This window comes from Streptomyces albiaxialis (assembly GCF_039530985.1).
Classification (GTDB): Bacteria; Actinomycetota; Actinomycetes; order Streptomycetales; family Streptomycetaceae; genus Streptomyces; species Streptomyces albiaxialis.
On the sequence record NZ_BAAAPE010000022.1, the window covers coordinates 1 to 225,311 of the forward strand.

A 225,311-nucleotide genomic window follows, 5' to 3' on the forward strand; every position below is an offset into this window, starting at 1 on the left:
CCCGGCGCGGGCACGGTGGGCCCGCCGGGGCCACCGTGCCCGCCGCGCAGCGGGAAGCCGGGGCCGCCTGCCGGGCCGCCCGCCGCTGCCGCCGGGTCGGCGGGACCGGGGCTGGGCACGAGCCAGCGCTGCATGGGCTCGATCAGCGCGGGGCCGGCCGACATGGCGAGCGAGGTGCCGAGGAAGCCGCGCCGCCCGAGCATCAGGTCACCGCGCGTGAACTCGCTGATCATGGCGACGGTCTGGGGCCCGGCCCACGGCAGGTCCACGCCGGAGGCCGCGGGCGACTTCCGCTCGGGCCGCAGCCCGAGGTCCTCGACGGCGACGACGCAGCCGAAGCGCTCGGAGAACAGCTCGGAGAGGATCCGGGGAATCGGCTCACGGGGCTGCTCCCCGTCGAGCCAGCGGCGCACCCGCGAGGTGTCGGTGCTGATGTGGTGCGCGCCCAACTGGCGCGCGCGGCGGTTCACCTGCCGGGCCAGCTCGCCCTTCGACCAGCCGCTGCGCACGAACCACGAACCCAGCCGCTCGTTCGGGCACTTGTCGGCCTGCCCTCCCTCACCCACTGGCTAACGCCCCCATCCGCCCCTCCGCGACATCCGCCGCTCTCGCCGCCGCCGTCCGGGCTGCCGCCCGACGACGCCATGCCTCCGGCATACCCACGCCACTGAGCTTCTCTCCACTGTGTGCACCGAAAGTAATCCTACGATCACCGGTCACGCGAGGGTGATTTCAGAAACGCCACCATTCGCCACCCCTTCGAATGAACCTTTCCGCGCTCGTACGCGCTTGACTTGACACCGTGCGAGGCCCGCGCGGCGCGCTCGTCAACGCCCCAGCGTAGCCCGGCAGTCACCGCGCGCAGCGCCGTCGTAACCATCACGAGACGGGACCCGTTGGAGGGAGCATGGGCTTCACGATCGGCGCCATCGGCGGTCTCAGCGGATTCAGGGAGATCAGGGATCTCCGGCCCGGTGCGCGCAGGCGCAGTCGTGCCTCCGCGTGCACGGCCGTCGCGGAGTACACGGGCCTGTGGGGCTGGGACGTGGTGCCCGGGGCCAGGGCGGTGCGCTCCGGCGGCGACGGGCCCGAGTGCTCCTGCGGCGCGAGCGCGTGCCCCGCGCCCGGCGCCCACCCGCTCGACGCGACGCTGGAGGTCCCCGCGGGCGCCACGCTCGACGAGGCCGGCGAGGCGTGGGCGGGCGTCCCCGGCGCCGCGCTGCTGCTCCCCACGGGCCGGTCGTTCGACGTGATCGAGGTCTCCGAGGCCGCGGGCCGCTGCGCGCTGGTGCGGCTGGAGCGGATGGGGCTGCCGCTGGGCCCCGTGGCGCTGGCGCCGCACGGCCGCGTGTGGTTCTTCGTGGCGCCGGGCGCCGCCGCCGAGCTCCCCGAGCTGCTCTACCGGATGGGGTGGGACGACGCGGAGCTGGACCTGCGCGGCCTGGGCAAGGGGGGTTACGTCACGGCGCCGCCCTCCGACCTCGGCGGGCTGGGCCCGGTGCGCTGGCTGCGCCAGCCGACCCTGGAGGGCGCGGGCCGCCCGCCCCAGGCCCGGCTCCTGCTGGGCACGCTCGGCTACGTCTGCCACCGTTCGGCCTCCCTGGAGACGTGACCCCGGAGGCGTGACACCGGAGGCGTGGCCCCGCGGCGTCCGTACGTACGGGGGGCGGACGGCGCACGACGGCGCCGGGTCCCGGGTCCTGTGCGGACCCGGGCCCGGCGCCGTTCCGTTGTGGGGGGGAGCGTCCGTTCAGTCGCCGTCCACCAGTGCGTCCACGAACGCGTCGGGCTCGAACGGCGCGAGGTCGTCCGGCCCCTCGCCCAGGCCGACGAGCTTGACGGGGACGCCCAGCTCGCGCTGGACCGCGACGACGATGCCGCCCTTGGCGGTGCCGTCGAGCTTGGTCAGCACGATGCCCGTGATGTCCACGACCTCGGCGAAGACCCGGGCCTGGACGAGGCCGTTCTGGCCGGTGGTGGCGTCGAGGACGAGCAGCACCTCGTCGACGGGGCCCTGCTTCTCCACGACGCGCTTGACCTTGCCCAGCTCGTCCATGAGCCCGGTCTTGGTGTGCAGCCGTCCGGCGGTGTCGATGAGCACGACGTCCGCGTTCTCCTCGGTGCCCTCCTTCACCGCGTCGAACGCGACGGAGGCCGGGTCACCGCCCTCGGGCCCGCGGACCGTGTGGGCGCCGACGCGCTTGCCCCAGGTCTGGAGCTGGTCGGCGGCGGCGGCGCGGAAGGTGTCGGCGGCGCCCAGCACCACGGACTTGCCGTCCGCGACGAGGACGCGGGCGAGCTTGCCGGTGGTGGTGGTCTTGCCGGTGCCGTTGACGCCGACGACGAGCACGACGCCGGGGCGGTCGACGGGGCCCTTGGTCTCGGTGTGGACGGTGCGGTCCATGTCGGGGCCGACCAGGGTGAGCAGCTCCTCGCGCAGCAGGGTGCGCAGCTCCTCGGGGGTGCGGGTGCCGAGCACCTTGACGCGCTCGCGGAGCCGCTCGACCAGCTCCTGGGTGGGGCCGACGCCGACGTCGGCGGTGAGCAGGGTGTCCTCGATCTCCTCCCAGGTGTCCTCGTCCAGGTGTTCCCGGGACAGGAGGGTGAGCAGGCCCTTGCCGAGGGTGTTCTGCGAGCGCGAGAGCCGGGCGCGCAGGCGGACGAGGCGTCCGGCCGCGGGCTCGGGGGTCTCGATCTCCGGCTCGGCCGGGGCCGGGACCTCGGTGACCGGTGCTCCGGCCTCCGCTTCCGTCGTGGGCAGGCCGACGTCCTCCACGGGCCTGCCGGGTGCCTCGGGCTTGCCCTCCGCGTCCTCGCCGACGTGCGGCTCGGCCGGGGGCGCTGTCCTGGTGGCGGTGGACGCGGGCGACGGGGACTCCCCGGCGCGCGGTGCCGCCTTCTTCTTACGGCCGCTGACCACGAGACCGCTGATCGCGGCCAGCGCGACGACGGCGATGACTACAACAAGGATGACGATTTCCATAGCGCACCCAGTATCCGCCACCGTCAACCGTTCCCGGCCATTCCCTCTTCGCGCGCGCTCCGCTACGGTCCCCGCCCTGTGACCGTGATGACAAGCGTGCGCTTCAATCTCGTCCACCCCGGCCCGGGCCCCGCCGCGCCGCCCGAGCCCCCCGGGGACCGCTACCGCGCGGCGCTCGACATGGCCGCCTACGCCGACGACCAGGGCCTCACCTCGCTCGTCGTCGAGGAGCACCACGGCTCCGACGACGGCTGGCTCCCCTCCCCGCTGCCGCTCGCGGGCGCGTTCCTCGGCCGTACGAGACGGATCGCGGTGTCGGCCTGCGCGGTGCTGGCGCCGCTCTACGATCCGCTGCGGCTGGCGGAGGACCTGGCCGTGCTCGATCTCACGAGCGGCGGGCGGCTGGTGACGGTGGCCGGGATCGGCTACCGGCCCGAGGAGTACGCGGCGCTCGGCCTGGACTTCGCGCGCCGCGGGGCCCTCCAGGACGAGGCGCTGGAGACGCTGCTGGCGGCGTGGACGGGCGAGCCGTTCACGTTCCGGGGGCGCGAGGTGCGGGTGACGCCGCGCCCGTACTCGCGTCCGCATCCGCCGCTGTTCGTCGGCGGCAGCTCGCGCCCGGCCGCGCGCCGCGCCGTACGCCTGGGCCTGCCGCTGTTCCTGCCCGCGCACCTGCCGGGGCTCAAGGCGTACTACGAGGAGCGCTGCGCCGAGGCGGGCGTGGATCCGGTGTGCCTGATGCCTCCCGCGGAGATGCCCGCCGTGCATGTGACGGAGGACCCGGACCGGGCGTGGGCCGAGTACGGCGAGCACTTCCTGTACGAGGCCCGGCGGTACGCCTCGTGGCAGACGGCGGACGTGCGCTCGCTGATGGCGTCGGGCGCGGGCACGGCGGAGGAGCTGCGGCGCGAGGGCGTCTACCGCTTCCTGACGCCCGACGAGTGCCTGGAGCTGGCCGCGAAGGAGCCCGAGGCGCCGCAGGTGCTGCTGCATCCGCTGGTCGGTGGCATGCCGGTCGACGAGGGCTGGCGCTCGCTGCACCTGTACGCGGAGCGGGTGGTGCCCCGGCTGCCCTCGTCGTGAGAAGGGCGTTGCCCCGCCCCGCGGGACGCGGGACGGGGCAGCGGCCGTACGAGGAGCCGGGCGGCGGGGGTGGTTAGCCCATCTCCTCCAACGCCTTGCCCTTGGTCTCCGGCACCCACTTGAGGATGAAGGGGATCGAGAGCACGGCGAAGACCGTGTAGAGGATGTACGTGGTCGACAGGCTCCACTCCGAGAGGCTCGGGAAGCTCGCGGTGATGGCCCAGTTGGCGACCCACTGTGCGGAGGCGGCGATGCCGAGCGCGGCGGCGCGGATCTTGTTCGGGAAGATCTCGCCGAGCAGGACCCACACGACGACGCCCCAGGAGAGCGCGAAGAAGAGCGTGAAGGTGTGGGCGCCGACGAGCGCGACGGTGCCCTCCAGGTTCGGCAGCGAGACCTTGTCCCCGGAGCCGGTCTTCGCGGAGAACGCCCAGGCAACCAGGCCGAGCGAGACGGCCATGCCGACGGAGCCGATGAGCGCGAGGGGCTTACGGCCGATCCGGTCGACGAAGATCATGGCGATGACGGTGCCGACGATGTTCACGATCGAGGTCGTGAAGGAGTAGAAGAACGAGCTCTCGGGGTTGATACCGACGGACTGCCACAGCGTCGAGGAGTAGTAGAAGACGACGTTGATGCCGACGAGCTGCTGGAAGACCGAGAGGCCGATGCCGACCCAGACGATGGGCAGGAAGCCGAAGCGGCCGCCGAGCAGGTCCTTGAACGTGGACCGGTGCTCGCTGCGCATCGCGTGCTCGATCTCGCCGATCCGGCGGTCGAGGCCCTCGTGCTCGCCCTCGACGCCGGCGAGGACCGCGCGGGCCTCGCTCTCGCGCCCGGCGGATATCAGGAAGCGCGGCGACTCGGGGATCGCGAAGGAGAGCAGGAAGTAGCCCACGGCGGGGAGCACCATGATGCCGAGCATCCACTGCCAGGCCTCCAGCCCGGCGAGGGAGCCGCGCTGGTCGCCGTCGGCGAGGTTGAGGATGCCCCAGTTGACGAGCTGGGAGACGGCGATGCCCAGCACGATCGCGCCCTGCTGGAAGGAGGCGAGGCGTCCCCGGTACGCGGGCGGGGAGACCTCGGCGATGTAGGCGGGGCCGATGACGGAGGCCATGCCGATGGCGACGCCGCCCAGCACGCGCCACAGGGCGAGGTCCCACAGGGCGAAGGGCAGCGCGGAGCCGACGGCGCTGATGGTGAAGAGGACGGCGGCGATCCGCATGACGGGGATGCGGCCCAGCCGGTCGGCGACGCGTCCGGCGAGGGCGGCGCCGATGGCGCTGCCGATCAGGGCGGCGGCGATGACCTGCGCCAGCAGGGCCGAGCCGATGTCGAAGCGACCGCGGATCGCCTCCACGGCTCCGTTGATCACGGAGCTGTCGTAGCCGAAGAGGAAGCCGCCCATGGCGGCCGCCGCGGTGATGAAGACGACGCGCCCGAGCGGTGGGGTCTCCACACCGGCTCCTGACGGCGCGGTGCGCGCTGTGCTGGTCAACTCTCGCTCCTGGGGTACCGGCGGCACTGCCGGGTGGGGGTCGGGCCGCTACAACTTGAAGCTCGCAACGGCACATCAGAGCGTATGCCTTCAATTATCGAAGTCAATAGTTCAGAGCTGACCACTCTCCGCGCGTGGAACCACACGTCGAGTTCATCTTGTGAATCAGTAAAGGGTGGAGCCCGGTTTCCGCGTCAGCTCAGCCGCTGGCTGATGACCTTCGAGACGCCGTCGCCCTGCATCGAGACGCCGTAGAGCGCGTCCGCGACCTCCATCGTCCGCTTCTGGTGCGTGATGACGATGAGCTGGGAGCTGTCCTTCAGCTCCTCCATGATCCGGATCAGCCGCTGGAGGTTGGTGTCGTCGAGCGCGGCCTCGACCTCGTCCATCACGTAGAACGGGCTCGGGCGGGCCTTGAAGATCGAGACCAGCAGCGCGACCGCGGTCAGCGACCGCTCGCCGCCGGACAGCAGCGAGAGCCGCTTGACCTTCTTGCCGGGCGGCCTGGCCTCGACGTCCACGCCCGTGGCGAGCATGTCGTCGGGGTCGGTGAGCACGAGCCGCCCCTCGCCGCCCGGGAAGAGCCGCGAGAAGACGCCCTCGAACTCCCGCGCGGTGTCGTGGTACGCCTCGGTGAACACCTGCTCGACGCGCTCGTCGACCTCCTTCACGACCTGAAGCAGGTCCGCGCGCGTCTTCTTCAGGTCCTCCAGTTGCTCGCTGAGGAACTGGTGCCGCTCCTCCAGCGCCGCGAACTCCTCCAGCGCCAGCGGGTTGATCTTCCCCAGCTTCTGGTACGCCCGTTCGGCCGCCTTGAGCCGCTTCTCCTGCTCGGCCCGCACGAACGGCACCGGCTTGTTGCGCGGGTGCTCCGGGTCCTCCGGCAGCTCCTCGTCCTCCGCCGGCGGGGACGGCGGGACGAGCTGGTCGGGGCCGTAGTCGCCGATCAGCCCCGCGGGCTCGACGCCCAGCTCCTCCAGGGCCTTGGTCTCCAACTGCTCGATGCGCATCCGCTTCTCGGCGCCCAGCACCTCGCCCTTGTGCACCGAGTCGGTGAGCTTGTCCAGCTCCTCCTTCAGCTCCCGGCCCGCGCCCCGCTCGGCAGCCAGCGCCCGCTCGCGCTCGGCCTTGGCCCGCTCGGCGCGCCCGCGCTCCTCCTGGGCGCGCTCCAGGGACGCCTCGATGTGCGCGAGGAGCTGCCGCGCCCCGGAGGCGACGGCCTCGGCGACCTCCGCCTCGTACCGCATCCGGGCCCGCCGCTGCTCCGCGCGCTGCCGCGCCTCGCGTTCGGCACGCGCCGCGCGGTCCAGCGAATCGGCCCGCCCCGCGAGCGACTTGACCCGCTCCTCGTGCGTACGCACCTGGAGCCGGGCCTCCATCTCCGTCTGGCGCGCGTTGGCCCCGTCGGCCGAGAGCCGGTCGCGTACGGAGGTGTCGGGCTCCACCTCGTCCTCGGCGGACTCCTCGGCCACGGCCAGCCGTTCGGCCAGCTCCTCGGCCTCCTCGGTCGCCCGTACGAGGGCCTCCTCCGCCTTGGTGACGGCCGCGGCCGAGCGCTCGGCCTCGCCGCGCGCCGCACGCGCCTGCCCGCCGAGGGTGCCGAGCCGGCCCGCGACCTTCGACCTCTCGCGCTCGGCCGCGCTGCGCCGCTGCGCCAGCTCCTCCAGGGCCGCCGCGCACGCCTTGCGGTGCTCCTTCGCGCGCTCCTGGACCGCGGCCAGCTCCTCGCACCGCACCTCCAGCTCGGCCAGCTCGGCGGCGGCCTCGTCGACCGCCGCCTGGGCCTCCAGCAGGCTCGGCGCCCCCGCGGAACCGCCCTGCGCGAAGTGCGCGCCGAGGGTGTCGCCCTCCGCGGTCACGGCGGTCAGCCCGGGGCGCGCCCTGATCAGGTCCTCCGCGTCCTGGAGCGTGTCCACCACCACGACGTCCCGCAGCAGCGTGCCGAGCGCGGGCCACAGCGCCTCGGGCCCCGTCACCAGGTCCACGGCCCGGTGCGCGCCGCCCTCGACGGGCGGCGCGGGCGTACGCGACGGGGCAACGTCCGCCGTCTCCGCCGCGCCCAGCAGCAGCGCGGCCCGGCCCGCGTCGTCCTTGCGGAGCAGCCGGAGCGCCTCGGCCGCCGTGCCGGGGTCGGCGACGGCCACCGCGTCGGCGGCGGCACCGAGCGCCGCCGCCACGGGCACCTCGTACCCCGGGGTGACGGTGAGGAGTTCGGCGGCCGGGCCCAGCAGCCCGGAGAGACGATCCTTCGCGCCCAGCAGCGCACCCGTGCCGTCCTTGCGGCGCAGCCCGAGGGCGAGCGCGTCGTGCCGCGCGGAGGTCGCCGCGCGCTCGCGCTCGGCGGAGGTCGCCTCCTCGCGGGCCGCGCTCAGCGCGGCCTCGGCGCCGGCCAGCGCTTCCTTCGCGGCCTCGTGCTGCCGCGCCAGCTCGTCCTCGCCCTCGCCGGTGCCGTCGACCTCGGTCCGGAGTGCCTCGTACTCCCCCTGCGCCTCGGCCGCGCGCTCCAGCGCCTCGTCACGCGCCGCCGCGAGCCGGTCGATCTCGGACTGCGCCGAGGAGGCCCTGCTGCGGGCCGTGCCGACCTTGCCGCGCAGCCGTTCGAGGCCCTCGCGCCGGTCGGCGAGGGCCCGCGCCTCGTCCCTTATCCGGCGCTCCTCCTCGGCGAGCCGCCGCTCCAGCTCGGCGCGGTGCGCGACCGTCTCGTCCAGCGCGGTGGTGGCGGCCTCCAGCGCGGCCTCCAGCTCCGCCTCCTGCTCGCGGATCCGGGCGGCCTCGCGCTCCATGTCCTCCGGCTCGCGCCCCCGGCGCTCCTCGGCGGGCGCCGCGCCGGCGTGCTGGACGCGCTGGTCGGCCAGGCCGATGGTGCCGCGGACGCGCTCGGCGAGCTGCGACAGCTCGTACCAGGTCTGCTGGGCGCGCTCCAGCCGCGGCGTGAGCGTCCTGACCTGCTGTTCGAGGTCGGCCTCGCGGCGCAGGGCCTCCTTCAGCTCGGCCTCGGCGGCCTCCTTGCGCTGCTTGAGCGCGGCCTCGTCGGCGACCTCCGTGCGCAGCGCGTCGCGCAGCGACACCAGGTCGTCGGCGAGGAGCCGCAGCCGCGCGTCGCGCAGGTCGGCCTGGATGACCTGGGCCTTACGGGCGACGGCCGCCTGCCGCCCCAGGGGCTTGAGCTGGCGGCGCAGTTCGTCGGTGAGGTCCTGGACGCGGGCGAGGTTGGCCTGCATCGCGTCCAGCTTCCGCAGCGCCTTCTCCTTGCGCTTGCGGTGCTTGAGGACGCCCGCGGCCTCCTCGATGAACGCACGCCGCCCCGTCGGGTCGGCGTGCAGGACGCCGTCGAGCTGGCCCTGCCCGACGATGACGTGCATCTCGCGGCCGATGCCGGAGTCGGACAGCAGTTCCTGGATGTCGAGGAGGCGGCAGGTGTCCCCGTTGATCTGGTACTCGCTGCCGCCGTTGCGGAACATGATCCGCGTGATGGTGACTTCCGCGTACTCGATGGGGAGCGCGCCGTCGGCGTTGTCGATCGTGAGCGAGACCTCGGCACGGCCCAGCGGCGGCCGCCCGGTGGTCCCGGCGAAGATCACGTCCTCCATCTTGCCGCCGCGCAGCGACTTGGCGCCCTGCTCGCCCATGACCCAGGAGAGCGCGTCCACGACGTTGGACTTGCCGGAGCCGTTCGGGCCGACGACGCAGGTGATGCCGGGCTCGAAGCGCAGCGTCGTGGCGGAGGCGAAGGATTTGAATCCCCGCAGTGTCAGGCTCTTGAGGTGCACGCGTCCGGACTCTACTGAGGATGCCCCGGCGATGTCGCGCCGACTGTCCCGCCGGGCCCGCATTTCCGGGCGCTCGCGGGGCGCCCGCTGCACCCGCCCGCCCCTCGGGGGCACTCAACGTGCCACACGTGCGCGGGGGTTGCCCCGGGCGGCGGGAAGCGGAGGGGTTTCACCCGGAGAACCGGGGGGCACATCAGACGGTAAGCGAAACCGGGGCGACCGGGGAGGAACGACGAAGGGACGCCGAAGCGTCCCTTACAGATTTCTCTTGCGGCAGCTTCGCGCCACCCCACCCCGTGACGGGGGTCAGGTGAGCGCGGGCTCCGCTGTGGGTACATCGATGCCTTCGAGCACCGAGTCGTGCCGTGCGGCGGCGGACAGAGCGTCGTTCTCGGCCTGGATCCGGATGATTTCGGATTCCAGGTCCTGGACACGCTGCTGAAGCCGTCGCATCTCGGCGAGAACTCGGGGGTCGGAGCCGCCGACGTAACCGAGAAGCGCCTTTGCCATGATGGATGGTCCTCCACACTGAGTGACCGACCGAAGCGGTGGTGGGTCGAGGGGGAATCGCACCCGCAGTGTCTGCTCTGGACTTTTGCTCAAGGATCTCTGGATCAAACAGCTCAGGTGCGCGGGGATTCCAGAGTCTCACCAAAAGGTTTGACGGTCAACACGATCACACCCCGCATCCCGGGCTCGCCGGGACTCGACGGCGTCCGACGCCGGAGTCCGCTGCCCGCCGGGGGTGATGAAGATCCACCGTGGCTCACTTGTGGCCGCAGCTTTGCACGGCGGATGGCGATTGGCAACCGTTTTGGATCACCGGATCGCGAACCCTCGGTAACCGCCTCGCGGGGTGTCCCAGATCTCGGTCACACCCTCGACCCTGCCAGGCGTGTCGCCGCCGGACAGCCACTCCAGGAGCTGCTCGCAGTGGCCCCTGCGCCCCTCCGCCACCACCTGGACCCGCCCGTCACCGAGGTTCAGCGCGAATCCGACGAGCCCTCCGATACGGAGCGCGGCGGCGCGCGTGAACCAGCGGAACCCGACGCCCTGGACCTCGCCGCGCACCCACGCCGTCAGCCGCGCGTCGTCGTCGGGGCCCCCGTCCGGGGAGGTGCCGGGGGCCGGATCCGGGGTCTCGTCGCTTCGCTGAGTGCTCGCGGTCATGGGGTGCACGCTATCCGGACAATTCTGCGGGGAGCACATCCGCCCCGGCCGTGATGCCGTACATTGCGCGTCAACCCGCTTCACACATACGGGTGAAGACGCGGTGACCGCAGTGACCACCGAGCATTGTGAGGCTGCTGAGATGGGCCGCCATCGACGTACGACTTCGGCTCCCGCCCCCTCCCCCGCTCACGCCGAGCCCGCTCCCACGGAGGTCGGCCCCCGGCACCGGGGCGAGCACCGCAAGCGGGGCGCGGCGCCCGTACGGACGGGACTGCTCGGAGCCTCGGCGGCGATGGCGATGGGCGCGGTGGCCGTGGCCTCAGGCCTCATCCCCGGCCCCGGCGGGCTCGGCGGCCCGCGCGGCGACCGGGTCCAGGCCGACGGGCCCACCGAGGTCGAGTCGCCCGCCCTCCCCTCGGCCCCGGCCTCCGACCGCGCCTCGGACGAGTCCGCGAGCCGCGGGGACCACCGGGACGACGGGCCCACGCGCCTCCCCTCCCAGCGCCACGAGCGGCCCGACCGCTCCACGGCCCCGGCCGAGCCCTCCGCGACCCCCTCCCGGGGCGGCGGGGGCGGCGAGAGCGGCGGGGCGGAGAAGCCGCGCGAGACCGGCAGCCCCTCCGACTCGGCCCCCGACCGCACCGGGCGCCCCGACCGCCCGTCCGGCGAGAAGAGCGAGCGCCCCGGCTCCGGAAGCGGCGGGAGCGGCGAGGGCAACGGCGGCGGCGCGACGGCCTCCACCACCCCGGACCCGGAGACGGCCGCCGAGCGCGAGGTGCTCGCCCTCGTCAACCAGGAGCGGGCCAAGGCCGGCTGCCGCCCCGTCAAGGCCGACCCGGAACTCGCGGGGCTGGCCGGGGACTTCAGCGAGGACATGGCACGCCGGGGCTTCTTCGACCACAACACGCCCGACGGCAAGAGCCCCTGGGACCGCGCGGAGAGCCGGGGCATCAGCGGCCTGGGCGGCGAGAACATAGCCCGCGGCCAGGCCAACGCGCAGTCCGTCATGGACTCCTGGATGCAGAGCCCCGGCCACAAGGCCAACATCCTCAACTGCGACTACCGCACCCTGGGCGTCGGCGCGCACTTCGCCGAGGGCGGCCCCTGGTGGACCCAGGACTTCGGGTTCTGACCAGGACTAGCGCGTCGCCGGGACCGGCCTGGGCGCGCGCTGGCAGCGTGGGCAGTAGAAACTGGAGCGGTTCATCCACGCCCGGCGGCGCATCGGGGTGCCGCACCGGCGGCAGGGCTCGTCCTCGCGCCCGTAGGCGTCGAGGGAGCGCTCGAAGTAGCCGGACTCGCCGTTGACGTTCACATAGAGGCTGTCGAAGCTGGTGCCGCCCGCCGCGAGCGCCGCGTTCATCACGTCCCGCACATGGGAGACCAGCTCGGCGGTCTGCTTGCGGGTGAGGGTGGCGGTGGGCCGCTCGTAGTGCAGCCGGGAGCGCCACAGGGCCTCGTCCGCGTAGATGTTCCCGACGCCGCTGATCAGCGACTGGTCGAGGAGCGCCCGCTTCACCGTCGTACGGCGGCGGCGCAGGGCCGCGTGGAACGCCGCCTCGTCGAACGCGGGGTCGAGCGGGTCGGGGGCGATGTGCGCGATGACGTCCGGCAGCCCCTCGGCGTCGTCCTCGCCGGGGTGCAGCGAGAGGCCGCCGAAGGTCCGCTGGTCGACGAAGCGCAGCTCGCCGCCCTCCGCGTCCTCGAAGACGATCCGGATCCGCAGATGCTTCTCGTCGGGGGTGCCCGGGGGCTGGATGAGGAGCTGGCCGCTCATCCCGAGGTGCGCCAGGACGGAGAAGCCGTCCTCGCCGAAGGGCAGCCACAGATACTTGCCGCGCCGCCGGGCCGGGCCGATGCGCCGCCCCGCCAGCCGCGCCGCGAAGTCCGCGGGCCCCGCCGTGTGCCGCCGGACGGCCCTCGGGTGCAGCACCTCGGCCGCCGCGACGGTCCGCCCGCTGGCCCACCGCTCCAGCCCTCGCCGTACGACCTCGACCTCGGGCAGCTCGGGCATGGGCGGGCTCCTCCGGAGGGCCGTGGCAGGCGGGGACGGGACGACGCGGGGCGGTACGGCGGTACAGCCATACGGCCTTACGGACGGTGCGGCGAGCGGTGGCGGTCCGTGGCGGCCGTCAGCGCGGGGCGGGCGACTCCGCCGAGGGCTCGCCCCCGGTCCCGGAGGCGGCCTCCTCGCGTGCGGCCTCGCTCCGTGCGGAGATCTCGCGCCAGGCGGCCTCCGCCGCCTGCTGCTCGGCCTCCTTCTTGCTGCGTCCTGTGCCGGTGCCGTACGCGACACCACCGACGCGGGCAGCAGCCGTGAAGGTCTTCTCGTGGTCCGGGCCCGTCTCCGTGACCAGGTACTCCGGGACGCCCAGCGACTCGGAGGCGGTCAGCTCCTGGAGGCTGGTCTTCCAGTCGAGACCGGCGCCGAGGTTCGAGGAGCGCTCGATGAGCGGGTCGAAGAGGCGGTGCACCAGCTCCGAGGCCGCGTCGAGGCCCTGGTCGAGGTAGACCGCGCCGATGACGGCCTCCAGCGTGTCCGCGAGGATCGAGGCCTTGTCGCGTCCTCCGGTGCCCTCCTCGCCTCTGCCGAGGCGGATGAAGGCGCCGAGGTCGAGACCGCGGGCGACGCCCGCGAGCGCCCGGGAGTTGACCACCGCGGCGCGCAGCTTCGCGAGCTGGCCCTCGGGGAGGTCCGGGTGCATCCGGTAGAGCGTGTCCGTGACGACGAGGCCGAGGACGGAGTCGCCGAGGAATTCGAGACGTTCGTTGGTGGGCAGCCCGCCGTTCTCGTACGCGTACGAGCGGTGCGTCAGCGCACGCACCAGAAGGGCGGACTCAAGGTGATACCCGAGCCGCCCTTCCAGGAGCGTGTGGGACGAGGCCGCATCCACCAGGTCCGGATTCTCGCCGCCGCGTTTGCGGGAGGGAGTCTCTGGAGTGCTGGCGTCTGACATGAAGCCTGTCACCCGCCGATCAGACCTCGAGGACCTGACGCTTGTTGTAGGTGCCGCAGCTCGGGCACGCGATGTGCTGCTGCTTCGGCTCGTGGCAGCGCTCGCACTTCACCAGGGTCGGGACCGCAGCCTTCCACTGCGACCGGCGGTGGCGCGTGTTGCTGCGCGACATCTTCCGCTTCGGAACAGCCACGGCTACTTCTCCTGTGAGTCATCCCCGCCGGAGCGGGGCACGTCCTTCTCGCCGTCCTCGATGGTCTCGGCGAGTCCCTGCAGTGCCGCCCAACGGATGTCGACGGCTTCTTCGTGCTTGTGGTCGGGATCGTCCGCCAGCCGTGCCCCGCACTCGGGGCACAGACCGGGGCAGTCCTCCCGGCACACCGGCTGCAGCGGCAGTGCGAGCACCACCGCGTCCCGCAGCACGGGTTCGAGGTCGAAAAGATCTCCCTCTAGGAAGAGCGTGTCCTCCTCCTCGGCGTCGTCGCCGGCATCCGCCGCGGGGCGGCTCCGGTCGTCGGCGTCGGGGTAGGAGAACATCTCCTGGAAGTCCGCCTCGACATGCTGCCGCAGCGGCTCCAGACACCTTACGCACTCCCCCTCCAGCGGCGCACGGGCGGTGCCTGTGACAAGCACCCCTTCCATGACCGATTCGAGGCGGAGGTCCAGCTCGATCGTCGCCCCGTCCGGAACCCCGATGACCTCGATACCGAGGTTCCCCGGGGACTCCACCTCGCGGGAGAGCCGCTTCATCGCACCAGGACGCCGCCCCAGCTCACGCGTGTCGAACACGAGAGGGGCGCGGTGGTCGAGGGGGGCGTTCAGAGCTTCCTGCTTTCTACGGGTGGGGCTCGGTCACGTACGTACTCGCGACCGAAGAGACAGGATACTGGAAGCCCCCGCCATGACCCAATCCGGGCCCGGACCGCCTCAGCGGCCCTGGTCGTGCCGCCGTTCGAACTCCCTGACCTGGTCGAGATCGATCATGCTCGTGTCGAAGAGGCTGGTCTCGTCGAGCTGCGGGGCCTGCGCGGGCTGCTGCTGGGCCTGGGGCTGGTGCTGCTGGCCGTAGTACGGCTGCTGCTGGTGCTGCTGGTAGTACGCCGCGTCCGGCTGCTGCTGCGCGTAGTAGCCGCCGTGCTGCTGATAGGCGTACGGGTCGGCCGCCGCCGCGGGCTGCTGCGCGTAGTACGGGTCGGCCATGGGCTGCTGCTGCGGGGGCGGCGGCGGGGCCTGGGGCTGCGGGGGCACGGGCGCGTGCGGCTGCTGGGGGTGCTGGGGCTGCTGCGTCCCCTGTGGCGCGTACGAGGGCTGGTGCTGCTGGTGCTGGTGCTGCGGCTGCTGCTGCGGCTGGGGGGCCTGGGGCGGGGCCGGGGCCGCGCCCGGGTCGGCCAGGTCCGCGAGGAAGTCCGCGTCGCTGGTGTGGCCCGCGTACGGGTCCGCGCCGTCCTGGGCCGCCATGTGGGCCGCCAGCTCGTCCGAGGGCTCGTGGCCGCGCAGCTTCTGGCGGCCCCGGCCGACGGCTTCCAGCGTCTTGGCGAGGACCGCCGAGACGGAGCCGAGCCGGGCCTCGACGTACGCGTCGGCGCGCTGCTGGAGCTCGCGGGGGTCGGCGGTGCGCTCGGGGGCGTCCTGGGCGTACTCCTCGTGCCAGTGCTCCGCGCCCGGGCCGCTGCCGAGCAGCTTCTCGCGGCCGCGGTCGACCGAGCCGATGGTCTTGCTGAGCACGACCTCGAAGTTGGCGAGCTTGCTGTCGACGTAGTCGTCGGCCTGCTCGCGGATCTCGGCGGCTTCCTGGCGGGCCTCGGCGAGGATGCGGTCGGCCTCGTCCTGGGCCCGGCGCGCCACCTCGGTGCCGGAGACGAGCGAGCCGCGCTCCGCCTGCGCGGAGTCGATGATGCGCTGGGCCTCCTGGCGGGCCTCGGCCACGACCATGTCGCGGTCGCCGAGGACCTCGCGGGCCTGGGCGAGCGAGCCGGGCAGGGCGCCGCGCACCTCGTCGAGCATGGCGAGCAGTTCGGCCCGGTTCACCACACAGGAGGCGGACATCGGCATCGAGCGCGCACCGTCGACGGCCGCCACGATCTCGTCGAGTTTCTGCTGTACGTCCACGGGGGTGACTGTACGGCCCGTGGGCGCGGGCCCGTGAGCGGAACCCGGAAGGCGCGGGCGGCCGTTGCTACTCGGGCTTGGTCAGCCGCTCGGCCAGGGCCGCGTGCACGGCCTCGGGGACGAGGTGGGAGACGTCGCCGCCCCAGGTGGCGACCTCCTTGACGAGGCTGGAGGAGAGGAAGCTGTAGGTGGGGTTGGTCGGGACGAAGAGCGTCTCGACGCCGGAGAGCCCGTTGTTCATCTGGGCCATCTGCAGCTCGTAGTCGAAGTCGCTGACGGCGCGCAGCCCCTTGACGATCGCGGGGATCTCGCGCTCCTTGCAGAAGTCGACGAGGAGGCCGTGGAAGGCCTCGACCTGGACGTTGCCGAAGCTCTCGGTGACCTCGCGGATGAGGTCGATGCGCTCCTCGACCGAGAAGAGCCCGCGCTTGGACTTGTTGATCATCACGGCGACGTAGACGACGTCGTACAGCTTGGACGCGCGGGCGATGATGTCGAGGTGTCCGTTCGTGATCGGATCGAAGGACCCGGGACAGACTGCACGGCGCACTGGCGTTTCCTCGCTCTCCAGAGTCGTCACGATCGTCATGACGGACGGGGATACGGATGGGGATCTTGTCGTTCGGCGGCGCGACCGTACCAAAGCGTTCCCTCGCCGTAGCGACGGGACCTCAGCCCCTCGAAACCCTCCGGCCAGCGGAAATCACCGCCCCTGGTCCTGCGCTCCACGGTGGCGAGGGCGTCATCGGTGAGCCAGCCCCGCGCGCGGAGTGTGAGCAGGATCTCCCGCAGAGCATCGTCCTCGACGGCATAGGGCGGGTCGAGGAACACCAGACCATACGGCTCGGCGGGGGGTTCGCCCGCGACGATCTGCTCGGCCCTTCCCGCGCGGACCTCGGCGCCGGGGAGTCCGAGCGCGCGGACGTTCTCCCTGAGCGTGCGGACGGCGCGCGGCTCGGCGTCGGCGAGCAGGACGTGCGCCGCGCCGCGCGAGAGGGCCTCCAGGCCGACGGCGCCCGAGCCCGCGTACAGGTCCATCACCCGCAGCCCCCGCCAGCCGTGCGCCCCGCCGAGCTGGGACTCCCAACTGGAGAACAGCCCCTCGCGGGCGCGGTCGGAGGTGGGGCGGGTGCCGTTGCCCGGCGGGACGGCGAGGCGTCGCCCGCCTGCGGCTCCGGCGATCACGCGGGTCATGGGGTGGGGTCCTCCGGTACGGCTGTGAGCGGCGAGGGTCGGCGTCCGATTTCCGCGAGCGTCCGGCTCTTCCGGGTGCCCATACTCGCGTCCTGTTCTACGGACGTCCGTCCAGGAGATGAGGATCCCATGGCCTCTGTGCTGCCGCTCAACGACCGCTGCCGCGCGCTGCGCGCCCTCCACGAGGACGGGGTGCTCGTGCTGCCGAACGCCTGGGACGCGGCGAGCGCCGTCCTGGTCGCCGCCCTCGGCGCGCGCGCCGTCGCCACGACGAGCGGGGGCCTGGCCTGGTCGCTGGGCCGCGCCGACGGGCAGGCGCTGACCCGCGAGGAGACGGCGGCCGCGGTCGCGCGGATCGCGGCGGTCGTGGACGTGCCGGTGACGGCCGACATCGAGGGCGGCTACGGGCCGGCGCCGGAGGACGTGGCCGCGACGGTCGCCGCCGTGGCCGCCGCGGGCGCGGCCGGGATCAACCTGGAGGACTCGCGCGCGCCGGGCGGCCCGCTCTTCACCCCCGCCGAGCAGGCGGAACGGCTGCGCGCCGCGCGTACGGCCGCCGTGGAGGCCGGGGTTCCGGACCTCGTGGTCAACGCCCGTACGGACGTCGTGCTCTTCGGGATCGGGGAGCCGGAGACCCGCCTGGACGCCGTGCGGGAGCGGGCCTCGGTCTACGCGGAGGCGGGCGCCGACTGCCTGTTCGTGCCGGGTCTGCTGGACCTGGAGGCGCTCTCCGCGCTCGCCGCCGAGGTGCCGCTGCCGGTGAACGCGATGGCGGTGCCGGGCGGCCCGGACGTCGCCGCGCTGCGTGCCGCGGGCGTACGCCGGGTCTCGACGGGGACGGCGCTCGCGCAGGCGGCGTACGGCACGGTACGCCGTGCGACGGCGGAGATCCTGGCCAAGGGGACGTACACCGAGTGCGAAGGGGCCCTCGACTTCGGCGAGTTGAACGCGCGCTTCACCCTGGGTTCCGGCGACTGAGCCCCCTCCCCGGCGCTCAGCCCTTGTCGAGGTACTCCTCGCGCTCCTCGTCCAGCAGGGCGTCCAGCGCGGTGCGCAGCTCGGGGTGGCCGGTCAGCTCGGGGTCGGCGGCGACCAGGGCCGTGGCCTCGTCGCGGGCCTCGGCGATCACGTCCTCGTCCTCGATGACGGCGAGCATCCGCAGCGAGGAGCGCACCCCGGACTGGGCCTGGCCCAGCACGTCGCCCTCGCGGCGCTGCTCCAGGTCGATCCGGGACAGCTCGAACCCGTCGAGCGTCCCGGCGACGGCCTCCAGGCGGGAGCGGGCGGGGCTGGCCTCGGGCATCTCCGTGACCAGCAGGCACAGTCCGGCGGCCGAGCCGCGGCCGACGCGGCCGCGGAGCTGGTGGAGCTGGGAGACGCCGAAGCGGTCGGCGTCCATGATCACCATGCCGGTCGCGTTCGGCACGTTCACCCCGACCTCGATGACCGTCGTCGCCACCAGGACGTCGACCTCGCCCGCGGCGAAGCGGCGCATCACCTCGTCCTTGGCCTCGGGCTGCATCCTGCCGTGCAGCGGCTCGACGCGCAGGCCGGACAGCGGCCCGGCCGTGAGCTGCTCGGCGATGTCCAGGACGGCGAGCGGGGGCCGCTTCTCCTCCTCGTCCTCGGGGGACTTCTTGGCGCGGGCGGGCTCTTCCTCGTCCCCGATCCGGGGACACACCACGTACGCCTGGTGGCCGCCCTCGGCCTCCTCGCGCAGCCGCTCCCATGTGCGGGCCAGGAAGTGCGGCTTGTCCTTGGCGGGGACGACGTGGGTGGAGATCGGGGAGCGCCCGGCGGGGAGCTGGTCGAGGACGGAGGTCTCCAGGTCGCCGAAGACGGTCATGGCGACCGTGCGCGGAATCGGCGTCGCGGTCATCACCAGCAGGTGGGGCGGCTGCTTGCCCTTGGAGCGCAGGGCGTCGCGCTGCTCGACGCCGAAGCGGTGCTGCTCGTCCACGACGACCAGGCCCAGGTCGTGGAACTGGACCTTGTCCTCGATCAGCGCGTGCGTCCCGATGACGATGCCGGCCTCGCCCGTCACCAGGTCGAGCAGCGCCTGGCGGCGGGCCGCGGCGCCCATGGAGCCGGTGAGCAGCACGACCTTGGTGCCCTGCTCGGAGCCGCCCAGCATGCCGCCCTCGGCCAGCTCGCCCATCATCTCGGTGACGGAACGGTGGTGCTGCTGGGCCAGCACCTCGGTGGGGGCCAGCATCGCGGCCTGCCCGCCCGCGTCGACGGTGGCGAGCATGGCCCGCAGGGCGACGAGCGTCTTCCCGCTGCCGACCTCGCCCTGGAGGAGGCGGTGCATGGGGTGTTCGGTGGCGAGGTCGGCGAAGATCTCGCCGCTGACCTGCCGCTGGCCCTCGGTGAGGGTGAACGGCAGCTTCGCGTCGAAGGCGTCCAGCAGGCCGCCCTCGACGGGCCTGCGGGGCGCGGCGGGCAGCGCGGACTCCTTGGCGCGTCGGCGGGCCAGCGCGACCTGGAGGACGAACGCCTCGTCCCACTTGAGGCGCTGGCGGGCGTCGCCGATGTCGGCCTTGGTGCGCGGCTTGTGGACCTTGTCCAGCGCCTCGGGCAGCGTGATCAGCCCCCGCTCGGCGCGGATCGCCTCCGGGAGCGGGTCGATCAGGCCGCGCCAGCCGGTGGCCTCCAGGGTGCTCAGCACCATCTGCACGGCCTGGGCGATCTTCCAGGACTGGAGCTTCGCGCAGGCCGGATAGAGCGGGAGGAGCTGGAAGCGGGCCAGGTCCTCGCTGTCGGTGTCCTCGTCCAGCAGCATGTAGTCGGGGTGGGCGAGCTGGAGCTTGCGGTTGAAGACCCCGACCTTGCCCGCGAACATGCCGCGCCTGCCCGGCAGCAGCTTCTGCTGCGCTCCCCAGACGGCCTTGCCGAAGAAGACGAGCTGGAGCCTGCCGCTGCCGTCGGTGAGGGTGACCTCCAGGCGCTGGCCCCTGCCGTGGTTGAACTTGTGCACGCGGGCGTCGGCGACCTGCGCGACGACCGTGACGTGCTCCTCCAGCGGGAGGTCGGACAGGCGGGTCAGCTCGCCCCGCTCGGTGTACTTCCGCGGGTAGTGGTGCAACAGGTCGCCGACCGTGTGCAGGCCGAGCTGGTCGGCCATGACCTTCGCTGTGGTGCCACCGAGGAGCGTCTTCAGCGGCTCCTGGAGGGGTTCGGGGTGGGATGCGGCATGAGCGGACACGGACCCATCCTGCCGGACGGGTACGACAACGGAGGTCCGACGGCGGCTCTCCGGCGCGCTATTCGACGCCGACGAGCAGCGGGGAGGCCTGCTGCCGCCCCTCGTAGACGACGGTGTCGACGGCGAGGTGGGCGCGGCGCACGTACTCCTCCAGCAGCCCCGCGAGCCCCTCGGGCGCCTGTTCGCCGAGGACGAGGGTGACCATCTCGCCGCCTCCGGCGAGCATCCGCGCGAGGACGTCCATGGCGATCTGGCCGATGTCGGCGCCGATCACCGCGACGTCGCCGTCGACGAGGCCGAGCACGTCACCGGCCTGGCAGATGCCGGCCATGGTCCAGGACTGCCGCTCGGCGAGCGTCACCTCGCCGTAGCGGGTGGCACCGGCGGCGGACGTCATGGTGACCACGTCCTCGTCGAAGCGGTGCTCCGGCGCGTGCACGGCGAGCGCGGCGAGGCCCTGGACGGCGGCGCGGGTGGGGATGACGGCGGCGCGTACGCCCTCCGCGCGCGCCTCCTCGGCGGCGCGGGCCGCGGCGGGGTGGAACTCGGTGCCGTTGGGCAGCACCACGACCTCGTCCGCGCCCGTCGCGCGGACGGCGGCGAGCAGCGCGTCGCCGCGCGCGGCGTCGGCGGAGGGCACGACGGTGGCGCCCGCCTCCGCGCAGAGCCCGGCGAGCCCGGCGCCGGGCACGACGGCGACGACGGCGCGGGAGGACCGCTCCGGCTCCGCGGCGGGCGGGGTTCCGGGGGTGCCCTCGTGCCCGGCGGCGAGGTGCGTGACGCGGATGCGGTACGGGCGTCCCGCGGCGATCCCGGCCTCGACGGCGGCGCCCGCGTCGGGCGTGTGCACATGGACGCTCCACAGGTCCTCGCCGCCGCCGATGACGAGCGAGTCGCCGAGGGCGTCGAGGGCGGCACGGAGGCCGTGGAGGGCGCCGGGTCCCGTGGTCTCCAGGAGATACATCACCTCGTAGAGGGCGGAGGCGGCGGAGGCCCCGGTCTCCGGAGCGGCGCACGGAGCGCTCCGCGGCGGCTCCGGGTGCGCGGAGGCCTCCGCGGGAGGGTTGCCCAGCGCGGTGGAGAGCGCCGACAGCAGGGTGACCAGGCCCGCGGCGCCCGCGTCGACGACGCCCGCCTCGCCGAGGACGGCGAGCTGGCCGGGGGTGGCCTCCAGCGCGGAGCGTGCCGCCTCGTACGCCGCGGCGGCCTGGCCGCGGGGGGTGCCGTCCCCGGCCGCGGCCCCGTCGGCCGCCGCGGCGGCGACCGTCAGCATCGTGCCCTCGACCGGGTGCGCGACGGCCTCGTAGGCGCTGTCCGCCGCGCGCCGCAGCGCGTCGGCGAGGGACTCGGCACCGGAGGCGCCGAGTCCGCGCAGGTACTGGGCGAGAATGGTCCCGGAGTTGCCGCGCGCGTCCAGCAGCGCGGCGCGGGCCATGGCGCGCAGCATGTCCTCGCCGGTCCCGTCCGCGTCCACCGCGCGGGCCGCCGCCTCGAAGGTGAGGGTGAGATTGGTCCCGGTGTCGCCGTCGGCGACGGGGAAGACGTTGATCGCGTCGATCTCCGCGCAGGCCTCGCCGAGCGCCTCGCGGCCGAGGGCGCACCAGCTCCGTACCGCTGCGGGATCGAGCGCGTACGGCATGGGGCTGGCCTCCTCGGGTGACGGTGCCCGCAGGCTAGTGCGGGGGCGGGCGCGGGCCCAGGTCGGGGGCGGGTGCCGGGGTCCGGGTTTCCCTGTTCGAAGGGCGCCGTTGTATGCTGCTCCGGTTGCCTGATCTGGTTGGTCCTCTGGACGTTTCCCGTTCCGGCACTCTCCCTGGCACAGCCGGTCATTCTGATCCTGCGTCGCCGGGATTCACCGTACGTGTATCTGAAGTCTTTGGAGTGACCCGTGGCTGCGAACTGCGACGTCTGCGGCAAGGGGCCGGAGTTCGGCAACAACATCTCCCACTCGCACCGCCGCACCCGCCGTCGCTGGAACCCGAACATCCAGCGCGTGCGTGCCGTGGTCGGCGGGACGCCGAAGCGCCTCAACGCCTGCACCTCGTGCATCAAGGCCGGCAAGGTCTCGCGCTGACGTCCTGGACGTCGCCGCGCGGCCATCTCGCCGGTCGCTGAACGAACACTACTGAGGACCGGTCCGCTTTCGCGGACCGGTCCTCAGTGCTGTGTACGGCGGTCGGCTGTCGGCTCCGTCACTCCGTCATCGGGGGCGCGCCGTCATCGGGCCGGGGCGGCGGCCAGGTCCTTCAGCGCGCGTTGCGCGTCGAAGTCGGAGAGCTGCCCGTACACCTTGTCGGGGGTGTTCCCGTCCGCGCCGCGCCCGACCGCCGATCCCTTGGGGCAGTCCGAGATCCACTGTGTCTTCTTCCCGACGGTCTTCACGACGCGGCCGGTGCGCAGCTCGTAGACGGTGTAAGTGAAGCCCTGGGTGTACTTCGGGATGGTGATCTTGTTGCCCAGGTCTCCCATCTCGGCGTAGTCGCAGGTGCCCGCCTTCTTCGTCCCCCGCTTCCCCTCGGCGCAGGCCAGCAGCTCGACGGCGGAGACCGGAGTGGTCTTCGACACCTCCGGCAGTCCGCGGAACTCCACGTCCTCCACGAGCGCGGTCACCGGGGCCACCGCACGTCCGGTCCGGTACCCGGTCTGGAACACGGCGGTGCGGTGCGGGCCGTCCCCGGTGTACTCGGCCGCCTTCGGGTGGCCTTTCCCGATGTCGGAGCAGAGGGTGCCGAGCTGGGCCGCGGTCCTGATCCTCTTGCCGACCGGCTCCGGTGAGGCGTCGCCCCCCTTCCCTGAGCCGCCCGAATCCGAGCAGGCGGCCAGTGTGCCGAGAAGCACACCGACGGCCAGGGCACCCGTCCTTCTCCGTCGTGACGCCCGCAAGAGCCCTCCAGCCCCTCTCTCCCTCGTCCCCGTCTAGCCCTCTTCGCCGCGTACGGCCCCGTGAGCGTAACCAAGACGCCATCCGTGGTCGACGGGGCCGAGGCCTGCCCCGAGCGGGAAGCCCGCCGCTATGGCGCCCGTGGTGTACTCCTTCGCGGCCCGCGCCGCCTCCGGCACGGACTGCCCCTTCGCGAGCTGCGCGGCCAGCGCGCTGGCGAGGGTGCAGCCGGTGCCGTGGGTGTGCCGGTTGTCGTGCCGGGGGGCGCGCAGCCAGTGCTCCTGGTGGCCGTCGGTGAGCAGGTCCGCCGACTCGTCGGGGGCGCCGCGCAGATGGCCGCCCTTGATCAGCGCCCAGCGCGGCCCGTATCCGAGGACGGCCGCCGCCGCGTCCCGCATCCCGTCCTCGTCCTCCACGTGTACGCCCGTGAGCTGGGCCACCTCGTCCAGATTGGGGGTGACGACGGTCGCCGTCGGCAGCAGCTCGGTGCGGACGGAGTCGAGCGCGTCGGAGGCGAGCAGGGAGTCGCCGTGCTTGGAGACGCCGACGGGGTCGACGACGACGGGCGCGGCCGTATCGGCGAGGAGTTCCGCGACGGTCCCGACGAGCGCGGCCGAGGCGAGCATGCCGGTCTTGACGGCCTGGACGCCGATGTCGTCGACGACGCTGCGGTACTGGGCGCGGACGGCCTCGACGGGCAGCTCCCAGTAGCCCTGCACGCCGAGGGAGTTCTGCGCGGTGACCGCCGCGACGACGCTCATGCCGTGGGTGCCGAGCGCGAGCATCGTCTTCAGGTCGGCCTGGATGCCCGCTCCCCCGCCCGAGTCGGAACCGGCGACGGTGAGGACGAGGGGCGGGGCGGGGCGCGGCGGGGCCTGCGGGGTCTCCGGCGGTGTCTCCATGGCCACGACGGTACTCAGGCGGCGCCGGTCAGCCGTCCGACGGGTCCCCGAAGTGGTCCCAGCCGCCGGCCTTGTCCCAGGGGGCGCCGTCGACGGTGACCTGCGGGAGCGCGGAGGGCGCGGAGACCGCGAGAACACTGCCGATGACGCGCCAGCGCGCGGGCAGCTTCTGGTCGGCGGGGAAGGTGGCGACGATCGCGTGGTCCTCTCCCCCGGTGAGCACCCACTGGAGCGGGTCGACGCCGACGGCGGTGCCGATGTCCGACATCTGCGCGGGGATGTCGAGCGCGGCGGAGCGGATGTCGATACGCACTTTGCTGGACTCGGCGATGTGCCCGAGGTCGGCGACGAGTCCGTCGCTGACGTCGGTCATCGAGGTGGCGCCGAGCCCGGCGGCGGCGGGGCCCGCGTGGTAGGGCGGTTCGGGGCGGCGGTGGGCCTCGACGAAGGCGCGGGGCGAGCGGAACCCCCGGGAGAGGACGGCGTGTCCGGCGGCCGACCAGCCGAGCCAGCCGGTGACGGCGACGACGTCGCCGGGGCGTGCGCCGGCGCGGGTCACGGGCTCCCGGTTGCGCAGGTCGCCGAGCGCGGAGATGGAGACGGTGATGGTGTCGCCGCGCGCGACGTCGCCGCCGACGACGGCCGCGGCGGCGACCTGGGCCTCGTCGCGGATGCCGTCCATCAGCTCCGTGGGCCAGTTGGCGGGGAGTTCGGCGGGGACGACGAGGCCGAGGAGGAGCGCGGTCGGCACGGCGCCCATGGCGGCGACGTCGGCGAGGTTCTGCGCTGCGGCCTTGCGCCCCACGTCGTACGCTGTAGACCAGTCGCGGCGGAAATGACGTCCTTCGACAAGAATGTCCGTGCTGGCGACGACCCGGCGGTCGGGAGCCGCGACGACGGCCGCGTCGTCACCGGGGCCGATCCGTACGGCGGGGGTGGAGGTCAGCCGGGAGGTCAGCTCCCGGATGAGGCCGAACTCCCCCAACTCCCCCACGGTGCCGGGAGTTCGTCCCCCGGCGTAGCCGTAGGAGGGCTCCGCGCCGGAGGGTCCGGAGGCCGAGGACCCTGGCGCGGTGCCGCCGGTCAGATCGCGCATTGCTGTGCCCCTTTGCTTATCTCTGGTTCGGTCACTTCGCTCGTCATCCGTGTGGCCCGCCGCTCAAGACGCCGTCAACGCGCCGTGACCGGCGGTGGTGCGGGGCTCCCGGCGGGTGAGGGGACGCGGTACGGTGGCGTCTCTTTCTCGCCCCGCATGATCCTCGTAGCCCCCCTGGAGGTTCCGTGGTACAGGCGTACATCTTGATCCAGACAGAGGTCGGCAAGGCATCGACGGTCGCCGACGTGGTTTCGAAGATCCCCGGTGTGATCCAGGCCGAGGACGTCACAGGTCCGTACGACGTGATCGTGCGCGCCCAGGCGGACACGGTCGACGACCTGGGCCGCATGGTGGTCGCCAGGGTCCAGCAGGTGGACGGCATCACCCGCACCCTGACCTGCCCCATAGTCCACCTCTAGGCACCCGTATGCTCGCCCGGTGAGCGTTTCGCACCGCCGGGCCCCTGCTCCCCGCGCCGCCGCCGTCCTGGCGATGACGCTGCCGTTGATCGTTTCGGCCTGCTCGTTCAGCGACGACAGCGCGGGCCCGGCGGTTCCCAGCCCCTCGGGGGAGGCGGCCAGGGCGTGCCGGGCGCTCCATGACGAGCTGCCTGAGCGCGTGGACGGACAGGAGCGCGAGACCCTCGATCCGGAGTCCCCGTACACGGCCGTGTGGGGGGACCCCGCGATCGAGCTGCGGTGCGGGGTCGCCCGGCCGAAGAAGCTCACGCCCGGCAGTGAAGAGTACAACCCCACCTCCGACGCGGCGGAGGTGAACGGGGTTTCCTGGCTGATCGAGGAGCGGGACGGGGGCTACCGCTTCACGACCACGGACCGCGCCGCGTACGTCGAGTTGACGGTCCCGGACGACTACGCCCCCGAGGTCGGCGCGCTGACGGACCTCGCGCGGGGCGTGAAGAAGGCCGTGCCCCGGAAGTCCCGCTAGCCCGCCGGACGGCTGCCGCCGGGCACTGCCCGCCGGAGGGCTAGCGCAGGCCCGTGCTGCGGCGCAGGGCGGCCTGGACGAGGCGGTCGACCAGCTCGGGATAGCCGACGCCGGTCTCCTCCCACATCCGCGGGTACATCGAGATGGGCGTGAAGCCCGGCATCGTGTTGACCTCGTTGATGACGAACTGGCCGTCCTCGCACAGGAAGAAGTCGGCGCGCGCCAGGCCCTCGCAGGAGAGCGCCTCGAAGGCCGCCACGGCCAGCTCCCGGACGCGGGCCGTCTCCTCCTCGCCGAGCGGCGCGGGGACGATGCCGGAGGCCGAGTCGATGTACTTGGCCTCGAAGTCGTAGAAGTCGTGCGCGCTGACCGGCGGGATCTCGGCGGGGAGGCTCGCGCGCGGCCCGTCCTCGAACTCCAGCACCCCGCACTCGATCTCCCGGCCGCGCAGCAGCGCCTCCACGATGATCTTCGGGTCGTGGCGCCGGGCCTCCTCGATCGCCTCGTCCAGCGCGTCGGGCCCGTTCACCTTGGTGATGCCGAACGAGGAGCCTGCGCGGGCGGGCTTCACGAAGACGGGCCAGCCGTGCTCCTCGGCGAAGTCCACGATCTTCCGGCGGGCCGCGCCGGAATCGGCCGTCCACTCCCGCGGCCGCACCGTCACGTACGGGCCCACCGGCAGCCCGAAGGAGGTGAAGGTCCGCTTCATGTACTCCTTGTCCATGCCGACCGCCGAGGCCAGCACCCCCGAGCCCACGTACGGCACACCGGCCAGGTCGAGCAGCCCCTGGAGCGTGCCGTCCTCGCCGTAGGGCCCGTGCAGCACGGGGAAGACCACGTCGACCTCGCCCAGCGCCTTGGGCACCGCGCCGGGTTCGGTGTGGACGACCTCGCGGCTGTCGGGGCCGAGCGGGAGGACGACGGCGCCGGTGTCGGACTCGGCCAGCTCGTCGGCGCTGGGGAGCTTCCGCTCCTCGATCGCCATCCGGGCGGGGTCGTCGACGGCCAGCGCCCAGCGGCCCTCGGAGGTGATGCCGATCGGCAGCACCTCGTACGTGTCGCGGTCGAGGGCGCTGAGCACGGCCCCGGCCGTGACGACGGAGATCGCGTGCTCGGAGCTGCGTCCGCCGAAGACGACGGCGACGCGGGGCTTGCGGGAGGGGCTGTGGCTGCTCATATCGCTGGGACTTTACCCGGAGGGCGCCCTTCAGGCGCGTTCGGGCTTGGCGCTGCGCGACATCAGTTCCTTGAGCGCGACGAGCGGGGGCTTGCCGTCGTGGACGATGCCGACGACGGTCTCGGTGAGGGGCATCTCGACGCCGTGCCGCCGCGCGAGGTCGAGCACCGACTCGCAGGACTTGACGCCCTCGGCGGTCTGCTTGGTGACCGCGATCGTCTCCTGGAGCGTCATGCCGCGGCCCAGGTTGTGCCCGAACCGGTTGTTCCGGGAGAGCGGCGAGGAGCAGGTCGCGACGAGGTCACCCATCCCGGCCAGCCCGGCGAACGTGTGCGCGTCGGCGCCCATCGCCAGTCCCAGCCGGGTCGTCTCGGCGAGCCCCCGGGTGATGAGCGAGGCCTTCGCGTTGTCGCCGAGGCCCATGCCGTCCGCGATGCCGACGGCGAGCGCGATGACGTTCTTGACGGCGCCGCCCAGCTCGCAGCCGACGACGTCGGTGTTGGTGTAGGGCCGGAAGTACGGGGTGTGGCAGGCGCTCTGGAGGCGCCGCGCGGTGTCCTCGTCCGTACAGGCGACGACGGCCGCGGCGGGCTGCCGCTGGGCGATCTCGCGGGCCAGGTTCGGCCCGGTCAGCACGGCCACCCGGTCGGCGGGGACCTGGGCGACCTCCTCGACGACCTCGCTCATCCGCTTCGCGGTGCCGAGTTCGACGCCCTTCATCAGGGAGACCAGCACGGTGCCGGGGTGCAGCAGGGGCGTCCAGGACTCCAGGTTGCCGCGCAGGGTCTGGGAGGGGACGGACAGCACGGTGAACTCGGCGCCGTCGGCCGCCTCGGCCGGGTCGGTGGTCGCGTGGACTGCCGCGGGCAGCTCGGTGTCGGGGTGGTAGTCGGGGTTGCGGCGGCGGTTGTTGACCGCGTCGACGACCTCGGCGCGGCGTCCCCACAGGGAGACCTCGCAGCCCGCGTCGGCGAGGACCATCGCGAAGGCCGTGCCCCAGGAGCCGGTGCCGAATACGGCGGCTTTCGTCACGCGTTCTTCTCTTCCTTGTGCTGGTCCCCGGGGTGCAGGCCCGCGGGCTTCCCCTCGCGCGCGGCGCGCTTCTCGGCGCGCTTGCTCTCCGCGCGCTTGCGCGCGGCCTTCCGGGGGTCGTACCGCTCCGCCGGCGCCTCCTCCCCGCGGATCCCGGCGAGCTGGGCGGTGACGGCGTCCATCATGACGTCGGTGACCTCGCGCAGCACCTCGGCGGTCGGCTCCCTGTCGTAGTACGCCGACAGGTCGATGGGCGGCCCGGCCTGCACGGTGAGCGTCTTGCGGGGGAAGAAGCTGAGCTGCTTGAACTTCGCGTACGGCGGGACCGCGAGGTTGGCGCCCCACTGGGCGACGGGGATGACGGGGGCCCTCGTCAGCAGCGCGACGCGGGCCGCGCCCGACTTGCCGCCCGCCATGGGCCACATCGCGGGGTCGCGGGTGATGGTGCCCTCGGGGTAGAAGGCGACGCACTCGCCCTTCTCGATCGCCTCGACGGCGGCGCGGAAGGCGCCCACGGCGTCGGCGGACTCGCGGTAGACGGGGATCTGGCCCGTCCCGCGCATCACGGTGCCCACGATGCCGCCCTTGAACAGCGCGTTCTTCGCCAGGAAGCGCGGTACGCGTCCGGTGTTGAACTGGTAGTGCGCGTAGGAGAGCGGGTCGAGATGGGAGTTGTGATTGACGACGGTGATAAAGCCGCGCTCTGCGGGAATGTGTTCCATTCCCCGCCAGTCCCGCTTGAAGAGCACCACGAGCGGCGGTTTCAGCAATACCGCGGCAAGGCGGTACCAGAAGCCGACTTTATGGCGGGACACTCGGACACCATCTCCTTTTGGGGCGTATGGACAACCGCACAAGTGTCGCCGCAGGGCGCCGCTCTGTCGAGGACACTGTCCGCCCCCACTGTCGTGCACACCGTAACCCCACCGCCGTCCGGGTGGCCCGCGCGCAGGCGAGAATGGGGCCGATGCAGTCACAAGTGACGTCAGCGGCGTGGACCGTCGTGGTGCCGCTGAAGCCTCTGGCACGGGCCAAGAGCAGGCTCGCCGCGTCGGTCGGGGACGCGGCGCTCCCGGGTCTCGCTCTGGCGTTCGCGCAGGACACGGTCGGCGCCGTCCTGGCGTGTCCCGCCGTGCGCGGTGTGGTCGTTGTCACGGACGATCCCCTGGCCGCGGCGGCGCTCTCGGCCCTCGGCGCGCGCACGGTCCCCGACACCCCGGCCGCCGGACTCAACGCGGCGCTGGCCCACGGCGAGGCCGCGGCGCGCGCCGCCGATCCGGGAACGGCCGTCGCCGCGCTCAACGCGGACCTTCCCGCGCTCCGTCCGCACGAATTGCACGGCGTTCTCGAATGGGCGTCCCGATTCCCCCGCGCCTTTCTCCCCGATGCCGCCGAAATCGGCACGACACTCTTGTCCGCCATGCCGGGCACTCCGCTCGTTCCGGCATTCGGCGGCCTGTCGCGCGCCCGCCACCGCGCCTCGGGCGCCGTGGAGATCGGGCTTTCCGGAGTGGACAGCGTGCGCCAGGACGTCGATACGGGCGAGGATCTGGAGGCCGCGAGGAAACTCGGCCTGGGCCGCCGCACCGCCGCCCTGCTGGCGGCCCCGTGCGGTTCCGGCCGTTCCGGCCGTCCGGGAGGGCCCGGCGGCCCCGGCGGGGGCCGTGCCGAGGCGGGACGGGGCTGAACGCGCCGTCGAGCGCCCCTTGAGCGCGCGGGGGCACGCGTCCCCGGCGCGCGCGGGTAGGCTGCGGCGCATGCAGGCCACGGCGTACACGTATGACCCCGAGTCCCGGTCCGGGAGCGTGCTGCTCGACGACGGGAGTCCGCTGGACTTCGGGAGCGCGGCCTTCGAGGCGGGCGGGCTGCGGCTGCTGCGGCCCGGTCAGCGGGTGCGGATCGAGGTGGAGGGCGAGGGCGGGGCCCGCCGGATCACGCTGGTGACCCTCCAGACCTTCTGAGCCGCCCGGACCTTCTGAGCCGCCTCTCCCCTGGACGGCCCCACGAACGGCCGCGGGCCGGGCTCCCCCGAGGGAGCCCGGCCCGGCGCCGTTCCTGGCCGCTGGTGCGCGAGGTGTGACCGCCTCCCGCGGCTCAGCGCCTGCGGGAAGTGGTCTTCTTGGCGGTGGTCTTGCGGGCCGCCGTCTTGCGCGCCGGCGCCTTCTTCGCGGTGCTCTTCTTGGCCGGTGCCTTCTTGGCGGTGGCCTTCTTGGCGCCCGTGGCCTTCTTCGCGGCCGCGGTCTTCTTGGCCGGGGTGGCCTTCTTCGCCGCGGTCGTCTTCTTCGCCGCCGTGGTCTTCTTCGCGGCGGTGGTCTTCTTCGCCGCCGTGGTCTTCTTGGCCGCGGTCTTCTTCGCGGCGGTGGTCTTCTTGGCCGTCGCCTTCTTCGCCGACGCCTTCTTGGTGGCGGCCTTCTTGGTGGCGGTGCCACCGGACAGGCTGCCCTTCGGGGCCTTCTTGACCGCGACGTCGTTCTTCGGGAGCTTCTTGGCCCCGCTCACGAGGTCCTTGAAGCCCGCACCGGCGCGGAAGCGCGGCACGGAGGTCTTCTTGACCCGGACCCGCTCCCCGGTCTGGGGGTTACGGGCGTACCGGGCCGGACGGTCGACCTTCTCGAACGAGCCGAAGCCGGTGACCGAAACCCGCTCGCCCGCGACTACCGCGCGGACGATCGCGTCCAGAACGACGTCGACCGCGTCCGCGGCCTGCTGACGTCCACCGAGCTGGTCTTGGATTGCTTCAACGAGCTGCGCCTTGTTCACGTCTTCCCCTTCGGAGACATTGCCGGAACGAATGTGTTCAAGCTTTTTCGCACGTTAGGCAGATATATACCGCAAATCAAACACGAAACGGGCGAATCACCCTTGTGCCGCAACGAACTCGACCTTCATCGAGTTCCGTCGGCGTGCACTTCTCCCCTGCCCAGCGGGAATCGCCCCTCGTGGATGTCGTCCATCAGACGCTCCAGACGCCGTGCCGCAGCGGCGAGATCGTGCTTCGAAGCCGCCGTGATGACCAGCAGCTTCCGGGTCAGCGCCACCCGTGCGCCCTCGGGGACTTGCGGTGAGCGCACAACGGCGTGCGCCTCTTTCAAGAGGGCGGCGAGTCGGTCGTAGAGCTCCAGTTGACCGTCGCGTTCCATGCGGTGATTGTGCCATCTGGGGTGAGTTGTCGCTTCCAGCGGGGGGAGTACCGGGCCTGGTGCCGTCAACTCGGCCTGTGGGGAGCCCAGTTGACGTGCCGCGGCGCGTCCCGTACGGCCGGTTCGCGAGCGGCACCGTTCCCTAGTACGAAAGGAACTGGCTCTCAAGACTAATTCACGTCAACATGACGCGCTCCCTCTGTCCCGCGGAGCGCACCACCCGGCTCCCCCGAACAGCACTGCGCCCCCGCCGGACGGCGGGGGCGCGGTGGGTGTCTGAGGTGGGCTCAGGCGGTGAGCGTGCGCGGCTTGAAGGCGGCGCGCGAGGCCTCGAAGTCCGCGATCGCGTCCTCGTTCTTCAGGGTGAGGCTGATGTCGTCCAGCCCCTCCAGCAGCCGCCAGCGGGCGTTCTCGTCCAGCTCGAAGTCCGCCTCGACGCCCGGCGCCAGCACCTTGCGCCGAACGAGGTCCACGGTCACCTCGGCGGCCGGGTCGGCCTCCGCCAGCTTCCACAGCTCGTCCACGGTCTCCTGCGGGAGGACGACCGTGAGCAGGCCGTTCTTCAGCGAGTTGCCCCGGAAGATGTCGGCGAAGCGCGAGGAGATCACGGCCTTGAAGCCGTAGTTCTGCAGGGCCCAGACGGCGTGCTCGCGGGAGGAGCCGGTGCCGAAGTCGGGGCCCGCGACCAGCACGGTGGCCCCCTCGTACGCGCTCTGGTTGAGCACGAAGTCCGGGTCCTTGCGCCAGGCCTCGAAGAGCCCGTCCTCGAAGCCGTCGCGGGTGACCTTCTTGAGCCAGTGCGCGGGGATGATCTGGTCCGTGTCCACGTTGCTGCGGCGCAGCGGGACGGCACGGCCCGTGTGTGTGGTGAAGGCTTCCATCGTGCTCAGACTCCCGCGGTCTCTCGTACGTCGGACAGGTCGGCCGGCGAGGCCAGGTGCCCCAGGACCGCCGTGGCGGCGGCGACCTGCGGGGAGACCAGGTGGGTGCGTCCGCCCTTGCCCTGCCTGCCCTCGAAGTTGCGGTTGGAGGTCGAGGCGGCCCGCTCGCCCGGCTGGAGCTGGTCGGGGTTCATGCCCAGGCACATCGAGCAGCCCGCGTGCCGCCACTCGGCGCCCGCCGCGGTGAACACCTTGTCCAGCCCCTCCTCGACGGCCTGCAGCGCCACCCGGACGGAGCCGGGGACGACCAGCATCCGGACGTCGTCGGCCACCCTGCGGCCCTCCAGCACGGAGGCCGCCGAACGCAGGTCTTCGATACGGCCGTTGGTGCACGAGCCCACGAAGACCGTGTCGACCGTCACCTCGCGCAGCGGCTGACCGGCGTTCAGGCCCATGTACTCCAGGGCCTTCTCGGCGGCGTACCGCGCGCTGGCGTCCTCGAACGAGGCCGGGTCCGGCACCGAGGCGGACAGCGGCGCGCCCTGTCCCGGGTTGGTCCCCCAGGTCACGAACGGGGCCAGCTCGGAGCCCTCGATGACGACCTCGTGGTCGAAGGCGGCGTCGTCGTCGGTGCGCAGCGTCCTCCAGTACGCGACGGCCGCGTCCCAATCCTCGCCGTTCTCGCCCTTCGGGGCGTGCTCGCGGCCCTGGACGTACGCGAAGGTCGTCTCGTCGGGCGCGATCATCCCGGCGCGGGCCCCGGCCTCGATGGACATGTTGCAGATGGTCATCCGGGCCTCCATCGAGAGCTTCTCGATGGCCTCGCCGCGGTACTCGATGACGTACCCCTGGCCGCCACCGGTGCCGATCTTGGCGATGATCGCGAGGATCAGGTCCTTGGCGGTGACGCCCTCGGGCAGCTCGCCGTTCACCGTGACCGCCATGGTCCGGAACGGGGCCATGGGCAGGGTCTGGGTCGCCAGCACGTGCTCGACCTGGGAGGTGCCGATGCCGAAGGCGAGCGCGCCGAACGCGCCGTGCGTGGAGGTGTGGCTGTCGCCGCAGACCACGGTCATGCCGGGCTGGGTCAGCCCGAGCTGCGGCCCGACCACGTGCACCACGCCCTGCTCGACGTCGCCCAGCGGGTGCAGCCGTACGCCGAAGTCCGCGCAGTTCTTGCGCAGGGTCTCCAACTGGGTGCGCGAGACCGGGTCGGCGATGGGCTTGTCGATGTCGAGGGTGGGGGTGTTGTGGTCCTCGGTCGCGATGGTGAGATCGGTGCGCCGCACACCCCGCCCGGCCTTGCGGAGGCCGTCGAACGCCTGCGGGCTCGTCACCTCGTGCAGGAGGTGCAGATCGATGAAGAGAAGGTCCGGCTCGCCTTCCGCGCGCCTGACGACATGGTCGTCCCAGACTTTCTCCGCGAGTGTGCGTCCCATCGCTTTCCCTTCGGCCGGCGTCGGTGCCGACCACATGTCGAGAGCATCCCGCCGCGGTGAGGCGGCGGCCGTCTGTACAGGTTGGCGGGTCGCGGAGAAAATTGAACTTGCGTTTCACACTTTGAGACGCAAGTATCGACGCATGGACAACTCTAGTGGCGTCGGCGTTCTCGACAAGGCTGCTCTGGTACTGAGCGCTCTGGAGTCCGGTCCGGCCACCCTCGCCGGGCTGGTCGGAGCGACCGGTCTCGCGCGCCCCACGGCGCACCGGCTCGCGGTGGCCCTCGAGCACCACCGCATGGTGGCCCGCGACATGCAGGGCCGTTTCATACTCGGCCCGCGGCTGGGCGAGCTGGCCGCGGCGGCGGGCGAGGACCGGCTGCTGGCCTCCGCGGGCCCCGTGCTCACCCACCTGCGGGACGTGACCGGCGAGAGCGCGCAGCTCTACCGGCGGCAGGGCGACATGCGGATCTGCGTGGCCGCCGCCGAGCGGCTCTCCGGCCTGCGGGACACCGTGCCCGTCGGCTCGACCCTGCCCATGAAGGCGGGCTCGGCCGCGCAGATCCTCATGGCCTGGGAGGAGCCGGAGCGGCTGCACCGCGGCCTCCAGGGCGCCCGCTTCACGGCGACGGCGCTCTCGGGCGTACGGCGCAGGGGCTGGGCCCAGTCGATCGGCGAGCGCGAGCCGGGCGTGGCCTCGGTCTCGGCCCCGGTCCGCGGCCCCTCGAACCGGGTGGTGGCGGCCGTCTCGGTCTCCGGCCCGATCGAGCGGCTGACCCGCCACCCGGGACGGATGCACGCGCAGGCCATCGTGGACGCCGCCGCCCGCCTGAGCGAGGCCCTGCGGCGGCCCAACTGAGGGGCGCCCGGGCGTCCCTACGTGCCGCCCGCGAGGCGTTCCCGGGCGCTGTTCCCCCGTGCGCCGACCGGGACCGGGCCGTACGCCTCCCCCAGGCCGTACGGGGGCATGTCGACGTAGACGGACTCGAAGCCGCCCCTGGGCACCCGGTACGTCTCGTGCCAAATCCCGACACTCCCCCGGCTCTTGCGGACCTGGCGGTTGAACGCCGCCCAGGCGGGGCGGTGTTCACGGTCCGGCGCGGAAGCGTAGGCCATGAGCTCCTCGACCGAGCGCCAGTACTGCACCACCGCCGTGTCCCGCGGCCCGCTCAGCGTGACGCGCGCCCCGAGTAATCCGTCGGACCGGTCGGCCTCCAGCTCGCGCAGCATGCGGGGCATGGCCAGCATCGCGGGGAGCCAACTGCGCACCGCCCGGAACTTGTTGATCCTCATCCCGATGAGGAAGACGACAACCTCGTCCACGTCCTTCACATTCGCCGTCATGCGGCCTTCGATGAGATCCATGGTTGGATAGTGCCACTATCCAATAGGAAAATCCAGAGGACTCCGGACCGGGAGGCGGAATGCGGCTCTCCGAGCTGAGCGCACGCAGCGGCGTGCCCACGGCGACGATCAAGTTCTATCTGCGCGAGAAACTGCTCCCGCCCGGTGAGCGCGTCAGCGCGACCCAGGCCGCCTACGGTCAGGAGCACCTGCGCCGGCTGCGCCTCGTACGGGCGCTGATCCAGGTCGGGAGGATGCCGGTGGCCACGGCCCGCGAGGTGCTGGCGGCCGTCGACGACGAGGGCATGGACCAGCACACCCGGCTCGGCGTCGCCACCTGGGCCCTGCCGGGCCCGGCGCCGCTGCGGGGCGGGGAGCGGGACGAGGAGTCCCACGAGGCCGCCCGGCGGGACGTCGCCGCCCTGCTGGACCGGCTGGGCTGGCACGAGTGCGAGCCCGGCACCACCCCCGCGTACGACACCCTCGTGGAGGCCGTGGCCGCGCTCGTACGGCTCGGCTACCCCTGCGACATCCCGCACCTGGCCCGCTACGCGCACGCGGCGGCGGAGGCGGCGGAAACGGACCTGGACCTGCTGGAGAGCCAGGAGAACGCCACGGAGCAGGTCGAGGCGGGCGTCGCCCTCACGGTCCTGTACGAGCCCGTCCTGCTGAGCCTGCGGCGGCTGGCCCAGGCCGAGGAGTCGGCCCGCCGCTTCGGGAGCGGGAGCTGACAGAGCTGACACACGAAGAAGCCCCGCACCTGCTGGTGCGGGGCTTCCCCATCGAGTACCCCCGACCGGATTCGAACCGGCGCTACCGCCTTGAGAGGGCGGCGTGCTAGGCCGCTACACAACGGGGGCCTCTGCATGATCCGGGTCCGGAGACCAGGATCCGTACCCCCGACCGGATTCGAACCGGCGCTACCGCCTTGAGAGGGCGGCGTGCTAGGCCGCTACACAACGGGGGCCTCGATCTTGCAGAACGTGAAGAACACAGATCGCGCTGGGCTACCAGGACTCGAACCTAGACTAACTGAACCAGAATCAGTCGTGCTGCCAATTACACCATAGCCCACCAGAACTCAACCCCAGTTGGGATCTTGTTCGGTTTACCGCCGGTCGGTCCGGGCTTTTCGGCCCGTCCCCTCGCGGCGACAGGAAGAACATTACCCGATGGGAGACGGTGCTCCAAAACGGGTTCTGCCCGGGAGCGGGGCTCCCGGGCAGGTCCGTGATCATGCGGTGAGCCTGGCCAGCGCCGCGTCGATACGGGAGAGCGTGCGGTCCTTGCCCAGGACCTGGAGCGACTCGAAGAGCGGCAGACCGACCGTGCGGCCCGTCACGGCGACCCGGACCGGGGCCTGGGCCTTGCCGAGCTTCAGCCCGTGCTCCTCGCCCGCCGCCAGGACCGCGTCCTTGAGGGCCTCGGGGGACGACCAGTCGGCCGCCTCCAGCTTGGCGCGGGCCGTGCGCAGCAGCGCGTCGGAGCCCTCCTTCATCGCCTTCTGCCAGGACTTCTCGTCCTCGGCCGGCTCGTCGAGGAAGAGGAAGTCGACGTTGTCGGTGATGTCCGAGAGGACCGTCAGCCGTGTCTGCGCCAGCGGGGCCAGCTCCTCGAAGGCCGCCTGGTCGAAGTTCTCCTCCGGCCACGGGGCGTACGGAGCCTTCAGCCAGGGGGCGCAGCGGGCGATGAAGTCCTTCAGCGGCAGCTCGCGCAGATGCGTGGCGTTGATGGCCTCGCACTTCTTCAGGTCGAAGCGCGCCGGGTTGCCGTTGACGTCGTGGATGTCGAAGGCGGCGACCATCTCGTCCATGGAGAAGATGTCGCGGTCCTCGGAGAGCGACCAGCCCAGCAGCGAGAGGTAGTTGAGCAGGCCCTCGCGCAGGAAGCCCTGCTCCCTGTACATGTTCAGCGAGGACTGCGGGTCGCGCTTGGAGAGCTTCTTGTTGCCCTCCCCCATCACGTACGGCAGGTGGCCGAAGGCCGGGATCTCCTTGGCCAGGCCGAGGTCGATCAGCGCCTTGTAGAGCGCGATCTGGCGCGGGGTGGAGGAGAGCAGGTCCTCGCCGCGCAGCACGTGCGTGATCTCCATCAGCGCGTCGTCGACCGGGTTGACCAGCGTGTAGAGCGGGGCGCCGTTGGCACGCAGGATGCCGTAGTCGGAGACGTTCTCCGGCTGGAAGGTGATCTCGCCGCGCACCAGGTCCTCGAACGTGATCGCCTCGTCCGGCATCCGGAAGCGCACGACGTGGCTGCGGCCCTCCGCCTCGTACGCGGCGATCTGCTCGGCGGTGAGGGAGCGGCACGTGCCGTCGTACCCCGAGGGGCGGCCCTCCTCGCGTGCGCGCTCGCGGCGCTCCTCCAGCTCCTGCGCGGTGCAGTAGCAGGGGTAGGCGTACCCGCCCTCCTGGAGCTTCCGGGCGACGTCCGCGTAGACCTCCATCCGCTCGGACTGCCGGTACGGGGCGTGCGGGCCGCCCACCTGGGGGCCCTCGTCCCAGTCGAGGCCGAGCCAGCTCATCGCGTCGAGGAGCTGCTCGTAGGACTCCTCGGAGTCGCGGGCCGCGTCGGTGTCCTCGATGCGGAAGACCAGGGTGCCGCCGGTGTGCCGCGCGTACGCCCAGTTGAAGAGCGCGGTGCGGACCATGCCCACGTGGGGGTTGCCGGTCGGGGAGGGACAGAAACGTACGCGTACAGGGCTTGCCGCGTCGGTCCTTCCGGCCGGGGGTACGGGGGTTGTCCCCCGGGAGGACTCAGTAGTCACGCTTGATCACCTTGTTGGTGAGAGTGCCGATGCCTTCGATGGTGACGGCGACCTCGTCGCCGACGTTCAGGGGGCCGACGCCCGCGGGGGTGCCGGTGAGGATGACGTCGCCCGGGAGCAGCGTCATGGCCTCGGTGATGTGGACGATGACGTCCTCGATGGAGCGGACCATCTCGGCGGTGCGGCCGAGCTGCCGCTGCTCGCCGTTGACCGTGCACATGATGCCGAGGTCGGAGGGGTCCAGCTCGGTCTCGGTCCAGGGGCCGAGGGGGCAGGAGGAGTCGAAGCCCTTGGCCCGCGCCCACTGCTTCTCCGTGCGCTGGACGTCACGCGCGGTGATGTCGTTCGCGCAGGTGTAGCCGAGGATGACGTCCTTCACGCGCTCGCGGGGCACGTCCTTGCACAGCCGGCCGATGACGACGGCCAGCTCCGCCTCGTAGTGCACCTCGGAGGAGAAGGAGGGGTAGACGACCGGGTCGCCGGGGCCGATGACCGAGGTGGACGGCTTGAAGAACGTCACCGGGGTCTCGGGGACCTCGTTGCCCAGCTCCTTGGCGTGCTCGGCGTAGTTCCTGCCGATGGCGACGACCTTGTTCGGGAGCACGGGCGGAAGCAGGCGCACCTGGCTGAGGGGCAGCTTCTGGCCCGAGCGTTCGAAGTCGGCGAAGGGGTGGCCCTTGATGATGTCGAGGACGGGCCCGCCCTCCGTACCGGCGTCGCCTTCCACTACGCCGAATCCGACGTTGCCGTCCAGGGAGAATCTGGCGATGCGCACGGGGTGTTTCCTTCGGTGGCGTGGCTTGAGGGGTCGGTGCTCCAGCCTATGCCACGCGCCAAGGCCCGCCCCGCCCGTGCCGGAGCAGGGGGTGGGGACGGGTCCGGATCCCGGTGCGGGTCAGCGCAGCCGGGCCATCAGGGCATGCTCGACCAGGGTGATCAGCGCGCTCTTGGCGTCGGCTCTGTGCCGGGCGTCGGTGGTGATGATGGGCGCGTCCGGGCCGATCTGCAGGGCCTCGCGGACCTCCTCCGGGGAGTACGGCTGGTGCCCGTCGAAGCCGTTGAGCGCGATGACGAAGGGCAGGCCGCTGTTCTCGAAGTAGTCCACCGCCGGGAAGCAGTCCGCGAGACGGCGGGTGTCCACGAGGACCACCGCGCCGATCGCGCCGCGCACCAGGTCGTCCCACATGAACCAGAAGCGGTCCTGGCCCGGCGTGCCGAACAGGTACAGGATCAGGTCCTGGTCCAGGGTGATACGGCCGAAGTCCATGGCCACCGTGGTGGTGGTCTTGTCCGCGGTGTGCGTCAGGTCGTCGATGCCCGCGGACGCCGAGGTCATCACGGCCTCGGTGCGCAGCGGATTGATCTCCGAGACCGCGCCCACGAACGTGGTCTTGCCCACGCCGAAGCCGCCGGCCACCACGATCTTCGCGGACGTGGTGGATCGGGCCGAACCTCCAACGGTCCCGCCGCTAGAGCTTGCGAAGTCCACTGAGCACCCTTTCGAGCAGTGTCACGTCTGGCTGGCCGTCCGCGCTCTGTTCGCCGCCACCGGGCTGGTGGATGGCGACGAGACCGGCTTCGGCCAGGTCGGCGACGAGGATCCGGGCGACGCCGAGCGGAATGGTCAGGAGTGCGGAGATCTCGGCTACCGACTTGATCTCGTAGCACAGGCGGCAGATCCGCTGGTGCTCGGGCAGTTGGCCCTGGAGCTGCGCGGGATCGGCCGAGGTGTGCACCAGTGCCTCGATCGCGAGCTGGTAGCGGGGACGGGTCCGGCCACCCGTCATGGCATAGGGCCTGACCAGCGGCTGCTGCGCCGGCTGCGGCGACCGCTGCTGGTCGCCCGGCCGGTGCCCGCCGCCGCCCGCGCCCCGCTGCGGAGGCTGCACGGGCTGGATGCGCGGGGCCTGCTGCCGGCGCTGGTCCTGGTGCTGATTCTGGTGCTGGTGCTGGTGGTGCTGATTCTGGTTCTGGTGGTGCTGAGGCTGGTACTGCGGCGGCTGAGGCTGCTGCGGCGTCCGGGACTGCTGCGACTGCGCGTACTCGCTGGGCGTGGAGGGGAAGTTGAAGCGATTGAGGAGCGGGGCGTCTCCGCCGGAACCCTCATGACCGCTTCCGTACGACGACGGACCTCCTGGGGGCGTTGCCACGTTTCCTCCTCGCACTACGGACGTTCGGGCCGTTGCGTCTTCCTTCGGGACTGTCCCTGCTGCTTCAACGCTCCTGCTCGGCACCGCGTCCCCGCACTTTATGGCGCGGAGACGCAATGCGCACTGCCTGTCGGCTTCCCACGTCCTAGTTGAGAAGGCTGCCTTGCAGTTCCGCGCGCAGATCCGGCGTCAGGACCGAACCCGCGCGGTCGACGAGGAGGGCCATCTCGTATCCGACGAGACCGATGTCGGCCTCGGGGTGGGCGAGGACGGCGAGCGAGGAACCGTCCGAGATGGACATGATGAAGAGGAACCCCCGCTCCATCTCCACGACCGTCTGGTTGACCCCCCCGCCCTCGAAGATGCGGGACGCACCCGCGGTGAGCGAGGTCAGCCCCGATGCGACCGCCGCCAACTGATCGGCACGGTCACGCGGGAAGCCCTCGGACATCGCGAGCAGAAGTCCGTCGGCGGAGACCACCACCGTGTGCGACACCCCAGGGGTGTTGTCCACGAAGTTGGTGATCAACCAGTTCAGGTTCTGCGCCGCCTGGCTCATCGGGCTCACACTAACGCTCCTGATCGTAGGTGCTGCCGGGGCCGAAGCCCTGTCGGTCATTCTCGTTGGCGTCGCCCGCTGTGCGTCCGCGTCGGACACCACGGTGCAGGTTGCTCAGTCTGCCGCGCACGTCCTCCGGCGCGCGGGAGACCGAGGGGCCGCCCTGCGGGCTCTCCTCCGCGGCGCCCTCGACCAGGTTGGCCCGGGGCACCCGCCGCGGCAGGCCGGAAGTGGTGACGCCGCCGGCCTGCGGGTCGCGCAACTGGCCCGCCTTGTCCCAGCGTTCGTCGTTCGGCGACCGCCGGTGGGTTCCGGTTTCGTCCTGCGACGGCTGCTGCTGAGGCTGCTGCGACAGGAGGGCCGGAGATTCGGGGTGGGCCATGTGCTGCGCGGCCGAGCCCCCATCGAGCTGTGAACGCCCCGGCTCACGGCGCGGAAGCCCCGCGTCGGTCGTCGAGTTGATCCTGCTCGGGAGGGGACCCGGACGGTCGAAGCCTACGCGGTCCAGACCGGAGTTCGGAACGTCGGGAGCAGATTCCGCTTCCGTATCGTTAGCGACGTACTGCCCTTCCTGCGGGGCCTGTTGGGGCATCGCGGGCTGCGCCTCGTACGGCTGTACGGGCTGCTGCGGGGCGTACTGCTGGGGGTCGTACGGCGGCTGCGCCGGTGGCTGGGCAGGCTGCTGATCTGGCTGGATCTGATGCTGCCCGTACGGCGGGACCTGCGGCTGAGCGAGTCCCTGGGAATGCGCCTGGGGGTCGTACTGCTGCCCCTGGTCGTACTGCTGCGGCGGGTACGGATCCTGCTGGCCGTACGGCGCCTGGTCGTAGGGCTGGCGCGTGGGGAGCTGCGGGCGGGCGGCGCCGGGCTGGAGCCCCAGGGGCCCCTGCGGGTCCTGCTGCCCCTGGTCCCCCGGCTCGCCTTGGTGCGCTTCCAGCGCCGCGCGCCGCTCCTCGCGCCGCAGGGAGCGCTCGACCGGTCCGAGCGCCGGTGCGGAACCGGGCGCGCCCTCGGCGCCGTAGCGGGAGTCGTCGAATCCCAGCTCGGCGGCGGACCGCGCCTGCGCGTCGAACGCGGGCTGCTGCGGGATGCCGGGCTGCTGCTCGGGGACGATCCGGGAGACGGTGAAGTCCTCCTCGCCGCCGTCCCCGTGCTCCGAGCCGCCGCCGCCATGGGTGATGGCGTCGGGCAGCATCACCAGCGAGGTGGTGCCCGCCTGCTCGCCGGAGGGGCGGAGCTGGACGCGGATGCCGTGCCGGTCGGCGAGGCGGCCGACCACGAAGAGGCCCATGCGCTGGGAGACCGAGGCGTCCACGGTCGGCGGGTTGGCCAGCTTGTGGTTGATGTCCGCGAAGTCCTCGGCGGTGAGGCCGATGCCCTTGTCGTGGATCTCGATCATCATCCGGCCGTCGGGCATACGTGTGGCCCGCACCCGCACCTTGGTCTGCGGCGAGGAGAACGAGGTCGCGTTCTCCAGCAGCTCGGCGAGGAGGTGCACGAGGTCGTTCACGACCTGGCCGTGGATCTCGGTCTCCGGGACGCCGGAGATCTCGATCCGCTCGTAGTGCTCCACCTCGGAGGCGGCGGCGCGCAGGATGTCGACGAGGGGGACGGGCTCGGTCCAGCGCCTTCCGGGCTCCTCGCCCGCGAGGACCAGCAGGTTCTCGCCGTTGCGGCGCATGCGCGTGGCGAGGTGGTCCATCCGGAAGAGGCTTTCGAGCTGGTCCGGGTCGGCCTCGTTGTTCTCCATGTCCGTGACCAGTTCGAGCTGGCGCTCGATGAGGCCCTGGTTGCGGCGGGAGAGGTTGGTGAAGATCGCGTTGACGTTGCCGCGGAGCAGGGCCTGCTCGGCGGCCAGCCGGACGGCCTCCCGGTGCACCTGGTCGAAGGCGCGGGCGACCTCGCCGATCTCGTCGCGGCTGGTGATCGGGATGGGCTGGACGCGGGTGTCCACGCGGCCCGGCTCCGTGCGCGAGAGCTGGTCGACCAGCATCGGCAGCCGCTGCTCGGCGACGTCGAACGCGGCGCCGCGCAGGGTGCGCATGCTGCGGCTCATCGAGCGCGCCATCCGGCCCGCGATGACGAACGCGAACAGGAGCGCGACCAGCACGATCGCGGAGTTGACGATCGCGTCGCGGCGGGCGTCGGAGGCGATCTGGTTGGTCTCGTCGACGGCGTGCCGGGCGAGGTCCGTCTCGACGGCGCGGTACGCGTCGAATGTCGCGGTCGAGGCCGCGAACCAGCTCTTCTCGGTGATGCCCTTGGCCTTGAGCTGGGCCGGGCTCGCGCCGCTGCCGATGGCCTTGACCATCTTCTCCATCGTGGGCGGCGGCACGAACTTCTCGTTCTTCGCCGCGGCCTCCTGCTTGGCCTGCGCGATCTGCTTGCGGCCCGCGGCCTTGGCCTTGCCCTGCTCGTCCCTGAGCAGCTTCACGTCCTGGGTCCGGCCGCCGGACACGTACTCGCCGAGGGCGATCCGCTCCAGGTAGGCGTAGGAGGCCAGCGCGGTGAGCTGCTGCTGCTTGGCCTGATCGGAAGGGCCGGGCTTGGTCAGCAGGTGAGCGCCGAGCGCGCGCTGGAGGGAGCCGGCGGCCTTGGCGAGCGAGATGGCGTAGACGGTGCGGCCGTAAGAGGTGACGTTGCCGGTGCCGAGGCCCAGCTCGTTGGCGAACTCCATCAGCGGGTGCTGGATGGTGACGTAGCCCTCTTCGGTCTTCACGCCGGGCAGGTCCTTGGTGTAGGCGCCCTGGCGGAGTACGGGGAGGCGGGGCTCGACCTTCTTGAAGGCGTCGAGCCGGCGTTCGAGGCCGGGCTCGTCCGGCATGTTGTCGACGGCCTTCTTGAAGTCCTTGGCCGCCTGGTCCGTGGCGTTGCGGGAGCTGCTGACCTCGGAGTCGTTCTTGTCGCCCCGGAGCAGCGGGGCCGCGGTGCGGTCACGCTCGTCGATGAGCGCGTGGCCGTAGTCCGCCGCCGACTCGACGAGTTCCGCGGTGCGCTGGGCCTCCTCCGCGTCCTGCCAGGTCGCGAAGTCCGATTCGACCTTGAACCCGCCGAAGACGAGCGCGACGAGCACGGGTATGAGCAGGATCGCGTTGAGCCGGGTGGGCACCCGCCAGTTGCGTACCTTCATCCGGCTGCCGCCCTGGCCCTGCGCGGGGGACGTTCCTGTCGGAGGGGCCGCGGTCCCCGCGGGCGCGTTGCCGCGCGAGGGCGGCGTGAAGTTCCCCCGCGCCTGAGCCCGATCCTGCGGTGCGGAGCCCGCCTTGCTTCGCCTCACTCGACTTCTCACCTCTCGGCGCTCGGTTCCCCGTCGCCAGCGCTGCGCCGTCACTACTGCTGAGTTCAGGGAATTCCAGCACGTCAGACCCGCCGTTTCCAAACACTTGACGAATAAGCGAGGAGCTGAAACGCCTCAGTGGAAAAACGGGCATTGGGGCAATGCCGCGCCAAATGACGTGGGAATCGTGCGCAGAGCGAGACGTTCCGCTCGCCACCAGTGTTCACAGGGCTGCGTTTTGCCTGTCGAAACGTTATGAAGGCGAGTCCGGACATGGCGAAGAACACAGCCGATCTACGACTGTGATCCAGGGACCGTCTACATCATTCAGCGGTCGGCGCAGAGCGGGTGAGGAGTCTCCGCGCCGACGCCGTGATCATTTCAGTCGGGCGAGCAGCGCGTGCTCGACGAGGGTGATCAATCCGCTCTTGGCCTCGGCGCGGTGCCGGGCGTCGGTGGTGATGATGGGGGTGTCGGGACCGATCTGCAGGGCCTCGCGGACCTCCTCCGGAGAGTACGGCTGGTGCCCGTCGAAGCCGTTGAGCGCGATGACGAAGGGCAGGCCGCTGTTCTCGAAGTAGTCCACCGCCGGGAAGCAGTCGGCCAGACGGCGGGTGTCGACCAGCACGACGGCGCCGATCGCGCCGCGCACCAGGTCGTCCCACATGAACCAGAAGCGGTCCTGGCCCGGCGTACCGAACAGGTACAGGATCAGGTCGTCGTCGAGCGTGATGCGGCCGAAGTCCATGGCCACCGTGGTGGTGGACTTCGCGCCGGTGTGCGTCAGGTCGTCGATGCCCGCGGACGCCGAGGTCATCACGGCCTCGGTGCGCAGCGGATTGATCTCCGAGACCGCGCCCACGAACGTGGTCTTGCCCACGCCGAAGCCGCCCGCGACGACGATCTTCGCGGAGGTGGTCGAACGCCCCGGTGCGGGCATGCCGTATCCCTGCTGGCTCATCTGTCCCATGGATCCCATCGGCCCTACGGGACCGGAGGGCTGCTGGCCGCCCATCGGTCCCCTCTGCGGGCTAGAGCTTGCGAAGTCCACTGAGCACCCTTTCGAGCAGCGTCACATCGGGGGCGCCGCCGGGCTCGGACCCGCCGCCGGGCTGGTGGATGGCCACCATTCCGGCCTCGGCGAGGTCGGCGACGAGAATCCGGGCTACCCCCAACGGGATGGCGAGCAGTGCGGAGACCTCCGCGACCGACTTGACCTCGCGGCACAGGTGGCAGATCCGCTGGTGCTCGGGGAGGAGCCCCTGGAGCTGCACGGGCTCGGCGCTGGTGCTCACCAGGGCCTCGATCGCGAGCTGATAGCGCGGCCGGGTGCGACCGCCCGTCATGGCGTACGGGCGCACCAGCGGCTGGTCGCCTTCGTCCCCGTACGGCGCTTGGTGGTTCGGGGCACCGTACGGGCCGGGCGAGGCGGGCGGCGGGGTCATGGCTCCTCCGAGCGAGGCATGTGGTCGGCGGGCGGACGATGGTGCTCAGGTGGGGGGAGCGTGAAGATCAGTTGAGAATGCTTCCCTGGAGTTCCGCGCGGACGTCCGGGGTGAGTACGGTTCCGGCACGGTCCACAAGAAGGGCCATCTCGTATCCGACGAGACCGATGTCGGCCTCGGGGTGGGCGAGGACGGCGAGCGAGGAACCGTCCGAGATGGACATGATGAAGAGGAACCCCCGCTCCATCTCCACCACCGTCTGGTTGACCCCCCCGCCCTCGAAGATGCGGGACGCACCCGCGGTGAGCGAGGTCAGCCCCGATGCGACCGCCGCCAACTGATCGGCACGGTCACGCGGGAAGCCCTCGGACATCGCGAGCAGAAGTCCGTCGGCGGAGACCACCACCGTGTGCGACACCCCAGGGGTGTTGTCCACGAAGTTGGTGATCAACCAGTTCAGATTCTGCGCCGCCTGGCTCATCGGACTCAACTAACGCTCCTGCTGGTAAGTGGGGCCAATGCCGCGGCCGTCCGTTCCGGCCTGTCGGCCCTGCTGGATACCACGGCGGAGATTGGTCAGCCGCCCACGTACGTCGTCGGGCGCACGCGAGACCTGCGGACCGGACTGTGCGGACGACTGCTGCTGTGCGGTCCCCGCGACGAGATTGGCGCGGGGCACACGACGCGGCAGGCCCGACGTGGTGACTCCCCCGGCGGCGGGCTGGCGCACCTGCTCGGCACGGCGCCAGCGCTCGTCGTTCGGTGAAGCTCCCCAGTTGGCACCCGTGTCGGTGTCGGTGCTCGTGCTCCCGCCGTTCTCCGAGGCGTTCCGCGCCGTCTGGCGCTGCGGCATCGGGGGGACGGCGGAGGCGGGTTGCCCGGGGCGCGGGGTGGGCGCCTCGGGCTGCTGCGGAGAGGGCTCCGCAGCCTGTGCCTGCTCGGGCTCGGGCGTCTGCGCGGGGCGTGGGGGCTGTGGGGGGTTGCCCTGCGCGGGAGCCTGTGCCGAGGGATCAGCGCCACGGAACCAGTTGGACTCCATGGACGCGAATATGGGGGTCGGGGCGTCGGCCGGGGCCGGCGGCCCGCTGGGTATGCCGAACTCCGGGCCGCCCTGGCCGCCGGCGTCCGCCGGGGAGGGGGCGGGGGTCTCGCCGGTGTCCTGGCCCGTCGGGCCGGGCTGACCGGGGGCGCCGCTGGTGGCGCCGGTGTATCCGGGGCGGGCGTGCTCGCCGGTGTCCGGCTCGTCGTGCCCGCGCGGCGCGTCCTCGGCGGCGGGGCCCGGCTCGGGCGTCGCCCAGCTCGGACGGCCCGCGGCGCTGCCGGGGACGCCGACGTCGGAGAACTCGGGCCGCGCGAACTGGCCGGTGTCGCCGGGACCACCCTGGCCACCCTGGCCGCCCTGCTGCGGCTGTGCCTGGGGGAACTGGCCCGTGTCACCGGGACCGCCCTGGCCGCCCTGCGGCGGAAGCGCGTACTCACCGGTCTCACTCGGCGTACCGGGCTGCGGCAGCGCGTACTCGCCGGTCTCGGAGGGGCCTCCGGCCTGCGGGCGCGCGTACTCACCCGTGTCGCTCGGGGTGCCGGGCTGCTGCGGCTGGGCCAGCGGGAACTGGCCGGTGTCGCCGGGACCGCCCTGACGGCCCTGCTGCGGCTGCGCCTGCGGGAACTGGCCCGTGTCACCGGGACCGCCCTGGCCGCCCTGCGGCGGAAGCGCGTACTCACCGGTCTCACTCGGCGTACCGGGCTGCGGCAGCGCGAACTGGCCGGTGTCGCCGGGACCGCCCTGGCCGCCCTGCTGCGGCTGGACCTGCGGGAACTGGCCGGTGTCGCCCGGACCGCCCTGGCCGCCCTGTGCCGGGATCTGGGGTATCTCGCTGGTGTCGCCGGGGCCGCCGGTGCCCGGTGCCTGGCCCTGCTGACCCGGCTGGCCCTGGCCGCCCGGGAGTTCGCCCGCGGGGCCGCCGCGCGTGGGCAGCGGCGGGGCGGGCGGGCCGCCCGCCATCGGGCCGCCCGGAGCCTGGGCGCCGGGGCCCTGGCCGCCGGGACGCGGCGGGACCGGGGCGCCGAAGAGATTGCTGGCCGGGGCTTCGCCGCCCTGGCTGCCGGGGAGCGCGGGGCGCTGGGCGCCGCCGCCGACCTGGCCGCGCGGCGGTACGGCACCGAGCCGTCCCGCACCCGCGCCCGTACCGCCCGTGCCCATGCCGGGGCCGCCGCTCTGCGGGCCGCGCTGGAGCGCGGCCGCGAGGCCCGCGCCCTTGGGCGGGCGGGGACCGCCGCCGGGACCGCCGGAGCCGGAGGGCGCCGCGGCGGGGGCGCCGGGCCTGCCCTTGGCGCCCTGCGCGCCGCCCTGGGCGACGTCGACGGGGAGCATGACGAGCGCGGTGGTGCCGCCCGAGTCGGAGGGGCGGAGCTGGATGCGGATGCCGTGCCGCAGGGACAGGCGGCCGACCACGAAGAGGCCCATGCGGCGGGAGACGGAGACGTCCACCGTCGGCGGGTTGGCCAGCCGCTCGTTGATCGCGGAGAGGTCCTCGGGCGAGAGGCCGATGCCCGTGTCGTGGATCTCGATGAGCACGCGGCCGTCGGGCAGCGCGTGACCGGTGACCTTGACCTTGGTCTGGGGCGAGGAGAACGAGGTCGCGTTCTCCAGCAGCTCGGCGAGGAGGTGCACGAGGTCGTTGACCACGCGGCCGGCGACCTCGGTGGCGGGCACGGAGTTCAGCTCGATGCGCTCGTACTGCTCCACCTCGGAGGCCGCGGCGCGGAGCACGTCGACGAGGGGGACGGGGCGCGTCCAGCGGCGGCCCGGCTCCTCGCCCGCGAGAACCAGCAGGTTCTCACCGTTACGGCGCATGCGGGTGGCGAGGTGGTCGAGCTTGAAGAGCGAGGAGAGCTGGTCCGGGTCGGCCTCGCGGGACTCCAGCTCGGAGATGAGCGAGAGCTGACGCTGGATCAGGCCCTGGCTGCGGCGCGAGAGGTTGGTGAACATCGCGTTGACGTTGCCCCGCAGCAGCGCCTGCTCGCCCGCCAGCCGGACGGCCTCGCGGTGCACGTCGTCGAAGGCCGCGGCGACCTTGCCGATCTCGTCGCGGCTGTGGACGCCGACGGACTCGACGGAGGTGTCGACGTCCTGCGGGTCGGCCTCGGACATCTGCTTGACCAGCTCGGGCAGCCGGTTGCGCGCGACTTCCTGGGCGGTGTCCTGGAGGCGGCGCAGCGAGCGGACCATGGAGCGGGCCACGACGAACGCGCCGACGAGGGAGATGCCGAGGACGAGGAGGATGAGCGCACCGCTGATGTACGCCTCGCGCTGGGCGTCGGAGCGCAGCTCGCGGGCCTGCTGCTCCATCTGCGTGAGCAGGGTCTGCTCGATCTTGCCCATCGCGGTGATCTTGTCTACGTCCTGGTCCATCCAGTCGACGTAGGTCCGCTTCTCCTTCTTGATCGCGTCCGGGCTGTGGAGCATCCGGTCGCGGTACTTGTCGGCCTCGCGGATGTTGATGTCGCCGCTGTCGAGCGGCTTGATCAGCTCGGACGCGCTGCCGTCGCCGTAGATCTGGCTGAAGCTGTTCAGCTCGGCGTGCTCGGAGTCGGCGGCCGTGCGGGCGTAGAGCCGGTCGCTCTCGGAGAGTTCGGGGCGGCCGGGGTGGGCCAGGCCCGCGGAGATGATCGCGCGCTGGATGGAGGCGAACTCCTTGGCGCTGGAGAACGCGGCCAGGGCACGGGTGCTCTGGATCATCTCCGAGTTGCTCGTCGCCTGCGCCATGTCCTGGGAGAGGGAGAGCAGGGACTCGATGAGCTGGTTGTAGCTGTTGACCGTCTGGGAGACGTACGACTTGTTGTCGTACGCGCGCTCGCGGACGTTCTTGATCGAGTTCAACTGGCGGGCGATGTCCAGGACGGTGGACTGGACACCGGCCATGACCTTGTCGCTGCCGTCGATGTCCCCGGTGGCCTCCCGGAACGCCTGGATGGCGCGGTCGGTCTTCTCGCGGGGGGTGACGACCAGCTCGTCCTTCTCGTTCCCCGTGCTGACCAGGGGGCCGGCCGAGCGGTCGCGCTCCTCCTGGAGCGCCGCTGCCAGCTCGGTGGCCTGCTCCGTCATCTCGGTGAGGCGCTTCATGTTGTCGAGCTGGTCGACGTTCTGGAGCGAGTTGCCGATACGGAGACCGCCGAGCGTGGTGGCGGCGATGACCGGGAGGGCGAGCAGGGAGACCAGGCGGGTGCTGATGTGCCAGTTGCGCAGGGCCATGCGCGAGCCCGTGTTGTCCGGGCCGAGAGGGGGCTTGCTCTTGCCCTTCTTGCCCTTGGGCTTGTCCTTCTGGTCCCCGGGCGCCGCGCCTCCGCCGCCCTGGCCGGGCGCGCCGGGCGCGCCCGGTGCGGCGCCGGCGTCCTGGGCGCTCATGGGCTGCCCGCCGTCCTGGGCGCGCTGGGGCGGGGAACCGCGGTCGGCTGAGCCGCGCAGCTCCGGGTCCCCCTCAGCGCTGCCATCCCTCTTGAAACGTCCCTGCACTAGCGTCGCAACCTCTGGACCAGGCGTCCCCCCGCGCGCGACGGCGGGACGGTATCGAGTCATGGGGGTACGAGGCCCCCCGGGCGGTCGTGAATGACCGGCGCGTCCCCTCATCACCGTCGCGCTGCGCTGCTCTGCGCATGCGCGTCGGTCTGCTTGTCTTGCGGCGGTCCGTGGAATTCCAGCACAGTGCCGGATCTCCAACAAGGGCTGTGGAGAACGCACGCGGGCCGGTCACCGAGCGAATGCGCGCCCTCACCAGACGTATAAAGGTGCCCCTGAAATTCCGGACTTTTCCCTACGAGGCACCCGGGTGGTTGGGCTGCCCAACTAGCGAGTAGCTAGCGCGTAAACACACGAATGTCCCAGTTGCCCGATTAAGGAACCGGATTCAACGATTCCTTATGTCGCTTTTCGTCCCGAGGTCGTGAGCAAACTCACACGTCGCACGTTGCCTAGATCACGCCCCGGAAGGGAATAGCGGGCCTACCCTCGGCATTTACATAGCGTGATGAAGTGACAAGCACGACAAGCCGAGCGAGGTACGGGCACCAGTGAAGTCCACCCTGACCATGCGCAACATAGCCAACCCGCGCCGCACCACCCTGGCCCATCTCGACGACGCCGACGAGATGACGACGGCCGCGGTGGCGGAGCAGGAGCCCGCGGGAGGCGTCGAGCTCCCCGCACAGACCGCCAATCCGCGCCGCACCGTCCTGGTGGACGCACCGGCGGCCTGAGTCCGGTCCCTGCCCGGCGGGGCCGACGATACGCCGCTCAGACGCCTGTGGGGCGGAACCGAGGAACTCGGTTCCGCCCCACAGGCGTCTGCTGTGCCCTGAGCCCTTGGCCCGCTCCAGGCCCGCCCCTAGCCCTGCCAGCTATGGGGCGCGCGGAAGCCGTGCTGGCGCTCCAGTCGGCGCCAACCCGCCTTGGTCGTGCGCCGACGGCGCGCGGGCACCTGGGCGTGCCGGGAGCCGGCCGCGGCCCGGGCGAGGAGCAGCGCCGTGACGGCGGCCAGCTCTTCCTCGCTGGCCGAGCCCTTCTCGACGCGGATCGGACTGCTCTCGGGTTCGCTCACTTCGCTCACTTCTCGTTCTCCCATCGCTGCGAAGCCCTGAATGCCTCGGTGCGGCACTGCCTTACTGCGGGGGGTTGCCGTGCTTGCGCGACGGCAGATCGGCGTGCTTGGCGCGGAGCATCGCCAGGGACCGGATGAGGACCTGGCGGGTGTCGGCCGGGTCGATCACGTCGTCCACGAGCCCGCGCTCGGCCGCGTAGTAGGGATGCATCAGCTCGGCCTTGTACTCCTTGACCATCCGCACGCGCATCGCCTCGGGGTCGTCCGCCGCCGCGATCTGGCGCCGGAAGATCACATTGGCCGCGCCCTCGGCGCCCATCACCGCGATCTCGTTGGTGGGCCAGGCGTAGGTCAGGTCCGCGCCGATGGACTGCGAGTCCATGACGATGTACGCGCCGCCGTACGCCTTCCTGAGCACGACCGAGATGCGGGGCACCGTCGCGTTGCAGTACGCGTAGAGCAGCTTCGCGCCGTGCCGGATGATGCCGCCGTGCTCCTGGTCCACGCCGGGCAGGAAGCCGGGCACGTCCAGCAGCGTGACGATCGGGATGTTGAACGCGTCGCACATCTGCACGAAGCGCGCGGCCTTCTCGGAGGCCTCGATGTCCAGCACCCCGGCCAGCGCCTGCGGCTGGTTGGCCACGATCCCCACGACCTGGCCGTCCATCCGGGCCAGCGCGCACAGGATGTTCGTCGCCCAGCGCTCGTGGACCTCCAGGAAGTCGCCGTCGTCGACGATCTCCTCGATGACCTGCCGCATGTCGTACGGCCGGTTGCCGTCCACCGGGACGATGTCCAGCAGCTCCTCGGCGCGCCGGTCCGGCGGGTCCTCGCTGACCTCGACCGGGGGGTTCTCCCGGTTGTTGCTCGGCAGCAGCGAGAGCAGGTACCGGACCTCCTCCAGGCAGGTGGCCTCGTCGTCGTAGGCGAAGTGGGCCACACCGGAGGTCGCCGCGTGGACGTCCGCGCCGCCCAGGCCGTTCTGCGTGACCTCGGCGCCCGTCACGGCCTGGACCACGTCCGGGCCCGTGATGAACATCTGCGAGGTCTCACGGACCATGAACACGAAGTCCGTCAGCGCCGGCGAGTAGGCCGCGCCGCCCGCGCACGGGCCGAGCATCACGGAGATCTGCGGGATCACGCCGGACGCCTTGGTGTTGCGCTGGAAGATGCCGCCGTACCCGGCGAGCGCCGCCACGCCCTCCTGAATGCGCGCGCCCGCCCCGTCGTTGAGCGAGACCAGGGGCGCGCCCGCGGCGATCGCCTTGTCCATCAGCTTGTGGATCTTATGGGCGTGGGCCTCGCCCAGTGCGCCGCCGAAGATGCGGAAGTCGTGCGCGTAGACGAACACGGTCCGCCCGTGCACCGTGCCCCAGCCGGTGATCACACCGTCCGTGTACGGCTTCTTCGCCTCCAGTCCGAAGCCCGTGGCGCGGTGCCGCCGCAGGGTCTCCATCTCGCAGAACGAGCCCGGGTCCAGCAGCAGCTCGATCCGCTCCCGCGCGGTCAGCTTCCCCTTCGCATGCTGCGCCTCGGTCGCCCGCTCACTCGGCCCCCGGAACGCCTCTTCACGGATCGCGTGCAGTTCGGCCACGCGCCCGCGCGCGTCCTGCGCGACGGGCTCGGTCTCCTCCGCCTCTTCGGGCGCCGGCTCGGACAGATCGGTCATGTATAGACCCTACGAAACCCGGCCCCGGTTCGCCGTCGTCAGATTCGTACAGTCTCAGCGCCGGTTTCATGGCCGCGCTGGACAGAACCCGACGGCCACACCGTGCGTCAGCAGGGAAATCTCCCACGTAGACGCCCTGGGGCTGTGGGGTTCCCACAGCCCGTCATCCGGCAGGACTCAGCGGAGCGCGACCTCGCAGCGGAGCGTAGCTCCCTCCGTACCCGGTGTCACGCGGAGCCGGAGCTTGTCGCCGGCCGACAACGGGTCGAGGCCCTCGTCGGCGGAGAGGACCTCCGCGACGGCCCGGTCCCAGGTCACCTCGAACTCCCCGCCCGAGCGTACGGGCTCCGCGACGCACAGCGTGGCCGTCCGCGCCCCGGGCCGCCCGCCGCTCCGCCCGCCCGCGCCTCCACCGGGGCGCGAGAGGCGTACGAGGACGCTGGCGGGCGCGGTGGAGGTCAGCGCGCCCAGGGCGCCGCGCACCGTGCCGGGCGCGAAGAAGTTGGCCGCGCCGAACCCGAGGGAGGGGACGGTGACGCCCTGCCGCGCGGCGCTGTTGGCGTCGACGGCGAGCCAGCGGCGGTCGGCGGCGCGGGCGGCGAGCGCGCGCCGCCCGGCGCCGGGCATCAAAAGGTAGACGTACTCCGCGCCGTCGGGGTCGGTGCCGTGGTCGGTCCACAGGGTGAGGTAGCGACGGGTGAACCCGTCCGTGACACTGCGGGTGTTGATGTCGGACCAGGCGCCGGTGCGCTCCTCGCGCCGTACGGTCAGCGCGGTGCCTCCGGGCCAGACCCAGCCCCCGTGCCCGGCGAGATGGGCCCAGGAGGCGCGGCGGAACGTGAGGGTCCGGCCGAGGTCGCCGGGCTGCGGGCGCCCGTCGACGGTGAGGGCGTGGGTGCCGCTCTCCCCCAGGTTCCGGTTGTCGAAGACGGTCTCGGCGCGGGCGCCGTCCGCGCCGGTGATCCCGGCGCCGAGGCAGACGACGGTGTCGTCGAGGCAGAACCAGGACTGGCGTGCGGTGAGCGTGGACTCCAGCCCCTTGAGGTGCTGGCCCACGGCGGCGAAGGAGCCGTCCGTCGCGCCGCCCGCCCACGCCGTGTCCGGCCGGGCCTCGCCCCACTCGCCGCCCGCGTTGTCGGCGAGCTTCTTGGTGGAGACGGTGGTGCCGGGCAGCCGCTTCCAGTCGACGGTCGGCCAGAAGTGGTCGCTGTACTGGCCGAGGGTCTCCTCGGGGCCCCACCAGTAGAGCATCCCGTCGCCGGTGTGCCAGCCGCGCGGATTCTCGCCGTTGCCGCACTCGTAGTACGCGATACGGGAGGAGGCCAGGGACAGGTTGGCGCACCAGCCGGGGCGGTGGTGCACGGAGCGGGCCATGGCGGGGAAGAGGGTGTGCCCGGCGGGTGCGGGCGCGGTCGCGCCGTCCTCGTCGGCGACGGCGTGCAGCCGCGCCAGGTCGGCGACGCCGAACTGGGGGTCGGTGAGGAACGGCAGCGCGGTGTCCCGGTCGATCCAGCCGCGGACCATGGCGTGCCAGCGGGTGCGCCGGGCCGGGTCGGCGGCGCTCGCGAGGACGGCGATCGCGGCGGCGAGCTGGTGGCCGCGGGTGTGGTCGCTCTGGAGGATCCGCGAGGTGTCCTCCTTGAGGATGCCGCGCGAGATGCCGCGTCCGCTGACGCTGTCCATCATCAGGCCGTTGTGGAGAAGGGGCGCGTAGGCGTGCTCCACGCTGTCCAGGATGATCTTCCGGTTGGGGTCGGTGACCTCCCACCGGGTGCCGTCGAGGAGGGAGAAGAGCCGCCCGAGCCCGTCGAGCAGCACATAGCCGTACGTGCCGGAGTACGCCACGTACGTGTGCTGGATGAACGAGCCGTCGGCGTAGAGGCCGTCGCCCTTGGTGACGTACGGGAAGACGGGCGACAGGGACTCCGAGGCGAGGGCGATCTTGGCCGCGCTCTCGCCGAGGATGCCGCGCACCGCGTAGACGCGGCAGAAGTCGACGCGGTTGGCGCCGGTGGAGGTGCCCGTGTACTCGTCGAAGACGGACTCGGGCAGGAAGTGGTCGACGGCCGCGAGATACGCGTTCCGCTCCTCGGCCGGGACCTTGTCGTGGAGCAGGGTGAGGGTGTCGAGCAGGGCGCGGGGGGCGCCGATCTGCCAGTCCCACCAGTTGCCGTAGCGCTCGGTACCGGGGTTGTAGACCTTGTCGTGGACGTGCGCGAGACCGGTGGTGAGGGCCTTGAGCAGGGCGGCGTCGCCGGTGAGGCCCGTGCCGGGCTGCGCGTACGCCTGGGCCATCGTGAAGAGGCGGTCGTACGACTGGGTGATGCCCGTGGACGGGTCGAAGGGGATGCCGGGGAAGAGGGCGTCGTCGGCGGGCCTCATCTCCTCGCGCAGCTCCGCCGCCTGGGTACCGAGCTCGGCCAGGCGTGCCTTGTACGGCTCGGACTTCGGGTCGAAGCCGGTGCCGAGCGTCAGCTCGCGCCACTTCCGCAGGAGCGCGGAGAAGTCGTCGGCCGCGGCGGCGTCCGAGGTTCCGGTGCCGGTCCACAGTGCGGTGGTGACAGCGCTTGCTCCCGCCGTGGCGAGAAATCCCCTGCGGCTCCAGGATGCTGACGGTGTCACGACGGGCCCCTCTCCAACGGGTGGATTCGGTTCGGGAGTTGGTCGCTGGTGTAGCACGCGTACGATCCCGTCACAATGCTCTCGACAGAAGTTGGCAAGCGCTCTCTAACTCGGGGGTTACCTCGAAGTAACCCAAGCTGCTTAGATGAGGGGCGGCCCACCCCCCACACCCCCACCGGGAGAGCTCTGTGAGCAGCAGCCCCGCCCGTCTCGCGTGCGCGACCGCCGTCGCCGCCGCACTCGCCGCCACCCCTGTGCTGGCCGCCGCGCCCGCCGGGGCCGAGGAAGCGGCGCCGCCGCCCGTGCGGCTCCTGTCGTACAACGCCTTCCTGATGAGCAAGACGCTGTACCCCAACTGGGGCCAGGACCACCGCGCCGAGGAGATACCGAAGGCGGACTGGTTCCGGGGCAACGATGTCGTCGTCCTCCAGGAGGCCTTCGACAACTCCTCCTCCGAGGCGCTCAAGGCCAACGCCTCGGGCCAGTACCCGCACCAGACCCCGGTCGTGGGCCGTTCGAAGGACGGCTGGGACGCCACGCACGGCGCGTACTCCGCCACGACCCCCGAGGACGGCGGCGTGACGCTGCTGAGCAAGTGGCCGGTCCTGACGAAGGAGCAGTACGTCTACAAGGAGGGCTGCGGCAGCGACAACATGTCCAACAAGGGCTTCGTCTACGCGGTCCTGGACGTCAAGGGCACCAAGGTCCACGTCGTCGGCACGCACACCCAGTCCACCGACAGCGGCTGCGGGGACGGGGAGGCGGAGCGGATCCGCAGCGCCCAGTTCAAGGAGGTGGACGCCTTCCTGGACGGCAAGAAGATCCCCGCGGACGAGCAGGTCCTCGTCGCGGGCGACCTCAACGTCGACCGGCACGGCTCCGAGCACGCCTCGATGCTCTCCGACGCCGGGCTGGTGGACTCCGACAGCCGCACCGGCCGCGGCCACTCCTTCGACACGGAGGACAACTCGATCGCGGCCGAGCGCTACCCGGACTCGCCGAGCGAGGACCTCGACTACGCCCTGCACCGCGAGGGCCACGCGCGCCCCGAGGGCTGGAACAACCACGTCGTCGACGAGCGCTCCGCGCCCTGGACCGTGAGCAGTTGGGGCAAGGAGTACACGTACACGAACATGTCCGACCACTATCCGCTGATCGCGGAGTGACGGGGCGCGGGCTCCGGGCGCCGCGCGCGCTCCCGGAGCCCGCCCGGGAGCCGGTCCCGGAGCCGCCCCCGGAGCCCGCGTCCGCTCACTCGCGGGGTTCGGCCCCCGCGCGCAGCAGGCCGTACGTGTAGCCGTCGTCCAGCGCCTGCCAGGAGGCGGCGATCACGTTGTCGCCGACGCCGACCGTCGTCCACTCGGTGCCGCCGTCGCTCATGCCGACCAGGACGCGCGTGGTCGAGGAGGTGCCCTGGGCGCCCTCCAGGATGCGGACTTTGTAGTCGACCAGCGCGAGCTTGGCCAGCTCGGGGTGGGTGCGCTCCAGGCCGGCGCGCAGCGCGCGGTCCAGCGCGTCCACGGGGCCGTTGCCCTCCCCCGTGGCGACGACGCGCTCCCCCTTGGCCCAGAGCTTCACCGTCGCCTCGTTGACCTGCGCCCCGTCCGGGCGCTGTTCGACGATCGCGCGCCAGGACTCCAGCCGGAAGAAGCGCGGCGCCTGGCCACCCGGGGCCCGGCCGTGGACCTCGTCGCGGAGCAGCAGTTCGAAGGAGGCGTCGGCGGCCTCGTACGTGTATCCCTTGAGCTCCTGCTCCTTGACCCGTTCCACGATGCGGCCGACCAGGTCGCGGTCGCCGCCCAGGTCGTACCCCAGCTCCTTGCCCTTCAGCTCGACCGAGGCGCGTCCGGCCATGTCGGAGACGAGCATCCGCATGGTGTTGCCGACGGCCTCGGGGTCGATGTGCTGATAGAGGTCCGGGTCGATCTTGATCGCGGAGGCGTGCAGCCCGCCCTTGTGGGCGAAGGCGGAGGTGCCGACGTAGGGCTGGTGAGTGGAGGGGGTGAGGTTGACGACCTCGGCGATGGCGTGCGAGACCCGGGTCGTCTCCCGCAGCGCGCCCTCGGGCAGCACCTTCCTGCCGTACTTCAGCTCCAGCGCGGCGACCACGGGGAAGAGGTTGGCGTTGCCGACGCGCTCCCCGTAGCCGTTGGCGGTGCACTGGACGTGGGTGGCGCCGCCGTCGACGGCGGCGAGGGTGTTGGCCACCGCGCAGCCGGTGTCGTCCTGCGCGTGGATGCCGAGCCGGGCGCCGGTGTCGGCGGCCACGGTCCGTACGACGGCCTGGATCTGGGCCGGGATCATGCCGCCGTTCGTGTCGCAGAGGACGACCACGTCGGCGCCCGCCTCGTACGCCGTGCGCACGACGTCCTTCGCGTAGGAGGGGTTGGCGTGGTAGCCGTCGAAGAAGTGCTCGCAGTCGACGAAGACGCGGCGGCCCTGTTCGCGGAGGTAGGAGACGGTCTCGCGGATCATCGCGAGGTTCTCCTCCAGGGTGGTGCGCAGCGCCAGCTCGACGTGCTTGTCGTGCGCCTTGGCGACAAGCGTGACGACCGGGGCGCCCGAGTCGACCAGCGCCTTGACCTGTGGGTCGATCTGCGCGGGGACGCCCGCCCTGCGGGTCGAGCCGAAGGCGACGAGCTGCGCGTGGCGGAAGTCGATCTCCTTGGGGGCGCGGGCGAAGAACTCGGTGTCGCGCGGGTTGGCGCCCGGCCAGCCGCCCTCGATGAAGCCCACGCCGTACTCGTCCAGGTGACGCGCGATGGTCAGCTTGTCGGCGACGGTGAGGTTGATCCCCTCACGCTGGGCGCCGTCGCGCAGCGTGGTGTCGAAGACGTGGAAGGCGTCGTCGGGGGTGTCATGGGACGTGTCGTCGGGCTTTTCCGTGGTCATGACGGTGAGCTCTCCTGGGCATGGCGAGGGATCCGGAAGTAACGGCTCCACTTGCCCCCATCCTCCCTCGCGCCTCCGTCCCCGGCTGCGGTGGGCCGGAAAACGAAAAAACCCCTCGCGGGTGCGAGAGGTCTGCGCGCGGGTCTGGGGCACGGTGGCCGTGCCGTACGGGGGTCGTACGGACGGTCACTGCGGACCGGCGCGCTTGCTGCCAATAATCATGACGAACGAGGGCACGGCCGGATTCTGGCACAAGACGCCCACCCCGCGTGCCCCCGTCTCACGATGCGGGCCCGGCTCCCCCTGTCCGGACCCGCATCGCTTCTCCTCCCCCTGGCTCGCCGCCTAGTCCGCGTGGCGGGCGTAGGCGTGCGTGGTGTCGTAGGTGTCGCCGGGGACGAGGTCGTCCGAGGCCGAGGTGAAGGTGACCGTCGCGCCGGTGCGGTCGACGTCACCCGCGGTGGCGGAGTACTTCGTGGGCTTGCCGTCCGTCGCCGCGCTGACCAGCTTCGTCGCGCCGGTGCGCAGGTCGCGCAGATAGGCGTGCGACTCCGAATCGCCGCCGGGCGCCCCGGCGGTGAACAGCAGCTTGCTGTTGTCCCGGCTGAGCGTGCCCCCGTACACGGCCCAGTCCTTGTTCTCGGCGCTGATCATCTTCGTGGCGCCCTTGGCGAGGTCGCGGACGAAGACGTTCTGGGTGCCGTTGGTGTCGCCCGGGACCACGTTCGTCGCGGGCGAGTGGTACGTCACCGAGCGGCCGTCGGCGCTGATCCTCGGGCCCTCGGCGTGGGCGTCGGCCGTGGCGCCGGTGCGCGTCACATCGGCCTGGACGCGCTTGCCGTCGCGCAGGTCGAAGACGTAGAGGTCGCTCCAGTCGGGGCGCCCCGTGCGCTGGGTCTCGGCCCACTGGTAGGCGACCTTGGCGCCGTTCGCGCTGACGCTGGGGCGCATGCCCGCGTGGACGTCGTTCTCACCGCTCGGCGCCTGGCTGACGCGGGTGAGCTTGCCCGAGTCACGGTCGAGCGCGTAGATCCGGCCGTCGTCGCCGCCCGGCTGGACCTCGGACTTCCAGACCTGGAACGCGACCGTACGGCCGTCCGCGCTGAGCGCCGGGCTGCCGGAACGGTCGAAGCCGGGGCTGCCGACGTCGTCCTTGATCCGCTCGGTGGTGCCGGTCCGCAGGTCGCGGACGTAGACATGGGAGCCCGTGGCGTCCCCGTCGAGGTTCCCGGCCTCCGAGGAGAACGCGACATGGCGGCCGTCGGCGCTGATCGCCGCGTCGTCGGAGGCGCCGTCGGCCTGCGCGCCGCCCGCGCCGAGGCTGACACGCTGGGTCTTGCCGGTCTTCAGGTCGCGGACGAACACGTCGGCCACCCCGTTGGTGTCCCCGGCCACGAGATTCGCGGCCCGGGAGGTGAACGCCGCGTAGCGGCCGTCGGCGCTGAGCGAGGCGCGGCCCGAGGAACCGTCGCCCTCCTTGCCGTCGGGCGCGGTGCTGATCCGCTCGACGCCCTTCGCGGCCTTCGTCTGGCCTTCTCCTTCTCGCTCCCCCGCGACCGCGGTGCTCGCGAGGACCCCCGCCGTGAGCCCCGAGGCGAGAACGGCCCCCACGGCCGTACGCAAGACAGATCGCACTGTTTCCCCCTGAAAGCGTGTCATCCCCACGGCCCGTCACCGGGGGCACGGAGAAAGCAAAGCGCATAGCGTCCGCAGTGGACAATCCGCACTTTTGCGTACAACCTTCGCAAGGATCTGGGAGTCCGTATGCAGTCAGGGACAGCTCAACCCGTCTCGCGGTTCCCGCTGTTCGCACTGATGCGTACGCGCACCCTCCCGCGACCGGGGCTCCGGCGGTTTACTGCTGGGCGTCGGTTGACAGGTCCATACCAGATCGCCAGACGGGAGAAACCGTGTTGAGCAAGCGTGTGACCATCGCCTTCGCCAGCGCAGCCGCGCTGACCCTGATCCCCACCACCCTGGCCTCGGCCGCGGGCACCACCCCCTCCGGGGAGCCCACACCGGACGAGCGCGGCAGCGGCGTCCGGGCCAGCGCCTCGGACTACACCCGGGACGCCCAGCTCAGCCGCTCGCTCGGGGCGGACAGCGCGGGCAGCTACCTCGACGCGCGGACGGGCCGCCTGGTCGTCACCGTCACCAGCAAGAAGGCCGCGGGCGAGGTCCGCGCCGCGGGCGTGCGCGCGAAGGTCGTCGAGCGCGGCGGCGCCGAGCTGAAGGCGGCGATGACCGCGCTCGGCCGCGACGCCTCCGTGCCGGGCACCTCCTGGGGCGTCGACCCGCGCCGCAACCAGGTCGTCGTCGAGGCCGACTCGACGGTCACCGGGGAGGAGCTCGCCAAGCTGAGATCCGTCGCGGAGAAGCGGAGCGGCGCGATCCAGGTCAAGCGCGTGCCGGGCGTGCTGCGCGAGGAGGTCCTCGGCGGCGACGCGATCTACGGCGGCGGGGTCCGCTGCTCCGCGGCGTTCAACGTCACCCAGGGCAGCACCCGCTTCTTCCTCACCGCGGGCCACTGCGCGGAGTCCGCGACGACCTGGAGCGAGACGAACGGCGGGCCCGCGATCGGCCGGCAGGAGAAGCACAGCTTCCCCACCAACGACTACAGCCTCGTCCGCTACGCGAGCGGCCAGAACCCGGCCGGGAACGTCAACCTCTACAACGGCTCCAGCCGCGACATCACCGGCGCCGCCAACGCCGTCGTCGGCCAGGCCCTCCAGAAGAGCGGCAGCACCACCAAGGTCACCAGCGGCAAGGTGACGGCGGTCAACGTCACCGCCAACTACGGCGACGGCAACGTCGTCTCCGGCCTCGTCCGCACCACCGCCTGCTCCGCCGGCGGCGACAGCGGCGGCGCCCACTTCGCGGGCAGCACGGCCCTCGGCATCCACTCCGGCTCCTCCGGCTGCACCGGAACCCAGGGCTCCGCCCTCCACCAGCCGGTCGCCGAGGCCCTCTCGGCGTACGGGGTGAAGGTGTACTGACCCCGTGAACGGCGGAGCGGGCGCACGGGCCCTGCCCACGCGCCCGCTCCGCCCGTCGACGGCAGCCTCCGGCGAGGTCTCCGGCCGTCTCCTGCCGTCTCCGTCGGTCTCCGGTCGGCCCGGAAACGGTCAGCCCAGTTTGTGCATCCAGCCGTGGGTGTCCGCGGCGCGGCCCGTCTGGATGGACAGGAGGGTTTCGCGGAGCTTCATGGTGATCTCGCCGGCGCCGCCGTCGGCGACCGTCCAGGCGCCGCGGGCCGACTTGGCCTCGCCGACCGGGGTGATCACGGCGGCGGTGCCGCAGGCGAAGACCTCGCTGATGGAGCCGTCCTCGTTGCCCCGCTTCCAGTCCTCCGTGGAGATGCGGGCCTCCTCCGTGGCGTATCCCAGGTCGGAGGCGATGCGCAGGAGGGAGTCGCGGGTGATGCCCGGGAGGAGGGTTCCGGTGAGGGAGGGGGTGACGACCTTGGCGTCGGCGCCCTTCCCGTACACGAAGTACAGGTTCATGCCGCCCATCTCCTCGATCCAGCGGCGCTCGACCGCGTCCAGCCAGACCACCTGGTCGCAGCCGTGCTGGGCGGCCTCGGCCTGGGCGACGAGGGACGCGGCGTAGTTGCCCGCGCACTTGGCCTCGCCGGTGCCGCCGGGCGCGGCGCGGACGTACTCCTCGGAGAGCCAGACGGAGACGGGCTTGACGCCGCCCGGGAAGTACGAGCCCGCGGGCGAGGCGATGACCATGAACGTGTACTCGTTCGCGGGCTTCACGCCGAGCCCGACCTCGCTCGCGAACATGAAGGGGCGCAGGTACAGCGACTCCTCGCCGACGCCCGGCACCCACTCCTTGTCCTGCTTGACCAGCAGGTCGCAGGCCTCGATGAAGGTCTCGACGGGCAGCTCGGGCATGGCCAGACGACGGGCGCTGCGCTGGAAGCGGCGCGCGTTGGCGTCCGGCCGGAAGACGGCGACCGAGCCGTCGGGCTGCCGGTAGGCCTTCAGCCCCTCGAAGATCGACTGCGCGTAGTGCAACGTCATGTTCGCGGGGTCGATCTGGAGCGGTGCGTAGGGCTGGAGCTGCGCGTCGTGCCACCCGCGGCCCTCGGTCCACTTGATCGTGACCATGTGGTCCGTGAAGTAGCGTCCGAAACCGGGATTCGCCAGCACCGCTTCGCGTTCCGCGCCGGGAAGCGGCTGTGCGGAGGGCTTGAGATCGAAGTCGATTCGGGGCGTCGTCATGTGAGCGCGTCCTTCGCTTGTGTCGTGTCGGACCGCGCTCCCGTCGTCCCTCCGGTACTAGGACGTCCGAGCTTCCCCGGATGCGGCGGCCTCACGTTCGATTATCGCGCGCGAGGGACCGTGGGGAGGACACGGGTGGGCGGTCCTGGGTTAGATGGTGACACCCAACCGCCAAGTAGCACAGCGGCCGGGCGACGGGCGCCCGGCCGCTGGAAGAGCGGAGAAGACCGAGCGCTAGCCCGCTACGCGTACCGCGAGCGCGTCGCCGATCTCGTCGGTCGTCCGCGTGCTCGTCCCGCGCTCCGCGAGGTCGGCGGAGACGGCTTCCTCGATACGGGCGGCCTCGGGCTCGTGGCCGAGGTGCCGCAGCAGGAGGGCGACGGAGAGGACCGTCGCGGTGGGGTCCGCCTTGCCCTGGCCCGCGATGTCGGGCGCCGAGCCGTGGACGGGCTCGAACATGGAGGGGAAGGCCCGGGTCGGGTTGATGTTCCCGGAGGCGGCGAGGCCGATGCCGCCGCTGACGGCCGCGGCCAGGTCGGTGAGGATGTCGCCGAAGAGGTTGTCGGTGACGATCACGTCGAAGCGCGCGGGGTCGGTGACCATGAAGATCGTCGCGGCGTCGACATGCAGGTAGTCGGTGGTGACCTCGGGGAACTCCTGGCCGACGCGGTCGAAGATGTTCTTCCACAGGTGGCCGGCGTGCACGAGGACGTTGTTCTTGTGGACCAGCGTCAGCTTCTTGCGGGGGCGCGCCTGGGCCCGCGCGTACGCGTCGCGGACCACGCGCTCGACGCCGTGCGCGGTGTTCACGCTGACCTCGTTGGCGATCTCGTGCGGGGTGCCCGTACGGATCGAGCCGCCGTTGCCCACGTACGGACCCTCGGTGCCCTCGCGGACCACGACGAAGTCGATGTCCGGGTCGCCGGCGAGCGGCGAGGCGGTGTTCGGGAAGAGCTTCGAGGGGCGCAGGTTGACGAAGTGGTCGAAGGCGAAGCGCAGTTTGAGCAGCATGCCGCGCTCCAGCACGCCGGAGGGCACGCTCGGATCGCCGATGGCGCCCAGCAGGATCGCGTCGTGGCCCTTGAGGCGCTCCAGCTCCTCGTCGGGGAGCGTCTCGCCGGTGGCGTGCCAGCGGCGGGCGCCGAGATCGTACTCCTCGGTCTCCAGCTTCACGTCCTGCGGAAGGGCGGCGGAGAGGACCTTGAGACCCTGGGCGACGACCTCGGGGCCGATGCCGTCGCCGGGGATCACTGCGAGGCTGATGCTGCGAGACATGCGGGAGACCCTACTCCCCGTCCCAGGCCCTGACACACACCGTCCAGATTCCGGACAGCTCCGCTCGGGTGCCGTTCACCGCGCGTACGCCCGGGGGCCTTCCGGGAGTTGGCGCCCGCTGGGAACTTGGGCTGCATGACCGCACACGATCTCCCCCACATGGGCATCCCCGAGCGTCTCGCGGCACGCATGAGCATGGCCGAGCAGCACGAGTACCTGCGGGCGAAGCTGACCCGGCGCACGGCCCGCCGGGTGTCGCGGCGGGACGTGCTGGCGGGCGGCGGGATCGCCGCCGCGGGCGCGCTGGGCACGGCGGGGCTCGTCGTCGGCTCGGACCGGGCACTGGGCGGGGGCGGCGGGGCGGGCGCGGGGACGGCGGGTCCCGCGGGCGGGCCGGTGCTGACGCGCGCGCCGCTGAAGGTGGACGGCTCGCTGGTCGCGCCGTTCGGCCGCCACCTCGCCTTCGGCACCGACCCGAGGACGCGGATGCGGATCTCCTGGCAGGTCCCGTTCGCCGTGCGGAGCCCGTACGTACGGGTGGGCGTGCGGCCCTGGGAGCTGGACCGGCGGATCGGGGCCGAGGTACGGGAGCTGCGGACACCGTCGCTCGCGGAGGACCTGCCGGAGGTCGAGCAGTTCTATCTGCACGCCGCGCTGGACGGGCTGCGCCCCGGCACGACGTACTACTACGGCGTCGGCCACGAGGGCTTCGACCCCACGACGGCCGAACGGTTCGGCACCGTCGGCTCGTTCACCACCGCGCCCGCCGGGACGGACGCGCGGTTCGTCTTCACGGCCTTCGGCGACCAGGGCGTCGGCCACGACGCGCTCGCCAACGACCAGGTGATCCTGGGCCAGAACCCGGCCTTCCACCTGCACGCGGGTGACCTGTGCTACGCGGACGACACGGGGCACGGCAAGGAGTCCGACACCTACGACGCGCGGACGTGGGACCGGTTCCTCGCGCAGAACGAGTCGGTGGCCTCGCGGGTGCCCTGGATGGTGACGACGGGCAACCACGACATGGAGGCCTGGTACTCGCCCGACGGCTACGGCGGCCAGGCCGCGCGCTGGACCCTCCCGGACAACGGCCCCGACCCGGAGAAGGCCCCGGGCGTCTACGCGTTCACGTACGGCAACACCGGCGTGATCGCGCTCGACGCCAACGACGTCTCGTACGAGATCCCGGCGAACCTCGGCTACACCGACGGGGCGCAGACGCGCTGGCTGGAGCGCACGCTGAAGCGGCTGCGCGCGGAGAAGGGGATCGACTTCGTCGTCGTCTTCTTCCACCACTGCGCGTACTCGACGAGCACCCACGCCTCGGACGGCGGCGTCCGCGACGCCTGGACCGGCCTCTTCGACCGGTACAGGACCGACCTGGTCATCAACGGGCACAACCACGTGTACGAGCGCACCGACCCCGTACGGGGCGGCGAGCCCACCCGGAAGCTGGCCGTCGGGGGGACGACCGACCCGGAGAAGGACGGCACCGTCTACGTCACGGCGGGCGGCGGGGGCAAGAAGCTCTACGACTTCCCCGTGCCCGACAGCTACGAGGGGCACGAGGGCGAGGCGCCCGAGAGCGTGCGCGCCTTCCACTGGACCGAGGGAAAGGAGCGGGACCGTGACCGGGTCACCTGGTCACGGGTCCGCTACACCGGCTTCTCGTTCCTGGCGGTCGAGTCCCGGCCGGGGGCCAGGCCCTCGCTGAACGTGACGGCCCTGGCCGCGTCCGGCGAGCGGATCGACCACTTCACGGTGGAACGCGGGCGGTAGTCCTCAGCCGCGGCGGTCGAAGGCCCGCTGGAGGGCCTCGGCCGCCTGGCGGCGCTCCTCGTCGCGGGTGAGGGCGGCGGCGCGGCGGTGGCGGAGACGGGGAGCGGTAGCGGTGGTGGTGGACGCGGCCATGAGCGAGCAACTCCTTCGCACAGCGCACGGGGATCGCACGGATCGGGGAGATCGCGCGGATCAGGGAGGAAAGCCGCGGGGACGGCCGGTGCGGCAGGGGTCACCTGCGTCACGCACAGGCCTCGCATCCGGAACGCTCGATGGAGCGGGACGTTCGGCTCCTACAAAGATAGGAGCCCGGAGCCGTGATGTCTCGCTAATTAGTTGGGCTTCCTACTATCTGAGACGGCACAGGCCCCCCGCATATGCGAGGGGCCTGTTTCCAGGGGCTGCCGGGGAGGTCAGCCCATGTGCGGGTACCGGTAGTCCGTCGGGGCGACCTGGGTCTCCTTGATCGCGCGCGGCGAGGACCAGCGGATCAGGTTGAACTTCGACCCGGCCTTGTCGTTCGTGCCCGAGGCACGCGCGCCGCCGAAGGGCTGCTGGCCGACGATCGACCCGGTGGGACGGTCGTTCAGGTAGAAGTTGCCCGCGGCGAACCGCAGCTTCTCGGAGGCGGCGGCCAGGACCGCGCGGTCCTGGGCCAGCACGGCGCCGGTCAGCGCGTACGCCGAGGCCGACTCCATCTGGTCCAGCATCGCGTCCCAGTCGCCGTCCTCGTAGACGTGGACGGCGATGACCGGGCCGAAGTACTCGGTCTTGAAGACCTCGTTCTCCGGGTCCGAGCAGGCGATGACGGTCGGCGCGACGAAGTAGCCGACGCTGTCGTCGTAGGTGCCGCCCGCCACGATCTCGCAGGTCGGGTCGGCGGCGGCGCGGTCGATCGCGGCCTTGTTCTTCGCGAACGCGCGGTCGTCGATCACGGCGCCGATGAAGTTCGACAGGTCCGTGACGTCGCCCATCTTGAGGCCGTTGACCTCGTCCACGAGGGCGTCCTTGAAGCCGCTCTCCCAGATCGAGCGCGGCACGTAGGCGCGCGAGGCGGCCGAGCACTTCTGGCCCTGGTACTCGAAGGCGCCGCGGGTGATCGCGGTCTTCAGGATCGCCGGGTCAGCGGAGGGGTGGGCGACGATGAAGTCCTTGCCGCCGGTCTCGCCGACGATGCGCGGGTACGAGCGGTAGCCCGAGATGTTCTTGCCGACCTCGGCCCACAGGTGCTGGAAGGTCGCCGTCGAGCCGGTGAAGTGGATGCCGGCCAGCTCCGGGTGCGGCAGCGCGACCTCGGAGACCTCCTTGCCGTCGCCCGTCACCAGGTTGATGACGCCCTTCGGCATGCCCGCTTCCTCCAGGAGCCGCATCAGGAGGACCGCGGAGTGGGTCTGCGTCGGGGACGGCTTCCAGACGACCACGTTGCCCATGAGCGCCGGGGCCGTGGGCAGGTTGCCCGCGATGGCGGTGAAGTTGAACGGCGTGATCGCGTAGACGAAGCCCTCCAGCGGGCGGTGGTCCATGCGGTTCCAGATGCCGTGCGGCTGCACCAGCGGCTGCTCGGTCATCAGCTCACGCGCGAAGTGCACGTTGAAGCGCCAGAAGTCGACCAGCTCGCAGGGCGCGTCGATCTCGGCCTGCTGCGCGGTCTTGGACTGGCCCAGCATGGTCGAGGCCGCGATGGTCTCGCGCCAGGGGCCGGAGAGCAGCTCGGCGGCCTTGAGGATGATCGCCGCGCGGTCGTCGAAGGACATCGCGCGCCAGGCCGGGGCCGCGGCCAGCGCCGCGTCGATCGCGTCCTGGGCGTCCTGCCGGGTGGCGTTGGCGTAGGTGCCGAGCACGGCCTTGTGGTTGTGCGGCTGCACGACGCTGAAGCGCTCGCCGCCGCCCATCCGCTTCTCCCCGCCGATGGTCATGGGGAGGTCGATCGGGTTCTCGGCCAGCTCCTTGAGCTTGGCCTCCAGCCGGGCCCGCTCGGGGCTGCCGGGGGCGTAGCCGTGCACCGGCTCGTTGTACGGGGCGGGGACCTGGGTCACAGCGTCCACGGTTGCTCCTTGTGTCGTCGGTACGGAGGGGGAAGTCGGGGTCAGCGGCGGGAGACGAGCGACCTGAGGAAGAACGCCATGTTCGCCGGGCGCTCGGCCAGCCGCCGCATGAAGTAGCCGTACCAGTCGGTGCCGTACGGGATGTAGACGCGCATCCGGTGACCGTCCGCCACCAGCCGCGTCTGCTCGGCCTCACGGATCCCGTAGAGCATCTGGAACTCGTACTCGTCGTGCTTCCGACCGTAGCGCGCGGCCAGGTCCTGTGCGATGGCCACCATGCGGGGGTCGTGCGAGCCGACCATGGGGTAGCCCTTGCCCGCCATGAGGATCTTCAGGCAGCGCACGTACGCCCTGTCGACCTCGCGCTTGTCCTGGAAGGCGACCTCGGCGGGCTCCTTGTAGGCGCCCTTCACCAGCCGGACCCGGGAGCCCTCGCCCGCCAGCGCGTGGCAGTCGTCCTCGGTGCGGAAGAGGTAGGACTGCACCACGGCGCCGGTCTGCGGGAAGCGCGTGCGCAGCTCGCCGAGGATGGCGAGGGTCGAGTCGACGGTGGTGTGGTCCTCCATGTCGAGGGTGACCGTGGTGCCCGCGGCGGCGGCCGCCTCGACGACGGGCCGCACGTTCTCGTACGCCAGGTCGTGCCCGCCCGGGAGCGCCTGGCCGAAGGCCGACAGCTTCACCGACATCTCGGCGCGCTCGCCGAGCCCGGACGCCGCCAGCGCGTCGGTCAGCGCGAGATAGGCGTCGCGGTTGCGGAGCGCCTCGGACCGGTCGGTGATGTCCTCGCCCAGATGGTCGATGGTGACCTCCAGACCCCGGTCGGCCAGCGACTGGACGGCCTGGAGGCAGTGGTCGAGCTGCTCGCCCGCCACGAACCGGTCCACCATGGGGCGGGTGACCGGCGCGGCCGAGACGAGGCGGCGGATGCTGTCGCTGCGTGCGGCGGCGAGAAGCACGGGACCCAGCACGGGCACCTCCACGATTGTTCTTGTGCAGGACTCGGCCGCGCGGAAGCGCAGGAGCCTCCCAGAACCTAAGGATCGCGCCGGGCGCGGGCCATCGACAGTTGTCACGCATCCGTGCCCTGCATCTCAGACAGATGTATGACAATGGTCGGGGCGACCGTGCAGGACACGACGGGAGAGGCGGCGGAGACCGGCCATGCGCGAGGACTACCAGGACCTGATCGACGAGGTCTCCGCGCTGCTCGGCACGCCCGCGACGCTGGAGGGCCGCGACTTCGGGCTGATCGCCTTCGGCGCCCACGAGGGCGCGACGGAGGTCCCCGACCTCGCCCTCGATCCCGTACGGACGCGCTCGATCCTGCACCGGCGGTCCACCGCCGCCGTGCGCTCCTTCTTCGAGAGCTTCGGCATCGCGCGGGCCACGGCCCCCGTCCGTATCCCGCCCGACCCGGCGGCCGGGGTCGTCCACGGCCGGATCTGCCTGCCGGTACGGGACAGGGGCGTGGTCTACGGCTACATCTGGCTGCTCGACGACGGCTCCCTGGAGCTGGACGGCCCCCGGATGGACGCGGCGATGGCAACCGCGGGGCGCATCGGCGCGCTGCTCGCCGCGCAGGCGCGCGCGGAGGCGCGCACCGGCGGGCTGCTCGCCGACGCGCTCACCGGTCCCGCGCGCGAGGAGGCCGAGAAGGAGCTGCGGACCGCGCTCGGCGCCGGTGCCTCCGGCCCGCTCACGCTGGTCGCCGTCGAGTCCTGGGCCGACGACGGCTCCCCCGTCGGCCAGCCGCACCTCGCCGCGCAGTGCGTGCTGGACGGGACGCTCGCGGCGCTCGTCCGGCTGCGCTCGGCGGGCGATCCGGGGCCCGCGCGCGCCGCCGCCGAGCGGCTGCTGCGCTCCCCCGGCACGCCGGGCGTGCGCGCCGGGTTGAGCGCGCCCCGTACCGGGGTCGCCGGGCTCCATCTCGCCTGGCGCGAGGCGCGGGCCGCCGCACGGGCCGCGCGCGCCGAGGACGGCACGGTCGCCGAGTGGGCGGCCATCGGCCCGTACCGGATGCTGGCCCGCCTCCCCCACTCCGAACCCGACCCGGCCGTACGGGAGCTGCTGGCGCCCGCGCACCGCGAACTGGCCCGCACCGCCGAGGTGTTCCTCGACTGCGCGGGCCAGGCGAGCCGCTCCGCCTCGGCGCTCGGCATCCACCGGCAGACGCTCTACTACCGCCTCTCGCGCGTGGAGCGGCTGACGGGCCTGGACCTCGCCGAGGGCGAGGACCGGCTGCTGCTCCATATGGCGCTGAAGGCCTCCCGCCTGTGAGCACGGCCGCCCGTGGGAGGGTGGGGCGGGTGAACGACGAGATACCCTCCCCGCCGTTGCGCCCAGTCCGCGGTGCCGCCCTCTGTGCCACCGGCGCCCTCACTCTCGCCGCCGTCGCCTGGGCGGCCCGGGCGGTGTGGCAGCTCCGGCTCTCCGCCGCCGGGATGCCCGCCTCCGGCCCGCCGGACCAGGGCGGCGGGCAGCACCGTCCGCTGAACTCCCTGGAGGACTCCTACCACTTGGTGACCGGCCTGGGGGACGCGGCCACCGCGCTCTGCGTGATCACGTTCCTGGCCTGGCTGTGGAGCGTCCGGGACAACGCCCGCGCGCTCTCGGGCCGCCCGCCCCGCTACGCCTGGCCGTGGGTCTACCTGGGCTGGATCGTCCCCGTCATGAACCTGTGGGTGCCGCGCGGCATCGTGGCCGACATCCACCGGGCGAGCGCCCCGGACGAGCGGCTGCCGCCCGTCGTGAACTGGTGGTGGGGCCTGTGGCTCGCGGGGCTGGCGAGCGGGGCGGGCCTGATGTACGCGGACGACACGGACAAGGTCATCGAGCGCGCGTACGACGATGTGCCGCTGCTGCTGGCCGCCGACGCCGCGGTCATCGGCGCGGCGGTCGCCGCCGTCCTCGTCGTACGGACCCTCACGGCGGCGCAGCAGCGGCACCTCGCTCACTCCGCGTAGAGCCCCTCCAGGTCCTGGAGGCAGTCCCGCGCGACCTCCGCCGCGAACACGGGGCAGGCCCAGGACTCCGGGGAGCGGGACTCCTCCGGGTCCGCCGGGTGGGCCTCGGGGGCGACGAGGTGCGGGAGACCCTTGCGGAAGGCGACGTAGCGCAGCGTCGGGTGCGCGTCCTCGTGCGCGCACTCCCCGGCGTCCGCGGCCGCGAGGGGGCGCATGACGGACGAGACGCCCCGGACGGCGGCCAGCACCGGGCTCGGGTAGGCGTTCCGCATCGTCTGATACGCCGTCAGCAGCAGGGCGGCGCGCTCGCTTTCGTCCTCGCTCGCCTCGTAGCGACGCGCGGCCCACAGGCCGAGGTCGTCGGCGAACTCCTCGTTCCAGGCCTTCTTGTCGATCCGTTCGGCGATCTTCTCGATGTCCAGCCGCCCGCCGTCCAGCAGGTACTCGGCGTCCAGGTGCGCGGTGTCCCGCTCGCCGAACAGGTTCTCGCGGCGCTCCTCCACCTGGCGCAGCGAGCCGACGGCCAGCTCGCGTGCGAAGACCGGGCACACCACCCGGTCCATGGGGGCGCGGCCGGAGCGCCGCTGGCTGCGCTCGAAGGCGGCCCGTCCGCCGGGGCTGCTCAGGATGACGCCGATCTCGGCCGCGTGGGGCCCGTCCTTCGGCAGCCGGGCGTGCCAGTCGTGCTCGCACATCGCGTCGGCGAGCTTCCCGTACGCCGCGTCCAGTGCCTCCGCCAGCTCGTCGAGGACGGACTTGTCGCGCACCATGCCGGAGACCGCGTACCAGCCCAGGGCCCGGACGGTCATGATGCGCCCGGGAAGGTCCTCGCCGCTCGCCCGCCTCAGCGACTCGGCGTGCGAGGTGATCGTCTCGTTGATGTCGGTCCACCCTTTCGGGTAGCCGTGCAGCAGCGCGGACAGCTCCTCGATCTCCTGGTCCGCCTCGACCGGCAGCCGGGGCGGTACGTCCGTGACGGAGCCGGGCTCGATGATGTCGAGGGCTATGCGCGCGAACCCGGCCACGTTGCGCGGGCAGCGCCACTCCTCGCGGGTGCCCTCGCCGTTCCACTCGGCGCTCTCGTCGGCCAGCTCGCGCAGCCGCCCGAGCAGCTCGGTGTCGTCCTCGGCCTCGTGCTCCTCGTACGGGTGCGCGTCGTGGGCGCAGGGCCGGTCGCGGAGGGCCTCGTCGGCGTCCCTGAGGGCGCGGACCGCCTCTTCGCGGGTGCCCTTGCCGGGCAGCCAGGTCACATGGCGGCCGATGACCACCAGTCCGAACGTCCAGAGATGGGCCAGCTCCCCGGCGGGGTCGTCGGCCAGCTCACCGGCGCAGTTGAGCACGGCCATGTCGTGCGTGCCGCTCTGGGAGGGGAAGTCGTCGTACACGGCCGCCCAGGAGCGGAGCAGCTCGTCAAGATCATCGTTGGTCATGGCCCTGACGACGCACGCGCCGCTCCTGGGGGTTCCGGTCAGTCCTCGGTGAGGTTGACCGCGCGGGCCTTCGTCGCGCCGATCTCACCGGCGATCTCGGTGAGGACGGTGCCGTTGATGTTGTCGTCGACGGTGAGCGCGACGAGGGCCTCGCCGCCCTCCTCGGCGCGGGAGACCTGCATGCCCGCGATATTGACCTCGGCCTCGCCGAGGATGCGGCCGACGGTGCCGACGACGCCGGGGCGGTCGGTGTAGCTGAGGAAGGCCATGTGGTCGGCGAGGGCCAGGTCCACATCGTGGTCGTTGATGGCCACGATCTTCTGCTGGTTCTTGGGGCCCGCGAGGGTGCCGGAGGCCGAGACCTCCTCGCCGCTGGAGAGGGTGCCGCGGACCGTGACGACGTTGCGGTGCTCCGGGGACTCGCTGGAGGTCGTGAGCCGGACCTCGACGCCGCGCTCCTGCGCGAACAGCGGCGCGTTCACATACGACACCGTCTCGTCCACGACGTCCTCGAACACGCCCTTGAGCGCGGAGAGTTCGAGCACCTTCACGTCGTGCTGGGTGATCTCGCCGTACACCTCGACGTCGAGGCGGACCGCGACCTCGCCCGCGAGCGCGGTGAAGATACGGCCCAGCTTCTCCGCGAGCGGCAGGCCCGGGCGGACCTCCTCGGCGATGACACCGCCCTGCACGTTGACCGCGTCCGGGACCAGCTCGCCCGCGAGCGCGAGGCGCACGGACTTGGCGACGGCGATGCCCGCCTTCTCCTGGGCCTCGCCGGTGGAGGCGCCGAGGTGCGGGGTGCAGACGACCTGGTCGAAGGCGAAGAGCGGGGAGTCGGTGCAGGGCTCCGACGCGTAGACGTCCAGGCCCGCGCCGGCGACCCGGCCCTCCTTGATCGCGGAGGCGAGCGCCTCCTCGTCCACGATCCCGCCGCGCGCGGCGTTCACGATCCGGACCTCGGGCTTGACCTTGTGCAGCGCCTCGTCACCGATGAGGCCGAGGGTCTCGGGGGTCTTGGGGAGGTGGACGGTGATGAAGTCGGAAACCTCCAGCAGCTCGTCCAGCGACAGCAGCTTGACGCCCATCTGCGCGGCCCGCGCGGGCTGCACATACGGGTCGTAGGCCACGACCTTCATGCCGAAGGCGGACATCCGCTGGGCGACGAGCACGCCGATACGGCCCAGGCCGACGACGCCGAGGGTCTTCTCGCTCAGCTCGACACCGGTGTACTTGCTCCGCTTCCACTCGCCGTTCTTCAGCGCGGCGTTGGCCTGCGGGATGTTCCGGGCGGTGGCGATGAGCAGGCCGCAGGCCAGCTCGGCGGCGGTGATGATGTTGGAGGTCGGCGCGTTGACCACCATCACGCCCGCCTTGGTGGCGGTGGGGACGTCCACGTTGTCCAGGCCGACCCCGGCGCGGGCGACGACCTTCAGTTTCTTCGCCGCCGCGATCGCCTCGGCGTCGATCTTGGTCGCGGAGCGGACCAGGACGGCGTCGACGTCAGCGAGGGCGGGAAGGAGCTCGGCGCGGTTCGCCCCGTCGCACTGGCGGATCTCGAAGTCCGGGCCGAGCGCGTCGACGGTGGCGGGCGAGAGTTCTTCGGCGATGAGAACTGCGGGCTTGCTGGGCTTGCTCACGTGGTCTCCAGTCTCCAGGTCCTGGCGGATCGTCCCCGCGCGCGCCTCATTGCGGCGGGGGCAGTGGGCCGCGTCCCGACGGCCGTCTTCAGACGGTGGAGGGGGGTCATCCCCGCAGGCGCAGGGCAGACGCACGACGCTGTGAGCCTGGGCGCGCTTGTGCAGTGTATCCGCGTTCGCGACGCCGAACCGGCCCCTTTCCGAATCTTGGAAGGGGCCGGCGGGGCGTACGGGCGCGGACTGGGCCGGGGGGCTTACGCCTCCTCGTCCACCCAGCTCATCAGGGAGCGGAGCTTCTTGCCTGTGGTCTCCAGCAGGTGGTTCTCGTCGGCCTTCTTGTACTCGTTGTACTTCGGCAGGCCCGCGTTGTACTCGGCCATCCAGTTACGGGCGAACGAGCCGTCCTGGATCTCGGCGAGGATCTTCTTCATCTCGGCCTTGGTCTGGTCGTTGACCACCCGCGGGCCCGAGACGTAGTCGCCCCACTCCGCGGTCTCGGAGACCGACCAGCGCATCTTCTCCAGGCCGCCCTCGTACATGAGGTCGACGATCAGCTTCAGCTCGTGGAGGCACTCGAAGTAGGCGATCTCCGGCTGGTACCCCGCCTCGACCAGGGTTTCGAAACCGGCCTTGACCAGCGCAGCGGTGCCGCCGCAGAGCACGGCCTGCTCGCCGAAGAGGTCGGTCTCGGTCTCCTCGGTGAAGGTCGTCTTGATGACGCCCGCGCGGGTGCCGCCGATGCCCTTGGCGTACGAGAGGGCGAGCGGGAACCCGTTGCCGCTCGCGTCCTGCTCGACGGCCACGATGCACGGCACGCCGCGGCCCTCCTCGTACTGGCGGCGGACCAGGTGGCCCGGGCCCTTGGGGGCGACCATGCAGACGTCGACGTTGGCCGGGGGCTTGATGAAGTCGTAGCGGATGTTCAGGCCGTGGCCGAAGAACAGCGCGTCGCCGTCCTTGAGGTTCGGGGCGATGGACTCCTCGTAGACCCTGGCCTGGACCGGGTCCGGGACCAGGACCATGATCACGGTCGCTTCCTTGACCGCCTCGGCCGGGGTGGTGACGCGCAGGCCCTGCTCCTCGGCCTTGGCGCGGGACTTCGAGCCCTCGTGCAGGCCCACCCGGACGTCGACGCCCGAGTCACGGAGCGACAGCGCGTGGGCGTGGCCCTGGCTGCCGTAGCCGAGAACCGCGACCTTGCGGCCCTGGATGATGGACAGGTCGGCGTCGTCGTCGTAGAACAGCTCGGCCACTGGTGAAATCTCCTTGCGTCTGAATGGTGCGGCCCAACGTATGACGGCTGGGCGGGGTGAAAGGTTCGGGGGTCGCGCGCGGGTGCCCAGGATTACGCGGAGCGCTCGAGCGCGCGCAGACTCCTGTCGGTGATGGAGCGGGCGCCGCGCCCTATGGCGATCGTGCCGGACTGCACCAGTTCCTTGATGCCGTACGGTTCCAGCATCTTCAGCATGGCCTCCAGCTTGTCGCCGCTGCCGGTGGCCTCGATCGTGACGGCCTCGGGCGAGACGTCGACGGTCTTGGCGCGGAAGAGCTGGACGATCTCCACGATCTGGGAGCGGGTCTCGTTGTCGGCCCGCACCTTCACCAGAACGAGTTCGCGCTGGACCGCCGAGGTGGGCTCCAGCTCGACGATCTTCAGGACGTTGACCAGCTTGTTGAGCTGCTTGGTGACCTGCTCCAGGGGCAGGTCCTCGACGTTCACGACGATGGTGATGCGTGAGATGTCGGGGTGCTCCGTCACGCCGACGGCGAGCGAGTCGATGTTGAACCCGCGGCGGGAGAAGAGCGCGGCGATACGGGCCAGGATACCGGGCGTGTTCTCCACCAGCACGGAGAGCGTGTGCTTGGACATGATCGTGACTTCCCTCTCCTGCCTCAGTCTTCTTCGCCGTCGCCGAAGTCGGGGCGGACGCCGCGCGCCGCCATGACCTCGTCGTTGGAGGTGCCGGCCGCGACCATCGGCCAGACCATCGCGTCCTCGTGGACGATGAAGTCCACGACGACGGGGCGGTCGTTGATGGAGTTGGCCTTCTCGATGACCGCGTCGAGCTGCGCGGGGTCCTCGCAGCGGATGCCGACGCAGCCCATGGCCTCGGCGAGCTTCACGAAGTCCGGGACACGGGTGCCCTTGTGGGGCTCGCCCGCCTCGCCGTCGTGCAGCTTGGTGTTGGAGTAGCGCTCGTTGTAGAAGAGCGTCTGCCACTGGCGGACCATGCCCAGCGCGCCGTTGTTGATGATCGCGACCTTCATCGGCACCCCGTTGACGGCCGCGGTGACCAGCTCCTGGTTCGTCATCTGGAAGCAGCCGTCGCCGTCGATCGCCCAGACCGGGCGGTCGGGCCGACCGACCTTGGCGCCGAGCGCGGCCGGGACGGCGTACCCCATCGTGCCGAGGCCGCCGGAGTTGAGCCAGGTGGCCGGGCGCTCGTACTTGATGAAGTGCGCGGCCCACATCTGGTGCTGGCCGACGCCCGCCGCGAAGATCGTGTCGTCCGGGGCCAGCTCGCCGATGCGCTGGATGACCTGCTGCGGGGCGAGGGAGCCGTCCTCCGGCAGGTCGTACCCCAGCGGGTAGGTCTCGCGCCAGCGGTCGAGCTGCGCCCACCACTCCGCGTACGGGCGCGCGCCGCCGTCGCCGTGACCGGAGCCGCGGGCCTCCCCCAGCTCGCCCTGGACGGCGACGATGAGGTCGGCGATGACCTCGCGGGCGTCGCCGACGATCGGGACGTCGGCCGCGCGGTTCTTGCCGATCTCGGCCGGGTCGATGTCCGCGTGCACGATCTTGGCGTACGGCGCGAAGGAGTCGAGCTTGCCGGTGACGCGGTCGTCGAACCGGGCGCCGAGGGCGACGATCAGGTCCGCCTTCTGCAGGGAGGTCACGGCGGCGACGGTGCCGTGCATGCCGGGCATGCCCAGGTGCTGCGGGTGGCTGTCGGGGAAGGCGCCGATGCCCATCAGGGTGGTGGTGACGGGGGCGCCGGTCAGCTCCGCGAGGACCTTCAGCTCCGCGGTGGCGTGCGCCTTGAGGACGCCGCCGCCGACGTACAGCACCGGGCGCTCGGCCTCGGCGATCAGCCGGGCCGCCTCGCGGATCTGCTTGCCGTGCGGCTTGGTCACCGGGCGGTAGCCGGGCAGGTCGGTCTGCGGGGGCCACCGGAAAGTGGTCTTCCCCTGGAGCGCGTCCTTGGCGATGTCGACGACGACGGGCCCCGGGCGTCCCGTGGAGGCGATGTGGAACGCCTCGGCGATGGTCTTCGGGATGTCGTCCGGGTCTCTGACCAGGAAGTTGTGCTTCGTGACGGGCATCGAGATGCCGCAGATGTCGGCTTCCTGGAAGCCGTCCGTGCCGATCAGGCCGGAGGCCACCTGGCCCGTGATCGCGACGAGCGGGACGGAGTCCATGTGGGCGTCGGCCAGGGGGGTGACGAGGTTGGTGGCGCCGGGGCCCGAGGTGGCCATGCAGACGCCGACCTTGCCGGTCGCCTGCGCGTATCCGGTGGCCGCGTGGCCCGCGCCCTGCTCGTGGCGGACGAGCACGTGACGGACCTTGGTCGAGTCCATCATCGGGTCGTACGCCGGAAGGATCGCGCCGCCGGGAATACCGAATACCGTGTCGGCGCCGACCTCCTCAAGAGCACGGATGAGGGACTGGGCACCTGTGATCGGCGTGGCGGGCTGGGCCGGCACGGGATTCGTGGCGCCGCCGCTGCGGGCCCTCGGCTGAGGTTTGGGGGCCCCGGTGGCCTGCTCGGTCATCTGCTGTCTCTTCTCGAAGAGTGAGGGTTGACGCTCGTCGTGTGGGGTGGTTTCAGGGGTTGATTTGTGCCGTTGATGCCAGTTCTAGGCGGGTCGGCTCAAGCACTGGTGCAACAAAAAACCCCTCGTGCCGGGAGGCAAGCGAGGGGAGCGCGCCGCTGGTGGTCGCGGGGTCGTGAGTGAGCCCCGGTCAGCCGACGCGCTTTCCAAGTACGAGAATTCGGGTGCGCATGGCATTGACCCTCTCCCCGTCAAGCCCTGGGTGTCAAGTGGGTGGGACGGGCGTCTCAGCATTTGAGCGCAAGGGGGGATGGGTCACGGGATCGGGCCCCGCGGCGCCGCCCTGCCGGACCGGGAGCGCGCCCGCGACCACCACGGACCTGCCCGCCGGACTCCCGGGGTGCCCCTCGCTGTGGGCCTTGCCATGGGTGACCCCGCCCTGCGCACCCGGCTGGCGGGACGCGGCCTCCGGCACCGGATAGACCCCGCGGGCGAGCGCGCGGCGCAGCCGGTGCTCGTCCAGCGGACCGGAGAAGACGGCGCCCTGGCCGTGCGTACAGCCCATCTCGCGGAGCGCCGTGGCCTGCTCGGGCAGGTCCACGCCCTCGGCCACCGAGACCAGGCCCAGGTCGCCCGCGATGCGCAGCAGCCCCGCCGTGATCTTGCGCTGCCGGGAGGACTCCACGATCCCGTCGACCAGGCCGCGGTCGAGGCGGAGGATGTCCACGGGGAGCCTGCGGAGCGCGGAGATCGCCGCGTACCCGCTGCCGAAGCCGTCGAGCGCGATGCCGACGCCGAGCCGCCGCAGGGCGGTCAGCCGCCGCTCCAGCTCGTCCAGCGGGATGCGCGGGTCGCTGTCGGACAGCTCCAGGATCAGCACGCCCGGCGCTCCGGGCGGCGCGGGCGGGCCCGCGGGGGCGCTCAGCGCCGTGCCGGAGGGGCCGGGGGCCGCCGCCAGGCCGTGCCGGGCGAGCAGCGCGCCGACGCTGCGCGGGTCCATGCCGGGCTCGGTGAGCCGCCGGGCCGGGATACGGACGGTGACCGGCGCCCCGTATCCCGCGCGCTGCCGGGCGGCGGCCTGCTGCACGGCCTCCTCCAGCAGCCAGCGGCTGACCTCGGCGGCGCGCTCGGTGCCGGCCGCGCGCGCCTCGCGCGCCGAGGCGCCCTCCGTGCGCAGGAACTCCGCGGGCGTGAAGAGGATGCCCTGGGCCGAGCGCCAGCGCGCCTCGGCGGCGACGGCGGTGACCTTGCCGCTCGCCAGCTCGACGATCGGCTGGTGCAGCAGCGCGAACTCCCCGTCGTGCAGCGCGCTGCGCAGCCGCTGGGCCAGCTCGGCGCGCTTGACCACCTCGGCCTGCATCTGCGGCGCGTACAGCTCGACGCGGGCCTTGCCCGCCTGCTTGGCGCGGTACATCGCCAGGTCCGCGTTGCGCATCAGGGCCGTCGGCGAGATGCCGGGCTCGGCGAAGGCGATGCCGATGGAGGCGGCCACCCGCACTTCCGTGCCCTCCACCCGGTACGGGTCGGAGAGGGTGAGGCGGAGGCGGTCGGCGATGTCGTGGATCCGCAGCTCGCGGTCGGGGTCGGCCTGGCCGGGGTCGCCGTCGCCGCGGATGAGCACGGCGAACTCGTCGCCGCCGAGCCGGGCCGCTGTGTCGCCGGAGCGGACGGAGTCGCGCAGCCGCCGTGCCGCGTGCACCAGCAGCTCGTCCCCGGCCTGGTGGCCCACCGTGTCGTTGACGGCCTTGAAGCCGTCGAGGTCGATGAAGAGCACGGCCGTGCCGCCGTCGGTGCCGCGCCGCCCGCCGAGGGCCTGGCGCACGCGGTCGGTGAACAGGGCGCGGTTGGGCAGGTCGGTGAGGGCGTCGTGCGAGGCGTTGTGCTGCAACTGGGCCTGGAGGCGGACGCGTTCGGTCACGTCCCGGCTGTTGAAGATCAGGCCGCCCTGGTAGCGGTTGACCGTCGACTCGATGTTCAGCCAGTGGCCCGCGCCGTGCCGGAAGCGGCACTCGATTCTCGTACACGACTCGTGCTCGGGGGAGCTGGCCAGGAAGCGGCGCAGCTCGTGCAGAACCTGCCCGAGGTCCTCGGGGTGGACGAGGGAGGCCAGCTCGGAGCCGACGAGCTTGTCGCCGTCCCGCCCGTAGACCCCCGCCGCGGCCGGGGAGACGTAGCGCAGTATGCCCGTGGACGCGGTGATCATGATGACGTCGCTGGAGCCCTGGACCAGGGACCGGAAGTGGTTCTCCTTCTGGGCCAGTTCCTGGGTCAGCGTGATGTTGTCGAGCAGCATGATGCCCTGCCGCACGACCAGCGCGAGCACCACGGCGCAGCCGGTGAAGAGCACCACGCGGTCGATCTCGCGGCCGTCCAGCGAGTTGTAGAGGATCCCCAACGTGCAGACGGCGGCGGCGAGATACGGCGTGAGGGCCGCCAGCGAGCCCGCGATGGGGCGGCTGGGACGGTCGCCGCGCGCGGCGGCCTCGCGGGCCGGGGTCACCGGGGCGCGGGGCGGCTCGGGGTCGCCCTCACGGCGGGCCACCCACGGTGCGTACGCGAGCAGGAGCGAGCCGGCGAACCAGCCCGCGTCGAGCAACTGGCCCGACGCGTACCGCTCGCGGAGCATCGGGGAGGTGAACAGCGCGTCGCACAGCACGGTCAGCGCCAGGGCGCCGATCGCGGTGTTGATGGCGCTGCGGTGGGCCGAGGAGCGCCGGAAGTGCAGCGCGAGGACCATGCTCACCAGGACGATGTCCAGCAGCGGATAGGCCAGATTCAGCGCGGCCCTGGCGACCGAGTCGCCCTGCCAGTACGCCGTGTGGGCCAGCGCGAGGGACCAGGAGAGGGTCAGCAGCGAGCCGCCGATGAGCCAGGCGTCGAGGCCGAGGCAGACCCAGCCCGCCCGGGTGACGGGGCGCTTGGCGAGCACCAGCAGGCCGATGATGGCCGGCGGTGCGAAGAGCAGGAAGCAGAAGTCCGCGAGGGAGGGCCGGGGCACGAACTCGCCCAGCACGATCTCGTACCACCCCCAGACCGCGTTGCCCAGCGCTGCCATCAGGGACGAGACGCCGAACAGCACCCAGGCCGGGCGGCTTCCGTCGACGCGCGCTCCGGGGCGGTCGGGCCGGGCACGCTGCGTGTGCGCGTACCACAGACAGGAGGCGGCGGCGAGGAGCGCGGCCGCGCTCAGCCCGAAGTCGCCCATCACCAGGGCGAGGGTCTCGGAGCCCCAGCCGAGGGCCGCCCCCACCGCGTACGCCGCGCAGACGGCGGCGAGGATCAACTGCGGGCGGATGCCCGCGCGTCCGCCGCCCTGGGCGCCGACGCCGGTGCCCGCGCCGGTGCCCGTGCCTGTGCCCGTGCCGCATCCGGCGGGGCGGGGCTGGGTCCAGTACCTGCCCCGCTGCGGGGCCGCTCCGTGGGCACTCATCGCGCCGTCCGAACGGACGGGGGCTTCTTCTCGTACTTGCGCTGCCTGCCGCACTCGCCCGTGGCGGAAAGCGGGGGACGCACACGGCGGTTGGGGTGCCGCGCTGGGCAATCCGTGTGCCGCATCCGGCAGTTCGTCCATTGATCGTGCATTCGCCCGTCGCCCCCCTCGTGTCCGGGTTTCGCCCCCCGCCGGGACGATACACCAGGTTCGTCACTCAGGGACATAGTGCCAATACAGACCGTAACCGCAAGGGGTCACTTCGGCACAGGGCGCAGTCGTACGGATCCGTAGCGTGGCTTCTGACGCCCTGGGAGTGTTTACGGCGACTACGCCACGTCCACCACGTGTTCCAGCGGCTCACCGGCCACCCAGCGCTTCAACTGCTCCCGTAGCAGTCGCCCGGCACGCGGCAGGAAGGCGGAAGTCGCGCCTCCGACGTGCGGGGTGATCAGCACGCCCGGCGCGCGCCACAGCGGATGCGCCCTCGGGAGGGGCTCGGGATCCGTCACGTCGAGCGCCGCCCGGAGCCGACCGTTCCGCGCGGTCTCCGCCACCAGTGCCTCCGTGTCGACCACTCCCCCGCGCGCGACGTTGACCAGCAGCGCCCCGTCCTTCATGAGGCCCAGGAAGCGGGCGTCCGCCAGGCCCCTCGTCGCGTCGGTCAGCGGCACCGTGAGGATCACCACGTCGGCGAGCGGAAGCAGCCGTTCGAGGTCTTCGAGGGCGTGCACGGGACCGTGCGGGGCGGTCCGCGCGGAGCGCGCGACGCGGTGCACGGTGCCGACCTCGAAGGGGCGCAGGCGCTCCTCGACGGCGCTCCCGATCGACCCGTGACCGACGATCAGCACGTGCTTGTCCGCGAGCGCCTGGTGCACGCCGGGCGCCCACTCCCCGTGCTCCTGCGCCCTGACGGATTCCGGGAGGTGACGCAGGGAGGCGAGGGTGAGCGCGAGGGCCAGCTCGGCGGTGCTCGCGTCGTGCACACCCCGGGCGTTGCACACCCGGGTTCCGGCGGGGAGGCGCGGGATGGCGGGAACGAGGTGATCGATCCCCGCGGTCAGCGTCTGGACGACCCGCAGGCCCGTCATCCGCTCCAGGGGACGTACGGAGATCTCGGGCCCCTTCATATAGGGAACGACGTAGAAAGCACAGTTCGCGGGGTCCGCCGGGAACTCCTCCTCGCCGTCCCAGTACCGGTACGTCAGGGAGTCCGGCAGGCCCTCGACGGTGCCGGGGCCGAGGGGGAGCCAGATCTCTGTCGCGTCAGCCATGGCCTCAGGCTAACCGTGATCAGAGGCTGTGCGTGGGGCGTCCGGGGCACCCGCTAGTTTGGGGGCGGTCCAGGAGGGAGTCTCGTCCAGGTGGAGCGCAGGACAATCGGTGCGACAGCCCTCGGGGTGGGCGCGGTCGGGCTCGGGTGCATGCCGATGAGCTGGGCGTACTCCACCTCCGAACAGCGGGGGGAGGAGTCCGTACGGGCGGTGCACGCCGCCCTCGACTCGGGCATGACGCTGCTCGACACGGCCGACATGTACGGCCCGTTCACCAACGAGCTGCTGATCGGCAGGGTGCTGAAGGAGCGGCGCCGGGACGCGTTCGTCTCCACGAAGTGCGGGCTGCTCGTGGGCGAGCAGCACATCGTCGCCAACGGCCGTCCCTCCTACGTGAAACGGGCCTGCGACGCCTCGCTGCGGCGCCTCCAGACCGACGTGATCGACCTCTACCAGCTCCACCGCGCCGACCCCGAGGTCCCGGTCGAGGAGACCTGGGGCGCGATGGCCGAACTGGTGTCGGCGGGCAAGGTGCGGGCACTGGGCTGCTCCGCGGTCGGCGCCCGCGCCGACCGGCGCGCGGGCTCCGGGATGCACGAGGCGACGATACGGCAGCTCGAACGGGTGCAGCAGGTGTTTCCCGTGAGCGGGGTGCAGGCCGAGCTGTCGGTCTGGTCGCGGGAGGCGCTGGAGATCCTGCTGCCGTGGTGCGAGGCGCGGGGCGTGGGCTTCCTCGCCGCGATGCCGCTGGGCAACGGCTATCTGACGGGCACGCTGACGACGGGCGGCGGCTTCGAGCGCGACGACGTACGGGCGCGGCACCCGCGCTTCACCGCGGAGATGATGGCCGCGAACCAGCCGATCGTGGCCGGTCTGCGCAGGGTCGCGCGGCGGCACGGGAACGCGACCCCGGCGCAGGTCGCGCTGGCGTGGCTGCTGGCCCAGGGGCCGCACGTCGTTCCCGTGCCCGGCACGAAGAAGGTCCACTGGGTGCACGAGAACGGGGCCGCCGCCGATCTCGTCCTCACCGCCGAGGATCTGACGGAGATCGCCGCCCTGCCGCGGGCGCGGGGTTCCTGGGAGTAGGCCCGCCCCGGTCGCCCGCGCGGTTCCCCGCGCCCCTTCGGTGCGCTCCCCAGAGGGCACAATTGGGGGCCAGTCACGTGGCGTACGCGGAGAAGGGGCCTCATCGTGGGACGTAGCACCAGGACACCGGCCCGGCTCGGGGGCGTGGCCGTCATCGCCACGGCGCTGCTGGTCAGCGGGTGTTCCTCGGACGGTGACGGCGGGGGTGACGCGCCGCGCCCCGGGACCTCGAAGCCGTCCGGCTCCTCCTCCGGCGACGGCGACAGCACCGCGACCGCGCCGCCCGCGAAGGGCTCGGTGAAGGTCGTCAAGACGGTCGCCACCGGGCTCAAGTCGCCGTGGGGGCTGGCGCGGCTCTCCGGCGGCGACCTGCTGGTCGCCTCGCGCGACACCGGGAAGATCTTCCGCGTCGACGCGGACAGCGGGAAGAAGACCGAGCTGGGCACCGTGCCGGGCGTCTCGCCGGGCGGCGAGGGCGGTCTGCTGGGGCTCGCGGTGCCCGCCGACAACGACAAGATGGTGTACGCGTACTTCACCACCGAGTCCGACAACCGCATCGTGCGGATGCTCTACGACGCGAAGAAGGACAAGGGCAGTCAGCTCGGCGCCCCCGACGTGCTGCTCAAGGGCATCCCGAAGGGCACGATCCACAACGGGGGCCGGATCGCGTTCGGCCCCGACAAGATGCTCTACGCGGGCACGGGCGAGTCCGGCGAGGGCGGCCTCTCGCAGGACAAGGACTCCCTCGGCGGCAAGATCCTCCGGATGACGCCCGACGGCGAGCCACCGGGCCAGGGCAACCCCGAGCGGGACACCGTCGTCTACTCCTACGGCCACCGCAATGTCCAGGGCCTGGACTGGGACGAGGAGAACCGGCTGTGGGCCTCGGAGTTCGGCCAGGACACCTGGGACGAGCTGAACCTGATCGGGCCCGGCAAGAACTACGGCTGGCCCGACGCCGAGGGCAAGGCCGGGGAGAAGGGGTTCACCGACCCGGTCGAACAGTGGAAGCCCGCCGATTCCTCGCCCAGCGGCCTGGCCGTCGCCAAGGGCTCGGTGTGGATGGCGGGCCTGCGCGGGGAGCGGCTGTGGCGGATTCCCCTGAAGGGCACGGAACCTTCCGCGGAGCCCCAGGCGTTCCTGGAGGGGAAGTACGGGCGGCTGCGCAGCGTTGTCCCTGACGGCGCCGGCGGACTGTGGCTGGTGACGAGCGAGACGGACTCGCGCGGGACGCCGGAGAAGGGGGACGACCGTCTCCTCCGGCTGAAGGTGACCTAGCTAGGAGGCGGTCAGGTGTTCAACCTCGCGCAGGAGCTGTTCGCGCCGAGTCAGCGGCACGCGGACGACGAGCGGCAGCGGCTGGAGCACACCCGGGTGGAAGCGGGGAACGCGGACCCGGCCGCGGGGCCCATAGACCTCTCCTCCGGGAAGGTGCTCATCCGCCCGTCCGCGCCCCGGGAGGACTGACCTCACCGTCCGGGCCGAGCAGGCGCAGCCGGAAGGCCATCGCCGCCGCCTCGCCCCGGCCCGCGACGCCGAGCTTGGCGAGGATGCGGGAGACGTGGACGCTCGCCGTCTTCGGGGAGATGTGGAGCCGCTCGGCGATCTGCCGGTTGCTGCGCCCCTCGGAGACCAGCGCGAGCACGTCCCGCTCGCGCCGGGTGAGCCTGAAGGCGTCCGCCGGGGCCTCTCCGCCCTGCGGCTTCTCTCCCTTTCCCTCTTCCCCTCCCCCTGCTTCCTCCAGCGTGATCCGCGCGCGGAGCGCGAGCTGCTCGGCCTCCGCGCGCAGCGGCCCGGCCCCGAGCCGTACGGCTGTCGTGTGCGCGAGGGCGAGCAGCTCCGCGCTCTCCGGCCGCCCTCCCCCGGCGTCCGTCACCAGGGCCTCGGCCTGACCCTGCCGGGCGAGCGCCAGTTCGTACGGCCGCTCCAGCGGTGCGAACGCCGCCGTGGCCTCCGCCCATCTCGCCGGGTCGGCCCGCCCCTCGGCCCGTGTCAGCTCCGCGTCGACGAGCAGTGCGTACGCCTCCCACACGGGCGCGAGGCGCGGCAGGTGGCGGGCCGCGTGGCGCACGCGCTCCAGGACCCCGGGGCGGCCGGGCTCGGCGGCGGGCAGGCCGCGGGCCCGGGACTCGTGCGCCGCCGCCGCGTGCAGCAGCGGCCAGGCGAAGCGGTGCGTGCCGGGCGGGAAGCCGTCGTCCAGCGCGCGCTCCAGCTCGGCCCGGGCGCCGTCGAGGTCCCCGTTCCCGGCGGCGAGGGCCATGGCGGCGAGCCGCAGCCGGACGGTCTTGTGCGGTTCGCGCACCGAAGCCCGGGTCTGTCCGGCGTCCACCACGGCGCCGACGGTCTCCACGGCGTCCGCCAGCGCCGCCGTGTCGCCCGTGGTCCGGGCGAGCCAGGCCCGTACGAGCGCGGCGTAGGCGAGGACGTCGGCGGAGCGCGCGGCGGTGCGGGCCTGCTCCGCGCTGTGGGCCGCCTCCTCCCAGCGGCCCAGGGAGTGCAGGGCCTCGGCGCGGGCCGCGTGGGAGGCGGCGAGGTAGTTGGGGCGGCCGCGCTCGGCGGCGAGGCGGGCGGCGTGCGCGGCCTCAGCGGCGGACTCGGCGGAGCGGCCCGCCGTCTCCAGCTCGACGGCGATGTTGACTGCCGCGAGCGTCCGTACGCCCGAGACGCCCGCCCGCGCGGCCTCGTCCCTGGCCCCGGTGATCTCGGAGAGCCCGCCCTCGACGTCCCCGGATCCGGCCAGCAGCGTGCCGAGGCTGATGCGGGCCTGGAGCCCGATCGCGGTCGCGCCGACGACGCGGGCCAGCTCGGCCGCGCGTACGGCCAGGGCGAGCGCGCTGCGGCCCGGGCGGTGGCGCACGCCCCAGGCGGCGGCGTTGGCGAGCACCTCGGCGTGGACGGCGGACGGCGGCAGGCCGCGCACCAGCTCCTGCGCCCGTACGCTCTCCCGCCAGCCGTCGCCCCTGCCCAGGTCCTCGGTCAGCAGGGCGCGCTTGCCCCAGAACCAGGCGCAGCGCAGCGGGTCCTGCCGCTCGTCCAGCAGCGCGAGGGCGCGCCTGGCCAGGGCGAGGGCGCGCTCGGCCTCGCCGCCCGTACGGGCCGCGACGACGGCCTCGGCGAGCACGTCCACGAGGTGCGGCGGGCCGCCCTCGGGACCCTCCGGGGCGAGCGGCGCGGGGTAGGTGCGGGGGTGGGTGATCGGCGGCAGCGCGTCGCGCGTCGCGTCGGGCACGCGGTCCCACAGCTCGACGGCGCGCTCCAGGAGCTGGTGCTCCTCGGCGTACGCGTGCCTGCCGCGCGCCTCGACGGACGCGGCGAGCACGGCGGGCAGCGCCTTGGCCGCGTCGCCGCCCCGGTACCAGTAGTGCGCGAGGCGCGTCGCGCGCTCCTCCTCCGGTACGAGCGCGGGGTCGGCCTCCAGCTCCGTCGCGTAGCGGCGGCTGATCCGGGCGGCCTCGCCGGGGAGCAGGTCGTCGGAGACGGCCTCGCGCAGCAGGGCGTGCCGGAAGCAGTAGCCCCGGCCGCTGCCGGTGGGCTGGAGGACGTGCCCGCCGACGGCGGCGCGCAGCGCGTCGAGCAGCGCCTCCTCGGGGAGGCCCGCGACGGCACCGAGCAGGGCGTGCTCGACGGCCGAGCCGCCGCCCGCCGCGAGGCGCACCACCTCCTGCGCGGGCTCGGGCAGCGCCTCGACGCGGACGAGCAGCAGGTCGCGGAGGGAGGCGCTGATGCCCCCGGCCGCTTCCCCGCGCGCCTCCCCGCCTTCCCCGTCCGCTCCGGCGCTCGACTCGGTCAGCTCCTCGACGAAGAACGGGATGCCCTCCGAGCGCCGGAAGACCCTGTCCACCAGCCCGTTCTCGGGTTCGGTGACGCCCTGGATGCCCGCGATCTGGGCGCGGGTCTCGGCGCGCGTGAGCCGGGGCACCTCGACGCGCCGCACGGTGCGCAGCCGGTCCTGCTCGGCGAGGAAGGGGCGCAGGGGGTGGCGGCGGTGGATGTCGTCGGTGCGGTAGGTGGCGAGGAGGACGAGCCGGGAGGGGCGCAGGGAGCGGCAGAGGTAGCCGAACAGCTCGCGGGTGGAGCGGTCGGCCCACTGGAGGTCCTCCAGCGCGAGGACCACGGTGCGCGGGGCGGCGAGGCGTTCGAGGAACTGGGCCGTCAGCTCGAAGAGCCGGGCCCGGCCGCCGTCCTCCTCCTCGTACGCCGAGCCGGCCGCCGCGTCTCCCCGTGGGGGCGGCGCGAGGTCGGGGAGGAGCCGGGCGAGTTCGGCCGCGCGCCCGGCGCTCGCTGCGGTCAGCTCCGCGCCGCCCAGCTCGCGGTGGAGGCCGCGCAGCGCGGTGGTGACGGGGGCGAACGGGAGGCCGTCGGCGCCCAGTTCGAGGCAGCCGCCGACGGCGGTGACCGCGCCGGTCGCGCGCGCCCGGTCCAGGAACTCCCGCAGCAGCCGGGTCTTGCCGACGCCCGCCTCGCCGCCGATCATCAGCCGCTGCGGCCCCTCGCCGCGGCATGCGAGGTCCAGCGCCTCGGTGAGCGTGGCGAGTTCGGCGGCGCGGCCGACGAAGACGGGGCTGACGGCGGTCTGCTGGGGCACGTCCTCCAGCATCTCACCCGGTCCAGCGCCGCTTCCGGGCGAGCGGGCGCCGGCGGCGGCCCTTCGCCCTCCGGGCCCGGGCGGCGAGCCGGGCGAGCCGGTCCTCCTCCGCCTCCCGGCGCAGGGTGGTCAGGCGGATGCGGTGGATCTCGTCGTCGTACAGCATGCGGGTCCCCTCCGTGGCGTGGAGTGCGAGCGTCTTTCCACCGCTCACGCTCCTCGCTGAGGAGGGGGTCCCACATCGGGCAACTGCCTCGTCCTGGGCCTCGGGAAGCCTTACGAAGAGGCCGGTGCCGCCTTACGGTCCGCTCCGCGTCCTACTGCGCGGGCATCTGGGGCTGGGGGGCCGGCGCGTCGGGCTGCGACGCGAAGAGGTCGAAGTACATGCCGCCCGCGACGAGCAGGCCGATGACGCCCAGGACGAGGCCTCCGGCGCAGACGGCCTTGACCCAGGTGCGACCGCCGGTCCTGTTGGCGAGGGCGGCGAGCAGGACGCCGCCGACGACCACGGCGAGCACCGCGAAGATCCCGTTGATCATCGCGGTGGCGTGCCAGGGGGCGCCGTAGACGGCGTTGACGGCGTCGCCCCCGCCGCCCTGCTGGGAGCTGCTCTCGATCTGGCCGATGAGCTGCTTGCGCTCGCGGAACATCTCGCTGAGCGGCGTGCCCATCACGGAGGCGAGGCCCAGCCCGGCGCTGACGACGGCTCCGGCGCCGAAGCCCCAGCCGGACGCGCTCTTCTCGGCGGGCTCGCTCTGCTCGCCGGTTTCGCTCTGCTCGCCGGTCTCGCCCGTCTCGCCGGTCTCGGCGGCCGGGGTCTCCTCGTCCGCCTCGGTCCCGGTGGTCTCCGGCTCCTCGGAGACCGGGGCGGTGTCCTCCGGCTCCTTGTCCAGGTCGGTCTCGGTCTTAGTCTTCGTGTCGCTCTCGGTAGCCATGGGGCGTCACCGTAGGGGCCGATTCTGAGAGTCCGATGAGAGACGGCGTGCGCGGCCCGGCGATGGTCACCGAGGACTCCTCGGGACCGCTCACCGGCTCCCTCACCGGCTCCTCCGGCGGCTCGATGCTCAGCCGCGGCAGCCGGCGCTCCAGCCAGCCGGGGAGCCACCAGTTGGCGCCGCCCAGCATGTGCATCAGCGCGGGGACGAGCAGCGTGCGCAGCACGAACGCGTCGAGCGCGACGGCGGCGGCGAGCGCGATGCCGAACATGGCGATGATCCGGTCGCCGCTGAGCACGAAGGCGCCGAAGACGGCGATCATGATGACGGCCGCCGAGTTGATCACGCGGCTGGTCTCCGAGAGGCCCACGCGGACGGATCTGCGGTTGTCGCCGGTCAGCCGCCATTCCTCGTACATGCGGCTGACCAGGAACACCTGGTAGTCCATCGAGAGCCCGAAGAGCACCGAGACCATGATCACGGGGAGGAACGGCTCGATCGGGCCCGCGCTGCCCAGGCCGAGCAGCTCGCTGCCCCAGCCCCACTGGAAGACGGCGACGACGACGCCGAAGGCGGCGGCCACGGCGGCGACGTTCATCGCGGCGGCCTTGAGCGGGATGCCGACGCTGCGGAAGGCGAGGAGCAGCAGCAGGCAGCCCAGCCCGATGACGACGCCGACGAAGAGCGGCAGCTTGCCGATGATGACGTCCGCGAAGTCGTCGTAACTGGCGGTCATGCCGCCGACGTGGACGTCGAGCGTGGTGCCGTGCTCGGTGTCGGGCAGGACCTCGCCGCGCAGCCGGTCGACGAGGGCGGAGGTGTCCTGGGACTGCGGGGAGCTGTCGGGGACGACGGTGATCACGCCGGTGTCGCCGCTGCCGTTGAACTCGGGCCCGCTGACGTGGGCGACGCCGGGGGTCTCCCGCAGCGTCTTTGGGAGCTCGTCGAAGGCGAGCCGGTCGCCCGCGCCGTCCAGCTCGCCGACGAGGGTGAGCGGCCCGTTCGTGCCCGGCCCGAAACCGTCCGCGAGCAGGTCGTACGCCTGCCGGGTGGTGCTGGCCGAGGGGTTGTTGCCCTGGTCGGAGGTGCCCAGGTGGAGGCCCAGGGTGGGCAGCGCGAGGACCGTCATCAGCGCGATGGCGCAGACGCCGAGGAGCTTGGGGTGCCGCTCGACGAACGCCGACCAGCGCACGGCGAAGCCCGTGGGCCGCTCCGGGCGCGGCCCCTCCTCCCGGAGTCGCCGCCGCTCGCGGCGTCCCAGGGCGCGGGTGCCGATGACGCCGAGCAGCGCGGGGAGCAGGGTGACGGAGGCCGCGACGGTGAGGACGACGGTGAGCGAGGCGGCGAGCGCGACGCCGTTGAGGAAGCTGAGCCGGAGGATGAGCATGCCCAGCAGCGCGATGCAGACGGTGGCCCCGGCGAAGACCACGGCGCGGCCCGAGTGGGCGATGGCGCGCTCGGCCGCCTCCCCGACCGGGAGCCCGGCTCTGAGGCCCTTGCGGTGCCGGGTGACGATGAAGAGCGCGTAGTCGATGCCGACGCCGAGGCCGATGAGCATGCCGAGCATGGGGGCGAAGTCGGCGACGGTCATGGCCTGGCTCAGCAGCCCTATGCCGGAGGCGGCGGTGCCGACGGCGACGACGGCGGTGATCAGCGGCAGCGCGGTGGCCGCGAGCGAGCCGAAGGCCAGGAAGAGCACGACGGCCGCGACCGCGAGCCCGATGACCTCGGCGAGCTGCGCCTTCGGCGCCTCGGTGAGCGCGACGCCCGCTCCCCCGGCCTCGACCTGGAGCCCTTCGACGTCGCCCTCGGCGGCGTGTGCGGCGTCCACGACGTGCCGGACCTCGTCCACGCTCAGCTCGTCGGCGGGCGCGTCGAAGGCGACCGAGGCGTAGGCCGTACGGCCGTCCTCGCTGATCTGGGCCTCGCCCTCGGTCCCGTAGGGGCCGCGTACGGAGGCGACGCCGGGCAGGCTCTCGACCTCGCGCAGCGCGTCCGTCATGCGGCTCTCGACGGCGGCGGCGCGCACGGTGCCCTTGTCGGTGTGCCACACGAGGGTGTCGCTGTCGCCGCTGCGGTCCGGGAAGGCGCTCTCCAGCCGCTCGGCCGCGTGTCCGGACTCGGTGCCGGGCGCCTCGTAGTCGTTCGAGTACGCGCTGCCGGTGACGGCTGCCGCCGCCGCTGTGCCGGCGAGGGCCACGAACCAGAGCACCAGGACGACGGCGCGGTGCCTCAGACACCATCGAGCGAGAGCGGTCACGGGCGGTCGCCTGCTTCCCGGGTAGTGCTGCGCCGAGCACACCCGGGAGTGCGGGCGGGGCCGTGCGCGGGGACGGGGATTCCGGTTTCCGTGCAGAGTGCCATCGTCGGGAGATCCTTTGAGACCTTTGTGGCAATAGCCACAAGGTGTCGCCGAGCGGAACTCCGTACCGGTTCGCCGGGAACTCGCCCCCGCTGTGCCCCTCGCGTCTCAGCCGGTCACGGACTCCTCTCCGTTCTCGATGTGCCCCATCAGGCGACGCCTGAAGGAGTCGTCCGTGTCCGTCGTGAGGGCGAGGTCGTACCAGCCTTGTGCCCCGGCCGTGCGGTGCGTCACCGTCCGGGTGCCGCCCGCGGCGACCCGGATCGCGCGGGGCGCGGCGTCCGTGTACGCGAGGGGCTCCAGCCGGAAGGTCAGCGTCCGGTCGCCGTGGTTGGCCACGGTCAGGTGCAGCTCGCGGCGGCGGGCGCCGACGCGGCTGGTCACCTCGACGGCCGCGGCGGCTCCGCCGGACTTCCCGGCGAACTCGCGGCGGAAGCCGTTGGGCCCGGTCAGCACGAGGTCGTAGGCCCCGTCCTCGACCGGCACGGTCACCTCGGCCTCGTCCCCGGCGCCGACGTCGTGGTGGCGGGGCGTGGCGTACTCGCCCGCGTACGGGAGGAGCGCGAAGTGCGCGCTCTCCCTGCCGCCGTTGCGCAGGGTGAGACGGAAGGCGTCCTTGCCGTCGTAGGCGCCGTACGCGTCGGGCTGGTACGGGAGGGCGCGGGCCGGGCGGGTGCCGTGCTCCTGCTCGGGCATGCGCTGCTCCTTCGGCGGCTGAGGCTTCCACCGCTCCTTGAAGGGCGGGATCTCGCCGGGCTTCTCCGTACGGGGCTGGGCCCTGGCCCGGGAGAAGTCGAACGCGGCGGTGAGGTCGCCGGTGACCGCGCGCCGCCAGGCGGTGATGTTGGGCTCGCGCACCCCGGTCCACTTCTCCAGGAACTGGATGACCGAGGTGTGGTCGAAGACCTGCGAGCAGACGTAGCCGCCCACGGTCCAGGGCGAGATGACGGTCATCGGCACCCGCATCCCGAGCCCGGTCGGGCTGCCCTGCCACTCCTCGGACGCGGTGCCCTGCGGGGGCACGGGCGGCGGGACGTGGTCGAAGTAGCCGTCGTTCTCGTCGAAGGTGAGGAAGAGGGCCGTGTGCCGCCAGGTCTCCGGGTTACGGCCGAGGGCGTCCAGCACCTTGTAGACGAACGCGGCGCTCTGGATGGGCGAGGACGCGCCCGGGTGTTCGCACTCCAGCGCGGACGGGACGAGATAGCTGACCTCGGGCAGCTCGCCCGCGTCGACATCCCGCGCGAACGCCTCGGCCGTCGAGCCCGGCTTCCCCCGGAAGAGGGCACGGTCGAAGAGGCGCCGCTCGCTCTCGCTGAGCGCGGCCAGGCCCTCGTCCAGCTTGGCGAGCAGCAGCTTGCGCCAGTCCTCGTCGGGGGCCTCGGCCATCTTCTTGTAGAAGGCGGTCATGTTCTCGGCGCCGTCGACCTTCGCGAGCGCCTTCTTCCCCACGGCCTTGAAGGAGGCGAAGAACTCCAGGTTGTTGTCCGTGAAGTTGTCCCACTCCTGGTAGACCTTCCAGGAGTGCCCGGCCTCCTCCAGCCGCTCGGCGTAGGTCTTCCAGGAGTAGCCGGGGTGGGTGTCCTCCTCGTACGCGTCGTTGCCGACGGCCCGCTTCTCCGTGCCCGGCTCGAAGCCGGTCCAGCCGCTGACGAGATGGTTGCGGTTGGGGCTGGTGGAGCTGTGGATGGAGGAGTGGTAGGCGTCGCAGATCGTGAAGGTGTCGGCCAGCTCGTACTGGAGCGGGATGTCCTTCCGGTCGTAGTGCGCCATCGTCGAGGCGGTCTTGGCGGTGACCCAGTTGTCCATCCAGCCCTTGTGCCAGGCGGAGGAACCGCCCTCCCAGCCGTGGTCGAGGTCGCTGATGTACTGCGCCTCCTGCTTCTGCGCCGCCGCGGCCTCGCGGACGGAGAAGGGGAGGACGGTGCCCGCGCCGAGGGCTCCCGGCTGCTCGAAGACGCTCTTGCCGGTGGGCAGCCGGACGGCGTTGCGGTCGGCGTAGCCGCGGACGCCGCGCAGGGTGCCGAAGTAGTGGTCGAAGGACCGGTTCTCCTGCATGAGGATCACCACGTGCCGGATCTCGCCGAGTCCGCCCTTGCCCGGACGGCCGGCCTGGCCCGCCTGCGCGGCGATGGCCGACTGGAGGGAGGGCGGCAGCAGCGAGCCCGCGGCCGCGGCTCCGGCGGCTCCGGCAGCCCCGGCGGCCAGCGTCCCCAGTACGCGCCGCCGCGACATTCCCTCGTTGGCCTCGCCCTCGTCCGCCCTGCCCTCGCTCACCGCGCCGCCTCTCAAAGGTTCGTGTGCATGCCATTGATGCGTTACGGCGGGGACGGTAGCGAAGGAAAGTGACGACGGGTAGGGCTCAGGGCGAACCTTTCCCCAACCCGGGCCGCGCGCGCCGACCCGGCGACCGCCGGCGCCGCCGCCACGACGGCACGGTCACCGGGTGCGTCAGCGGTCCCCGGTCAGTGGGCGTCGCGCGGCGGCGGGCCGCCCGCCAGCGGGGTGGTGTCGACGTACCGCAGCTCGTAGACGCGGCTGGTGAACCGCCAGCCGTCCGGGGTGCGCCGGTAGCGGTCGTGGTAGATCGCGATGTTCTGGTGCGCGCCGCCTTCACGGAAGCGGCCCAGTTCCACGAGGTACGCGCGCCCCGTGGCGGTGTCGCCCTCCAGCCGGACCGTGCCGGGGTGCGTGGTCTGGGTGAAGAACTCCCAGTTGCCCTGGAGCCGTTCGACCCCGGCGCGGATCGCGTCCCTGCCCTTCATCTCGATGCCGCCGGCCGGGATCCGCACCTGGCCGTCCTCGGTGAACAGCGCCGCGAGGCGGTCGAAGTCCTTCATCATGACCGCGTCCGTGAACTCGCCGGTCAGTACGGTGATCTCGAAACGGTCCAGGGTGTCCCGGAACCCGTTCTCCGGGTCCTTCCGCTCGCCCGTCCGCGCGTCCGTCCGCTCGCTCGTCCGCTCGCTCATGGCTTTCTCCTCGTTCCGTCGGAGTCGTCGTGCTCTCCCGACGGGGCGGGATGCCCGAACGTCAGGCCGGGTGCCGGACCTCACAACGCGGCGGGCTGTTTCGTCGTCTGTATGAGGGACCACGCGACCGAGGAGCTGCACGACATGACGACCACCCCGCACGAGCCCGGACTGGGCGCGATCATGAGCGAGCGGCGGCAGCTCACCAACGTCGCCTACCGGCTGCTGGGCTCCCTGGCCGACGCCGAGGACGTGGTGCAGGAGACGTACGCCCGCTGGTACGCGATGTCCGCGCGGCAGCGGGCGGCCATCGACTCCCCCGGCGCCTGGCTGACGAGGGTCGCGAGCCGTATCTGCCTCGACCAGCTCCGCTCGGCCCGCGCCCGGCGCGAACGGTATGTGGGCGCCTGGCTGCCCGAGCCGCTGCCCGGGAGCACGGAGTGGCTCACCGGTCCCACGGGCGAGGGCTCCGCCGACCCGGCGGACCGGGTCACGCTCGATGAGTCGGTGGGCATGGCCTTCCTCGTCGTCCTCGATTCGATGACTCCGGCCGAGCGCGTCGCGTTCGTGCTGCACGACGTGTTCCGCTTCTCCTTCACCGAGGTGGCCGGGATCGTCGGCCGTACGCCGGCGGCGTGCCGCCAGCTCGCCTCGTCCGCCCGCCGCCGCGTCCGGTCCTCGCGGGACACGGCGGCGCCGGACGGGGCGGAGGGGGAGAGCAGGACGGCGACGGCGCCGGGCCACGCGGAGGTCGTACGGGAGTTCAAGAAGGCGTGGGAGGAGCGGGACATCGAGGCCCTCGTCGGCCTCCTCGACCCCGCGGCCACGGCCGTCGCCGACAGCGGCGGGCTCGTCACCGCCGTGCTCGAACCCATCGTGGGCGGCGAGCAGGTCGCGCGGGGCTGTCTCGACATCGCCGGGAAGGTGCCGGGGCTCACCCTCGTGGAGCGGACGGTCAACGGCCAGGCCGGGCTGGTGATCGAGCTGGACGGCGTCATCATGGCGGTGATCGCGTTCGATGTCGCGGACGGCCGCGTCCACCGCCTCTGGGCCATGCGGAACCCGGAGAAGCTCAGGCCCTGGACGCACCCGTCGGGGTCGTGACCTCGCGGTAGTCCTCCGGCGCCGCCGCGGACCCCTCCGCGGCGGCGGCCCGGCGCCCCTCTCCCCACCCCTCGCGCCGCGCCGAAGACCTCCGTTGAGAGCGTTCCCAGAACGGCGGTCCGCCTCTAGCTTGTGCGGCGACAGTGGCCGTCGTCCTGGGAGGGGATCGTGAGACGAGGGATCCGGTACCGGTTGGGGATCGGCGTGGGCGTGCTCGCGTTGTGCGCGGGGGCCGTGGGGGTGGCGCCCGCGGGGGCCGACAGCGGGCGGCCCGCGTACAGGGACGCCCGGCTGCCCACCGAGGCGCGCGTGGGCGACCTGTTGTCGCGGATGACGCTCGACGAGAAGCTCGGGCAGATGACGCAGGCCGAGCGGGGGGCGCTCGCCCCTCAGCAGGAGGACCTGGCGAAGTACGGGATCGGCTCCGTGCTCTCGGGCGGCGGATCGGCCCCGGCGACGAACACGCCGGCCGCCTGGGCCGACATGTACGACAGCTTCCAGCGCACCGCGCTCGGCACGCGGCTCGGCATCCCCATGATCTACGGGGCCGACGCCGTGCACGGGCACAACAACGTCAAGGGCGCGACGGTCTTCCCGCACCACATCGGGCTCGGGGCGGCCCGCGACGCCCGGCTCACCGAGCGGATCGGGCGGACGACCGCGGAGGAGATGGCCGGGACCGGCGTCGACTGGAACTTCGCCCCGTGCCTGTGCGTGGCCCGCAACGACCGCTGGGGACGGACGTACGAGTCGTACGGCGAGACCCCGCAGCTCCCCACCGTCCTCGGGGCCGCCGAGATCGAAGGGCTCCAGCACCGGCTCGGCGACCCCGGCGTGCTGGCCACCGCCAAGCACTATGTCGGGGACGGCGGTACCGAGGGGGGCGACGACCAGGGCGACACCCGGATCAGCGAGAAGGAGCTGCGTGCCACGCACCTGCCGCCGTTCCGGAAGGCCGTCCGGGAGGGCGTCGGCTCCGTCATGGTCTCGTTCAGCAGTTGGAACGGGCAGAAGCTGCACGGGCACAAGTACCTGATCTCCGACGTGCTCAAGAAGGAGCTGCGCTTCAAGGGCTTCGTGGTCTCCGACTGGGCCGGGATCGACCAGCTCGACGGCGAGGAGGGCTTCACCGGGGAGGAGGTGCGGACCGCCGTCAACGCCGGGATCGACATGGTGATGGTGCCGAACGACTACAAGAAGTTCCTCACCCTGCTCCGGGAGGAGGTCGATGCCGGGCGCATCCCCATGTCCCGCGTGGACGACGCCAACCGGCGCATCCTCGCCCAGAAGTTCCGCCTCGGCCTCTTCGAGCGGCCCTTCACCGACCGGTCCCGCACCGATGATGTCGGGTCCGGCGAGCACCGGGCCCTTGCCCGGCAGGCCGTACGCGCGTCGCAGACGCTGCTGAAGAACGACGACGGCGTCCTCCCGCTCAAGAGGAAGAGCAAGATCTTCGTCGCGGGCAAGAACGCCGACGACATCGGCAACCAGTCCGGCGGCTGGACGATCACCTGGCAGGGCCAGAGCGGCGACATCACCCCGGGGACGACGATCCTGGAGGGCATGCGGGAGCGCGCGAAGGACGTCACGTACGACCGGAACGGCGAGGGCATCGACAAGAGTTACGACGTCGCCGTGGCCGTCGTCGGGGAGAAGCCCTACGCCGAGTTCGAGGGCGACCGGCCCGGCGCCATGGGGCTCGACGACGAGGACCTGGCCGCCCTGAAGCGGCTGAAGTCCTCCGGCGTGCCCGTCGCCGTCGTGCTCGTCTCCGGGCGGCCCCTGGACATCGCGGACCAGCTCCCCGGCTGGGACGCGCTGCTGGCCTCCTGGCTGCCGGGAACGGAGGGGAACGGCGTGTCCGACGTGCTGTTCGGCGCGTACCGGCCCACCGGCAAGCTGCCGGTGAGCTGGATGCGCGACGCCGCGCAGCAGCCGGTCAACGTCGGCGACGGCAAGCGCCCGCTGTTCCCGTACGGCTACGGGCTCACGTACCGGCGCTGACGGCGACCGCCACCTTCAGGTCCGCCCACAGCGCGGGGCCCGCGGTGACGTGGTCGGCCAGACGGTAGACCGTCGTCCTCGTGCGGCCCCGCACGCTGAGGTGGACCTCCGAGGGGCCCGGGTGTGCCCGCAGCACGGTCCTGAGCGCGTGGACCGACTCCGGGGTGACCTGGGCCTCGCGGAGGTGGAGCCGGACGGGCGCGTGCCCGCCGGCCTCCGCGAGGTCCGGGACGGCCAGCTCGGTGGCGACGAGCCGGGGCACGTCCTCGCGCCGGTCGAGACGGCCGGTGACCAGCACGATCGTGTCCTCCGTGAGCCGGGTGGACACGAGCTGGTAGGTGGCGGGGAAGAACATGCACTCCAGCGACCCCGCCAGGTCCTCGACGGTGGCGACGGCCCAGGGGCTGCCCTGCTTGGTCACCTTCCGCTGGAGCCCGGAGACGATGCCGCCGACGGTGACGACGGCGCCGTCCGCGAAGTCGCCGCCCGTGAGCTGGGAGACCGCGGCATCGGCCTTCTCGCGGAGCAGGTGCTCGACGCCGAAGAGGGGGTGGCCGGAGACGTAGAGCCCGAGCATCTCCCGTTCCTGGGCGAGGAGATACGGCTTCTCCCACTCCTCGGGGGAGAAGGCGACGTCCAGGCCGAAGGCGGGCCCGGACTCCCCGCCCCCGCCCCCGTCACCGAACAGGTCGAACTGGCCCTCGGCCTCCTTCCGCTTGACCCGCACCACCGTGTCGATCATCGGCTCGAAGGCCGCGGCGAGGCCCTTGCGGGTGTGGCCCAGGCCGTCGAAGGCCCCGGCCTTGACCAGGGACTCGACGGTCCGCTTGTTGCAGACGACCTCCTCGACCTTCTCCAGGAAGTCGGGGAAGGAGGCGTACCGCCCCTTCGCCTTCCGGCACTTCACCACCGAGTCCACGACGTTCTGCCCGACGTTCCTGACCGCCGTGAGGCCGAAGAGGACCGTGGAGTCGTCGCGTGAGACGAAGTCGGCCTCGGACTCGTTGACGTCCGGGGGCAGCACGGTGATGCCCATCTTGCGGCACTCGTTGAGGTAGACCGCCGACTTGTCCTTGTCGTCGCGGACCGAGGTGAGCAGCGCGGCCATGTACTCGGCGGGGTAGTTGGCCTTGAGATACGCGGTCCAGTACGAGACGAGCGCGTACGCCGCCGCGTGCGCCTTGTTGTATGCGTATCCCGCGAAGGGCACGAGCACGTCCCACACGGCCTGGATCGCCTCGTCGCTGTAGCCCCGCTCCCGGCAGCCCTCGCGGAAGGGCACGAACTCCTTCTCCAGGACCTCGGCCTTCTTCTTGCCCATGGCGCGGCGCAGCAGGTCGGCCTGGCCGAGCGAGTAGCCCGCGAGGGCCTGCGCGGCCTTCTGCACCTGCTCCTGGTAGACGACCAGCCCGTAGGTGAGGCCGAGGACGTCGCGCAGGGGCTCCTCCAGCTCGGGGTGGATCGGGGTGATCTCCTGCTGGCCGTGCTTGCGCAGGGCGTAGTTGACGTGCGAGTTCATCCCCATCGGGCCGGGCCGGTAGAGCGCGGTGACGGCGATGATGTCCTCGAAGTGGTCGGGCCGCATCTGCCGCAGCAGCGAGCGCATGCCGCCGCCGTCGAACTGGAAGACGCCGAGCGTGTCGCCCCTGCCGAACAGCGCGTACGTCGCGGCGTCGTCGAGCGGGAGCGACAGCAGGTCGAGGTCGACGCCCTTCGTGCGGCGGATCATCCGGACGGCGTCGTCGGTGATGGTGAGGTTGCGCAGCCCGAGGAAGTCCATCTTGAGCAGGCCGAGCGACTCGCAGCTCGGGTAGTCCCACTGCGTGATCGTCACGCCGTCGGTGTGCCGCACCCACACCGGGACGTGGTCGGTGACGGGCTCGCTGGACATGATGACGCCCGCCGCGTGCACGCCCATCTGCCGCACCAGGCCCTCGACGCCACGCGCGGTGTCGATCACCTTCCGCACGTCCGGCTCGTTCTCGTACAGCGCCCGCACCTCGCCCGCCTCCGCGTGGCGGGGGTGCGCGGGGTCGGTGATGCCGGACAGGTCGATCCCCTTGCCGCCCACGTCGGCGGGCATGGCCTTGGTGATGCGGTCGCCCATCGCGTACGGGTAACCGAGCACCCGGGCCGAGTCCTTGATCGCGTTCTTGGCCTTGATCGTGCCGTACGTGCCGATCATCGCGACCTTGTCGGCGCCGTACTTCTCGGTGACGTACCGGATGACCTCCACGCGCCCGCGCTCGTCGAAGTCGATGTCCACGTCCGGCATGGAGACCCGCTCGGGGTTGAGGAACCGCTCGAAGATCAGCCCGTGCGCGAGCGGGTCGAGGTCGGTGATGCCCATCGCGTACGAGACGAGGGACCCGGCGGCCGAGCCGCGCCCGGGCCCGACGGCGACGCCGTTCTCCTTCGCCCAGTTGATGAAGTCGGCGACGACGAGGAAGTAGCCGGGGAACCCCATCTGGACGATCACGTCCATCTCGTACGCCGCCTGCCGCTCGTACTCCTCCCCCACGCCCTCCGGGAAGCGGCGGCGCAGCCCGCGCGCGACCTCCTCGCGGAACCAGGTGACCTCCGTGTACCCGTCGGGCACGTCGAAGCGGGGCATCAGGTCGCGCTTGGTGAACATGCCGTCGGTCTCGACGCGTTCGGCGACGAGCAGCGTGTTGCGGCAGCCCTCCTGCCAGGCCTCCGAGGAGTCGATCGCGTACATCTCCGCGGCGGACTTCAGGTGATAGCCCGAGCCGTCGAAGCGGAAGCGGTCCGGGTCGGCGAGGCTCTTGCCCGTCTGGATGCACAGCAGCGCGTCGTGCGCCGCGGACTCGTGCGCGTAGGTGTAGTGCGAGTCGTTGGTGACCAGGGGCGGGATGCCGAGCCTGCGGCCGATGGCGAGGAGCCCGTCGCGGACGCGGCGCTCGATCCCGAGACCGTGGTCCATCAGCTCCAGGAAGTAGGAGTCCTTCCCGAAGATGTCCCGGTAGTCGGCCGCCGCCCGGAGGGCCTCCTCGGGCTGCCCGAGCCGCAGCCGCGTCTGCACCTCTCCCGAGGGGCAGCCGGTGGAGGCGATCAGCCCCTCGGACCACTCGGCGAGGCTCTCCTTGTCCATGCGCGGCCACTTCTGCAGCCAGCCCTCGGCGTACGCGTCGGAGGAGAGCCGGAAGAGATTGTGCAGGCCCGTCGCGTTGCGGGCCCAGAGCGTCTTGTGCGTATAGCCGCCGGAGCCGGAGACGTCGTCCCGCTTCTGGTGCGGCTGGCCCCACTGGACCTTCCGCTTCAGCCTGCGCGAGGCGGGCGCGACGTACGCCTCGATGCCGATGACGGGCGTGATGCCCGCGTCGGCGGCCCGGTGGAAGAAGTCGTAGGCCCCGTGCAGATTGCCGTGGTCGGTCATGGCCAGGTGCGTCATGCCGAGGTCGGCGCAGGCGCGGAAGAGGTCGGAGAGCCGGGCCGCGCCGTCGAGCAGCGAGTACTGGGTGTGGACGTGCAGGTGGGCGAAGGGCTCGGACACCGTCCCCTCCCGTCAGCCGTCGGCGAGGTGGTCCGCGAGCGCGCGCAGGGCGCGCACCACGTCGGCTCCCGAGGGGGCGCTGTCGGGGTCGATCAGCCACTGCTGGGTGAGCCCGGCGGTGAGCGCCATGTGCACGGAGCCCACGGCACGGGCCTCGTCCGGGTCCTCGATGCCGTACAGCTCGGCGGAGAGCGCGGCGCGCGCGCCCGCGTACGCCTCCGCGATCTGCCGCCGGATCTCGGGGGTGCGCTCGGCCTCGGCCTGCGCCTCCAGCGCGGCGACGAGCACCGGGCGGTCCTCGTCGCCGGGGGCCGCGACCCGCTGCCAGTACCGCTCGTCGGCCGTCCCGGCGGCGTGCGAGACCCGGTCGCCCCACTCGTGGACGACCTCCAGCAGGGCCGCGTTGAGCAGGGCCTCCTTCGAGCCGTAGTGGTAATTGATCGTCCCCACCGGCGCGTTGTTCGCGGCGGCGGCGATGTCGCGCGAGGTCGTGCGTGCGTAGCCGCGCTCCTCCAGGCAGCGCTTGGCGCCCGCCATGAGCTGTTCACGGTGTCCCATGGGGCGACACCCTACACACTTTTGAACACCGGTTCAGAACGCAGGTTCAGAACATCGGTTCAGAACATTGGTTCAGGGTGGCGGCTCACGGCGCGTACACTCTCCGTATGGGACATACGCATACGGTGAAGGAGAGCCCGGTCCGGGCACTTCACTCGCGGGGTCCCGACGCGCCCCGGGCGCGCTGCCGCGCGCTGCACGGCCACGGCTAGCGACCTTTCACGGCCGGCGCCCCCTCACGGCCGGCGACTTTCCCCCACGGGCCCGCGCAGGGCCCGGCACACCGCGCGCCCCTGAACCGCACCGCACCGCACCTCGCGCGCCATCCCCCTCCCGCACCACCCCCTCCCGCACCATCTCCCTGCGGCCCGCGCCCGACCGGCGGTCGGTGGCCCGGCCGCGCTCCGAGAGGACCTCTGTGAAACTGAGCGACTTGCTGGCCGGGCACGACCACGACGTACTTCTGGGCGATCCGGGGACGAGGGTCACCGCGGGAGCGTGCCTGGACGCCCATCGCGTCTCGCCGGGTTCGCTCTTCATCGCGGTGCCCGGGCACCGCGAGGGCGGCCCCGGGGCCGTCGGTTCCGCGCTGGCGCGGGGCGCCGTCGCGGTGCTCGTCGAGGAGCCGGCGCCCGGTCTTCCCGCGGCGGTATGGCCGTCGGCGGAAGGCGCCTGCGTCGTGCGGGTGGCCGACGCCCGCAAGGCCGCGGCGCTGATCACCTCGCGCTACCACGGGGAGCCCGGCCGGGCGATGGACATGGTGGCCGTCACCGGCACCAACGGGAAGACGTCCGTCACGTCCATGGTCGAGTCCGTGCTGCGCCGCGCCGGCGGCAGCAGAGTGGGGGTGATCGGGACGGGCGGGAACCGGATCGGGGACGAGCGGATACCGATGCCGCACTCGGTGCTGACCACCCCGGAGTCGCCGGACTTCCAGTATCTGCTGGGGCACATGCGCGACCGCGAGGTGGGCACCGTGGTCCTGGAGGCCACCTCGATGGGCCTGCTGAACCACCGGATCGACCACGCCTTCCTCGACGTGGGCGTCTTCACCAACCTCACCCAGGACCACCTGGACGACCACGGCACGATGGAGCACTACCGGGACGCCAAACTCCGGCTCTTCGACGGGCTCTGCCGCCGCGCGGTGGTCAACGCCGACGACCCGGTCGGCGCGCTGATCCCGGCGATGATGCCGGGCCTGGTCCGTACGTACGCGCTGGACGCCGAGGCCGACTACCGGGCGACCGACCTGGACATGGACGCCTTCGGCACGCGGTTCACGCTCCACCACGACGGGCGCAAGTACCCGGCGGCGATCCCCGTGCCCGGCAGGTTCTCGGTCGCCAACGCCCTGGCCACCCTGGCCGCTTGCCATGTGCTCGGCCACGACCTGGCCGGTCTGGTGGCGGCGCTCGACGAGATGCCCCCGGTCCCCGGGCGGCTGGAACGCTTCGAGGCGGCGCGGGGCGTGTCCGTGATCGTGGACTACGCGCACTCGCCCGACTCCCTGGACAAGGTGCTCGCCGCCCTCCGGGACTTCGCCGCCGCCCGCGTCATCACGGTCTTCGGCTGCGGAGGCGACCGCGACGTCACCAAGCGGGCCCGGATGGGCGAGATCGCCGGGTCCCACTCCGATCTGTGCGTGCTCACCTCGGACAACCCCCGTGGCGAGGACCCGGAGTCGATCATGGACCAGATCGTTCCGGGCCTCACGGCCACCGGCACCCCCTTCGAGCGGATCGCCGACCGCCGCGACGCCATCGGCTTCGCCCTGTCCGCCGCCGGGCCGGCCGACATCGTGCTGGTCGCGGGGAAGGGCAGCGAGCCGTACCAGATCGTCGGCGACCGGCTGATCCCGTTCAGCGACATGGCGACGGTGCGCGAGCTGTCAGCCGTACGGGACCAGGGCCCCGCCGCGCGTCGGAAGCCCCGCTACGATCGGCGACGACCTGGGGTCTGACAAGGCCTGACGGGGTCTGACGGGGTCTGACGGAAAGGGACGGCCGACCAACAGTGACTGTCACAGAACCGCTCCACGTCACGGCGTGGGAAGACGGGAACGGGGCGGGCGCGCCCGCCGTCTTCGTCCACGGCATCCTCACCTGGGCCACCGACGAGCGGTACGGCTTCGGGGCGCAGCGCGAACTCGCGCGCGAGCGCCCCCTGCTGATGGCCGACCGGCGCGGCTACGGGCAGAGCCCCGACACGGAGCGCAGCGACTTCGAGGAGGACGCCGACGATCTGGTGGAGGTCCTGGAGGGCCTCCCGGGCGGCCCCGCCCATCTCGTCGGCCACGCGAACGGCGGCCTCGCGGCACTGATCGCCGCCGGGCGCCGCCCCGAACTGGTCCGCTCCCTCGCCCTGATCCAGCCCGCGGTCTTCCGCGTCGCGGCGGACCGCGCGCCGGTACGGGCGCTGTACGAGCGGGTGGCCGGGTCCCCGGGGCCGCCGCCGGACCTCTCCCCCGCGGACTTCCTGCGCGCCTCGACCGAGGGCATCGGGATGGAACCGCCCGAACCGACCCCCGCCCGGCTGCGCGCCGCCCGCACCTCCATGGGCGAACGCGGCGTCTGGGAGGCCGACCCGGCCCTCGGCCCCGTACGCGACGCGCCCTGGCCCGTCCTGCTGATCTCCGGCGACTGGGCGGGCGCCCCGCCGCTCTACCGCGAGTACGCCGGAGAGGCGCTGATGGCCGCGGCCGACGCCCTGACCGACGCCCTCGCCGCCCGCCACCTGCGCGTCCCCGGCTTCTACCCGCACACCCAGCAACCCTCGCTGGTCAACGGGGCCTTGCGAGAGCTGTGGGCGGACGCGGACTGACCGGGCCGCGCTCCGGAGGGGCGCCGACGGTACCGTGGGCGGGAGCGAGATCGTGGGCGTACGCCCGTTCCACCGGCGAGGGAAGAGGGAAGCGGTGCCGACCGGAGTGGCCATGCGCGACGCACGCCGGCAACTCTTCGACGCCGCGGAACGCCTCCTCGTACGGGACGGGCCCAACGCCCTGACCAGCCGCGCCGTCACCACCGAGGCGGGCTGCGCCAAGGGCGTCCTGCACCGGCACTTCGAGGACTTCGACGACTTCCTCGCCGCCCTGGTGCGGGACCGCGTCGCCCGGCTCGACGGGCAGACGGCGGCCCTGCTGGCCGCCGCCGGGACCGGCACCGTGACGGGGAACCTCGCGGACGCGCTGGCGGACCTGTTCGAGTCGGTGGCCGTCGGGATCGTCGGCCTCGTCACCTCACGGGACGGCCTGCGCGCCCGGCTGCGCCGGACCACGCCGACGGGCATCCCCCTCCTCACCGAGGCCACGGCCATGATCGCCGCGTACCTCGGCGCCGAGCGCGAGCGGGGCCGCGTCGCGGACGGCGCCGACCCCGACGCGCTCGCGCCCGCCCTCATCGGCGCCGGTCACCTGCTCTTCGCCGACCGCGAGAGCGGCCCGCCGGACCCGGAGACGGTGCGCCGCGCGGTGACGGCCACCGTCGCGGGCGTCCTCACACCGTGACCAGCGCGCGGGCCGCGAGCGCCGCGCCGAGCACGACGACGAGGACGGCCGTTCCCGTGGGGGCCGTGCGGTGCAGGGCGCCGAGGAGCCGGGCGTAGCGGCCCGTCCCCGTGAGGCGGTGGGCCAGCCGTCCGCCCACGTGGACCAGCAGGACGCCGACCGCCACCAGCGTGAGGGCCAGCCCCGCGCCGTACGCGGTCACCAGCAGGGCCCCGAACCAGAGTTGGCCCAGCGCGCTGGACCCGACCAGCACCAGCACAGCGGAAGGGCTGGGCACCAGTCCTCCGGCGAAGCCCAGCAGCAGGGTGTCCCGCTTCCGGAGGGGGGCGGAGTGGGCGTGGCCGTGCGGATGGGTGTGCCCGCGCGGAGGGGCATGGTCGTGCGTATGGGTGTGCCCGTGTCTGTGGGTGCGGCCGTGCCGGCGCGCGCGGCGCAGCAGGAACGCGCCCGCCACCGCGACCAGCACCCCGCTCGCCACTCCCAGCCACGGCGTCACGAACGGTGCGGCCCGCGAGCCGCCCACCACCAGCAGGCCCAGCAGGACGACCCCGGCGGTATGGGTGACCGTCACCGCGGCGCCGATGCGCAGGACGTCCCGGAGGGTCCTGCGGCCACGCGCGGCCGCCGCGTACGCCGCCATGACCGTCTTGCCGTGGCCCGGCGCGAGGGCGTGCGCCGCGCCGAGGACGGTCGCGAGGGCGAGCGCGAACACGCCGAAGCCGGGGGTGAGTTCGTGCCGTCCGACGAGCCCGGTGAAGCGCTCTGTGAGGCCGTCGGCCGGTGAGGGCGGCAGGCCCGTGTCCCGTGCGCCCCCGTCGGCGCCCGCCGCCGGGCCGCCGGGCCGGGCGGTGAGGGTGGCCGCGCGGACCCGTACGGGCTCCGCGAGCGGGTCGTCGGGATAGCGGGTCAGCCGCGCGGATGCGGACCGGCGCGGCACGCTGCTCCGCGTCAGCGTCGTGCGGTCGCCTCGTGCCGTGATCTCCCGCCAGCCGGGGCCCGGTTCGCCGACGGCCGCGGTGCCGGTGAACCGGAGCACGGTGCCGCGCGCGAGCGTGAGCGGCGCGCGCAGCCCGCACTCCAGCCGCAGCGTCCGCAACCCCGCCTCGCCCGGCCGTTCGACGGCGCGGGCGCGCGCGGGCGTGGCCGCCAGGCGCAGCGCGCGCCCGTCGGCCTCCGCGCGGCTCTTCCGCGCCGCGCGAGCGCACATCGCCCGCGCCCAGCGGGCCCGTTCGGCGCGGGAGAGCCGCGCGTCGCCGTTCCGGTCGATACGGGTGACGGCCCGCGCGGCCGGGACCTCGGCGAGGTCCTCGACGTGGGCGACGCTCAGCGCCCGGGGCGCGACGGTCAGACCGTCGTAGGTGCTGACCGTGAAGTTGCCGAGGGGGTGCGCGGGCCGCGCGGCCGAGGCGGCGGGCGCCCCGCCCAGAACCACGCCGAACGCGAGAACGACCCCCGCGAGGCCGGACAAGAGCCCCGACCCGTGACGTCCGCGCCTCATCGCGCCTCCACTACCCCGCGGGCCCGCGGGGTGAGCGCCGTACGCGCGCGCAAGGCCCGACGGGAGCGCCCGCCCGCCTCGCCAGCGCCCCCGAGCGCGAGGACACGCACCAACCCCAGGAACACCGGCACGCACCGGAGCCCCCGCCTCCGACGCAGCGCGAGCCTGCGGCGTAAGGACCGTACGCAAGCGCAGCGCCCCCGGGCGCGGGGACAAGCGTCAGCCCCGGCAGGGCCCGGCGCACGCCGGAGTCCGCGGCTCATCGTGACTCCAGGACCGTGCGGGCCTGGGGGGTGAGGGCCGTGCGCAGGCGCAGGGCCTGGCGGGTGTGCCGGTCCGCCTCGGTGGTGCGGCCCAGGGCGCGTTCGATCTCGGCACGGTGGTAGAGGAACATCGCGTTGCGGTAGCCCGGCGCCGCCGCGCGGCGCGCGAGGGGCAGCGCCCGGGCGTCCTGGCCCTTCCGGTGCAGGGCCCAGGCGAGCGCGTCGGCCGTGTCGACGGTCTTCCTCCGGTCCCACTCGGCGCGGGCCGCGCGCAGTGCCGCGCCCCGGTCGCCGTGGTCGGCGTCGGCGAGCGCGGTGTCGAGGCCGGTGCGGACGCGCTGGGCGCGGGCCACCTCCGCCCAGGCGCCGAGCGCCGAATACTGCCGCCGTGCCGCGTCACGCCGTCCCCGTGCCTCGTGTACCTCGCCGAGCAGGGCGAGCGGCGCGGGCAGGGGCTGGCGCGCGGTGACCGCGCGCAGATCGGAGACGGCGCCGCGCCAGTGCCCCCGCGCCGCCCTGACCTGGCCCCTGCCCGACAGCGCGGGCAGATGGCCCGGTTCGGCACGCAGGGCCTCCGCGTAACGGCGCAGCGCGGACGCGCCCCTGCCCTCCGCGCGGTCCAGTTCCCCCAGCGCGGTGGCTGTCTGCGCCCGGTCGGACGGAGAGACAGCCGAACGGTGGGCCAGCTCCAGGGCCCGCCGGGCGGCGCCCCGGTCGCCGCGCAGTTCCTCGACGTAGGCGAGGCGCGTGAACGCCGGGATGCCGGGCCGCCGCGCGTCGGCCCGGAGCGCGGCCGTACGGGCGGGGCCGTAGCGGCCCAGCTCGACGAGGGCGTCCACACGGACGGCGAGGGCGAGTTCGCCGTACGGGTTGACCGCGAGCGAGCGGCGTGCGAGGCGCAGGGCGCGCGGGAAGTCGTGGCGCGCCGCGGCGAGCGCGGCCTGTCCGGCGAGCGCGCCGTCGTTGGCGCGGGCCGGGCGCAGCGCGAGGGAACGGTCGAGGGCGTCCTCGGCCTGCCCGTAGAGCCGGGGGTCGGCGGTGCGGCGGGCCTGCTCGACCCGGCCGGTGCCGAGCGCCGCCCAGGCTCCGGCGTCCCGGGGCTGCTCGGCCACGTACGCGCGCAGCCGCGCGAGGTACGGCCCGAGCCCCTGCCCGCTCGGCGGCACCGCCGCCGCGGCCCCGCGCGGCGGGGGCGGCCCGCCGCTCTCCTCTCCGGACGGCCCGGCGAAGGGCCGCCCCACCGTCCACGCCCCGGCCGTGATCACCACGGCCAGCGCGACGGCGAGCAGCGTACGGCGAAAACGCATGATTCCTCCTCGCTGACGGGCCCGAGGGGGTGCCGGGCCGGAGCCCGACGGGCCGGAAGACGGCCGAAGTCCGGGAGGGCGGCGGGCCTCCCCCGGGGGCCCGCCGCCGTCGGCGCCCGTTCCCGTCCCCGAACGGGGACCGGCGCGGGTCCGCGCGTTACCGCGGCTCGGTGCCGCGCGGACGGTTGAGGTGGCGGCGCCACAGGGCGTAGCCGCCGCCGAGGACGAGCAGGGCCGCGGCGCCGCTCGCCGCCGACGCCATCAGCAGGCGGTCGGAGCCGTCGTCCGACGAGCCCGCCGCCGCGGTGGCGGAGCGGCCGCCGTCCATCACACCGGCGCCGCTGCCCCGCGCCCCGCTCCCGCCGCCGGCCGTGGGACCGCGCGAGCCGGAGGTCGGGGAGGCCACGTACGGGAAGGCGTCGTCGAACTTCTTGTCGTTCGTGTCGACGGCGTCGCCCAGGTCGTTCTTCTGGCCGACGAGTTCGCCGCGTACGGCCTGGAGCGAGATGTCGACGGTGTCGTCGGCGAGGCGCCGCCCGTTGGGGTAGCCCGCGTTGTCGCCGTCGAGCACGCCGAGCCGCTTGGGGCTCGCGGACGGCTCGGTGGAGGTGTTGAGGCGGATCGCCTCGTACTGGCGCCCCTCGTCGAACTGGTTGAGCCCCGGCACGCCGGTCAGGAAGACCTGGACCAGGTCGTCGCGCGGCGTCTTCGGCGCCTTGAGCTTGTAGATCTTCTCCAGCAGCCGTGCGACCTCCGGGTCCTTCACGTACTTGGCGAACTGCGCGTCGTCCCAGGCCGCGGATGCGTTGTACGTGTCCTTGTCCTTGACGGGGACGACGACCTCGTTGAAGAGGGGCATGCCCAGCCGGGAGACCTGCTTGAAGCCGCCGGAGGCGGTCCTGCGCGCGGTGGTGCTCCACACGCCGATGACGGGCTTGTCCGGCCCGGCCGTCAGCTCCTCGGTCGGGACCTGCACGCCGAGCGTGTTGACGTTGTAGCCCTTGAGCGTGTCGTTGCCGACCTCGGACAGGTCGCCGCCGTAGAGCAGGTCGAAGACGCGCAGGTCGAGGAAGAACGGGTCGTCGGCCTGTCCGGCGAAGCCCGTGCCGCCGCCCTTGCCGAGCTTGCGCACGGCCTGGGCGCGCAGGTCGTCGTACTTCGGCATCGACGCCTTGCCGACGTTGGACGGCGCCACGGGCGCGTCGTCGGCGAGGAGTTCGGACGAGGTCTGCTTGCCGTCCTTGAACCTCAGCAGCCGCAGGTCGTACGTCTGGCGGTAGTTCAGGTCCGGGTCGTCGAGCGAGGTGACCGCGTCGGTGTTGTAGAGGAACGTGTCCCCGCTGCGGTAGCTCTCCTTGAACGTCCACCGGTAGATCAGCTCGGACTGGCCGTCGCCGGTGTTGTCGACGTGGATGTCGTGCCGGGCGTCGTTGGCGAACTTGTAGAAGTTCGGGCCACCGGCGGGCTCGGCGAACGGCCACCAGTTGGCCAGCAGCGTCGTGGTGCCCGGCTTGTCCGGGCTGGTGAACGCGTACGTATCGGTGTTGTCGTACTCCGGCTGCCCGGAGATCAGTGGTGCCTCACGGTGACTGGAGGCACTGGCCGGAGCGGGGCCCAGTGCGGCCGTTCCGGTGGCCAACGACGTGGCCACCAGCGCGATCCCCCCGGTCAACGCGGTCCAGGCCGACAGGCGTCGGCTGATGCGGATTGTCGACATCGCGGCGTCCTTCGCTGTGTTCGGACGGAGGACCGCGGCGGGTGTGGAGCGTGGCGGCCGGAACGCGGTGGGGCGACCGCCGCGGCCCTGGGGCGCGTTCCGGCACCCCTGCATTCGGCCGACGGCGCCGGACGGATTGCGGCGAGGGGGACGTGTCCGGATTCCCCCCCCCCCGAGACCGGCCCCGGGGCGGCCCAGGAGCGGCCCCGGGGCGGCCCAGGACCGACGCCCGGGTCGGCTACGGGGCGGCTACGGGCGAGGACCGGTCGGCGACCGGTCGGCGACGGAGCGGCGACCGGCCGGCTACGGGCCCGAGAGCGCCGGGGCCGCGCGCAGGGCCGCCGCCGCGAGCTCACGGTCGCCGGTGATACGGGCGTCCATCCGGCCGGGGTCGCGGCGGCCGCCCGCGAGGAAGCAGAACTCGACCGTGTCCAGGGCCATTGCGGCCACCGTGGGCCCCTCGCCGAGCAGCCACTCCCCACCGCCGCGCCCGGTCAGTTCGACCCGCAGCGCACGGCCGTCGAGCGGGGCGCCCGTCCTGCCCATCGCGAGGGGCAGGGTGCGCACCCCGAGGTCGGCGATCGGCCGCAGGGACTCGTCCACGGGCGGCGGCAGCGGCAGCGCGGTGCGCCCGGCGATGTCGGCGGTGTGCACCCAGGTCTCGAAGGCCCGGCCGATCGCGAGGTCCGCGACCGGGAACGGCCGCCTCCCGGCCAGCCGCGCGTGCCGCGCGCCCAGCTCCTCGCCGCCCTCGGCGAGGGTGTCGCGCAGCGCCTCGGCCCGCTCGCGCCAGGTGCCGTGCACGGTGGCGGGCGGCATGCCCGCGGCCCACGCGGTCCACTCCGCCGTACGTCCGGGGATGGTGCCGTCCTCGTTCCCGGCGACGCGGTCGGCCAGCAGGCTGTCGTTGGCGGCGAGGTGCGCGACGAGCTGGGCGACGCTCCAGCCCTCGACGGTCTCCAGCCCCCAGTCGGCGCCGGAGAGTTCGCGGAGCACGGCGTCGAGGGTGGCGAGCTGCGCCGCGTACGGGCGGACGTACGGGGGCAGTCCGCGGGGCGCGGGCGGGCGGCGCGCGAAGGCACCGGCCGTCACGCGCGCGGCGAACTCCGGCGGCGGCGCGGGCGTCTCGGCCGCGAGCCCGGCGAGGGCAGGGGCGAGCACGCGGACCTCTTCCGCGCACCGGTCGCAATGGCGCAGGTGTGCTTCCACGGCTGCTGCCTCCTCGGGAGAACAGGCGTTCAGCAGCCACGCTCCCAAGAGGGGTTCGGCCGAGGAGTGCTCTCCGGATGGCGTTCCGGACGGGTTTCCGGGCGGGATTCCGCGCGGGGGGCGGCTCATGGCGTGATCCCTTCCGCGGCGAGCGCCGCCGCCATGACGCGCAGCGCCGTGCGCAGGCGGGTCTTGGCGGTGCCCTCGGGTATGCCCAGTTCCGCCGCGACCTGTCGGTAGGTCCGTCCTCCGTAGTAGGCCAGCAGCAGGGGTTCGCGCAAGGTGTCGGGCAGTCCGGCGGCCACGGCCCGTACGCGCAGCGCGACCAGGCCGTCGGTGGCGGCGTCCGCCGTCTCGTCGCCGCGCGGCGCCTCGTGCGGCGCGGCGAGCCCGCGCCGCTTCTCCTCGCGGCGCACCCAGTCCACGGCGCGGTGGTGGGCGAGGACCAGCAGCCAGGCGCGCAGCGGGCCGCGCGCCGGATCGTAGGAGAGGGGGCGCTCCCACAGGTGGGAGAGGACCTCCTGCGCCACGTCCTCCGCGGCGGTCCTGTCGCGGATCACGCGCGTGGCGACCCCCAGCACCAGCGGCACGTACGCCTCGTACACCTCGCGGAACGCCGCCTCGTCCGCGGCGAGGAGGCGGGCGTGCAGGACGTACGGATCGTCCGGCGGGTCGGGCGCCATGCGCGAAGTATGGCGCGGCCCCCGGCGATTGCTCCCGAGGCCGAAGGTCCCTGCCGTGTGGCCGAAAGGCGCTCCCTCAGCGCGCGGCGCTGCCGGTACCGGCGGCTGTGGCGGCGGTCTCGGCGGTGGCGCCGCAGGCGCGGGGGGCGGGCCGCTCTCCCGCGAGGAAGGCGCTCGGCGTGACCCCGATCAGCTCGCGGAACTCCGCGGCCATGTGCGACTGGTCGTAGTACCCGGCGGCCAACGCGAGCCGCGCCCCGGCTCGTTCCGCACCCGTGCGTACGCCGGTGCCCGCGCCGGCCGTGCCCGTTGTTCCGCGTGCCAGCACTGTCCGTACGCGCGCGATCCGCGCGAAGCGCTTGGGCGGGAGGCCGATGCCGCGCGTGAAGAGCGTACGGAGCTGCCGCTCGCTGACGCCGAGGTCCCGGGCGACCTCGCGCACCCGCCCGGGCCCGTCTCCCGGTACGGGCGAGAGCGCGGCGGCGGCGGAGAGCAGAAGCCTCCCGCGCGCCGGGTCGGGCGGCGGTCCGTGGCCCTCCAGCCGTGCGAGCAGGGCGCGTTCGAGCCGGGCCAGCACGGCGGCCGCGTCCGTCCCCTCGGCGGCCAGCTCCTCCGCGAGGCGGTCGCCGGCGGCTCCCCACAGCTCGCCCAGGCGCACGGCCCTGTCGGTCAGCGCGCCCGCCTCCACGCCCAGCAGGGGCTGGGCGCCGCCGGGCCGGAAGCGGAGCCGTACGACGAGCGGCAGGTCCTTGCCCGCGAAGTAGCCCGCGCGGGTGCGCGGGCCCATCACCATGAGCTCGCCGCGCCGGTCGGCGTCGATGTGGAAGACCAGCACGGTGGCGGCGTCCGGCAGATGGGTCAGCGTGACCGGGCCGTCCCCCGCCGCGAGCGGCGTGAGCGGCGCGGCGGAGACATGGGTGATCCACGGTCGCAGCGCGGCCGGAACCGTGACCGTTCCCCGGCGGGTGAGGCACATGACGTCACGGTAGCCAGCGCACGTGGGCCCGGGCACCGGCCCGGGGCCGACCGTGCCGAATCTTCCTAGTGCCCGCGCCCCGGGCCGCCGCACGGTGGAGCCATGATTCTGCTCACGGGTGCCACGGGCACCGTCGGCGGCCATGTGCTGCGCCTGCTCGCCACGGGGGACGCGCGCCCCTCTCCCGCTCCCGCTCCCGTTCCCGTACGGGCCCTGGTCCGCGACCCCTCCCGTCTCGCGCCGCCCTTCGGAGTCGAGGTCGTACGGGGCGACTTCGACGACCCCGGCTCGCTCCGCGCGGCGATGGAGGGCGTCACGGACCTGTTCCTGGCGACGGCCGCGGGGCCCTCGGTCGCCGCGCACGACACGGCGGCGGTCGGGGCCGCCGCGGCGGCGGGCGTACGGCGGGTGGTGAAGCTCTCCGCGCTGCGCGTGCCGGGCGTCCGCATGCGCGTCGCCGAGTGGCACGCCCCCGGCGAACAGGCCCTGGAGGAAAGCGGCATGGCGTGGACGCTGCTGCGGCCCGCGGGCTTCGCGTCCAACTCCCTCCAGTGGGCGGAGGCGGTCCGGGCGGGCGGCCCCGTGCCGAACACGACGGGGGAGGGACGGCAGGCCGTCGTCGATCCGCGCGACGTGGCCGAGGCCGCCGCCGCGGCGCTGCTCTCGCCGCGCGGCTCCCGGCACGAGGGCCGCGCGTACGTCCTGACCGGGCCGGAACCGATGAGCGTGCCCGATCAGGTGGCCGCGATCGGCCGCCTGCTGGGGCCCGGACGGGCCCCCGGGTGCGTGGACGTGCCGCCCGCCGCCGCGGCCGAGGCGATGCGCGGCGCCGGGATGTCCGAGGACTTCGTGGGCGCCGCGCTCCAGGGGATGGAGATGCTGGGCAGCGGGCGCGGCGAGATCCTGGGCGACGGCGTGCGGGAGGCGCTGGGGCGCCCCGCCCGGCCGTTCGAGGACTGGGTCCGCGACCACCTGGACGCGTTCACGGGCGCGCGGCCCGAGTAGCGGACTACGGGACCGGGCGGTGGCCCTCCGGTACGCGCTCGTCCTCCGGGACCGGGCCGGGCGGGGTGCCGTCGCCGAAGGGGCGGCCGCCGAGGGACTCCCTGCCGTGCGGCTCCGTCCAGCCGCTCAGGTCGGGGCCGGCGGGCACGATGGAGGTCGGGTTGATGCCCGTGTGCACCGCGTAGTAGTGGCGCTTGATGTGGTCGAAGTCGACCGTGTCGCCGAATCCGGGGGTCTGGTAGAGATCGCGGACGTACGCCCACAGCACCGGGTTCTCGGCCAGCTTCTCGCGGTTGCACTTGAAGTGGCCGTGGTAGACGGCGTCGAAACGGACGAGGGTGGTGAAGAGGCGGATGTCGGCCTCGGTGATCGTGTCCCCGACGAGATAGCGCTGCCCGGCGAGCCGCTCGGTCAGCAGGTCGAGGCGGTGGAAGACATCGGCGTACGCGCCCTCGTACTCCTCCTGCGTGGTGGCGAAACCGGCCCGGTACACGCCGTTGTTCACCTCGCGGTAGACCCCGTCCATGACCTCGTCGATCTCGCCGCGCAGCGCCTCGGGGTAGAGGTCGGGGGCCCCCTCGCGGTGCAGCGCTGTCCACTCGGTGGCGAGGTCGAGGGTGATCTGCTGGTAGTCGTTGGTGACCAGCTTGCCGGTGGGCACGTCCACGATCGCGGGCACGCTCACCCCTCCGGGGTAGTCCGTCTCGCGCGCGTCGTAGGCCTCGTGGAGGAAGCGGATGCCGAGCACCGGGTCCCGGTCGCCGGGGTCGAGGGTGAAGCGCCAGCTCCGGTCGTCCTGGATCGGGTCGGTGACGGCGAGGGAGAGCGCGTCCTCCAGGCCGAGCAGCCGCCGCGAGATCAGCACCCGGCTCGCCCAGGGGCAGGCCCGGCTGACGACGAGCCGGTACCGCCCCGCCTCCACGGGCCACCCGCTCTCCTTCCCGTCCGCGGTGATCCGGTCGGCGAAGTGACTCCGCGACCGCTTGAACTTCTTCCGGCCGTACTCCGTGTTGCCGTCCATGTCCGGTCCCTCCGTCTTCACCACGTGGCCGCGAACCCTCCGGCGCCTGCCGCTCTCATCTTGCACCTTCAACCACTTCTGCGCGCGAAGAGCGCCGCGCCGGGGAGGGGCCCGTCGGGGTCGAGCAAGAGCTGCGCCTCGACCGTGAACCCGACCTCGCGCAGCAGCTCCGCCACCCGCGCGGGCGTACGCCGGTGGACCCGTACGCGCATCGGATGACCGCCGTACCCCTCGGTCTTCAGCGTCGAGCCGTCACCGGTGTGGAAGCCCGCCATCAGGGGCGCGCCGGGGCGCAGCACGCGGTGGAAGTGGCCGAGGACGGCGGGGAGCACGTCGTCGGGCACGTGGATCAGCGACCAGAAGGCGAGCAGCCCGGCGGCCGAGGCGTCGGCGAGGCCCGCGCCCAGGCCCGGGTCCGTCATCGAGCCCACCTCGAACCGCACGCCGGGGTGCGCGCGGCGCGCGACGTCGGTCATCGCGGGCGACAGGTCGACGCCGAACGCGTCCACGCCCGACTCCCGCAGCCGCGCGGTGACATGGCCGGGGCCGCCGCCCACGTCCACCACGGGGCCGCCGCCCCCGGCGCGTACCAACTCGGCGAAGAGGGAGAGCGCCGCGCGCAGGTACGGGTCGTCGTCGAGGGCTCCGGGCACGCGCTCGGCGTAGCTCGCCGCGACCGTGTCGTACGAGGTCCGGGTGTCGGCCAGCCAGCGGCCGGTGTCCGGCGTCAGCGGCTTCTCGAAGCAGCGGCTCTCCGCCGTGCCGCGGTAGGGGCCGAAGTTGGTGGTGCGGACGTAGCCGCTGGTCACGTAGAGGGAGAGGGCCTCGCGGAGCGGGGTGCCGGTCTCCAGGACCATGCGGGTGCGGCCCGCCTCGCGGGCGTCGTCCTCCAGCGCGGCGAGGATGCGCCGGGCCAGCCCGCGCCCGCGCGCCTCGGGCACCACGTACATGCGCTTGATCTCGGCGTCGCCGTCCGCGTATCCCTCGTCGTCGGCCTCCTGGGCGCGCCAGCCGCCGCAGGCCACGGGCGTGCCCCGCGCGTCGTGGGCGACGAGGAAGAGGCCGTGCGGCGGGTGGAAGTGGTCGCGGCGCAGCGGGGTGATGTCGCCGTCGTCGCCGTAGCGGGCGGCGTACTCGGCCTGGACGCGGGCGCTGAGCGCGACCGCGTCGGGGTGGTCGAAGGGAACGGCTCGCAGATGCATGGCGCCGGACCGTAGCGCCTCGTCCGGCGCCGGGCGAGGCGATTCCGCGTGCTGGGGCGGCCGGGTGGCGGCCGTCCCCTCACGCCGCGGGGACCAGGGGGAAGTGGCAGCTCACCCGGTGCCCGGGGGTGTGCGGTTCGACGGGCGGCGGCTCGGTCGTCGCGCACAGGTCGGTGGCCAGCGGGCAGCGGGTGCGGAAGCGGCAGCCGGAGGGCGGGCTCGCCGCGGACGGCGTCTCGCCCTCCAGCGGGCCTCCGCCGCCCTCTCCACCATCCGCGTCGCCGTTCCCGGCGCCGTCCGCGCCGCCGTTCCCGGCGCCGCTCTCCCCCGCCGTGCTCGTCTCCAGCAGGCCCCGGGTGTACGGATGGAGGGGCCGACCGAACACCTCGGCGGCCGGGCCGGTCTCCACGAGCTTGCCCAGGTACATCACCCCGACCCGGTCCGCGAGATACCGCACCACGGCCAGGTCGTGGGAGATGAAGAGATAGCTCAGCCCCTTCTCCCGCTGGAGGTCCCGCATCAGGTTGAGGATCTGGGCCTGCACGGACACGTCGAGCGCGGAGACCGGCTCGTCCGCGACGACGAGCGACGGCCCGAGCGCGAGGGCGCGCGCGAGGCCGAGCCGCTGGCGCTGGCCGCCGGAGAACTCGTGCGGGTAGCGGTGGACGGCGCCGCGCGGCAGCCCGACGTCGTCCAGCAGCCCGGCGATCCGCTCGTCCTGCGCGGCGCGGTCGCCGACGCCCTGGATGACCAGTGGCTCGCGCAGGATCGTGCCGACGCGCATGCGGGGGTCCATCGAGGCGTAGGAGTCCTGGAACATGAGCTGCACCTCGCGCCGGTGCGCGCGCAGTCCGGCGCGGCCGAGCGAGCCGACGTCCCGCGAGCCGAAGCGCACCGTGCCGCCGGTGGGGTCCTCCATGCCGACGGCCATCCGCCCCAGCGTGGACTTGCCGCAGCCGGACTCCCCGACGATCCCGAACGTCTCCCCGCGCCGCACCGTCAGCGAGACCCCGGCGACGGCGCTCACCGGCCGCCGGTCGCGGCGCCGGGTGAAGGGCCCACCGCGCAGGGCGTACTCCTTGCTGACGGCGACGAGTTCGAGGAGCGGCTCGGGTTCGCCGGTCCCGGCGCCGGGCCCGGGCCCGGGGCGCGTCTCCCCGTCGCCGTCCGCCGTGGCGCCGCCCGGCGTCCCCTCCGCCGGGTGGAAGCAGGCGAAGCTGTGCCCCTCCCCCTCCTCGGCGAGCGGCGGCGGCTCCGTACGGCACTCGTCCGTCGCGTACGCGCAGCGCGGCGCGAACCGGCATCCCGGCGGCAGCGTCGTCAGCGCGGGCGGCAGACCCGGGATCGTGGCCAGCGGGCGTCCCGCCTCGGCGGCGGAGGGCAGCGCGGCGAAGAGGGCCTCGGTGTAGCGGTGGCGCGGCGCGGCGAAGAGGCGGCGTACCGGGGCCTGTTCGGCGATCTTCCCGCCGTACATCACGGCGGCGCGGTCCACGCGGCGGGCGATCACGCCGAGGTCGTGGCTCACGAGGATCATCGCCATGCCGAGCCGCTCGCGCAGCTCGCCGATCAGCTCCAGGATCTGGTGCTGGGTGGTGACGTCCAGCGCGGTCGTCGGCTCGTCGGCGATCAGCAGCTTCGGCTCGCAGACCAGGGCCATGGCGATGGCGACGCGCTGCCGCATGCCGCCGCTGAGCTGGTGCGGATAGCTCTTCATCCGCTCGCCGGGCTGCGGCAGCCCGACCATGCGCAGCGTCTCCTCGGCCTTCGCGCGGGCCTCGGCGCGGCGCGCGCCGCGGTGCAGCAACAGGGGCTCGGCGACCTGGTCCCCGATGGTCATCGTCGGGTTGAGAGAGGTCAGCGGGTCCTGGAAGACCATGCCGACGGTGTCGCCGCGTACGCCGCGCAGCACCGGCTCCGCCGCCCCCGCGAGGTCCTTCCCCTCCAGGAGGATCCGCCCGGAGGTGACGTGTCCGCCGCCGGGCAGCAGCCCGAGGACGGCGAGCGCGGTCATGGTCTTCCCGGAGCCCGACTCGCCGACGAGGCCGAGCGCCTCGCCGGGCGCGAGGTCGAAGGAGACCCCGTCGAGCGCGTGGACGGTACGGTCGCGCCCGCTCAGCTCGACGCGCAGGTCCTCCACGCGCAGCAAGGGAGTGTCAGTCGTCACGAGCCCTCACCCCTTCTGCAGCCGGACGTCGAACGCATCCCGCAGGCCGTCACCGATGCTGTGTTCTCCCGGGGGCCGACCCCCGTACCCCAGCCGGACAGGTCTCTCATCCGCACCTCACCCCTTCTGCAGCCGGACGTCGAAGGCGTCCCGCAGGCCGTCACCGATGCTGTGTTCTCCCGGGGGCCGACCCCCGTACCCCCAGCCGGACAGGTCTCTCATCCGCACCTCACCCCCTCTGCAGCCGGACGTCGAACGCATCCCGCAGGCCGTCACCGATGAAGTTGAACGCCGCCACCACCAGCACGATCGCGAGGCCCGGCGGGAAGATCAGCCACCAGTAGCCGACCTGGGTGTAGGTGATGCCGGAGCTGAGCATCGAGCCCCAGTCGGCCGCCGGGGGCGGGATGGAGAGGCCGAGGAAGGACAGATAGGCGACGTAGAGGATCGCGTCGGCGATCTGGAACGTGGCGTTCACGATCACGGTCCCGATGGCGTTCGGCACGATGTGCCGGAACACGGCGCGGGCCCCGCCGCCGCCCATGAGCCGCATCGCGTGCACGTAGTCGCGGCTGCGCAGCGCCAGCGCCTCGCCCCGGATGAGCCGCGCGGGCGAGAGCCAGGCGACGGAGGCGATGATCAGGATCAGGACGGGCTTGCTGGGCGTGACGATCGCGGCGACGACGACCAGGAGGAAGAGCGCGGGGATCGCGAGCGCCGCGTCGGTGATCCGCATCAGCAGCGCGTCGGTCCAGCCGCCGAAGTACCCGGCGACGGCCCCGTAGACGGTGCCGAAGAGCGTGGCCAGCAGCCCGGCCGCGAGCCCGACCTCCAGCGAGGTCTGCCCCCCGTACATGAGCCGCCCGAGCATGTCGTACCCGACGTCCGTCGTGCCCAGGGGATGGCCGGCGCGCGGGGAGAGGCTGGCCTGCCCGAGGTCCGTGTGCACCTGGTCCGTGGAGTGGACGAGGGGCCCGAGGAAGCAGAAGGCCAACAGGAGGACGAGGATCACGGCACCGGTGAGGGCCAGCTTGTTGCGGGTGAAGACGGCGAGCGTACGGCGGGCGAGGGACGGGGTGGCGTCCAGTTCCTCGGCCGGTGTCGCTGCCACGGGTACGGCTTCGGCGGTCACGAGACGCTCCTGATCCGGGGGTCGAGGACGGCGTAGGCGATGTCGGTGAGGAGCGAGCCGAGGACGGTGGCGCAGCCGACGACGAGGGTGACGCCGAGGAGGACGGGGAAGTCGCTGCTCTGCGCGGCGTTCCAGAACAGCAGGCCCATGCCGGGGTAGTTGAAGAGGGACTCGACGACGAGGGCGCCGCTGAAGAGGGTGGGCAGGTAGAGGCCGAGGAGGCTGGCGAGGGGGATCAGCGCGTTGCGCAGCACGTGCCGGGCCATGACGCGGGCCTGGGACTGGCCCTTGGCGCGGGCGGTACGGACGTAGTCCTCGCCGAGGTTGTCGAGGACGGCCGAGCGCATGTAGCGGCTGAACATGGCGATGATGCCGAGCGCCATGGTGACCACGGGGAGTACGAGGCCGCCGGGTTCGCCGAGGATGCCGCCGACGGAGTCGGCCTGCGGGGCCTCGGCGGGGAAGAGCTGGAGCTGCTGCGAGAAGGCGAGGATGAGGACGATACCGAGGAAGAAGACGGGCGTCGCGTAGGCGAGGAAGGCGGCGCCGGTCAGCGCGTAGTCGGAGGGCCTGCCGCGGCGTACGGCCTGGAGGATGCCCAGCGGCACGGCCAGCAGCGCGGCGACGAGCACCGAGAGGCCGGTGAGCAGCAGCGTCTTGGGCAGCCGCTCGCCGAGGAGGGTGACCACGGACTGGTTGAGCCTGTACGACTCGCCGAGGTCGCCGGTGACGAGCCGTTCGAGGTACATGCCGTACTGGACGGGCAGCGGGCGGTCGTACCCCTGCTGGTGGTTGAAGTGCGCGATGGCCTCGGGGGTGGCGGTCTGCCCGAGGATGGCGCGGGCGGGGCCGCCGGGGAGCTGGTGGAGCAGCACGAAGACGATGACGGAGACGAGGAAGAGGACGAAGACGGCCTGGCCGGTGCGCTTGATCAGGAAGCGGGTCACTTCTTCTCGCCCCCCTTCGCGTCCTTCACGAAGTACCAGTCCTGGGGCGCGAAGGTGAGTGTCGGGTTCTGCTCGACACCGCGCAGGTCGTTACGGATGACGGAGACCTGATAGGCGGGGTTGGGCGTCCACAGGACGGGGACCTCGCTCGCGAGGTGGCGGGCGTAGTCGCGCATGGCCGAGGGGTCGTCGGAGTACTCGGTGCGCTTGATCAGTTCGTCGGTCCTCGGGTCGGACCAGTTGCCCATGTTGGAGGGCGCGCCGGTGGCGAAGAGCCGGTCGCCGCTGGGGTTGGCGGGGAAGATCCAGCTCCCTGCCGTACCGAAGAAGCCCAGCTCCCACTGGGAGCAGACGGGCTCCTTCGGTGTGCAGGGGATGGTGGTGCCCAGCACGGTGTTGAGCGGCTGCTCCTTGACGTCGAGGCGGACGCCGGCGCGGGAGAAGGAGGACTTGATCTCCTGCATGGTGTTGGACGTCTCCGTGGACCCGGACTGGGAGAGGAGTTCGAGCTTCAGCTCCTGCCCCTCCCCGACGCCCTTACCGCACTCGCGGGGGCCGTTGCCGGGCCGTACGCAGCGCAGGGTGCCGTCCCGCTTCTTCCAGCCGTGCGCGGCGAGCAGCTTCCGGGCCTTGCCGGGGTCGTACGGGTACGGGTTGCGGTCCATCAGGGCGGCGGGGACCGGGCCGAGGGTCGGCTCGGCGCTGCCGTGCCAGACGTGTTCGGAGATCGCCTTCTGGTCGATCAGCGACTGGAGGGCGCGGCGCAGATAGCGCTGCCGGAACAGGGCGCCCTTCTCCGGGTGGTTGAGGTTGGGCACGAGGTAGGTGATGCCCCAGCTCTCCCAGGGGGCGACGCGGTAGCCGGTCTCCTTGAAGTGCGCGGACTGGGCCATGACGGAGGGCGGTATGTAGCCGTAGTCGAGGCCGCCCGCGCGCAGCACGTTGAACTCGGACCCGGCGGTGGTGAACGGCTTGAGGACGAAGCGGTCCAGGTGGGGCTTGTCGGGGCCGCCGTAGCGCTCGTTGGGGACGAGCGAGACGCGGCCGGACGGCGACCAGCTCTCGATCTTCCAGGGCCCGGCGACGGTCTTCCAGAGCGGGTCCGTGCCGAACTTCGAGAGCTGCTTGGCGTGGTGGAAGAGCCGCTTGAAGGTCTTCTTCGGGCTCTCGCCCTTCGGGTTCCAGGCGTGCCGCGGCAGGGGCTTGAACTTGTCGAGCTGGTTGGCGGTGAACCAGTCGGGGTTGTACGCGCGGTCGAGGCGGAGCCGGAACCGGTGGTCGTCCAGGATCTGGAACTTCTTCACGTTGTCCGGGAACAGCTTGGGCGCGTAGCCGCCCCACTCCTTCTTGTTGTCGCGGATCAGCTCGTACCAGAACCTGACGTCGCGCGCGGTGACCGGCTTCCCGTCGGACCAGACGTAGTCCTTCTTGAGCGAGACGGTGACGGAGCGGTTGCCGTCGCCGTAGCGGATGTCCTCGGCGACGTTGCGGGGGCTGTTCATGGTGAGCTTGCCGCTCTTGTCGGGCTCGGGGGTGACGAGCAGGGGGTAGAGCAGGTTCTGGATCGAGCTGTTGTGCGTGGCCGTGTAGCCCGCGGCGCCGATCGGGAAGATCCAGTTGGGCGTGGCCGCCGGGGGCAGCGCCATGGTCGCGGTGCCGCCCTTCACGGGCGTGCCGCCGGTCGCGCCGACGTCGGTCACGGCCTTCACCTTGGGGCCGCAGCCCGTGGCACCCGTGGCCAGGGCGCCCAACAGCAGCACCCCCGCGGTGACTCTGCGCACGCGCATGCCGCCTCCCGCCCTTCCGATCTGCGTCCGATCGAGGTCCGATCAGCACCGGTCAAAGACAGCGAGCAAAGTACGGACGGAAACGAAATAAGGTCAAGACCCTTGGCAGACTTCCTCCAACTCATGTCTACTATCGATCACTTGCGGAGCTGACTTGCTTCGGTGACCGAACGAAGAAAGCCGGAACGGAGAAGGGCATCGCTATGTCTCCCCCAGCGGAGCAGCGCGGCTCCGCCGCGCACGTCCTCGACCTCGTCGCCAGCGGCGCCGTCTCCTCGCGCGCCGACCTCGCGCGCGAGCTGGGCCTCGCCGCGTCCACGGTCTCCGCGCGCGTCCAGGAGCTGGTGGACCTCGGGCTGCTCGCCGAGGACGGCGAGGGCACCTCGCGCGGCGGACGCCGCCCCCGCCTGCTGCGGATACCGGACGACGGCGCGGTGGCCCTCGCCGCGGACCTCGGCAGCCACCACGTACGGCTCGGCGCCGTCACCCTCACCGGCTCCTGCACCGACACCGAGGAGCACGCGTTCGACCTGACGGAGGGCCCGGAGCCCACCCTCGACCTGCTCGCCGGCCGGCTCTCCGCGCTCGCCGCGCGGCAGCGCGCCGCGGGGCGCACGGTGCGCGGCGTCGGCGTCGGCTTCCCCGGCCCCGTCGACCCCGGCACGGGCCGCGTCGTCGCGCCGTCCCGGATGCCGGGCTGGCACCTGTACGCCCTGCGCGACCGCCTCGCGGACCGTACGGGCCTGCCGGTGCTGGTCGACAACGACGCCAACATGATGGCCCTCGGCGAGCACCGCGCCACCCACCCCGGCCTGCGCCACCTCGTCGTCGTGAAGGCGGGCCGCGGCATCGGCTCCGGCGTCGTCAGCCATGGCCGCCTCTACCGGGGCGCGGGCGGCGCGGCCGGCGACATCAGCCACGTCCGCGTCGAGGCCGCCGCCGAACGTCCGTGCTCGTGCGGGAACATCGGCTGCCTGGAGACGGTCGCGAGCGGCGCGGCCCTCGTCACGGCGCTGCGCGAACGGGGCCTCGCGGTGGAGGGCGCGGCGGACGTCCTCCGCCTCGTCCGCGACGGGGAGCCGCAGGCGACGACCCTCGTCCGCCAGGCGGGCCGCCACATCGGGACGGTGCTGTCGGTCGTCGTCAACTTCTTCAATCCGCAGGCGGTGTTGCTGGGCGGTGCCCTTGCGGAGGCCGAGCCTCTGGTTGCCGCCGTACGGGCCATGCTCTACGAGCGCTGCCTGCCCATGGCGACCGGCGACCTGACGATCGAGGCCGCCTCCTCGGGCCCCGACGCGGGCCTCCTGGGCGCCGGCCACGCAGCGCTCAGAGAACTGGAGCCCGCCTCTTGACCGGCCGCCACGCTGATAGAGGGTGGCGCATTGCGCTGGAAGAGGGTGCCCTTGCGTCCCCCTGAGCGCTTGGGAGGTCTGCGCAAGGCGCAGGGCTGGCAAGCGCAGCCCTCTGCGCCGGGTGCCCCGCGAGCAAGAGCCGGGTTCGGGGTGCCCCGAGCGCTGGTTCGCGGGGCGCGCCCGCGTCGTGGCCGGTCGCGCCCACGCGGCGGAGCCGCAAATCGACACAGGCCCGCGCCCCTTATTCGGGCACCCTCTTGCGCCCCGTGCCGGGCACAGGCCCGCGCCCTTGAGGGAACCGCGCGGAGCGCGCCGGGACGGCGCCCCGTGATCCGCACAGCAGAAGGAGGACAAGAATGAGCACCCGGAAACTCCGGATCGGCATAGGGGGGATGGCCATTGAGTCCAGCACCTTCTGCCCGCACAGGTCCGGTTACGAGGACTTCCGCGTGACGCGAGGGCAAGAGCTGCTCGACCGGTACGCGTGGACGGACCCCGCGCACGAGCTGTCCGCCGCAGGAGGCGGCATCGAGTGGGTCCCGCTCGTGCACGCCGTCGCCCTCCCAGGGGGCCCCGTGGAGACGGAGACCTATGACCGGATCTCCGCCGAACTCGTGACCCGTACCAGAGAGGCGGGCCCTCTCGACGGCCTCGTCTATGACATCCACGGCGCGATGAGCGTCGTCGGGATGACCGACGCCGAGGCGGCCCTCACGGCCGCCGTCCGTGCCGCGGCCGGTCCGGACACGCTGCTCTCCGCCGCGATGGACCTGCACGGCAACGTCTCGTACGACTTCGCCCGCCACCTCGATCTGCTCACGGCCCACCGCCTCGCCCCGCACGAGGACGCGTGGGACACCCGCGAACGCGCCGCGCGCAAGCTCGTCGAGCGGCTGCGGGACGGCAAGGGCCGCCCGTACCGCGCGTGGGTGCAGATCCCCGTGCTGCTGCCCGGCGAGAAGACCAGCACCCGCCTGGAACCGGCGAGGTCCCTGTACGGCTCGCTCGCCGGGATCGAGGCGAAGGACGGCGTCACGGACGCGGCGATGTGGGTCGGCTACGCGTGGGCCGACGAGCCCCGGTGCCGGGCGGCCGTCGTCGTGACCGGCGACGACGCGGACCTCGTACGGGAGGAGGCCGGCGCGCTCGCGCGCGGGTACTGGGAGGCGCGGCGCGACTTCGTGTTCGTGGGCCCGACGGGCCAGGCGGACGCGTGCGTGGCGAAGGCCGTGGCGTCGGACGCGCGCCCGTTCCTGATCAGCGACTCGGGCGACAACCCGACGGCGGGCGGCGCGGGCGACCTCCCGTACATGCTGGGCCGTCTCCTCGCGAACGAGGACCTCGCCGCGGGCCGCGCCACCGCGCTCCACCCCGGCATCACCGACCGCGCCGCCGTGGACGCCTGCTTCACCGCCGGGGTCGGGGCGTCCGTCGAACTGCGCGTGGGCGGCGAGGTGAGCGCGGGCACGGGCCCGCACGCCGAGCCGTACGCGCTGAGCGGCGAGGTCGTCTCGCTCCAGACGCTGGACGGCGTACGGGCAGCCGCCGTGCGCCGGGGCGGGGTGACGGCGGTCCTCACGGAGCGCCGCAAGCCGTTCCACACCCGCGCCGACTTCGGCGCACTGGACCCGCACACATACGACCTGGTCGTCGTGAAGATCGGCTACCTGGAGCCGGAGCTGTACGGGATGGCGGCGGACTGGCTGCTGGCCCTCACCCCCGGCGGCGTCGACCAGGACCTGCTCCGCCTGGGCCACCACCGGGTGGAGCGGCCCCTCTACCCGTTCGACGACGAGGGGTTCGAGGAGCCGGACCTCACGCCGGCCCTGCTGTGAGGGCGCGCAGTGCCGGGTCGCCGACGGACGGGACGTGGAGGTCGGCGCCAGGACAGGTCGCGGGGGTGCCGATCCCGACGACGGTGAGCCCCGCCTCGGTCGCGGCGCGCACGCCGAGCGCCGTGTCCTCGACGGCCAGCGCCTCGCCCGGGGCCACGCCGAGCGCCGCGCACGCGGCGAGGTAGACGTCCGGCGCGGGCTTGGGCCGCCGCACCTCGTCCCCGGCGACGGTGACGGGCACGAGCGCGGCGAGCCCGCCCACGGCGAGCGTCTTGTCGAGCAGCGCGCGGAAGCTGTTGCTGGCTATGGCGACGGGCCGTACGGCCGCCGCGCCCCGCACGGTCTCCACGGCGCCGGGCAGCGGCCGGGCGAGCGCGCCGACCGCCGTGATCAGTTCGGCGTTCAGCTCTTCCGCCAGCGCGGCGCCGTCCTCGCCGAGTTCGGCACCGAGCACCGCGCCCGCGTCGCCCATCGCGAGCCCGGTGAGCGCGGTCCGCACGCCGTCGGGGCACGTACGGCCGCGCCGCGCGAACATCGCGTCGTACGCGGCGTCCGCGCACGGCAGCGTGTCCATCAGCGTGCCGTCGCAGTCGAAGACGACGGCACGCTTCATCGCGCACCGCCGAGGAGGGCGACGAGCCGGGCGACCTCGTCGGCGACGGCCTCGCGCCCGGGCGCGAGATAGCGCCGGGGGTCGACGGTGTCGGGGTGGGCGGCGAGATACGCGCGGACGGCCCCGGTGAACCGGACGTTGAGGTGCGTCGCCATGTTGATCTTCGTCATCCCGGCGCGGACGGCCGCGACGAGGTCCTCGTCCGCGACCCCCGACGAACCGTGCAGCACGAGCGGCACGCCGAGCGCGGCGCGCAGCTCCGCGATGAGCGCGAGGTCGAGCGCGGCGTCCCGGGTCCGCATGGCGTGCGAGGTGCCGACGGCGACGGCGAGCGCGTCCACGCCGGTGTCCCGTACGAACGCGACGGCCTCCGCCGGATCCGTCCGCGCCCCCGGCGCGTGCACCCCGTCCTTCCCGCCGACCTCGCCCAGCTCGGCCTCGACCCACACGCCGCGCGCGTGGCAGCGCCGGACGACCTCCGCGGTGGCGGCGACGTTCGCCTCGTAGTCGAGCTTCGAGGCGTCGAACATGACGGAGGGCACGCCGAGTTCGACGGCCTCCTCGACGAGGGCCTCGTCGGTGGCGTGGTCGAGGTGGACGGAGACGGGCACGTCGGCGGCGCGCGCCGCGGCGAGCGCCGCCCCGGCGAGGGGCGCCAGCGCGCCGTGGTACTTCACCGCGTTCTCGCTGATCTGGAGCACCACGGGCCGCCCGGCGCGCTCGGCGCCCTCGACGACGGCGGTGACATGTTCGAGCTGGATCACATTGAACGCGGGCACGGCGCCGCCCTCGGCGGCGATCTCTCCGGTGCCGGTGAGCATGGGGCTTCTTCCTTTACGTACAGGGCCCTTCACGTACAGGGCCGGGCCGGAAGGGTCAGTCGAGGGCCAGTTCGCGGCCCCGGTCGACGCGGTCGTGGAACGCGATCTCGAAGCCGGAGTCGTCTATGTCGGGCCCCAGCAGCGTGCCGGAGCGGGTGATCGCGGCGGAGGCCCAGCGCAGCGCCTCGCGGAGGGCCGCGGGCCCCTCGCCGCCCGCGCCCAGGAAGCCGGCCAGCAGGGCGTCGCCGGCCCCGACGGTGTTCTGGGGGCGGTGGACGCGCGCCTCGGCGTGCAGCGGCTGCCCCTCGGGCGGGACGAGGAGCGCGCCGTCCGCGCCGAGGCTGGCCAGGACCGTGCGCGCGCCCGCGTCCTGGAGGCGACGGGCCGCGTCGACCGCGTCGCCGAGCCGCGTCACGGGGACGGCCGCCGCCTCCGCCAGTTCGTGGACGTTGGGCTTCACCAGGTCGGGGCCGCGCCGTACCGCCTCCGCGAGCGCCGTGCCCGAGCTGTCCACCGCCACCCGCGCGGTGACCCCCGACTCCAGCAGGCGCCCGTAGAAGCCGGGGTCGACGCCGCGCGGCAGGCTCCCGGCGGCCAGCAGCCAGCTCGCGGAGACGGCCTCCGCGTCCTTGACGGCGCGCTCCAGCAGCGCGGCCGTCTCGTCGGGGCTCAGTTCGGGACCGGGCTCGTTGACCTTGGTGACGCGTCCGCTCGCGCTCTCGACGACGCTCACGTTGCTGCGTACGGAGCCCTCGACCGGCACCCCGGCGAAGTCCAGCCCCGCCCCGTGCAGCATCTGCGCGAGGACCGCGCCGTCGGGTCCGCCGAGGGGGAGGACGGCGCGGGTGGCGCGGCCCTGCGCGAGCAGCGCCAGTGAGACGTTGATGCCCTTGCCGCTGGGTTCGAGGGCGCAGGGCTCGGCGCGGTTGACCTCGCCGGGCACGTACTCCGTGACCGTCAGGGTGCGGTCGATGGAGGGGTTGGGGGTGAGGGTGACGATCATGCGCGGAGGATCTCCTGGATTCCGGCGTCGGTGAGGCGCGCCGCGTCCTCGTCGGACAGCCCTGTGTCCGTGACGAGGAGGTCGACGTCGGCGAGCTGGGCGTACTGGTAGAGCCGCTCTCTGCCCACCTTGTGGTGGTCGGCGAGCAGGATCCGTCTGCGCGCCGCCGAGAACATCAGCCGCTTGATGGCGGCCTCGGAGGTGTCGGGCGTGCTCAGGCCCCGTTCGACGGAGATCGCGTTGGTGCCGAGGAAGGCGACGTCGACCCGGATCTCGGAGAGGGTGCGCATCGCCCAGTGATCGACCTCGGCGAGCGTACGGGCACGCACCCGGCCGCCGAGGGTGTGGACGTCGAGCTGGGGCCGTCCGACGAGCGCGAGCGCGATCGGCAGGGTGTTGGTGAAGACGGTCAGCTCGCGGTCGCCGGGGAACATCTCCGCGAGGCACGCGGTGGTGGACCCGGCGTCGATCAGCACCGTCCCCGCCGCCGGTACGTGCTCCAGCGCGGCCTGCGCGATGCGCCGCTTCTCGCGCTGGTAGCCCGTACGTTCGGCGGTCGGCGGCTCCAGCGACAGGCTCTCGGCGGGGACGGCCCCGCCGTGCTGGCGCCGCAGCAGCCCCTGGCGCTCCAGGAGGACGAGGTCGCGCCGGATGGTCTCGGCGGAGACGCCGAGCCGCTCGGCGGTCCCGGCGGCGTCGAGCCTGCCGTCCTCGCGGACGATCCGCAGCAGGGTCTGCTGCCGCTCTGCCGCGTACTGCTGCCGGTCCTGCCGCTGCTGCCCGTCCTGCGTCTGCTCCGTCTGCTGCCGCTGCTGCCGGTCGCTGCTCATGTGCTCGGCACTCTCCGTTCGTTCACGCGTCCTGGACGGCGGCCCGGCGGCGCGTCGTGCTCTTGAGCACGATCACGAGCAGCGCGGCGACCGCCACCCCGACGGCGATGGACAGCAGCCACAGGAACGGGCTGCCCACCAGCGGCGTGACGAACAGGCCGCCGTGCGGGGCCCGCAGGGGCGTGCCGATGGCCATCGTCATCATGCCGGTCGTGGCGCACCCGGCCATGCACGCGGGGATCACCCGGAGCGGATCGAGCGCGACGAACGGCAGCGCGCCCTCGGTGATCTGGGAGAAGCCCAGCACCCACGCGGCCTTGCCGTTCTGCTGCTCGGCCCTGCTGAAGAGGGACTTGCGGACGGTGGTGGCGAGCGCGAGGGCGAGCGGCGGGACGACATTGATCGCGATGACCGCGCCCATGACCTTGAACGCGCCGTCCGTGCCGGTGGTGAGGCCCGCGACGCCGAAGGTGTAGGCGACCTTGTTGACCGGGCCGCCCATGTCGAAGGCGGAGAGGATGCCCATGACGGCGCCGAGGAGCAGCGCGTTGCCGCCGCTGAGGCTGTTGAGCCAGTCGGTCAGCCCCTCCTGCGCCCAGGCGATGGGCCTGCCGACGACGGTGAACATCAGCCCGCCGACGACCAGCGAGCCGAGCAGCGGGATCACGACGACCGGCATGATCGCCCGCAGCGCGGCGGGGATCTTCAGCTTGCGCAGCCACAGCACGAGGCCGCCCGCCATCAGACCGGCGGCGAGCCCGCCGAGGAACCCGGCCTCGACGGCGACCGCGACCGCGCCGCCGACGATGCCGGGCGCGAGGCCCGGGCGGTCGGCCATCGCGAAGGCGATATAGCCCGACAGCACCGGGACGAGGTACTCGAAGGCCAACTGCCCGGTCTGGAAGCAGAGCGCGGCCCAGCTCTTCAGCTCGGTCCAGTCGAAGTGCTCGGTGACGGCGGCGGCCTTGTCGATCTCGTACCCGCCCAGGGCGAAGCCGAGCGCGATGAGGATGCCGCCCGCGGCGACGAACGGGATCATGTAGCTGACCCCGGTCATCAGCCAGCCCCGCAACTGCGCTCCCCGGCCCTCCCCCTGGGGCGGCTCGGCGGCGGGCGCGGGTTCCCGTTCCGTACGGGCCTCTTCGTGCCGCTCGGTCCCGATCGCGGCGACGGCCCGCGCGATCAGCCCGGCCCCGTCGCTGATCGCGTTCTTCACGCCGACCTGCACGGTGGGCTTGCCCGCGAACCGGTCCTTGTCGCGCACCTCCACGTCGGCCGCGAAGATCACGGCGTCGGCGGCGGCGATGACCTCGTCGGCGACCGGCTCGGCGCCCGCCGAGCCCTGCGTCTCGACGGCGATACGGACGCCCGCCTCGGCGGCGGCCTGCTCCAGGGCCTCGGCGGCCATGTACGTGTGGGCGATGCCCGTCGGGCAGGCGGTGACGGCGACGATGCGCGCCCCGCCCGTCCCCTCCTCCCGGGACTCCCCCGCCGAGGTCTGCGGCGCGGCGCTCACGGCACCGTCACCTCCTGCCGCACGAACGCCGCGACGGCCTCGGCGTCCTGGGCGGCCCGCAGCTCCCCCGTGAACGCGGGGCGCACGAGGCGGCGGGCGAGCGCGGCGAGGATCTTCAGGTGCTCGGAGTCCCCGCCCTCGGGCGCGGCGATCAGGAAGACCAGATCGGCGGGGACGCCGTCGGCGGCGCCGAAGTCGATGCCGCCCTCCCGGACCCGGCCGAAGGCGAGGCTGGGCGCGGTGACGTGCGCGGACCGGCAGTGCGGGATCGCGACGCCGCCGTCGAGCCCGGTCGCCGCCTGCGCCTCGCGCGCCTCGACGTCGGCGAGGAAGCCGTCCAGATCGGTCACCCGCCCCGCGTCGCGCAGCCGCCCGGCGAGCAGCCGGACAGCCGCACGGCGGTCGGTGGCGGGCAGGTCGGTGTCCACCAGATCGGCACTGATCAGGTCAGTCATGACGGGAACCCTCCAGGAGCACGAGCCAGGGCACGCGACCGCGCCCTCAGCCCGAGACCCTAGCCCACACAAATCCACGTGGGAACCCACACGAGGGAGTGAGCCACACCTCCCCCGCGCCCCGCGCGGTTCCGGCAGCATGGAGCCCATGACGCGTGCCGTGGACGGGGAGTGGCTCGGCGAGGTCGTCAGCGAGCACCCCGTCGAGGCGCGGCGCGCGCTCACCGGCGGGGTCTGCTCCCTCGCCTTCGCCCTCCTCTGCGGCGGGACGGGCCTGGCGCTCGCGCCGGGCCGCCTCGGCGGCACCGGCGCCGATCGGATCCCCCTCGTGCTCCTGGGCCTCGGCCTCATCGGGCTGACGCAGGCAGCGTGGGTGCTGCGGGAGTACGCACGGCAGCGCGGGACGCTCTTCCGCGTCCACCGGGGCGGCCTCGCGCACCGCCGGAACGGGGTCGAACGCACGTATCCCTGGCGGGACATGACTGTCGTCCGGCACCGGCTCGCCGGCGGCTTCACGGCCCGCGCCATGGGCCGCGACGTCCGCTGCCTGATCCGCCTCCCCGACGGCGGTACTGTCCGCCTGGCGGGGTTCACGCACCGCGCCCATCACCTCGCCACCGAGATCGACCGCGCCTCCCGTGCGTGCGGGCCCGCCGCGTGAGGGGTGGGCACCCGGGCGCCGGGGCACTGGGGAGCCGGGACACCGGGACACCCGGGGGCGCATTACGGTGAGCCCATGGTCACCGTCGCGGAACTGATCACGTACCCCGTCAAAGGCTGTGCCGGAGTCGCGGCACGGGAGATGACGCTCGGCCCGGCAGGGCTCGCGCACGACCGCGCGTTCATGGTCACCGACGAGAACGGGGTCTACCGCACCCAACGCCGCCACCCCGCCCTGGCGTTGATCCGCCCGGAGATCACGGAGGACGGAGCGCTGCTCACGCTCGACGCGCGCGGCACGGGCAGCCCGGTGAAGACCGAGGTGGACACCGACTCGCCCGCCCGCGCGGTGGACCTCTTCGGCGCCCCCTTCCGCGGCATCGACCAGGGCGACGAAGTCGCCGCCTGGCTCTCGGACTTCCTCGGCACGCCGAGCCGCCTGGTGCGCGTGCCGCGCGACCACGACCGGGTGACGGACGGCCTCACCCCCGGCACCTCCGGCTACGCCGACAGCGGCGCCGTCCACCTCCTCTCCCGCGCCTCGCTCGACGGCCTCAACTCCCGTATCGAGGAGGCGGGCCGTGCCCCGCTGCCCCTGGCGCGCTTCCGGCCCAACATCGTGGTCGACGGCTGGCCCGAGCCGCACCGCGAGGACGGCGTCCGCCGCGCCACGATCGCCGGTACGGAGCTGGCGTACGCCAAGCCCGCGATCCGCTGCGCCGTCACCCTGGTCGACCCGGCGACCGGCGCCCGCGGGGGCCCCGAACCCCTGCGCACCCTCGCGACGTACCGGCGGAACCCGAGGGAGGCGGGCGGCGGCGTCACCTTCGGCACCAAGTTCTCGGTGCTGCGCGGCGGAACGCTCCGGGTGGGCGACGCGCTGACGGTCACGGAGTGGGCGGCGGGAGAGGGCCCGGGGGCGGGAGGGGACCTGGGGGCGGCAGAGGACCCGGGAACGGCCTGACCCTCCTCCTCCGGGCGGCCCCTCTTCCGCCGCGCGGCGGAGGCCGGTTGGCCCCGGCGGGCGACGCGCGGGGGCGGGGCACGCTGCGACCTTCGAGGAGCCCCGGACCGCACGCGTCCGGGTGGCCCCCGAAGGAGACCGCACGTGACGACCGCACCGACCGACACACCGCCCCGGAAGGCCCCTTCACCGGGAACGGGGCGGCTCCGCGCCGCCTGGCGGGCCGCGCACGCCCCCGTCCCCGGCGTCCCCCGCTGGGCACGGGCCGCAGCCCTCGCCGTACCGCTGACCGTTCTCCCGTCGAGCCTGTGGCGCGTCGCCGTCCTGTTCCCCGGACTGGGCGGGGACGACCCCGGCAGCGGCAGCCTCCCGGCGTGGCTGCCGACGCCGGTGTACGTCGTCCTCCTCTCCCTGCTCTCCGAGGCGCTGGCGTTCACGGCCGTCGGACTGATCGCCTCCTGGGGCGAGGTGTTCCCGCGCTGGGTCCCCTTCCTGCGCGGCCGCCGCGTCCCGACCGCCGCCGCCGTGATCCCGGGGGCGCTGGGCGCCGTGGCGCTGACGTTCCTGTGGACCGTGCTCACGCTCGTCACGGAGTTCGCCGGCAGGACGATCCGCGGCGAGCCCGTCCCCGACGACTACCCGGGCGTCGCGGGCGGCTGGAGCGAGGCGGTGTTCTACGCCTGCTACCTGCCGCTCCTCCTGTGGGGACCGCTGCTGGGCGCGGTCACGGTGGCGTACTGGCGACGGCGCAGGGGATGAGGGACGGCGGCTTCCGTTACCCATAGGCCGCAAGGTACTGTGCATTGCATGGAACCAGGCAAGGCGAGCAACCGCCCCGGAGGCAAGGCCGAGAGCCAGCTCCGCAAGGGCGTGCTCGAATTCTGCGTGCTGGCGCTGATGCGCGACGGCCCCCGGTACGGGGTCGAGTTGCTGCGCGAGCTGGAGGAGAGCGGTGCGCTGGCGACGAGCCAGGGCACCGTGTATCCCCTGCTCTCCCGGCTGCGGCGCGACGAACTCGTCGTCACGACCTGGCGCGAGTCCACCTCGGGACCGCCCCGGCGCTACTACGAGCTGACGGACGCGGGGCGCGCGGCCCTCGCCGAGTTCGCGGAGATCTGGCCGGGCTTCCGCGACGCCGTCGACGGCTTCCTCACCTCCCCCGCACCTTCCCCCCACGTACCAGGAGAAGCACCATGAAGACCGGCGAGCACACCGCGGTCCACCAGTACCTGTCGGCGGTCGAGCGCGAGGCGTCGGCCCTGCCCGCCGAGCGCAGGCAGGAGCTGCTCGCCGACCTCGCCGAGCACATCGAGGTCACCCTCGCCGAGCGCGGCGACCAGGGCGACGCGGCGATACGCGAGGTCCTGCGCGAACTCGGCGACCCCCGCACCATCGCGGCAACCGCGCTGGGCGAGGCGGGCGTCACGGCCCCGCCGTCGGCACCGGCGCCGCCCACGCTCGCACAGCGGGCGAACATCGAACCGTGGATCGCACCCCTCGTGCTCGCCCTCGCCACCCCGGTGGGCCTGGTCTTCGACATGGGCCTGCTGGCCTCGGTGCTGCGGATCGGGGGCATCGTCCTGCTGTGGCTGACCCCGCGCTTCACGAAGGTCCAGAAGGCCGTGACGACCGCGCTCACCGCCGCCGTGATCCTCGTGCTCAACCTGATCATGGTCTTCGCCGACCCCGGCGGCCTGATGCCCTGGCGCGTCGTCCACGGCGTCCAGACCGTGGTCCCCCTCGCGCTCTCCGTCTGGCTCTGGACGGCCTCGCGCCGACGGGCCTGACACACACACGGCAGCGCCCGCGCGGGGACCGGTTAGCCTGTGGGCACTGTCGGACCGGGCGGTCGCGTACGACGGCACGACGTCACGACGGCAGCAGCACGCCGAACACGCACCACGGGATGGGGGACGTCGTTACGTATGCCCAGGGAATTGCAGCGCGGCCACAAGGCCAAGGTCAGTGATCTGACGGCGGGCACGGACCTGTACGTCGGCGTGCAGATCGCCGGGCCCGGACTGGCCTTCGACATCAGTTGCTTCGGTCTGGACGGGCAGGAGCGCCTGTCCGACGACCGCTACTTCATCTTCTTCAACCAGCCGAAGTCCCCCGAGGAGTCGCTCCAGCTCCTCGGCGCGCAGGCCGGGGACACCGAGTCGTTCCGCGTCACGCTGGACCGGGTGCCCGCGCAGGTGCAGCGCCTGTCGTTCACCGCGGCGCTCGACGGCGCCGGGCAGATGTCCCAGGTCGGGCCCGGGTACATCCGGATCGTCGCGGGCGGCGAGGAGGTCGCGCGCTACGCGTTCGACGGCTCGGAGTTCACGACCGAACGCGCCGTGATGCTCGGCGACTTCTACCGCAAGGACGACATCTGGCGCTTCGCCGCCATCGGCCAGGGCTTCGACGGCGGCCTCGACGCGCTGCTGAAGAACTTCGGCGGCGAGGTCGCCGAGGAGCAGGAGCCGGAGCCCCCGCAGCAGGCCGCGGCACCCGGGTTCGCGCCGCCGGGCGGGGGCGCGCCGCAGCAGCCCGCGCCGGGCTTCGCCCCGCCCGCGGGAGCCCAGGCACCGGCACCGCAGGCCCAGGCCCCCGCACCGGCCCCGGCACCCGCTCCGGCCCCGGCCCCGCAGGCGCCCCAGCCCGCGCAGCCCCAGCAGCCCGCGCAGCCCGACGTGCACGGTGCGCCCACCGTGGCCATGCCGAGCGGGCCGGAAGGGCCGGCCGTCCAGGTGCCGCAGCCTCCGCCGCCGCCCGGCCCGGCCCCGGCGGGCGGCCCGGCGGTGCCCAACACCCCGTTCCCGCCCCAGCAGGCACAGCGGCCCCCGGCACCGCAGGCACCCCAGGCCCCGCAGGCACCTCAGGCGCCCAGCAACCCGTTCGCGGCGCAGCAGCAACCACCGCAGGCCGCGCAGCCCCCCGGGCAGCAGCTCACGAACCCCTTCGCGCAGCAGCCCGCGCCAGGGGCCCCCGGCCCCGGCCCGGGCCACGCCGCCCCGCAGATCCCGCAGGGACCGGCGGCCGGTATCGGCGCGGCCCTGGAGAAGTACCGCGAGGTCCCGACGGGCCAGCGGTGGACGCTCCAGAACCACGCCCTCGTCCGCGCCGACATCGGCATCGACGGCCAGCCCGTCCTCGCCAAGCAGGGCAGCATGGTGCTGTACCAGGGCAAGGTCGACTTCTCGTACAAGGGCGCGGGGTTCACGGGACGTGTCGTCGGGAACGCGACGGGCCAGGAGATGCAGCTCATGCGCTGCACCGGCCGCGGCCAGGTGTTCTTCGCCGAGAAGAACGCGCACGTCCACCCCGTCGAGCTGCAGGGCGACGGCCTCTGCGTCTCCGCCGAGAACGTGCTCGCGTTCGACGAGTCGCTCCAGCACGAGGTCCGCCGCATCGAGGGCCACGGCATCCCCGGCGGCGCGCTGTTCACCATGCAGTTCAGCGGCACCGGCACGGTCATCGTGAAGACGCAGGGCACCCCGGTCGTCCTGCCCGTCACCCCCACCACGTTCGCCGACGCTCAGGCCGTCGTGGCGTGGTCGGCGGCGGCACAGGTCGTCATCTCCAGCCAGGTCCGGCTGCACCGCAACGCCTATCCCGGGCACAGCGGCGAGACCGTGAACCTCCAGTTCCGCGGCGCCCCCGGGAACTTCATCGTCGTCCAGCCTTACGAGGTATGAGGGGCCTGAGGGAGCACCACATGAACCAGCCAGCAGCACTCGCGGGCTTCGCGGCCGCACCGGTCACCGCCCGTATGCAGAACCACGGCCAGCACATGGTCAAGGTCGCGATGCAGTCCGGCCAGGACCTGTTCGCGCGGCCGGGCTCGATGGTCGCCTACGAGGGCTTCGTCCAGTACGAGCCCAACCCGCCCGCCGTACGGCAGATGGCCTCGCAGTGGCTCACCGGCGAGCAGAACCCGCTGATGCTCTGCCGCGGCGACGGCCTGCTCTACCTCGCGGACTACGGCGCGGACGTCGTCTGCGTGAACCTCAACGAGGAGTCGCTCTCCGTCAACGGCACCAACCTCCTCGCCTTCGACGCGCACCTCCAGTGGGGCGTCGAGCGCGTCAAGGGCCTGGCCAAGTTCGCCGGCCAGGGCCTCTTCAACGTCGGCGTCCGGGGCACCGGCTGGGTCGCGCTCACCTCGCGCGGCGCGCCGGTCGTCGTGGACTGCGGGCGCGGCGAGGACGAGACGTACGTCGATCCCGACGCGCTCGTCGCCTGGTCGAGCGGGCTGAAGATGAAGGGCAAGCGCAGCATGAAGGCCGGGGCGCTCATCGGGCGCGGCAGCGGCGAGGCGTACCAGATCGCGTTCTCCGGACAGGGGTTCGTGGTCGTCCAGCCGAGCGAGGACAGCACGGACCGCATCCGGGTCCGGGGCTGACGGGGGAGGGAAGAACCGCCATGCAGAGCTCACTCTTCGGATACGCCGAGGTCCAGACCCAGGACCGGTACGCCGTCCAGAACCCCCAGCTCCTCCGCGTCCAGCTCACGGGCCACGACGATGTGCTGGCCCGCAAGGGCGCGATGGTCGCCTACCAGGGTCTGCTGGAGTTCGACGCGGAGTTCCAGGGCGGCGGCAGGCGCCGGGGCCCGCAGCGCGAGCAGCTTCCGCTGATGCGCTGCTCGGGCCAGGGAACGGTCTATCTCGCCAACCTCGCCCAGTACGTGCACGTCGTGGACGTCGACCAGGACGGCCTGACGGTGGACGCCTCGTACGTCCTGGCCATGGACTCGACGCTGCACCACGAGATCATCTCCGTGGACAGCCAGTTCGGCATCTCGGGAACGGGCGCGTACAACCTCAACATCACCGGGCGGGGCCAGGTCGCCCTGATGACGTCAGGCCAGCCCCTCCTGCTGAACGTCACCCCGGACACGTACGTCAACGCCGACTCGGACGCGGTCGTCGCCTGGTCCTCGTCCCTCCGCGTCCAGATGCAGGCCCAGACCTCGTCCCAGGGTGTATGGCGCCGCCGCGGCAGCACCGGCGAGGGCTGGGAACTCTCCTTCATGGGCCACGGCTACGCCCTCGTCCAGCCCAGCGAACTCCTGCCGCCCCAGGGCGCGGAGATCGGCGGCGGCGTCCGCGCCCAGTACGGCATGGGCCAGCAGGGCGCCCGCGGCCAGAACCAGGGCAACGCCTGGCAGCCGCACTCGCGCTGACGCCGTACTCCTCGCGGAGTAGAACAGCGGTCGTCGGCCGTACGACGCGTGGCGGTGGGGGCCCGGGCGAGAGTGGGGAACGGCACAGCGGTTCCCGCGCACCCGCCCGGCCCCTACAGGGAGACGGCCCATGCATCCCACCTCGCCCACCGAGCCCACCAAGTCCAGCGCCCCGTTACCGGAACGGTCCGCCGCGCTCATCAGGCGCATCGACACGGCACACCCGTACGTCCTCTCTCTTTTCCGTATCGTCGTCGGGCTGCTCTTCGCCTGTCACGGCCTCGGTTCGCTCTTCGGCGTCATCGGCCCGGCGGCCGGGCCCGAGGTCGACACCGCCGCCACGGGCGCCTGGCCCATCTGGTACGCGGCCGTCATCGAACTCGTGGGCGGGACGCTGGTGATGCTCGGCGTCGGTACCCGTACGGCGGCCCTGCTCTGCTCCGGGGAGATGGCCTACGCGTACTTCGACACCCACGCGCCCGAGGGCCTGATCCCCCTGGACAACGGCGGGGAGATCGCCGCGTTCTACTGCTGGGCGTTCCTGCTGCTCGTCTGCACAGGACCCGGCCCCCTCTCCCTGGACCGGCTGTTCCGCGGCCGACGCCGCTGAGCGGAGAAGACGGCGGAGGGGCCCCGCACCGAAGTGCGGGGCCCCTCCGCGTCGGGCGGCGTGCCGGGGGCTCAGCCCTCGACGCCGAGCTTCTCCAGGATCAGCTCCTTGACGCGGGCCGCGTCCGCCTGGCCCCGGGTGGCCTTCATGACGGCGCCGACCAGCGCGCCGGCCGCCTGGACCTTGCCGCCGCGGATCTTGTCGGCGATGGCGGGGTTGCCCGCGATCGCCTCGTCCACGGCGGTGCCGAGCGCGCCCTCGTCGGAGACGACCTTGAGGCCGCGCTTCTCGACGACCTCGTCCGGGGTGCCCTCGCCCGCGAGGACGCCCTCGATGGTCTGGCGGGCCAGCTTGTCGTTGAGCGAGCCCTCGGACACCAGGGCCGCGACCCGGGCGACCTGCTCCGGCGTGATGGGCAGCGCGGTCAGGTCGACGCCCTGCTCGTTGGCGCTGCGCGCCAGCTCTCCCATCCACCACTTGCGGGCCGAGGCGGCGTCGGCGCCCGCCTCGGTCGTGGCGACGATGACGTCCACCGCGCCCGCGTTCAGCACCGACTGCATCTCGTGCTGGGAGATGCCCCACTCCTCGCGGAGGCGGTTGCGGCGGACCCTCGGCAGCTCCGGCAGCGTGCCGCGCAGCTCCTCGACCCACTCGCGGGACGGGGCCACGGGGACCAGGTCCGGCTCGGGGAAGTAGCGGTAGTCCTCCGCCTCCTCCTTCACACGGCCCGGCGTCGTCGAGCCGTCCTCCTCGTGGAAGTGGCGGGTCTCCTGGACGATCGTGCCGCCGGACGACAGCACGGCCGCGTGGCGCTGGATCTCGAAGCGCGCGGCGCGCTCGACGGACCGGAGCGAGTTGACGTTCTTCGTCTCGCTCCGGGTGCCGAACTTCTCGACGCCCTTGGGCCGCAGCGACAGGTTGACGTCGCAGCGCATCTGGCCCTGCTCCATGCGGGCCTCGGAGACGCCGAGGGCCTTGATCAGCTCGCGCAGCTCGGCGACGTACGCCTTGGCGACCTCGGGGGCCCGCTCGCCCGCGCCCTGGATGGGCTTGGTGACGATCTCGATCAGCGGGATGCCCGCGCGGTTGTAGTCGAGCAGGGAGTGGGACGCGCCGTGGATACGGCCCGTCGCGCCGCCCACGTGCGTGGACTTGCCGGTGTCCTCCTCCATGTGCGCGCGCTCGATCTCGACGCGGAAGACCTCGCCGTCCTCCAACTGGACGTCCAGGTAGCCGTCGTACGCGATGGGCTCGTCGTACTGCGAGGTCTGGAAGTTCTTCGGCATGTCCGGATAGAAGTAGTTCTTCCGGGCGAAGCGGCACCACTCGGCGATCGAGCAGTGCAGCGCGAGGCCGATGCGCACGGCGGACTCGACGCCCGTCGCGTTCACGACCGGCAGCGCGCCGGGCAGGCCGAGGCAGGTCGGGCAGACCTGGCTGTTCGGGTCGGCTCCCAGCTCGGTCGAGCAGCCGCAGAACATCTTGGTCCTGGTGCCGAGTTCGACGTGGACCTCGAGGCCCATCACGGGGTCGTAGGACTCCAGCGCGTCGTCGTACGACACCAGTTCAGTGACGGTGGTCACGGGAAAAGCTCACCTTTCTCAGTCGTCCGCGGGACTCAGTCGTCCGCGAGGACGTCGTCGGCGCTCATACGGCGCAGCTCGCGGACGAGCAGCGCGACACCCGTGGCGATCGCGGCGGCGGACACCACCGCGTCGACGAGCTGGAGCTTGTCGCCCTCCAGCCGCGCCTTCTTGGCCTGCTTCGCGACGCTGACGGCGCCGAACAGCGTGGTGCCGATGGACAGGTACGTGCCGGGCTTCGACTTCTTGAAGTCCTTGGCCTTGCTCAGCTTTCCACTCACAGCGACGGTGCCTCCTCAAGCAGCGGGTGACCCCAACGTGCCTGGTAGGCGGCCTCGACCGCCGCACCGACACGGTAGAGCCGGTCATCGGCCAGGGCGGGGGCGATGATCTGGAGCCCCACCGGCAGCCCGTCCTCGGGCGCGAGCCCGCAGGGCAGCGACATGGCGGCGTTGCCCGCCAGGTTGGACGGGATGGTGCACAGGTCGGCGAGGTACATCGCCATCGGGTCGTCGGCGCGCTCGCCGATCGGGAAGGCGGTGGTCGGGGTGGTCGGCGAGACCATCACGTCCACCTGCTCGAACGCCTTCTCGAAGTCACGGGTGATCAGCGTGCGGACCTTCTGCGCCGAGCCGTAGTACGCGTCGTAGTAGCCGGAGCTGAGCGCGTACGTGCCGAGCATGACGCGGCGCTTGACCTCGTCGCCGAACCCGGCCTCGCGGGTCAGCGCGGTGACCTCCTCCGCCGAGTGCGTGCCGTCGTCGCCGACGCGCAGGCCGTAGCGCATCGCGTCGAACCGGGCGAGGTTCGAGGAGCACTCGGAGGGGGCGATCAGGTAGTAGGCCGCGAGGGCCTTGGTGAAGGACGGGCAGGAGATCTCGACGACCTCGGCGCCCAGCTCGCGCAGCAGCTCGACGGACTCGTCGAAGCGCTGCATCACGCCCGCCTGGTACCCCTCGCCGCGGAACTCCTTGACGACGCCGACCCGCAGGCCCTTCACGTCCCCGTTCCGCGCGGCGGTGACCACGTCCGGGACGGGCTGGTCGATGGAGGTCGAGTCCAGCTCGTCGTGCCCGCCGATCACGCTGTGCAGCAGCGCGGCGTCGAGCACCGTACGGGCGCAGGGGCCGCCCTGGTCCAGGGAGGACGAGAAGGCGACCATGCCGTAGCGCGAGACCCCGCCGTAGGTGGGCTTCACGCCGACGGTGCCGGTCACGGCCGCGGGCTGGCGGATCGAGCCGCCGGTGTCCGTGCCGATGGCGAGCGGCGCCTCGTACGCGGCGAGGGAGGCGGACGAGCCGCCGCCGGAGCCGCCGGGGATCCGGGTGAGGTCCCAGGGGTTGCCCGTCGGGCCGTACGCGCTGTTCTCGGTCGAGGACCCCATGGCGAACTCGTCCATGTTGGTCTTGCCGAGGATCACGACGTCGGCCTCGCGCAGACGCCGGGTGACCGTCGCGTCGTACGGCGGGATCCAGCCCTCAAGGATCTTGGAGCCGACGGTCGTCGGGACGCCCTGCGTGGTGAAGATGTCCTTCAGCGCGAGCGGCACCCCGGCGAGCGGGCCCAGCTTCTCGCCGCGCTCCCGCTTGGCGTCGACCTCGCGGGCCTTCTCCAGCGCGCCCTCGCGGTCCACGTGCAGGAACGCGTGGACCTTCTCGTCCACGGCTTCGATACGCGCGAGGTGCGCCTCGGTCACCTCGACGGCGGACAGCTCGCCGCTCGCGATCTTCGAGGCGAGCTCGGCGGCCGTCAGCTTGATGATGTCGGTGGCCATGGTCGTCATTCCTCCCCGAGGATCTGCGGCACCTTGAAACGCTGCTGCTCCTGAGCGGGCGCCTGATTGAGGGCCTGCGCCGGGGTGAGACCCGGACGGACCTCGTCCGGGCGCATCACATTGGTCAGGGGCAGCGGGTGGGAGGTCGGCGGAACGTCCTCGTCGGCGACATCCGAGACGGCGGCGACCGCCCCGATGATGTCGTCGAGCTGTCCGGCGAAGTGGTCGAGCTCTTCGTCCTTCAGCTCCAGACGCGCCAGCTTCGCGAGGTGGGCGACCTCCTCGCGCGAGATGCCAGGCATGCAGCGATCCTCTGGGGTGAGTGTTGGATTTTCCGCCCCAATCCTATGGGTCCCCGCTCGATGCCCGCGAAGGGCTTTGCCGCGAGGCCCGTGGCTCCTCCGGTACAACCATGGACATGCCTCGGTTGTCCCAGAAAGCGAGACATATCTCTTCACTGGGGGAAGCATGAAGCGCATCAGGACCACCGCTCTCACGTTCGCCGTCGCCGCCGCCGCGGCGACGACCCTCGCCGCGGCTCCCGGGGCGACCGCCGCGCCGGACGCCGCGGCCGCTCCGCCCGCCCCGGCCGCCAAGAAGGTCGAGACGAAGCAGATCGCCTCGACCACCCTCGGCGACGACTACAGGCTCACCCTCACCGCGCTGCGCGACACCGGCGACCCGTACGCGGCGAGCGTCCGTCTCACCGTCTACGGACACTCGACCGGCGCGTGGAAGGAGACCGACAGGGTGACGATCGGCGAGGTCGGCGGCTGGTTCTGGCACCCGCTCACCGGAGACGCGGCCGTCTGCCGCTTCACCGCGGGCTCCACCAACCCGGCCCCGATCGAGGTGAGCCTCCTGGTCACCCCGTCCATCGGCTGCTCCCCCACGGACCACTTCACCCTGAAGGACGGACGGGTGTACGGGGACGCGTAGGACGCCGAGCCCGGGAGGCCGGGCGCGTCACCCCGGACCGGCGGGCGGCGGCGGCCCGAAGGCGGGTGCCGGGACGGCATCCGTACGGAAGCCGTCGGCGCCCGCCCGTTCCGGGGCCGCCTCGGGGGCGCGGAACAGCAGCGCGCACACGGCCGGGGCGATCACCGCGATGGCGATGTTCGTCAGGCCGCTCAGCGTGCCCTGCGTCGTGCTGAAGAGGTAATCCCAGGTCATCACGGGCTCGCCGTCCGGGTCGACCAGGCCGTTGCGCAGGTTCGAGGAGTCGGCGAGCGTCAGCCCGATGACGGTCCGCGCGACCAGGTAGAACTGGATGCCCATGAGCGTGAAGGCCGCGCCCCGCACTCCCGGCCGCCGCAGCAGCGCGAGCACGCCCAGCACGAAGGCCGCCACCATGTACGCGACCTCGAACACCTGGAAGTCGCCCGCGAACGACGAGTAGCCCAGCGCGGAGGCGTCCACCACGTCGCGCAGCAGGTCGCCCCGCCGCGACTCGGCCTGGACGAGGTTGTGGACGAACCAGCCCAGCGAGATCAGCCCCAGGACGAGCAGCAGCGCGCCCGCGACGGGATAGCGGACGGCGCCGGGGCCGCGCGCGGCACGTCCGGCGCCCGGTGCCGGACGTTCGGCGGCCCGCAGCAGCACGGCCAGGACCGCCACCGCGGCCAGCAGGGCGAGGATCCAGCTCGCGACGACGGGGAGGGCGAGGCCGGTCCCGCCGAAGTAGCGGTCCCTGAAGTCGTTGTCGTCGACGACGAGGCCCACCAGCTCCCGCACCGCGACCAGCACGAGCACGGAGGCGAGCAGCAGCGCCCCGCTCCGGCCCGCCCTGCGGTTCGCGAGGGCGAGCGCGCCGACCGCGGTCAGCGCGCCCGCGAAGGACCACTGGTACGCCGTCAGCAGCCCCGGGTCCACGCGCTCGTTCGAGTCGTACAGCGCCCGCAGGAAGTCCCCCGCGTCCGTGTGTCCCCAGGTGAACCCGTAACCGGTCCAGCTCATCAGGAGCCGCGCGACGACCGACAGCAGTGTCCCGGCGACGAGATACGCCATCAGGTGGCGCGGTGCCCCCGTCCGGGGCGCGTCCCCCTGAGCGCCGGCCTCCGGCCGGATGGCATGCGTGGGCTCTGAAGCCGCCATGGTGGTACTCCCCCGAGTGTCGTTCTGGCAGACGAACGCACCATGGTTCCGTACGACGGCGGTCTTGCCCAGCCCCCGCCGCCCCGGGCAGCGGGGACAGGGGCCGGGGGCGGGGTGCGCTACGACGTGCGCGCCGGGGGTCCGGGGAGCTGTGTCCGGGCCGGAGCCTCGCGGGCCCGGAGCCAGGCCGTCGTCTCACCGGGCGGCATCGCGGCGGCGACCAGCCACCCCTGGACCGCGTCGCAGCCGAGGTCCCGCAGCCGCTCCCACGTCTCGTCGTCCTCGACGCCCTCGGCGACGACCAGCAGCCCGAGCGAGTGCGCCAGGTCGACGGTGCAGCGGACGATCTCCGCGTCCTCGGTGTCCACAGCCAGCCGCGCCACGAACGAACGGTCGATCTTCAGCTCGCTCACCGGCAGCCGCCGCAGATGGACGAGCGAGGAGTAGCCCGTGCCGAAGTCGTCCAGCGACATCTTCACGCCGTGCCCGGTGAGCCCCGCGAGGGTGTCGGCGGCGCGCTGCGGGTCCTCCAGCAGCACATGCTCGGTGATCTCCAACTGGAGGGCGCCGGGCGGGACCCCGTGCCGCGCCAGCCGCGCCGCGACGGCACCGGCGAAGCCGGGCGAGTGGACGTCGCGCGGCGAGACGTTGACGGCGACCGGCACCGTCAGCCCGCCGGCGCGCCAGGTGGCGACCTGGGCGAGCGCGGTCTCCAGGACGTACTCGGTGAGCCGGGGCATCAGCCCGGACGTCTCCGCGATGGCGATGAACTCGTCGGGAGGGACCCGGCCGCGCTCGGGGTGCACCCAGCGCACCAGGGCCTCCAGCCCGGAGACCGTGCCGTCGAAGCCGACCTTCGGCTGGTAGTGCAGCTCGACCTCGCCCGCGTCCAGGGCGCGGCGCAGGTCGGCCAGGAGCCCGAGCCGGTCGGGGGTGTTGCCGTCGCGCGTCGCCTCGTAGACCTCGACGGCCGTACGGTCGCGCTTCGCCTCGTACATCGCGACGTCCGCGCGGCGCAGCAGGCCCTCGGCCTCGCGCGCGTGTTCGGGGAAGACGGCGACGCCCGCGCTGGCCTCCAGGACGAGCGTGAGCCCGTCGAGGTCGAGCGGGGAGCTGAGCGCGGAGACCAGCGAGCGGGCGACGCGCTGCGCGCTGGTCGTGGAGTCGGCGACGGGCAGCAGCACCGCGAACTCGTCGCCGCCCAGCCGCGCCGCCTCGGCGCCGCGCGGCAGCGCGGCCCGCAGCCGCTCCGCTATCTGCAGCAGCAGCCGGTCGCCCGCCAGATGCCCCAGGGTGTCGTTCACGGAACGGAAGCGGTCGAGGTCGATCAGAACGAGTGCGGAACGCGCCCCCGTACGGTCGGCGTCGTCCAGCGCGGCCCACGTGCGCTCCAGCAGCCACTGGCGGTTGGGCAGGCCGGTGAGCGGGTCGCGCAGTTGCTCCTCCGCGCGGGCGCGCGCGATCCACAGCGTGGAGTCGAGGGCGATCAGGGCCACCGCGAACAGCGGGAGCAGCAGGGGCTTGTGGGCCGCGACGACCGCGATCAGCGGCGCGAGCCCGAGCAGCGCGATGCCGACGAGGCACTGGCGCACCAGCGCGGTGCGCATCGCGTGCGACAGGCCCCTCGGCGTCGCGCTCGGCGCGAAGGAGAACCACAGCAGGGCGCGCGTGACGGCCAGATAGCCGCCCGCGACGAGCACGATCTGCGGCGCGGCGGCGAGCGTCCAGCCCGCGGGCTCCCACGGGTCCTCGACCGAGGGGTGGGTGCCGAAGAGCGCGAGGCACAGGTCGGCGGCGCCGATGCCGAGGATGTCGATGCCGCCGTGCACGAAGGCCTGGCGCCAGCGGTGCCGCCGGGCCGCGCCGACGAGCACGACGACCGCGAGGGAGACGAGGACCGCGGGCACCCACCCGTACAGCAGCAGGATGGCGAGGGTGAGCGCGGCGCCCGAGCCCGTGCCGCCCCACCAGCGGTCGCGGCCCATGGCCACGAGGTGCGCGACGATGCAGCCGGTGAGCACGGCGAACGACCAGCCGACGGCACCGTCGGGGAAGAGCGCGTGACCGCCCGTCAGCACCCGGTACACGCCCACGAGGAGGGCGAGGCCGGCCGCGAGCACGACTCCGGCGGGCAGCAGCGGCGGGCGCAGGGCCACGAACCGCTGGAGCCAGGGCGATTCCTCGCCTCCGGAGCAGACGCCACCGCCCGCGCCGCCGTGTCCTCCAGCGCCGCCACCCGTCCCGTCGCCCATACCGCCCGCGCCGCTCCCGCCCACGCCGGTCCCCGCCCCCGGGGCTCCGGCTCCCGTTCCGCTGCCCGTTCCGCCCGCTCCGCGCGCGTTCTTCGCGCCGCTGCCGTCCGAGGGCAGGCGGGAGTACGGGGGGTGCGATCCCCCGGAGAATTCCAGCATCCTGGTCCCTCTCGCAGCCGTCCTCGCCTGCCCCACGCCACGACAGGCTTATGTCAACAGTAGGCCGCTGACTGGGCGGAGGGGCAGCGATCGGCCGGGGTTGCCTGAATGCGCCCTTCCCGGAGGGGCCCATCTCCCCCGCACCGTACGGGTGTCCGGGGCAACCTTCGCCCACCGGGGTACGGAAAACGGGGGGACGGGTGTGAAGGGGCGGCGCCCGTGTCCGAAAGACGGCGCCGCACACGGGCGTTACGGAATGTCCCGGACTCGCCCCTTCTCGTCGGACCCCGCTACTCCGCCTGCTCCCCGACCGGCTGTGCCGCCTCACGCGCGGCGTCCGGCCCCTCCGTCAGCAGGACGGTGAGCCCGTCGTCGTCCAGAATCGGCACCTTGTGCTGGACCGCCTTGTCGTACTTCGAGCCGGGGTTGTCGCCCACGACGACGAATCCCGTCTTCTTCGACACGGAACCGGTCACCTTCGCGCCCCGCTCCTGGAGCGCCGCCTTGGCCGCGTCCCGGGTGTACGTCGCGAGGGTGCCGGTGACGACGACGGTGACGCCCTCCAGCGGGCGCGGCCCCTCGTCGGCCGAGCCCTCCTCCTCCATCCGGACCCCGGCGGCCCGCCAGCGCTCCACGATCTCGCGGTGCCAGTCCTCGGCGAACCAGGCCTTCAGGGACGCCGCGATCGTCGGCCCCACGCCCTCGGTCGCCGCCAGCTCCGCCTCGTCGGCCGCCGCGATCCGGTCCAGCGAGCGGAACTCGCGGGCCAGCGCCTCCGCCGCGACCGGGCCCACATGGCGGATGGAGAGCCCGGTGATGATCCGGGCCAGCGGGCGGCTCTTGGCCTCCTGGATCTTCTCCAGCATGGCCAGGGTGTTCTTCTTCGGCTCGCCCTCCTTGTTGGCGAAGAGGGTGACCGTCTTCTCCTCGCCCGTCTCCGGATCCCGCTTGGGCAGGCCGCTGTCGGGATCCACGACGTACGCCACGATGGGCAGCAGGTCGTCCACCGTCAGGTCGAACACGCCGCCCTCGTCGCGCAGCGGCGGCTCGGCGGGCTCCACGGGCTGGGTGAGGGCGCTGGCGACGACATAGCCGAAGTGCTCGATGTCCAGGCACTTGCGACCCGCCAGATAGAACAGCCGCTCGCGCAACTGCGCCGGGCACGAGCGCGCGTTGGGACACCGCAGATCGATGTCCCCCTCCTTCATCGGCTGGAGCTTCGAGCCGCACTCCGGGCACTCGGACGGCATCACGAACTCGCGCTCGCTGCCGTCCCGCAGGTCCGCGACCGGGCCCAGGATCTCCGGGATCACGTCGCCCGCCTTGCGCAGCACGACCGTGTCGCCGATGAAGACGCCCTTGGACCTGACGACCTCCTGGTTGTGCAGCGTGGCGAACTCGACCTCGGAGCCCGCGACCGTGACGGGCTCCACCACCGCGTACGGCGTGACGCGGCCGGTGCGGCCGACGCCGACGCGGATGTCGACCAGCTTGGTGTTGACCTCCTCCGGCGCGTACTTCCACGCGATGGCCCAGCGCGGGGCGCGCGAGGTCGAGCCCAGGCGGCCCTGGAGCGGGATCTCGTCGAGCTTGACGACGACGCCGTCGATCTCGTGCTCGACGGAGTGCCGGTGCTCGCCGTAATACGCGATGAAGTCGCGGACGCCCTTCAGGCCGTCCACCACCCTGTTGTGCGTCGAGGTGGGCAGGCCCCACTCGCGCAGCAGCGCGTACGCGTGCGAGAGCCGGTCGAACCCGTCTCCTCCGAAGCCCTCCAGGGCGCCGATGCCGTGCACGACCATGTGCAGCGGGCGGGTCGCGGTGACGCGCGGGTCCTTCTGGCGGAGCGAACCCGCCGCCGCGTTCCGCGGATTGGCGAACGGGGCCTTCCCGTCGGCCACCAGGCCCGCGTTCAGCTCCTCGAAGCGCTCCATCGGGAAGAAGACCTCGCCCCTGACCTCCACCAGGTCCGGAACGCGGTCGCCGCTCAGCCGCTCGGGGATGTCCCCGATCGTGCGCACATTGGGCGTGATGTCCTCGCCCGTACGGCCGTCGCCGCGGGTGGCGGCGCGGGTCAGCCTGCCGTGCTCGTACGTGAGATTGACCGCGAGGCCGTCGATCTTCAGCTCGCACAGGAAGTGGTAGTCCACGCCCTCCAGCTCGCGGGCGACGCGGTCGGCCCACTCGCCCAGCTCGTCGTCGTCGAACGCGTTGTCCAGCGAGAGCATGCGCTCGCGGTGCGCGACCTCGGTGAACTCCGTCTCGTACTGCCCCGCGACCTTCTGGGTGGGCGAGTCCGGCGTCCGCAGCGGCGGATGCTCCTCCTCGATGCCCTCCAGCTCGCGCAGCAGCCGGTCGAACTCGGCGTCGCTGACGATCGGGGCGTCCTTCACGTAATACCGGAAGCGGTGCTCCTCGATCTGCTCCGCGAGCCGTGCGTGCTTCTCCCGCGCCTCGGCGGGAACGGTCACGTCCTGTTCGCCAGCCACCGTTGGTCCTCCTCATTCCCGCTCAGAGTCATCCGGGCGCCTTACGCGGCGTCGACGGTCGACCGTGCTCGGCCCTTCGTACCTCAGGGCCTGCGCGCGGTCTCCCTTTCGACACCGCGCGCCCGGATGACTCACGCTCTATGGGGTCACTCAGGGTTGTCAGCGAGCGATCTCGCAGCCTGGGCGCAGTGGGCGAGCGCCCGGCGGGCGTACGCGGGCGAGGCGCCCGCGAGACCGCACGCCGGGGTGACGACCACGGACTCCGTGAGGAGCCCCGCGGCCAGCCCGAGTCTGCGCCACAACGACCTGACACCCCCGACGCTACCGGCCGGGTCTGACAATGCCCCCTCGTCGTCCCCGGCTCCCGGTACGACACCCGCGAAGAGCGCGACACCGCCCTCGACGGCCTCACCGATCATCTCGTCGTCACGTTCGGTGAGCAGTCCGGCGTCGAGGGAGATCCCCGCGACGCCCGCGCGGCGCAGCAGCGCCACCGGCACGCCGGGCGCGCACGAGTGCACCACCACGGGCCCCGCGTGCGCCTCCACGAGCCCCCGCAGCGTGCCCTCGACGACGGCGCGGTCCACGGCGTCGTACGTCCGGTAGCCGCTGGCCGTGCGGACGGAGCCCTGGAGCACCGGCGTCAGCGACGGCTCGTCGAGCTGGAGTACGAGCGTCGCGCCCGGCACCCTGCGGCGTACGTCCGCGAGGTGCGCGCCGAGGCCCTCCGTGAGCGAGCCGGCCAGGTCGCGGACGGCGCCGGGGTCGCCCAGCATCGCCTCGCCGTTGCGCCGCTCCAGCGCGGCGGCGAGCGTCCACGGGCCGACGGCGGAGACCTTCAGCGGGCCCTCGTAGCCCTGCGTGAGCTCCTCGACCGTGTCGAGGTCCTCCCCCAGCCACGTCCGCGCGCGCCGGGTGTCCCGGCCCGGCCGGTCGCTGATCCGCCAGCCGCTGGGCTCCTGGTGGACGTACATCTCGGCGAGCATCCCGGCCGTGCGGCCCAGCATGTCCGCGCCGGGGCCGCGCGCGGGCAGCTCCGGCACGTACGGCAGATGGGGCGGCCCCTCCAGCGAGCCGGTCACCGTCTTCACGGCCTCGCGCACGTCCGTACCGGGCATGGAGCCCACGCCGGACGCGGCGGCGGGCCCCCACGGGAACCGCCGTTCCTCTCCGTCCCCTCCGCTCACGCGGTGCCCCGCCCGCCCGGACGTACGGACAGGTCCGTGACCTCGGCGCCGCGCGGCAGGTCGAGCGCGGTGAGGATGGTCGTGACGACGGCCTCCGGCGGGATCCACTGCCCGGCGTCGTAGTCCTTGCCCTCCTGGCGGTGGATCTTCTCCTGCATGGGCGTCGCGGTGCGGCCCGGGTAGACGGAGGTGACCCGCACGCCGTGCTCGGCCTCCTCGCCGCGCAGCGCGTCGGCGAGGGCCTTCAGCCCGTGCTTGCTGGCCGCGTACGCCCCCCACTGCGGGTTGGCGCGCAGCCCGGCGCCCGAGTTGACGAAGACGACGTGGCCGCCCGCCTGCCGGAGCTGCGGCAGGAAGAGACGGGTCAGCTCGGCGGGCGCCACGAGGTTCGCGGCGAGCGTCGCATTCCAGTGCTTGGGCGTGAACTCGCCGATCGCGCCCAGTTCGACCACCCCCGCGATGTGCAGCAGCGAGTCGACCCGCTCCGGCATCGTCTGGTGCCCGAACGCCCAGGAGAGCCTGCCGGGCTCCCCCAGGTCGCCGACGAGCGTGTGCGCGCCCTCGAACTCCGCCGCCAGCTCCTTCGCGCGGGCCGCGTCGCGGGCGACGAGGTGGAGCGTGTCGCCCCGCTCCAGCAGCCGCCGGGCGACCCCGGCCCCGATGCCGGACCCGGCACCGGTGATCACATGTGTAGCCATACGCCTATGGTCGCGCATACGGGAGAGGCCCCTGTGCCCCGGCATGGCGGCGAGACACAGGAACGGCCGAGGTCACGGGGCGGGCCGGCACGGCCGAGGTCACGGGGCAAGCCGGCACGGCCGAGGTCACGCGGCGAAGACGTTGTCCAGCTTGTCGTACTCCTCCAGGCACCGGCCCGTGCCCAGCGCCACGCAGCCCAGCGGCTCGTCGGCGACGACGACCGGCATCCCGGTCTCCTTCACCAGCCGCTCGTCCAGCCCGTGCAGCAGCGCGCCGCCGCCCGTCAGGACGATGCCGCGCTCCATGACGTCCCCGTACAGCTCGGGCGGGCAGTCGTCGAAGGCGCCGCGCACGGCGTCGACGATCGCCTGGAGCGGCTTCTCGACGGCCTCCAGGATCTCCTCGCTCGTCAGCTCGACGACCTTCGGCATGCCCGTGTTCTTGTCGCGCCCCCGCACCCGCACCGGCTCGTCGCCGCCGAGCGACATCTTGATCTCCTCGGCGGTCCGCTCGCCCACGGCGATCGCGAACTCGCGCTCCACGTACGCCGCGATGGCCGCGTCCAGCGCGTCGCCCGCGACGCGCGCGGAGCGGGTGGCGACCATGCCGCCCAGCGAGATGATGGCGATCTCCGTGCTGCCGCCGCCGATGTCGACGACCATCGAGCCGCGGGCCTCGTGCACGGGCAGGCCCGCGCCGATCGCCGCCGCCATGGGCTCCTCGATCAGCCGCACCGAGCGCGCCCCGGCCCGCGCGGCGGTCTGCAGCACGGCGCGCCGCTCGACGCCGGTGACGCCGCTCGGCACACACACCACGACGCGCGGCGCCCGCCCGCGCCCCGGCCCCTTGCCGCCGCGCGCGGCGCGGATGAAGTGCCGCAGCATGCCCTCGGTCGCCTCGAAGTCCGTGATGACGCCGCCCTTCAGGGGACGGGTCGCGGTGATCGAACCGGGGGTGCGTCCCACCGCGTCCCGCGCCTCGGCGCCGACCGCCAGCACCTTGCCGCTGCGGGAGTCGATCGCCACGACCGAGGGTTCGTCGAGGATCACGCCGCGGCCGCGGGCGTAGACAAGGGTGTTGGCGGTGCCGAGGTCTATACCGATGTCGCGGCTGCGGCCCGCGGAGGGCGCCGGGGCCGCCGGGGACTCCGGGGCCGCCGAGGACGGAGTGCGCTTAGCCATGTGTTCTCGCCATGTTCGATGCGTGGTGTACGAGACGTACGGACTTGTCGTACTGACATCGCAGCGTACCCAACTGTCCCGGTTTCGTGGCAACCGAGCCCCCAGAAATCTGGGAGCGGAAAGGCGCTGGTCGGAGCTGGTTTTTACATCAATCTAACGAGGTGACCAGTGAGTTGGTGGCATAGATCCCCGCCGTGTGGATAGCTATGCGTCGGAGACCGCGCGCGGTTCCGAGACCCGAAGCCTGTTGCGTCCTCGGTGGCCGCGCCGTAGGCCACCGTCTCTTCCACAGGAGGTTTCGTCATTACCGCGCGACCGGCTCAGGAATTCGGAGACAACCCCGTTGAGGTCCGGGAAACCGGCCACTACACCGAGGAGTACGTCCCCAGCTTCGTCGAGAAGTGGGACTCCCTTATCGACTGGGAAAAGCGAGCAGAGAGCGAGGGTAATTTCTTCATCGATCTGCTGAGAAAGCGGGGAGTTCGTAGCGTCCTTGATGTCGCGACGGGGACCGGGTTCCACTCGGTGCGACTCCTGGAGGCCGGATTCGAGACCGTGAGCGCGGACGGCAGTGCCGACATGCTCGCCATGGCCTTCGAAAACGGAATGAAGAACGGCGACCATATCCTCAGGGTCGTCCAGGCGGACTGGCGCTGGCTCAATCGGGACGTTCACGGAGAGTACGACGCCATCGTCTGCCTCGGGAATTCCTTCACGCATCTCTTCTCGGAACGCGACAGGCGCAAGGCGCTCGCCGAGTTCTACGCGATGCTGAAGCACGACGGAATTCTCATCCTGGATCAGCGCAACTACGATGCGATGCTGGACCGTGGATACTCCTCGAAGCACACGTTCTACTACTGCGGCGACGATGTCGCGGTGGAGCCCGAGTACGTGGACGAGGGCCTGTGCCGCATGCGGTACAACTTCCCGGACGAGTCCGTGTACCACCTCAACATGTTCCCGCTCCGCAAGGATTACACGCGGCGCCTCATGTCCGAGGTCGGCTTCCAGAAGATCGATACGTACGGGGACTTCCAGCACACGTACAGGGACGAGCAGCCGGACTTCTTCGTCCATGTCGCCGAGAAGGAGTACCGAATAGGGGAGGGGGAAGAGGGTGGCTATTCGGGCGCGGTCAGCACGGCCCGTAGCTATTACAACTCCCCCGACGCCGACGCCTTTTACGCCTCCGTGTGGGGCGGCGAGGACATCCATATCGGCCTCTACGAAAGCGCCGAGGAGCCCATTGCCGACGCCAGTCGGCGCACGGTCGAACGGATGGGGTCGCGGCTCGGACTGACGTCCGAATCGGTCGTCCTGGACCTCGGCTCCGGCTTCGGCGGCTCGGCCCGCTATCTCGCGGAGACTTACGGCTGCCGCGCCCTCGCGCTCAACCTCAGCGAGGTCGAGAACCAGCGCCACAAGGAACTCAACGCGGCGCGGGGACTCACCGACCGCATCGAGGTCGTGGACGGCTCCTTCGAGGACATCCCGTTCCCCGACTCCAGCGTCGACGTCGTCTGGTCGCAGGACGCGTTCCTGCACAGCGGCGACCGTATCCGCGTCCTGGAGGAGATCAGCCGGGTGCTCAAGCCGGGCGGCCAGCTCATCTTCACCGACCCGATGGCCTCCGACGGCACCCCCACGAGCGCGCTCCAGCCCATCCTGGACCGCATCCACCTCGACGACATGGGCTCGCCGGGCTTCTACACGCGCGAGCTGCGCCGCCTGGGCTTCTCCCCCGTCGAGGGCGCGGGCGGGTTCGAGGACCTGCGCGAGCAGTTGGTCAACCACTACGGGCGCGTGCTCCAGGAGACCGAGCGCCAGGAGGCCGAGGGCCTCGCGGCCAAGGTCAGCTCGGACTACCTCGCCCAGATGAAGAAGGGGCTGACGCACTGGGTCGACGGCGGCAACGAACGCCGTCTCACCTGGGGCATCTTCCACTTCACGCTGGACGCGGGCGGGAGCCGCTAGGCAGGACGCGGGACCGTGATCCCGCTCAGCCCGTCAGGGGACTCGGCGAGCAGTTCGCCGAGTCCCCGGCGCGTGGCGGCGACGATCACCCGGTCACCGGCCGCGAGCGGCCTGTCGGCGCCGTCCCCGTCCTCCGCGTGCTCGCTGTCATCGGCGCCGTCCGGCGGGCGGCTGTCCGGGCCGCCCGGACCATCCGTACTGTCCGGGTCGCCGACGTCCTCTCCGGAGCGGGAGAGGACCCGCCAGGCGCCCGCACGGAACGCCTCGGCCACGGTGCGGCCCTCCAGCAGCGCGTTCCCCGCCACGTCCACCGTCGCGAAGACGAGCACGCGGCGCCCGACGGGGATCGCGCCGAGCACCCGGCGCCCCATCATCGCCCCGGCGAAGGCGGGCGCCGCGAGCGCGGAGACCGAACGGCTGCGCGTCTGCGCCGCCGGATACGTGTCGCGCAGCGTGCGGTAGACGGTGGTGGCGAACTCGTCGTCGAACAGCCGCATCACCACCCGTATCTCGGGCTTGAGCTGGCGCGCGTAGAGCGACGCCTCCAGGTTCGTGCCGTCGCTGCTGGTGAGCGCCAGCAGGGCGCGGGCCCGCCGGATACGGGCGTCCTCCAGCACGCCGCTCTCGGTGACGTCGGCGATCAGCGTCGGCACCCGCTTCTCGCGGGCGAGGGCGACGCCGCGCGCCTCGATGTCCCGTTCGACGCAGACGACGGGGATCCCGTGCTCCAGCAGCTCCTCCAGCACCCGCGAGCCCACCTTGCCCAGGCCCAGCAGCACGATGTGCCCGGACATCCCGCGCGGCGGATCGGGCAGCGCGGTGGCCTGCCGGAAGGCGCCGTAGCTCTCCAGCACGATCGCCAGGAACAGCGGCAGGAGCAGCATCCCGGCGAACCCGGCGAGCAGTTGCAGGAGCTGCTCGTCCGCGGGCTCGTCGGTCTTGGGGTCGTTGATCCCGAAGACGTCGAGGAGCGTGACGTAGGCGGCGTGCGCCGGGGAGTCGCCGCTGATCCACCAGTTGAAGGCGGCGAGCGCGATGACGACGCCCGTCAGCGCGAGCAGCGAATAGCGCAGCTTGCGCGAGAACAGCTCCTTGAAGGCCAGCAGCCGCGGCAGACGGGGAGGGCGCGGCGGCGGGGGCCCCGGACTGCGGGTGATGGCCTCCAGTACGACGGCGCCGCGCTGCGGGGGCAGGCCCTCCAGCGAGGCGTCGTCGGGCAGCAGCACCGGCCCTCCGGTCCTCCTGCCCCGCCGCCGCCCCTCCCCCGGTCGGCCCCCGGCCGGACCGCCCGCCTCGGGGCTTCCCGCCTCGGGGCTTCCCGCCTCGGGGCCGCGCCCCTCCGGGCCGCCGTCGTCCGCGTCGGCCTCGCCCTCGTCCGCGTCGTCGGAGCCGGGCATCAGCGCGAGGGTGCACAGGGGATCGCGGCGCGCGGCGGTGCCGAGTGTCCGCTCCTTGGCGCGCAGGAGCAGCCCGTCCGCGTAGACGACCTTCTCGCTGCCGACGACGGCCGCGGCGACGAGCGAGGGCGCGGCGGTGTCCGAGTCGGACAGCACCGTCGTGGACACCTCCAGCGCGGCGTCGTCCAGATGCGGGCTGGCCACCTGCGCGGCACGGTCGAGGAGGCTCTCCAGATAGCCGCCGAGGGTGCGGTTGAACATCCGGATGACGAGCCGCACTTCGGGGTTGATCCGGCGGGCGCGCAGCGCGATGTGCGTATTGAGCTGATCGTCGCCCGAGGTGAGCGCGAGCGCGCTGGCGCCCCGCAGCCCGGCCCTGATCAGCGCCTCGTCGTCGGGCACCTGCGCCTCGACGGCGTCCACCCGGAACCGCCGGCTGCCGACCAGCTCCGCGATCTGCGGTCCGTGATCTCCGCCACGCAGCGAGGGCAGCACGACGGTCACGCGTTGCCCGTAAATACTGGCCAGTTCCTTGGTGAGCCGCTGCGCGAGCGAGTTGTCCCCGCATACGACCATGTGTCCACGACGCCGGTCGCCGCCTAGGCTGTCGGCCATGGCCTCCGCATCCTCCCCCGCTTCCGCCCGTACCCCGATGAACATCTGTGTCTTCTGCTCGGCCGCCGACCTGGCCGCCGTCTACACCGACGCGGCCCGGGAATTCGCCGAGCTGCTCGGCCGACGCGGGCACAGCCTGGTGTGGGGCGGCTCGGACTCCGGCCTGATGAAGGTCGTCGCCGACGGCGTCCAGGACGCGGGCGGCAAACTGATCGGCATCTCGGTCGAGTTCCTGCGCGGCGTGGCCCGCCCGAAAGCCGACGAGATGATCGTCACCCCCGATCTCGCCGCACGCAAGGCCCTCTTGCTGGAGCGCGCCGACGCCATCGTCGTCATGGTCGGCGGCACGGGCACGCTCGACGAGGCCACCGAGATCCTCGAACTCCGCAAGCACGGCATGCACACCAAGCCGGTCGTCATCCTCAACACGGCGGGCTTCTACGACGGCCTGCGCCAGCAGATGGAGCGCATGGAAGCGGAGAACTTCCTCCCCCAGCCCCTCACCAAGCTGGTCCACTTCGCCGACACGAGCGAAGAGGCCCTGGAACTGCTGGGCGCGTGACGCCACCGGCGCCGTGGGCTGTGTCCTGGACCGCATCCGGTCCGAGGCCCTGGCCTGGTCCCGGGCCCACGGCGTTCCGCACCCACCCCGCGGTCACCCGGGCGGTGCGGACGACCCGCGACGCCGCCACCCGCCTGCTGCATCCGGCCGCACGGTCCATGGACGAGCCCTGCTGGTTCGTCGTGCTCGAAGGCCGCTACGAGCGGCCCGGAATGCCGGAGGCGGCCCAACCGGCGGGCGTCTGGGCGGCGTTCTTCATGTCCCCGGCGGCCCGGCGACCCGTCGGCTATTGGCGGCTCAGTACGCGCGTGACGCCCGTGAGGACCGTCGTCGCGAGGATCCAGCCGAGTGTGATCAGCAGGTACGCCAGCCGCTGGCACCAGCCCTCCGGGCGGAACGCGCTCTCCTGGCCGAAGCCGACGACGGGGAGCAGCAGGTCCAGGGTGTAGAAGACCGCGTCGAAGCCGGGTGCCTCCGCCGGTTTGACGGGGCGGGGCGGGTACTGGGCGAAGACCGCCGCGCCGGTCAGGAGCAGGACGAGCAGGCATACGGCCGCCCGGAGGGGCCGGTAGCCGTAGCCGACCGCGATGTCCTGCGCATAGCCCCAGGAACGCTCGTACCAGGGCCGCGTCGTCCGGTAGTGCCGGTGCTTGGCGAGCTGTACGGTCCGCGCGGCGGGCTCGTCACCGGAGCGCCGGTACGCGGCGGCAAGCTGCTCGTACGAGTGCGGCACGTATCCGTCGCCGTCCCGCGCCAGGGGGGCGAGACGCCGCGCGGGCGGGAGATGGGGTGAGAGTGCCTGGTAGGTGAGCCCGTCGAGCCGGACTCGGTCCGGCCAGTCCCCCGGCGAGGCGTGGACGGTGGTGAACGTGGCGCCGCGCAGGGAGAGATCACCCTCCGCGATCTCGATGCCCTTCATCCGGAGACCGGCGGCAGTCGCGGTGTCGGCCGCCAGCGCGGGCCCGCCGGGGTGGCGGAGCCGCGCGCCGGTCAGCACCAGGGCGCCGGTGATCTGCGCGCCCCGGAGCTTGAACTGTCCGTCGACCGACAGCCCCGGGGCCCACACCTCGGCACCGGTCGCGACGCCTCCGAGCCGCAGCGCCGTGCCTCCCGGGTTGTCGAGCCGGGCGCCTTCGAAGTTGACGCGGCCGCCGACACGGGAACGGGTGAACCGCACCTCTCCCTCGGCCCGCACCTCGTTGCACAACAGGTCGAGCCCGACCGTGACGACGGTGGCCACGAGAGCCGCCCGGCCGGCGGGCGCGATGAAGGCGGAGCGTTCGAGATTGAGCGAGCCCTCCACGCGGGCGCCGGTCAGGAGCACCGTGCCCTGCGCGGAGATGCCGATGCCCGCCACGCCGCCGCCTATACGGGCGTTGACGGCCCGCAGGGCCACGCCCTCGTGGTCCGGGGTGTCGTCACGGCGCAGCTCCGCTCCGGTCAGCACGAGCGCGTCGGCGATTCCGGCGCCGTCCAGCCGGATCCGGCCCGAGGCCCGGACGCGGTCGAGGAAGAGCGAGCCGGAGATCTGCGCCCCGCTGAGCGAGACCGGCGCGGTGAGCCGACAGCCGGTCATCCGCAGCACGCCGTCGACCTGACTCCCGGCGGCGAGCAGCCCGGGCAGTTGTGAGCCGCTGAGGTCGAGCTGCCGGGTGCGGGCGCCGTACAGGTTCGGCTGCTCGTCGAACACGCAGTCCCGCAGCCGGATCGGCGCGTCGACGGTGGCGTGCCCCAGGTCCAGCTCCCCGCTGATCCGCACCCCGCGCGCGTACAGCTTCGCCACCGCCCCGTCGGCCGCGGCACCGTCGACCAGGAGCGCCCGGAGGAACTCGGCCCGTACGACGGGCTCTTCGCCGCCCTCCTCGCGGGTGCCGCTCGCGGTGAAGTCGACCTCGCGGCCGTACGGGAACGCGTCACGGAGCCGCTGCTCGGCGGGCGTCGGATCGGTGATCGCCAACGTCATCGCCGCACGATCCGCCACGGGCGGGGCGGTGTCAACGCCGAGGTCTCTTTGACGCCCGCAGTCACGCCGCGAGGGCCGCTCCTCCTCGGGACGGGCCCGGGGCCGCCAGTTCGAACCAGACGGTCTTGCCGCCCGGCCCGCGTGGCCCCTCCTCCATCCCGCACCCACCCCATCGGTCGGCGAGGGCGTCCAGGATCAGTAGGCCGCGCCCGGTATCGGCGTACGGCTCCGGCACGACGGGCGTCCCGAACGGCGGCAGGTCGGGCCCCCGGTCCCACACGCTGACGCGCAGCACGGGACAGAGCCACAGCAGCGTGACGAGGGCCGAACCCTTGCAGTGCTGGACCGAGTTGGTCGCCAGCTCGGTCATCAAGAGGGCCGCCTTCTCGGCGAGTTCGCCGATGCCGTGCGCCGCCAGCACAGCGTGGAGGGTCGCCCGTGCGACGCCGGGTCCGAGCGGGTCGCAGGGAAAGTGCAGTTCGTAGCGCCAGGGGGCGGTGAAGGGGATCGGCTCGGGATGGGACTCCATGGGTTCCTCCAGGGCGGCGACCTGTGATGTGCCGCACACGCTAGCCCTCGGATACATAACAGTGCTAACCAACTCACCAGAACGAGTTAATTCCCGGGACCCGGTGGACCGGGGTCATGAACGGGCAACACACTGTGCGCGAATGAGGGGATCACGCATGGCTCCACGGCACACGCCCACGATCAGGCAGCGCCGATTCGGCACCGAGCTACGCAGGTTGCGGGAAGCGGCCGGGCTGACGGCTGCTCAGGCCGCCGAGGAACTCGGCACCGACCGCACCGTTGTCGCCAACGTGGAAGGAGGCCGCTTCGGCATCAGCGAGGAACGGCTGCGCCGCCTCGCGAGCATCTACGAGTGCGACGACCTCGAACTGGTCGGGGCCCTGGCCGGGATGACGGGCGGCCGCAAGGGCGGCTGGTGGGACGAGTACCGGGGCAAGATCCCGCACGGATTCCTGGACGTCTCCGAAATCGAGCACCACGCGGTCAGCCTGCGCACCGTGCAGACCGCCCATCTCCCCGGGCTGTTCCAGACCGAGGAGCATGCCCGTGCGCTCTTCGACCTGGTCCTTCCCCCGCTGCCGCGCCTTGAGGTCGAGTTGCGGGTGGCGCACCGGATCGCCCGGCAGACGGTGGTGACCGGGCCGACGCCGAAGCCGTACCACGGCGTGATCCATGAAGCGGCGCTCCGCATCCGGCCCGGGAGCCGCGACGTGGCAGCCGCGCAACTCAAGCACCTCGCCGAGGTGAGCGAACTGGCCAACATCACCTTGCTCGTGATCCCGTTCGAAGCTGGCGGTTTCCCCATGATCGGTGAGTCGATCCTGTACGCGAACGGACTCACGCCCCGCCTGGACACCGTCCACATGGACTCCCCCGCAGGTGCCGTCTTCTTCGATTCGCCCTCGCAACTGGCCAACTTCCGCAGTCGGCTTGACGCCATCGAGCGAGTAGCGTTGCCCGCGAACAAGTCCCGGGACGTCATGCGCGCCGTCATGCGCGAGCTGTGAGGGGAACATCAGTGTCCAAGGTGCGGTGGGTCAAGTCGTCGTTCTCCGAAGACGGCGGCAACAACTGCGTCGAGGTCGCCGCCACGGCGGCGGGCCGCGTCGCGCTTCGTGAGAGCGAGAGCCCGGCCCACGTGCTCACCGTGGACCGGGCCGCGCTGAGCGCGCTCATACGCCACGTCAAGGCAGACACCTCACCAGCGGGACCTGCCGCATAGGCGCGGGCTCAGCTCGCCGCCGGGACCGCCTTCTCCGTCGCGGCGATCGTCGCGCTGCCGACCACCCGCGTGCCGTCGTACAGGACGATGGCCTGGCCCGGGGCGACGCCGCGTTCCGGGGCGCCGGTGAAGCGGACGCGGAGTTCGCCCTCGGCGGTCAGCTCGGCCTCGACGGCCGTCTCGGCGCCGTGGGCCCGCAGTTGGGCCGTGTACGCGCGAAGGGCGCCGGAGGCCGGGGGCGCGCCGCACCAGCGGGGGCGGATCGCCGTCAGGGCCGCGACGTCGAGGGAGGCGGCGGGGCCGACGGTGACCGTGTTGTCGACCGGGGAGATGTCCAGGACGTAGCGCGGCTTGCCGTCCGGCGCCGGGTGGCCGATGCGGAGGCCCTTGCGCTGGCCGATCGTGAAGCCGTAGGCCCCCTCGTGGGTGCCGATCTCGGTGCCCGACTCGTCGAGGATCGCGCCCTCGGAGCGGCCGAGCCGGTCGGCGAGGAAGCCGCGGGTGTCGCCGTCGGCGATGAAGCAGATGTCGTGGCTGTCGGGCTTCTTGGCCACCGAGAGGCCGCGGCGGGCGGCCTCCTCGCGGATCTCGTCCTTCGTCGTCACCGTGTCCCCCAGCGGGAACATGGCGTGGGCGAGCTGCCGGTCGTCCAGCACGCCGAGCACGTACGACTGGTCCTTGGCGGCGTCGCTCGCGCGGTGCAGCTCGCGGCTGCCGTCCTCGCGGAGCACCACCGTGGCGTAGTGGCCCGTGCACACGGCGTCGAAGCCGAGCGCCAGCGCCTTGTCGAGCAGTGCGGCGAACTTGATCTTCTCGTTGCAGCGCAGGCACGGGTTCGGGGTGCGCCCCGCCTCGTACTCGGCGATGAAGTCGTCCACGACGTCCTCGCGGAAGCGCTCGGCGAGGTCCCAGACGTAGAAGGGGATGCCGATGACGTCGGCGGCGCGGCGCGCGTCGTGGGAGTCCTCGATGGTGCAGCAGCCGCGGGCGCCGGTGCGGAACGATTTGGGGTTCTCCGAGAGGGCCAGGTGCACGCCCGTCACATCGTGCCCCGCCTCGGCGGCGCGGGCCGCGGCCACGGCGGAGTCGACGCCGCCGGACATGGCGGCGAGCACGCGCAGGGGGCGTGCCTGTCCGGCTGGAGGTACGGAGGCCGTGCCCCCGGAGAACGCAGTAGTCATAGCCTCTCCAGGGTAGACGGAACCAGTGGCGGGCCCGAACACGTTATGGAGCGCATGGACATCACCAGGCGGAGGCTGCTGATCGCGGGCGGAACGGCGGTCGGTCTCAGCATCGCCGCGACAGCGGGCCGGGACAGCGCGTCCCGCCTGTGGTGGCGCGTGCCCGGGAACGAGAAGCCGCGCAAGGAGGGTGACGTCGACCACACGTCCGCGGAGTGGGTGGCGGCCTCGACCGCGAACTGGCGGCGGGCCGACCGCCCCGCGGACTATCGCGTGGACCGCATCGTGATCCATGTCGTCCAGGGCAGCTATCCCACGGCCCTGAAGGTGTTCCAGGACCCCGCGCACGGCGCCGCCGCGCACTACGTCGTCCGTAAGGACGGCCATGTCGCGCAGATGATCCGCGAGCTGGACGTGGCCTTCCACGCGGGCAACCAGGAGTGGAACGAGCGCAGTGTCGGCATCGAGCACGAGGGCTTCGTGGACCGGCCCGCGGACTTCACCCCGCAGATGTACCGGGCCTCGGCCCGGCTGGCCGCGGACATCTGCCACCGGTACGACTTCCCGGCCGACCGCGAGCACATAGTGCCCCACGCGAAGGTGCCGGGCACCGACCACACCGACCCCGGGCCGCACTGGGACTGGGGCCGCTATCTGGGCATGGTCGAGGAGGAGCTGCGCCGGGCCCGCCGCCGGCGGACGGCCGGGTGACCGCCGGATGACCGCCGGATGACCTCCGGCCGAGGCCCTAGCTGAGGCCCGCGCCCCGGGCCCGTTCGACCGCGGGGCCGATCGCCTCCGCGACGGCCTCCACGTCGGCCTTCGTCGAGGTGTGGCCGAGGGAGAAGCGGAGGGTGCCGCGGGCGAGTTCCGGGTCGGCGCCCGCGGCGAGCAGCACATGGCTGGGCTGGGCCACTCCGGCCGTGCAGGCGGAGCCCGTAGAGCACTCGATGCCCTGCGCATCCAGCAGCAGGAGCAGGGAGTCCCCTTCGCACCCGGGGAACGAGAAGTGCGCGTTGGCGGGGAGGCGGCCCGACGGATCGGGGTCGCCGTTGAGGATCGCGTCGGGGACGGCGGCACGCACCGCGTCCACGAGCGCGTCCCGCAGCGCGCCGACCTCACGTACGAACTCCTCGCGGCGCTCGACCGCGAGCCGTCCGGCGGTGGCGAAGGCCGCGACGGCGGGCACGTCGAGGGTGCCGGAGCGCACGTGCCGCTCCTGGCCGCCGCCGTGCAGCAGCGGGACCGGCGCGTACTCGCGCCCGAGCAGCAGCGACCCGATCCCGTACGGCCCGCCGACCTTGTGCCCGGTGACGGTCATCGCGGCGAGCCCCGACTCCCGGAAGTCCAGGTCGAGCTGGCCGAACGCCTGCACGGCGTCGGCATGGAGGGGGACGTCGAACTCGGCGGCGACCTCGGCCAGTTCCCGTACGGGGCTGACGGTGCCGATCTCGTTGTTGGCCCACATGACGGTGGCCAGCGCGACGTCCTCCGGCTCGCGCGCGAGGGCCTCGCGCAGGGCCTCGGGACGCACGCGCCCGTGGCCGTCGACCGGGAGCCACTCCACGGCTGCGCCCTCGTGCGCGGCGAGCCAGTCGACCGCGTCGAGGACGGCGTGGTGCTCGACGGGGCTGGCCAGCACTCGCGTACGGCGCGGATCGGCGTCCCTGCGCGCCCAGTACAGCCCCTTGACGGCGAGATTGTCCGCCTCGGTGCCGCCGCCCGTGAAGACGACCTCGCTGGGGCGGGCGCCGAGCGCCGCGGCCAGTGATTCGCGGGACTCCTCGACGGTGCGGCGGGCCTTGCGGCCGGAGCCGTGCAGCGAAGACGCGTTGCCGGTGACCGCGAGCTGGGCGGTCATCGTCCGCACCGCTTCGGGGTACATCGGGGTGGTGGCGGCGTGGTCCAGATAGGCGCAATGGGCGGTGTCAGCCATGGTTCCCCGATTCTACGGGCCTCCATGGGGCGCACGCCGGGCGCGTAGGAGCGTACGGCGCCCGGCGTGCGGAACGCGGCCTCGGCCTCGGGACGCCCGCGCCTCAGACCCGCGACGGGACTCCGGGCCTCAGCCCGCCGCGCGGGGCCCCCAGACCTCGGGGCTTCCGCCGCGCCACTCGATCAGTTCCTCGTCGTAGAGGCTGATGGTGGCGATGTCGAGCCCGGCCCGGCGCAGGAATTCGATCACGTCGACCATTCCGTACGCCGTTCCCAGCGTCTCCCCATGCGCCGTCACCCGTCGGCCACCGGCGGGTGCGGGCGGATACACGACTATCGGTGCGCCCATGTGTCCAGCGTGCGCGGCTCCCGCACCCCACGCACCTCGTCCAGGTCAGGGCCGTCGTCAGCCCTGGTTCTCCGCCTGGAACATCCAGTGCTCCTTCTCCAGGTCGCCCGTGAGCGAGATGAAGATGTCCTCCGTGACCGGGTCCACCGGGCCGACGGCCTTCATGCGCTCGCGGGCCTTGGCGATGACCGCGGCGAGGGTCGAGACCATGGTCTGGACGGCGTCGGTGTCGGGCAGCCAGCCCTCCTTGACCGTGCTGATGGCGCTGCCGTGCGCGACGGTGGCCGCGCGCCCGTCGGGCGAGACGCCCAGGGCCGCTGCGCGCTCGGCGACCGTGTCGGAGTAGCTGCGCGCCGTGTCCACGACCTCGTCGAGCTGGAGGTGGATGGAGCGGAAGCGCGGACCGATGATGTTCCAGTGGATCTGCTTGGCGACCAGGGAGAGGTCGATCAGGTCGAGCAGTGAGCCCTGGAGGGCCTCACCGACGATCTTGAGATCCTCGTCCGGCAGCGTGCTCTTCACTGTGTACGTCACGATGGGTCGCTCGCTTTCTCTCGGGTGCGCCTCGGCCTCTGCCGAGCGAGCTTCTTCCTTCCCCCAACGTATACGCATCACCGGAAAACGGGCATTTACGCCCGCGCGAGCTGACGGGACTGGGCGACGAGGCGGTCGGCCGAGTCCCAGATCTCCCCGTCCTCCTCCAGGAAGCCGGTCGCGAGGTTGCGCGTGGTGAGCGAGACGCGCAGCGGGCCGGGCGCCGGGCGGGCCCGCACATGGACGCTCATCTCGACCGTGGGCAGCCAGCCGGTGAGGCCGAGGTCGAAGCCGGTGGGCGGCAGCGCGTCGACGGCCATGAGGAGCGAGAGCGGGTCCGGCTCGCGCCCGTCCGCCAGCGAGAGCCAGGCGCGGATCTCGCCGCGCCCGCTGGGCTCGCCGAGCGCCCAGCCGCAGGTCTCCGGGTCGAGCCGGAGGTCGAGACGATGGCTCATCTCCGGCACGGGGACGCCACCGGACGGGGCGTCCGAGGCGCTGAAGCAGTGCTCGGGCGGCGGCATGGCGGGCGGCTTGGCGCCGGTGCGCACCTCGCCGGTGAGCGCGTCCAGGTCGCCGTAGGTGGCGAGGGCGCGGACACGCTCGATCTCGTTCCCCTCGGCGTCGCGCTGGACGAGCGCGGCGGAGGCCGTGGAGACCGTGGAGACCGTACGCCCCGTCCGCACCGGCTCGGTGCGGATCTCGGCCGGGCCGGCGACGCTCGCGGTGAGGTAGTGGGCGCTGATCGCGAACGGGTCGGGATGGGGCAGCGACTCGCGCAGCGCCCGCCCGAGGACGGAGAGGAGATAGCCCCCGTTGAGCGCGCGGCCTATCGCCCATCCTGGAGAAAGCTGGGCCTCAAGGACGCCCTGCTCACGCGGCCGTACGGCCGTGTCGCGGTCGAATTCGCTGGTGACGGGGGCGTCGAGTGGAGCATCGGACATGAATCGCACGCTACACCGAGGTGTTACCGATCGGTAGAAGTGGCAGGAGACCAGTAGTGCCCCCTTCACCAACTCCACCCGCACGTACTTAACTTGTCGTCCGGACCAGGGAAGGAAGCCAGCGCCAATGTCGTATTTCGCGAAACTCGCGCTCCAGTACATCGATGGGGTGTGGCGTCCGGGCACCGGCTCCTGGGACCTCATCGACTTCGATCCCTACAGCGGCGAGAAGCTCGCATCCGTCACAGTCGCTACGGCGAGCGAGGTCGACCAGGCATATCGGGCGGCCGAGCGCACGCAGCGTGACTGGGCAGCGGCCGGAGGCGCCTCCCGGGCGAGGTCCGGGGGAGGCTTCGCGCGCAGGGAGATATTCGAGCGTGCCGTGCGCCTGATCGAGGAGCGCGCCGACCGGCTGGCCGAGGTGCTGATCACCGAGACGGGCACGCCACGTGCACGGGCCGAGTTCGAGCTGGGTCTCGCCCAGGAGATCCTGCGCGAGGCGTGCGGGCTGGCGGTCCGGCCCGGCGGGCGGATGCTGCCCTCCCCGGTGGAGGGCAAGGAGAACCTGCTGCACCGCGAACCGGTGGGCGTGGTCGGGGTCATCAGCCCGTTCCACTATCCCTTCCTGCTCGCGCTCGGCGCCGTCGCCCCCGCGCTCGCGCTGGGCAACGCGGTGGTGCTCAAGCCGCACCAGAACACCCCGGTCAGCGGCGGCACTCTGGTCGCCGAGCTGCTGGAGGAGGCGGGGCTGCCGCCCGGCCTGCTGAACGTGCTGATCACCGACATCGCGGAGATCGGTGACGCGCTGATCGAGCACCCCGTGCCCCGCGTGATCTCCTTCACCGGCTCGGACAAGACGGCGCGGCACGTCGCGGCCGTCGCCGCGGGGCACTTCAAGCGCACGGTGCTCGAACTCCGGGGCAGCAGCTCCTTCATCGTCCTCGACGACGCCGATCTCGCCCAGGCCGCGCAGGCCGCCGCCTTCAGCCGCTTCGTCCACCGCGGACAGGGCGGGGGCGCCTCGGTGAGCCGGGTCCTCGTCCACCGGGACGTGGAGCGGGAGTTCACCGAGGAGTTCACCGCGCGGGTGCGCGCGCTGCGGGCCGGGGACCCGCGCGACCCGGAGACGCGGATCGGGCCGCTGCTCAGCCCGGCGCAGGCCGACGCGGTCGTGGCACTGGCCGACCACGCGATCGGCGAGGGCGCGGTGGCCCTGGTGCGGGGCGAGGCCGAGGGCTCGCTCGTCCGGCCGACGGTACTGTCGGGGCTCGCCCCCGATTCGGCGCTGCTGCGGCAGGAGATCTTCGGGCCCGTCGCGGCCCTGCTCCCGTTCGACGGCGACGAGGAGGCCGCCCGGCTCACCAACGACGCGCCCTTCGGCCTCGGCGCCGCCGTGCACACCCGGGACGTCCAGCGGGGCCTCGCGCTCGCGCGGCGCATCGAGACCGGGGTGGTGCACCTGAACGGGCCGGGCGCGCTGGACGAGCCCTCGGTCCCCTTCGGGGGGAGGCTGCGGGGCGAGGGGGCCTGGGAGGCGTTCACCACGCAGCGCTGGGTCTCGGTGCAGCACGGCCGCAGCGAATTTCCCTTCTAGGAGCGCCCGTCCGGGGCAACTGAGCCTGCGAACGAGCCTCCGGAGCCAGGGGCTCATGCCGGCGGCACCCGGAAATAGTGCCCCGCGTCGAGGTCTTCGAGGAGACCCGGGCGCGTGGGCCGCCACCCCGTCAGCTCGCGGGTGAGCGCGCCCGACGCCGGCTGGTCGGCGGAGAGGATCGGGGCCAGCCAGCCGAAGTGCTCCCCCGCCTCCCCGGGCGGGACGGGGACCACGGGCAGGCCCAGATGGCGGCCGATGACCTCGGCGACGGCGCGCAGGGGCACGCCCTCGTCGCCCACGGCGTGCAGCGTCGTGCCCGCCTCGGCCTCCTCCAGCGCGAGGCGGAACAGGCGGGCGGCGTCCAGGCGGTGGACGGCGGGCCAGCGGTTCGTCCCGTCGCCGACATGACCCGCCACTCCCCTCTCGCGGGCGGTCCGGGCCAGGACCGCGACGAATCCCGGGTCCCCCTCGCCGTGGACGGTGCGCGGCAGCCGCACCACGGACACGCGCACACCCCGCGAGGCGAGCGCGAGCGCCCACTCGGCGGTGGCCATCCTGTCCGGTCTGCCGCTGACCGCGCCTGTCCCGCCCCCGTGCCCGTCCTTCTCGGTGGCCGCGCGGCCCGGCTCCACGGGGGTGCCGGAGGCGAGGACGAAGGGCTTGCCGGACCCGGCGAGCGCCTCCCCCAGCGCCTCGACGGCCCGCCGGTCCGCCTCGGCGGCGCCCAGCGGGTCGCCGTCGAAGAAGGCCAACTCGTGCTTGTACGCCAGATGGATCACGCCGTCCGTCCCGGCGGCGGCCTCGCGCAGCACGCCCAGATCGTCGAGAGAGCCGCGGAGCGCCTCGGCGCCCGCCGCGGCGAGGGCCTCCGCCGAGGCCTCGGAGCGGGCGAGGCCGACGACCCGGTGCCCGGCATCGATGAGATCCGGAACGACGGCGGAGCCGATCCAGCCGGACGCACCCGTCACGAAAACACGCACGGCAAACCTCCTGACGGCAGTGACTGACATCGCCCTCCACGTTAGCACGCGACGTCAGTCGCTGTCATCGCGTAGGATCAGCGGCATGGCGAGATGGGAGCCGAACGCGCGCGGACGGCTGGAGCAGGCGGCGCTGGAGCTGTACCGGGAGCGGGGATTCGACACGACGACCGTGAAGGAGATCGCCCAGCGGGCGGGCCTCACGGAGCGGACGTTCTTCCGCCACTTCGCCGACAAGCGCGAGGTCCTCTTCCCGCACGGGAACCCGCTGGGGGAGAACCTCGTGGCGGCCCTGGGCGCCGTCCCGGAGACGGCCCCGCCGCTCGACGCGGTGGTCTCGGCCCTCCGGAAGGCCTCCGGCCTCTTCGAGGAGCGCCGGGAGCTGGTCCGGCACCGCCAGGCCGTCATCAGCGCGCACGCCGAGCTTCAGGAGCGCGAGCTGGCCAAGCTCGCCTCGCTCAGCGCCTCGCTCACCGAGGCGCTGACCGCGCGCGGAGTGCCGAGGACGACCGCGGTCCTGGCGGCCGAGACCGGGATGGCCGTCTTCAAGGTCGCGTTCACGCGCTGGCTCGACGCGCACGAGGAGCCGGGCCAGCGGGCTCAGCAGGACCGGCGTGATCTGCCGGATCAGCGGGACCAGCCGGATCAGGCCGATCAGCCGGATCAGCCGGGCCAGCGGGCTCAGCCGGATCTCGCGGACCTCGTCCAGGAGACGCTCGACGAGCTGAAGGCCCTCGCCGCACAGGACTGAGCCCCCCCCGGGAGCCGTCTACGACTCGTCCGCCGTCGCGCTGCGCCGGTTCCAGGCGCGCGGGGCCCGCCAGTTGTAGCGCAGCGCCAGCAGGCGCAGGACGAACGCGAGAACGGCCGCCGCGGCCATGGCCACAGGGGTCGCCCGGTCCCAGTGGATCAGCAGCGCCGTGGCGGTGGCGCCGACGACGGCGGGAACGGCGTACATCTCTCGGTCCCAGCGCAGCAGCGAGGGCACCTCGTTCGCGAGGACGTCGCGCAGTACCCCGCCCCCGGCGGCGGTCGCGAGGCCCAGCACGGCGGACGCGGTGAGGCTGAGCCCGAACTCGTGGGCCTTGAGCGTGCCCGCGACACAGAAGAGGCCGAGTCCGGCCGCGTCGAAGACCAGGACGGCCTTGTTGATCCGTTCGACCACGGGGTGCAGAAAGAAGACGATCACCGTGGCGACCAGGGGCGTGAGGAAGTACCCGAGGTCGGTGAAGGCGGCCGGGGGCACGGCGCCGATGACCACGTCGCGGAAGAGCCCGCCGCCCAGGCCCGTCACCTCGGCGAGCACGGCCAGCCCGAAGACGTCGAAGTTCCGGCGCACGGCGAGCAGCGCGCCGGAGAGGGCGAAGACGAAGATCCCGACGAGGTCCAGCGTGTGCACGAGCGGCGAGCTGAAAAAGTCCACGGGCCCTTTCTACCGGGCTCGTGGACCTTTTCCGCCGCCGCCTCGTACGGGCGGCTCCCGCACCGCGGGCTCCGCGGCTACTTCTCCACCAGGAGCTTGGTGTCGCCCGGCTCCTGGTCCGGAGCGTTCTCCGGGTGGTGGCAGGCGACCTGGTGCCCGGTCTCCAGCGCCACCAGCGGCGGCTCCTTGGTCTTGCACACCTCGGTCGCCTTCCAGCACCGGGTGTGGAAGCGGCAGCCCGAGGGCGGGTTCATCGGCGAGGGGACGTCGCCCTGGAGCAGGATGCGCTCCCGGCCGCCGCCGGACTGCTTGCGCCGCGGGTCCGGCACCGGCACCGCGGAGAGCAGCGCCCGGGTGTACGGGTGCATCGGGCGGTCGTAGAGCGACTGGCGGTCGGTCAGCTCGACGATCTTCCCGAGGTACATCACCGCGATCCGGTCCGAGACGTGCCGGATGACGGAGAGGTCGTGGGCGATGATCACGTAGGTGAGGCCCAGCTCCTCCTGGAGGTCGTCCAGCAGGTTCACGACCTGCGCCTGGATCGACACGTCGAGCGCGGAGACCGGCTCGTCGGCCACGACCAGCTTCGGGTTGAGCGCGAGGGCCCGCGCGATGCCGATGCGCTGCCGCTGGCCGCCGCTGAACTCATGCGGGTACCGGTTGTAGTGCTCGGGGCTGAGCCCGACCCGCTGGAGCAGCCGCTGCACCTCGTCCTTGAGCCCGCCCTCGGGCTTGACGCCCTGGAGCTTGAAGGGGGCGCTGACGATCGAGCCGACCGTGTGCCGCGGGTTCAGCGAGGAGTACGGGTCCTGGAAGATCATCTGCACGTCGCGGCGCAGCGGACGCATGCCGTTGACGCCGAGGTGCGTGATGTCCGTGCCCTCGAACTCGATGTTCCCGGCGGTCGGTTCGAGCAGCCGGGTGATCAGCCGGCCCATCGTGGACTTGCCGCAGCCGGACTCGCCCACGACGCCGAGGGTCTCCCCCGAGCGCACGTCGAAGTCCAGGCCGTCGACCGCGAGCACCGCGCCGACCTGCCGCTTGAAGAGGCCCTTGGTCACCGGGAAGTGCTTCTTCAGCCCGCTGACCTTGAGCAGCGTCTCGCCCTCACGGGGCTCCGCGACGGTCGCCGTGCCGCCCTTCGGCTGGTCGGAGTTGGAGTCGGTCATCTCTGCCTCGCTCACAGCTTGGGCGCAATCTCTTCGTTCCAGATCCGCTCCCGGTCCTCCTGCGCCATGTGGCAGGCGGACAGGTGCCCCGGGGACACCTCGCGCAGCTCGGGCCGCGTGGTGCGGGTGACGCCGCCCTTGGGCACGTCCGCGTAGGGGCAGCGGGGATTGAAGGCGCAGCCTTCGGGCACGTTGATCAGGCTCGGCGGGGAGCCCTTGACCGGGATGAGGCGCTCGGTCCTGTCCCGGTCGATACGGGGCATCGAGCCGAGCAGGCCCCAGGTGTAGGGGTGCTGCGGCTCGTAGAAGACCTTCTCGGCCGTCCCGTACTCGACGCAGCGGCCGCCGTACATCACCAGGATGTCGTCCGACAGCTCGGCGACGACGCCCAGGTCGTGGGTGATGATGATGACGGCCGAGCCGAACTCCTTCTGCAGGTCCCGGATCAGGTCGAGGATCTGCGCCTGGACGGTGACGTCCAGGGCGGTCGTCGGCTCGTCCGCGATCAGCAGCTCGGGGTTGTTCACGAGCGACATCGCGATCATCGCGCGCTGCCGCATACCGCCGGAGAACTCGTGCGGGAAGCTGTCCACCCGCTTCTTCGGCTCGGGGATGCCCACGCGGTCGAGCAGCTCGATGGCGCGGGTACGCGCCTTCTTCTTGTCGACGTTGTGGTGGACGCGGTACGCCTCGACGATCTGGTGGCCGACCGTGAAGAACGGGTGCAGCGCCGAGAGCGGGTCCTGGAAGATCATGGAGATCTCCCGGCCGCGCAGCTTGCGCACCGTGTCCGCGTCGGCGCTGAGCAGCTCCTGGCCGTTCAGCCAGATCTCGCCGGAGATCTTCGGGCGCTGGCGCCCGTACTGGCCGACGGTGTGCAGGCCCATGATGCCGAGCGAGGTCACCGACTTGCCGGAGCCCGACTCGCCCACGATGCCGAGCGTCTTCCCCTTCTCCAGGGTGAAGGTGAGCCCGTCGACGGACTTGACCATGCCGTCCTGGGTGGGGAAGTGGATGCGCAGGTCGCGGACGTCGAGGAACGCGCTCGCGGGCTTCTTGTCCAGCACCGGCTCACCGGGCGCGGTCCCCGTCGAGGTGAGGTCCGCGTCCTCCTTGGCGACGTCCTTCTCGCCCTCGGAAGGCTTGGCCTCGGAGGACTTGGCCTCGGAGGACTTGGCCTCGGCCTTCGCGACCTCCGCCGTCTTCTCGGCCTTCACGGCCTTCTCCGCCTTGGCCGCGGCCTTCTCCTGCTCGTCCGGCGTCTGCTCGTCCGGCTTCGCGTCCGCTGGTTCTTTGCTGGGGTCTGTCATGCGAGCCTCACTCGGGGGTCGATCACGCCGTACAGCAGGTCGACGATGAGATTCGCGATGACGACGGCGGTTGCGGTGATGAGGGTGACGCCGAGGATCAGCGGCAGGTCCTTGTCGTTGATCGCCTTCAGCACGGCCTGGCCGAGGCCCGGGATGCTGAAGGTGGTCTCGGTGAGGATCGCGCCGCCCATCAGCGCGCCGAGGTCGATGCCGAGGAGCGTGAGGATCGGCGTCATGGTCGAGCGCATGGCGTGCTTCCCGATGACGACCGGTTCCTTGATGCCCTTGGCCCTGGCCGTACGGATGTAGTCCTCGCCCATCACTTCCAGCATGGTGGCCCGGGTGATACGGGCGTACATCGCGCCGAAGAGGAAGGCGAGGCTGATCCAGGGCAGGATCATGCCGCTGAACCACTTCGCCGCGTTCTCACCGAACGGGGTGAAGGAGTTGCTCACCAGGTCGAGCTGGTAGGCGAAGACCGACAGCAGGATGAGACCGGTGAAGTAGACGGGCAGGGAGACGCCGGCGAGCGCGCCGGTCATGCCCATGCGGTCCCAGATGCTGCCGCGCTTGAGCGCGGAGACGATACCCACCGCGAGGCCGATGATCAGCCACAGGAAGGCGGCGCCGGCCGCGAGGGACAGGGTCACGGGCAGCCGGTCGGTCAGGACCGGCCAGATCTCCTGCTCGGTGCGGAAGGAGTAGCCGAAGCACGGGGCGGAGCAGTGAGTGGTGTCGCCCCCGCCGGTGTAGTCCCGTCCGACGAAGATGCCTTTGAAGAACTCGAAGAGCTGAACGAGGATCGGCTCGTCGAGCTGGAGCTTCTGGCGTACGCCTTCGATGGCCTCCTTGTCGGCCTGTTTGCCGACGAACATCGTGGCCGGGTCGGTTCCGGTCCACTTGGGGATCAGGAAGAAGATGCAGAAGACCGCCAGGATGATGACGACCAGCATCACTGCGACGGCGAACAGCCGCCTGATGAGATATGTGAGCACTGCTCTCGGCCGCCCGGCGGCGGCCCGGCCCCTCCCCCGGGTGCGGGGGTATCGGCCGGGCCGCCGTCGCGGCCTTCACCTGCCCTTCGTGCCAGCGGCGGGTGCGCCGTCAGATGGTGATGTCGGTGGCGGTTTCGGTCACTTGACGCCGATGTTCACGAAGTCGTACCAGCCGCTGAAGGCATCGGTGGAGTAGACGTTCGTCAGTCGGCTGGAGCGCCACTGGACGACCTTCAGGTAGGTCAGCGGGAGGTAGTAACCGCCCTTCATGACCTCCTTGTTGACCTCGGCGTACTTCTCCGCGGCCTTGTCGGGGTCCAGCTCGGCGATGGCCTCGGCGAAGCCCTCGTCGACCTTCTTGTCGTCGATCAGGGCGTAGTTGTTGTTGCCGTTGTCCAGGATGTACTTGCTGTGCCACAGCGGAACGCCGTAGCCCTGGCCACTCGGGAAGTCCGGCCCCCAGCCGTAGAGGACCATCCCGTAGCCCTTCTTCTTCACGACATTCGGGTTACCGACGATCGAGGAGCCCTGGGCGCCGTCGAACTGGTCGATCTCCACGTCGATGCCGATCTTCTTCAGCGACGCCTGGATCGCCTCGGAGGACTTCACATCGGACTTGTCGGTGTTACGGACGGCGAGCGTGGTCTTGAAGCCGTCCGGCTTGCCGCACTTCTTCAGCTCTTCCTTGGCCTTCGCGACGTTGGCCTTGCCGCCGTTCTTCAGCACGCCGTACTGGTCGTCGCTCTTGTCGTGACCGGGGACGACCGGGGGCAGCATGTTCTGCGCGATCGCGCCGCCCGCCATCGGGCCGCCGCGCGCGGTCTGCACGGACTTGTGGTCCGTGCCGTAGATCGCGGCCTTGCGGCAGTGGATGTTGTCGAACGGCTTGACGCTCTGCGGGAACGCCACGTACGAGATGAAGCCCGACTGCGGGTTGTCGACGTTGCCCTTGTGCTGCTTGAGCGCGGTCGTACGGCCCTGCGAGTCCATGCCGCGCTGGTTGAGGTCGAGGTCCGCGTCGCCGTTGATGAGGCGCTTGTCGCGCTCGTCGGCGTTGGTGAGCAGGGTGACCTTGACCTGGTCCGGCAGCGCCTTGCGGAGCTTGTCCTCCTTGCGGTCCCAGTGCTTGTTGCGGACCAGCGTGAGGTTCTTGTTGGGCGTGTACGACTGGAACTTGTACGGGCCCGAGGAGAACGGCTTCAGCGCGTACTTGGACTTGGTGTCCTTGTCCTTGCGCACCGGCGAGTTGGTGGGCATGGCGAGCATCTGCTCGAAGTCACCGTTGGGCTTGGGAAGGTGGAAGACGATCGTCTTCTCGTCCTTGACCTCGATGCCCTTGAAGCCCTTGCCCTTGTCCTCGTAGGGACCCTTGTACTTGCCGTCCGGGTCGAGGACGTCCTTCAGGTAGACGGGGCCGCCGGACAGCGTCTTCTGCGCCCACTGGCGCTCGATGCCGTACTTGACGTCCTCAGCCGTGATCGGCTTGCCGTCCTCCCACTTGAGGCCGTCCTTGAGCTCGTACGTGTACGTCTTCTTGTCGTCCGAGATCTTGCCGTGGCTCTTGGCGAGGTCGGGCTGGAGCTTGATGCCGCCCTGGCCCGGCTTCGGCGAGTAGCTGACGAGCTGGCGGCTGTAGTAGCGCGCGAAGTCGAAGGCGAAGCCGTAGTACATCCGGGTGGTGTCCCAGGAGTCGGCGTCCTGGACGCCGACGAACTTGAGCGTGCCGCCCTTCTTGTCCGACGCGTTCGCGACCTTGCCGACGCCCGCGTTGAACCCGCCGCCCTTGCTCTCGCTGTCGTCGTCACCGCCGCCGCAGGCCGATATGGCCAGCAGGGGGCCGATGGCGAGCGCGGAGACCGCGGCCAGTCGACGCCTCGATGTGCGTTTGGTTGTCACTTTCTCGCAACCTCCGTGTAGGTCACGGCCCGCACCATCGCGAGGCCGGGGGGATCTTGGCTGGGGGGTCAACGGGTCCCCTTGGGGTCGAGCGCGTCGCGCACGCCGTCGCCGAAGAGGTTGAAGGCGAGCACCGTGAGGAAGATCGCGACACCGGGGATGATCATGTACATCGGGTCGGATTCGTAGTACGTCACGGCGTCGGACAGCATCGAACCCCAGGAGGCGGTGGGGGGTTTGACGCCCACCCCGAGGAAGCTGAGCGCGGCCTCGGTGAGGATGTTGGTCGGGATCATCAGCGTCGTGTAGACGGTGATCGGCGCGACCAGGTTGGGCAGCAGTTCCTTGCTCAGGATGTAGCGCCGCCCCGCGCCCAGGCTGCGGGCGGCCTCGATGTACTCCCGTTCCCGGAGGGAGAGCACTTGTCCTCTGACGATGCGGCCGATATAGGGCCAGCCGAAGAAGCCGATCACCAGGATCATCACCATCAGCCGGACGCCCGTACCCGTGAGCCCGAACATGTTGTTCGGCATGACCGAGATCAGCGAGATCGCGAAGAGGAGCTGCGGGAAGGCCAGCAGCATGTCCATCACGCGGCTGATGAGGGCGTCGAGCCAGCCGCCGAAGTAGCCGGCGAGCGTGCCGAGCAGCGTGCCGATGACCACCGCGACGAAGGCGGAGAGGAAGCCGACGAGGATCGAGACCCGGGCCCCGTAGAGGATGCGGGCGAGGATGTCGCGGCCGCTGACGGGCTCGACACCGAGCAGGTGGTCCCCGCTGATGCCGCCCAGGTCTCCCTTGGGCGTGCTGAAGAGCGGGTCGATCAGATTCTCGTGGCGCTCGTTCGGGTCCTGGCCGGTCAGCGACGTGAGCAACGGAGCGAAGATCGCGACCAGGATGAGGGTCAGAACGATCGCACCGCCAATGAGTGCCAGCCTGTCACGCTTGAGCCGCTCCCAGGCGATCCGGCCGAGCGAACGGCCTTCGATGGCCTTCTCAGCGCCGCTGGGCGCGGGCTCGGCGACCGCGGTTTCCGCGGACGTCTCGTGCAGTGGTGCCGTCATCGTGGTGGGAACCCCTTCTCGACCGGCAGTTGACCAGTCCACGCACGCCGCTGTAGCGGCCGGTTCGCATGCAGTTCGTACAGAAGGCCGATGGCCTATGGCTGGGGAGTCTTCATCGCGCTCTCGATCACCCGCCAGACCTCCTGGGGAAAGGATGCGCAACTGTGATGTGACGCGTCATGTTCCGTTATGCGGACGAAAGTTGACGTTGAGCGGTGTCGGGGCGCTCGATTTGTCCCGTTCTGATCCGTCTGCACGTGGCCGAAATCCGGCCAGGAATTCCCCGCCTCGGGGGAGGAACGCGACGCCGCGGCAAAGCGGCACAAAAGGGGCGGATCGCCCTCAGCGTGCGCGCGGGTACCCGTACCCGAACCCCGGGGCCGCGGCAACCCCCTGGGCGTCGCGGTCGAAGAAGGGGCGGGACTGGCTGCGCAGCCACATCGCCACCGGGTCGTAATCGTCCGACATGGCGACGCTGGAGACGGGCAGGCCGTCCGGCACCGCCGAGATCGACTGCCGCATCATCTGCCGCGCGGCCTCGACCGAGTGCGGAGCGGTGTCGTACAGCTCCAGGCCGATGGCGAGGTACGGGACGCCCAGCGCGGGGTGCACCCAGGCGCGGCGCATCGAGCGGACGGCGGGGGTGTGGTGCGCGTTCTGCGTCAGCAGCGCGTAGAACTGCGGGATCTCCAGGGACGGTTCGGAGATCCGCAGCGGACCGGCCGGCAGCCGGTCGAGCCCGGCGGCGATCCGCCGCAGGTCGAGCCACGGGATGCCGATGCCGCCGCCGGGGGTGTGCGGATTGAGCCAGATGCCCCAGCGGTCGGGGAAGAGGGCGGCGGCGATGTCACGGCCGGAGACGACCTCGTGCGCCCTGTTCCACCCCGAGGCGGCCAGCTCCTGGGCGGAGGTCACGCACGGCGCGTATCCGTACCCGCCGACCTCCATGTTTCCGTACTGCGCGTCGGGGGACCCGGCCTGCCCGTTCCACAGCAGCATCCAGAGCCGGCTCTCGGCGAGGGCGCGCAGCAGGGACTCATAGGTCTCGTAGGTGTCGCTCCGGCCCGGCGACACCTGCCGCAGGAGCTGCTCGACGCTTCCACCCGCGCTCACCTGGGCCGCCCTTCCCTTACCTGTGCCGTACACCCCTGGCGCCCGGCCCGCCGGTCATGTGCGCCGGGCACGCCTGTGCGCCCCGCCGTCATCCAACCAGCTTAGGTCCCGGGCACGACATCGGTCCTCGTCCCTCAGCCCGACTTCGCGACTTTCCCCCGCGTTCCCCCGCCGATTTCCCCCGTCCTCACTCCTGGCGCGCGTAGAAGGGACGGACGCACTCGCGCATCCAGTCCACCACCGGATCGCGCGCCGCGTCGAGCAGCACCATCTGCACGGGCCACTTCACCGAGTGCGTGCCCAGCGCGCGGCCGAGCGCGTCATGGGCCGCCTGCCTCGACTCCGGGTCGAGCAGGTCGAGTTCGATGCCGATGAAGAGCGCGGGCGGCTCGCCCTCGGAGCTGGCCAGGGCCCGCCGCGCGGTCCGTACGGCCCCGAGTGCGGCGAACTCGGCGGAGACCGCGGCGAGGAAGTCGACCGGGTCGTCCTGCCAGTCCGGCTCGAAGAGGCGGACGCGGGCGCCGCGCGCCACGCCGGTCACGGCCTGCTCGGACGAGGTGTTCTCGCACAGCTCGGCGACGGCCTCGGGGGGCAGCGGCACCCCGACCGTCCCCTCCGGGTTCACCGCGAGGCCCACCTGGGGCGGCAGCCCGCGCGCGAACTCCCGCGCGGGCGCGATGGTGAACGACATATGGGAGCCCGCGACCTGGAGGAACTGCTGCTCCGAGCTGAAGACGGGGACATAGGCCGCGCCGCCCAACTCGACGGTCGGCAGCGCGAGATCCCTGCTCTCCGGGCCGCCGCCCTCGGGCAGCGGCACCCACAGACTGCTGCGCCGCAGGACCTCCAGCAGCCGGGCACCGGCTCCGGGCACGTCGAGGGAGGCCGCGAGGGTTTCCTCCAACTCGTTACCCGGCCATCCCCCGCCATGGCCCGGCCCGTACTGCTGCGGAAAGGTCATGCCGACCAGCCTATCCGTGCATCCGGGTGACACGGATGGCGGAACGGTGAGGGAGAGGGGCATAACCCGGTTGCTCACGTACGGCGACTCTCCGGTTGCGGAGCGCACGCGAGGCCCGAAAGGTGGTGAACGTCCCACTTATGTGCTTACGAGCACGCTCACTGGAGGAATCCCCCCATGCACGTCAATCGCATCACCGCCGTCGCCGTCACCGCGCTCGCGGGCTCGCTCGCCCTCGGTCTCGCGGGCGTCGCCACCGCCGACCACGGCCCCGCCCACAAGGCCGAGCCGAAGCCCGCGCCCGTCGCCCCGAAGCAGCAGCAGCTCGCGCAGCAGGCCGAGACGCTCCAGGACACGGCCGCCGTGAGCGACGCCGTCGGCCGGGTGCTCAGCGACGTCTCGCAGGCGAAGGACGGCAAGCTCGCCCCGTTCCGTGCCCAGCAGCACGCCCACCGCATCGCCAAGGCGCTCCGCGAGCTGCGCACGTCGATCGCGCCGAAGGCCGCCAAGGCCCGCCCGCTGCCCGCCGCCGAGCTGACCACGAAGGCCGCGGCCCAGCTCCAGGCCAGCTCCGCCGAGCTGCTGAAGGCGTCGGCCGCCGGTGACGCGCGCAAGACCCGCGCCGCCGCGGAGAAGACGCTGCTCAGCACGGTGAACGTGATCGCCGCGGCGAACGCCAACAGCAAGCTCCCGGCCGCCGACCTCAAGGGTCTCGCCAAGGTCCCGAAGACCCCGCAGGCCGCGAAGAAGCCGCAGGAGGCGAAGAAGCCCCAGGAGGCCAAGAAGCCCCAGGAGGCGAAGAAGCCGCAGAAGCCCCAGAACGCGCAGAAGCCGCAGAACCCGCAGAAGCCGCAGGACGCCACGCAGCCGCAGGCCCCGCAGAACCCCCAGACCCCGCAGACGGGCCAGCAGCCCCAGAACCCGCAGGTCCCCCAGGCCCCGCAGGGTCAGCAGAACCCGCAGACCCCCGCGCAGCCCGCCGCGCCCGCGAACCCGGCGGCCCCCGCCTCGCCGGTCACCCCGGCAGAGGGTCGCTGACACCGGGGGCCGCGCTGACGCGGCCCCCGCTGTCCCCGCGCACGGTCCCGTCCCCTCGTCCCGGGGACGGGACCGTGCGCGTGCGCAGCCCCTCGGGGACCGGGGCGAAGACCATCCCGCTCAGCGCCTCGGCCGCGGCCCGGTCCAGCAGGACGGCGGTGTCCGTGCCGCGCGGCAGCCTGTCCTCCTCCGCGTCGGCGGTGAGCCTGCGCACGGCACGCAGGTGACGGCGGAACGCGTACCCGGACACGCCCCGGCCGCGCGCCGCCTGCCCGGCGAGCGCCGTCTCGGGCGGGACGTCGAGCAGCAGCAGGTGCAGGGCGCGGCCGCGCCGCCGCGCGTCGGCGGCCAGCCAGCGCCGCACCCAGCTCTGCGTCCCGCAGTCGTGCACCACCACGCCGGCGCCGGAGGCCAGGGCCCGCCGCAGGCCCGCGTAGTGCGCGATCCGCGCCAGCGGGCGGTACGCCCCGTACGGCAGCCAGGACGGCAGGGCCCGCTCCCAGCGCTCGCGGGTGTCCTGGGAGTCGACGCTGATCACCCCGTACGCCCCGCCGCGTACGGGCACCGTCCGCCGGATCAGCGTCGACTTGCCGCTGCCGGGGAGCCCGGAGACCACCACCACATCGCCGTCCGGATAGCGCAGAACGCCTCCGGCCGCCGTCCCCCGCAGGTCGCGCAGGCTGCCCACAGATCACCCCTCCCGGAGGCGGCAGCTCCGCCGCCGCTCCTCAGAGAGTGTCAAGAAAAGGTAATGCGATTCAAGGTGATTGCCCGCCCAACAGGGGCAGTCGGGCGCGGCGGCCCCGTGCGATGCTGCGTCTTCCGGGGGGCTATCCCCCGTGCAATGATGTGCGGGCCAACTCCATACAGGCCGTTCGAGCCCGCGCGGGAGAGTCCTCGGAAGCCGGTCGCAGACCGGGTCGCCGGGGCGCCGAAGGAGCAAGATCCTCCCTTGAATCTCTCAGGCCCCGATACCGCGCAGGGTGAGGCAGATCTGAAAAGCGAGCCCTCCGCCATCCGGCGGTGCGGCTCCACCCAAGGTGCAAGCCGGGCAGCCAGCGCTTCCGGCGAACCTCTCAGGTTCCGATGACAGATGGGGAGGACATCCGCGTCACAAGCCTGGAGCCTGAAGATGACTGAGCCCCATATCCCCCGTAAGACAGCCCTCGACGCCACGCATCGCGCGCTCGGCGCCACGATGACGGACTTCGCGGGCTGGGACATGCCGCTGCGGTACGGGAGCGAGCGCGAGGAGCACCTCGCCGTCCGTACCCGCGCCGGGCTGTTCGACCTCTCCCACATGGGCGAGATCACCATCACCGGCGCCCGGGCCGGGGACTTCCTGGACTACGCGCTCATCGGCAATCTCGGCGCCCTCAAGGTCGGCCGCGCCCGCTACACGATGATCTGCGACGAGGACGGCGGCATCCTCGACGACCTGATCGTCTACCGCACCGCGGCGGAGCGCTTCCTCGTCGTCGCCAACGCGGCGAACGCGCAGGTCGTGCTGGACGCGCTGGTCGCGCGCGTCCCCCGCGACCCGGACTTCCAGGCCGTCGTGACGGACGACCGCGACGCCTACGCGCTGCTCGCGGTCCAGGGCCCGGAGGCCTCCGGCATCCTCAAGTCCCTCACCGACGCGGACCTCGACGGCCTCAAGTACTACGCGGGCCTGCCCGGCACCGTCGCGGGGAAGAGCGCGCTCATCGCCCGTACGGGATACACGGGCGAGGACGGCTTCGAGCTGTTCGTCGCGCCGGAGGACGCGGTGGCCGTGTGGGAGGCGCTGACGAAGGCGGGCGAGGGCGTCGGGCTGGTGCCCTGCGGGCTGAGCTGCCGGGACACGCTGCGCCTGGAGGCGGGCATGCCGCTGTACGGGCACGAGCTGTCGACGGAGCTGACACCGTTCGACGCGGGCCTGGGCAGGACCGTGAAGTTCGAGAAGACCACGAACGACGGCCGCTTCGTGGGGCGCGCGCCCCTGGAGGAGGCCGCGCGCAGGGCCGAGACGGCGCCGCCGCGCAAGCTGGTCGGCCTCGTCGCGGAGGGACGCCGCGTGCCGCGCGCCGGGTATCCGGTGGTGAGCACGGCCGACGGTTCGGTGATCGGCGAGGTCACCTCGGGCGCCCCCTCCCCCACGCTCGGCAAGCCGATCGCGATGGCGTACGTGGACGCGGCGCACGCCGCGCCCGGCACGCCGGGGGTCGCCGTCGACATCCGGGGCAGCCACGAGCCGTACGAGGTCGTGGCGCTCCCCTTCTACTCACGGAAGCGTTAGGGAGACGCGGGGCACGGCTCTGTCAAGAGCGTGACCTCCGTCCCACCAGCCAAGACCCGTTTTCGCCGAACGCGACACATCCAGGAGAATCACCCCATGAGCAACCCCCAGCAGCTTCGCTACAGCAAGGAGCACGAGTGGCTGACCGACGCCGCGGACGGCGTCGCGACGGTCGGCATCACGGCGCACGCCGCCGGCGCCCTCGGCGATGTCGTGTTCGTCCAGCTCCCGGCTGTCGGTGACACCGTCGACGCGGGCGAGACCTGCGGCGAGCTGGAGTCGACCAAGTCCGTCAGCGACCTCTACTCCCCGGCGTCGGGCGAGGTCACCGAGATCAACCAGGACGTGGTGGACGACCCGGCGCTGGTGAACTCCGAACCCTTCGAGGGCGGATGGCTGTTCAAGATCAAGGTCTCCGAGGTGCCGGACGACCTGCTCTCCGCCGACGAGTACACCGCGTTCGCCTCGGGTGACTGAGGTCCGCCGGGGTACTCACGAGCCGGGGCCCCCGGGCCCCGCTCACGAGCCGGGGTCCGCGCGCCCCGCTCACGACCCGCCGCCTGCCCGCTCTCGCCTTTCCGGGATGGTTCCATGTCGCTTCTGAACAGCTCCCTCCACGAGGTGGACCCGGACGTCGCCGCCGCCGTCGACTCCGAGCTCCACCGCCAGCAGTCCACCCTCGAAATGATCGCGTCGGAGAACTTCGCCGCGGTCGCCGCCATGGAGGCCCAGGGCTCGGTCCTCACCAACAAGTACGCCGAGGGCTACCCCGGCCGCCGCTACTACGGCGGCTGCGAGTACGTCGACGTCGTCGAGCGGCTCGCCCGCGACCGGATCAAGGAGCTGTTCGGCGCCGAGGCCGCGAACGTCCAGCCGCACTCGGGCGCCCAGGCCAACGCGGCGGCGATGTTCGCGCTGCTGAAGCCGGGCGACACGATCATGGGCCTGGACCTGGCCCACGGCGGGCACCTCACCCACGGCATGAAGATCAACTTCTCCGGCAAGCTCTACAACGTCGTCGCCTACCAGGTCGACGCCGAGACCGGCCAGGTCGACATGGACCAGGTCGCGGAGCTGGCCAGGGAGCACCGCCCGCAGATGATCATCGCGGGCTGGTCGGCGTACCCGCGCCAGCTCGACTTCGCCGCGTTCCGCAAGGTCGCCGACGAGGTCGGCGCGCTGCTCATGGTCGACATGGCGCACTTCGCGGGCCTCGTCGCGGCGGGGCTGCACCCCTCCCCCGTGCCGTACGCGGACGTCGTCACGACGACCACGCACAAGACGCTCGGCGGCCCGCGCGGCGGCGTGATCCTCTCCAAGAAGGAGTACGCCAAGAAGATCAACTCCGCGGTCTTCCCCGGCCAGCAGGGCGGCCCGCTGGAGCATGTCATCGCGGCGAAGGCCGTCTCGTTCAAGATCGCGGCGACCGAGGAGTTCAAGGAGCGCCAGCGGCGCACGCTCTCCGGCGCCAAGATCCTCGCCGAGCGCCTGCTGCGCCAGGACGCCGTGGACGCGGGCGTCTCGGTGCTCTCCGGCGGCACGGACGTCCACCTCGTCCTCGTCGACCTGCGCAACAGCGAGCTCGACGGCCAGCAGGCCGAGGACCGCCTCCACGAGATCGGCATCACCGTCAACCGCAACGCGGTGCCGAACGACCCCCGTCCCCCGATGGTCACCTCGGGCCTGCGCGTCGGCACCCCGGCGCTCGCGACCCGCGGCTTCCAGGACGAGGACTTCACGGAGGTCGCCGACATCATCGCCGAGGCGCTGCTGCCGGACTTCGACGAGGCCAAGGCGAAGACCCTGTCGGCGCGCGTCACCGCGCTGACGGAGAAGTACCCGCTCTACGAGGGCCTCGGCAAGTAGCCGCAGGGCCGCCAGGAGGGGTGCCCCGCGCACGCCCGTGCCTTCTCGGGGCGCCCCTCCCGCACCACCCCGCACCACCCGCACCCGGACGAGGGAGTCCGCCACCATGGCCATTTCGGTATTCGACCTCTTCTCGGTCGGGATCGGCCCGTCCAGCTCGCACACCGTCGGCCCGATGCGCGCGGCACGGATGTTCGCCCGGCGCCTCAAGAACGAGGGCGTGCTCGCGCACACCGTCTCCGTACGGGCCGAACTCTTCGGCTCCCTCGGCGCCACCGGCCACGGCCACGGCACCCCCAAGGCCGTCCTGCTCGGCCTGGAGGGCAACTCGCCCCGTACGGTCGACGTCGAGACGGCCGACGACCGGATCGCGGAGATCCGCTCGACGGGCCGCCTGCGCCTCCTCGCCGCCGAGATAGGCGACGCCCACGAGATCGACTTCCACGAGCCGAGCCAGCTCGTCCTGCACCGCCGCCGCTCCCTCCCGTACCACGCGAACGGCATGACCCTCTTCGCGTACGACGCGGACGGCACCCCGCTCCTGGAGAAGACCTACTACTCGGTCGGCGGCGGCTTCGTCGTCGACGAGGACGCGGTCGGCGAGGACCGCATCGTGCTGGACGACACGGTGCTGCGCCACCCGTTCCGCACCGGCGACGAACTCCTGCGCCTCACCCGCGAGACCGGCCTGTCCGTCTCCGCGCTGATGCTGGAGAACGAGAAGGCCTGGCGCACCGAGACCGAGATCCGCGAGGGCCTGCTGGAGATCTGGCAGGTGATGCGCGACTGCGTCGCCCGCGGCCTCACCCAGGAGGGCATCCTCCCCGGCGGCCTCAAGGTCCGCCGCCGCGCGGCCACTTCGGCCCGCCAGCTCCGCGCCGAGGGCCACGCCGAGGCCCACGCGATGGAGTGGACGACGCTCTACGCGATGGCCGTGAACGAGGAGAACGCCGCGGGCGGCCGCGTCGTCACGGCCCCCACGAACGGCGCGGCGGGCATCATCCCCGCCGTCCTCCACTACGCCGCGAACTTCGTGCCCGGCACGGACGACGAGTCGGTGGTCCGCTTCCTGCTGGCGGCGGGCGCCATCGGCATGCTCTTCAAGGAGAACGCCTCGATCTCCGGCGCCGAGGTCGGCTGCCAGGGCGAGGTCGGCTCCGCCTGCTCCATGGCCGCCGGCGGCCTCGCAGAGATCCTCGGCGGCAGCCCCGAACAGGTCGAGAACGCCGCGGAGATCGGCATCGAGCACAACCTCGGCCTCACCTGCGACCCGGTCGGCGGCCTCGTCCAGATCCCCTGCATCGAGCGCAACGGCATGGCCGCGGTCAAGGCCGTCACGGCCGCCCGCATGTCGCTGCGCGGCGACGGCCGCCACCACGTCTCCCTCGACAAGGCCATCAAGACGATGCGCGAGACGGGGGCGGACATGAAGGTCAAGTACAAGGAGACGGCCCGCGGCGGGCTCGCGGTGAACGTCATCGAGTGCTGAGTGCACGTGCTCTGACCAGGTGATTCGCGTCTTTCAGCGCTGTCACGGGCTTACCCTTCTGTACGACGGAATGTCCCTCAGAAGTCCCTGTGACAGAGCTGAAAGTCCCCCGCGAAGTCCCTGGGATGTCCCTGCAGGCCGGTCGGTGACCTGATCGTTGGCAGCGCCAACCCCGGGAAGATCCACCTCACGCCCTCCCTCGAAACAGGCCCAGAACAGGACCGTCAAACGCCGCCGACACGAAGAAGTCGGTATCAGCGACGAGAAGCCTACCCCCATAGGAGAGCTATGTCGGAACTTGCGCTATGGGTCAAAACCCGCCACCTGTCGCCGTAAACCCTATGGTCACCCCCTGTGGTCCCCGCGCACGCGGGGCTGCTCCCCCTCCGACTCTCCTAGGTGGCGGTCTCGGAACGTGGTCCCCGCGCACGATTTACCCATGCCTGGTTCCAAAGAACCGTTTTTGAGAGGGCTACGCGCTTAGGCCCCCTTGTGTGTAGCGGGACCTTAGACGTTTCCGAAGCGGAATTTGGGGTCGCAGTGGCCATCGAAGCGGCAGCGAGGCGCTTGCACTGTCGGCGAACTCGGTGGTCTTCTACAGGCACGCTGCGGTTGCGACACGCTGTGCTTGACCTGACCGAGGCATTCATGGAATACCCGGTGAGCATCATCGACCGCTCCCAGCCTGTCGAAGCCCGGGTGCGCCGCACATCACTGCGCGGGGTGGACGCAGCGCACCTAGTGCTCACGGATGTCGATCTCACCGAATGCCTCTTCGCAGGGGCCATTCATCTTGACCAACCCGCACGCCGTGACCCTCCAGACCGAGGAGGTCACTGGCCACGAATGGCGCCCCTTCAGCGAAGCCGCAGCGCCGACGATCCGAGCCAAGCTCGCTCTCCTACCGCCCACAGCACTCCTCGGAGAGGGAGGCTGACCATGGCCGACTCACTCCAGCCTCATGAACAGACCAGGCCCCGGCACATCGGAGTGATCCCCTGCCGCTGGGGCTCCACACGCTTCCCCGGAAAGCCGCTCGCCCTCCTGGCCGGGAAGCCGCTCATATGGCACGTCTACCAGCGGTGTACACAGGCGCAACGCCTTACCGAGACCGTCGTGGCAACCGACGACGAACGAATCGAGCGCGCCTGCCGGCAGCTGGACATCCCCTGCGTGATGACCTCAGTTCACCCCACAGGCACTGACTGCGTGGCGGAGTGCGCCGACAAGATCTCGGCGGACGGATACATCAACGTCCAAGGCGACGAGCCCTTCATCGCCCCCGCCGCCATCGACGCGGTCTCCGAGGCACTCCAACACCTGTCCGGGAACGCCGCTGCGGTCAACGCGTACTCCGAGCGGACCGACATCAGTGCAGTCCTCGACCACAATGTGGTCAAGGTCGTCCTCAGTATCCACAGCAAGGCCCTGCTGTTCTCGCGCCAACCCATCCCGTATCCCAAGGACCGTAGGCCAACGTATCTACGGCAACTCGGTCTCTACGGCTTCACCGTCGAAGGACTCCGCTTGTTCATCGCGCTGCCGCAAGGGAACGCCGGTCGCACCGCAGGGACCTGCCACCCGTCACGCCCCTGGATCTCTGCGAGCTCAGCCTGAGTAGTACGCCAGGAACATCTCCACCCCCCGTGTGACCAGGCGCTCCGTCAGGTCAGGGGAGAGGCCGTCGCCGTAGGCGCTGTGGACGATGTGGGGGTAGATCACCAGGGCGTAGAACTGCTCGATCGCCACCTCCATGTCCTCGATCTCCAGGCCCTGCAGGGCCTCGGCGAGCGGTTCGGCGAACCGCTCGGGGCCCTGCTCGCGCCAGGCCCGGCCCAGGCGGGGAAAGCGGCGGGACTCGGAGGCGATCAGTGCGCGCAGGGCGAGCACGTCGTCCTGGGCGATCCCGGCGACCCAGCCGCGGGCGGTGGCGAGCAGGACCTCGCGGATATCGGCGGCTTCGGGTTGCTGACGGCTCATCGCGCGGGCGGTCTCGCCCAGCGCCTCCTCCAGGGCGTCGCCGACGACCTCGACGAACAGGTCCTCCTTGCTGCCGAAGTGGTTGTAGACGGTCACCTTGGACACGCACGCCTCGGCCGCGATCTGGTCGACGCCGACGGCGAAGCCGTGGCCGAGGAACTGCTCGCGCGCCGCACGGATGATCGCCGCTCGCTTGTGGGAGGCGCGTTCCCCGGAGGGCCTGCGCCGAGTGGTGGATTCCTTCATCCCGGAGATCCTACCAAGCGATTGAACTGAACAGTTGAGTTCATGCGAACTGATCTGTACAGTTCACATCGTTCGAGCCCGCCGGGCCGGGCGCGACGCCCGGACTCCGCCGCCGCGCCGACGGCGTCCCGCATGCCCGCACACACATCACCGGGCCTACCGGCGCGCCCTCTTCGACCCCTTCAGGAGTGGATCACCATGTCCGAAATCGACCGCACGAAGGTTCTCGCGATCTCCGGCAGCCTGCGCGCCGACTCGTACAACACCGCGCTGCTGCGCGCGGCCGTCAAGCACAGCTCCGGCGCCCTGGATATCGAGCCGTACGAGGACCTGGGCACCCTGCCGATGTTCAACGAGGACCTCGACAACAACGCGCCCCCCTACGAAGTCGCCGAGCTGCGCCGACGCGTGGCGGCTGCGGACGGGCTGCTGATCGTCACGCCCGAGCACAACGCGTCCGTCCCCGCGGCCCTGAAGAACGCCCTGGACTGGATCAGCACTCCGCCGGCCGGCGGTATCGCCGTGGGCATGCCCACGGCCATCGCGGGTGCCTCCCCGGGAGCGTTCGGCTCGGCCCGCGGCCAACTGGCGCTCCGCCAGATCCTGACGTCGATCGGCGCCGAGGCCCTGGCCAAGCCCGAAGTGGCCGTCTTCAACTGCCACGAGCGCCTGGACGCCGACGGCACCGTCACCGACCCGACGACCACGGACCTGCTGAACCGGCTCACCGACGCCCTGGCCGCACGCATCGCGGCGGGACGCCGCGAGGTGTGAGTCGGCGGCGTGCCCAACCGGCAGCCACCCCGGACGCCCATGACGCCCCGCTACCCCCAGGGAGTGACCGTGTCCTACCCCCCGCCCCGCTACCACGGCCAGGACGGCGAGATCAGCGCCGCCTACCGGCCCGCGAGCGCCCCGCCCGACTTCGTCTCCCGGCCCGTCGCCACCGACGGCCCCTCCGTCGCGCAGGGCACCGCCTACCACTACCTGTCCACCACCGTCTCCACCGGCGGCGAGTACGGCCTGTACCGCGTCGACATGGGACCCGAGTCCGCCGGCCCCAGCACCCACTTCCATAAGGCCATGTCGGAGTCGTTCTTCATCCTGTCCGGCACCATGCGGCTGTTCGACGGGCGCCGCTGGATCGACGCCACCTCCGGCGACTACCTCTACGTCCCCGTCGGCGGGCTGCACGCCTTCCGTAACGAGTCCGGCGAACCCGCCTCCATGCTCATGCTCTTCGCCCCCGGCGCGCCCCGCGAGGACTACTTCGAGGGCGTCACCGAACTGGGCGGCCTCTCGCAGGAAGAACGAGAGGAGTTCTTCCGCCGCCACGACAGCTTCTTCGTATGAATCGGCACACCTCGGCCGGACCTTTTCGATCTCCAGCGAAAGCGAAAGGACGCATCATGACAGCCGCCCACACCACCCCCGCCGCCCCGGACCCGACCCCGGCCCCCGCCGTCCCGACCCCAGTCAGTGTGCTCGGCCTGGGCGCGATGGGATCGGCGATAGCCCGGGCCTTCCTGGCCGCCGGGCACCGCACCACGGTGTGGAACCGGACCGCGAGCCGCCGCACCCCGCTGGTCGAGGTCGGCGCAGCGGAGGCCGGCTCCGCGGCCGAGGCGGCGGCCGCCAGCCCGCTGGTGGTGGTCTGCGTGCTGGACAGGGCAGCCGTGGACGAGGTGCTGGCCTCCGTCGATACGGCGATCGCCGGGAAGACGCTCGTCAATCTCACCAGCGGCTCTCCGGCCCAGGCCCGGTCGTATGCGCGCTGGGCGCGCGAGCGCGGCGCCGAGTACCTCGACGGCAAGATCATGGGCGACCCGCCGTATGTCGGCACGCCCCAGGTGATGTTCCCGTTCAGCGGCTCCGCCGACGCCTTCGCCGAACACGAGGCAGTACTGCGGGAGTTGGGCACCGTCGCCTACCACGGTGCGGACGCCGGGGCGGCGGCCGTGGAGTTCATGGCCCAGGTCGCCACCTCCTACGAACTGCTCATCGGGTTCCTGCACACCCTGCGGCTGGTCGCCGCGGAGGGCTCCGACGTGAGCGCCTTCGCCGAGCGGTTCGGCGCCTCCCTCGCCGTCTTCCCGACGCTGCTGAACTCGATGGCACACGCCGTCGCGACCGGCGCGTACGGGCCGGACCTGGGCTCGCTGAACGTCCAGGCCGCGCTGATGGACGACCTGATCGGCCACCGGGAATCGGTCGGCGTGGAGGCCGTGCGCATGCGGGAGGTCAAGGAGCTGATGGACCGCCGGATCAAGGACGGTCACGGCGACCAGGGCTTCTCCAGCCTGTTCGAGCTGCTGGCCCCGCGCGCCTGACGCGGCGGGGCGGGTTCACCGCCCGGACCGGCCGCGCCGTACGACCGGTTCGGGCGCATGGACCGCCCCACCCGGCAGACCGCCGGGCGCTCCCCGTCACGGTGCCGCGTGCCGCGCCGCACCTCCACCCACGAAAGGCCCACCTATGTCCCCGCACCACACCCGGTTCCGCCGCCCGCGGCCGGGATGGAGCCTGGCGCTGCTGGCGCTCGGCCACCTGATCATCAGCCTGGATTTCACCATCATCTATGTCGCCCTGCCCGACATCGCCGCCGAGGCCGGGTTCACCGCCCACTCCCAGCAATGGGTGGTCACCGCCTACGCTGTGCTGTACGGGGGATTCCTGCTGCTCGGCGGACGTCTCGCCGACCTGGTGGGGCGCCGCCGGATGTTCGTGCTCGGCATGTCCCTGTACGGCCTGGCCTCCGTCGTCGGGGGCCTGGCCACCTCCCCGGCGCCGCTGCTGGCGGCCCGCGGCCTGCAGGGGATGGGCGGCGCGGTTCTGTTCCCCGCGGTGCTCTCCCTGGTCAACACCTCCTTCGCCGAAGGACGTGAACGCAACCGCGCCCTGACGATCTGGGCCATGGCCGGGGCCGGTGGGCTGTCGATCGGCTCGCTGGCCGGCGGTGTCCTGACCCAGGCACTGGGGTGGCAGGCAGTGTTCTACGTCAACGTTCCGCTGGCCGCCGCCGGAGTCGCGGCCGCCTTCGCCCTGCTGCCCGCCGACGGCCCGGCCGCGCGCGGCTCCCTCGATGTGCCCGGCGCCGCCACCGGCACGGCAGGTGCCATCCTGCTGATCTTCGCGGTCGCCCACGGCTCCGAATCCGGCTGGGCCGAGCCGGCCGTCCTCACCGCCGCCGGTCTCGCCGTCGCGCTGCTCGCCGCGTTCGTACGCATCCAGGCCCGCAGCCGCACGCCACTGATGCCACTGCGGCTCTTCCGCAACCGCTCTTTGGCGGCCGGGGTGGCACTCATCCTCACCTTCGGGCTGACGATGCAGGCCGTGCCGTTCTTCCTGACCCTCTACTTCCAGCAAGTCCTCGAATTCAGCGCCCTGCAGACCGGGGTGGCCTTCCTCGGCCCCACCCTCGCGATCACCGCGGGCGCCTTCCTCAGCGAGCGCCTCATCGGCCGCATCGAGCTGCGCCGCACGCTGCTGGTCGGCGTCGCCGCCGACGCGGCCGGCGCCGTGCTGCTGGCCTGGGGCGCGCGCGTCGACGGCTCCTTCCAGACCGTCCTGGCCGGGATCGTCGTGGCGGGCCTGGGGATGGGCATCACCTTCGAAGCCATGTGGATCGCCACGGGCACCGGCGTCCCGGAGCACGAGCAGGGCCTGGCCTCCGGAGTGGCTTCGACCGCGCTTCAGTTCGGAACCGCCGCGGGACTAGCAGTACTCGTCGCCATCGCCAACCGGAACCTGGACGGACTGACCGGGGCAACACTCCGGGCCGCCGCCACCGAGGGCATACGCGACGCCCTGTACGCTCTCGCCGCCCTCATGCTCCTCGGCGGCTTCGCGGCGATGAAGCTGCCGCAGCGGCGGAACGCAGCGGCCGAGCGCCCAGCCGATCCGGCCGCAGAACCCTCCCACTGACCAGGTGGCGGAAGCCGCGTCCGGGACGGGTCCGTCTCGCCGAGCAGGTTGCCGATCGGCTGACCGGCCGCGGCCACCTCGCCGTCCCGCAGGACGGCGGGACGGCGGGACGGCGGGACGTGGCACGGCGGGACAGCCGGGCAGCGGGACAAGGTGGCAATCGAGCTGCGGCGGTGGCCACGGTGGCCGCAGATGAAACCACCGCTGACGAGCTGGGCATCGCAGTGCCATCGAGGCCATGCGACCAGGCCCGTCACCCGAAGATTCCGGACGGCGGGACTACGGCCCGAACAGCGGCGGTTACGACCAGCTCGACTTCGGCACGCTGAGCTGCGCGATCCGGAGGGCTTCCGCAGATCCAGGCCCACGCCGACGCGGCCGGTGACATCAACTGGCTGGTCCAGATCGACTCCACCATCGTCCGTGCCCACCAGCACGCCGCCACCGGCCGAAAAGAGGGGCGGCAGCAGCAGGACGAACCGGACGATCACGCCCTCGGCCGATCCGAGGCGGACTGACCACCAAAATCCACCTCGCCTGCGACGGCAAGGGCCGCCCGCTCGCGATCCTGGTGACGCCCGGCCAACGCCACGACTGCGTCTGCGCACGCCCCCTGCTGGAACGGAGCCGAGTTCCTCGCACCGGCCTGGGCCGACCCCGGTGCAGGCCCGGCCAGGTCATCGCAGACAAGGCTTACAGCTCCCGCGGCTTCCGTGCCTACCTGCGAAAACGCGGCATCCCGCACACCATCCCCGAGAAGACCGACCAGCGACGGCACCGGCTCAGGCACGGTTGCCACGGCGGTCGACCACCAGGGCTCAACACGCTCGACCACTACGCTCACTTCATGCCGGAGGCAGGCAGGCGTGGGCTCGCGGCCATGGACTCCTGGCTCACCCCGAGCGGCACAGGGCGGAAAGTCCCTGAGAAGTCCCTGGCCACACTGCCGATCACCAAGCTGGACCTTAAACCGCAGGTCACGAAGCTCCTCCGGGAGGCGGCTGACGTGAAGGTCGAGTACAAGGAGACGGCCCGCGGCGGGCTCGCGGTGAACGTCATCGAGTGCTGAGCGCACGTGCTCTGACCAGGTGATTCGCGTCTTTCAGCGCTGTCACGGGCTTACCCTTCTGTACGGCGTGACGAGCGCGTCAGCGCGGTCCCGGCAACGGGATGGCGTGGAAGACGGCGTCGGGGTCGAAGCGGCGCTTGACGTCGAGCAGGCGTGCGCCGTTGGCGCCGTAGGCGTGCGCGGCCTGGTCGGCCGCGTCGGGCGGGAGCAGATTCGCGTAACCGCCCGGCAGTGCGTGGGGCGCCAGCGCCCGTGACACCCCGCGGGCCCAGGACCGGTGCCTCGCGGGCGCGGGGTCGTCCGGTTCCCAGATGGCGATGATCTCGGCCATGAGGTGCGCGGCACGCGCGCCGAACGCCGTGTCGGCGGCGGGGACCCGGGTGGCGGCGCCGTGCAGGCTGTGCAGGCTGAGCGCCGACAGTGGCGAGGTCAGCTCGCCGCCGCCGGTGGCGAGCGCGGCGCGGATCTCGGGGGTCAGTGCGGCGAGGGTACGGGTCGTGATCTCGATGTGCCGGCCGGCGGGGAACATGGCGTCGATCCCGGCCAGCGACTCGGCGAGCGTGGTGGGGCCGAACTGGGCCGACAGCGGGTCCCCGAGGCGGGCGAGCGGTGCCATGGCGCGTTCCCCCGCCTCCGCTTCACCGCACCAGGTCGGCACGACGAAGACCACCGGCGTCCCGTCCGGCCCGGCGACGAATCCGCTCTGCACGGTCAGTTCGTCCGGGCCGCCCGCCGGTGCGTGGGCGGCGAGTCCGGCCAGCACCGAATCGGCCTGTGTGGCGGGGTACATGACCATGCCGGACAGCAGAGCAGGGATCTCGTGCAGCCGCAGGCGCATGCCGGTGACCGCGCCGAAGTTGCCGCCTCCGCCGCGTAGCGCCCAGAACAGCTCGGGCTCGTGCTCGGCGTCGGCGGTGACCGAGGAGCCGTCGGCCAGCACGACATCGACGGACAGCACGCTGTCCACCGCGAGCCCGAGACGGCCGGACAGCGGACCGTAGCCGCCGCCGAGCGCCAGCCCCGCCATCCCGACCGTGCCGACGGTGCCGGTCGCCGCGACCAGGCCGTACGCCTGCGCGGCGCCGACGACATCGGCGGCGGTCGCACCACCGGCGACGTGGGCTGTCCGCGTCCGCGGGTCCACGTCCACCTGGCGCATGCCGGACAGATCCAGGGTCAGGCCGCCGTCGGCCAGCGCGTTCCCGGCCCAGCCATGACCGCCACCGCGCACCGACAGCGGCACGCCGGCCTCGCGCGCGGCGCGTATCCCCGCCTGTACGTCAACCGGGCCGGCACAGTGCACGATCACGCGCGGCCGTGCCGTCACCGCCCCGTTCCACAGGGCACGGGCGGATTCGTAACCGGGACCGGCGGTCCGCACCCGGTCGGCGGGGATCGCGCGCCGCAGGGCTGCGGTCAGCGCGGTGGTCGGGTCAGCGGTCGACGCGGTCATGGGCACCTCGATGCGGATCTCGGCCGCCGGGAGGGCGACGCAATGCCGGGCAGAGCGGTCATGTGTTCGTCAGAGCCTACCTCTGATGAACGGGTGTGGGCTCTGGCGATCGTTGGACGGCTACGATGAGGGGCTGTGACCGAACCCCCCAAGACCCGTCGGGCCGAATACGCCGAAGCGACCCGGAGCGCGATCGTCGCCGCGGCCCGTGAGCTCTACGCACGTCAGGGCTACTTCGCGACCACGGTCGAGGAGATCGCCAAGCAGGCGCGGGTGGCACCCGCGACCGTGTACGCCGTCGGCGGCGGCAAGCAGGGGCTGCTGCGCACGCTGGCGGACCTGTGGAGCCAGGCGCCCATCGTCGCCGAGACGCTGGAGCGGCAGTCCCGGATGACCGACCCGGAAGAGATCCTGCGGTACACGGCCGGGGTGGTCCGGTCGATGCGGCAGGACTACGGCGACATCATGCGCGTCGTGCTGGCCACCGCCCCCCACAACCCCGCGGCGGACGAGGCACTGCGCCTCGGCACGGACCGCTACCGGGACGCGGTCGCCACGGTCGCGGCCCATCTGAGCCAGGCGGGTGGCCTGCACCCGGACATGACCGTCCAGCAGGCCACCGACATTCTCTGGTTCTTCTTCGGCTACGCGGGCTTCTCCACTCTCGTCGAGGACAACGGGTGGACCTTCGAGCGGGCTGAGTACTGGCTCGTCCGACAAGCCCTCATCGCTCTCCGCACGGCTCTCTGACGGCGCCTCACATGGGACTCCCGAAGAGGTATCGGAGATCCTCCTCCAGGAGGCGGTCGCAGTCGCCGTTTTCGCGGGTCAGAGGCGGACGGCGGCGGCGCCGGGGCCTGTGACGCGGAGAAGGTCCAGTTTCCCCGCGTCGTCGCTTCCGGTCGCCGCCGTGTAGGTGACCATGCGCAGGTCGGCGCCGGGGACGAGGAGGACGTCGCAGTCGAGCAGGATGTCGCCGACCTCCGGATGCCGGATGGTCTTGCGCTCGCTCGTGTGCTGGACGGCGGCCGTCGCCGTGGTCCAGCGACGGGCGAAGGCCTCGGATGCCTCGCACAGGTCGCTCACGAGCCGGGCGAGCCGCGCGTCCCCCGGGTAGCGGGAGACCGCGTCCTTGAGGTCGGCGACGATCGACGCCGCGAAGGCGTCCGGTCCGCGCTCGGACCGGAGGGGACGGAGCGAGGCGTGGGCGGCTCCGTCGCCGAAGAGGGCGCGGGCGAGGTTCCGTTCCGCTACGGGCAGGACGGAGGGGTCACCGTGCAGGGCGCTCCACATGGCGTTCCACCACACCAGGGACCAGTCGGCGGTGAACACCCCGATCGGAACATCGCCCAGGCGCGCCGCGAGCCGCTGGATCCCGGCGGGCACATGGACGCTGACCGTCCCGTCCTGGGGCGGCAGCAGCCCGGCGCTCCGGTAGAGCTGGTCGCGCTCGGCACGGGAGAGCTGAAGGGCCCGCGCGAGGGCGCCGACGACCTGGGCCGACGGATGTTTCGCGCGCCGCTGTTCCAGGCGCAGGACGTAGTCGACGGAGAGCCCGGCAAGCTGTGCCAGCTCCTCGCGGCGCAATCCCGGAGCGCGGCGGCCGGGAGTCGCGGGGAAACCGGCGTCGGCCGGTGACAGGCGGTCGCGCCAGGCGCGCAGCAGCGCGGCGAAGTCGGAGCCGGGGGACACCATGGGTTCATCCTCGCAGCGCCGTTCCGGATGAGCCTGGGTACTGCCGGTCCTAGTGACGGCGGCAGCACTGGTTGGCCACGGCACGGGCGGCGAACGTGGACACGTGCCCGAGCCGGGCGTCGGTCGACGAGTCGAGGAGAACACCATGCAGCACACCATCGTGATGACGGGCGCGAGCCGTGGGATCGGGCGCGTCGCCGCGGAGGACATCCTGCGCCGGTCGCCGGACACACACCTCCTCGTCGTCGCCCGCGGCGCCTCGGGCGCGCGGCTCGCCACGCAACTCGGCGCCGCCGGGGGCACGGTCACGTACGTGGAGGCGGACCTCGGCTCGCTGGGGAGCGTCCGCGTGGCCGCCGACGAGATCGGTGACCGGCTGGAGCGCGGTGATCTCCCGCCGCTGCGCGGCTTCGTGGGCAATGCCGGCATGCAGTACACGAACGCGCTCACCCAGGGGCCCGAAGGGTTCGAGTCCACCTTCACGGTCAACGTCCTCGCCAACCACCTGTTCGTGCGCCTGCTCCAGGAGCGCTTCACCGCGCCCGCCCGCATCGTCGCCACCGCCAGCGACACCCACTTCGGCGACTTCCGGCACAACATGGGCATGGTGCCCGGCCCGGCGTGGAAATCCCCGGACGTCCTCGCACGCACCGGCGCCTTCCCCAGGCCGGACAGCGCGGCCGCCGGGCGTACCGCGTACGCGACGAGCAAGCTGGCCGTGATCCACCTGGTGCACGAGTACGCGCGCCGGCTGCCGGCCGGGATCGACGCCGTGGCCTACAACCCGGGGTTCGTCCCCGGCACCGGCCTCACCCGCAACGCGGGGCCCCTCGCCCGGTTCGCCACGCGGCGCATCCTGCCCGTCATGACCCTCACCCCCTTCGCCACGAGCCGCGCCGCCGCGGGCCGCTACCTCGCCGACATCGTCCTCGGCACGACCGAGGCGCCCACCGGCTCCTACGTCGACCGCGACCGTACGGCCCGCTCGTCGGAGGAGTCCTACGACGAGCGGCGCGAGGGCGAACTCTGGGAGGCCGTCGAACGGCTCACCCTGGCATGCGCCGCCAGGAAGGGCAGCGCTGAGGTGACGCGCTGAGCGGGCCTGCCGTGCGGGTCAGCCGGTTCGTAGCGCCCTGACGACCGCGAGGGCCTGGTCCAGCACGTCGACGGGACAGCCCCAGTAGTCATAGATGCCGCCGCGAGCGCGATTGCTGCCGCAGACGACGCATACGCCGGTCCCCAGCTCGGCCTTCAGGTGGGTGCCTGGGCGTGCGGAGTGTCGGTTTCGGCGGTGAGGTCGGCCGCGATGGCGACCCCCGCGTCATCGACAGGCATGGCATCCCGGCGCATCCCGAGGTAGCGGCTCACCGGGAGGTTCCGGCGCTGGTCAGCTCCGGCCGCGCGGGACTCCGGCTCCGCGGCGACGCGGATCGGGCGCGTCCCCGTGTTCAACTCTGGGTACGGTGGGAACCGGTGGCCGCGCGGGGGCGTGAGGGGGAGTGGGCATGTCACGGAGCAGGAAGATCACGATCATGGTGGTCGCGGTCGTGCTGACGGCGTCGACGCCGTTCTTCTGGCTGCTGGGCGACCCCGATACCGGGCAGTTGGTCGCCGCGTCGGTCCAGGGCGGCACGGGTATCGCCGCGCTGGTCTGGGCGTTGCTGCAGTCCCCGGCCGCCGCTCCGCAGCCCGGGATCGTGGTGACCGATACGGGCAAGGCCGAGGCGACCGGCGGGGGCCGGGCGTCCTCCGGCGTGCGGGGCCCGCGCGAGGCCGGGAACGGGCCCATGCGGGTCGAGCGGACCGGCGACGCCACGTCGGACGGCTCCGGCAGCAGCGCCAACACAGGTATCGACTTGAGCTGACCGGGCCCGGCAGGGTCACGGCACGCGGGAGAGGTTCTGACCGATGGTGAGATTACCCGGTCGCCGCCCTGCCCCCGGACCCGCCGACGCGGACCCGGGCACGGGCCCGGATCCGGGAGCGGACCCGGGCGCGGACCCGGGCGCAGGCCCGGACTCGGGAGCGGGCGCGGCCCCGGAGTCGGGCACGGACCCCGGCACGCCCTCCGACGCGGTTCATGTGAGCCATACCGGGAACGCCAGCGCCACCAACGGCGGCCTGGCCAACACCGGGTTCATGCTGATCCGCAAGTTCGTCCAGGTGCAGCAGGCCGCCGTCCCGCGTTCCCCGCTGGACGTCGCGGCCGATTCCCTGGCCAAGGCCGTGCGCCGGGAGTGGGACAAGGAGGCCGGGCTGCGGCGGCTCCTGGAGCCCGCGCCCCTGCCGGTGCGGTGGCAGGTGACCCGGCGCAGGGTCGCGGGCCGGATCGACGGGGCGACCGCCGCCGAGGGCGGCCGCGCCCGTTTCGCTCCCCTGCCCGGGCTGGCCGCGGTGACCCGCGACGCGCTGCACAGGGGCGGGACCCTGCCCGAACTGCACGCGGTCTACGGCGGGTTGGCCTCCGGCCGCCTGCTGCTCGTGGGCGAGCCGGCGGTGGGCAAGACGTCCGCCGCCGTGCTGCTGCTCAGGGAGGCGCTCAAGTACCGCGCGGAGGCGGCGCCGGACGTCAGGGACCGCATCCCCGTACCGGTGATGCTCACGCCGTTCGGCTGGGACCCGGACCGGGAGAGCGCGGCCGACTGGGTGGCGGACCGGCTCTCCCGTACGTACACGGTCTTCCGGAGCGGAGGAGGGCTCGCGCAGGCGAGGAAGCTGCTGGCGGACGGCCGGATCTCGCTGTTCCTGGACGGGCTCGACGAGGTCGGCGGCAAGCAGCGCGCGGCCATGCTGAGCGCGTTGGAGGAGGCCGGTTTCCGCGTCGTGGTCGTCGCCCGGGCCAGGGCGCTCACCGGCAGGCGGCAGCGGCTGAGCGGAGCGGCGGCGCTGGAGATCCAGCCGGTGTGCCCCGAGGACGCCAGCGCCTACCTCATGAACCCTCTGCCGGACCCGGCCCCGTCCGGCTGGCAGGAGCTGAACCGCAGGCTCCTGGAGGAACCCGGCAGCACGGTGGCCGGGACGCTCACCAGTCCGCTGGCGATCGGCCTGCTCCGCGACGTCTATACCGACGCGGGCGCCGAGGGCCGTCCCGTGGACGAGCTGCTGGACACCGCCCGCTTCCCCAGCACCCGTTCCCTTCAGGACCACCTCCTCGGCCAGTTGGTCAGGGCCGCGTACACCCCGAGACCGAGACGTCCGCGCCCGCGCTACTCGCCCGAGACGGCCGAGCGGACGCTGCGCTACCTCGCCACGCAGGTCACCCGGTCCCAGACCGACCACGAGCTGCGCTGGTGGCACATCCCCACCTGGACGGAGCGCCGCCCCCGGATGATCGCCGTCGGGATCTTCACGGGTGTGCTGTACGGGGTGGTCGGCCTCTTCATGCTGTGGACGACGGCCGGTCCGCTGTGGGCAAGCCTGCTCGCGCCGCTCTGCGGGATCGGCGGGGGCTTCATGGCCGCCCGCCACCACGCGGATCTGAGCGACCGGCAGCCGCTCCCGAGCGCCGGGTGGCGCGACATCTTCCCGCCCGGCGCCGTCGCGCTGGGCGTCTTCGTCTGGCTCCTCTCGGGGAGCACCTCCTGGCTCGCCTTCCACCTGCTGGGGGACGACCCGCTGCCCGCCTGGCTCACCTTCCTCGCCGCGCTCCCGCTCGGATTCAGCGCGACGCTGGCGAGCGGCCGCGGCTACAAGCTGGTGTTCGGGACCCTCATCGGCACCGGGTCCGGGCCCGGGTACGACGACCTCAGGGACAGCCTCAGCCGACGCCCCGTGACGGAGACCCGGGCGGTCAGCCCTCGGGACGTGTGGCGGCACCACATCGGGCTGAGGCTGATCCTCGGCCTCCTGACGGGAGTCGCGATCGCGGTGCTCGTCGGCTCGCTCGGAGCGCACGAGTACGGGTTCAGGGACGGCGTCCTGGTCGGTGCCACGGCCGGGCTCTGGGCCTCCCTGCTGGCGGGTCCGGTCGGGAATCTGGGCGTTGCCACCGCCCTCACCGCCGTCCAGCTCTCGGTCAGCGAGGGCACTCCGGTGCGTCTGATGTCCTTCTTCGAGGACGCCCGGCGCCGCAATCTTCTCCGCGCCTCGGGACCGGCCTACCAGTTCCGCCACGACTGGCTGCGGGAGAACCTGGCCCGTTCCGCGCGGCCCGAGGGCTGACTCCGGCGGCAGCGGCACGATTCGAGCAGGGGTGAAGCGTGTTGCCGCCCCTCCGTACGCCTCGCGAGGCTGTGCGGTACCGGCCGGTACTGGTGCCGCGCGTCGGTCCACACACGGGGGCGGGCCGGCGCGCGGTCCCCGGTCACCCCGTGACCGGCAGCAGCTCCGGGCGCTTGGCGGTGCGCAGATCGCCGGAGGAACGGCCGCGGAGGCGGCGGCCGACCCAGGGACCGAGGAAGGTCGCCGCCCAGCGCAGCTCCGTGACCGTCGCGTCGAGCGGCCCGTGCGGGCGTACGGGCGGCAGCGGCGCGGTCCAGGAGTCGTCGGCGCCGGGGACGGCGAGGGCGTGCGCGACGGCGTCGGCGATCCGCTGGTGGCCGAGGGGGCTGGCGTGGAGGCGGTCGGCGCTCCACAGCCGGGGGTCGGCGACGACCGGGTGGCCGTGGGTCTCGGCGACGAGGACGCCGTGGCGGCGGGCGGCGGCGCGGATACGGGCGTTGAGGACGGCCACCCGAGGGGCCAGCGGGCGGGCGAGCGGGGTGATGCGGGAGACGTCGGGGAAGGTGAGCGTGGCGACCCGGGCCCCGGCGGCGGTCAGGGCGGCGAACATCGCCTCCAGATGACCGGCGACCCGGTCGGCGTCGAAGCCGGGCCGGATGAGGTCGTTCATCCCGGCCACGACGGTGGCCAGGTCCGGGCGCAGCTCCAGCGCGGGCGCGAGCTGCCGGGCGTGGATCTGCCCGGCGAGCCGCCCGCGGACGGCGAGATTCGCGTACCCGAGACCGGGGTTCGCGGCCGCGAGCCGTTCGGCGAGGCGGTCGGCCCAGCCGCGCAGCCCCGTGGTGTCGTCGCCGTCGCCGACGCCCTCGGTCTGGCTGTCGCCGAGGGCGACATAGCGCCGGTAACGGTGGTGACGGTCGGGGCGGTGGTCAGGGCGGTGGTCGCTCATGCGTGGTCCTCCCGGGGCCGGTCGGTCAGGTACGGTCCGCCGGGCGGGCGGCGCGGGCGCGCGCGTCGAGGACGGCCAGGACGCGTTCGCACCAGCGCAGGTTCTCCTCCTCGAAGGAGATGCCGCGCAGCAGCGTGAGGTAGGGCCCGACGCGCTCGGCGTCGCGCAGATGGTCGTCCTCGGAGCGGCCGTCGAGCAGCCGGTCGCGCAGCCGCCGATAGCGGTCGAGCTTGCCGCGGGCCCAGCGGGCCCGCTCCTCGACGAACTCCCGGACGGCCTCGGAGCCGGAGTCGCCCTCGGGGTCGTCCAGCGCCTGGACCTTGACGAGCAGTTCGTCGCGGACGCTGCCCGGCCGGGGCGGCTCGGCCACGAACTCCCGCAGTGCCGCGCGCCCGGCCTCGGTGAGCGAGAACACCCGCTTGTCGGGCCTGCGTTCCTGCCGCACGACGCGCGCGGCGAGCAGCCCCTCGGCCTCCATCCCGGCCAGCTCCCGGTAGAGCTGCTGCGGGGTGGCCATCCAGAAGTTCGCGATCGAGGCGTCGAAGCTCTTGGCCAGGTCGTACCCGGACGACTCGCCCTCCAGGAGAGCGGCGAGCACCGCGTTGCGTAGCGCCATGGCCCCACGGTAATGCATGCGACTAGTCTCATTCGCACCTACTCAACAAATTTACTAGGGAGAGGTGAGGGACATGGAGGCGTTCCGCGCGGCCGTGGAGTCGGGGGATCACGCGGCGATCGGGGAACTGCTGGCCGACGACGTGGTGTTCACCAGCCCGGTCGCCTTCAGGCCGTACCGGGGCAGGGCGCTCACCGCCGCGATCCTGCGCGGCGTCGCCCGCGTCTTCGAGGACTTCCGCTACGTCCGGGAGATCTCCGGCGGCGACGGGCGCGATCACGCGCTGGCCTTCCGGGCCACGGTCTCAGGCCTGGAGATCGAGGGCTGCGACTTCCTGCACCTCGACGAGGACGGCCGGATCGACGACTTCCGGGTGATGGTGCGCCCGCTGTCGGCCGCCAAGGCGCTGGCGGAGGCCATGGGCGCCGAGTTCGCCCGGATCGCGGCCGAGGCCGAGGTCGAAGCCGGGGACGGCGCCTGAGCGCCCGACATTGCAATTACCCGCGCGTGCAATTATTGTCGATCCGCGTAAAAGGCGTACGCATGCGATGTGGCGCCTGCTCTTCTCCCCCGCGAAGGCACACGCATGGCACTCAAGGAAATCCTTCCCGGCCGCCTCGGCCTCGGCACGGCGCCGCTCGGCAACATGTTCCGGGCGGTCCCCGACGAGGAGGCCCGCGCCACCGTCGAGGCCGCCTGGGACCACGGCGTCCGCTACTACGACACCGCCCCCTTCTACGGCGCCGGGCTCGCCGAGGAGCGGCTGGGCCAGGTGCTGGCCGCCCGGCCCCGCGACTCCTACGTCCTCTCCTCCAAGGTCGGCCGCGTCGTCCTCGACGAGCCGGAGACCGGCGTTCCCGAACTCGGCGAGAAGAGCGGGCTCTTCGCGCACGGCAACCCGAACAGGGTGCTCCACGCGTGGACCGCCGAGGCCACCGAGCGGTCGGTCGAGGACAGCCTCAAGCGGCTGGGCACCGACCGGCTCGACATCGTCTGGGTCCACGACATCGCGCAGGACTTCCACGGCGACGCCTGGCTCGGCAGGTTCGAGGAGGCCCGCACCGGGGCCTTCCGGGTGCTCTCCCGGCTGCGCGACGAGGGCGTCATCAGGGCCTGGGGGCTGGGCGTCAACAGGACCGAGCCCGTCGAGCTGACCCTCGCCCTCGACGAGCCGCGGCCCGACGGTTTCCTCCTCGCGGGCCGCTACACCCTCCTCGACCACGGGCACGCCCTCCAGCGGCTGCTGCCCATGGCCCAGGAGCAGGGCGTCGAGATGGTCGTCGGCGGCCCGTACGGCTCGGGCGCGCTCGCCGGGGGCGCGCACTACGAGTACCGGCAGGCGCCGCCGGAGATCGTCGCCCGCGTCGGGAAGCTGAGGGCGCTGGCCGCGAAGCACGGCGTCGGCATCAAGGCCGCGGCCCTGCGGTTCGCGCTCGCGCACCCGGTCGCGGCGGCCGTCGTCCCCGGCGCCACGCGCCCGGACCGGGTCGCCGAGGACAGCGCCGCCCTGGCCGAGAACATCCCGGCCGCCTTCTGGCACGAGCTGCGGGAGAAGGGCCTCGTCAGCCCGGCCGCACCACTCCCCCACGGCGCCTGACCGGGCGGAAGCGCCGGTACGCCAGTACGCCAGTACGTCAGCGGTCCCGCGCCGCCCGCTCCTGCTTGCGGGCGCGGTACGCCGCCGCCTTGACGCGGTTTCCGCAGGCGTCCATGCCGCACCACGTACGGCGGGCGCCGCGCGAACGGTCCACGTAGAGGCGGGTGCAGGACGGGCGGCCGCACTCCTTCACCGGCGCGCGGCGGTCGGCGAGCAGGGTGACACCGGCCCGCGCGACCTGGGCCAGCGCGGAGCGCAGGTCCCCGGTCAGCCGCAGGCCCGCGTCGCCCAGCTCGACCGTGGGCAGCGGCCGGGCCGCCGCGCCGTTCACGACGTCCAGCGCGGACGGGGTGAAGGGGCGCTCCTCCACGCGGTCGAGGGCGAGCCGGTGGAGCGCCTCGCGGAGCGTCAGCGCGGCGTCGAGCCCGGCGGCCCCGGCGGTCACCCGGTCCGGCAGCTCGTCGCACTGCTGGACCCATCGCTCCAGGTCGGCGGGGGTGGCCAGCATATCCCTGGGCGCGTCGCGGCGGGATTCGACGGTGGCCACCAGGTCCAGCGCGGGATTGCCGCTCACAAAGGCGAAGGTCGGTTCGGCGGAGGTCACGTCACCATCTTGACCGGTGACGCCGAACGGGGCAAGAATCGTCACCTGTTGAACCGGTGACGCACAGACGCACAGAACGGGAGGCGCCATGCCCCGCCCCACGCCCCGCCCCTCCGGGACCGAGGTCCCCGCCCCCTCCGGGATCGAGGTCCTCGTCTTCGACGTCCTCGGCACGATGGTCGACGAGCCGGGCGGGCTCCGCGCCGCCCTGCGCGAGGCGGTCCCCGCCGCGGACGGGCCGTTCCTCGACGAGCTGCTCGCCCTCTGGCAGGACCACGTCGCCGACGCGCAGCGGCGCGTCGAGAGGGGCGAGCGGCCGTACGCGAACTCCGCCGCCGTCGACCGCGAGGCGGCCCGGCGCGTGGCCGCGCACGCGGGCGTCACCGACCCCGTCGCGCGCGAACGGCTGGCCACGGCGAGCCGCCGCCTCCCGCCCTGGGGCGACTCCGTCGCCGGGCTCGTGCGCCTCGCGGAGCGGTTCGCCGTGGTCGGGCTCTCCCACGCGGACCGCGCGACGCTGCTCCACCTCGGCGCGCACACGGGGCTGCGCTGGCACCAGGCGCTCTCCGCCGAGGAGGCCGGGGCGTACAAGCCGGCGCCGGAGGTGTACCGGCTCGCGCTCGACGCGGCGGGCTGCCCGCCGGAGCGCGCGCTGATGGTCGCCGCCCACGCCTGGGACCTGCGCGGCGCCCGGGCGGTGGGCATGCGGACCGCCTACGTCGAGCGCCCCGGCGGCGATCCCCCCACGGACTCCGACGCGTTCACCTGGCGGACGTCCGGCCTGGACGAGCTGGCCACGGTCCTGACGGGCCCGGCGTAGAGCCTCCGCGGAGGAGGCGTCTCAGGAGGAGGCGTCTCAGAGGACCGTGGCCGTGACCTTCGGGTAGTCCTCGGCCGTCGCGCCCCGCCCGTACTGGAGGGTGACGACGATCTTGCGGCCGTACTCCTTCCTGATCACGCGGTCCTCCGTCTTGCGCCGCGTCACGCCCGGGGCGAGCCGTCCGCCGATCCCGGCGGTGTCGTCGCTGAAGGACGTCCGCACGGCCTCCCCTCCCCGCGTCGCCCCCTCGACGAACGTGGCGAAGTCGTCGAGCGACAGCGTCTTCCCGCCGCCGTTGTGGAACTCGAAGTGGAGCTGGAACGGCAGGTGGCCCGCGCCGTACCCGGACGTCTTCACCTCGTCGGCCTTCACGACGGTGACCTCCAGGCCGTCGGGCCAGGTGAACGTCTCGCCCTCCCGCAGCCTCAGGTCGGCGTCGTCGGGGACGGCGGCCTGCTCGCCGCTCCTGCCCTCGGCGCCGGTGGACACCCCTCCCCGGCCCGTGCCGCCGTCGTCCCCGCCGCCCTCCGTCCCGCACGCGGTGACGGTGACGAGCACCGCGGCGACGAGTGCGACGACGGTCCTCTCTCTGCCTCTTCGCGTTGTCATGGTCCCCCCAGGGTTGTTGAAACGCGGAGCGTACTCCCGACGATGCCGGACACATCAGGTGTTTGACCCATGTGCCGGGTTGTGGTGGTACTCGTCGGTTCCTGTGCGCTTCCGCGTCGGCCACCCCTCGCCGTCCGCCTCCGGGACGCCCCCGTAGGGTCGTCAGGCGTACGCCCGCACGCGAAGGAGCACGATGGCGCAGTCACCGCCCCGGCCCGCCCTCCGGTCCGACCCGGCCTACGTCGCCTTCTGGGAGGAGCGGCACGTGGGCTTCCTGACCACCCTCCGCCCCGACGGCACGCCCCATCTCGTCCCCGTCGGCGTGACGTACGACAGCGGCGAGGGCGTCGCCCGCGTCATCACCAGCCGTACGAGCAAGAAGGCCCGCAACGTCCTCGCGGCGGGGCCCGACGGCGCCCGCGTGGCCGTGAGCCAGGCGGACGGGGGCCGCTGGGCGACGCTGGAGGGCACGGCCGTCGTGCGGGACGACCCCGCGGCCGTCGCGGACGCCGAGGCGCGCTACACCCGGCGCTACCGCCCGCCCCGCGTCAATCCGAACCGCGTCGTCATCGAGATCACCGTCACGAAGACGCTCGGCACGGTGCGATGACGGGCCCCGAAGCGCACGAGCGGGCCGAAGTCGCCGCGTTCCGCGCGTCCTTGGGGCTGGACTCGCTCATCGACGTGCACACGCACTTCATGCCGGAGCGGGTCCTGGCCAAGGTGTGGGCGTACTTCGACGCGGCGGGGCCGCTCGTCGGCCGCCCGTGGCCGATCACCTACCGCCACGAGGAGCAGCGGCGGCTCGACGTCCTCCGGGGCTTCGGCGTCCGCGCGTTCACCTCGATGCTCTACCCGCACAAGCCGGGCATGGCCCGCTGGCTGAACGACTGGGCCGCTGACTTCGCCGCCCGTACGCCCGACTGCCTGCACACCGCCACGTTCTTCGCCGAGCCGAGCGCGTACGACGACGTGCGGCGCGCCCTCGACCAGGGCGCGCGGATCTTCAAGTGCCATCTCCAGGTCGGCGGCTACGACCCGAACGACCCGCAGCTCAAGCGCGTCTGGGGGCTGCTGGACGAGGCGCGCGTGCCGGTCGTCACGCACTGCGGCTCGGGCCCGGTGCCCGGCCCGTTCACGGGCCCGGAGCCGATCGCGGCGCTGCTCGCCCGGCATCCGCGGCTGCCGCTGGTCGTCGCGCACCTGGGGCTGCCGGAGTACGAGGAGTTCCTCGCCCTGGCCGAGCGCCACCCGCACGTCCTGCTCGACACGACCATGGCCTTCACCTCCTTCACCGAGGCCCAGGCGCCCTTCCCCCGGGCGGCGCTGCCCCGCCTCGCCGCGCTCCAGGACCGCGTCCTGCTCGGCACGGACTACCCCAACATCCCCTACACGTACGCCGAGGCCCTGCACGCCCTGCGCGACACCGGCCTCGGCACGGACTGGCTCCGCGCCGTCTGCCACGACAACGCGGCCCGCGTCCTCGGGCTCGGGCCCGACGCCTGACGGACGGCGTGCTACGGGGCCCGGCCGGAATCGGTGACGCCCAGGTCCGCGCGCATGACGCGGCGCATCGTCCACAGGGCGTCCCACAGCTCGTCGAAGCGCCGCCGGACGGCGGCCGGGTCCTCGCCCTGCTCGGCGGTGCCCGCGTCGAGGCGCATCAACAGGCCGTACAGCGCCCCGAGATGGCGGTTGGCGGTGCTGGCCGCGTCCGCGACGGGATCGGGCAGCACCATCTGGGCCTCGGCGTGCCGCAGGCGGTGGTCGCGGCGCGCCCGGTCCAGCTCGGCCCGCAGCTCGTCGCTCATCGCGTCCCGCTCCAGGGCGTGCAGGACCTGCGTCATCACGTTGGCCAGGTCGCGGGTGCCCGCGCTGAGCGCGGCACAGCACGTGCGCCGCGCCTCCAGCCGGGCCTGCCGCGTGGCGTGCTCGCGCTCGTCCCGCTGGAGTTGTCTCGCGTGCTCCAGCTCGCGGACCCGGGCGCGGTCGGCGCCGCGCTGGGTGATCACGGCGGCGGCGAGGGTGCCGCCGATGCCCAGGACCGCGATCACGATCTGGCCGACCGCGCTGCTCACACTGCCCCCCGGCTCCGGCTCGATCCGTTCGTTCGGCTCGACGGGGGAGCGTACCGGCAGCCGCGCGCTCGTGGCCGCCGCGTTCTCGCGGTACTTTCCGCGCATCCGGGCAACGGATCCGGGGGACACGCGTCCCTGACAGTGAACCGGCACGATCCGACGTGAGCAGGAGGATGCGATGACGACGCAGCAGTTCACCGGCGCGGAGGAGAGCGGGCCCGGCGGCGCGGCGTTGCCGGGCCCCAGGACGGGCGGCGGGACGGAGGCGCCCGCGGCGCCGGAGTCGGGGACGACGACGGTGAGCGGCGGGGCGCGCGGCGCGGGCCAGCCCGCGGCCTCCCGGGGCCGGACGACGATCGCGGACGTGGTCGTCGTCAAGATCGCGGGGATGGCGGCGCGGGAGATCCCCGGGGTGCACGACATGGGCGGCGGCTTCTCGCGCACGATCAGCGCCGTCCGCGATCGCGTGCCCGGCGGCCGGCCGAACGTGGGGCGCGGGGTGAAGGTCGAGGTCGGCGAGCGTCAGACGGCCGTCGACCTGGACCTGGTCCTGGAGTACGGCGTCCCGGTCATGGACGTCGCCGGTGCCGTACGGGAGAACGTGATCGCGGCGGTCGAGCGCATCACGGGCCTGGAGGTCGTCGAGGTCAACGTCGCGGTCAACGACGTGCATCTCCCCGAGGAGGACGAGGCGGGCACGGACCCCCGCGTGGAGTGAGGCCCGCCGGTGCGTGACGCCCGTCGGCGCGTGACGCCCGTCAGGGGAGGTCGTGGTCCGGGGGCAGGTGCGGGTTGTCGTCCTGGAGCCAGGACTTCTCCACGGACTGGGAGTGCGGGTGCGGGATGTCCGGCTGGTGGTCGCCCACGGGCGGCCACAGGGGGCGCTGCTCGTCCGGGAGGGCCTGCAGCGCCTCGCTGACGCTGGGGTAGACCGGCAGTATCCCGTCGCTCCCGGTCAGCGCCAGCAGCCCGGCCATGTGGCGGCCCACGCAGGCGAGGAGGAGCTGGCCCTCACGGCGGCGGAGCAGCCAGCGCAGCGCCAGGAGGCAGTTGAGGCCCCGGGAGTCGCAGAAGACCAGCGCGGTGACGTCCAGGATGAGATAGCGGTACCCGGCGACGACGACCGCGCCGATGCGGTCGAGGTAGAACTCCTCCGAGCCGTGGTCGAGTTCACCGCTCAGCCGCAGCACCGCGCACTCGTCCCTGACCGCGAGCGAGGTGATGGCCAGCCGGTCCGTGTCCCACGTGCTCAAGCCTCCTCCTCCGTCCCCCGGCCGGAGCCCCGGCTCAGTCCGTCGTCGTCACGCGATCCGGCGCACATCGGGCGCGCCCGCGCCTCCGGCCGAGTATCCCGCGACGGGGGCCGGAACCCCACGGTGCCCATCACATCACGGGACGACCACGGTGGCACCACACGGAACGCACAGTTCCGGTCGTAGTGATCGGGTGGGGGATCGGAGACCCGCGGGCACGCGTGTGTTGCGCCGCGCGCCCGGCCGGGCATCACCGGACACACAGGCCGTTCACCCGTCCCGCCACCGGGACCGCCCACGGACGGCCGCCGTCCGTCCACCGCACGCCGTCTCCAGGGGAGTGAGAACCATGCGCGCGGGCCACCACCAAAACCGCCGCCCCGTCCGACCGCGCCTCGCGCGGGGCGCCCGGGTCGAGTACACCCTCCCGGCCGACGCCTCCTCCGCGCGCTGGGCGCGGCGGCTGACCACCGAGTTCCTGCTCAGCGAGAGATCCCCGGCCCCGGCCGGCCACCGCGAGGACGAGGCCGAGCTGATCGTCTCGGAGCTGGTCACCAACGCCGTGCGGCACGGCCGGAGCCGCTGCCGCCTCCGGCTGACGAGCAGGCGCCGCGCCCTGACCATCGAGGTCGCCGACGACGGGCCCGGCCACCCCGTCCCGCGGCGGGCGGGGGCCGGACAGGAGGGCGGCCGGGGCCTGGTGCTCGTACGCCACCTCGCGCGGCGGCTGCGCACCACCCGCCACCCGCACGGCGGCAAGACGGTCCGGGCGGTCCTCGCCCTCGCCTGAGAACCGCCGCGTCCCCGCTCGGTAACACCCGTAACAGAGCTGTCCATACGGCCCATCCGCACGTGCCTCTCGCGCCGGAGGCCCGTTAACCGGCCGGGGGCGCCCGAGCGCGCCCCCTGACCGTGCAGGACGGACGCGAGGGAAGCGGGCGACAGGAGCGATGAGGACGATCACGCGGGTCGAGCACACGATGGAGCGGTGGGCCGCGACGGTCTGGTCGGCGGTCCGCCGGCCACGGAACCGCCCGATCGAGGTGGTGTCCGTGCTGCGCCGCGAGTGCGACCTCAACGCCCTGATCCTCGGCCGCGACCGCGTCCTGGTGCCGAACCACTTCACCATCGAGCTGCCGTACGCGAGCCACCGCAGGCTCGCCGAGCACGGCCCCGCGCTCGGCCCCGAACTGGCCGCGCAGGTACGGGGATACGCCGCGGAGCGGCGCTACAGCTTCACCGGGCCCGTCTCGGTGCACCTCTCGCCGCTGCCCGGCGACAGCGAGGTCCGCTACCGCGTCCGCAGCCGTATCGCGCCCGGCGAGCCCGAGCAGCCGTGCGGCGACGAGATGACGCGGCTCCTCCCCCTGCCGCCCGAGCCCTTCTGAGCCGCGCCACCCCTTGACGTGATACCCCTCCGGGGTATGAGATGCCCGCAGGCGCACGGCACTCGGGCCCGAGGGGGAGCGATGACGGAGCAGCACGGCGACGGCAGCGGCGACCGGTATCTCGCGCGCGAGGGCGCGCGGATCGCGTACGAGGTGACGGGAGAGCGCGCCGGGCCGCCGGTCGGGTACGCGCACGGGGTCATGCTCAGCAGGGCCGCCGTGCGCCGCCTCGATCTGCTGGACCTGGACGCGATGGCGGGCGGCCGACGGCTGCTCACGTACGACGCGCGCGGCCACGGGCGTTCGACGGGGCGGCCCGTCGCGGAGGACTACCGCTTCGGGACGTACGCGCGCGATCTGCTGGCGCTGCTCGACGCGGTGGGCTTCGACGAGCCCATGGACTTCACCGGCTCCTCGCTCGGCGCGGACACGGCACTGCGCGCCGCGCTCCTCGCGCCCGGGCGCTTCCGGCGCCTCGTGCTGATGATTCCGCCCGTGGCCTGGGAGACCGGCGAGGGGCCGCACGCCCGGGACTGGTACACGGCGGCGGCCGACACCATCGAGGCGCACGGCGCCGAGCGGTGGCGGGAGGGCTGGGCGAAGGAGGCGGACACCGAGCTGATGCCGCTCTTCGACGGCTATCCGCAGTTCGACATGACGCCCGACGTCTCCGACGAGCTGCTGCCGTACGCGCTCCGCGGCGTCGGCGCCTCGGACCTGCCCTCGCCCGAGGAGATCGCGACGGTCCGGCACCCCACGCTGGTCCTCGCCTGGGACGCCGACCCGCTGCACCCCGTGTCCACGGCCGAGCGGCTGCACGCGCTGCTGCCGGAGTCGGAGCTGCACGTGTCCGGCTCGGTCGAGGACGTCCAGGGCTGGACGCGGCGCATCGCGGAGTTCCTGGAGCGCTGATCCGCCCGGAGGTTGGCCGGGAAGGACCATGACGGCACGTGGTCATGAATGCGTCAATGAGTGGCCGAAACGCCCCCTGGAGAAGGGACCGACCACTCATGGCGAGCCACAGACCCGCCGCCTCCGTGCCGTCCGCGCTGCTGGCCGTCCTGTGCCTGCTGGCGCTGGCGCTGACGGTCTCCGGCCCCGCCCAGGCCCGGACGGAGCCCGCCGCCGGACCCGCGGCCGGGGCCGCCGCCGGGACCGCCCCCGGACCCGCCGCCCCCGAACCCGTCGTCGGCGGGCCGGTGTTCAACGACCCCGCCGCGCTCTCCGGCGGCACGGGCCCCAGTCCGCGGCAGGCCGCCGTCATGGACCAGCTCATCGGGCTGGCCGAACGCGTCCCGGCCGGGGGCGAGATCGAGCTGGTGATGTTCGAGTTCGAGGAGGGCGCCCGGTCGACGGCCGTGCTCGACACGCTCCTCGCCGCGCACCGCAGGGGCGTGCACGTGAAGGTGATCCTCGACGCGTCCAGCGGCGACGTGCTCGCCAAGCTCAAGAAGGCCTTCGACACGGGCTCGGACCGCGCGTCCTGGGCCGTCGCCTGCCCGGCGGGGCGCGGCTGCATCGCGCGCAACTACCTGCACACCAAGTTCGCCCTGTTCTCCTCGGTCGTCACGGGCGGCCAGGAGCACCGGAACGTGGTCTTCCAGACCTCGTCCAACCTGAAGGACTGGTACCTCTACAACTCGTACAACGACGCGTTCACCTTCGCCGACGCGCGCGTGTACGCGGACTACCGGAAGTACTTCGGGGACCTGCGCGCCATGAAGCAGGATCCGGACTACTTCTGGACCGGCCCGACGGGCTCGGCGTACCGGGCGATGTTCTATCCGCGTGAGCAGACCGACGCCAAGGACCCGATCGCGAACGTGCTGAAACTCGTCAAGTGCGCCTACGAGGACGAGGACGGCGTGACGCGGCAGACGGACGTGCGGATCGCGCTGACCGCGTTCACGAAGCACCGCGCGGCCACGGCACGGCAGTTGCGCGCGCTGCGCGACCAGGGCTGCTGGATCGACATCGTCCACCCGGGCCCCGCGGGCGGCACCGCGATCGAGCCGGAGATCATGAAGCTGCTCAACCCGGCGGGCCGCGAGCCCATCCAGCTCACCCCCTGCCGCTACGACCCGGGCAACGGGCAGAGAATCAGCACCCACACCAAGGTGATGATGATCGACGGCTCCTACAACGGCGACCTCACGCCCCGCGTCTACACGGGCAGCGCCAACTTCACGCACCTGGAGAACGCCGACGACTCCGCCGTCCGGATCACGGGCCGCGCGGTCCACGACGCCTACCGGTCGTGGTTCTGGAAGACCCGGGACGCGTGCAGGGCGGGGGCCGGGGGCTAGAAGCCCCTGGCCGACCCGCCCCTGGCAGACCCCCGTTGGACGGCCCACCCACGAACGTGTCGCCACGTCCCCCGTGACGCCGGGTGGGCCGTCAGTCATGACGGTAGACCGCGCCCCGCCCCCCGCCCAATGTGCACGGTGCTCAATTTCCGGGGCGGGTTGTGCACGCTGCTCAGTCGGCGCTCAGCCGGTCCGTACGCGGGCGATGCGGAGGGCGTGGACGATGTCGTGGGTGCCGGTGCCGAGGGTCAGCAGGTCCAGCCCGAGCACGTTCTCGGCGGCGCGCAGGTGGGCGCGGACGGTGTTGCGGCTGATGCCCATGCGCTGGGCGGCCCGCTGCGCGTCGGTGTTGGCCTCGATCCAGACCTGGAGGGTGCGCACATGACGGTCCTGGAGCGGGTGCAGCAGCGTCTCGGACCAGGCCGCGGCCCGCTCCGTGCGCAGCAGATGGTCCAGGGTGACGGGCCGGGACCGCACCTCCACCGGGCGCGCGGCCCCCGAGCTGTCGAGGGAGAGCGCCAGATGGACGTCGGCCCGTGCCCGTACCTCGGTGAGGTCGCGGCCCAGGGCCCGCTCGGCGCGCCGGAGATGCGCGGTGACGGTGTTGCGGCTCAGGTCGAGCAGGCGCGCGACGGCCGTACGGGGCATGGTCATGGCCAGCCGCGTCACATCCGCGCTGGTCTCCGGGGCCTCCTGGAGGGGCGCGAGGAGCGTGCGGGCCCAGTCGAGCGCGGGCTGGCGCGGCAGGACGCCTTCGAGCGGGCTCCGGCCGTGGTAATAGGCGATACGGTCCGGCGCCGCGCGGGCGGCGGCGAGCGCGTGCGTGGCCTGGCTGTACGCGGCGGCCGTCGCGGCGAGGGGGTGGGACCCGCTGACGCCGAGCGCGTAGCCGGAATTGTCGCGCACGAGGCGGCGCAGCATGGCGCCGCGCCCGTAGGCGCCCTTGCCGCCGTCCTCGTGCTCGTCCTCCGCCACGAGACAGATCAGATGGTCCTTGAAGACCGGGCACTGCACCAGCAGGTCGGGGCCGTGGTAGCCGGAGGCGTCCTGCTCGGCGCGGACGATCCTGTCGCGGTCGTCCACCGGGCAGTGCAGCAGGTGCAGCCGCACCCGGGGGGCCTCCAGCAGCGGCGGGACGACGCCGGTCGTCATCCGCCGGGCCAGCAGCACGTCCCCGGCCAGCAGGGCCTGGAGCACGGCGATCCGCATCTGCCGCGCCGAGCGCTGGTAGTTGCGCCAGCTCCGGTCGCTGTCCCCCGCACGGCGCAGCAGGGTCAGGACGGCGGCGGTGTGGGAGAGCAGCGCGGCCTGTTCCGGGGCCGGTTCGCCGGGGAAGGCGGCCACCAGCACCGGGCGCGGCTCGTGCGGCCCGAGCGCCGCGGCGCGCACGTGCAGCTCGCCGTCCCGGGTCGCGGCCGCGGCGAGCTGCCCGGTGGACAGCCGTACGAGCAGTCCGGACAGCGAGTCCGGGAGCCGGCGGGGAAAGCCCGGCGTGGCCGTCTCCACCCGGCCCACACCGTCCGCGGCGGCGACCGCGACCAGCGCGACCTGGGCACCGGTCCGCGCGTGCAGCCACTCCAGGATCCTGCGGACGTCGGGGTCCTGGGGCCGTGAGGCCTGGCGTCCCATCTCCCGCAGCAGCCCGTCCAGCTCCCCGCCCGACGACTGCGCCTCCATCTGCGCCTCGCTCACGGTTTCCTGCTCCTCGCGTCCGCCCCCGTCCAGTCGTACTACCCCGTACACCGGACAGACTGCCACTGCGCGCGTACCGCACAAGAGGGGGATCCCGTCAGCCGCCGCTCACGGCCGCCGCCCCACCCCCGTCAGGACCTCGCGCAGCCGTCCGCCGCCGGGGGCCCGGCGCGCGAGCGTCGGCGTCGGGCCCTCACGTACGTCCCGCAGCCCGCGCAGGAACGCGGCGACGGCCTCGTCCGCCGACCGCGAAGGGGTCCAGCCCAGCTCCTCGCGGGCCCGCGAGGAGTCCATGAGGGGCAGGTGGCGTACGGCGTCGAAGAGTTCGGGAGAGGCGGGCACCAGGTGGGCGTGCCAGGCGGCGGAGAGCGCGGCGCGGGCGGGCGCGAGCGGCAGCCGTACGACGCGGGCGCCGCCGACGGCCTCGGCGAGCGCCTCCGGGTCGAGGACGGGCTCGGCCGCGAGGTTGTACGCGCCGCGCGCCGTGCCGCTGGTGGCCGCGAGGCAGTAGGCGGCGCCCGCGTCCGCCGAGTGCAGCGCCTGGAAGCGCAGCCCCGGCAGATCGGGCACCACCGGCACCGCGCCGGGCCCGAGGAGCCGCCCCGGCACGAACGGACCGGCGAACAGCCTGCGCTGCTCGGCCGCCGCCTCCTCGGCGAAGAGGAAGGCGGGCCGCATCCGTACGACGCGGATCTCCGGGTGCCGCAGCTCGAAGGCGTCGAGGCAGCGTTCGAGGTACGCCTTCTCGCGGCAGTACTGCGCCTCGGGCCAGCCGTGCGTGGGCCAGGACTCGTCGACGGCGCGCCCGCGCTCGCGGGGGCCCGGGGAGTACGCGCCGACCGACGAGGCGTGCACCAGCGCGGGCACACGCGCCTCCGCCACGGCGCGGAACACCCGCAGGGTGCCCAGCACGTTGGTCCGCCAGGTGCGCAGCGGGCGGTGCGTCGGCTGGAAGATCCAGGCCAGGTGGATCACCGCGTCGGCGCCCTCGAACAGGCCGCGCAGCCCGGCGTCCTCGCTGGTGATGTCGGCGCTCACCCACGTCGTCTTCGCCGGTGTCCACGCGTCGGGCACCCGGCGCGCGACGGCGGCCACGGAGCCGACCCGCCCGTCCTCGGCCAGGGCCCGCAGGGTGCTCACGCCCGCGTTCCCGGTGGCACCGACGACGACCACACGCAGGCCCTTGCCCGATTCGGCACCGGTGCTCATCCCGCCTCCCCCACGTCGACGACGCCGGGCACGGCGCGGAGCGGACTGCCGCGTTCCTTGATGCCGGGGTGTTCCATCTCGCCGCCTCCTCGCGCGCGCCGGGTCCGGACGGGAGTCCGGGGTACCCGGTGGCGGGACGGGTAATCGGCGCCCGCCCCCGAGGAGGGGTACGAGGTGACGGGCGCCGATCACCCGGGTTCGGCGGCCCGGCTTCGGGCCGGGCTACGGCCTCAGAGGTCGAACTCGTGCGGCGGGAGGTCGAGGGTGTAGCAGGCCTCGCGGACGACGGCCTGCTCGTCCTTGTCGAAGTCGCCGTCGGCGCCGCCGATGACGATGCCGATCTGGACCACGGCGCGGGCCTCGGTCGGCTTCTTCTTGGCCTTGGCGACCTCCTGGAGGACGCTGACCTTGCCGAAGTCGAAGTCGGCGGTGAGCTTGTCGCAGTTCTCCTCGAAGCGGCGGCGCAGGTCGTCGGCGGGGAAGTTCTGCAGCACCTCGTTGTTCGCGATGAGCTGGGCGACCTTGCGGCGCTCCTCGGGGTCGATGCTGCCGTCGGCGGCGGCGACCAGGGCGCACATCGCCATGCTGGCGTCGCGGAACGCACCGCTCTTGAGGTCGTTCTTCTTCGCGGTGAGCTGGCTCTGCATCGTCGATGCGGATTCCTTGATGCGGTCCCACAGGGCCATGAGGACTCCGTACGGTGTCAGGGAGAAGACGGTTTGCTCTACAGGAGTGTAGAGCAATCACCGGGGAGCCATGCGTCCTGCCCGTCGGCCAGCGGAAGCCCCAGGGGCAGCGGCACGAAGCGGCACGAAGCGGCACGCGAACACCATCCCCGCGTCGCCGCCCTCGCCCCCGACCTCGTGGTGCCAGGCGTCCGGCGCGTCCGCGGGCGCCCGCAGCACGAAGAACGCGGTCCTGCGCGGCTCCCCGGTCTCCGGGTGCGGCCGGTCCTCGGCCCCGAGCGCGCGGAGCACGGTGACCGCCGTCAGCCCGGTCTCCTCCGCGACCTCGCGCAGCACGGCGTCCTCGTGCCGCTCCCCCGCCCGTACGCCCCCGGCGGGCACCTGCGTCCCGGCCTCCGGGATGCCGACGTGATCGAAGACCAGCAGCTCGGGGACGGGGCGGGGACGGACGACATAGGCGGCGACGCGCCGCCGGGGTGGAGGTGCCATCCGGTCATTCTCGACAGGCAAGCAACCACTTGCCTATAGTGGGGGCGTGGCCGACGCACTCTTCAAGGCCCTCGCCGACCCCACGCGCCGGAAGATCCTCGACGAGCTGGCGGAGCGGCAGGGACAGACCCTCTTCGAGATCTGCTCGCGCCTGAGCATGAAGCACCGGCTCGGGCTCAGCAGACAGGCCGTCTCCCAGCATCTGGCGGTGCTGGAGGCGGCCGGGCTGGTGGAGAGCCGGCGGGAGGGGCGCTACAAGTTCCACGACCTGAACACGGAGCCGCTGCGGCACATAGCCGAGCGGTGGATCAGGTCCGATCAGTCCGATCACCGGGAGACCCCATGAGAATCAACCTGACGAGCGTCCTCGTCGACGACCAGGCGAAGGCCCTGGCCTTCTACACCGACGTCCTCGGCTTCGTGAAGAAGGAGGACGTCCCCGTCGGCACCGACCGCTGGCTGACCGTGGTCTCCCCCGAGGACCCGGACGGCGTCGAGCTGGTGCTGGAGCCCTCCGGCCACCCGGCCGCGGGCCCGTTCAAGGAGGCGCTGGCCGCCGACGGCATCCCGTACACCTCGTTCGCGGTGGACGACGTGCGCGCCGAGCACAAGCGGCTCAGCGGCCTCGGCGTGCGCTTCACGCAGGAGCCGATGGACGCGGGCCCCGTCACCGTGGCCGTCTTCGACGACACCTGCGGCAATCTGATCCAGATCGCGCAGCAGCACGGCTGACCGGCCGCCCTATATTGACCGCGTGGCAGACAAGGTGACGTTGCAGCAGGTGGCGGCCCACGCGGGGGTGTCGCGCGCGACGGCCTCCCTCGTCGTACGGGGAGCGGGCCGTGTCTCGCAGGAGACCCGCGACCGGGTCTTCGCCTCGATGGCCGAGCTGGGGTACGTCTACGACCAGGTGGCCGCCTCGCTGCGCACCCGGCAGGCGAAGGTGGTCGGCATCGTCGTCACCAACATCGCCAACCCGTTCTTCTCCGAGCTGATCCTCGGGCTGGAGGCGGAGATAAGGAAGGCGGGGTTCCTGCCGCTTCTCGCCGTCACGCGGGACGACGTCGCGCAGCAGGAGGAGGCCGTCAGCGCGCTCCAGGAGCACCGGGTCGCCGGGCTCGGCATCGTGCCCGCGACGGGCACGGACCCCGGACTGATCGACGAGCTGCGCCGCGCCCGCGTCGGGCACGTCTTCATGACCCGCTATCTGGACGGCGCCGAGACGTCCTACGTGGGCCCCGATGATGTTCGCGGGGGCGAACTCGCGGGCGAGCACCTCTTCGGGCACGGCTGCCGCCGGGTCGCCTATCTGGGCGGCCCGGCGCGCATGGTCTCGCGCCGGGACCGGCTCACCGGGCTGCGCCGCGCGGCCCGTGCCGCCGGGCTCGACCCCGACGCCGCCGTCCTCAGCCTGCCCGGCGAGACGAGCGGCACCGGCGGCCTGGAGCTGGGGCGACGGCTGGCCGCCGAGCCGGAAGCGCTGCCCGACGGGGTGCTGTGCCACGGCGACAGCGTGGCCTTCGGCCTCTACCGCGCGCTCTACGACGCGGGGCTGGCGGACCGGCTGCGGGTGATCGGCTACGACGACGTGCCGGCGGCGGCACTGTGGGAGCCCCCGCTGACGAGCGTTTCCGTTCGCGGCCGGGAACTCGGCCGGGAGGCGGCACGGCTGCTGCTGGGCCGGATCGAGGACCCCTCGGCGCCGCCCGTCGTCCGGTGGCGCGCGCCGGAGCTGCGGGTGCGGCGCTCGTGCGGCTGCCACGGAGGGATCGATTCCGTCACGGAAGACGACTCTTGACAGCCACCCGGACCGCGTTCATTCTCTTGTGACCGTCTGAGATCGACCTCCCCCGGTGCACCGAGTGCACCAGGTATGCCCGTATGCCCCGAACGGGCTTGGTAGATCGATCTACCAACGAGCGATCCGCCCACCCGGTTCACCGAACCCCTGCTGCGAAGGAGCAGTTCCATGCGCCGTCGAGCCTTGGCCTCTGCCGCCGCGGCCGCCCTGCTGGCCCTGCCGCTGTCGGGCTGCGGCCTCAACGCCATGTCCGCGCCCTCGGAGTCGCTGACGATCTACGCCTCGCGGCCCGACGACATCGGCGGCGGCGTGCTCAAGGACTTCGAGAAGGCGCACCCCGAGTACGCCGGCAAGGTGCGGGTCCTGACCATCGGCGCCCAGGAGGTGCTGGAGCGGATCCGCGCCGAGTCGCGCAGCCCGCAGGCCGACGTGTGGTGGGGCGGCACGTCCCAGCAGTTCGACCAGGGGGTCGACGCGGGGCTGCTGGCCCGGCCGCCCCGCGACGTGGTCGAGCGCGTCCCGGCGAAGTACCGGGGCGAGAGGGACCTGTGGCTCGGCGAGATGAGAATGGCCCAGCTCTTCGTCTACAACGACAGGATGATGCGGGCCCGGGACGTCCCCCGCGACTGGGACGACCTGCTGGAGCCCGCGTACAGGAACAAGATCCTGATCCGGGACGTCGCCGCCTCCGGGACCATGCGCAGCGTCTGGACCGCGATGATCGACCGCGAGGCGAAGAAGAAGGGCGGGAGCGTCGGGGCCGGTTACGACTGGCTGAAGCGGCTCGACGCGAACACCAAGGAGTACACGGCGAGCCCCACCGATCTCTATCTGCGCCTCCAGCGCGAGGAGGCCCCGCTCTCCGTCTGGAACCTCCAGGACATCCTCGTCCAGCGTGCGAAGGGCATCGCCATGAAGCCCAGGGTGCCCGCCTCGGGCGCGCCGATGCTGCTGGACGGGGTCGGCAAGGTCAAGGGCGGGCCCAACGGCAAGGCCGCGGACGCCTTTCTGCGCTTCCTGCTGCGCCAGGACACCCAGCGGCGGCTGGCCCAGGAGACCTACCAGCTCCCGACGGTCCCGCTGGAGAAGGAGCCCAAGTGGCTCGCCTCGCTCCACCTCAAGGAGATGCCCGTCGACTGGCGGCGGATCAGCCGCCACGAGACCAAGTGGATCACGCACTGGAGCGAGCACATCAAGGGCCGCGGGTGAACCGGGTGAGAGCGCGGCGGCTGAGAACGGAGTACACACGATGATCCCTGTACGACTCGACGACGTCAGCAAGACGTACGGCGGGAAGTCCCCCGTGGTCAGCATGGATCTGACCATTTCCGCCGGGGAGTTCTTCACCCTGCTCGGCCCGTCCGGCTGCGGGAAGTCCACGATGCTGCGCATCATCGCCGGGTTCGTGCGCCCCTCCACCGGACGCGTGCTCTTCGGCGACCGCGACGTGACGGCCGCTCCCCCGAACCGCCGGGACACCGGCATGGTCTTCCAGAACTACGCGCTCTTCCCGCACATGACGGTCGCGCAGAACGTCGCGTACGGCCTGAAGGTCCGCAAGGTCGCCAAGGACGAGGCGGCCCGCCGGATCGACAAGGCCCTCGCGCAGGTCGGCCTCGACGGCTACGGGAAGCGGCGGATCGACCAGCTCTCCGGCGGCCAGCAGCAGCGCGTGGCGCTCGCGCGGGCCGTGGTGATCTCGCCGTCCGTGCTGCTGCTGGACGAGCCGCTGTCCAACCTCGACGCCAAGCTGCGCGAGGAGACCCGCGCCCAGATCCGGCACGTGCAGGAGTCCGCCGGCATCACCGGCGTCTACGTCACCCACGACCAGGCCGAGGCCATGGCGATGAGCGACCGCGTGGCCGTCCTCGACGCGGGCCGCGTGCACCAGGTGGCCACGCCGCGCGAGGTCTACCACCGGCCCGCGACCACGTTCGTGGCCCGCTTCATCGGCGGCAGCAACGTGATACCCGTACGCGTCCTGGGCGTCGAGGCCGACGCGGTGACCGTCGAACTGCCGGGCGGCGCGCGGCTGCCGGTACCGCCGCGGCCCGACGCGGACCTCAGGGCCGGGGACGAGGCGGCGCTGTCCGTACGGCCCGAGTCGCTGCGTTTCGCTTCCGAGGGCGAGGAAGGACTCCTCCAGGGCGTCGTGCGCGACCGGGAGTTCAACGGCGCGACCGTCTCCTACCGGGTGCGGGTCTCCGAGGAGCTGACGCTCCAGGTCGCGGGCCCCGACCACGAAGCGGCGCCCGAGGCCGGCGAGAGCGTGACGCTGGACTGCCTGCGCGAGCGTGCCTGGCTGGTGACGCAGTGAGCCTCACCCTGCCCCGCCGCGGCGCCGCCGCGCGCTCCCGGTCCCTGTCCCCGTCGGGCGACCGCTTCGTCTACGTCCTCGCGCTGCCCGTCGTCCTCGTCCTGCTGCTGTTCGTGACGGTGCCGATGCTGCACACCGCCGTCTCCAGCGCGGGCGGCGACGGCCTCGCCGCCAACTACCGCGGCTTCCTGAGCGGTACGTCCGGCACGGCGCTGCTCCTGTCCGTCACCCTCTCGCTCGGCTCCGTCCTCACCTGCGGCGTGATCGGCACGCTGCTCGCGGTGCTGCTCAACCGCTTCGACTTCCCCGGGCGCCGGGTGCTGGAAGTCCTCGCGATGGTGCCGATGGCGCTGCCGCCGCTGATCGGCTCGGTCTCGTTCGTCCTGCTCTACAGCGAGACGGGCATCGTGCCGCGCGTGCTGCACTCGGCGTTCGGCGCCGACCCCGCGACGTTCTCGGTGGGCGGCGTGACGGGGGTGCTGCTGGTGCACACCTTCACGATGTACCCGTACTTCTACCTGTCCGTCTCGGCCGGGCTCGCCGGGCTCGACAACTCGCTGGAGTCGGCGGCGGCGAACCTCGGCGCGAGCCGCGCGCGGATCTGGCGCACCGTCGTACTGCCGATGCTGACGCCCGCGCTGGTCTCGGGCGCGCTGCTGACGTTCATGATCTCGATGGCGTCGTTCACCGCGCCGCAGCTCTACAACGTGCAGACGCTCACCATGCAGATCGTCTCCTCCCGCACCTCCGGCAACCAGGAGCTGGCCGCCGCGCAGGCCACCGCGCTCTCGGTCGTCTCCGTGCTCTTCCTCGTCGCGATGCGCTGGTACCAGTCGCGGCGCGTGCACCGCAGCCTCTCCAAGGGCGTGCAGCGCGACCGGACGCACGCCCGGGGCCCCGCGCGGTACGCGGCGCTCGCCGGCAGCGCCCTGCTGAGCCTCGTGCTGCTCGCCCCGGTGCTGGTGCTGGCGCTGCTGTCGTTCTCCGTGGACGGCTCGTGGACGACGCAGATCCTGCCCGGCGACTACTCGACGGACAACTACCGCACCATCTTCACCGACCCGGCGAGCCTGCTGCCGATCTCCGTCAGCGTCCAGATGAGCCTGCTGGCCACGCTGGCCGCCGTGCTGATCGGAGCCGCCGCCTCCTGGGTGCTGGCCCGCTGGCGCCGGGCCGGGCGGACGGTGCTCGACATCATGGTGATGCTGCCGTGGGCCCTGCCGGGCACGGTCATCGGCGTCAACCTGGTCACCGCCTTCGCCGAGCCGCAGGCCTCCAACCTCGGGCTCACGCTCGTCGGCACGCTGTGGATCCTGCCCGTCGCCTACTTCGTGCGGTACGTGCCGCTCGTGTTCCGCTCCACCAACGCCGCGCTGGACCAGATCGACCCCTCGCTGGAGGAGGCCGCGGGCAACCTGGGGGCCTCGCCGCTGCGGGTGCTGCGCACGGTGACGATGCCGCTGGTGATGCGGGGTGTGCTCGCGGGCGCGCTGCTGGCGTTCGTGGACGGGGTCGGCGAGTACGTGGCCTCCGTCGTGATCTACCCGGCGGGCTTCACGCCGATGTCCGTGGAGATCTACAACCGCATCTACTCCTCCCAGTTCGGCAGCGCGGCGGCCTACGGCACGCTCCAGGTCGTCCTGATCCTCGCCGTCCTCGCGCTGTCGAACCGCGTCCAGAGCGGCCGCCGGGGCCTTGAGGCGGCCCCGGCGAACTGAACCTCCGCTCCCCCTTCGGGGCGCGCACACCCTCTCGTAGAAAGAGCAAGGCACCATGTCACAGCGCTTCACGTCCGGCCGCGTTCCGGCGAGCGGCATCAAGGAGCTGTTCGCGACCGAGCACCGGTGGGCCCAGTGGCTCAGGGTCGAGGCCGCGTTGGCGCAGGCGCAGGCCGAGCAGGGCATGATCCCGGCCGAGGCGGCCGACGCCATCACCGCCGCGTGCCGCCCCGAGGCCCTGGACCTGGAGGAGGTCCGGCGCGAACGGGACCGCACCAGCCACCCGTTGATGCCGCTGATCGTCGAGCTGAGCCGCGTCGTGGGCGAGCCGCACGGCGGCTGGGTGCACTGGGGCGCGACCACGCAGAACATCACGCAGACCGGCGACGTCCTGGTGCTGCGCGAGGCCCACCACACGATCCTCACGCAGCTCGCCCGGCTGCTGGACGCGCTCGCCGCGCTCGCGGAGAAGGGCGCGGAGATGGTGATGGCGGGCCGTACGCACGGACAGCACGCGGTCCCCGTCACGTTCGGCTTCAAGGTGGCCGCGTGGATCGACGAGCTGGACCGGCACGTGACCCGGCTGCGCCAGCTCGAACCCCGGCTGTGCCAGGCGATCGTGGGCGGCGCGGCGGGCACGTTCGCGGCGCTGGGCGACGAGCCGGAGAAGCTCCAGGCGGACATCGCCCGGCGACTCGGCCTGCTGCCGATGGCCGTGCCGTCGCGCGCGACGGCCGACCACTTCGCGGAGTTCGTCTGCGCGCTGGGCCTCCTCGCGGGAACGGGCGGCAAGATCGCGCGCGAGGTCTACACGCTGATGAAGACCGAGTACCAGGAGGTCGAGGAGCCGGTGCCCGCCGGGACCATCGGCAGCTCCACCATGCCGCAGAAGCGCAATCCGCAGCTCTGCCAGGACGTCCTCGGGCTCACCGCGGAGATCCGCTCGCTGGTGCCGCTCGCGCTGGAGCACCTGCACAACGAGCACGAGGCCGACCACGCCCCCTCCGACCTGTTCGCCGCGCAGGAGCGGGCCTGCGTGCTGACCGGCGACGCGCTGGAGCGGCTGGTCGTCATCCTCTCCGGGCTGCGCGTCGCCCCGGAGAGGATGCGGGCCAACCTCGACCTGTCGGGCGGCATGATCTCGGCTGAGGCGATCATGCTGCGGCTCGGTACGCGCATCGGCCGCCAGCACGCGCACGACGTCGTCTACGAGGCCTCGCAGAAGGCCGCCACCGGCGGCGGCTCCTTCCCCGGGCTCCTCGCCGCCGACCCGCGCGTCACCGCGCACCTGTCGGCCGACGACATCACCACGCTGCTCGACCCCGCCACCCACACGGGCCGCTCGGCGTCCCTGGCCCGTACCGGGGCGCGGCGCGCCAGGGCGGCGGCGGCCGATCTGCGGGAGCGGCCGGCGTCCTGACAGCGATGAGTTCCGGCCCTCCTCCGGGTCTGTCCCTCAGGGGAGTCGACGGAGAACAGAACCCGACGGAGGGGCTCATGAGAACAGCGCTGTCCCAGGACGGCACGCCGATCGCGTACGAGCGGACCGGCGAGGGCCCGCCCCTCGTGCTGGTCAGCGGGGCGACCTGCACCCACGAGGCGGACATGCCGCTCGCCGCGGAGCTGGCCGGGGAACACACCGTCCATGTCTACGACCGCAGGGGCCGGGGCGGCAGCGGCGACACCGCGCCGTACGCGGTGGCCCGCGAGGTCGAGGACCTGGCGGCGGTGATCGACGCCGCGGGCGGCGAGGCTCAGGTCTTCGGCATCTCCTCCGGCGGCGCGCTGGCGCTGGAGGCCGCCGCGAGCGGAGTGCCGGTCAGCCGCGTCGCGGTGTACGAGGTGCCGTACTCCGACGACCCCGGGGTGCGCGCGGGCTCCGGCGCGTACTCCGCCGAGCTGAACAGGCTGCTGTCCGCCGGGGACCGGGCGGGCGCCGTCGGGCTGTTCCTGCGCAGGGTCGGCATGCCGGAGGAGGAACTCCCCGGGATGCGTCACGCACCGTTCTGGAAGGGCATGGAGACGCTGGCGCCGACCCTCGCCTACGACGACGCGGTGATCGGCGGCGGCGACCTGCCCGCGGCGCGGCTGGCGCGGATCGACCAGCCGGTGCTGGTGGTGTGCGGCGGCGCGGGCCCCGAGTGGTGGCGGGACACGGGCCGGAGCATCGCCGCGGCGGTGCGCCACGGGCGGTACGAGACGCTGGAGGGCCAGGAGCACCGGGTGGAACCGACGGCGCTGGCCCCGGTGCTGAGGGACTTCTTCGCCTGAGGCCGGGCGGCCGGAGCGCCGGGGACTACGACGGGCTCATTCTCCGTCGTCGAACCAGTCCTCACCGCAGTGCGCGCACACGCCGCCCCAGCTCGGCCTGCTCCACTGGTGCTCGGTGAAGAAGTACCGGTCCCTCTCCCCGCACCGCCGGCAGATCAGCACATAGTCGCAGAGGGAGGCGCTCTCCCAACTGAAGTAGTGCGGGCGCTCCGCCTCCGGCAGGTCGAAGACCGCGACCGGCTCCTTGTCGTGCCGCTCCACGGGCAGTTCGTAGCCGCAGCGGGCGCAGACGGCGATCTTCTCGCACGGGTGGTCCAGCGGCTTCTCGTCCCCGCGCCGGTACACATGGTCCGCGGTGAGCGAGCGGAGGCGGTGGCAGCCCACGCAGCGCCATTCCCGGCGGCACGGCTCGGTGGTCACGCCGGTCTCCTCGGGCCCGAACCCGCGGTACCGGTGGACGCCCACTCGGCACAGCATCCGGCGCCAGCCCACCCGTCCATGCTACGGGGCCCCGCCGCCCGGGCGCCTCCGGATGCGGGGCCGTCCGCGCGCGGCCAGCATGGTGGCCATGATCCGGTTCGAGCGGGTGACCAAGCGGTACGGCGACGGGACGACCGCCGTGGAGGAGCTGTCCCTCGACGTCGGGGAGGGGGAACTGGTCACGCTCGTCGGCCCCTCGGGCTGCGGCAAGACGACCACGCTGATGATGGTCAACCGCCTCATCGAGCCGACCTCCGGACGGATCCTGGTGAACGGCGAGGACATCGCCCGCACCGACCCCGTACGGCTGCGGCGCGGCATCGGCTACGTCATCCAGCAGGCCGGGCTCTTCCCGCACCGCACCGTCCTCGACAACACCGCGACCGTGCCCGCGCTGCTGGGCTGGAAGAGGTCCCGGGCCCGTGCGCACGCGGGTGATCTGCTGGAGATGGTCGGGCTCGACCCGAAGACGTACGGGCCGCGCTACCCGGCGCAGCTCTCCGGCGGGCAGCGGCAGCGGGTCGGGGTGGCGAGGGCGCTGGCGGCGGACCCGCCGGTGCTGCTGATGGACGAGCCGTTCGGCGCCGTCGACCCCGTGGTGCGCGAGCGGCTCCAGAGCGAGTTCCTCGCGCTCCAGGCCCGGGTGCGCAAGACGGTGCTGCTGGTCACCCACGACATCGAGGAAGCGGTGCGGATGGGCGACCGGATGGCGGTGTACGGGCAGGGGCGCATCGAGCAGTTCGACGCGCCCGCCGCCGTGCTGGGCGCCCCCGCGACCCCGTACGTGGCCCGGTTCGTCGGGGCCGACCGGGGCCTGAAGCGGCTGTCGGTCACGCCCGTCGAGGCGGGCGACCTGGAGCAGCCGCCGCTGGTGCGGGTCGCCGAGCCCGCGGGCCGCGCGGCGGCCCGGCTGCGGAGCGACGGGGCGCGGTGGGCGGTCGTCCTGGACGGCGACGGCGCGCTGCGCGGCTGGGTCGCGGCCACGGCCCTGGCGGAGGCCGACGAGGGGACCGGGGTCGGGGAGCTGACGCGCCGGATGGAGGCGTGGGTCCCGATGGGCGCGCCGCTGCGGCAGGCGTTCAGCGAGATGCTGCAGTACGACGCGGGGTGGGTCGCCGTCCTGGAGGGCGACACGTTCCGCGGCGTCCTGACGCCGGCGACCCTGCATGAGGCCTTGCGGCGCTCGATCGAGTCCGACGCGACCGGAAGGGACCGGGGAGCGGTCGAGGTGGACTCGGTGACGTCGGCCTGACCGCTGTCACAGCAGGTTCTTCGACTCCAGGTAGTCCCGCGCGACGTCCTCGGGGAGGCGGCGCCAACTGTCGACGCGCTCGTTCATCCGGGCCAGGTCGCCCGTGGTCAGGACCTTGTTGAGCTTGTTGAGGGCTTTGCGGACGCGGGGGTGCCCGGCGCGGGAGCGGTTGACGACGGGGACGAGCGCGTCGGCGTTCTGGAGCTTCCTGTCGTCCTTGAGCGTGACGAGCCCGAAGTCGTCGAGCGTGGCGTCGGTCGTGGTGGTCAGCACCATCTGGTCCTGGCCGTTCTGCACGGCCTTCTTCGCCGCCGTGGTGCCCACGCCCTTGGGGTCGATGCCGGTGACCTCGATGCCGTACGTCTTCTTCAGGCCCGGCTCGCAGTACGGCCGTTTCACGCACTCGTCGCCCGCTGCCAGCCGCACCGGCAGCTTCGCCCTGCCCAGGTCGCTGAGGGTCTTGAGGCGGTGCTCGCGGGCGTAGGAGCGGGCCACGGCGAAGGCGTTCTGGTCGACGGCGCGGCCGGGCGGCAGCACGGTGAGGCCGCGGGGCGTGGCGAGCGCGCGCAGGGCCTTCATGGTGGCGCCGAGGTCGGGCGAGCCGACGGTCTCCGCGTCGGGGCCGTGCTTCTTGGCGTTGAGCCAGTCGGCGAACGTCGCGGCGTACTCGGGGACGACGTCGATCTGCCCGTTCTCCAGCGCCGGTTCGTACAGCTCGCGGTTGGTGACGGTGAGCATCTTCGTCCCGTATCCGGCGTCGCGCAGCAGCAGCGCGTACATCTGGGCGAGCAGGTCGCTCTCGGTGAACCCGGCCGAGCCGATGGTCAGGTGGCGGCTGTCGCCCGGCTTTCCGGTGGGCGTGCCCTGGTTCTCCAGCGCGGGGCCACCGGTGCAGCCGCCGAGGGCCGCGCAGCAGAGCGCGAGGGCGAGCGCGAGGGTGGGCCGCCGGTTCACCGCGCGCCCCCGTCCGTCCGTACGGGCACGAGCCGCTCGACGAGCGCGAAGAGGCCCTCGACCAGCAGCGCGAACACCGCGACGAGCACCGCGCCCGCCACCACCTGCGGCGTCGATGCCAGGTCGAACCCGGCGGTGATGATGCGGCCGAGCCCGCCGCCCCCGGCGAGCGCCGCGAGCGTGGCGGTGGCGACGAGCTGGACGGCGGCGAGCCGTACGCCGCCCAGCACCATCGGCAGCGCGAGCGGCAGTTCGACGCGGAAGAGCATCTGACTCCCGGTCATGCCCATGCCCCGGGCGGCGCGCACCACGTCGCGGTCGACCTCGCGCATCCCGACGTACGCGTTGGTGAGCAGCGGCGGCACGGCGTACAGGACGAGGGCGACGACCGTGGGCCAGTCGCCGTGCCGCCCCAGCGGGCTGAGCAGCAGCAGGACCAGCACGGCGAAGGTGGGGACGGCGCGGCCGACGTTGGAGATGTTCACGGCCAGCGCGCCGCCCCTGCCGATGTGGCCGAGGACGAGCGCGACGGGCAGCGCGATCAGGCAGCTCAGCAGCAGGCAGAGCACCGTCAGCCACAGGTGTTCGACGAGCCGGTGCGCGACGCCGTTCTCGCCCGTCCAGTGGGCGCCGTCGGTCAGCCAGGTCCAGGCGTCGGCGACGGCGTTCATGCCCCGGCACCCCGCGCGGCCCGCGTCCAGGGCGTGAGCAGCCGCTGCACGCCGAGGAGCAGCAGGTCGGCGCAGACGGCGATGAGCACGCAGAGCGCGGAGGCGGTCAGCACCTGCGCCTTGAACTGGGTGTTCATGCCCTGGTAGATGAGGTTGCCGAGCCCTCCGTGGCCGACGATCGCGCCGACCGTGGCGAGCGAGACGGCGGAGACGGCGGCGATGCGCAGCCCCGCCATCG

Annotated in this window: 202 protein-coding genes, 3 tRNA genes, 4 pseudogenes and 1 riboswitch (1 of these 210 running past the window's edge); of the genes and pseudogenes, 80 read left to right on the forward strand and 129 right to left on the reverse strand. The window is 72.6% G+C overall.

The window, feature by feature from the left end; genetic code table 11:
- A partial coding sequence (locus ABD343_RS34945) for an NsdA family TPR-like regulatory protein (RefSeq protein ID WP_486387855.1) occupies positions 1–566 on the reverse strand: 566 nt, incomplete at its 3' end.
- A gap of 341 nt (positions 567–907) precedes the next feature.
- Here ABD343_RS34945 and ABD343_RS34950 point away from each other — a divergent pair.
- On the forward strand, positions 908–1,612 hold the full coding sequence (locus tag ABD343_RS34950; protein WP_344534170.1) for a bifunctional DNA primase/polymerase: 705 nt from the start codon (positions 908–910) through the stop codon (positions 1,610–1,612).
- 138 nt (positions 1,613–1,750) lie between these two features.
- Here ABD343_RS34950 and ftsY read toward each other — a convergent pair whose 3' ends face one another.
- Complete coding sequence (gene ftsY / locus ABD343_RS34955) at positions 1,751–2,983, reverse strand: signal recognition particle-docking protein FtsY (RefSeq protein WP_344534171.1); 1,233 nt, start codon at positions 2,981–2,983, stop codon at positions 1,751–1,753.
- A gap of 87 nt (positions 2,984–3,070) precedes the next feature.
- On the opposite strand from ftsY, the gene ABD343_RS34960 reads away from it, so the two are divergent.
- Positions 3,071–4,066 carry an LLM class flavin-dependent oxidoreductase gene (locus tag ABD343_RS34960; protein ID WP_344534479.1) on the forward strand — a complete coding sequence of 332 codons (996 nt, stop codon included), beginning with the start codon at positions 3,071–3,073 and terminating at the stop codon, positions 4,064–4,066.
- 73 nt (positions 4,067–4,139) lie between these two features.
- Here ABD343_RS34960 and ABD343_RS34965 read toward each other — a convergent pair whose 3' ends face one another.
- From ABD343_RS34965 to ABD343_RS34980, 4 genes are all read right to left on the reverse strand, one after another.
- Complete coding sequence (locus ABD343_RS34965; protein WP_344534172.1) at positions 4,140–5,564, reverse strand: sugar porter family MFS transporter; 1,425 nt, start codon at positions 5,562–5,564, stop codon at positions 4,140–4,142.
- 194 nt (positions 5,565–5,758) lie between these two features.
- Entirely contained in the window at positions 5,759–9,334 is a 3,576-nt protein-coding gene (gene smc / locus ABD343_RS34970) for a chromosome segregation protein SMC (RefSeq protein ID WP_344534173.1), read from the reverse strand.
- Positions 9,335–9,640: 306 nt separating this feature from the next.
- Positions 9,641–9,844 (reverse strand): hypothetical protein, encoded by a 204-nt coding sequence (locus ABD343_RS34975; protein WP_344534174.1) that lies wholly within the window; start codon positions 9,842–9,844, stop codon positions 9,641–9,643.
- Between the two features lie 309 nt (positions 9,845–10,153).
- Positions 10,154–10,504 carry an acylphosphatase gene (locus ABD343_RS34980; RefSeq protein ID WP_344534175.1) on the reverse strand — a complete coding sequence of 117 codons (351 nt, stop codon included), beginning with the start codon at positions 10,502–10,504 and terminating at the stop codon, positions 10,154–10,156.
- A 142-nt stretch (positions 10,505–10,646) separates the two neighbouring features.
- Between ABD343_RS34980 and ABD343_RS34985 the strand changes: the two genes are divergently transcribed.
- Positions 10,647–11,639 (forward strand): CAP domain-containing protein, encoded by a 993-nt coding sequence (locus ABD343_RS34985; RefSeq protein WP_344534176.1) that lies wholly within the window; start codon positions 10,647–10,649, stop codon positions 11,637–11,639.
- Positions 11,640–11,645: 6 nt separating this feature from the next.
- On the opposite strand, the gene mutM is transcribed toward ABD343_RS34985, so the two are convergent.
- The 7 genes from mutM to rsmD form a co-directional block, all read right to left on the reverse strand.
- Positions 11,646–12,521, reverse strand: coding sequence for a bifunctional DNA-formamidopyrimidine glycosylase/DNA-(apurinic or apyrimidinic site) lyase (mutM, locus tag ABD343_RS34990; RefSeq protein ID WP_344534177.1), 876 nt, complete (start codon positions 12,519–12,521; stop codon positions 11,646–11,648).
- A 118-nt stretch (positions 12,522–12,639) separates the two neighbouring features.
- Positions 12,640–13,464: a ribonuclease III gene (gene rnc, locus ABD343_RS34995; protein WP_344534178.1), complete on the reverse strand. Its 825-nt coding sequence runs from the start codon at positions 13,462–13,464 to the stop codon at positions 12,640–12,642.
- A gap of 19 nt (positions 13,465–13,483) precedes the next feature.
- Complete coding sequence (gene rpmF, locus ABD343_RS35000; RefSeq protein ID WP_344534179.1) at positions 13,484–13,657, reverse strand: 50S ribosomal protein L32; 174 nt, start codon at positions 13,655–13,657, stop codon at positions 13,484–13,486.
- Positions 13,658–13,659: 2 nt separating this feature from the next.
- The gene (locus ABD343_RS35005; RefSeq protein WP_344534180.1) at positions 13,660–14,214 is read right to left on the reverse strand and encodes a YceD family protein; all 555 of its coding nucleotides are present in this window, start codon (positions 14,212–14,214) and stop codon (positions 13,660–13,662) included.
- 177 nt (positions 14,215–14,391) lie between these two features.
- The gene (locus ABD343_RS35010) at positions 14,392–15,573 is read right to left on the reverse strand and encodes a cell division initiation protein (protein ID WP_344534181.1); all 1,182 of its coding nucleotides are present in this window, start codon (positions 15,571–15,573) and stop codon (positions 14,392–14,394) included.
- A 67-nt stretch (positions 15,574–15,640) separates the two neighbouring features.
- Positions 15,641–16,123 carry a pantetheine-phosphate adenylyltransferase gene (coaD, locus tag ABD343_RS35015; RefSeq protein WP_344534182.1) on the reverse strand — a complete coding sequence of 161 codons (483 nt, stop codon included), beginning with the start codon at positions 16,121–16,123 and terminating at the stop codon, positions 15,641–15,643.
- A gap of 35 nt (positions 16,124–16,158) precedes the next feature.
- Positions 16,159–16,767 carry a 16S rRNA (guanine(966)-N(2))-methyltransferase RsmD gene (gene rsmD / locus ABD343_RS35020; RefSeq protein ID WP_344534183.1) on the reverse strand — a complete coding sequence of 203 codons (609 nt, stop codon included), beginning with the start codon at positions 16,765–16,767 and terminating at the stop codon, positions 16,159–16,161.
- Positions 16,768–16,896: 129 nt separating this feature from the next.
- Between rsmD and ABD343_RS35025 the strand changes: the two genes are divergently transcribed.
- Entirely contained in the window at positions 16,897–17,745 is an 849-nt protein-coding gene (locus tag ABD343_RS35025; RefSeq protein ID WP_344534184.1) for an isocitrate lyase/PEP mutase family protein, read from the forward strand.
- A 16-nt stretch (positions 17,746–17,761) separates the two neighbouring features.
- Here ABD343_RS35025 and recG read toward each other — a convergent pair whose 3' ends face one another.
- Both recG and ABD343_RS35035 read right to left on the reverse strand, forming a co-directional pair.
- Complete coding sequence (recG, locus tag ABD343_RS35030; protein WP_344534185.1) at positions 17,762–19,972, reverse strand: ATP-dependent DNA helicase RecG; 2,211 nt, start codon at positions 19,970–19,972, stop codon at positions 17,762–17,764.
- A gap of 58 nt (positions 19,973–20,030) precedes the next feature.
- Positions 20,031–21,611: a DAK2 domain-containing protein gene (locus tag ABD343_RS35035; protein WP_344534186.1), complete on the reverse strand. Its 1,581-nt coding sequence runs from the start codon at positions 21,609–21,611 to the stop codon at positions 20,031–20,033.
- 249 nt (positions 21,612–21,860) lie between these two features.
- On the opposite strand from ABD343_RS35035, the gene rpmB reads away from it, so the two are divergent.
- Complete coding sequence (gene rpmB, locus ABD343_RS35040) at positions 21,861–22,046, forward strand: 50S ribosomal protein L28 (protein ID WP_016470082.1); 186 nt, start codon at positions 21,861–21,863, stop codon at positions 22,044–22,046.
- A gap of 143 nt (positions 22,047–22,189) precedes the next feature.
- On the opposite strand, the gene ABD343_RS35045 is transcribed toward rpmB, so the two are convergent.
- The 3 genes from ABD343_RS35045 to ABD343_RS35055 form a co-directional block, all read right to left on the reverse strand.
- Positions 22,190–22,810 carry a hypothetical protein gene (locus ABD343_RS35045; RefSeq protein WP_344534187.1) on the reverse strand — a complete coding sequence of 207 codons (621 nt, stop codon included), beginning with the start codon at positions 22,808–22,810 and terminating at the stop codon, positions 22,190–22,192.
- A 78-nt stretch (positions 22,811–22,888) separates the two neighbouring features.
- Positions 22,889–23,755 (reverse strand): bifunctional hydroxymethylpyrimidine kinase/phosphomethylpyrimidine kinase, encoded by an 867-nt coding sequence (gene thiD / locus ABD343_RS35050; protein ID WP_344534188.1) that lies wholly within the window; start codon positions 23,753–23,755, stop codon positions 22,889–22,891.
- Between the two features lie 28 nt (positions 23,756–23,783).
- The gene (locus tag ABD343_RS35055) at positions 23,784–24,851 is read right to left on the reverse strand and encodes a thiamine-phosphate kinase (RefSeq protein WP_344534189.1); all 1,068 of its coding nucleotides are present in this window, start codon (positions 24,849–24,851) and stop codon (positions 23,784–23,786) included.
- Positions 24,852–25,036: 185 nt separating this feature from the next.
- On the opposite strand from ABD343_RS35055, the gene ABD343_RS35060 reads away from it, so the two are divergent.
- On the forward strand, positions 25,037–25,270 hold the full coding sequence (locus ABD343_RS35060; protein ID WP_344534190.1) for an Lrp/AsnC family transcriptional regulator: 234 nt from the start codon (positions 25,037–25,039) through the stop codon (positions 25,268–25,270).
- A gap of 19 nt (positions 25,271–25,289) precedes the next feature.
- Entirely contained in the window at positions 25,290–25,796 is a 507-nt protein-coding gene (locus ABD343_RS35065; RefSeq protein WP_425578353.1) for a DUF3515 domain-containing protein, read from the forward strand.
- 40 nt (positions 25,797–25,836) lie between these two features.
- On the opposite strand, the gene ABD343_RS35070 is transcribed toward ABD343_RS35065, so the two are convergent.
- From ABD343_RS35070 to ABD343_RS35080, 3 genes are read right to left on the reverse strand one after another with little or no spacing between them, the layout of a single operon-like run.
- Positions 25,837–26,973: a D-alanine--D-alanine ligase family protein gene (locus ABD343_RS35070; RefSeq protein ID WP_344534191.1), complete on the reverse strand. Its 1,137-nt coding sequence runs from the start codon at positions 26,971–26,973 to the stop codon at positions 25,837–25,839.
- Between the two features lie 30 nt (positions 26,974–27,003).
- Complete coding sequence (locus ABD343_RS35075) at positions 27,004–28,005, reverse strand: NAD(P)H-dependent glycerol-3-phosphate dehydrogenase (protein WP_344534192.1); 1,002 nt, start codon at positions 28,003–28,005, stop codon at positions 27,004–27,006.
- On the reverse strand, positions 28,002–28,820 hold the full coding sequence (locus ABD343_RS35080) for a lysophospholipid acyltransferase family protein (RefSeq protein ID WP_344534193.1): 819 nt from the start codon (positions 28,818–28,820) through the stop codon (positions 28,002–28,004). The genes ABD343_RS35075 and ABD343_RS35080 overlap by 4 nt, the downstream gene beginning before the upstream one ends.
- Before the next feature lie 143 nt (positions 28,821–28,963).
- Here ABD343_RS35080 and cofC point away from each other — a divergent pair, with 143 nt between their 5' ends.
- Both cofC and ABD343_RS35090 read left to right on the forward strand, forming a co-directional pair.
- On the forward strand, positions 28,964–29,692 hold the full coding sequence (gene cofC / locus ABD343_RS35085; protein ID WP_344534194.1) for a 2-phospho-L-lactate guanylyltransferase: 729 nt from the start codon (positions 28,964–28,966) through the stop codon (positions 29,690–29,692).
- A 70-nt stretch (positions 29,693–29,762) separates the two neighbouring features.
- A complete protein-coding gene (locus ABD343_RS35090; protein ID WP_344534195.1) occupies positions 29,763–29,966 on the forward strand; it encodes a hypothetical protein in 204 nt (67 codons plus the stop codon).
- 133 nt (positions 29,967–30,099) lie between these two features.
- Here ABD343_RS35090 and ABD343_RS35095 read toward each other — a convergent pair whose 3' ends face one another.
- The 4 genes from ABD343_RS35095 to leuC all read right to left on the reverse strand — a co-directional run bounded on the left by ABD343_RS35095 (position 30,100) and on the right by leuC (position 33,465).
- Positions 30,100–30,765 carry an HU family DNA-binding protein gene (locus ABD343_RS35095; RefSeq protein WP_344534196.1) on the reverse strand — a complete coding sequence of 222 codons (666 nt, stop codon included), beginning with the start codon at positions 30,763–30,765 and terminating at the stop codon, positions 30,100–30,102.
- Positions 30,766–30,890: 125 nt separating this feature from the next.
- Positions 30,891–31,145, reverse strand: a complete 255-nt coding sequence (locus ABD343_RS35100) for an SCO5555 family protein (RefSeq protein WP_344534197.1) — start codon at positions 31,143–31,145, stop codon at positions 30,891–30,893.
- A 287-nt stretch (positions 31,146–31,432) separates the two neighbouring features.
- Entirely contained in the window at positions 31,433–32,026 is a 594-nt protein-coding gene (leuD, locus tag ABD343_RS35105) for a 3-isopropylmalate dehydratase small subunit (RefSeq protein WP_344534198.1), read from the reverse strand.
- A gap of 5 nt (positions 32,027–32,031) precedes the next feature.
- Positions 32,032–33,465 (reverse strand): 3-isopropylmalate dehydratase large subunit, encoded by a 1,434-nt coding sequence (gene leuC / locus ABD343_RS35110; protein WP_344534199.1) that lies wholly within the window; start codon positions 33,463–33,465, stop codon positions 32,032–32,034.
- A gap of 142 nt (positions 33,466–33,607) precedes the next feature.
- On the opposite strand from leuC, the gene ndgR reads away from it, so the two are divergent.
- Positions 33,608–34,324, forward strand: coding sequence for an IclR family transcriptional regulator NdgR (gene ndgR, locus ABD343_RS35115; RefSeq protein WP_344534200.1), 717 nt, complete (start codon positions 33,608–33,610; stop codon positions 34,322–34,324).
- 17 nt (positions 34,325–34,341) lie between these two features.
- Here ndgR and ABD343_RS35120 read toward each other — a convergent pair whose 3' ends face one another.
- Positions 34,342–34,830 carry a DUF4188 domain-containing protein gene (locus ABD343_RS35120; protein WP_344534201.1) on the reverse strand — a complete coding sequence of 163 codons (489 nt, stop codon included), beginning with the start codon at positions 34,828–34,830 and terminating at the stop codon, positions 34,342–34,344.
- A 59-nt stretch (positions 34,831–34,889) separates the two neighbouring features.
- Here ABD343_RS35120 and ABD343_RS35125 point away from each other — a divergent pair, with 59 nt between their 5' ends.
- Positions 34,890–35,540: a MerR family transcriptional regulator gene (locus tag ABD343_RS35125; RefSeq protein WP_344534202.1), complete on the forward strand. Its 651-nt coding sequence runs from the start codon at positions 34,890–34,892 to the stop codon at positions 35,538–35,540.
- Positions 35,541–35,596: 56 nt separating this feature from the next.
- On the opposite strand, the gene ABD343_RS35130 is transcribed toward ABD343_RS35125, so the two are convergent.
- The 13 genes from ABD343_RS35130 to ABD343_RS35190 form a co-directional block, all read right to left on the reverse strand.
- Positions 35,597–35,669 (reverse strand) — tRNA-Glu (locus ABD343_RS35130).
- A gap of 34 nt (positions 35,670–35,703) precedes the next feature.
- Positions 35,704–35,776: transfer RNA gene (locus ABD343_RS35135), tRNA-Glu, on the reverse strand.
- 35 nt (positions 35,777–35,811) lie between these two features.
- A tRNA-Gln gene (locus ABD343_RS35140) sits at positions 35,812–35,883 on the reverse strand.
- Positions 35,884–36,043: 160 nt separating this feature from the next.
- Complete coding sequence (gltX, locus tag ABD343_RS35145; RefSeq protein WP_344534203.1) at positions 36,044–37,573, reverse strand: glutamate--tRNA ligase; 1,530 nt, start codon at positions 37,571–37,573, stop codon at positions 36,044–36,046.
- Positions 37,563–38,348, reverse strand: a complete 786-nt coding sequence (locus tag ABD343_RS35150; RefSeq protein WP_344534204.1) for a fumarylacetoacetate hydrolase family protein — start codon at positions 38,346–38,348, stop codon at positions 37,563–37,565. The genes gltX and ABD343_RS35150 overlap by 11 nt, the downstream gene beginning before the upstream one ends.
- A 120-nt stretch (positions 38,349–38,468) precedes the next feature.
- Entirely contained in the window at positions 38,469–39,062 is a 594-nt protein-coding gene (locus ABD343_RS35155; RefSeq protein WP_344534205.1) for a GTP-binding protein, read from the reverse strand.
- Positions 39,043–39,723 carry a DUF742 domain-containing protein gene (locus tag ABD343_RS35160; RefSeq protein WP_344534206.1) on the reverse strand — a complete coding sequence of 227 codons (681 nt, stop codon included), beginning with the start codon at positions 39,721–39,723 and terminating at the stop codon, positions 39,043–39,045. The genes ABD343_RS35155 and ABD343_RS35160 overlap by 20 nt, the downstream gene beginning before the upstream one ends.
- Positions 39,724–39,868: 145 nt before the next feature.
- Positions 39,869–40,282, reverse strand: coding sequence for a roadblock/LC7 domain-containing protein (locus ABD343_RS35165; RefSeq protein WP_344534483.1), 414 nt, complete (start codon positions 40,280–40,282; stop codon positions 39,869–39,871).
- A 10-nt stretch (positions 40,283–40,292) separates the two neighbouring features.
- Positions 40,293–43,559 carry a sensor histidine kinase gene (locus ABD343_RS35170; protein WP_425578354.1) on the reverse strand — a complete coding sequence of 1,089 codons (3,267 nt, stop codon included), beginning with the start codon at positions 43,557–43,559 and terminating at the stop codon, positions 40,293–40,295.
- A gap of 376 nt (positions 43,560–43,935) precedes the next feature.
- Positions 43,936–44,520, reverse strand: a complete 585-nt coding sequence (locus ABD343_RS35175; protein WP_344534484.1) for a GTP-binding protein — start codon at positions 44,518–44,520, stop codon at positions 43,936–43,938.
- A gap of 70 nt (positions 44,521–44,590) precedes the next feature.
- Positions 44,591–45,004, reverse strand: a complete 414-nt coding sequence (locus tag ABD343_RS35180) for a DUF742 domain-containing protein (protein ID WP_344534208.1) — start codon at positions 45,002–45,004, stop codon at positions 44,591–44,593.
- Between the two features lie 67 nt (positions 45,005–45,071).
- On the reverse strand, positions 45,072–45,485 hold the full coding sequence (locus ABD343_RS35185) for a roadblock/LC7 domain-containing protein (protein WP_344534485.1): 414 nt from the start codon (positions 45,483–45,485) through the stop codon (positions 45,072–45,074).
- Between the two features lie 9 nt (positions 45,486–45,494).
- Positions 45,495–49,517: a sensor histidine kinase gene (locus ABD343_RS35190; protein WP_344534209.1), complete on the reverse strand. Its 4,023-nt coding sequence runs from the start codon at positions 49,515–49,517 to the stop codon at positions 45,495–45,497.
- Positions 49,518–50,071: 554 nt separating this feature from the next.
- Here ABD343_RS35190 and ABD343_RS35195 point away from each other — a divergent pair.
- Entirely contained in the window at positions 50,072–50,257 is a 186-nt protein-coding gene (locus tag ABD343_RS35195; RefSeq protein ID WP_344534210.1) for a hypothetical protein, read from the forward strand.
- 128 nt (positions 50,258–50,385) lie between these two features.
- On the opposite strand, the gene ABD343_RS35200 is transcribed toward ABD343_RS35195, so the two are convergent.
- From ABD343_RS35200 to ABD343_RS35210, 3 genes are all read right to left on the reverse strand, one after another.
- Positions 50,386–50,598 (reverse strand): acyl-CoA carboxylase epsilon subunit, encoded by a 213-nt coding sequence (locus tag ABD343_RS35200; protein ID WP_425578355.1) that lies wholly within the window; start codon positions 50,596–50,598, stop codon positions 50,386–50,388.
- Positions 50,599–50,659: 61 nt separating this feature from the next.
- The gene (locus ABD343_RS35205; protein WP_344534212.1) at positions 50,660–52,267 is read right to left on the reverse strand and encodes an acyl-CoA carboxylase subunit beta; all 1,608 of its coding nucleotides are present in this window, start codon (positions 52,265–52,267) and stop codon (positions 50,660–50,662) included.
- A 177-nt stretch (positions 52,268–52,444) separates the two neighbouring features.
- Positions 52,445–54,889 carry a polysaccharide lyase 8 family protein gene (locus tag ABD343_RS35210; RefSeq protein ID WP_344534213.1) on the reverse strand — a complete coding sequence of 815 codons (2,445 nt, stop codon included), beginning with the start codon at positions 54,887–54,889 and terminating at the stop codon, positions 52,445–52,447.
- Between the two features lie 188 nt (positions 54,890–55,077).
- On the opposite strand from ABD343_RS35210, the gene sph reads away from it, so the two are divergent.
- Positions 55,078–56,055 carry a sphingomyelin phosphodiesterase gene (sph, locus tag ABD343_RS35215; RefSeq protein ID WP_344534214.1) on the forward strand — a complete coding sequence of 326 codons (978 nt, stop codon included), beginning with the start codon at positions 55,078–55,080 and terminating at the stop codon, positions 56,053–56,055.
- Positions 56,056–56,140: 85 nt separating this feature from the next.
- On the opposite strand, the gene cimA is transcribed toward sph, so the two are convergent.
- Both cimA and ABD343_RS35225 read right to left on the reverse strand, forming a co-directional pair.
- Positions 56,141–57,781 carry a citramalate synthase gene (cimA, locus tag ABD343_RS35220; protein ID WP_344534215.1) on the reverse strand — a complete coding sequence of 547 codons (1,641 nt, stop codon included), beginning with the start codon at positions 57,779–57,781 and terminating at the stop codon, positions 56,141–56,143.
- A 345-nt stretch (positions 57,782–58,126) separates the two neighbouring features.
- On the reverse strand, positions 58,127–59,416 hold the full coding sequence (locus ABD343_RS35225; protein WP_344534216.1) for a TolB family protein: 1,290 nt from the start codon (positions 59,414–59,416) through the stop codon (positions 58,127–58,129).
- A 278-nt stretch (positions 59,417–59,694) separates the two neighbouring features.
- On the opposite strand from ABD343_RS35225, the gene ABD343_RS35230 reads away from it, so the two are divergent.
- Positions 59,695–60,777 carry a S1 family peptidase gene (locus ABD343_RS35230; RefSeq protein WP_425578359.1) on the forward strand — a complete coding sequence of 361 codons (1,083 nt, stop codon included), beginning with the start codon at positions 59,695–59,697 and terminating at the stop codon, positions 60,775–60,777.
- Positions 60,778–60,906: 129 nt separating this feature from the next.
- Here ABD343_RS35230 and ABD343_RS35235 read toward each other — a convergent pair whose 3' ends face one another.
- Positions 60,907–62,010 (reverse strand): branched-chain amino acid aminotransferase, encoded by a 1,104-nt coding sequence (locus tag ABD343_RS35235; RefSeq protein ID WP_344534218.1) that lies wholly within the window; start codon positions 62,008–62,010, stop codon positions 60,907–60,909.
- Positions 62,011–62,244: 234 nt separating this feature from the next.
- Positions 62,245–63,285 (reverse strand): 3-isopropylmalate dehydrogenase, encoded by a 1,041-nt coding sequence (locus ABD343_RS35240; RefSeq protein ID WP_344534219.1) that lies wholly within the window; start codon positions 63,283–63,285, stop codon positions 62,245–62,247.
- 135 nt (positions 63,286–63,420) lie between these two features.
- Here ABD343_RS35240 and ABD343_RS35245 point away from each other — a divergent pair, with 135 nt between their 5' ends.
- Positions 63,421–65,064 carry a purple acid phosphatase family protein gene (locus tag ABD343_RS35245; RefSeq protein WP_344534220.1) on the forward strand — a complete coding sequence of 548 codons (1,644 nt, stop codon included), beginning with the start codon at positions 63,421–63,423 and terminating at the stop codon, positions 65,062–65,064.
- A 3-nt stretch (positions 65,065–65,067) separates the two neighbouring features.
- Here ABD343_RS35245 and ABD343_RS35250 read toward each other — a convergent pair whose 3' ends face one another.
- The 3 genes from ABD343_RS35250 to ABD343_RS35260 form a co-directional block, all read right to left on the reverse strand.
- Positions 65,068–65,196 carry a hypothetical protein gene (locus ABD343_RS35250; protein ID WP_344534221.1) on the reverse strand — a complete coding sequence of 43 codons (129 nt, stop codon included), beginning with the start codon at positions 65,194–65,196 and terminating at the stop codon, positions 65,068–65,070.
- Between the two features lie 281 nt (positions 65,197–65,477).
- On the reverse strand, positions 65,478–67,109 hold the full coding sequence (pruA, locus tag ABD343_RS35255; RefSeq protein ID WP_344534222.1) for an L-glutamate gamma-semialdehyde dehydrogenase: 1,632 nt from the start codon (positions 67,107–67,109) through the stop codon (positions 65,478–65,480).
- Positions 67,110–67,150: 41 nt separating this feature from the next.
- The gene (locus ABD343_RS35260; protein WP_344534487.1) at positions 67,151–68,077 is read right to left on the reverse strand and encodes a proline dehydrogenase family protein; all 927 of its coding nucleotides are present in this window, start codon (positions 68,075–68,077) and stop codon (positions 67,151–67,153) included.
- Positions 68,078–68,270: 193 nt separating this feature from the next.
- On the opposite strand from ABD343_RS35260, the gene ABD343_RS35265 reads away from it, so the two are divergent.
- A complete protein-coding gene (locus ABD343_RS35265) occupies positions 68,271–69,386 on the forward strand; it encodes a PucR family transcriptional regulator (RefSeq protein WP_344534223.1) in 1,116 nt (371 codons plus the stop codon).
- A gap of 29 nt (positions 69,387–69,415) precedes the next feature.
- Entirely contained in the window at positions 69,416–70,072 is a 657-nt protein-coding gene (locus ABD343_RS35270) for a DUF4328 domain-containing protein (protein WP_425578356.1), read from the forward strand.
- Here ABD343_RS35270 and ABD343_RS35275 read toward each other — a convergent pair.
- The 7 genes from ABD343_RS35275 to ABD343_RS35305 all read right to left on the reverse strand — a co-directional run bounded on the left by ABD343_RS35275 (position 70,060) and on the right by ABD343_RS35305 (position 81,620).
- Positions 70,060–71,502, reverse strand: a complete 1,443-nt coding sequence (locus ABD343_RS35275) for a hypothetical protein (protein ID WP_344534225.1) — start codon at positions 71,500–71,502, stop codon at positions 70,060–70,062. The genes ABD343_RS35270 and ABD343_RS35275 overlap by 13 nt on opposite strands.
- A 38-nt stretch (positions 71,503–71,540) precedes the next feature.
- On the reverse strand, positions 71,541–73,142 hold the full coding sequence (gene serA / locus ABD343_RS35280; protein ID WP_344534226.1) for a phosphoglycerate dehydrogenase: 1,602 nt from the start codon (positions 73,140–73,142) through the stop codon (positions 71,541–71,543).
- A 254-nt stretch (positions 73,143–73,396) separates the two neighbouring features.
- On the reverse strand, positions 73,397–74,395 hold the full coding sequence (gene ilvC / locus ABD343_RS35285; protein ID WP_344534227.1) for a ketol-acid reductoisomerase: 999 nt from the start codon (positions 74,393–74,395) through the stop codon (positions 73,397–73,399).
- Between the two features lie 92 nt (positions 74,396–74,487).
- On the reverse strand, positions 74,488–75,012 hold the full coding sequence (gene ilvN / locus ABD343_RS35290) for an acetolactate synthase small subunit (RefSeq protein ID WP_344534228.1): 525 nt from the start codon (positions 75,010–75,012) through the stop codon (positions 74,488–74,490).
- A 23-nt stretch (positions 75,013–75,035) separates the two neighbouring features.
- On the reverse strand, positions 75,036–76,916 hold the full coding sequence (locus ABD343_RS35295) for an acetolactate synthase large subunit (protein ID WP_344534229.1): 1,881 nt from the start codon (positions 76,914–76,916) through the stop codon (positions 75,036–75,038).
- Between the two features lie 265 nt (positions 76,917–77,181).
- Positions 77,182–80,346, reverse strand: a complete 3,165-nt coding sequence (locus ABD343_RS35300; protein ID WP_344534230.1) for a putative bifunctional diguanylate cyclase/phosphodiesterase — start codon at positions 80,344–80,346, stop codon at positions 77,182–77,184.
- A 329-nt stretch (positions 80,347–80,675) separates the two neighbouring features.
- Positions 80,676–81,620 (reverse strand): 2-hydroxyacid dehydrogenase, encoded by a 945-nt coding sequence (locus tag ABD343_RS35305; RefSeq protein WP_344534231.1) that lies wholly within the window; start codon positions 81,618–81,620, stop codon positions 80,676–80,678.
- 90 nt (positions 81,621–81,710) lie between these two features.
- On the opposite strand from ABD343_RS35305, the gene ABD343_RS35310 reads away from it, so the two are divergent.
- From ABD343_RS35310 to ABD343_RS35320, 3 genes are all read left to right on the forward strand, one after another.
- On the forward strand, positions 81,711–82,706 hold the full coding sequence (locus tag ABD343_RS35310; protein ID WP_344534232.1) for an aldo/keto reductase: 996 nt from the start codon (positions 81,711–81,713) through the stop codon (positions 82,704–82,706).
- 105 nt (positions 82,707–82,811) lie between these two features.
- Positions 82,812–83,984, forward strand: coding sequence for a PQQ-dependent sugar dehydrogenase (locus tag ABD343_RS35315; RefSeq protein ID WP_344534233.1), 1,173 nt, complete (start codon positions 82,812–82,814; stop codon positions 83,982–83,984).
- Positions 83,985–83,999: 15 nt separating this feature from the next.
- Complete coding sequence (locus ABD343_RS35320) at positions 84,000–84,173, forward strand: DUF6191 domain-containing protein (protein WP_344534234.1); 174 nt, start codon at positions 84,000–84,002, stop codon at positions 84,171–84,173.
- On the opposite strand, the gene ABD343_RS35325 is transcribed toward ABD343_RS35320, so the two are convergent.
- The 6 genes from ABD343_RS35325 to ABD343_RS35350 form a co-directional block, all read right to left on the reverse strand.
- Positions 84,142–87,303 carry a helix-turn-helix transcriptional regulator gene (locus tag ABD343_RS35325; protein ID WP_344534235.1) on the reverse strand — a complete coding sequence of 1,054 codons (3,162 nt, stop codon included), beginning with the start codon at positions 87,301–87,303 and terminating at the stop codon, positions 84,142–84,144. The genes ABD343_RS35320 and ABD343_RS35325 overlap by 32 nt on opposite strands.
- A gap of 1 nt (position 87,304) precedes the next feature.
- Complete coding sequence (locus ABD343_RS35330; RefSeq protein WP_344534236.1) at positions 87,305–87,505, reverse strand: hypothetical protein; 201 nt, start codon at positions 87,503–87,505, stop codon at positions 87,305–87,307.
- Positions 87,506–87,608: 103 nt separating this feature from the next.
- On the reverse strand, positions 87,609–88,226 hold the full coding sequence (locus ABD343_RS35335) for a hypothetical protein (protein WP_344534237.1): 618 nt from the start codon (positions 88,224–88,226) through the stop codon (positions 87,609–87,611).
- Positions 88,198–90,486, reverse strand: a complete 2,289-nt coding sequence (locus ABD343_RS35340) for an MMPL family transporter (protein ID WP_344534238.1) — start codon at positions 90,484–90,486, stop codon at positions 88,198–88,200. The genes ABD343_RS35335 and ABD343_RS35340 overlap by 29 nt, the downstream gene beginning before the upstream one ends.
- Positions 90,487–90,696: 210 nt before the next feature.
- Positions 90,697–92,820, reverse strand: a complete 2,124-nt coding sequence (locus tag ABD343_RS35345) for a phosphocholine-specific phospholipase C (RefSeq protein WP_344534489.1) — start codon at positions 92,818–92,820, stop codon at positions 90,697–90,699.
- A gap of 230 nt (positions 92,821–93,050) precedes the next feature.
- Complete coding sequence (locus ABD343_RS35350) at positions 93,051–93,557, reverse strand: nuclear transport factor 2 family protein (protein WP_344534239.1); 507 nt, start codon at positions 93,555–93,557, stop codon at positions 93,051–93,053.
- A gap of 111 nt (positions 93,558–93,668) precedes the next feature.
- On the opposite strand from ABD343_RS35350, the gene sigJ reads away from it, so the two are divergent.
- Both sigJ and ABD343_RS35360 read left to right on the forward strand, forming a co-directional pair.
- Complete coding sequence (sigJ, locus tag ABD343_RS35355) at positions 93,669–94,661, forward strand: RNA polymerase sigma factor SigJ (protein WP_344534240.1); 993 nt, start codon at positions 93,669–93,671, stop codon at positions 94,659–94,661.
- A gap of 168 nt (positions 94,662–94,829) precedes the next feature.
- The gene (locus tag ABD343_RS35360) at positions 94,830–96,665 is read left to right on the forward strand and encodes a glycoside hydrolase family 3 protein (protein ID WP_344534241.1); all 1,836 of its coding nucleotides are present in this window, start codon (positions 94,830–94,832) and stop codon (positions 96,663–96,665) included.
- On the opposite strand, the gene dnaE is transcribed toward ABD343_RS35360, so the two are convergent.
- On the reverse strand, positions 96,649–100,179 hold the full coding sequence (dnaE, locus tag ABD343_RS35365; protein WP_344534242.1) for a DNA polymerase III subunit alpha: 3,531 nt from the start codon (positions 100,177–100,179) through the stop codon (positions 96,649–96,651). The two genes, ABD343_RS35360 and dnaE, sit on opposite strands and share 17 nt — an antisense overlap.
- Before the next feature lie 12 nt (positions 100,180–100,191).
- Positions 100,192–100,737 carry a TetR/AcrR family transcriptional regulator gene (locus ABD343_RS35370; RefSeq protein WP_344534243.1) on the reverse strand — a complete coding sequence of 182 codons (546 nt, stop codon included), beginning with the start codon at positions 100,735–100,737 and terminating at the stop codon, positions 100,192–100,194.
- A 418-nt stretch (positions 100,738–101,155) separates the two neighbouring features.
- Here ABD343_RS35370 and ABD343_RS35375 point away from each other — a divergent pair, with 418 nt between their 5' ends.
- The 3 genes from ABD343_RS35375 to ABD343_RS35385 all read left to right on the forward strand — a co-directional run bounded on the left by ABD343_RS35375 (position 101,156) and on the right by ABD343_RS35385 (position 104,245).
- A complete protein-coding gene (locus ABD343_RS35375) occupies positions 101,156–102,700 on the forward strand; it encodes a UDP-N-acetylmuramoyl-L-alanyl-D-glutamate--2,6-diaminopimelate ligase (RefSeq protein ID WP_344534244.1) in 1,545 nt (514 codons plus the stop codon).
- Between the two features lie 53 nt (positions 102,701–102,753).
- Entirely contained in the window at positions 102,754–103,560 is an 807-nt protein-coding gene (locus tag ABD343_RS35380) for an alpha/beta hydrolase (protein ID WP_344534245.1), read from the forward strand.
- Between the two features lie 94 nt (positions 103,561–103,654).
- Positions 103,655–104,245, forward strand: coding sequence for a TetR/AcrR family transcriptional regulator (locus ABD343_RS35385; protein ID WP_344534246.1), 591 nt, complete (start codon positions 103,655–103,657; stop codon positions 104,243–104,245).
- On the opposite strand, the gene ABD343_RS35390 is transcribed toward ABD343_RS35385, so the two are convergent.
- The 6 genes from ABD343_RS35390 to ABD343_RS35415 all read right to left on the reverse strand — a co-directional run bounded on the left by ABD343_RS35390 (position 104,235) and on the right by ABD343_RS35415 (position 111,898).
- On the reverse strand, positions 104,235–105,743 hold the full coding sequence (locus ABD343_RS35390) for a nickel/cobalt transporter (protein ID WP_344534247.1): 1,509 nt from the start codon (positions 105,741–105,743) through the stop codon (positions 104,235–104,237). The two genes, ABD343_RS35385 and ABD343_RS35390, sit on opposite strands and share 11 nt — an antisense overlap.
- Before the next feature lie 259 nt (positions 105,744–106,002).
- Positions 106,003–107,313 (reverse strand): tetratricopeptide repeat protein, encoded by a 1,311-nt coding sequence (locus tag ABD343_RS35395; protein ID WP_344534248.1) that lies wholly within the window; start codon positions 107,311–107,313, stop codon positions 106,003–106,005.
- Between the two features lie 157 nt (positions 107,314–107,470).
- Entirely contained in the window at positions 107,471–109,030 is a 1,560-nt protein-coding gene (locus tag ABD343_RS35400) for a DUF4331 domain-containing protein (protein WP_344534249.1), read from the reverse strand.
- A gap of 303 nt (positions 109,031–109,333) precedes the next feature.
- Positions 109,334–110,368 carry a maleylpyruvate isomerase family mycothiol-dependent enzyme gene (locus ABD343_RS35405; protein ID WP_344534250.1) on the reverse strand — a complete coding sequence of 345 codons (1,035 nt, stop codon included), beginning with the start codon at positions 110,366–110,368 and terminating at the stop codon, positions 109,334–109,336.
- A complete protein-coding gene (locus tag ABD343_RS35410) occupies positions 110,365–110,922 on the reverse strand; it encodes a sigma-70 family RNA polymerase sigma factor (protein ID WP_344534251.1) in 558 nt (185 codons plus the stop codon). Before ABD343_RS35410 ends, ABD343_RS35405 begins: the two co-directional genes overlap by 4 nt.
- Before the next feature lie 76 nt (positions 110,923–110,998).
- A complete protein-coding gene (locus tag ABD343_RS35415; protein ID WP_344534252.1) occupies positions 110,999–111,898 on the reverse strand; it encodes a DUF6597 domain-containing transcriptional factor in 900 nt (299 codons plus the stop codon).
- Between the two features lie 102 nt (positions 111,899–112,000).
- Here ABD343_RS35415 and ABD343_RS35420 point away from each other — a divergent pair, with 102 nt between their 5' ends.
- On the forward strand, positions 112,001–112,903 hold the full coding sequence (locus tag ABD343_RS35420) for an NAD(P)H-binding protein (protein WP_344534253.1): 903 nt from the start codon (positions 112,001–112,003) through the stop codon (positions 112,901–112,903).
- A 4-nt stretch (positions 112,904–112,907) separates the two neighbouring features.
- On the opposite strand, the gene ABD343_RS35425 is transcribed toward ABD343_RS35420, so the two are convergent.
- From ABD343_RS35425 to ABD343_RS35455, 7 genes and pseudogenes are all read right to left on the reverse strand, one after another.
- A complete protein-coding gene (locus ABD343_RS35425) occupies positions 112,908–113,924 on the reverse strand; it encodes a glutathione S-transferase family protein (RefSeq protein ID WP_344534254.1) in 1,017 nt (338 codons plus the stop codon).
- 68 nt (positions 113,925–113,992) lie between these two features.
- On the reverse strand, positions 113,993–114,577 hold the full coding sequence (locus ABD343_RS35430; RefSeq protein WP_344534491.1) for a class I SAM-dependent methyltransferase: 585 nt from the start codon (positions 114,575–114,577) through the stop codon (positions 113,993–113,995).
- 72 nt (positions 114,578–114,649) lie between these two features.
- Positions 114,650–115,126 (reverse strand): annotated as a pseudogene (locus ABD343_RS35435) (GNAT family N-acetyltransferase); the annotation flags it as partial.
- Positions 115,127–115,205: 79 nt separating this feature from the next.
- On the reverse strand, positions 115,206–117,290 hold the full coding sequence (locus ABD343_RS35440) for an ABC transporter ATP-binding protein (RefSeq protein WP_344534255.1): 2,085 nt from the start codon (positions 117,288–117,290) through the stop codon (positions 115,206–115,208).
- Between the two features lie 229 nt (positions 117,291–117,519).
- Entirely contained in the window at positions 117,520–118,422 is a 903-nt protein-coding gene (locus tag ABD343_RS35445) for an ABC transporter permease (protein WP_425578357.1), read from the reverse strand.
- Positions 118,419–119,369, reverse strand: coding sequence for an ABC transporter permease (locus tag ABD343_RS35450; protein WP_344534256.1), 951 nt, complete (start codon positions 119,367–119,369; stop codon positions 118,419–118,421). Before ABD343_RS35450 ends, ABD343_RS35445 begins: the two co-directional genes overlap by 4 nt.
- The gene (locus ABD343_RS35455; protein ID WP_344534257.1) at positions 119,366–121,156 is read right to left on the reverse strand and encodes a peptide ABC transporter substrate-binding protein; all 1,791 of its coding nucleotides are present in this window, start codon (positions 121,154–121,156) and stop codon (positions 119,366–119,368) included. The genes ABD343_RS35450 and ABD343_RS35455 overlap by 4 nt, the downstream gene beginning before the upstream one ends.
- Before the next feature lie 203 nt (positions 121,157–121,359).
- Between ABD343_RS35455 and ABD343_RS35460 the strand changes: the two genes are divergently transcribed.
- Both ABD343_RS35460 and ABD343_RS35465 read left to right on the forward strand, forming a co-directional pair.
- Positions 121,360–122,508, forward strand: a complete 1,149-nt coding sequence (locus ABD343_RS35460; protein ID WP_344534258.1) for an ROK family transcriptional regulator — start codon at positions 121,360–121,362, stop codon at positions 122,506–122,508.
- A 356-nt stretch (positions 122,509–122,864) separates the two neighbouring features.
- Positions 122,865–124,343 (forward strand): M81 family metallopeptidase, encoded by a 1,479-nt coding sequence (locus ABD343_RS35465; RefSeq protein ID WP_344534259.1) that lies wholly within the window; start codon positions 122,865–122,867, stop codon positions 124,341–124,343.
- Here the strand turns inward: ABD343_RS35465 and ABD343_RS35470 are convergent.
- The 5 genes and pseudogenes from ABD343_RS35470 to ABD343_RS35490 all read right to left on the reverse strand — a co-directional run bounded on the left by ABD343_RS35470 (position 124,324) and on the right by ABD343_RS35490 (position 129,581).
- Positions 124,324–124,956, reverse strand: a complete 633-nt coding sequence (locus ABD343_RS35470) for an HAD family hydrolase (protein ID WP_344534260.1) — start codon at positions 124,954–124,956, stop codon at positions 124,324–124,326. The genes ABD343_RS35465 and ABD343_RS35470 overlap by 20 nt on opposite strands.
- Positions 124,953–125,777, reverse strand: a complete 825-nt coding sequence (locus ABD343_RS35475) for a class II fructose-bisphosphate aldolase (protein ID WP_344534261.1) — start codon at positions 125,775–125,777, stop codon at positions 124,953–124,955. The genes ABD343_RS35470 and ABD343_RS35475 overlap by 4 nt, the downstream gene beginning before the upstream one ends.
- A gap of 55 nt (positions 125,778–125,832) precedes the next feature.
- Positions 125,833–126,780, reverse strand: coding sequence for a 1-phosphofructokinase family hexose kinase (locus tag ABD343_RS35480; protein WP_344534262.1), 948 nt, complete (start codon positions 126,778–126,780; stop codon positions 125,833–125,835).
- Positions 126,777–127,610: a DeoR/GlpR family DNA-binding transcription regulator gene (locus tag ABD343_RS35485; protein WP_344534263.1), complete on the reverse strand. Its 834-nt coding sequence runs from the start codon at positions 127,608–127,610 to the stop codon at positions 126,777–126,779. The genes ABD343_RS35480 and ABD343_RS35485 overlap by 4 nt, the downstream gene beginning before the upstream one ends.
- Before the next feature lie 22 nt (positions 127,611–127,632).
- A pseudogene (locus ABD343_RS35490) lies at positions 127,633–129,581 on the reverse strand (PTS fructose transporter subunit IIABC).
- 148 nt (positions 129,582–129,729) lie between these two features.
- Here ABD343_RS35490 and ABD343_RS35495 point away from each other — a divergent pair.
- From ABD343_RS35495 to ABD343_RS35535, 9 genes are all read left to right on the forward strand, one after another.
- Entirely contained in the window at positions 129,730–130,242 is a 513-nt protein-coding gene (locus tag ABD343_RS35495; RefSeq protein ID WP_344534264.1) for a hypothetical protein, read from the forward strand.
- Positions 130,243–130,317: 75 nt separating this feature from the next.
- Positions 130,318–131,205, forward strand: a complete 888-nt coding sequence (locus ABD343_RS35500) for an MOSC domain-containing protein (protein ID WP_344534265.1) — start codon at positions 130,318–130,320, stop codon at positions 131,203–131,205.
- A gap of 144 nt (positions 131,206–131,349) precedes the next feature.
- Positions 131,350–131,964 (forward strand): hypothetical protein, encoded by a 615-nt coding sequence (locus ABD343_RS35505; RefSeq protein ID WP_344534266.1) that lies wholly within the window; start codon positions 131,350–131,352, stop codon positions 131,962–131,964.
- A 48-nt stretch (positions 131,965–132,012) separates the two neighbouring features.
- On the forward strand, positions 132,013–132,402 hold the full coding sequence (locus ABD343_RS35510; RefSeq protein ID WP_344534267.1) for a PadR family transcriptional regulator: 390 nt from the start codon (positions 132,013–132,015) through the stop codon (positions 132,400–132,402).
- Positions 132,399–132,992 (forward strand): HAAS signaling domain-containing protein, encoded by a 594-nt coding sequence (locus ABD343_RS35515; RefSeq protein WP_344534268.1) that lies wholly within the window; start codon positions 132,399–132,401, stop codon positions 132,990–132,992. The genes ABD343_RS35510 and ABD343_RS35515 overlap by 4 nt, the downstream gene beginning before the upstream one ends.
- A gap of 138 nt (positions 132,993–133,130) precedes the next feature.
- The gene (locus tag ABD343_RS35520) at positions 133,131–134,885 is read left to right on the forward strand and encodes a TerD family protein (RefSeq protein ID WP_344534269.1); all 1,755 of its coding nucleotides are present in this window, start codon (positions 133,131–133,133) and stop codon (positions 134,883–134,885) included.
- A gap of 20 nt (positions 134,886–134,905) precedes the next feature.
- Positions 134,906–135,592 (forward strand): AIM24 family protein, encoded by a 687-nt coding sequence (locus ABD343_RS35525; protein WP_344534270.1) that lies wholly within the window; start codon positions 134,906–134,908, stop codon positions 135,590–135,592.
- 20 nt (positions 135,593–135,612) lie between these two features.
- On the forward strand, positions 135,613–136,374 hold the full coding sequence (locus tag ABD343_RS35530) for an AIM24 family protein (protein ID WP_344534271.1): 762 nt from the start codon (positions 135,613–135,615) through the stop codon (positions 136,372–136,374).
- A 130-nt stretch (positions 136,375–136,504) separates the two neighbouring features.
- Positions 136,505–136,984, forward strand: coding sequence for a DoxX family protein (locus tag ABD343_RS35535; protein ID WP_344534272.1), 480 nt, complete (start codon positions 136,505–136,507; stop codon positions 136,982–136,984).
- 71 nt (positions 136,985–137,055) lie between these two features.
- Here the strand turns inward: ABD343_RS35535 and gatB are convergent, their stop codons facing one another.
- The 4 genes from gatB to gatC are packed head-to-tail and all read right to left on the reverse strand — an operon-like array spanning position 137,056 to position 140,643.
- Positions 137,056–138,567, reverse strand: coding sequence for an Asp-tRNA(Asn)/Glu-tRNA(Gln) amidotransferase subunit GatB (gene gatB / locus ABD343_RS35540; RefSeq protein ID WP_344534273.1), 1,512 nt, complete (start codon positions 138,565–138,567; stop codon positions 137,056–137,058).
- 35 nt (positions 138,568–138,602) lie between these two features.
- Positions 138,603–138,848 (reverse strand): hypothetical protein, encoded by a 246-nt coding sequence (locus tag ABD343_RS35545; RefSeq protein WP_344534274.1) that lies wholly within the window; start codon positions 138,846–138,848, stop codon positions 138,603–138,605.
- Positions 138,845–140,350, reverse strand: coding sequence for an Asp-tRNA(Asn)/Glu-tRNA(Gln) amidotransferase subunit GatA (gatA, locus tag ABD343_RS35550; RefSeq protein WP_344534275.1), 1,506 nt, complete (start codon positions 140,348–140,350; stop codon positions 138,845–138,847). The genes ABD343_RS35545 and gatA overlap by 4 nt, the downstream gene beginning before the upstream one ends.
- Positions 140,347–140,643, reverse strand: coding sequence for an Asp-tRNA(Asn)/Glu-tRNA(Gln) amidotransferase subunit GatC (gene gatC, locus ABD343_RS35555; RefSeq protein ID WP_344534276.1), 297 nt, complete (start codon positions 140,641–140,643; stop codon positions 140,347–140,349). The genes gatA and gatC overlap by 4 nt, the downstream gene beginning before the upstream one ends.
- 166 nt (positions 140,644–140,809) lie before the next feature.
- On the opposite strand from gatC, the gene ABD343_RS35560 reads away from it, so the two are divergent.
- Positions 140,810–141,280, forward strand: a complete 471-nt coding sequence (locus tag ABD343_RS35560; protein WP_344534277.1) for a hypothetical protein — start codon at positions 140,810–140,812, stop codon at positions 141,278–141,280.
- A 27-nt stretch (positions 141,281–141,307) separates the two neighbouring features.
- On the opposite strand, the gene ABD343_RS35565 is transcribed toward ABD343_RS35560, so the two are convergent.
- The 6 genes from ABD343_RS35565 to mreB all read right to left on the reverse strand — a co-directional run bounded on the left by ABD343_RS35565 (position 141,308) and on the right by mreB (position 150,402).
- Positions 141,308–142,435: a hypothetical protein gene (locus ABD343_RS35565; RefSeq protein WP_344534278.1), complete on the reverse strand. Its 1,128-nt coding sequence runs from the start codon at positions 142,433–142,435 to the stop codon at positions 141,308–141,310.
- Positions 142,436–142,554: 119 nt separating this feature from the next.
- Positions 142,555–144,846, reverse strand: coding sequence for a putative bifunctional diguanylate cyclase/phosphodiesterase (locus ABD343_RS35570; RefSeq protein WP_344534279.1), 2,292 nt, complete (start codon positions 144,844–144,846; stop codon positions 142,555–142,557).
- A gap of 290 nt (positions 144,847–145,136) precedes the next feature.
- Positions 145,137–147,335 carry an NAD-dependent DNA ligase LigA gene (gene ligA, locus ABD343_RS35575; protein ID WP_344534280.1) on the reverse strand — a complete coding sequence of 733 codons (2,199 nt, stop codon included), beginning with the start codon at positions 147,333–147,335 and terminating at the stop codon, positions 145,137–145,139.
- Positions 147,336–147,481: 146 nt separating this feature from the next.
- Positions 147,482–148,453, reverse strand: coding sequence for a methionine synthase (locus ABD343_RS35580; RefSeq protein WP_344534494.1), 972 nt, complete (start codon positions 148,451–148,453; stop codon positions 147,482–147,484).
- A 65-nt stretch (positions 148,454–148,518) separates the two neighbouring features.
- Positions 148,519–149,220, reverse strand: coding sequence for an SDR family oxidoreductase (locus tag ABD343_RS35585; protein WP_344534281.1), 702 nt, complete (start codon positions 149,218–149,220; stop codon positions 148,519–148,521).
- Positions 149,221–149,346: 126 nt separating this feature from the next.
- On the reverse strand, positions 149,347–150,402 hold the full coding sequence (gene mreB, locus ABD343_RS35590) for a rod shape-determining protein (protein WP_344534282.1): 1,056 nt from the start codon (positions 150,400–150,402) through the stop codon (positions 149,347–149,349).
- Between the two features lie 303 nt (positions 150,403–150,705).
- Here mreB and ABD343_RS35595 point away from each other — a divergent pair, with 303 nt between their 5' ends.
- Positions 150,706–152,379, forward strand: a complete 1,674-nt coding sequence (locus ABD343_RS35595) for a glycine/sarcosine N-methyltransferase (protein WP_486387856.1) — start codon at positions 150,706–150,708, stop codon at positions 152,377–152,379.
- On the opposite strand, the gene ABD343_RS35600 is transcribed toward ABD343_RS35595, so the two are convergent.
- A complete protein-coding gene (locus ABD343_RS35600; protein ID WP_344534283.1) occupies positions 152,376–154,391 on the reverse strand; it encodes an NAD-binding protein in 2,016 nt (671 codons plus the stop codon). The two genes, ABD343_RS35595 and ABD343_RS35600, sit on opposite strands and share 4 nt — an antisense overlap.
- A 37-nt stretch (positions 154,392–154,428) precedes the next feature.
- Here ABD343_RS35600 and ABD343_RS35605 point away from each other — a divergent pair, with 37 nt between their 5' ends.
- Positions 154,429–154,953, forward strand: a complete 525-nt coding sequence (locus tag ABD343_RS35605) for an LOG family protein (protein WP_344534497.1) — start codon at positions 154,429–154,431, stop codon at positions 154,951–154,953.
- Between the two features lie 286 nt (positions 154,954–155,239).
- Here ABD343_RS35605 and ABD343_RS35610 read toward each other — a convergent pair whose 3' ends face one another.
- Entirely contained in the window at positions 155,240–156,916 is a 1,677-nt protein-coding gene (locus tag ABD343_RS35610; RefSeq protein WP_344534284.1) for a membrane-associated oxidoreductase, read from the reverse strand.
- 61 nt (positions 156,917–156,977) lie between these two features.
- The gene (locus ABD343_RS35615; RefSeq protein WP_344534285.1) at positions 156,978–157,445 is read right to left on the reverse strand and encodes an ATP-binding protein; all 468 of its coding nucleotides are present in this window, start codon (positions 157,443–157,445) and stop codon (positions 156,978–156,980) included.
- Positions 157,446–157,602: 157 nt separating this feature from the next.
- Between ABD343_RS35615 and ABD343_RS35620 the strand changes: the two genes are divergently transcribed.
- Positions 157,603–158,454 carry a helix-turn-helix domain-containing protein gene (locus tag ABD343_RS35620; protein ID WP_344534286.1) on the forward strand — a complete coding sequence of 284 codons (852 nt, stop codon included), beginning with the start codon at positions 157,603–157,605 and terminating at the stop codon, positions 158,452–158,454.
- A gap of 11 nt (positions 158,455–158,465) precedes the next feature.
- Positions 158,466–158,669 (forward strand): DUF397 domain-containing protein, encoded by a 204-nt coding sequence (locus ABD343_RS35625; protein WP_344534287.1) that lies wholly within the window; start codon positions 158,466–158,468, stop codon positions 158,667–158,669.
- An 8-nt stretch (positions 158,670–158,677) separates the two neighbouring features.
- On the opposite strand, the gene mnmA is transcribed toward ABD343_RS35625, so the two are convergent.
- The gene (gene mnmA, locus ABD343_RS35630) at positions 158,678–159,850 is read right to left on the reverse strand and encodes a tRNA 2-thiouridine(34) synthase MnmA (RefSeq protein ID WP_344534288.1); all 1,173 of its coding nucleotides are present in this window, start codon (positions 159,848–159,850) and stop codon (positions 158,678–158,680) included.
- Between the two features lie 45 nt (positions 159,851–159,895).
- Between mnmA and ABD343_RS35635 the strand changes: the two genes are divergently transcribed.
- Positions 159,896–160,561 (forward strand): N-acetylmuramoyl-L-alanine amidase, encoded by a 666-nt coding sequence (locus tag ABD343_RS35635; protein ID WP_425578358.1) that lies wholly within the window; start codon positions 159,896–159,898, stop codon positions 160,559–160,561.
- A gap of 37 nt (positions 160,562–160,598) precedes the next feature.
- Here the strand turns inward: ABD343_RS35635 and ABD343_RS35640 are convergent, their stop codons facing one another.
- The 4 genes from ABD343_RS35640 to ABD343_RS35655 form a co-directional block, all read right to left on the reverse strand.
- On the reverse strand, positions 160,599–161,786 hold the full coding sequence (locus tag ABD343_RS35640) for a cysteine desulfurase family protein (protein WP_344534290.1): 1,188 nt from the start codon (positions 161,784–161,786) through the stop codon (positions 160,599–160,601).
- 129 nt (positions 161,787–161,915) lie between these two features.
- Positions 161,916–162,134 carry a hypothetical protein gene (locus ABD343_RS35645; protein WP_344534291.1) on the reverse strand — a complete coding sequence of 73 codons (219 nt, stop codon included), beginning with the start codon at positions 162,132–162,134 and terminating at the stop codon, positions 161,916–161,918.
- A 57-nt stretch (positions 162,135–162,191) separates the two neighbouring features.
- Entirely contained in the window at positions 162,192–162,668 is a 477-nt protein-coding gene (locus ABD343_RS35650) for a Dps family protein (RefSeq protein ID WP_344534292.1), read from the reverse strand.
- A 95-nt stretch (positions 162,669–162,763) separates the two neighbouring features.
- Positions 162,764–163,609 (reverse strand): thioesterase family protein, encoded by an 846-nt coding sequence (locus ABD343_RS35655; protein ID WP_344534293.1) that lies wholly within the window; start codon positions 163,607–163,609, stop codon positions 162,764–162,766.
- A gap of 127 nt (positions 163,610–163,736) precedes the next feature.
- Between ABD343_RS35655 and ABD343_RS35660 the strand changes: the two genes are divergently transcribed.
- Complete coding sequence (locus ABD343_RS35660) at positions 163,737–165,203, forward strand: aldehyde dehydrogenase family protein (protein WP_344534294.1); 1,467 nt, start codon at positions 163,737–163,739, stop codon at positions 165,201–165,203.
- A gap of 53 nt (positions 165,204–165,256) precedes the next feature.
- Here the strand turns inward: ABD343_RS35660 and ABD343_RS35665 are convergent, their stop codons facing one another.
- A complete protein-coding gene (locus ABD343_RS35665; RefSeq protein WP_344534295.1) occupies positions 165,257–166,183 on the reverse strand; it encodes an SDR family oxidoreductase in 927 nt (308 codons plus the stop codon).
- Between the two features lie 85 nt (positions 166,184–166,268).
- On the opposite strand from ABD343_RS35665, the gene ABD343_RS35670 reads away from it, so the two are divergent.
- The gene (locus ABD343_RS35670; RefSeq protein ID WP_344534296.1) at positions 166,269–166,934 is read left to right on the forward strand and encodes a TetR family transcriptional regulator; all 666 of its coding nucleotides are present in this window, start codon (positions 166,269–166,271) and stop codon (positions 166,932–166,934) included.
- 18 nt (positions 166,935–166,952) lie between these two features.
- Here ABD343_RS35670 and ABD343_RS35675 read toward each other — a convergent pair whose 3' ends face one another.
- The 8 genes from ABD343_RS35675 to ABD343_RS35710 form a co-directional block, all read right to left on the reverse strand.
- Complete coding sequence (locus tag ABD343_RS35675; protein WP_344534297.1) at positions 166,953–167,606, reverse strand: trimeric intracellular cation channel family protein; 654 nt, start codon at positions 167,604–167,606, stop codon at positions 166,953–166,955.
- A gap of 77 nt (positions 167,607–167,683) precedes the next feature.
- Positions 167,684–168,775, reverse strand: coding sequence for an ABC transporter ATP-binding protein (locus ABD343_RS35680; protein ID WP_344534298.1), 1,092 nt, complete (start codon positions 168,773–168,775; stop codon positions 167,684–167,686).
- 11 nt (positions 168,776–168,786) lie between these two features.
- Positions 168,787–170,085 (reverse strand): ABC transporter ATP-binding protein, encoded by a 1,299-nt coding sequence (locus ABD343_RS35685; RefSeq protein ID WP_344534299.1) that lies wholly within the window; start codon positions 170,083–170,085, stop codon positions 168,787–168,789.
- Positions 170,082–171,080 carry an ABC transporter permease gene (locus ABD343_RS35690; RefSeq protein ID WP_344534300.1) on the reverse strand — a complete coding sequence of 333 codons (999 nt, stop codon included), beginning with the start codon at positions 171,078–171,080 and terminating at the stop codon, positions 170,082–170,084. Before ABD343_RS35690 ends, ABD343_RS35685 begins: the two co-directional genes overlap by 4 nt.
- 138 nt (positions 171,081–171,218) lie before the next feature.
- Positions 171,219–172,976: an ABC transporter substrate-binding protein gene (locus ABD343_RS35695; protein WP_344534301.1), complete on the reverse strand. Its 1,758-nt coding sequence runs from the start codon at positions 172,974–172,976 to the stop codon at positions 171,219–171,221.
- A gap of 68 nt (positions 172,977–173,044) precedes the next feature.
- Entirely contained in the window at positions 173,045–174,040 is a 996-nt protein-coding gene (locus ABD343_RS35700) for an ABC transporter permease (protein WP_344534302.1), read from the reverse strand.
- 342 nt (positions 174,041–174,382) lie between these two features.
- A complete protein-coding gene (locus ABD343_RS35705; RefSeq protein WP_344534303.1) occupies positions 174,383–175,153 on the reverse strand; it encodes an enhanced serine sensitivity protein SseB C-terminal domain-containing protein in 771 nt (256 codons plus the stop codon).
- A 187-nt stretch (positions 175,154–175,340) separates the two neighbouring features.
- Positions 175,341–176,114, reverse strand: a complete 774-nt coding sequence (locus ABD343_RS35710) for an enhanced serine sensitivity protein SseB (protein ID WP_344534304.1) — start codon at positions 176,112–176,114, stop codon at positions 175,341–175,343.
- Between the two features lie 177 nt (positions 176,115–176,291).
- Between ABD343_RS35710 and ABD343_RS35715 the strand changes: the two genes are divergently transcribed.
- Positions 176,292–177,152: a hypothetical protein gene (locus tag ABD343_RS35715; RefSeq protein ID WP_344534305.1), complete on the forward strand. Its 861-nt coding sequence runs from the start codon at positions 176,292–176,294 to the stop codon at positions 177,150–177,152.
- Here ABD343_RS35715 and ABD343_RS35720 read toward each other — a convergent pair.
- Positions 177,130–177,840 carry an AAA family ATPase gene (locus ABD343_RS35720; protein WP_344534307.1) on the reverse strand — a complete coding sequence of 237 codons (711 nt, stop codon included), beginning with the start codon at positions 177,838–177,840 and terminating at the stop codon, positions 177,130–177,132. The two genes, ABD343_RS35715 and ABD343_RS35720, sit on opposite strands and share 23 nt — an antisense overlap.
- 188 nt (positions 177,841–178,028) lie before the next feature.
- A riboswitch (glycine riboswitch) is annotated at positions 178,029–178,139 on the forward strand.
- A gap of 145 nt (positions 178,140–178,284) precedes the next feature.
- Here ABD343_RS35720 and gcvT point away from each other — a divergent pair.
- The 5 genes from gcvT to ABD343_RS35745 all read left to right on the forward strand — a co-directional run bounded on the left by gcvT (position 178,285) and on the right by ABD343_RS35745 (position 184,402).
- Positions 178,285–179,430: a glycine cleavage system aminomethyltransferase GcvT gene (gene gcvT / locus ABD343_RS35725; protein ID WP_344534309.1), complete on the forward strand. Its 1,146-nt coding sequence runs from the start codon at positions 178,285–178,287 to the stop codon at positions 179,428–179,430.
- A gap of 96 nt (positions 179,431–179,526) precedes the next feature.
- Positions 179,527–179,907 (forward strand): glycine cleavage system protein GcvH, encoded by a 381-nt coding sequence (gcvH, locus tag ABD343_RS35730; protein WP_344534311.1) that lies wholly within the window; start codon positions 179,527–179,529, stop codon positions 179,905–179,907.
- A gap of 114 nt (positions 179,908–180,021) precedes the next feature.
- Positions 180,022–181,296, forward strand: coding sequence for a serine hydroxymethyltransferase (gene glyA / locus ABD343_RS35735; RefSeq protein WP_344534313.1), 1,275 nt, complete (start codon positions 180,022–180,024; stop codon positions 181,294–181,296).
- A 106-nt stretch (positions 181,297–181,402) separates the two neighbouring features.
- Positions 181,403–182,785 carry an L-serine ammonia-lyase gene (locus ABD343_RS35740; protein ID WP_344534315.1) on the forward strand — a complete coding sequence of 461 codons (1,383 nt, stop codon included), beginning with the start codon at positions 181,403–181,405 and terminating at the stop codon, positions 182,783–182,785.
- Between the two features lie 939 nt (positions 182,786–183,724).
- The gene (locus tag ABD343_RS35745) at positions 183,725–184,402 is read left to right on the forward strand and encodes a 3-deoxy-manno-octulosonate cytidylyltransferase (RefSeq protein ID WP_344534317.1); all 678 of its coding nucleotides are present in this window, start codon (positions 183,725–183,727) and stop codon (positions 184,400–184,402) included.
- Here the strand turns inward: ABD343_RS35745 and ABD343_RS35750 are convergent.
- Positions 184,394–185,011, reverse strand: a complete 618-nt coding sequence (locus ABD343_RS35750; RefSeq protein WP_344534319.1) for a TetR/AcrR family transcriptional regulator — start codon at positions 185,009–185,011, stop codon at positions 184,394–184,396. The genes ABD343_RS35745 and ABD343_RS35750 overlap by 9 nt on opposite strands.
- A gap of 198 nt (positions 185,012–185,209) precedes the next feature.
- On the opposite strand from ABD343_RS35750, the gene ABD343_RS35755 reads away from it, so the two are divergent.
- From ABD343_RS35755 to ABD343_RS35780, 6 genes and pseudogenes are all read left to right on the forward strand, one after another.
- Complete coding sequence (locus tag ABD343_RS35755; protein WP_344534321.1) at positions 185,210–185,785, forward strand: NADPH-dependent FMN reductase; 576 nt, start codon at positions 185,210–185,212, stop codon at positions 185,783–185,785.
- A gap of 69 nt (positions 185,786–185,854) precedes the next feature.
- Positions 185,855–186,364: a cupin domain-containing protein gene (locus tag ABD343_RS35760; RefSeq protein ID WP_344534323.1), complete on the forward strand. Its 510-nt coding sequence runs from the start codon at positions 185,855–185,857 to the stop codon at positions 186,362–186,364.
- 56 nt (positions 186,365–186,420) lie between these two features.
- Positions 186,421–187,341: an NAD(P)-dependent oxidoreductase gene (locus tag ABD343_RS35765; protein ID WP_344534325.1), complete on the forward strand. Its 921-nt coding sequence runs from the start codon at positions 186,421–186,423 to the stop codon at positions 187,339–187,341.
- A gap of 145 nt (positions 187,342–187,486) precedes the next feature.
- Positions 187,487–188,935: an MFS transporter gene (locus tag ABD343_RS35770; protein WP_344534326.1), complete on the forward strand. Its 1,449-nt coding sequence runs from the start codon at positions 187,487–187,489 to the stop codon at positions 188,933–188,935.
- A 526-nt stretch (positions 188,936–189,461) separates the two neighbouring features.
- Positions 189,462–189,707: pseudogene (locus tag ABD343_RS41080) on the forward strand (transposase); the annotation flags it as partial.
- Between the two features lie 75 nt (positions 189,708–189,782).
- On the forward strand, positions 189,783–190,004 hold the full coding sequence (locus ABD343_RS35780) for a hypothetical protein (protein WP_344534328.1): 222 nt from the start codon (positions 189,783–189,785) through the stop codon (positions 190,002–190,004).
- 79 nt (positions 190,005–190,083) lie between these two features.
- On the opposite strand, the gene ABD343_RS35785 is transcribed toward ABD343_RS35780, so the two are convergent.
- Positions 190,084–191,457 (reverse strand): FAD-binding oxidoreductase, encoded by a 1,374-nt coding sequence (locus ABD343_RS35785; protein ID WP_344534330.1) that lies wholly within the window; start codon positions 191,455–191,457, stop codon positions 190,084–190,086.
- A 135-nt stretch (positions 191,458–191,592) separates the two neighbouring features.
- On the opposite strand from ABD343_RS35785, the gene ABD343_RS35790 reads away from it, so the two are divergent.
- A complete protein-coding gene (locus ABD343_RS35790) occupies positions 191,593–192,207 on the forward strand; it encodes a TetR/AcrR family transcriptional regulator (protein ID WP_344534332.1) in 615 nt (204 codons plus the stop codon).
- A gap of 78 nt (positions 192,208–192,285) precedes the next feature.
- Here ABD343_RS35790 and ABD343_RS35795 read toward each other — a convergent pair whose 3' ends face one another.
- Positions 192,286–193,152 carry a helix-turn-helix transcriptional regulator gene (locus ABD343_RS35795; protein WP_344534334.1) on the reverse strand — a complete coding sequence of 289 codons (867 nt, stop codon included), beginning with the start codon at positions 193,150–193,152 and terminating at the stop codon, positions 192,286–192,288.
- A 145-nt stretch (positions 193,153–193,297) separates the two neighbouring features.
- On the opposite strand from ABD343_RS35795, the gene ABD343_RS35800 reads away from it, so the two are divergent.
- On the forward strand, positions 193,298–194,248 hold the full coding sequence (locus tag ABD343_RS35800; protein ID WP_344534336.1) for an SDR family NAD(P)-dependent oxidoreductase: 951 nt from the start codon (positions 193,298–193,300) through the stop codon (positions 194,246–194,248).
- An 18-nt stretch (positions 194,249–194,266) separates the two neighbouring features.
- Here ABD343_RS35800 and ABD343_RS35805 read toward each other — a convergent pair whose 3' ends face one another.
- Positions 194,267–194,407 carry a DUF6196 family protein gene (locus ABD343_RS35805; protein WP_344534499.1) on the reverse strand — a complete coding sequence of 47 codons (141 nt, stop codon included), beginning with the start codon at positions 194,405–194,407 and terminating at the stop codon, positions 194,267–194,269.
- Positions 194,404–194,604, reverse strand: coding sequence for a hypothetical protein (locus ABD343_RS35810; RefSeq protein WP_344534337.1), 201 nt, complete (start codon positions 194,602–194,604; stop codon positions 194,404–194,406). The genes ABD343_RS35805 and ABD343_RS35810 overlap by 4 nt, the downstream gene beginning before the upstream one ends.
- A gap of 53 nt (positions 194,605–194,657) precedes the next feature.
- Between ABD343_RS35810 and ABD343_RS35815 the strand changes: the two genes are divergently transcribed.
- Positions 194,658–195,017 carry a hypothetical protein gene (locus ABD343_RS35815; RefSeq protein WP_344534339.1) on the forward strand — a complete coding sequence of 120 codons (360 nt, stop codon included), beginning with the start codon at positions 194,658–194,660 and terminating at the stop codon, positions 195,015–195,017.
- A gap of 217 nt (positions 195,018–195,234) precedes the next feature.
- Positions 195,235–197,313 carry a hypothetical protein gene (locus tag ABD343_RS35820; RefSeq protein ID WP_344534341.1) on the forward strand — a complete coding sequence of 693 codons (2,079 nt, stop codon included), beginning with the start codon at positions 195,235–195,237 and terminating at the stop codon, positions 197,311–197,313.
- 142 nt (positions 197,314–197,455) lie between these two features.
- On the opposite strand, the gene ABD343_RS35825 is transcribed toward ABD343_RS35820, so the two are convergent.
- Both ABD343_RS35825 and ABD343_RS35830 read right to left on the reverse strand, forming a co-directional pair.
- A complete protein-coding gene (locus ABD343_RS35825) occupies positions 197,456–198,262 on the reverse strand; it encodes an SGNH/GDSL hydrolase family protein (RefSeq protein ID WP_344534343.1) in 807 nt (268 codons plus the stop codon).
- 25 nt (positions 198,263–198,287) lie between these two features.
- Positions 198,288–198,878 carry a PadR family transcriptional regulator gene (locus ABD343_RS35830; RefSeq protein ID WP_344534345.1) on the reverse strand — a complete coding sequence of 197 codons (591 nt, stop codon included), beginning with the start codon at positions 198,876–198,878 and terminating at the stop codon, positions 198,288–198,290.
- Positions 198,879–198,951: 73 nt separating this feature from the next.
- Here ABD343_RS35830 and ABD343_RS35835 point away from each other — a divergent pair, with 73 nt between their 5' ends.
- Together ABD343_RS35835 and ABD343_RS35840 are read left to right on the forward strand one after the other, a co-directional pair.
- The gene (locus ABD343_RS35835) at positions 198,952–199,359 is read left to right on the forward strand and encodes a nuclear transport factor 2 family protein (protein ID WP_344534346.1); all 408 of its coding nucleotides are present in this window, start codon (positions 198,952–198,954) and stop codon (positions 199,357–199,359) included.
- 105 nt (positions 199,360–199,464) lie between these two features.
- Positions 199,465–200,475 carry an aldo/keto reductase gene (locus ABD343_RS35840; RefSeq protein WP_344534347.1) on the forward strand — a complete coding sequence of 337 codons (1,011 nt, stop codon included), beginning with the start codon at positions 199,465–199,467 and terminating at the stop codon, positions 200,473–200,475.
- A gap of 37 nt (positions 200,476–200,512) precedes the next feature.
- On the opposite strand, the gene ABD343_RS35845 is transcribed toward ABD343_RS35840, so the two are convergent.
- Positions 200,513–201,079: a CGNR zinc finger domain-containing protein gene (locus ABD343_RS35845; protein ID WP_344534348.1), complete on the reverse strand. Its 567-nt coding sequence runs from the start codon at positions 201,077–201,079 to the stop codon at positions 200,513–200,515.
- 88 nt (positions 201,080–201,167) lie between these two features.
- On the opposite strand from ABD343_RS35845, the gene ABD343_RS35850 reads away from it, so the two are divergent.
- Positions 201,168–201,899, forward strand: coding sequence for a haloacid dehalogenase type II (locus ABD343_RS35850; protein ID WP_344534350.1), 732 nt, complete (start codon positions 201,168–201,170; stop codon positions 201,897–201,899).
- 36 nt (positions 201,900–201,935) lie between these two features.
- Here ABD343_RS35850 and ABD343_RS35855 read toward each other — a convergent pair whose 3' ends face one another.
- A complete protein-coding gene (locus ABD343_RS35855) occupies positions 201,936–202,508 on the reverse strand; it encodes a hypothetical protein (protein WP_344534352.1) in 573 nt (190 codons plus the stop codon).
- 193 nt (positions 202,509–202,701) lie between these two features.
- Between ABD343_RS35855 and ABD343_RS35860 the strand changes: the two genes are divergently transcribed.
- Positions 202,702–203,118, forward strand: coding sequence for a pyridoxamine 5'-phosphate oxidase family protein (locus ABD343_RS35860; protein WP_344534354.1), 417 nt, complete (start codon positions 202,702–202,704; stop codon positions 203,116–203,118).
- Entirely contained in the window at positions 203,115–204,014 is a 900-nt protein-coding gene (locus ABD343_RS35865; RefSeq protein ID WP_344534356.1) for an amidohydrolase family protein, read from the forward strand. The genes ABD343_RS35860 and ABD343_RS35865 overlap by 4 nt, the downstream gene beginning before the upstream one ends.
- A gap of 11 nt (positions 204,015–204,025) precedes the next feature.
- Here the strand turns inward: ABD343_RS35865 and ABD343_RS35870 are convergent, their stop codons facing one another.
- A complete protein-coding gene (locus tag ABD343_RS35870; protein ID WP_344534358.1) occupies positions 204,026–204,691 on the reverse strand; it encodes a hypothetical protein in 666 nt (221 codons plus the stop codon).
- Positions 204,692–204,764: 73 nt separating this feature from the next.
- Here ABD343_RS35870 and ABD343_RS35875 point away from each other — a divergent pair, with 73 nt between their 5' ends.
- Positions 204,765–205,304 carry an Asp23/Gls24 family envelope stress response protein gene (locus ABD343_RS35875; protein ID WP_344534360.1) on the forward strand — a complete coding sequence of 180 codons (540 nt, stop codon included), beginning with the start codon at positions 204,765–204,767 and terminating at the stop codon, positions 205,302–205,304.
- Between the two features lie 40 nt (positions 205,305–205,344).
- On the opposite strand, the gene ABD343_RS35880 is transcribed toward ABD343_RS35875, so the two are convergent.
- Entirely contained in the window at positions 205,345–205,839 is a 495-nt protein-coding gene (locus ABD343_RS35880; RefSeq protein ID WP_344534362.1) for an STAS domain-containing protein, read from the reverse strand.
- Positions 205,840–206,188: 349 nt separating this feature from the next.
- Between ABD343_RS35880 and ABD343_RS35885 the strand changes: the two genes are divergently transcribed.
- The 4 genes from ABD343_RS35885 to ABD343_RS35900 all read left to right on the forward strand — a co-directional run bounded on the left by ABD343_RS35885 (position 206,189) and on the right by ABD343_RS35900 (position 209,533).
- Positions 206,189–206,629 carry an ATP-binding protein gene (locus ABD343_RS35885; protein ID WP_344534364.1) on the forward strand — a complete coding sequence of 147 codons (441 nt, stop codon included), beginning with the start codon at positions 206,189–206,191 and terminating at the stop codon, positions 206,627–206,629.
- Positions 206,630–206,789: 160 nt separating this feature from the next.
- Positions 206,790–207,227: a DUF3662 domain-containing protein gene (locus ABD343_RS35890; RefSeq protein WP_344534366.1), complete on the forward strand. Its 438-nt coding sequence runs from the start codon at positions 206,790–206,792 to the stop codon at positions 207,225–207,227.
- Positions 207,228–207,308: 81 nt separating this feature from the next.
- On the forward strand, positions 207,309–208,139 hold the full coding sequence (locus ABD343_RS35895; RefSeq protein WP_344534368.1) for an alpha/beta fold hydrolase: 831 nt from the start codon (positions 207,309–207,311) through the stop codon (positions 208,137–208,139).
- Positions 208,140–208,237: 98 nt separating this feature from the next.
- Positions 208,238–209,533, forward strand: a complete 1,296-nt coding sequence (locus ABD343_RS35900) for a phospholipase D-like domain-containing protein (RefSeq protein ID WP_344534369.1) — start codon at positions 208,238–208,240, stop codon at positions 209,531–209,533.
- Between the two features lie 183 nt (positions 209,534–209,716).
- Here the strand turns inward: ABD343_RS35900 and ABD343_RS35905 are convergent, their stop codons facing one another.
- The 4 genes and pseudogenes from ABD343_RS35905 to ABD343_RS35920 all read right to left on the reverse strand — a co-directional run bounded on the left by ABD343_RS35905 (position 209,717) and on the right by ABD343_RS35920 (position 213,609).
- Positions 209,717–211,225: a helix-turn-helix domain-containing protein gene (locus tag ABD343_RS35905; protein ID WP_344534371.1), complete on the reverse strand. Its 1,509-nt coding sequence runs from the start codon at positions 211,223–211,225 to the stop codon at positions 209,717–209,719.
- 108 nt (positions 211,226–211,333) lie between these two features.
- Positions 211,334–212,434 (reverse strand): NAD-dependent epimerase/dehydratase family protein, encoded by a 1,101-nt coding sequence (locus tag ABD343_RS35910; protein WP_344534373.1) that lies wholly within the window; start codon positions 212,432–212,434, stop codon positions 211,334–211,336.
- A 230-nt stretch (positions 212,435–212,664) separates the two neighbouring features.
- Positions 212,665–213,120, reverse strand: a complete 456-nt coding sequence (locus ABD343_RS35915; RefSeq protein WP_344534375.1) for a tellurite resistance TerB family protein — start codon at positions 213,118–213,120, stop codon at positions 212,665–212,667.
- 38 nt (positions 213,121–213,158) lie between these two features.
- Positions 213,159–213,609: pseudogene (locus ABD343_RS35920) on the reverse strand (NUDIX hydrolase).
- A gap of 46 nt (positions 213,610–213,655) precedes the next feature.
- Here ABD343_RS35920 and ABD343_RS35925 point away from each other — a divergent pair.
- The 8 genes from ABD343_RS35925 to ABD343_RS35960 all read left to right on the forward strand — a co-directional run bounded on the left by ABD343_RS35925 (position 213,656) and on the right by ABD343_RS35960 (position 221,716).
- A complete protein-coding gene (locus tag ABD343_RS35925; RefSeq protein ID WP_344534377.1) occupies positions 213,656–213,955 on the forward strand; it encodes an ArsR/SmtB family transcription factor in 300 nt (99 codons plus the stop codon).
- Entirely contained in the window at positions 213,952–214,341 is a 390-nt protein-coding gene (locus ABD343_RS35930; RefSeq protein ID WP_344534379.1) for a VOC family protein, read from the forward strand. The genes ABD343_RS35925 and ABD343_RS35930 overlap by 4 nt, the downstream gene beginning before the upstream one ends.
- 22 nt (positions 214,342–214,363) lie before the next feature.
- Positions 214,364–215,407, forward strand: coding sequence for a LacI family DNA-binding transcriptional regulator (locus tag ABD343_RS35935; protein WP_344534381.1), 1,044 nt, complete (start codon positions 214,364–214,366; stop codon positions 215,405–215,407).
- 171 nt (positions 215,408–215,578) lie between these two features.
- Complete coding sequence (locus ABD343_RS35940) at positions 215,579–216,619, forward strand: extracellular solute-binding protein (protein WP_344534383.1); 1,041 nt, start codon at positions 215,579–215,581, stop codon at positions 216,617–216,619.
- A 40-nt stretch (positions 216,620–216,659) separates the two neighbouring features.
- Positions 216,660–217,727 (forward strand): ABC transporter ATP-binding protein, encoded by a 1,068-nt coding sequence (locus tag ABD343_RS35945; RefSeq protein WP_344534385.1) that lies wholly within the window; start codon positions 216,660–216,662, stop codon positions 217,725–217,727.
- A complete protein-coding gene (locus ABD343_RS35950) occupies positions 217,724–219,445 on the forward strand; it encodes an ABC transporter permease (protein ID WP_344534387.1) in 1,722 nt (573 codons plus the stop codon). The genes ABD343_RS35945 and ABD343_RS35950 overlap by 4 nt, the downstream gene beginning before the upstream one ends.
- Positions 219,446–219,500: 55 nt before the next feature.
- Complete coding sequence (locus ABD343_RS35955; protein WP_344534389.1) at positions 219,501–220,865, forward strand: class-II fumarase/aspartase family protein; 1,365 nt, start codon at positions 219,501–219,503, stop codon at positions 220,863–220,865.
- 77 nt (positions 220,866–220,942) lie between these two features.
- Positions 220,943–221,716, forward strand: a complete 774-nt coding sequence (locus ABD343_RS35960; protein ID WP_344534391.1) for an alpha/beta fold hydrolase — start codon at positions 220,943–220,945, stop codon at positions 221,714–221,716.
- A 36-nt stretch (positions 221,717–221,752) separates the two neighbouring features.
- Here ABD343_RS35960 and ABD343_RS35965 read toward each other — a convergent pair whose 3' ends face one another.
- Positions 221,753–222,136 carry a hypothetical protein gene (locus ABD343_RS35965; RefSeq protein WP_344534393.1) on the reverse strand — a complete coding sequence of 128 codons (384 nt, stop codon included), beginning with the start codon at positions 222,134–222,136 and terminating at the stop codon, positions 221,753–221,755.
- 148 nt (positions 222,137–222,284) lie between these two features.
- Here ABD343_RS35965 and ABD343_RS35970 point away from each other — a divergent pair, with 148 nt between their 5' ends.
- Positions 222,285–223,448, forward strand: a complete 1,164-nt coding sequence (locus ABD343_RS35970) for an ABC transporter ATP-binding protein (RefSeq protein ID WP_344534395.1) — start codon at positions 222,285–222,287, stop codon at positions 223,446–223,448.
- Between the two features lie 6 nt (positions 223,449–223,454).
- Here the strand turns inward: ABD343_RS35970 and ABD343_RS35975 are convergent, their stop codons facing one another.
- The 3 genes in view from ABD343_RS35975 to ABD343_RS35985 are tightly spaced (each overlapping or abutting the next) and all read right to left on the reverse strand, a layout consistent with a single transcriptional unit that may run on beyond the window.
- Positions 223,455–224,402, reverse strand: a complete 948-nt coding sequence (locus ABD343_RS35975; RefSeq protein WP_344534397.1) for an ABC transporter substrate-binding protein — start codon at positions 224,400–224,402, stop codon at positions 223,455–223,457.
- Positions 224,399–225,073: an ABC transporter permease gene (locus tag ABD343_RS35980; RefSeq protein WP_344534398.1), complete on the reverse strand. Its 675-nt coding sequence runs from the start codon at positions 225,071–225,073 to the stop codon at positions 224,399–224,401. Before ABD343_RS35980 ends, ABD343_RS35975 begins: the two co-directional genes overlap by 4 nt.
- Positions 225,070–225,311: the final stretch of an ABC transporter permease gene (locus ABD343_RS35985; RefSeq protein ID WP_344534501.1), read on the reverse strand. Its footprint extends 451 nt past the window's final position; the window shows 242 of its 693 coding nt (coding positions 452–693); its start codon lies beyond the right edge, outside the window; the stop codon is at positions 225,070–225,072. The genes ABD343_RS35980 and ABD343_RS35985 overlap by 4 nt, the downstream gene beginning before the upstream one ends.

What these genes read in the sequence shown, in the direction of transcription:
- ABD343_RS34950 (WP_344534170.1), top strand. Translation starts at nt 908, where the DNA reads ATGGGCTTCACGATCGGCGCCATCGGCGGTCTCAGCGGATTCAGGGAG.
- ftsY (WP_344534171.1), bottom strand. Translation starts at nt 2,983, where the DNA reads ATGGAAATCGTCATCCTTGTTGTAGTCATCGCCGTCGTCGCGCTGGCC.
- ABD343_RS34960 (WP_344534479.1), top strand. Translation starts at nt 3,071, where the DNA reads ATGACAAGCGTGCGCTTCAATCTCGTCCACCCCGGCCCGGGCCCCGCC.
- ABD343_RS34975 (WP_344534174.1), bottom strand. Translation starts at nt 9,844, where the DNA reads ATGGCAAAGGCGCTTCTCGGTTACGTCGGCGGCTCCGACCCCCGAGTT.
- ABD343_RS34980 (WP_344534175.1), bottom strand. Translation starts at nt 10,504, where the DNA reads ATGACCGCGAGCACTCAGCGAAGCGACGAGACCCCGGATCCGGCCCCC.
- ABD343_RS34985 (WP_344534176.1), top strand. Translation starts at nt 10,647, where the DNA reads ATGGGCCGCCATCGACGTACGACTTCGGCTCCCGCCCCCTCCCCCGCT.
- mutM (WP_344534177.1), bottom strand. Translation starts at nt 12,521, where the DNA reads ATGCCCGAGCTGCCCGAGGTCGAGGTCGTACGGCGAGGGCTGGAGCGG.
- rnc (WP_344534178.1), bottom strand. Translation starts at nt 13,464, where the DNA reads ATGTCAGACGCCAGCACTCCAGAGACTCCCTCCCGCAAACGCGGCGGC.
- ABD343_RS35005 (WP_344534180.1), bottom strand. Translation starts at nt 14,214, where the DNA reads ATGAAGCGGCTCTCCCGCGAGGTGGAGTCCCCGGGGAACCTCGGTATC.
- rsmD (WP_344534183.1), bottom strand. Translation starts at nt 16,767, where the DNA reads ATGACCCGCGTGATCGCCGGAGCCGCAGGCGGGCGACGCCTCGCCGTC.
- ABD343_RS35025 (WP_344534184.1), top strand. Translation starts at nt 16,897, where the DNA reads ATGGCCTCTGTGCTGCCGCTCAACGACCGCTGCCGCGCGCTGCGCGCC.
- ABD343_RS35035 (WP_344534186.1), bottom strand. Translation starts at nt 21,611, where the DNA reads ATGCCGTACGCGCTCGATCCCGCAGCGGTACGGAGCTGGTGCGCCCTC.
- thiD (WP_344534188.1), bottom strand. Translation starts at nt 23,755, where the DNA reads ATGGAGACACCGCCGGAGACCCCGCAGGCCCCGCCGCGCCCCGCCCCG.
- ABD343_RS35055 (WP_344534189.1), bottom strand. Translation starts at nt 24,851, where the DNA reads ATGCGCGATCTGACCGGCGGCACCGCGCCAGGGTCCTCGGCCTCCGGA.
- ABD343_RS35070 (WP_344534191.1), bottom strand. Translation starts at nt 26,973, where the DNA reads ATGAGCAGCCACAGCCCCTCCCGCAAGCCCCGCGTCGCCGTCGTCTTC.
- cofC (WP_344534194.1), top strand. Translation starts at nt 28,964, where the DNA reads ATGGGGCCGATGCAGTCACAAGTGACGTCAGCGGCGTGGACCGTCGTG.
- ABD343_RS35090 (WP_344534195.1), top strand. Translation starts at nt 29,763, where the DNA reads ATGCAGGCCACGGCGTACACGTATGACCCCGAGTCCCGGTCCGGGAGC.
- ABD343_RS35100 (WP_344534197.1), bottom strand. Translation starts at nt 31,145, where the DNA reads ATGGAACGCGACGGTCAACTGGAGCTCTACGACCGACTCGCCGCCCTC.
- leuD (WP_344534198.1), bottom strand. Translation starts at nt 32,026, where the DNA reads ATGGAAGCCTTCACCACACACACGGGCCGTGCCGTCCCGCTGCGCCGC.
- leuC (WP_344534199.1), bottom strand. Translation starts at nt 33,465, where the DNA reads ATGGGACGCACACTCGCGGAGAAAGTCTGGGACGACCATGTCGTCAGG.
- ndgR (WP_344534200.1), top strand. Translation starts at nt 33,608, where the DNA reads ATGGACAACTCTAGTGGCGTCGGCGTTCTCGACAAGGCTGCTCTGGTA.
- ABD343_RS35120 (WP_344534201.1), bottom strand. Translation starts at nt 34,830, where the DNA reads ATGGATCTCATCGAAGGCCGCATGACGGCGAATGTGAAGGACGTGGAC.
- ABD343_RS35125 (WP_344534202.1), top strand. Translation starts at nt 34,890, where the DNA reads ATGCGGCTCTCCGAGCTGAGCGCACGCAGCGGCGTGCCCACGGCGACG.
- ABD343_RS35165 (WP_344534483.1), bottom strand. Translation starts at nt 40,282, where the DNA reads ATGAGCCAGGCGGCGCAGAACCTGAACTGGTTGATCACCAACTTCGTG.
- ABD343_RS35175 (WP_344534484.1), bottom strand. Translation starts at nt 44,520, where the DNA reads ATGAGCCAGCAGGGATACGGCATGCCCGCACCGGGGCGTTCGACCACC.
- ABD343_RS35180 (WP_344534208.1), bottom strand. Translation starts at nt 45,004, where the DNA reads ATGACCCCGCCGCCCGCCTCGCCCGGCCCGTACGGTGCCCCGAACCAC.
- ABD343_RS35185 (WP_344534485.1), bottom strand. Translation starts at nt 45,485, where the DNA reads ATGAGCCAGGCGGCGCAGAATCTGAACTGGTTGATCACCAACTTCGTG.
- ABD343_RS35205 (WP_344534212.1), bottom strand. Translation starts at nt 52,267, where the DNA reads ATGACCGATCTGTCCGAGCCGGCGCCCGAAGAGGCGGAGGAGACCGAG.
- cimA (WP_344534215.1), bottom strand. Translation starts at nt 57,781, where the DNA reads ATGACCACGGAAAAGCCCGACGACACGTCCCATGACACCCCCGACGAC.
- ABD343_RS35235 (WP_344534218.1), bottom strand. Translation starts at nt 62,010, where the DNA reads ATGACGACGCCCCGAATCGACTTCGATCTCAAGCCCTCCGCACAGCCG.
- ABD343_RS35240 (WP_344534219.1), bottom strand. Translation starts at nt 63,285, where the DNA reads ATGTCTCGCAGCATCAGCCTCGCAGTGATCCCCGGCGACGGCATCGGC.
- ABD343_RS35245 (WP_344534220.1), top strand. Translation starts at nt 63,421, where the DNA reads ATGACCGCACACGATCTCCCCCACATGGGCATCCCCGAGCGTCTCGCG.
- ABD343_RS35250 (WP_344534221.1), bottom strand. Translation starts at nt 65,196, where the DNA reads ATGGCCGCGTCCACCACCACCGCTACCGCTCCCCGTCTCCGCCACCGC.
- ABD343_RS35265 (WP_344534223.1), top strand. Translation starts at nt 68,271, where the DNA reads ATGCGCGAGGACTACCAGGACCTGATCGACGAGGTCTCCGCGCTGCTC.
- ABD343_RS35275 (WP_344534225.1), bottom strand. Translation starts at nt 71,502, where the DNA reads ATGACCAACGATGATCTTGACGAGCTGCTCCGCTCCTGGGCGGCCGTG.
- ilvN (WP_344534228.1), bottom strand. Translation starts at nt 75,012, where the DNA reads ATGTCCAAGCACACGCTCTCCGTGCTGGTGGAGAACACGCCCGGTATC.
- ABD343_RS35295 (WP_344534229.1), bottom strand. Translation starts at nt 76,916, where the DNA reads ATGACCGAGCAGGCCACCGGGGCCCCCAAACCTCAGCCGAGGGCCCGC.
- ABD343_RS35300 (WP_344534230.1), bottom strand. Translation starts at nt 80,346, where the DNA reads ATGAGTGCCCACGGAGCGGCCCCGCAGCGGGGCAGGTACTGGACCCAG.
- ABD343_RS35305 (WP_344534231.1), bottom strand. Translation starts at nt 81,620, where the DNA reads ATGGCTGACGCGACAGAGATCTGGCTCCCCCTCGGCCCCGGCACCGTC.
- ABD343_RS35325 (WP_344534235.1), bottom strand. Translation starts at nt 87,303, where the DNA reads ATGCTGGAGGACGTGCCCCAGCAGACCGCCGTCAGCCCCGTCTTCGTC.
- ABD343_RS35335 (WP_344534237.1), bottom strand. Translation starts at nt 88,226, where the DNA reads ATGGCTACCGAGAGCGACACGAAGACTAAGACCGAGACCGACCTGGAC.
- ABD343_RS35345 (WP_344534489.1), bottom strand. Translation starts at nt 92,820, where the DNA reads ATGTCGCGGCGGCGCGTACTGGGGACGCTGGCCGCCGGGGCTGCCGGA.
- ABD343_RS35350 (WP_344534239.1), bottom strand. Translation starts at nt 93,557, where the DNA reads ATGAGCGAGCGGACGAGCGAGCGGACGGACGCGCGGACGGGCGAGCGG.
- sigJ (WP_344534240.1), top strand. Translation starts at nt 93,669, where the DNA reads ATGAGGGACCACGCGACCGAGGAGCTGCACGACATGACGACCACCCCG.
- ABD343_RS35370 (WP_344534243.1), bottom strand. Translation starts at nt 100,737, where the DNA reads ATGGGACACCGTGAACAGCTCATGGCGGGCGCCAAGCGCTGCCTGGAG.
- ABD343_RS35390 (WP_344534247.1), bottom strand. Translation starts at nt 105,743, where the DNA reads ATGAGGCGCGGACGTCACGGGTCGGGGCTCTTGTCCGGCCTCGCGGGG.
- ABD343_RS35395 (WP_344534248.1), bottom strand. Translation starts at nt 107,313, where the DNA reads ATGCGTTTTCGCCGTACGCTGCTCGCCGTCGCGCTGGCCGTGGTGATC.
- ABD343_RS35400 (WP_344534249.1), bottom strand. Translation starts at nt 109,030, where the DNA reads ATGTCGACAATCCGCATCAGCCGACGCCTGTCGGCCTGGACCGCGTTG.
- ABD343_RS35405 (WP_344534250.1), bottom strand. Translation starts at nt 110,368, where the DNA reads ATGAGCCGCCCCCCGCGCGGAATCCCGCCCGGAAACCCGTCCGGAACG.
- ABD343_RS35410 (WP_344534251.1), bottom strand. Translation starts at nt 110,922, where the DNA reads ATGGCGCCCGACCCGCCGGACGATCCGTACGTCCTGCACGCCCGCCTC.
- ABD343_RS35415 (WP_344534252.1), bottom strand. Translation starts at nt 111,898, where the DNA reads ATGTGCCTCACCCGCCGGGGAACGGTCACGGTTCCGGCCGCGCTGCGA.
- ABD343_RS35420 (WP_344534253.1), top strand. Translation starts at nt 112,001, where the DNA reads ATGATTCTGCTCACGGGTGCCACGGGCACCGTCGGCGGCCATGTGCTG.
- ABD343_RS35425 (WP_344534254.1), bottom strand. Translation starts at nt 113,924, where the DNA reads ATGGACGGCAACACGGAGTACGGCCGGAAGAAGTTCAAGCGGTCGCGG.
- ABD343_RS35455 (WP_344534257.1), bottom strand. Translation starts at nt 121,156, where the DNA reads ATGCGCGTGCGCAGAGTCACCGCGGGGGTGCTGCTGTTGGGCGCCCTG.
- ABD343_RS35460 (WP_344534258.1), top strand. Translation starts at nt 121,360, where the DNA reads ATGTCTCCCCCAGCGGAGCAGCGCGGCTCCGCCGCGCACGTCCTCGAC.
- ABD343_RS35465 (WP_344534259.1), top strand. Translation starts at nt 122,865, where the DNA reads ATGAGCACCCGGAAACTCCGGATCGGCATAGGGGGGATGGCCATTGAG.
- ABD343_RS35470 (WP_344534260.1), bottom strand. Translation starts at nt 124,956, where the DNA reads ATGAAGCGTGCCGTCGTCTTCGACTGCGACGGCACGCTGATGGACACG.
- ABD343_RS35475 (WP_344534261.1), bottom strand. Translation starts at nt 125,777, where the DNA reads ATGCTCACCGGCACCGGAGAGATCGCCGCCGAGGGCGGCGCCGTGCCC.
- ABD343_RS35480 (WP_344534262.1), bottom strand. Translation starts at nt 126,780, where the DNA reads ATGATCGTCACCCTCACCCCCAACCCCTCCATCGACCGCACCCTGACG.
- ABD343_RS35485 (WP_344534263.1), bottom strand. Translation starts at nt 127,610, where the DNA reads ATGAGCAGCGACCGGCAGCAGCGGCAGCAGACGGAGCAGACGCAGGAC.
- ABD343_RS35495 (WP_344534264.1), top strand. Translation starts at nt 129,730, where the DNA reads ATGACGCGTGCCGTGGACGGGGAGTGGCTCGGCGAGGTCGTCAGCGAG.
- ABD343_RS35500 (WP_344534265.1), top strand. Translation starts at nt 130,318, where the DNA reads ATGGTCACCGTCGCGGAACTGATCACGTACCCCGTCAAAGGCTGTGCC.
- ABD343_RS35510 (WP_344534267.1), top strand. Translation starts at nt 132,013, where the DNA reads ATGGAACCAGGCAAGGCGAGCAACCGCCCCGGAGGCAAGGCCGAGAGC.
- ABD343_RS35515 (WP_344534268.1), top strand. Translation starts at nt 132,399, where the DNA reads ATGAAGACCGGCGAGCACACCGCGGTCCACCAGTACCTGTCGGCGGTC.
- ABD343_RS35520 (WP_344534269.1), top strand. Translation starts at nt 133,131, where the DNA reads ATGCCCAGGGAATTGCAGCGCGGCCACAAGGCCAAGGTCAGTGATCTG.
- ABD343_RS35525 (WP_344534270.1), top strand. Translation starts at nt 134,906, where the DNA reads ATGAACCAGCCAGCAGCACTCGCGGGCTTCGCGGCCGCACCGGTCACC.
- ABD343_RS35530 (WP_344534271.1), top strand. Translation starts at nt 135,613, where the DNA reads ATGCAGAGCTCACTCTTCGGATACGCCGAGGTCCAGACCCAGGACCGG.
- ABD343_RS35535 (WP_344534272.1), top strand. Translation starts at nt 136,505, where the DNA reads ATGCATCCCACCTCGCCCACCGAGCCCACCAAGTCCAGCGCCCCGTTA.
- gatA (WP_344534275.1), bottom strand. Translation starts at nt 140,350, where the DNA reads ATGACGACCATGGCCACCGACATCATCAAGCTGACGGCCGCCGAGCTC.
- gatC (WP_344534276.1), bottom strand. Translation starts at nt 140,643, where the DNA reads ATGCCTGGCATCTCGCGCGAGGAGGTCGCCCACCTCGCGAAGCTGGCG.
- ABD343_RS35560 (WP_344534277.1), top strand. Translation starts at nt 140,810, where the DNA reads ATGAAGCGCATCAGGACCACCGCTCTCACGTTCGCCGTCGCCGCCGCC.
- ABD343_RS35565 (WP_344534278.1), bottom strand. Translation starts at nt 142,435, where the DNA reads ATGGCGGCTTCAGAGCCCACGCATGCCATCCGGCCGGAGGCCGGCGCT.
- ABD343_RS35570 (WP_344534279.1), bottom strand. Translation starts at nt 144,846, where the DNA reads ATGCTGGAATTCTCCGGGGGATCGCACCCCCCGTACTCCCGCCTGCCC.
- ABD343_RS35580 (WP_344534494.1), bottom strand. Translation starts at nt 148,453, where the DNA reads ATGCCCGGTACGGACGTGCGCGAGGCCGTGAAGACGGTGACCGGCTCG.
- ABD343_RS35585 (WP_344534281.1), bottom strand. Translation starts at nt 149,220, where the DNA reads ATGGCTACACATGTGATCACCGGTGCCGGGTCCGGCATCGGGGCCGGG.
- mreB (WP_344534282.1), bottom strand. Translation starts at nt 150,402, where the DNA reads ATGGCTAAGCGCACTCCGTCCTCGGCGGCCCCGGAGTCCCCGGCGGCC.
- ABD343_RS35600 (WP_344534283.1), bottom strand. Translation starts at nt 154,391, where the DNA reads ATGGCCGACAGCCTAGGCGGCGACCGGCGTCGTGGACACATGGTCGTA.
- ABD343_RS35605 (WP_344534497.1), top strand. Translation starts at nt 154,429, where the DNA reads ATGAACATCTGTGTCTTCTGCTCGGCCGCCGACCTGGCCGCCGTCTAC.
- ABD343_RS35610 (WP_344534284.1), bottom strand. Translation starts at nt 156,916, where the DNA reads ATGACGTTGGCGATCACCGATCCGACGCCCGCCGAGCAGCGGCTCCGT.
- ABD343_RS35615 (WP_344534285.1), bottom strand. Translation starts at nt 157,445, where the DNA reads ATGGAGTCCCATCCCGAGCCGATCCCCTTCACCGCCCCCTGGCGCTAC.
- ABD343_RS35620 (WP_344534286.1), top strand. Translation starts at nt 157,603, where the DNA reads ATGGCTCCACGGCACACGCCCACGATCAGGCAGCGCCGATTCGGCACC.
- mnmA (WP_344534288.1), bottom strand. Translation starts at nt 159,850, where the DNA reads ATGACTACTGCGTTCTCCGGGGGCACGGCCTCCGTACCTCCAGCCGGA.
- ABD343_RS35635 (WP_425578358.1), top strand. Translation starts at nt 159,896, where the DNA reads ATGGAGCGCATGGACATCACCAGGCGGAGGCTGCTGATCGCGGGCGGA.
- ABD343_RS35640 (WP_344534290.1), bottom strand. Translation starts at nt 161,786, where the DNA reads ATGGCTGACACCGCCCATTGCGCCTATCTGGACCACGCCGCCACCACC.
- ABD343_RS35645 (WP_344534291.1), bottom strand. Translation starts at nt 162,134, where the DNA reads ATGGGCGCACCGATAGTCGTGTATCCGCCCGCACCCGCCGGTGGCCGA.
- ABD343_RS35655 (WP_344534293.1), bottom strand. Translation starts at nt 163,609, where the DNA reads ATGTCCGATGCTCCACTCGACGCCCCCGTCACCAGCGAATTCGACCGC.
- ABD343_RS35660 (WP_344534294.1), top strand. Translation starts at nt 163,737, where the DNA reads ATGTCGTATTTCGCGAAACTCGCGCTCCAGTACATCGATGGGGTGTGG.
- ABD343_RS35670 (WP_344534296.1), top strand. Translation starts at nt 166,269, where the DNA reads ATGGCGAGATGGGAGCCGAACGCGCGCGGACGGCTGGAGCAGGCGGCG.
- ABD343_RS35680 (WP_344534298.1), bottom strand. Translation starts at nt 168,775, where the DNA reads ATGACCGACTCCAACTCCGACCAGCCGAAGGGCGGCACGGCGACCGTC.
- ABD343_RS35685 (WP_344534299.1), bottom strand. Translation starts at nt 170,085, where the DNA reads ATGACAGACCCCAGCAAAGAACCAGCGGACGCGAAGCCGGACGAGCAG.
- ABD343_RS35700 (WP_344534302.1), bottom strand. Translation starts at nt 174,040, where the DNA reads ATGACGGCACCACTGCACGAGACGTCCGCGGAAACCGCGGTCGCCGAG.
- ABD343_RS35710 (WP_344534304.1), bottom strand. Translation starts at nt 176,114, where the DNA reads ATGACCTTTCCGCAGCAGTACGGGCCGGGCCATGGCGGGGGATGGCCG.
- ABD343_RS35715 (WP_344534305.1), top strand. Translation starts at nt 176,292, where the DNA reads ATGCACGTCAATCGCATCACCGCCGTCGCCGTCACCGCGCTCGCGGGC.
- gcvT (WP_344534309.1), top strand. Translation starts at nt 178,285, where the DNA reads ATGACTGAGCCCCATATCCCCCGTAAGACAGCCCTCGACGCCACGCAT.
- gcvH (WP_344534311.1), top strand. Translation starts at nt 179,527, where the DNA reads ATGAGCAACCCCCAGCAGCTTCGCTACAGCAAGGAGCACGAGTGGCTG.
- glyA (WP_344534313.1), top strand. Translation starts at nt 180,022, where the DNA reads ATGTCGCTTCTGAACAGCTCCCTCCACGAGGTGGACCCGGACGTCGCC.
- ABD343_RS35740 (WP_344534315.1), top strand. Translation starts at nt 181,403, where the DNA reads ATGGCCATTTCGGTATTCGACCTCTTCTCGGTCGGGATCGGCCCGTCC.
- ABD343_RS35745 (WP_344534317.1), top strand. Translation starts at nt 183,725, where the DNA reads ATGGCCGACTCACTCCAGCCTCATGAACAGACCAGGCCCCGGCACATC.
- ABD343_RS35750 (WP_344534319.1), bottom strand. Translation starts at nt 185,011, where the DNA reads ATGAAGGAATCCACCACTCGGCGCAGGCCCTCCGGGGAACGCGCCTCC.
- ABD343_RS35755 (WP_344534321.1), top strand. Translation starts at nt 185,210, where the DNA reads ATGTCCGAAATCGACCGCACGAAGGTTCTCGCGATCTCCGGCAGCCTG.
- ABD343_RS35765 (WP_344534325.1), top strand. Translation starts at nt 186,421, where the DNA reads ATGACAGCCGCCCACACCACCCCCGCCGCCCCGGACCCGACCCCGGCC.
- ABD343_RS35770 (WP_344534326.1), top strand. Translation starts at nt 187,487, where the DNA reads ATGTCCCCGCACCACACCCGGTTCCGCCGCCCGCGGCCGGGATGGAGC.
- ABD343_RS35780 (WP_344534328.1), top strand. Translation starts at nt 189,783, where the DNA reads ATGCCGGAGGCAGGCAGGCGTGGGCTCGCGGCCATGGACTCCTGGCTC.
- ABD343_RS35785 (WP_344534330.1), bottom strand. Translation starts at nt 191,457, where the DNA reads ATGACCGCGTCGACCGCTGACCCGACCACCGCGCTGACCGCAGCCCTG.
- ABD343_RS35795 (WP_344534334.1), bottom strand. Translation starts at nt 193,152, where the DNA reads ATGGTGTCCCCCGGCTCCGACTTCGCCGCGCTGCTGCGCGCCTGGCGC.
- ABD343_RS35800 (WP_344534336.1), top strand. Translation starts at nt 193,298, where the DNA reads ATGCAGCACACCATCGTGATGACGGGCGCGAGCCGTGGGATCGGGCGC.
- ABD343_RS35815 (WP_344534339.1), top strand. Translation starts at nt 194,658, where the DNA reads ATGTCACGGAGCAGGAAGATCACGATCATGGTGGTCGCGGTCGTGCTG.
- ABD343_RS35825 (WP_344534343.1), bottom strand. Translation starts at nt 198,262, where the DNA reads ATGAGCGACCACCGCCCTGACCACCGCCCCGACCGTCACCACCGTTAC.
- ABD343_RS35830 (WP_344534345.1), bottom strand. Translation starts at nt 198,878, where the DNA reads ATGGCGCTACGCAACGCGGTGCTCGCCGCTCTCCTGGAGGGCGAGTCG.
- ABD343_RS35835 (WP_344534346.1), top strand. Translation starts at nt 198,952, where the DNA reads ATGGAGGCGTTCCGCGCGGCCGTGGAGTCGGGGGATCACGCGGCGATC.
- ABD343_RS35840 (WP_344534347.1), top strand. Translation starts at nt 199,465, where the DNA reads ATGGCACTCAAGGAAATCCTTCCCGGCCGCCTCGGCCTCGGCACGGCG.
- ABD343_RS35850 (WP_344534350.1), top strand. Translation starts at nt 201,168, where the DNA reads ATGCCCCGCCCCACGCCCCGCCCCTCCGGGACCGAGGTCCCCGCCCCC.
- ABD343_RS35855 (WP_344534352.1), bottom strand. Translation starts at nt 202,508, where the DNA reads ATGACAACGCGAAGAGGCAGAGAGAGGACCGTCGTCGCACTCGTCGCC.
- ABD343_RS35860 (WP_344534354.1), top strand. Translation starts at nt 202,702, where the DNA reads ATGGCGCAGTCACCGCCCCGGCCCGCCCTCCGGTCCGACCCGGCCTAC.
- ABD343_RS35865 (WP_344534356.1), top strand. Translation starts at nt 203,115, where the DNA reads ATGACGGGCCCCGAAGCGCACGAGCGGGCCGAAGTCGCCGCGTTCCGC.
- ABD343_RS35870 (WP_344534358.1), bottom strand. Translation starts at nt 204,691, where the DNA reads ATGCGCGGAAAGTACCGCGAGAACGCGGCGGCCACGAGCGCGCGGCTG.
- ABD343_RS35875 (WP_344534360.1), top strand. Translation starts at nt 204,765, where the DNA reads ATGACGACGCAGCAGTTCACCGGCGCGGAGGAGAGCGGGCCCGGCGGC.
- ABD343_RS35885 (WP_344534364.1), top strand. Translation starts at nt 206,189, where the DNA reads ATGCGCGCGGGCCACCACCAAAACCGCCGCCCCGTCCGACCGCGCCTC.
- ABD343_RS35890 (WP_344534366.1), top strand. Translation starts at nt 206,790, where the DNA reads ATGAGGACGATCACGCGGGTCGAGCACACGATGGAGCGGTGGGCCGCG.
- ABD343_RS35895 (WP_344534368.1), top strand. Translation starts at nt 207,309, where the DNA reads ATGACGGAGCAGCACGGCGACGGCAGCGGCGACCGGTATCTCGCGCGC.
- ABD343_RS35900 (WP_344534369.1), top strand. Translation starts at nt 208,238, where the DNA reads ATGGCGAGCCACAGACCCGCCGCCTCCGTGCCGTCCGCGCTGCTGGCC.
- ABD343_RS35910 (WP_344534373.1), bottom strand. Translation starts at nt 212,434, where the DNA reads ATGAGCACCGGTGCCGAATCGGGCAAGGGCCTGCGTGTGGTCGTCGTC.
- ABD343_RS35915 (WP_344534375.1), bottom strand. Translation starts at nt 213,120, where the DNA reads ATGGCCCTGTGGGACCGCATCAAGGAATCCGCATCGACGATGCAGAGC.
- ABD343_RS35930 (WP_344534379.1), top strand. Translation starts at nt 213,952, where the DNA reads ATGAGAATCAACCTGACGAGCGTCCTCGTCGACGACCAGGCGAAGGCC.
- ABD343_RS35940 (WP_344534383.1), top strand. Translation starts at nt 215,579, where the DNA reads ATGCGCCGTCGAGCCTTGGCCTCTGCCGCCGCGGCCGCCCTGCTGGCC.
- ABD343_RS35945 (WP_344534385.1), top strand. Translation starts at nt 216,660, where the DNA reads ATGATCCCTGTACGACTCGACGACGTCAGCAAGACGTACGGCGGGAAG.
- ABD343_RS35955 (WP_344534389.1), top strand. Translation starts at nt 219,501, where the DNA reads ATGTCACAGCGCTTCACGTCCGGCCGCGTTCCGGCGAGCGGCATCAAG.
- ABD343_RS35960 (WP_344534391.1), top strand. Translation starts at nt 220,943, where the DNA reads ATGAGAACAGCGCTGTCCCAGGACGGCACGCCGATCGCGTACGAGCGG.
- ABD343_RS35970 (WP_344534395.1), top strand. Translation starts at nt 222,285, where the DNA reads ATGATCCGGTTCGAGCGGGTGACCAAGCGGTACGGCGACGGGACGACC.
- ABD343_RS35980 (WP_344534398.1), bottom strand. Translation starts at nt 225,073, where the DNA reads ATGAACGCCGTCGCCGACGCCTGGACCTGGCTGACCGACGGCGCCCAC.